Origin of the sequence: Sodalis ligni (genome assembly GCF_016865525.2) — a bacterium.
Classification (GTDB): Bacteria; Pseudomonadota; Gammaproteobacteria; order Enterobacterales; family Enterobacteriaceae; genus Acerihabitans; species Acerihabitans ligni.
On sequence record NZ_CP075169.1, the window covers coordinates 4,841,947 to 5,072,632 of the forward strand.

A 230,686-nucleotide genomic window follows, 5' to 3' on the forward strand; every position below is an offset into this window, starting at 1 on the left:
AGTACCACGTCCGCCTGTTGAATCAGTTGCAGGCCGCGCAGGGTCATCAGCCCGCTATCGCCGGGGCCGGCCCCCACCAGCGCAACGTCGCCCCCGGCTTCTGCTTCGGCGGTCAGGCCCTGTTGCAGCGCTTCCTCGGCATTGGCTGTCAGCCCTTGTTGCAAGACTTCCTCGGCATTAACAAGCTGCCCCTGCGCCACCAGGGTGGCGAAGCGGCCGTCAAGAGCCTTTTCCCAAAAACGGCGGCGCCCGGCAACCGAAGGGATATGCCGTTTGACCCGTTCACGCCAGGCACCGGCAATATCCGCCATCGGCCCGAGGAACGACGGCAGCAGCGATTCCAGCTTTTCCCGCAGGATACGCACCAGCACCGGCGCTTTCCCGCCGGAGGAGATGGCAACGGTTATCGGCGACCGATCGACAATGGAGGGAAAAATAAAGGAGCATAAGGGCTGGCAGTCCACCACATTGACCAATATCCGGCGCTTATCGGCCGCGGCAAAGACCTCGGCATTGAGATCCCCATCATCGGTGGCGGCAATCGCCAGGAAAACGCCCTCCAGCATATCTTCGGAAAATTCCTGGCCAAGCCAGTGGATAACCTTCAACTGCGCCTGTTGTTCCAGTTCGGGCAACAGCCGGCGCGCAACCACCCTGACCTGCGCGCCGGCGCGCAGCAGCAATTGGATTTTACGCGCGGCAACATCGCCTCCGCCGACAACCAGCACAGGGCGTTGCCTGAGATCGGCAAACAGAGGTAAATAATCCACGGCAACCTTTAACGATGTGACTTAGCAATAAAATGACTATACGTCTTGCAGATAGGTTCTATTAAATTCTTAATTGGAATTACATTTGCTTTAATGGAATAACGCTGCAATTGACATACGGCCGCCGAAGCGCAACCAATCGTGCGGTAAGCGCCATAAGCCGGAGGGTACAAATTGTGTTAGCCCTGCGGGCGTTACATACTATACCCAGTGAGTAGCGGCAATACAGACAGCCGCATCGATTAACAAGGAAAAGGTTTATGTTTCACCTCGGTCGCATTACGCGAACCAGGTTCGTGGGCCACAGTAAGCGCGCCAGGCTCGTTCTGGGCTTAAGCGGTTTGCTGACGGTATGTCTGCCGGCCTTCGCGGCGCCAGACCATTATGCGCAAGAGCAGATGCGCTATATCGCCACCTATTTCCCCGGGCGCATGGCGGGAAGTCCGGCTGAATTGATGGCTGCGGAATACCTGCAGCGGCGCCTGGCGCAGATGGGTTATCAAAGCAATCTGCGTACCTTTAATACCCGATACCAATTTCATGGCAGCGACGGCAAGGCCGACTGGCGCAAGATTTCCGCCACCTCGGTGATTGCCGCCAAAGCCGGCGCCACCGGCGGCGAAATCTTGGTCATTGCCCATTCAGATACGTTTATGCCGCGCAGCGACGGCGATCTGAATAACAATCTTGGGGGATTAACCTTGCAGGGGGTGGACGATAATGCCTCCGGCGTCGGCGTCATGCTCGATCTGGCCCGGCGGCTCGGGCCGGTTCCCCTCGCGGTAGGGGTGCGTTTCGTGGCGCTCAGCGCCGGCGAACCCGAGACCCTGGGGGCCGAGGATTATCTACAGCGGATGACGCCGCAGGAAAAGCGCAATACTCTGTTGGTGATTAATCTTGATAGCCTGATCGGCGGCGAAAAACTGCGGGTGGACTACAGTCCGGACAGCGGCGACAGCCGTCTGCTGGGGCTGGTTAAAGACCTGGGAACCCGGGCGCGACAGGCGGGCATTCCGTTGATACTCAATACCGGCATCCGCGCCGCCGCCGAATGCAGCACCGACGCCCTGCCCTTCGCCAAAGCCGGCTTCGCGGTACTGGATGTCGGTTCGGGCATCGCCGGAAACCGATGCCGTGAACGCAACGTCAGCCGCAATTTCCCCCACGGCATGGTGCGTTACCAGAGTCCCCTCGATAATCTGACCTACCTGGATCGCCACCTCACCGGCCAAATGGGTAAACGCGCCCGGGATAGCTTGGCGCTGCTCGGACCGATGCTGGAAAGACTCACCGGGGCAGATAAGCCCAAGGGATAATCGCCGGCAACGGTGCGTGGTTCGCCCGCCGCCGGCTAACTTACACTTACCGGGGGATTATTTAGTCCCAATGGCGTTACCGGACCAGAAAGGCGCGCCCATGCCCGTTTTCACCTCGCCGCTCATCTTTGAGGCCTGCGGCTGGGCGGCGGCGGTCTTTTGGCTTGCGGTGACGACCGGCGCGGGTTTGGGCCGTTTGAAATCATCCATCATATTGCCGGTCCAGAACGGAGCAACGATCGGATCGGCGAAGACCACGTCTGAGAAAAGAATAGGTATTGCGATGAAAACGCCGGCGATACAAAATTTTATGTTCATGATATAACCCGTCAGATTGAATGAATGTTAAAAGATAATGGCCAACGTAGTGCGGCATGCCGGCATGGCGTCATTTATCCGTCTGGCCGCTAGCGTTAAAAATGAAGGTAATCCGGCGCGTTGAAAAGTTCGTCCAGGTAACAATTTTCTTTGAGGTTTTCTGATATTTATTCAAAGACAGACTATTTAGTGCCGTTATTATTCCATTAAAGAAAAATAATCCCTTGTAATGTAAGTTCTGCGTAAAAATCATGAAGAAATTAAGGATTAAGTATGATTTGTGTCAGACTTGGCAAGGCGGATGAATGAGCGTCCTGTCGCATCACAAGATAAGATATTAAGAAAATCATGGGCTTTCAATAGACATTGCAGCACAACTGGAAGCAGCGGGAAACAATCAGCAAATATAAGACCAAAAAAATTCATCTGCCTGTCACAAATAAGGCCGTTAGGCGGGGTTTGGGGAAAAGAGCATACGCAGATGCCGATTTTAACGATCGTACAATTATGAATAGCGACATATTAATTTACATGAGGTCATGATGAATGACCGGTAAAACCAAGGTACATAAAGATATATTTATTCTTAGATTTGTTTCAGTCAGTTATATTTAAACAAAGATTTATCATACTTCAGCATGCTGAATAATTCGCCACCAAGGCTCTGCAATAATTTAAACCTATAAATAGATTAGCGGGATTTATTAATATACCCTAAATAATTCGAGTTGCAGGAAGGCGGCGACGCCGCGACAAATCTGCCGGGAACAGATTTGAACGCGATTCGTCGCGGCCCCGATAGGGGCGAGGCTCATGGATAAGCCGAGTATTGCCAACACACCTGCAACTTATACCGTGAAAAGGCGGCACGGCAGGTTTTACCACGAACTCAGCCCTCGTGCAGGCCGCATTCCCGCTTCAGGCCGAAAAAGCGGGTTTCCTCTTCGCTCATACCCGGCTCCCATTTGCGTGTGGTGTGGGTATCCCCCACCGAAAGATAACCCTGTTCCCACAGCGGATGGTAATCCAGGCCATGCTGCTTCAGATACTGGTACACCTGGCGGTTATCCCAGTCGATAATCGGCAGCAGCTTGAATACGCCGCGCTGGATAGCCAGCACCGGCAGGCGGGCGCGGCTGCCGGACTGCTCCCGGCGCAGGCCGGCCAGCCAGCTTTGCGCCTGCAGCTGGCTCAGCGCCCGGTTCATGGGCTCGACTTTATTCATTTGGTTATATTGCTCGATACCTTCCACCCCCTGCTCCCACAGCTTGCCGTAGCGGGCTTCCTGCCAGGCGGGGGACAGCTGTGCGCGAAAGACCTGCAGGTTAAGCTGCAATTTTTCGGTCAGGGCGTCGATAAACTGATAGGTTTCCGGGAACAAATAACCGGTATCGGTGAGGATCACCGGGATATTCAGCCGTTGTCGGGTGACCAGATGCAGACACACCGCCGCCTGGATGCCGAAACTGGACGACAGCACCACTTCCCCCGGCAGGTTGTCCAGCGCCCAGCCCACCCTCTGTTCGGCGGTCAGCGCCTCCAGCCGAAGGTTGATATCGGCCAGGGCCTCCGTCTGTTGCGCCTTATCCAGCGCGTTAAGGCTGTTCAGATTCAGTTCGGTCATAGAAACCCCCGGGTTAATCGTAGAAGTCGCGGGCCGGATCGATAACCGGCTTGACGATACCGGCACGCAAGACAAAATCGCCAAAGGCTTCCTGCGGCTGGCGCTCGGCGGCCCAGCGGCCGGTCGTATCATCAATAATCTTTAAAATCTCGCTGTCGGTGATATTTTCCCGGTACATGCGCGGAATACGCACACCGCTGCGATCGCCGCCCAGATAGAGGTTATAGCGGCCGACGGCTTTGCCCACCAGGCCGATTTCCGCCAGCATGGAACGGCCGCAGCTGTTGGGGCAGCCGGTCACCCTTAAAATGATCTCGTCGTTCGCCAGTCCGTGGGCCGACATGATCCCTTCCACTTGGGTCACGAACCCCGGCAGAAAACGCTCCGCTTCCGCCATGGCCAGCGGACAGGTCGGGAACGCCACGCAGGCCATTGAGGCCTTGCGCTGCGGAGTCACGTCGTCATTGATCAGGCCGTATTGCCGTGCCAGCGCTTCGATTTTGGCTTTATCACGGGTCGCCACGCCGGCGACAATCAGGTTTTGGTTGGCGGTCAGCCGGAAATCCCCTTTATGGATACGGGCGATCTCCGCCATCCCGGTTTTGAGCAATCGGTCCGGATAATCCAGTATACGGCCGTTTTCAATAAAGAGGGTAAGATGCCAGCGGTTTTCCACCCCTTTGACCCAGCCGAAACGATCGCCCCGTTCGGTAAAATGATAAGGGCGGATGGGTTCGAATTGAATGCCGGCGCGCCTTTCCACTTCCGCTTTGAACGCCTCAACCCCCACCCGTTCCAAGGTATATTTGGTGCGGGCATTTTTGCGATTGGAACGGTTGCCCCAGTCGCGCTGGACGCCCACCACCGCCTCGGCGAACGCCAGGGTGTGCTCCGCCGGAATGTAGCCGAATTCGCTGGCGGCGCGGGGATAGGTGGAGGTATCGCCATGGGTCATGGCCAGGCCGCCCCCCACCAGGACATTAAAGCCGACTAATTGCCCCTGTTCGCTGATGGCCACGAAGTTAAGATCGTGGGCATAGGCATCCACATCGTTCAGGGGCGGTACAACTACCGTGGTTTTGAACTTGCGCGGCAGATAAGCGGGCCCGAGAATCGGTTCGGAATCGGTGGTTTCGCTTTTTTCACCATCCAGCCAAACTTCGGCGTAGGCATGGGTTCTGGGCAGCAGATGCTCGGATATTTTTTTCGCCCATTCATAGGCTTGCTGATGCAGCACAGACTCCACCGGGTTGGCGCTGCACATCACGTTGCGGTTAACGTCGCCGGCGGTGGCGATGGAATCCAGTCCCAGCCGGTGCAGCATCTGATGCGCTTTCTTCAAATGGGGCTTAAGCACACCGTGGAACTGAAAGGTCTGGCGGGTGGTGAGACGAATGCTGCCGTACAGGGTATCCGAGGCGGCGAACTCATCGATGGCCAGCCATTGCTTAGGGGTGATAATCCCCCCCGGCAGGCGGCAGCGCAGCATCATATTGATAAGCGGCTCCAGCTTCTGCTCGGCCCGTTCGGCACGCAGATCGCGGTCATCCTGCTGATACATGCCGTGAAAGCGGATCAGCTGGAAATTATCGCTGGTAAATCCGCCGGTTAACGTGTCGTTAAGATCTTCGGCGATGGTACCGCGCAGAAAATTGCTCTGCCCTTTTATCCGCTCATTATCGGACAGGGGCGGGGAAGGTTTTTTTTCACTCATTAATAGACGTCCCGCTGATAACGGCGCTCAACGCGCAGTTCACTTAAAAATTCATCGGCCTGTTCAGTATCCATGCCGCCGTGTTCGGCCACCAGTTGCAGCAATGCCTGCTCGACGTCCTTTGCCATATGATTGGCATCGCCGCAAACATAAATATGCGCGCCCTGCTGGAGCCAGCGCCAGACTTCCGCGCCTTGCTCACACAACCGATCCTGGACATAAATTTTCTGGGCCTGATCCCGGGACCAGGCGAGATCTATCCGGGTGAGCAATCCCTCTTTTTTATAGCGTTGCCATTCCACCTGATACAGGAAATCATCGGTAAAATGCGGGTTGCCGAAAAACAGCCAGTTCTTGCCGGTGGCGCCATCCGCTTCCCGCTGCTGCATAAACGCGCGAAACGGGGCGATGCCGGTGCCGGGACCAATCATGATGACCGGCGTGTCGCCGCTCTCGGGCAGGCGGAAATTATCATTATGCTCGATAAAAACGCGCACCTGACCATCTTCCGCCAGCCGATCCGCCAGATATCCGGACGCTCCGCCGGCGCGGGCCCGTCCGTCCACCTCATAACGCACGGCGGCGACGGTAATGTGCACCTCGTCTTCCGTCTCGGCCTGTGACGACGCGATGGAATAGAGGCGCGGCGTCAGCGGTCTGAGCAAGCCCAGCAGCTGCTCCGGGGTCAGCTCCGCCGGCGCCTGCCGGACCATATCCACGATGGGCGTGGTCTGGGCATAGTGCTGCAGCGCGGCTTTATCGGCCGTAAGGGACAGCAATCCCTCATCACGGGCCAGGGCGGCGTATTTTTCCACGATGACGGTGGTATTCTGGGTCAGTTCAATATGGCCGCGCAGGGCCTCCGCCAGGGGCATCAGCGTGCCGTCCACCTGCACCGGCTGCTCGCCTTTGAGCCACAGCAGTTCCAACAGCTCATCCACCAGGGCCGGGTCATTTTCAAACCAGACGCCCAGGGCATCACCCGGCTGATAACGCAGGCCGGAATCCCCCAGCGAAATTTCCAGGTGCCGGATATCTTTTACCGACCGGCGGCTGGTGATTTTTTGATTTACCGACAGCGTCGCCGCCAGCGGCTGCTCTTTGGTATAAGGCGTCGCATCCACTTGGTCCAGGGCGCCGCTCAGGGTCTGTTGCTGCCCCGCCGGGCTTTCCCGCGGGATCCGCTCTTTGAGCAGCGCTACGATATCCTTGCGCCAGGCTTCCGCCACGGCCTGATATTCCACATCGGCATCAACCCGGTCATGCAGCCGTTGCCCGCCGAGCTCCGCCAGGCGCTGATCAAAATCCTTGCCGATTTTGGCAAAATGCTCATATGAGGTATCCCCCAGACCGAATACGGCAAACTGGGTATCATCCAGGCGCGGCGCCTTTTTCGAAAACAGGTATTTATAGAGGGCCACCGCTTCTTCCGGCGGATCCCCCTCGCCCTGGGTGGAGGCGATAATCACCAGGAGCTTTTCCTGGGCGATATTCTTGAATCGATAGTCGCCGGCGTTCACCAGATTGACATCCAGCTGGGCGGCTATCAGGGCATCCCGCAGCTGTTCGGCCAGCCGCCGCGCATTGCCGGTTTGCGAGGCGGACAGCAACGTGACGGACTGAGCCTTGGGCTGGGCCGGCGCCGCGGCGGCTACCGCCGTGACCGGTTGCTGGACCTGCCCCCAAAAGTAACCGGATAGCCAGGCCATTTGCAAGGGTGAGAGGTCGCCGGTGGCGGCTTGCAAACGGGCCAATTGTTCCGGATCCAACGGGAGCAAAGAAGTGGGTGGAGCCTGAGTCGTCATTGCTGCTGAATTTCCTTATGCTTACCGGGATAGCCGGGCATTTATTATGGGATCGTTAGAGTTTGTAAGGTTACCCAGTGTGATGCAATCTATAAAAGATGCGATGGCAATAATAAATAACCAAATAGCCTAAAGAGTAATTTCGGTTAAACTTATCGATTAAAGTAATAACCCCCTGTCCGCTCCTGCCAAAAGGGATGGGGACGGTGACCGCAAGCGACGAAAATCCAGGACATGCGCCGGGCAAAGCGGTAAAAGTGCATTAGAATTGCGGCTAATTATTGCATGGCAAGATTTGCGGTATTTCTGTACCATGCAACGTTCGTTTTTTAAAGAGGCCCCATCGTGGTAACCACGTTATTTAAAGATTTTACCTTTGAGGCGGCGCACCGTCTGCCCCATGTGCCCGACGGCCATAAATGCGGCCGCCTGCACGGGCATTCGTTTATGGTGCGAGTGGAAATTACCGGCCCGGTGGATCCCCATTCCGGCTGGGTAATGGATTTCGGTGAATTGAAGACCCTGTTCAGCCCGGTGCTGGAACAGCTGGATCACTATTATCTGAACGATATTCCCGGCCTTGAGAATCCCACCAGCGAAATCCTCGCCCGCTGGATTTGGCGCCAGCTGAAGCCGCGCTTGCCGTTGCTTAGCGCCATCATGGTGAAGGAAACCTGCACCGCCGGCTGTATTTACCGCGGTGAAGAGTAATAACCCCTTTACCTCGCTGCTTTATCTCGCTGCTCTATCTCGCTGCTCTATCCCAACGACAGCACCCATGGCGATATGGAACACGCATTTCGTCATGGCTTGCGCGTCTGCGCCGGCGCAGCCATATCCCCCGGCGCCAGGGGCGAAGCCGGCAGCTTGATAAAGTCGATGAAGGCTCTTAGCGCCGCGGGCATATGCGGCTTGCTGGGATAATAGAGATAAAATCCCGCAAAGGGCTTGCACCAGCTCTCCAGCACCTGGATAAGCTCCCCGCTCTTTATGCGGGCCGCCACGAAGCTTTCGGGAAGGAATGCCAGCCCCGTGCCTTGCAGCGCCGCCGTCAGCAGCAGGTCCGTGTCGTTGGCGGTCACCACGCTATCCACATCGACGTCGATAGACTCGCCGTGACCTTCAAAGTGCCAGCGAAACAAAGCGCCGGTTTCACTCCACCGATAGGTTATGCACACATGATTGCGAATGTCCCGGGGCGTCTGAGGAAAGGATCGGCTCGAGAAATAAGCCGGTGTGCCGACCACGGCCATCCGCAGATCCGGCGTCAACCTGACCGCAACCATATCCTGCTGTACCAAATCCCCCGAGCGAATTCCGGCATCGAAACCCCCGGCCACAACGTCGGTGAGGTTGTCATCAATCACCAGGTCAAGCCTGACTCCGGGGTATTGCGACAAGAAGCCGGAGAGGCTCGGCGTTACGACAAGGCGGGCGGCGATGCGCGGCAGGTTCACGCGCACAACGCCCCTCGGCTGCACCTGATAGGCGCCCACATCCCGCACGGCGCCTTCCATGTCGGCGATGGCGGGGCGCAAACGGTCGGATAACGCCTGCCCGGCGTGAGTGGGCGCGACGCTCCGGGTTGTGCGGTTGAGCAGCCTCGCCCCCAGCCGCTCCTCTAGGGATCGGATGGTATGGCTAAGGGCGGAAGGGGATAAGCCCAGCCGCTTCGCGGCCCGCCGAAAGCTCCTTTCCTCCGCAACGGCCATAAAGGCCATCAGCTCGGCATATTCCGCTCCCTTCATAGAGTTGTCTCACATTCACCAGTCTGTGCAAACTATACCGCATTATCATGCACAATCCAGCGTGTTAGATTGTGGGTACATTCATGCAGGGGCCTCTGAACAGCGGATAACACCGAGGAAAACCCTTAGCCCACAACCCGCAACGAGAGTGAGAAATGACTGAGACCATGAGACGCTGGGAGATGGACGCAATCGGTCTAAACAGGCTGGAACTGAGGGAAGTTCCGCTACCGAAGCCGGGACGGGGGGAAGTGCTGGTTAAAGTGGCGGCCGTTTCACTCAATTATCGCGATAAAATGGTGATCGAGAACGGCCGCGGCTTGCCCATTGCTTTTCCCTTCACTCCCGGCTCCGACCTGGCGGGAACGGTGGTCGCCCTCGGCGAGAGCGCCATCCGCTTTAGCATCGGCGACCGCGTGATTTCCGTCATTACGCCCGACTGGATCGACGGGGTCCGTAAAGGCAACGCCCGCACGCCATCCTACCGGACCCTCGGCGGCTATTACCCCGGCGTGTTGGCGGAATATGTCGCCTTCCCGGAAGCCTGGTTCGTCCGGGCGCCGGCTACGCTGGAGGATGCCCAGGCCAGCACGTTGCCCTGCGCCGGCCTTACCGCCTGGTTCGCCCTGGTGGAGCGCGGCCACCTGCGGGCCGGTGAAACGGTACTGGTGGAAGGTACCGGCGGCGTCGCGCTGTTCGGCCTGCAAATCGCCAAGGCCCATGGGGCCGAAGCGATCGTTTCCGGCAGCGCCGGCAAGCTCGCCCGCGCCAAGGCGCTGGGGGCGAACCATGTCATCGATCGCAGACAGGATGATTGGGTGGAGGCGGTGCTCAAGGCAACCGGCGATCGCGGCGCCGATCACATTCTGGAGCTGGTGGGCGGTCCGCATCTCGGCAAGGCCGTGCAAGCCTCGGCGGTAGGCGGGCGCATCTCTTTAATAGGCGCGCTGGAGGGATTCGAGGCGACGACGCCGTCCGCGCCGTTAATGTTCAAGGACGTAACCATCCAGGGTATCGGCACCGGCCATCGCCGTGGGCTGGAAGACCTGGTGAGAGCCGTCGACGGGACCGGGCTGAAGCCGGTCATCGATAAGTGTTATCCCATGGCCTATCTGTCCGCGGCGCTGGAGCATCTCGACCGGGGCGCTTTCGGCAAGATAGTGATTGAGATGCCGTAAAAATTTAAAACATTACGCACGCCATGAATCAGGCAATATTCAGATATTTATGGGTTTGCATGGATAAGCGCCAGTTGCGGGCGATACAGGTTTCGATGCACAGCCGGGTGGCGGCTTCTTGTTGACTCACCGGCTGCAGGGCGATAATGCGCGGCTTGTCATCATCCAGCGTGGCCAGCAGCGCTTCCAGCTGTTCAATATCGCGCTCTCGCGCCACCGGATGCTTGATTTCATCGGCACGCTGCAGCGCCTGCGGCAGGATCTCCAGCCCGCCGCGCATCCCCACTTTCGGCGATACCGTCACCCAGGTCTGGCTGGTGCAGCGCACTTCATGGGTGCCGCTGGTTTCAATCTGGCAGCTGTAACCCTGCTGCTCCAGCATCTGGGTCAGCGCAAAGAGATCGTGCAGGCAGGGTTCGCCGCCGGTTATCACCACATGGCGGGCGGTATAGCCCTGTTGCGTGATAATCTCCAGCATCTCCTCCGTCGATACCAGGGCCCATTTCGCGCTGTCCGCGGTTTTCAGCGGGATATCCCCCACCGGCACTTCCTCGAGGGGATCTTGTTGCCAGGTGTGTTTGGTATCGCACCAGCTGCAGCCCACCGGGCAGCCTTGCAGACGGATAAAAATCGCGGGCACGCCGGTGAAGTAGCCTTCACCCTGGAGGGTCTGAAACAGTTCGTTGAGCGGGTACTGCATGTTTTTCTCGATTGATGTCACATCAAATAGGGCGCTGATTATTACAGATTAGGCGGCTTAGGCCAAACCCGCGATGATTTCCGGCATAAAGCGCGACATTCGGCGGATGTTATCTTCCACCGCTTCACCGGCGGGTCGAAATTGTGGCGGGCAGAGTAACACTAATCGATAACGGAAGGTAACACGTTAATTGCAAAGCGGCGGTTAAGGGATGTATAGCGTTGGTAAGTAAGAGGATGATGAAAATTCTAAAAGAATGTGGCGCAGACGACTAACAAATATGCACGGAGTCAACAAGGCGGGACAGGATGCTGGAAGAGTAAACCGTCCACGCCATGGAATGGATGGCGTGGATCGAGCCTACAGGGACGGATTCACGGCGTGTTTACGATCTAGCATCCTGTCCCGACCGGGCACTATGCCAGTAGGCTCAAAAGCCCCACCACAATGGGGCTTTGACTACCGGCACCAAGATTTTACGCCTGGCCTTTCACTTCTTTCAGACCGTTGAAAGGAGCGCGTGAACCCAACGCTTCTTCGATACGGATCAGTTGGTTGTATTTAGCGACGCGATCGGAACGGCTCATGGAACCGGTCTTGATCTGGCCGGCCGCGGTGCCTACTGCCAGGTCGGCAATGGTGGCATCTTCGGTTTCGCCGGAACGGTGGGAGATGATGGTGGTGTAACCGGCATCTTTCGCCATCTTGATGGCGGCCAGGGTTTCAGTCAAAGAACCGATCTGGTTGAATTTGATCAGGATGGAGTTGGCAATGCCTTTTTCAATACCTTCTTTCAGGATCTTGGTATTGGTTACAAACAGGTCGTCGCCCACCAGCTGGATTTTGTCGCCCAGCACTTTGGTCTGGTAAGCAAAACCGTCCCAATCGGATTCATCAAGGCCGTCTTCGATGGACTTGATGGGATAGGTATGGGTCAGGCCTTCCAGATAATGGGTAAATTCTTCAGAAGTGAAGGTTTTGCCTTCGCCCTTCAGCTCATATTTACCGGTTTCTTTGTTATAGAATTCGGACGCGGCGCAGTCCATGGCCAGGGTGATATCTTTACCCAGCACATAACCGGCTTTCTCAACGGCTTCCTTGATGGCGGCCAGGGCGGCGGAGTTGGATTCCAGGTTCGGCGCATAGCCGCCTTCGTCACCCACCGCGGTGTTCAGACCTTTGGACTTCAGGACTTTGGCCAGGTTATGGAAAACTTCGGAACCCATACGGATGGCTTCTTTAACGGTCTTCGCGCCTACCGGCTGAATCATGAATTCCTGGATGTCGACGTTGTTGTCGGCATGTTCGCCGCCGTTGATGATGTTCATCATCGGCAACGGCATGGAGAATTTGCCCGGGGTGCCGTTCAGTTCGGCGATATGTTCGTACAGCGGGATGCCCTTGGACGCGGCGGCAGCCTTGGCGGCGGCCAGTGATACGGCCAGAATGGCATTGGCGCCGAATTTGGATTTGTTTTCAGTGCCGTCGAGATCGATCATGATCTTGTCGAGAGCGGCCTGGTCTTTAGCGTCTTTACCCAGCAAGGCTTCGGCAATCGGGCCGTTAACAGCGCCAACCGCTTTGGTCACGCCTTTACCCAGGAAACGGGATTTGTCGCCGTCACGCAGTTCAAGCGCTTCGCGTGAACCGGTGGAAGCGCCCGACGGCGCAGCGGCCAAACCAACAAAACCACCTTCCAGATGCACTTCTGCTTCAACAGTCGGATTTCCGCGTGAGTCGATGATTTCACGGCCGATGATTTTTACAATTTTGGACATTAGTATTTCCTCAGTACAAGTTAAAACAAAATTCTGGACGAACCCCGCGCGCCGGGGTACGGCACGCCGATCATACGTCGTTTTTATTTCATTTGACGCTTTTGAAACTCGCCGGCAGCCTTCACAAAGCCCGTAAACAGCGGATGACCGTCGCGGGGCGTCGAGGTGAACTCCGGATGGAACTGGCAGGCCACGAACCACGGGTGATCCGGGTATTCAATCATTTCCACCAGTTGGTTATCCCCCGACAGACCGGCAACGCGCATGCCGGCGGCTTCAATCGGCTTAAGCAGCATATTATTGACTTCATAGCGATGACGGTGGCGTTCAACGATGGTCGGTTCGCCGTACATCGCCCGCACCAGGCTGCCTTCGGTAAGCTGGCAGGCCTGGCTGCCCAGACGCATGGTGCCGCCTAAATCGCTTTGTTCGCTGCGGACTTCAACGTTGCCGTTTTCATCGCGCCATTCAGTGATCAAGGCCACCACCGGGTACTTACAGTCTGGCACAAATTCAGTTGAGTTCGCATTTTCCATGCCCACCACGTGGCGGGCGAATTCGATTAACGCTACCTGCAGCCCTAAACAGATGCCGAGGTAAGGAATCTTCTTTTCGCGGGCATACTGCGCGGTGAGGATTTTGCCTTCCACCCCGCGATAGCCGAAACCACCCGGGATCAATATGGCATCGAGATTTTTCAGGATTTCCACGCCGCGGGTTTCAACGTCCTGCGAATCGATAAGCTTGATGTTTACCGTCAAACGGTTTTTCAGGCCGGCATGCTTCAGTGCTTCGATAACCGACTTGTAGGCGTCCGGCAGCTCGACATATTTGCCCACCATGCCGATGGTGACTTCGCCGCCCGGATTGGCTTCCTGGTAAACCACCTGTTCCCATTCAGACAGGTCCGCTTCCGGACAGTTCAAGCTGAATCGTTTACAAATATAATCGTCCAGGCCCTGTGATTTCAAGAGGGCCGGGATTTTATAAATGGAATCAACGTCTTTAAGGGATATAACTGCTTTTTCCGGCACATTGCAGAATAAAGCAATTTTTGCCCGCTCGTTATTGGGCACCGAACGATCGGAACGGCAGATCAGCACATCGGGCTGGATACCGATGGAGAGGAGCTCTTTCACCGAATGCTGGGTGGGCTTGGTTTTCACCTCGCCGGAAGCCGCCATATAGGGCACCAGGGTCAGGTGCATGTAGATGGTGTGCTCGCGTCCCACATCCACCGCCATCTGGCGGATGGCTTCCAGGAACGGCAGGGATTCGATATCCCCCACCGTGCCGCCGATTTCCACCAGCACCACGTCGTGGCCTTCGCCGCCTTCAATGATGCGTTCCTTGATGGCGTTGGTGATATGGGGGATAACCTGGATGGTGGCGCCGAGATAGTCGCCGCGGCGCTCTTTGCGCAGCACGTCGGAGTAGATGCGGCCGGTGGTGAAGTTGTTGCGCCGCGACATTTTGGTGCGGATGAAGCGCTCATAATGCCCCAGGTCCAAGTCGGTTTCCGCCCCGTCTTCGGTAACGAAAACCTCGCCGTGCTGGATCGGACTCATGGTGCCGGGATCCACATTGATATAAGGGTCCAGCTTCATGATGGTAACATTGAGTCCCCGGGCTTCGAGAATAGCCGCCAGGGAGGCCGCGGCAATACCTTTACCCAATGAGGACACAACCCCGCCGGTTACAAAATATAATTAGTTGTCATGCTGAACCTGAGAATTAGGGTGTAAAGACGGAATAACCAAGACGGGAAAACAGTATACCTGAAGCGCTAATCGGCCACAAACGTTCGTTTTGCTAAATGCGACGCCGGCACGGCAGTCACATGCCGGGTCGGGACAGGATGGCAGGGTAGCTATCAGTAAACCCGCCGTAAATCCATCCATGGCGCGGACGGTTTACTCCTCTACCATCCTGTCCTCCCTATTGACGCCGAGTACGTACGTCAGCTGTCTGCGAAGAACGCGTTGTTAGCCGGCGCTTTCCTGCTTTTTCACCTGCTGCCAGGCGGCTTCCATCTGGGTGAGAGAAGCCTGCTGCAGCGTCAGGCCCTGGGCGAGGATAATAGCTTCCACCTGGCGGAAGCGCCATTCGAACTTGCGGTTGGCCTTTTGCAGGGCGGTTTCGGCTTTTTTACCCAAATGGCGGGCAAGGTTTACCGTGGCGAACAGCAAATCGCCAAGCTCCTCCTCGAGTTTATCCTCATCCACCACCGCCTGGCGGGCTTCGTACATTACTTCCTCGATCTCTTCATGGACCTTGTCCACCACCGGGCCGAGTGAGGTCCAGTCAAAGCCTACCGCCGCGCAGCGCTGCTGGATTTTTTGCGCTTTCATCAGCGCCGGCAGGTTATCGGGAATATCGTCCATAGGCGACGTCCTGGCCTTTTCCGCCCGCTCCTGCGCCTTGAGGTTTTCCCACTGTCCCGGCCGGGCCGCTGAAATTTTGCCTTCGGCGTCCGGGAAAACGTGGGGATGGCGGTGCTCAAGCTTATCGCTGATGGCATCGCAGATATCGTCGAAATCAAACAAACCCTGTTCCCGCGCCAGCTCGGCGTAAAACACCACCTGAAACAGCAAATCCCCCAGTTCGCTGCGCAAATCGTCATAATCGCCCCGGGCAATGGCGTCCAGCACTTCATAGGTCTCTTCGAGAGTGTAAGGGGCCAGGGTATCGAAGGTCTGCCGCCGATCCCAGGGACAGCCGCCCCGCGGATCGCGCAGGCGGGTCATGATGCCCAGCAGCCGCTGCTGGGATGAAGAGGCGTTGACGATATCGGACATGTTATTCCCCGTGCAATCTGCGGGCGTCGATAACGTCCGGCAGCTGGTTCAGCTTGGACAGTACGCGCCCCAGCACCTGTAAATTATAAATTTCGATATCCATATCGATGGTGGCCAACTGCTGTTTGACGTCGCTGCGGCTGGCGACGCCCAGCACATTGACCTTTTCATTGGCCAGGATGGTGGTGATATCGCGCAGCAGGCCGCTGCGATCGTTGGCCACTACCCGCACCACCAGCGAATAGCCGCTGGAGTAGCTTTCCCCCCAGACCGCGTCGACAATGCGCTCCGGCGCGTTGGCCTGCAGGTCCGCCAACTGTTCACAGTCGGCGCGGTGAATGGAAATGCCGCGGCCGCGGGTGATAAAACCGATAATATCATCGCCGGGAATCGGCTGGCAGCAGCGGGCGATATGGTGCAGCAAGTTGCCCACCCCTTCCACCACTACCCGTCCGTTGTCCTTGGAGCGCGGCACCGCCGTGGCCTTGGGCGTCGTCAGCTGCTTGAGGGCCTCCCGATCCTGCTCTTCTGCGCTGGGCTGGTTGAGCTTGCCCTGCAGATAGTTGACCATCTGGTTGATGCGCACGTCCCCGCCGCCGATGGAGGCCAGCAGTTCATCCAGCGAGTTGACGTTATAGCGCGGCAACAGCAGCTTTTCCGCTTCCTTGATGCCAATGCCCAGATGCTCCAGCTCATCGTCCAGCAGCTGGCGGCCGGCCAGGATATTTTTGTCCCGATCCTGTTTGCGGAACCAGTTATGGATCTTCGAACGTCCCCGGCTGGTGGTGACATAGCCCAGGTTCGGGTTCAGCCAGTCGCGGCTGGGATTGGGATGCTTCTGGGTGATGATTTCCACCTGATCGCCCATACGCAGCTGATAGGTGAACGGCACGATGCGCCCGCTGATTTTGGCGCCGATGCAGCGGTGGCCCACATCGCTGTGGATATGGTAGGCAAAATCCAGCGGCGTGGAGCCGGCGGGCAGATCCACCACGTCCCCTTTGGGGGTGAAGACATAGACCCGGTCGTCGAACACCTGGCTGCGCACTTCGTCCAGTATCTCGCCGGAATCCGCCATCTCCTCCTGCCAGGCCAGCAGCTTACGGAGCCAGGCGATGCGCTCTTCATAGCCGGAACGCACGCCGGTGGTGACGGTGCCTTCTTTGTATTTCCAGTGCGCGGCCACGCCCAGCTCTGCATCCTCATGCATCTGCCGGGTGCGGATCTGGATTTCCAGCGTCTTGCCGCGCGGTCCCAGCACCACGGTATGAATGGATTGGTAGCCGTTGGGTTTGGGGTTGGCCACATAGTCGTCGAATTCGTCGGGCAGATGGCGAAAATGAGTGTGGACGATACCCAGGGCGGCGTAGCAATCCTGCAGCCGCTCCACCACCACCCGCACCGCGCGCACGTCGAACAGCTCATCGAATTCCAGCGACTTTTTCTGCATTTTGCGCCAAATGCTGTAGATGTGCTTCGGCCGGCCATAGATGTCGGCCTTGATGCCCTCTTCCTTCATGGCGCTGCGCAGCGAGGCGACGAAGTCCTCGATATACTGTTCGCGGTCTATACGGCGTTCATGCAGCAGCTTGGCGATGCGTTTGTATTCGTCGGGATGCAGATAGCGGAAGCAGAAGTCTTCCAGCTCCCACTTCAGTTGGCCGATGCCCAGGCGGTTGGCCAGGGGGGCGTAGATATTGGAGCTCTCTTTGGCCGCCAGCACCCGTTCGTCTTCCGGCGCGTCCTTCAGCTCCCGCAGATGGGCAATACGCTCCGCCAGCTTGATGACCACGCAGCGGAAATCCTCGACGATGGCCAGCAGCATGCGCCGGACATTATCCACCTGCTCCGGCGCCATGGAGTCGTTATGGGTGGCCTTGAGCTGGCGGATGGCGTCCATATCCCGCACGCCGTGCACCAAATCGACGATTTTTTTGCCGAACTGCTCCTCCAGCACCGACTCCGCCACCACATTGTCGTCCGCCAGGGGGAACAACAGCGCCGCGCACAGGCTGTCGCTGTCCATGCTGAGCATGGAGAGGATTTCCACCATTTCGATACCGCGCCATAATAACAGCGGGGCGTCGGGATGGTCTTTGCACTGCTGTTCGCAATAACGCCAGGTTTCGGCCAGCCGCTCACTTGATTGCGGGTTGGAAAGACCCAGACTGGCTACCCAGTCTTCCGGGACAAACTCGCCCGCCGTATTCAAATGCGCACTTCTTACCGCAACCATATCTTCTCCCTACTTTGCGAAGCCGTCTGTATCTTTGATAAATAACGCCATCGACTCAAGATGTCCGCTATGCGGAAACATATCCAGCATAGCCACGCGCGCCAGGGTATAACCCGACGCCAACAACGCTTTGCCGTCCCGTGCAAGCGTTGCGGGGTTACAAGAAACATAGACAATGCGCCGGGGCGACCAGCCGGCTATCAGCGGCATGACCACCGGCGCACCGGCACGGGCCGGGTCCAATACTATTTTATCAAATTTCCGCCGGGCCCAGGGCTGTTTTGCCACCTCGCCTTCCAGATTTTCATGGTAGAAAGTGACGTTGTTCACTAAATTCTGTTGTGCATTATATTGCCCATTCGCCACCAGCGCCGCAACCCCTTCGACACCGACCGCCTGCCCGCAGCGCTTGGCCAGCGGCAGGGTGAAATTACCCATGCCGCAAAACAGATCCAGTACGCTCTCCCCGGCCTGAGGCTCCAGCCATGCCAGCGCCATGGCGACCATTTTCCGGTTTACCTCGTCGTTTACCTGTATAAAATCCCGCGGACTGAACCGCAGGGACAAACCGTCGATATGATAAACCGGCGGCGCGCCCCGCAGGCATTCCAGGGAGTCGCCGTCGGCGGCCAGCCACATCATGGCCTGATGATGCTCGGCAAACTCCTCCAGCCGGCGCCGGTCATCGCCGCCAAGCGCGTCCAGATGCCGCAACACCACCAGCGGCCCGTTATCCGCCAGCACCAGTTCCACATGTCCCAAACGCTTTACCCCGTTCAGCGTCTGCAAGCAGTGTTTCAGCGGCGCCAGCAACGCTTCCAGTGCGGGTTGCAGTATAGGGCAAGCCCGGATATCCACCACTTCGCTGGATTTTGCCTGGCGATAACCCATGGCCAGTTGGCGGGATTTTTGCCGGTAATCCAGCGCCAGGCGGGCGCGGCGCCGGTAGCCGTAAGGGGCGCCCCCCAATACTTCCGCCGCCGGGATCGGCGCGCCGGTTTCCCGCGCCAGTAAATTCTCCAGGGCCGCCGCCTTGCTCCGCTGCTGCAAAGCCTGGGCGGCATGTTGCTGCTGGCAGCCGCCGCAGACGGTGAAATGCGGACAGCGCGGGGCCACCCGCTCCGCGCTGTCATTATCCCGGCGAATCACCCGCGCCCGGCCAAACTGGCGCCGGTCTTCGGTCATGCGCACCTCGGCCCGTTCGCCGGGCAGCAGTCCGGGAATAAAGAGTGTTTTCCCCTCGTGGCGCGCCACGCCCTGGCCGAAGGCGTCCAGTTCGTGACAGGTAACGCTGAGGGTTTGCTGTGTCGCCACGCGACGGTTTGCAGAGTAGAATTGCGCCATAATTGCTGGTAAGGGATTTCCCGGATAGCCGATACGTCATTCTCCCATATTGGAACGCTATGACCAACTACAGCTTGCGCGCGCGGATGATGATCCTGATCCTGGCGCCGACATTATTGATAGGTCTGCTGCTGAGCGCTTTTTTTGTTGTGCACCGCTATAACGAACTGCAAAACCAGCTGGTGGAAGCCGGGGCGAGCATTATCGAGCCGCTGGCGGCGTCCAGCGCCAACGGCATGGCTTTGCATAACCGGGATGCCGTGCGCCATTTGATTGACATGCTGCACCGCCACCATTCCGATATTGTGCGCTCCATCAGCGTCTTCGACGCCGATAATGCGTTATTCGCCAGCTCGAACTATCATCACAATCTCGGCCAGCTACAACTGCCGCCGGGAGCCCGTTTACCCGGCGAACTGACGCTGAACAGGCAAGACGGCGTGCTGGTGATGCGGGCGCCCATCCTCGCCGGGGAAGACCTGCCCGACAGCGCCGATCGAGCCGCCGGACAGGCGCCGCCCCTGGGCTACATCGCCATCGAGCTGGATTTGGATTCGGTGCGCCTGCAGCAGTACAAAGAAGCCTTCGTTTCCACCCTGCTACTGCTGCTCTGTCTGTGTATCGCCATGCTGTTCGCCTATCGCCTGATGCGGGACGTTACCGGCCCGATCCGCAATATGGTCAGTACCGTCGATCGCATCCGGCGCGGCCAGCTTGATAGCCGGGTGGAGGGTTATATGCTGGGGGAACTGGATATGCTGAAAAACGGCATCAACTCCATGGCCATGTCCCTGGCGGCGTACCATGAAGAGATGCAGCAGAACATTGATCAGGCCACCTCGGATCTGCGCGAGACCCTGGAACAAATGGAAATTCAGAACGTGGAGCTGGATTTGGCCAAAAAGCGCGCCCAGGAAGCGGTGCGCATCAAGTCCGAGTTTTTGGCCAATATGTCCCATGAACTGCGCACACCGCTGAACGGGGTGATAGGTTTCACCCGTCAAACGCTAAAAACCCCCTTGTCCCCCACCCAGCGGGATTATCTGCAAACCATTGAACGTTCGGGCAATAATTTGCTCAGTATCATCAATGATGTGCTGGATTTTTCCAAGCTGGAGGCCGGCAAGCTTATCCTGGAAGCCATACCGTTCGCACTGCGGGCCACCCTTGACGAGGTCGTGGTCCTGCTGGCGCAGACCGCCCATGAAAAAGGGCTGGAAATCACCCTTAACGTACAGCGGGACGTGCCGGATCAGGTTATCGGCGACCCGCTGCGTCTGCAACAGGTGGTGACCAATCTGCTGGGCAACGCCATCAAGTTCACCGAGCGGGGCAATATTGACCTGCGCATTGAGCAGCACGGCGCGGATAACCGGCAAATGGAGCTGGAGGTGCAGATACACGATACCGGCATCGGCATCTCAGAGCGGCAGCAGTCGCAGCTGTTCCAGGCGTTTCGCCAGGCGGACGCCAGCATCACCCGCCGGCACGGCGGTACGGGGCTTGGGCTGGTCATCACCCAAAAGCTGATTAAGGAAATGGGCGGCGACATCGGTTTTCACAGCGAAATCAACCGCGGTTCATCGTTCTGGTTTCATATTCCCCTGCAGCTCACGCATCCGGGCCGGCCTCACTCCGGGGATTTTGAACATCTGCGAGATAAGCGGCTGGCGTATGTGGAAGCCAATCCCGCCGCCGCCCAGGCGACATTGGATATGCTGAGCGTCACTCCGCTGAATATCAGTTTCAGCCCGGCTCTGGCGCAGTTGCCGGCGGGGCACTACGATGTGTTGCTTATCGGCAAACCGGTAGCCCAGCGGACGCCGTTGATTGATATCAAACGTGAACTGGCGGAGGCCGCGCTCCTGGCGGACTGCATTATCCTGGCGCTGCCCAGCCAATCCATGGTGGAGGCGGAACAGATTAAGCGCATGGGCGCCTACGCCTGCCTGGCGAAACCGGTTTCAGCCAATCGCTTTTTGCCGTTATTGTGGAAAGAATCCCGTCCGGCGGCGGCGCGGATAAAACCGCCTTCCCCTTCCCGTCTCTCCCTGCGGGTGATGGCGGTGGACGACAACCCGGCCAATCTCAAGCTTATCGGCGCGTTGCTGGAGGAGCAGGTGGAGCAGACGGTGTTGTGCGGCAGCGCCCGGGAGGCGCTGGCCTATGCCGAACTGCATCCGCTGGATATTGTGCTGATGGATATACAGATGCCGGAGATAGACGGCCTGCGGGCGGCTGAACTGCTGCGGGGGCTGCCGCTGCACGGACGTACCCCAGTAGTTGCGGTAACGGCGCATACGCTGGGCAATGAGCGGGCAGATCTGCTAGAGGCCGGCATGGACGATTATCTCGCCAAACCCATTGATGAGAGCATGCTGCAGCAGCTGCTGGCACGTTATTCTTCGCACCCCGCCCCTGCGGCGGCGTCTTTCTCCCCGGCCGGCGCGGCGCCTGGTCATGAGGCATCGGAGTCGGTTCAGCCGTCGGTGTCTCCCCGTGTGCCATCAGCGCAACCGGCGGTGCCGGAGGCGGGGGGGCAGCAGGATATTACTCTGGATTGGCAGTTGGCCTTGCGTCAGGCCGCCAACAAAACCGATCTTGCGCAGGATTTGCTGGCTATGCTGGTGACTTTTCTGCCGGAGGTGAAGCAGCGGGTGGAGGCGCTGGTGGACGGCGGGGAGGATAAGGATATTTGTGCGTTGATCCATAAATTGCACGGCAGTTGCAGCTACAGCGGGGTTCCCCGGCTCAAGCAGCTTTGCGCCGGTATCGAACGGCAGTTGCGCGGTGGGGTGCCGGCGGCGGCGCTGGAACCGGAATGGTTGGAGGTGCTGGATGAGATCGAGAACGTGACGCTGGCGTCGGAGCCGTTTATCGCGGAGTAAGCACGGTTTCCCTTTAACGCGTTTGGTTTGACCACGGTGATGGCGGGCTTACCGCGCTGTGGGGCGCTCTGTCGGGCAGGAAAACCATGCCCGATTCGGCCCCATCAGCACGGTTTCCCTTTAACGCGTTTGGTTTGACCACGGTGGTGGCGGGCTTACCGCGCTGTGGGGCGCTCTGTCGGGCAGGAAAACCATGCCCGATTCGGCCCCATCAGCACGGTTTCCCTTTAACGCGTTTGGTTTGACCACGGTGGTGGCGGGCTTACCGCGCTGTGGGGCGCTCTGTCGGGCAGGAAAACCATGCCCGATTCGGCCCCATCAGCACGGTTTCCCTTTAACGCGTTTGGTTTGACCACGGTGGTGGCGGGCTTACCGCGCTGTGGGGCGCTCTGTCGGGCAGGAAAACCATGCCCGATTCGGCCCCATCAGCACGGTTTCCCTTTAACGCGTTTGGTTTGACCACGGTGGTGGCGGGCTTACCGCGCTGTGGGGCGCTCTGTCGGGCAGGAAAACCATGCCCGATTCGGCCCCATCAGCACGGTTTCCCTTTAACGCGTTTGGTTTGACCACGGTGATGGCGGGCTTACCGCGCTGAGGGGCGCTCTGTCGGGCAGGAAAACCATGCCCGATTCGGCCCCATCAGCACGGTTTCCCTTTAACGCGTTTGGTTTGACCACGGTGATGGCGGGCCTGGCATTTCAGGGAAACCGCATCGCCAGTTTAACGGTGGCGGCGATATTGCGGGCGGTCATGCGCACGTTTTCCGCCGCGTTGTCCAGCGCTTCCTCCAGGGTGCATATCTGATAAATCACGCTGAATACCGCATCCAGGCCGTGCTCATGCACTACCGCTACATCGGCGGTGAGGCTGCCGGCGATGCCGATTACCGGTTTATTATAACGCTTCGCCACCCGCGCCACGCCGATGGGCACCTTGCCGTGTATGGTCTGGCTGTCAATGCGTCCTTCGCCCGTGATAACCAGCGTGGCGTCCCGCACCAGCGCATCCAGCCCCAGGGCTTCGGTGACGATTTCAATACCCTGGCGCAGTTCGGCGCCGCAAAATGCTTGTAGACCCGCTCCCATGCCGCCGGCAGCGCCGGCGCCGGGAATATGTTCGACGTCTTTATCCAGATCCCGTTTAATGATCCTGGCATAGTTCTTCAGCGATGCATCCAACACCTTTATCATATCCGGCGTTGCCCCTTTTTGCGGGCCGAACACGGCGGTTGCGCCATCGTCGCCGGTGAGGGGGCTGGTGACATCGCAGGCCACCTCGAAACGGCAGTCGCGGATGCGGGGATCCAGGGCGCTGATATCGATGCGCGACAGCTTATCAAGCTCGCCGCCGCCATAGCCGATTTGTTTGCCCTCGGCGTCCAGCAGTCCGCCGCCCAGAGCCTGCACCATACCGGCGCCGCCGTCATTGGTGGCGCTGCCGCCGATGCCGATAATACAATGTTTGACACCGTGATCCAGGGCGCAACGGATCAGCTCGCCGGTGCCGTACGAGGTGGTTAACAGCGGATTACGATCACAGGCGCGCACCAATTCCAGTCCGCTGGCGGCAGCCATCTCTATAAACGCACTTTTTTTATCACCGGACAGGCCGAAAAAGCCGTCTACCTTTTCCCCCAGCGGTCCGGTGACCCGCACCTTGACAATTTCCCCCCCGGTGGCCGCCACCATCGCTTCCACGGTTCCCTCGCCGCCGTCCGCCACCGGCAATTTGACGTAGTGGGCATCGGGAAACACTTCGCGAAATCCCTTTTCAATCTGCGTCGCGACTTCCAACGCGGACAAGCTCTCTTTATACGAATCCGGTGCGATTACTATTTTCATAGACTACCTGCGCCTGTTGAACTGGGGCCGACGAAATGACTTTTTCGCCGCCTGATGGGGCGCCTCTCGGCGCCCGACCAACTTACTGCCGTTTAACTTCAACCTTGGCCAGTTTTTCATAATAACAAGCCAATGCGCTGTGATCCGCCGTGCCCAGATCGTCCTGCTTCAACGCCTGCATCATCTCCATCACCGCTGCGGTCAAGGGTAATTGCGCGCCCACGCCGTGGGAGGTATCCAATGCGTTGGCCAGATCCTTGATATGCAAATCGATACGGAATCCCGGTTTGAAATTGCGGTTCAGCACCATCGGCGCCTTGGCTTCCAGCACCGTGCTGCCGGCCAAGCCCCCGCGAATGGCCTGGAAGACCTTTTCCGGATCCACGCCGGCTTTGGTGGCCAGCACCAGGGCTTCGGACATGGCGGCGATATTCAGCGCGACGATCACCTGATTCGCCAGCTTGGTGACGTTGCCCGCGCCGATATCACCGGTATGGACCACAGAGCCCGCCATGGCTTTCATCACGTCATAGTGGCTCTTGAAAACCGCTTCATCGCCGCCCACCATCACCGACAACGTTCCGTCAATGGCTTTGGGTTCGCCGCCGCTTACCGGCGCATCCAGCATGGCAATATTTTTTTCCGCCAGGGCCGCGGCAATTTCGCGGCTGGCCAAAGGCGCTATGGAACTCATATCAATGACAACGCCGCCGGCCTTGAATCCTTCAATTACCCCGTTTTCACCCAGCACCACTTCTTTTACATGGGGGGAATTCGGCAGCATGGTGATGATAACGTCGCTTTGTTCAGCGATGGCTTTCGGCGTGTCCGCCGAGCCGGCGCCGGCGGCAACCACTTCCGCCACAGCCTCTTTATTGCGATCCAGTACCACCAGATCATAGCCTGCTTTCAGCAGATTTTTACTCATGGGCTTGCCCATAATGCCCAGGCCGATAAATCCGATTTTCATGAAAATAACCTCTTAATTCATTAACTAAGGTTGGGGCGCGCCCGGCACGCCGCGGAAAATTATTTTTTAAATTTGTCGTACAGCGCCTGCGTACCGCTGCGAAAGACGCCTAAATCACTGCCCACCGCCACGAATCGCGCGCCCCATTCCAGGTAACGTCGGGCATCGGCTTCCGCCGGCGCCAGGATGCCGCTCGGTTTACCCAAGGCTTCGGCCCGGTCAAAAATATGGCGGATAACCCGCTGTACTTCCGGATGATTCGGTTGGCCGAGATATCCCAACGCCGCCGATAAATCCCCCGGACCGACAAAAATCCCGTCCACCCCGTCAACCGCGGTGATGGCGTCGATATTGTCAACGCCCTGCTGGCTTTCGATTTGCACCAGTACAGTGATGTTGTCGTTAATGGTGGAGAAATAGTCCGGTATGGTGCCGTAATTGTTGTTGCGATGGGCAACCGACACGCCGCGGATGCCCGCCGGGGGATAACGGGTGGAGGACACCGCACGTACCGCCTGTTCTTCGGTTTCAACGAACGGGATCAGGAAATTGTAAAAACCAATATCCAACAGACGTTTGATAATCACCGGTTCATTGGTGGGGGGGCGGACGACCGGTGCGCTATGGCTTCCCTTCAGCGCCATCAGTTGGGGGATAAACGTCGTCACGTCATTGGGCGCATGTTCACCGTCCAATACCAGCCAGTCGAACCCCGCCAGACCAAGAACTTCTGTCGTGATCGGATTCGCCAGCGCGCACCAACAGCCAATCAGGGTGTCTCCCTGCAGCAGGCTCTGACGAAAACGGTTTGGCAGTAGTGGATTGTTCATAATTTACCTCTTAGCAAAGAAACAAAATGTGCTCGGGCCGCAGTCAACCGGCCCCCCTGAATCAGGACTTGACCAACACCAGGCGTTTAATCTCGCCGACCACCACCAGGTAGCACAACATGGCCGCCAGGGCCGAACAGCCGACGAAAACCAATGCGGCGTTGAATGAATGCAACTCTTTAACCATATAACCGATGACCAGCGGCGTAACGATGGAGGCGACATTGCCGAAAACATTGAATACGCCGCCGCATAACCCGACGATCTCTTTTGGCGCGGTGTCGGAAATTACCGGCCAGCCCAGGGCGCCGAAACCTTTGCCAAAGAAAGCCAGCGCCATCAGCGCCACCACAATCACATTGTTGTTGGTGTAATTACATAAAATGACGCTGGTGGCCAGCAGCATTCCCACCACGATGGGGATCTTGCGCGCCGCCGTAAGGCTTAATCCCCGCTTGAGCAGGTAGTCGGACACTACGCCGCCCAGCACGCCGCCGGCGAAACCGCACAACGCCGGAATGGAGGCCACCAGGCCGACCTTCAATATCGACATACCCTTATCCTGCACCAGATAAATCGGGAACCAGGTAAGGAAAAACCAGGTAATGCTATTAATAAAATATTGTCCGAAGAACACACCCAGCATCATGCGATCGGTGAGCATCTGCTTGATATAATTCCACTTCGGGCCGTCCCGGTTGATAGAACCGGGGGCATCCATATCCACCACCGCGCCGCCGGCCGCCATATAATCCAATTCGGCGCGGGACACGCTGGGATGCTTATTGGGATTATGAAGATATTTCACCCAGGCGATGGTGAGGATAAAGCCAATCACTCCCATGACGGTAAAGACATGCATCCAGCCCAGGGCATAGGTTAACCAGCCCAGTAGCGGTGAAAAAATCGCCAGGGAAAAATACTGTGCAGAGTTGAAGATGGCCGAGGCGGTGCCGCGCTCTTTGGTGGGAAACCAGGCGGCGACGATGCGGGCATTGGCGGGAAATGACGGCGCTTCGGCAAAACCCAGCATAAAGCGCAGCACAAACAGCGTGAACGCCCCGTAGGCTAGGGGAAACCAGCCGACAAATCCCTGCAGCAGCGTAAACAGCGACCAGAAAAACAAGCTGTAGGTGTAGACCCGCTTGGAACCGAAACGGTCCAGCAGCCAGCCGCCGGGAATTTGCATCACCAGGTAGGCCCAGCCGAAAGCGGAAAATATCTCGCCCATCTGGCCGGGATCAAGCCCGAGATCCTTGGCAACGCTGGTGCCGGCGATGGACAAGGTGGCCCGGTCGGCATAGTTGACGGCGGTCACCAGGAAAATGATCAATAAAATAACGTAACGAACGTGAGATGTTGTTTTATGGGTAGCCAGAGGTGTAGTGCTCATAGAATATGCTCTCATCAAGGGAGTCTATTAAGAATGCAAAAATCAGGGTGATAATATTTTTGCGCTACGCGTCTATATATGAAGTTGATATTTTTCACTCAGTGATTTTATATTGTGCTGCTTTTACCGCAGCGCCAAATCCATTCCTTTTTCCTTTCATTACAAAGGCAATGCTAGTATAAAAACAGCAGCACAAAATGGCATTATGCATCCGCCCAAGTATTTAACGTTAAAACTCAATTTTTTTAGGCAAAAACATGACAAAACGCGTGCCGTATCACGTTATTGGCGACAGGTTTTTAACGCGGGAATAGCGACCAGCATCACTTTATGTATGTCATTAGCACTATAATTAGCGCATTTACACGCTAAAATAGTTCAATTGCACAGTGCAAAACCCTACTAAAACCGCTTATACTATCGTTACACCCATACCGTTAGCGTTGATGCTCTGCTATTTCGAGGTTATGACCCTCAAGTAGTATTTACGGAGACATTTATGTCATCAATTATCACCCACAATGTCGACAACGCATTGTATATTAAAGTTCACGATACCGATAATGTTGCTATTATCGTGAACAATAACGGTCTGCCGGCCGGTACTAAATTTCCTGATGGGCTGGAGCTTGTCGAGCATATTCCCCAAGGACATAAAGTCGCATTACATGATATTGCCAAAGGCGGTAATATTGTTCGTTATGGAGAAATCATCGGCTATGCCGTACGGGATATTAAACAGGGCAGCTGGATAGACGAATCCCTGGTGGTATTGCCCGAGGCGCCGCCCCTTGAATCACTGCCCCTGGCCACCAAAGTACCGGCCCCGTTGCCGCCGTTGGAAGGGTATACCTTTGAAGGCTATCGCAACCCGGACGGCAGCGTCGGCACCAAAAATCTGCTCGGCATTACCACCAGCGTCCATTGTGTGGCGGGAGTGGTGGAGGTCGTGGTCAAGCTTATTGAACGGGATCTGCTGCCGAAATATCCCAATGTGGACGGCGTGGTGGGATTGAACCATTTGTACGGCTGCGGAGTGGCCATCAATGCCCCCGCCGCGGTGGTGCCGATTCGCACCATTCACAATATCGCGCTGAATCCCAATTTCGGCGGCGAAATCATGATAGTCGGCCTGGGCTGCGAAAAGCTGCAGCCGGAACGCCTGTTGACCGGCACCGAGGATGAAATTCCCATCGCGGTTGAGAGCGCGGGCGTCAGTATCACGCGGTTGCAGGATGAAAAGCACGTCGGCTTTAAATCCATGGTGGATGATATTTTGCAGGTGGCGGAAGAGCATCTGAAACGCCTGAATGCCCGCAAGCGCGAAACCTGCCCCGCGTCCGATCTGGTGATCGGCATGCAGTGCGGCGGCAGCGACGCGTTTTCCGGCGTTACCGCCAATCCGGCGGTGGGTTTCGCCTCGGATCTGCTGGTACGCTGCGGCGCTACGGTGATGTTTTCCGAAGTCACTGAGGTACGCGATGCCATCCATCTGCTGACCCCGCGCGCCGCCGATGAGCATGTAGGCCGCCGACTGCTTGAGGAAATGGCCTGGTACGACAATTATCTGAGCAACGGCCAAACCGACCGCAGCGCCAACCCCTCCCCAGGCAACAAAAGAGGCGGACTGGCAAACGTGGTGGAAAAGGCCCTGGGCTCCATCGCCAAATCCGGTACCAGCGCCATTGTGGAAGTGCTGTCCCCCGGCCAGCGCCCCACCAAACGCGGGCTGATATTCGCCGCCACCCCGGCCAGCGATTTTATCTGCGGCACGCAGCAGCTGGCGTCGGGCATTACCGTCCAGGTATTCACCACCGGCCGCGGCACCCCTTATGGCCTGGCGGCGATACCGGTAATTAAAATGGCCACCCGCAATGCCCTGGCGGATCGCTGGTATGATTTGATGGATATCAACGCCGGTACCATCGCCACCGGCGAAGCCACCATCGAAGACGTGGGCTGGCAGCTGTTCAACTTTATTCTGGACATCGCCAGCGGCCGCAAAAAAACCTGGTCCGATCAATGGGGCATCCATAACGCCCTGTCGGTATTCAACCCGGCGCCGGTGACCTGATAAACCATTAAACAGAGGCCGGCATTACCCGGCCTCAGACTGCTGACAAACGCACTCGGAGTCAATAAGGCGGGACAGGCTGCCAGAAGAGTAAACCGTCCGCGCCATGGATGGCGCGGATCGAGCCTACAAGGATGTATTCACGGCGTGTTTACGATCTGGCAGCCTGTTCCGACCGGGCACTTTGTCAATAAGCTCAGGCCGGCATTACCCGGCCTTTTTGTTTTTATGCCAATGCCGGACTACCGCACCAGCGCCGGGCGTTTATTATCAAATGTCCAGTTGGGAATCAGGTATTGCATGGCGGCGGCATCGTCCCGCGCCCCCAGGCCGTGTTGTTGATAAAGCGCGTTGCCTTCCATTACCCGAGCCATATCCAGCTCAATGCCCAGTCCTGGTTTTTCCGGTACCTTGACCTTGCCGCCGATAATTTGCAGCGGCTCTTTGGTGAGGCGCTGATCGCCTTCCTGCCAGATCCAATGGGTATCGATAGCGGTAATCTTACCCGGCGCGGCGGCGGCGACATGGGTGAACATCGCCAGGGAAATATCAAAATGGTTGTTGGAGTGCGAACCCCAGGTCAGTCCCCATTCGTGACAAAGCTGGGCAACGCTCACCGAACCCTGCATGGTCCAGAAATGGGGATCCGCCAGGGGAATATCCACCGACTGCAGGGCCAAAGTATGGCCCATTTGCCGCCAATCGGTGGCAATCATATTGGTGGCGGTAGGCAAGCCGGTGGCGCGACGGAACTCCGCCATGACCTCTCGCCCGGAAAAGCCCTGCTCGGCGCCGCAAGGGTCCTCGGCATAGGCCAGCACGCCGCGCAGCTGTTTACCAAGAGTAATCGCTTCCGCCAGCGACCAGGCGCCATTGGGATCCAGGGTGATACGCGCCTTGGGAAAATGTTCCGCCAGGGCGGTTACCGCCTCGGCTTCTTCGCTGCCTGCCAGCACCCCGCCCTTAAGCTTGAAATCATTGAAACCATATTTTTCATAGGCGGCTTGTGCCAGGCGCACAATAGCCGCCGGGGTCATGGCGGTTTCGTGACGCAGGCGATACCAGCCACAGGGATCGTCCGGCTGGCTGCGATAGGCTAAATCCGTCCGCTTGCGGTCACCGATATAAAACAGATATCCCAGCATCTCCACGGCGTCCCGCTGCTGCCCCTCCCCCAGCAGCGCCGCCACCGGCACGCCGAGAAATTGCCCCAGCAAATCGAGCATCGCCGCTTCGATGCCGGTCACCACGTGGATCGTGGTACGCAAATCAAAGGTCTGTAATCCGCGACCGGCGATATCGCGATCCGCGTACCGCAACCGCACGGCCCGCATGACGTTTTTATATTCCCCCAGGGACTTGCCCACCACCAGGCCGGCGGATTCCTCAAGGGTAAGACGTATCTTTTCGCCGCCGGGAATTTCCCCCACGCCGGTATGCCCGGCATTATCGGTAAGGATGACGATATTGCGGGTAAAAAAGGGGCCATGGGCCCCGCTCAGATTCAATAACATACTGTCATGGCCGGCAACCGGAATGACTTTCATGGTGGTAATAGCCGGAGTCATAATCCTTCCTCTCCTGATATTGATATTTAGGCGCAAGTGATAACAAGTTGGAATCGACTATAACGACACTTGTCGGCCCAGGCACTATGCAAATGCCTAAGCCACGAACGTATATCTCGTCAAAATCCAACATCCTGTTCCCCTGTGACGAAGGGATCCACCCTTCAGCCAACAGAGTGAAACCGGCGGCTTTTTGCCCTGAATAAACGCTACCGGCTTTTTTTCGCTGAATATTTACTCTATTTCACCATTGCGAACCTGATCACAAAACGCTTATTCAAGGTGATTGGGATCACATGAGGCTGTTCTATCGCCTTAAAGCTTCCCCCTTTGTCAGCAGTCATTCAGTCAAAAGCACAATGTGCGGCGGAGTAACTCAATTTATACTCACTCCCTGATGACCCGTTATTGATAGCCGCATCCATTTACCTACTCTACGAACGTTAAGCTCGAACAATCGCCGGATGCAGACAGATAAAAATTACCCTATACCCCACAGGGGAGAGGAATCATGGCTGAAAACTCAATTTCCGTTGCCACCCATAAAACCCATTCCAGGTTTTGGATACTGGCAATATTATTTATTATCAGTACCGTTAATTATGCCGACCGCTCAACCCTATCCATTGCCGGCCCGCATGTCGCCAGCGATCTCGGTCTGAATCCGCTGCAAATGGGCTATGTTTTCTCCGCGTTCGGCTGGGCTTATACCCTGGCGCAGCTGCCGGGCGGCTGGCTTCTGGATCGCTTTGGTTCTAAAATCGTTTATGGTAGCGCTGTCATTATCTGGTCAGTCTTTACTTTCGCCCAGGGATTTGTACATTTCTTCGCCACTGCGGCGCTGATGCTGTTTATTTTACGCTTTATGGTGGGATTTGCCGAGGCGCCGGTGATGCCAGCCAACAGCCGCATTGTTTCGGCCTGGTTCCCGGTCAGGGAACGCGGCACCGCCTCGGCGATTTTCAATATTTCCCAATACGCGGCGCTGGTGATCTTTAACCCGCTGCTGGGGTGGATAACCCAGGAAGTCAGCTGGGAATACGTTTTTATCGTGATGGGACTGGTGGGCGCAGTGCTTGGCCTGGTGTGGTTTAAAACCATGTACAGCCCGTTAAATCATCCCCGGGTCAGTAAAGAAGAAGTAGAGTATATCCGGGCCGGCGGCGGCCTGGTGGATATGGATAACGATCCGGCGCTGCAAAAGAAAAGCGCCGGTCCGCAGATGGGCTATGTCAAGCAGCTGCTGTCGAGCCGGATGCTGCTGGGCATCTATCTTGCCAATTACTGCGTGAATGCCATTACCTGGTTTTTTCTCTCCTGGTTTCCCATCTATCTGGTGAAAGGCCGGGGAATGTCCATCCTGGAGGCGGGTTTCGTCGCGGCCCTGCCGGCGATATGCGGCTGTATCGGCGGCGTGCTGGGAGGCGTATTTTCCGATTATCTGCTCAACAAGGGCTATTCGCTGTCGGTGGCCCGCAAGACCCCCATCATTGTGGGTATGCTGATGTGTACCAGCATGGTGATTTGTAATTACACGACATCCGATGTGGTGGTCGTGGCGGCAATGTCTTTGGCGTTTTTTGGTAAAGGCATCGGTGCGCTGGGCTGGACGGTGAATGCCGATACCGCGCCGAAGGAAATAGTCGGCCTCAGCGGCGGGGTGCTGAATCTGGTGACCCAGATCGGTGCGATTACCACCCCTATCGTCATTGGCTATATTTTGAACAAAACCGGTTCCTTCGACGGTGCTTTGCTTTATGTGGCCGGCAACGGCCTGGTGGTGATTTTGAGTTATCTGTTTATCGTCGGGAAAATCCAGCGCCTGGTGCTGAAACCCCTGGCGGCATGACGGTTTTTTGCTTTGGCCGCCAAGTGGGCGGCCAGGAATACGAGGAATGAGTAATGGATAAGTGCGATTTTTCCGGCGCGCCGACTGTCACCGATATGAAAGTGGTACCCGTGGCCGGCCATGACAGCATGCTGATGAATATCGGCGGTGCCCACGGCGCCTATTTCACCCGCAATATCGTCATACTGACCGATAATGCCGGGCATACCGGCGTCGGCGAGGCGCCGGGCGGCGAAGTCATCTTGAATACCCTGCTGGACGCGAGGCAGCGGGTCATAGGACAGAAGCTCGCCACGCTGAACCGGATTGTCTATGACGTGCATAAGGGCCATATCGGCCAGGACTTTGATTCTTTCGCCCAGGGCGCCTGGACCTTTGAGCTGCGGGTTAACGCCGTGGCGGCGTTGGAAGCCGCGCTGCTGGATTTAATGGGCCAGCATCTAGGCGTACCGGTGGCCGAACTGCTTGGCCCGGGCAAGCAGCGTAACAGCGTGCCGGTGCTGGGTTATCTCTTTTATGTCGGCGACAGAAATCGTACCGACCTGCCCTACGAGGCCGGCCCACAGCGCGCGTCCCATGACTGGTATCGGTTGCGCCGGGAAGAGGCCATGACCACTGAGGCTATTGTGCGCCAGGCCGAAGCCGCGCAGGATCGCTATGGCTTCAAGGATTTCAAGCTAAAAGGCGGCGTGCTGGCGGGCGAACAGGAGATTGAAACGGTCACCGCATTGGCCAGGCGTTTTCCCGACGCCCGCATTACCATCGATCCCAACGGCGCCTGGTCACTGCAAGAAGCCATTCATCTGTGCAAAAATATGCGCGGCATTCTGGCCTATGCCGAGGATCCGTGCGGCGCGGAACAAGGTTTTTCCGGCCGGGAAGTGATGGCGGAATTCAAGCGCGCCACGGGCTTGCCGGTGGCAACCAATATGATAGCCACCAACTGGCGCGAACTCAGCCACGCGGTGCAGCTGAATTCCATTGATATTCCCCTGGCCGACCCGCACTTCTGGACATTGCAGGGGGCCATCCGCGTTGCGCAGCTATGCGACGAATGGGGGCTGACCTGGGGTTGTCACTCCAACAACCATTTTGATATTTCCCTGGCGATGTTTATTCATGTGGGCGCCGCCGCGCCGGGTAAACCCACGGCGCTGGATACCCACTGGATTTGGCAAGAGGGACAGCATCTCACCAAAAATCCGCTGCAAATCGTCAACGGCGCGGTGGAGCTGAGCGATAAGCCGGGGTTGGGGGTCGAGATCGATATGGGACTTATCGAGAAGCAGCATGAGCTGTATAGGCGGATGCCTTCCGGCGCCCGAAATGATGCGGCCGCCATGCAGTATCTGATCACGGGCTGGACATTTGATAAGAAGAGGCCGGCGCTGGTGCGGTAATAATGTGGGGGGGTAAGGCATGGCGCCCCCTCTATCTATGATCTATGGGTAGCAGATGACAGTTTAAGATTTATTTACTGGCTGCAACAATGGTCATATTGATGCCGCATGCCGCAGCATAACGTTTTAACGTGTGATAAGAGGCTTTGGTAACATTTCGCTCCAGCCGGTTAATCGCCGGCGGGTTGACCCCCATCCGCTTGGCCACTTCCGCTTTGGTCAGTCCGGCGTTTTCCCGCCACTCGGTTAATTGTTCAAGCAACGCGTCTTCTTCCATCGCCTCCTGATAGGCGGCAACAGCTTCAGGCGTATTCAGCAAGCGTTTCATGACCTCGGCGTGTTTAATAGCGACTATCTTACTCATCAGTAAGTTCCTCCAACCGTTGCAATGCTAAAACGATTTCGTTTCGAGGGGTCTTCTCAGTTTATTAGCTCATAGAGAAACTTCCCTCAAGAGGAAATATTATCCTACAGACTAATTTATGATCACACTTAGAAAATTGTATTTATAGCCGATCAGGCCTCATCATCCAGCTGCAGCGCGACATAAAGCAGCAGGCGATCGTCGAAATTGGCCAGATCCAGGCCGGTCATTTCCGAAATGCGGTTCAGGCGGTACTCCAGGGTATTACGGTGGATGAACAGCGCCTTCGAGGTGGGGGTCGGCTGTACATTGTGGCGAAACCAGGCAATCAGGGTGCGGCGCAACAGGCCGTTATTGTCCATGGCCTTGAGTTTGGCCAGCGGGCGCACCAGTTCACTGGCCTGCCAGCCGCCGCGCAGGCTGTCCAGCAGTACCGGCAGCATCAGGTCCGGATAAAAATAGCAGCGCTGATCCGGCAGCCGCTGTTTGCCCACCGCCATGGTGGTGCGCGCGGTTCGCCAGGAGCGCGCAATACCGCCTGCGCCGGGGAAATAGTTGCCCAGCGCGATGCGCACCCGCAGACGGCTGCTTTCCGTCATGCGGGAAAACAGCGTATCGACCCGGCGGCGGTGTTCCTCCGCATCCCAGCGCCCATGTCCGTTCAGGGCCGGTTTCAGCACTACCATTTCGGTAAGGGAGACGATGGCGATAAGGTTATCCCGTTCCGGAGTGGTCAGCAGGGTTTGCAACTGTTGCAGCTCCGCCATAGCGCTGTCCACGCCGAACTGGCCGCTGTCCACTTCTACCACCGCCGCCACCCGCGGCTGGTTGATATCGATCCCTAACCGCTGCGCCCATTCAATTAACGCCGGCGTCACCTCTTCGGCGCGGATCAGGTTCAGCACCAGCTCTTCACGCAGCCGGCTGTCTTGCGCCAGCATATGCAGCAGCCGGGCCTGCTCCAGCATCATTTCCGCCGTCATGCACACCAGTTCGCCGTACTGGCGCAACTGGCTGGGATTGCCGGTCAGGCCGATAACGCCCACGATATTGCCGTCGATTTTCAGCGGCAGATTAATCCCTGGGCGGACACCGTGCAGATGACGCGCCACGCCATCGTCGATGTCCACCACCCGTGCCTGGGACAAGGCCAGCAGCGCGCCTTCGTGCAATTCACCGACGCGCTCTTCGTCGCCGCTGCCGATGATGCGGCCCCGGGCATCCATGACGTTGATATTGCTATCGATGATCTGCATCGTCCTTGCCACAATTTCTTGCGCCAATCTCGCGTCGAGATGATATGTCGCCATCCTGTTCCCGCCCCTCATTAAGCCCTTTGCACTAGCATACCCATTGAGATGGCGACATTCATTGTGCAAATGCATAAAGTGCGGGGTTACCCGCGTAAATTGTGCGAGATATCACATTCCAGGCAAAAAAAAACAGCGCCCGGAGGCGCTGTCAGACTGCTGACAAATGCACTCGAAGTCAATAAGGCGGGACAGGCTGCCAGAAGAGTAAACCGTCCGCGCCAGGGATGGCGCGGATCGAGCCTACAAGGATGTATTTACGGCGTGTTTACGATCTGGCTGTCTGTCCCGACCGGGTCCTTTGTCAACAAGCTCCAGCGCCCTGAGGCGCTGTTTTTTTATTGCGCCAGCAGATAGATAGTGGTATCGCCGCGCTGTACGTTCAGGGCCAGCACCGAGGGCTTGGTATCGAGTATCTTGCGTAAATCCCCCATATTCTGCACCGGTTGCTGGTTAACGCCCAGGATGATATCGCCCTTTTTCAGGCCGATACGCGCCGCGGTGCTGCCGGGCTTGACGTTATCCACTTTCACCCCTTTCACATTGCCGGTTTGGGTATTGCTCAGATCCGCGCCTTCAATGCCGGTGAAAATATTGGATGAATCCAGCTGCGATTGAGTACTCTGTTCGAGGGTAACCACCACCGTCACCGGTTTGCCGTCGCGCAGCAAGCCCAGGGAGACTTTGGTGCCCACCGGCATTGAGCTCACATCGGCCCGGAAAGCGGCGAAGCTGCTGATGGCCTTGCCGTTCATGGTGACTATCACATCCCCGGCCTTCACCCCGGCCTTGTCAGCGGCGGATTTCGGCAGGACCTGGCTGACAAAGGCGCCGCGCTGGGCATCCACCTTCATGGCCTTCGCCAGTTCGGAATTCAGCTCGGTGCCCATGATACCCACTTCGCCGCGCCTGACCTGGCCGTATTCAACCATTTGCGCAGTCAGGTTTTTCACCATGTTGCTCGGGATGGCGAAACCGATGCCGATGTTGCCGCCGTCCGGCGCCAGGATGGCGGTATTGATACCGATCAGTTCCCCATTCAGGTTGACCAGCGCGCCGCCGGAGTTACCCCGGTTGATAGCCGCATCGGTCTGGATGAAATTCTCGTAATTCTCGATATTCAGGCCGCTGCGTCCCAAGGCCGAAACAATACCGGAGGTGGCGGTTTCCCCCAGGCCGTAAGGATTGCCGATGGCGACGGTGTAGTCCCCTACCCGCAGCTGATCCGAATCGGCCATTTTAATGGCGGTCAGGTTTTTGAAATCGATAAGCTGCACCAGGGCCAGGTCTGAACGGGGATCCTTGCCGATGATCTTGGCGTCGAATTTGCGCCCGTCATACAGCTGAACCTGGATTTTGTTGGCGTCATTCACCACATGGTTATTGGTGACCACATAGCCTTTTTCCGCATTGATGATTACACCCGCGCCCAAGGCCATGAATTTCTCTCTGGCGGGAGGGGTATTATTGTCGCCGCCACCGTTGCCCTGGCATAGAGGTGAACCCTGGAAAGGCGAACCGTCTTGGCACAAAGGGGAATCCTGGCCGAAAAACTGCTGGAACTGCTCCGGTACCCGCGACGAATTCACCGCCGTGCTGCCTTCCACGCTAATGCTAACAACCGAAGGCATTACCTGTTCCAGCATTGGGGCCAGACTGGGAAGCTGCTGGTTGGTCGAGGCGGTTTCCGCCGCAAAAGCGGAAACGGGGTTTAGCGCCAGCCCTAAACTTAACGCCATTGCACTTAGGACCAAATTCATTCTTTTCATTTAACGTTGTCTCGACTATTAGTATTAGTAGTACCAGATAATGATTCGAATCGACTGCCGTAGTCATTATGTGAGAGTAATGAAATAACACGAAGTTCAGTAGACTAAAAACCGCAATGGTAAATAAATATTGGCCGGCTTTACAAAACTCGGCAATGCCGTCCGGCTCACTCCGCCGCCATTAATCGGCGATATTCGTCCCAAGCATAAAGATCGGTCATACCACTAATATAGTCCTGAACCAACCGCGCCCGATAATAAAATTCCATCATCGATTGCTGTCGTTGAGGATACTGATTTAATTGAGCTACCGCTTCACCATATGCCAGGCGATGTTTAGTGGATAATTTGTGAAACAGCCGGGTGGGGATCATATAATCCCTGTGATAATCCTGGGCCACCAGTGCGCTGAACGCCTCCCACGGCATCTCAAGCAAGGGACTGTAGATTTCCAGCAGCCCGCTGATGACCCGGTAACCTTGCAGTTCAAGCTGCTCAACCTCCGGATGGTTAAAGACATGTTTGAATGCCACCCCTTTGAATATCTTCAGCAATTGATAAGCCGGGCTTGAGTCCTCCAATAATCCCTGATTAAAAGATCCGTCAAATATTGTCGCCAGATTGTCAAGAAAACGCTGTGCCGCATGGGGCACCAGACTGGCGACGGTATTAACCCGTAAATACATGAAAAACTGATCGCCGCTGCGTAACCCCTGACTGCGCATTATCTTGTCAAAAGCCTGTCCGATCACCTGCTGGAATAAATCGCCTTTCGTAACCTCGCCCCATTCCTGCAAAAGGTGGTTATATAATTGCTCTACGGTAAATATCTTTTTCTCCACTGCATCTTCCAGGTCGGCGATGCAATAAGAAATATCGTCAGCGGCTTCCATAATATAGGTCAGAGGAAACCGATGGTACTCCCCTAGCCCTAATTCATCGCGCAATGTCTTGATATACCCTTCTTCCGCCAGATAATAGCCCGGTTTTTTCATGAGATAGCTGAATTCCGCCGGCGCCGCGCCCTGCCAGTAAGCCGGGCGGGTGTATTTCAGGACACAGCCCACCTGGGCATAGGTCAGGTTTAGTTTGAGCAGACTGTGCACCATGCGGATAGCCTGCGCATTGCCTTCGAAATGGCACAAATCGAGACGGATGCGGGAACGCAATTCGTTATCGTCGTTTTCACCGGCGCGCAGGCGCAAAATCTCCACCTGGCAGCGATCGTTGCCCTGGGCCTCATTGCCTAAACCGGCGATATCCAGACGGCGGCCGAACCAGTCGTTAATCGCCGCTTCGCCAAAATGGCCGAACGGAGGGTTGCCGATATCGTGCATCAGGCAAGCCATTTCGACGATGCTTTCACAGGGAGCCTCCAGCTGTGACAGGCCCAGATCCTCGATACGCCGTTCGCTCTTGAGCTGATGGAAGACCTCCTTAACGATATGCCGGCCCACCTGCTGCACCTCCAGGGAGTGGGTCAGCCGAGACCTCACCGCCGCATTGCGTTCAAGGGGGAAGACCTGGGTTTTCTGCTGCAGGCGGCGAATGGCGGCGGAGTTGATGATGCGTCCGCGATCGCTTTCAAACTGGCGGATAACGGCATATTCGTCCTCGGCGATAATGGGTTGACCGGAAGGGCGCTGAAAACTCAGTTTCTTGCGAAAGTCGATCGCGGACATCATGTTCCCCCAATGCTGTTCCTGAACTACCGTGATACCCATAGCAGGAGTTAAATGCAACCACGGCGGCAATTATTTCCCGTCCCCGGACATGATAGAATGCCGGAACTTACCCCAAGGGTAAATTAACATCCATCTTGGATATCAAAAATTGATTAACAGTAAGGGCAATGAAATGAGAGTAGGCATTATCGGCGCGATGGAACAGGAAGTCGCCTTGCTGCGTGACCTGATTGAGGATCGGACCACCTGGCAAAAAGCGGGATGCGAAATCTACAGCGGCCGGTTGCACGGCATAGAAGTCGTGCTGCTGAAATCCGGCATCGGTAAAGTTTCCGCCGCCCTGGGCACCGCGCTGCTGCTGGATCATTACCAGCCCGACTTCGTGATCAATACCGGCTCCGCCGGCGGATTGGCATCGTCCCTGGAGGTGGGGGATATCGTGGTGTCCACCGAGGTAAGATACCATGACGTGGACGTCACCGCCTTTGGCTACGAGCCGGGACAGATGGCCCAGTGCCCGGCGGCGTTTCCCGCCGACGCCTCGCTGGTGGCCCTGGCGGAAAAGTGCATCACCCGGCTGGATATGCGCGCGGTGCGCGGCCTGGTGGTGAGCGGCGATGCGTTTATCAACGGCGCGCAGCCCCTTAGCCGTATCCGCACCCTCTTCCCGCAGGCTATCGCGGTGGAAATGGAAGCCACGGCCATTGCCCATGTCTGCCATCAGTTCGTGGTGCCCTTTGTCGTGGTGCGGGCCATTTCCGACGTGGCGGACCGGGCTTCCCACCTCAGCTTTGATGAGTTTTTGGCGGTGGCGGCCAAACAGTCCAGCCGTCTGGTTGACACCATGATAGGCGCCCTGGCCGGGCACCAATGATATTATCGACGTCCCGGCGCGCCGGACTATTGCTGCTGCTGATACTCCTTGCGCCCTCGGCCTGGTCGGCGCACCGGGTGATAAGCCTGGCTCCCCATACCACCGAACTGGCCTACGCGGCGGGTATGGGCACGGTGCTGGTGGCGGCCAGCGCCTGGTCGGATTACCCGCCTCAGGCAAAAAAGCTGGAACAGGTGGCCTCCTGGCAAGGCATCAATCTTGAGCGGATTCTGGCGTTGAAACCGGACCTGATCCTGGCCTGGCGCGGGGGGAATCCGCAGCGGCAGCTGGATCAGCTCGCGGCGTTCGGCATCCCGATACTCTATATCGATCCGCTTACGGTGGAGGATATCGCCAAAAGCCTGGACAGCCTGGCCGCCTATAGCCCCCATCCTGAGCAGGCTCATCAGGCGGCGCGGGAGATTCGCCAGCGGGCGGCGGATCTGAAAAAACGCTATGCCGCCAATCCGCCGATACGGGTGTTTATGCAGTTCGGCAATCAACCCTTGTTCACCGCCGGCAAGCGGACGCTGCAAAGCCAGATCCTGAACTTGTGCAACGCGCGGAATATTTTCGACGACAGCCCGGTGCCCTGGCCGCAGGTCAGCCGCGAACAGGTGCTGATCCGCAAACCGCAGGCCATCGTGACCGCCGGCGACGATGGTCGCATTCCCCTGGTTAAAGCCTTCTGGCAGCCGCAGCTGACGGTGCCGGTTATCGCCCTCAACGAGGATTGGTTCAACCGCAGCGGTCCGCGCATCATGCTGGCGGCGGAGCAGCTATGCCGAACGCTGGCGGCTCGCGATCGGCCGGGCGGGGAAAATCCCGCGGCCGTGAAAATTTCAGGTGTGCATTGATGTTGGCTATTTTGGATATTCTGGGTACGGCGGTTTTTGCCATTTCCGGCGTCCTGCTGGCGGGAAAGCTGCGCATGGACCCTTTCGGCGTGCTGGTGCTGGGAGTGGTGACGGCCATCGGCGGCGGCACCATCAGGGATATGGCCCTTAACAACGGTCCGGTATTCTGGGTGAGGGATCCCACCGATCTGGTGGTGGCGATGGTGACCTGTTTCGTCACCATCATGGTAGTAAGGCAACCCCGCCATTTACCGGCCTGGATCCTGCCGGTGCTCGATGCCATCGGGCTGGCGGTCTTTGTCGGCATCGGCGTGAATAAAGCCTTCGCCGGCGGCACCGGTCCGCTGGTGGCGGTGTGCATGGGGGTTATCACCGGCGTTGGCGGCGGCATACTGCGGGACGTGCTGGCGCGGGAGATCCCCATGATCCTGCGTACGGAAATTTACGCTACCGCCTGTATTGCCGGCGGCATCGTCCATACCACCGCTTTTCATACTTTCCAGGTGGGCGCGCAGCACGCGTCGATAATGGGCATGGCCGTCACCCTGATTATCCGGCTGGCGGCCATCCGCTGGCATCTCAAGTTGCCGACCTTTGAACTGGAGAAATAACCGCGGACGACTCAACGCGTTTGCAAGATGATGCGTCCGGGGCAAGGGTCGATAGGATTGAATGATCAGGCGGCATTAACGGAGCCGATGCGCAGTGAATGCGCCGGCCCGCAGGATGATAATCAGGAATGGAGGCCGCGAGGGCCCCTGACGATTAAATGCTGAAGGACGAGCCGCAGCCGCAGGTGGTTTTGGCGTTCGGGTTGTTGACCACAAAACGCGATCCTTCCAGTCCTTCGGTGTAGTCCACCGATCCGCCCACCAGATATTGCAGGCTCATGGGATCCACCACCAGCGCCACACCCTGTTTTTCAATGGTCATGTCGTCTTCGTTAATCTTGTCGTCAAAAGTAAATCCATACTGGAAGCCGCTGCAACCGCCGCCGGTAATGTAAACCCGCAGTTTAAGATTCGGGTTTTCTTCATCCGCGATCAGATTCTTGACTTTTTTTGCCGCCGAATCGGTAAATTGTAATGGCAATACCGCAGTTTCACTCATTGACTCTCACTCCCAAACATGGCCGTCAGGCTGAAGGCAAAACAACCTGATTAGTAAAATCATTATCCGCTACCTGCCTTTAACGTTCAAGTATTGTCCATTGAGGATATTTTGTTTACCGCTGAGTGCTAACTCTTTTCCGACGCTGGGGTTAGCGCCCGCCACCCGGCCCTGCGGGCCAGGATCGACGAATAAAGCGGTTTCCCGCCTGAAAACTGCGTCACCGGCGGGGATTTCCCTGCGTTTTAGAGAAAAGTTTCGGCCTGCGAAGGCTCACAAAGATGTCTTATTGCGGGCCAGTTTATTACACTTACCGGGCCGATGTTTTTTTCCAACGAGGAACCGAGTAATGAGCCATTCCGAAACACTGTACGCGCAGGCACAACAGTTGATCCCCGGCGGAGTGAATTCTCCGGTGCGCGCCTTCAACGGCGTGGGGGGAACTCCGCTGTTTATCGAGCGGGCGGACGGCGCCTGGCTGTACGATGTGGACGGGAAGGCCTATATCGATTATGTCGGCTCCTGGGGACCGGTGGTGCTCGGCCATAATCATACGGCGATACGCGACGCGGTCATCGAAGCGGCCGGCCATGGCCTGAGCTTTGGCGCGCCGACGGAAATCGAAGTGAAAATGGCCGCTCTGGTGACCGAGCTCGTGCCGTCAATGGATATGGTACGCATGGTCAACTCCGGCACAGAAGCCACCATGAGCGCCATCCGCCTGGCGAGAGGCTATACCGGCCGGGATAAAATCATCAAATTCGAGGGCTGCTACCACGGCCATGCCGACGGCCTGCTGGTGAAAGCCGGCTCCGGCGCGCTCACCCTGGGCCAGCCCAGTTCTCCGGGCGTGCCGGCGGATTTCGCCAAGCATACCCTGACCTGTACCTTTAACGATACGGATTCGGTGCGCCAGGTGTTCGAACTGTATCCGCGGGAAATCGCCTGTATTATCGTCGAGCCGGTGGCCGGTAATATGAACTGCGTGCCGCCGCTGCCGGATTTCCTGCCGGGGCTGCGGGCACTGTGCGATGAGTTCGGCGCGCTGCTGATTATCGACGAGGTGATGACCGGTTTCAGGGTGGCGCTGGCGGGGGCGCAGTCGTATTACGGCGTAACGCCGGACCTGACCTGCCTGGGGAAGATCATCGGCGGCGGCATGCCGGTGGGGGCCTTCGGCGGCCGCCGTGAAGTGATGCAGGCGCTGGCGCCCACCGGCCCGGTCTATCAGGCCGGTACCCTGTCAGGCAATCCTATCGCCATGGCCGCCGGTTACGCCTGTTTGAATGAACTCACCAAGCCCGGTATCTACCAGACCTTGGCCGGCCTTACCGATCGGCTGGCGCAGGGGTTGCTGAACGCGGCGCGGGCCGAAGGCGTCTCCCTGGCGGTCAACCATGTGGGCGGCATGTTCGGACTTTTCTTTACCGACGCGCCTGCCGTGACCTGCTATAAGGACGTCATGTCCTGCGATACCGAACGCTTTAAGCGCTTTTTCCATATGATGCTTGATGAAGGGATTTACCTGGCGCCGTCGGCTTATGAGGCGGGCTTTATGTCGCTGGCCCACAGCCACGAGGATATTGACCGCACGGTGGATGCCGCCCGCCGCAGTTTCGCCAGATTATAACCTGCGTTTAGACACAAACGGCGGTGAATTTTTACAGCTAAAAGGCTGCGGGACCGGGCCAGGACGGTGTGGCCCGAACCTGGGAATCAATAGACAAAGCTGACCGGCGCGCCGCCGCCGGGATGCGGCAAAATGCCCATGGGAATGCCGTAGATTTGCTCCAGCACGTCCCCTTGCATTAACTCTTCCGGCGATCCCTGGGCAATGATTTCGCCGCCACGCAACGCCGCAATATGGTCGCAATAACGGGCCGCCATATTGATATCATGCAGTACGACGATAACCGTCAGGCCGCGCTCGCGGCTCATGCGTTTGATCAGCGCTAGGACATCCACCTGGTGGGCGATATCCAGCGCCGAGGTGGGTTCGTCCAATAACAGGCACCGGCTGTCCTGCGCCACGGTCATGGCCAGCCAGGCGCGTTGGCGTTCCCCGCCGGACAGGCTGTCCACCAGCCGCTGCGCGAAGGATTGCAGGCCCACCAGCTTGATGGCGTCGTCCACATGTTCCCGGTCGGCGGTGCCGAAACGTCCCAGTGCACCGTGCCAGGGATACCGGCCCAATGCCACCAGCTCACGCACCGTCATGCCTTCCGCCGGCGGCAACTGCTGTGGCAAATACGCCACCTGCCGGGCAAACGCTTTGCTTTCCCAGGCCGACAGCGGTTTGTCATTAAGCCGGGCCACGCCGCCGGTGGCGTCCTGCTGGCGACCGAGGATTTTCAGCAGGGTGGATTTCCCCGAGCCGTTGTGGCCGATAAGGCCGCAAACCTTGCCGTGGGGGAAAGAAAATGAGAGGGGTTGAAGCAGTACCCGGCCGGGAACCGAAAAGCTGACCTGGTCTAAGACGAAATCTGCATGCTGTGATATGAGAGAATCTTGCATAAGCCCAATCTTGTTTGCGCGGCTGATAAAGTTAATGAGAATTATTCAAAGACGCAATCATAGACATAATGGATCGGGGACTGCAAGGAGAATCTCCCGTTGAGTTGCATGGCCCGCCCCGATTGAGGTCTGGGTGATGGCGGGCCTAGCGTGCCATGGGGCGCTCCGGCCGCCGCCTGACGGCGGCTTCGACCCCATTGGCGCGCTCTCCCTTTAACATGGTCGTTGCACGATCGATGATGGCGGGCCTAGCGTGCCATGGGGCGCTCCGGCCGCCGCCTGACGGCGGCTTCGACCCCATTGGCGCGCTCTCCCTTTAACATGGTCGTTGCACGTTCGGCGATGGCGGGCCTAGCGTGCCATGGGGCGCTCTCCCTTTAACACGGTCGTTGCACGTTCGGCGATTGCGGGCCTAGCGTGCCATGGGACGCTCTCCCTTTAACATGGTCGTTGCACGTTCGGCGATGGCGGGCCTAGCGTGCCATGGGGCGCTCCGGCCGCCGCCAGACGGCGGCTTCGACCCCATTGGCGCGCTCTCCCTTTAACACTGTCGTTGCACGATCGGCGGCTGTTATTTCCCAAACATATCCTTTATCCAGCCGGCGACCCCATCGCTCTTTTCCGAGTCCTGGGCCGGTTGCTGCTGGGAAGGCTGTTGCGCCGGCTGTCCGTCGCCGGGCTGCGCCGGTACATTCGGCTGCTGGGCGATGGGCTGGCTGGCCTGGCATAACGACTGCGGATTATCGGTCCATACCGGGATTACCCGCATATTGCTGTCGCCGCCGCAGACAAAGTTGCCGGCATAATCGATGGAAATCTGATTGATACCCTCGGGCGGAATCAGATTCAGCGCCAGCGGAGGCTGGTTTTCCAGATAACGCCGATAGATGGTCAGCGCGCCGTTGGCGCCGGTTATCTTGGCCGGACCGTTATTGTCGCGGCCGACCCAGGCGATGGACACTTCCTTGCCGTCCACCCCGGCAAACCAGCTATCCCGCAGATCATTGGTGGTACCTGTCTTGCCCGCCAGATGGAAATTGGGGAATTTCACCGACAGCGAGCGCGAAGTGCCGCGCGCCACTACCTGCTGCATACCGTATAGGGTCAGGTACGCCGCCTGGGCCGGCACCACGCGTTCCGCCTGGGGGAAGCTCTGGTACAACACCCGTCCGTCCTCGCTTATCACCGAACGCACCGCCGAAAGCGGCGCTTTGTTGCCGCCGCTGGCGATGGCCTGGTACTCTTGCGCCACTTCCATCGGCGTCAGGCTGATAGCCCCCAGCAACATCGACGGCACCGGGTTGATAACCTCTTTCGGAATGCCCAGTTTTTGCAAGGTGCCGCTGATATCCGTCAGTCCCACCGACAGGCCCAGGTTCACCGTCGGCACATTCAGCGAATTGGCCAGGGCATCCACCAGCATCACCTTGCCGCGGAATTCACGATCGTAGTTTTTCGGCGCCCATAGGGTGCCGTTGGGCTGCCGGAGGGAAATCGGCTCGTCCGCCAGCCAGGTATTAAGTCGGTATTTATCCGGCTGGCTCAGGGCGGTAAGGTAGGTGGCGGGTTTTGCCAGCGACCCCACCGGACGGCGAGCGTCCATGGCGCGGTTGAAACCGGCGAACTGGGGCTGCGATCCCCCCACCATGGCCCGAACCTCGCCGCTGAAGCGGTCCACCACCACCATCGCGCTCTCCAGGTCATTGACGCCCCTGGCGGCACGCAGCGCCGGAACGCCGTCTTCCACCGCTTTTTCCGCCGCATCCTGGGAAATGGGGTCCAGGGTGGTAAAGATTTTCACGCCGGACAAATCGTTATACTTGTCACCCAGCTTCTGCTGCAGTTCCTGGCGTACCATCTGCATAAACGCCGGCTGAGGCGTAATCACCCCGCCGCGCGGCTGTACCCCCAGCGGACGTGCGCTGAGCATGTTATACAAATCTCCGTCAATCACCTGCTGTTCCTGCAGCAGTCTCAACACCAGGTTACGCCGTTCCAGCGCCAGCTGCGGATTACGCCAGGGATTATACAGGGAGGCCCCTTTGACCATGCCCACCAGCAGCGCCTGTTGATCGAGGCTGAGTTCCTCCACCGGCCGGCCGAAATAATAGAGGCTGGCCAAGGGGAATCCGCGGATTTGCTCGCTGCCGCTCTGGCCGAGATACACCTCGTTAAGATAAAGCTCGAGGATGCGATCCTTGCTGTAGCGGTAGTCGAGGATCAGGGCCATATAGGCTTCATTAACTTTTCGCCACAGGGATCGCTCATTGGTCAAAAAGAGGTTTTTCACCAGTTGCTGGGTAAGGGTACTGCCGCCCTGCACCGCGCGGCCGGCGGTGATATTCGCCAGCAGCGCGCGGCCGATGGAAGAGAGGCTGATACCGTCATGCTGATAAAAATGGCGGTCCTCGGTGGCAATCAGGGTGTCCACCAGCAAATCGGGGAAACCGGCGCGGGGCACAAACAGCCGCTGCTCGCCGTTGGGGGATTGCAGCATGGTGATGAGCTTGGGATCGAGCCGGAAAAAGCCGAAGCTGCGCTGGGTATCCTGATTCTGGATTTCCAGCAGCTTATCGCGATCGAAGGTCAGGCGGGCGTGGATTTGTCCCTCTTTGCTGTCGGGGAAATCGAACGGGCGGCGTAGCATTTCGATACTATTGGCCCGCACGGTAAACTCCCCCGGACGGGTGATACGACTTACCTGGCGATATTGCATGCCTTCCAGCAGGTTGACCATCTCGTTCCTGTTATAGGGCATGCCCGGCTCGAGGTTAACCATACGGCCGTAGACCGCCGCCGGCAATTGCCAGACCTTGCCGTCGATTCGGCTGCGTACCTGGGCGTCGAGGTAGAATCCATAGCAAACCAGTAAGATGATCAGCAGGATAAAAATCCTGATCATCCAGCCGAGCAGGCGCCTTCTTTTACGCGGCGGACGCGACTTCCCTTTATGCGGCGGCATTACCTTTTCCTCTTCGTCGTCATAATCTTCCTGATCGTCTTCATCATCGTCGTCCCGGCGGCTGCGCACCGGTTGCCTGCGCGGCACTTTGCGATCGGACGGCCTTCCATGACGTCCGATTGGTTCACGGTCATCCCCAGACATCGTTGTTACTCTCCCTACTACCGACGGAATCCCCGCCTACTCTGTTCCACTGCCGCCATCAGCGATAGAGGAAACCTCTGAAATTCAACTCGATATTACTGATATTTCTTGGTGCGCCGGGTTGGCGCCGCCCGGCCGGGGTCATCCGGCCATACATGTTTGGGATAGCGGCCTTTCATCTCTTTTTGCACGTCGCGGTAAGCGCCCCGCCAAAATGCCGCCAGATCGCCGGTTTTCTGTAACGGATGCCGCGCCGGCGACAACAGTTCCAGCACCAGCCCGACGCGGCCTTCCGCCAGCAGCGGCGTGCTCTGTTCTCCGAAAATCTCCTGCATCCGCACCGCCAGCACCGGCGGCTCGCCGTGGCGATAACGCACCGGCAGCCGGCTGCCGGTGGGCACAGTGTAATGGCTGGGCAATGCACTCTCCAGCCGCTGGCGCTGCGGCCAGTCCAATAGCCGCATCAGCGCCTCGCCAAGATTTACCTGCTGTAGGGCACGCACATCATGCACGCCGGCCAGGGAGGGCTGCAACCACCGCGGCAGCTCCGCCAGCAGCGCGGCATCGTCCACCGCCGGCCAGTCCGTTTCCGGCAGCCACTCACGGGCGCACAGCAGGCGCTGGCGAAGCTGCTGCGCCGGCTCATCCCAATTGAGCACCGACAGTCCCTGCTCCGCGACCCAGTTCAACAGCGCCTGCTGCATCAGCTCGGCGGACGGCCTTGCCTGCGGTTGCTCAAGCAATACCAGGCTGCCGATCTGTTCCCGCCGCACCACCCGCAAACTGCCTTTCTCCCGGTCCCAGCGCATGGCGGTTTCCACGGTTATCCACTGTGGAAACCGAGCGATGAGCATAGCAATATCCAGCGGCATCGCCAGCCGAATGGTGGCGTCGGGATTACGGCTCACCTGCAGCAGACCCGGCGCAATCAGCCACTCGGCGGCGGACAGGGCCTCGTCGGGCGGCAGCGCGGCCCCAAGCCCGTTGGCCAGCAGATAACGCCCCGAAAGGTTTCTGCGCCGGGCAATGCGATCCCGGAATCCCCATGCCAGCAGCGCTTCCGCCCGCCCGCCGTCCGGCGTGCCCCAGCGCGGCGACAGCCGGCCCGCCAGCTGTTTGGCGCGCCGCAGCCAGTGGGATTGCGGGCGGGCCAGGTAATCGCGCAGATCGGGGGAACCGCTGCGGGGCGGCTCTTCGATAATCGCCGCCAGCAGCGCGGCCGTGGCCAGCCCGTCGTCGTGGCCTTCTCCGTGGCACAGCATGGCCGCCAGGCGCGGATCGCAGCCCAGCCGCCCCATAGCGCGCCCGACGGTGGTAAGCCGGCCGGCATCATCAATAGCGCCCAATTGCCGCAGGGTGTCGCGGGCCGCGGCCATCATCGGCTCCGGCGGACTGTCAAGCCAGCGGAGTTCCGACGCGTCCCGGCAGCCCCACAGCAGCAGTTCCAGATACATGCCGCACAGGTCGCTGTGCAGGATTTCCGGCTGACCGTATTCCGGCGCCCGCTCGGCCTGCGGCTGACTGAACAGATGCCAGCAGATGCCCGGCGCCAGCCGGCCGGCGCGGCCGGCGCGCTGCGCCATGGAAGCCTGGCTGATGCGCTGGGTCTGCAGCCGGCTCAGGCCGCTGCGGGCATCGAAATCGGCTACCCGCTCCAGACCGCTGTCCGCCACCAGCCGGATCCCCTCAATGGTCAGGCTGGTCTCGGCGATATTGGTGGCCAGCACTACTTTACGGCGTCCCTCCTCCGCCGGGCGGATGGCCCGCTGCTGCTCGTCCAGGGACAATGCGCCGTACAGCGGACATAAATCCACATCCTCCGCCACCCGCTCCGCCAGCAAATCCCGCACGCGGCGTATCTCGGCGACGCCGGGTAAAAAAAGCAGCAATGAACCGGAATGGAGCCGCAGCATGCGGTTCACCTCGGCGGCGATGGCCGGTTCCGGCCACCCCTGGGACGGCAGCGGATGGTACGAGCGCTCCACCGGGAAACTGCGCCCGACGGAGCGGATAACCGGCGCGCCGGGCAGCAGCGACAGCAGACGCTCATCGTCAAGGGTGGCGGACATGATCAACAAACGCAGATCCCCGCGCAACCCCTGCTGCACATCAAGCAGCAGGGCCAGCGCCAAATCCGCCTGCAGGCTGCGCTCATGGAACTCATCCAGGATCACCAGCGACACGCCGGGCAGCTCGGGGTCCTGCTGCAGCATTCGGGTCAGTATGCCCTCGGTCACCACCTCCAGCCGGGTCCCGCCGCCGATGCGGCTCTCGGCGCGCATACGGTAGCCCACGGTTGCGCCGACGCTTTCCCCCAGCTGCGACGCCAGCCGCAGGGCAATATTTTTGGTGGCCAGCCGCCGGGGCTCCAGCATTACTATTCGCCCCGGCAGCCCGCCACGGCGCAGTAATTCCAGCGGCAGCCAGGTGGATTTGCCGGCGCCGGTGGGGGCATGCAGCAGCACCTGGCCGGCGTCTCGCAACGCCGCCAGCAGTTCATCCACCACGGCGCTGACCGGTAATGACGTCACGTCGTCTCCGTTAAGGGTTAACATTTAAAGTCGGGCATTGTAGCATCGCTTGATTAAAGAACAGAACAATCGGCAACCGCGCAACATCCCCGCCACCGGATTTACCGCGGGGATTATACCCGATACATTTCGGGTTGCAGGCAGGCGGCAAGCGAGAGAACCCGATGAGCTTACATCAGTAAGTGATTCGGGTGAATGAACGTAGCCAACGCACCTGCAACTTGAAAGGTGGCGGGTATATACTATTTTCCAGGATTTCGCGAGGTATATGCCTAATGACCGACACCCGACGTCTGTTTTTTGCCCTGCCGTTGCCTGAAAATCTCCGGCAAGAGGTGATCCAATGGCGTGCCGCGCAGTTTTCGGCCGAGACCGGGCGACCGGTGGCCGCAGAAAATCTGCATCTCACTCTGGCGTTCCTCGGTGAGGTCAGCGCCAATAAAGAGCAGGCATTGCGCGCGGCCGCCGCCCGATTGCAACAATCGCTGTTTACGCTGACCCTGGATGATTGCGGTCATTGGCCGCGTCCGGGGGTAGTATGGCTCGGTTTGCGCAGCCCGCCGCGCGGATTGCTGCAACTGGCGCAATGGCTGCGGGCCCAGGCCGCCCGGAACGGCTGTTATCAAAGCCCTATGCCCTATCATCCGCATATATCGCTGCTGCGCCAGGCGTTTACCGGCGTATCCCTGCCCGCCGCCACGCCGGGCTGGCAAACGGAGGTCAACGCCTTCAATCTTTATCATTCGGCGTTTGAAAACGGACGTACCCGATATATGCTGCTGGAAAGCTGGCCGCTCGCGGCGCGACTCCCCTGATCCGCCAACGGAAACTCCTTAACGGAAAATCTATGGAATTTACACCGGTTTTAAAACCCGCCCGCCTGGTACAACGTTACAAGCGGTTTCTGGCGGATGTGGTCACCCCCGACGGCGAGGAGCTGACGATTCATTGCGCCAATACCGGCGCCATGACCGGCTGTGGGGCGCCCGGCGATCAGGTGTGGTATTCAACCTCGGATAATCGCAAGCGCCGATATCCCCACAGTTGGGAACTAACCCAAACCGCTTGTGGTCAATGGATAGGTGTAAATACGCTGCGGGCCAATTATTTACTGGGCGAGGCATTGGCTGCCGGCGCCATTCCGGAGCTGTCCGGTTATAACAGCTTCAGGGCCGAAGTGGCTTATGGCGCAGAAAATAGCCGTATTGACTGGTTATTAGCAGCAGAAAATCGCCCCAACTGCTATATTGAGGTGAAATCGGTAACATTGTTGCAGCAACAATGGGGATATTTTCCCGATGCCGTAACATTACGCGGACAAAAACACTTACGAGAATTACAAGCTATAGCGGAATCGGGGCAGCGCGCCGTGCTGTTTTTTACGGTGCTGCATTCCGGGATCACCAGGATGGCGCCCGCGCGGCACATTGATCCGCTCTATGCAGAAATGTTATTGCAGGCGCAGCGCAGAGGCGTAGAAGTACTTTGCTACGGTGCGCAGTTATCTCCTGGCGGTATCAGGTTGCATACCCCGATACCGTTTTTTAATTTTGATGGCGATCCAAGCCGGGAAAAGAGCAAAAGGTCCCGTATTTCCTTGGCTTAACGGGTCGCCGAATACGCCTTTCTTCACATACTTGTCAAGTGGGCGTCAGGAATAATTGCCAACCTTAGCGTCATCTGTTATTTATAGCGGCCTGTTTTTTCCCCACGTTGGGGATCGATAGTGCGTGTTATGAAGGAGAAGCAACATGCAAGAAGGGCAAGACCGTAAGACATCCTCCTTGAGCATTCTCGCCATCGCCGGGGTGGAACCATACCAGCAGAAGCCGGGTGAAGAGTATATGAACCCTGCCCAGCTGCTGCATTTCAGGCGTATTCTTGATGCGTGGCGCAATCAGCTCAGAGATGAGGTGGGGCGTACCGTTTCACATATGCAGGACGAGGCGGCCAACTTCCCCGACCCGGTCGACCGGGCGGCGCAGGAAGAGGAGTTCAGCCTGGAACTGCGCAACCGCGATCGGGAACGAAAGTTAATCAAGAAAATCGAAAAGACCTTGAAAAAGGTGGAAGACAGTGATTTCGGCTACTGCGAATCCTGCGGGGTTGAAATCGGCATTCGTCGCCTGGAAGCGCGTCCGACAGCCGATTTATGCATTGATTGCAAGACACTTGCTGAAATCCGCGAAAAGCAGATGGCAGGTTAAGAATCAATCACGTTCACCGATGCCTCTCAGGGAGCAGAGTGCGGGCATCGGGGTAACGCTACGGGTTCGCCTTTCCTCTTGAATGTCTACACATAGCCTATATACGGGGCGTTTCGCCCCTTCGCCCTCCGGCGCGCTCCATTTCGGATCCCTGGTGGCCGCCCTCGGCAGTTATCTTCAGGCCCGTGCCTCCCGCGGACTGTGGCGGGTGCGTATCGAAGACATAGACCCTCCCCGCGAAATTCCCGGCGCCGCCGATACCATCCTGCGCCAGCTGGCCGATTATGGCCTGCATTGGGACGGACAGGTGTGGTACCAGTCGCAACGCCGCGAGGCTTATCTCGACGTGCTGGCGGAGTTGAAGCGGCGCGGACTCAGCTATTACTGCCATTGTAGCCGCGCCCGCATCCAGGCCCTCGGCGGCCGCTACGACGGCCATTGCAGCGAGCTCGATTTGCCGGCGGAGCATGCCGCCATCCGTTTGCGCCAGACCCGTCCGGTAATGTCGTTTCGCGATGGCCTGCGCGGCGAAATTCGGGCCGACCCGGCGTTGGCACGGGAGGATTTTATCATCCGCCGCCGCGACGGGCTGTTCGCCTATAACCTGGCGGTGGTGGTTGACGACGCGGCGCAAGGGATTACCGAAGTGGTGCGAGGGGCGGATTTGATCGAGCCTACCGTACGCCAATTGGCGCTCTACCGGCAATTGGGTTATAAAGAACCGGCGTATATTCATTTGCCGCTGGCGCTGACGTCCTCGGGGATGAAGCTTTCCAAACAAAACCACGCCCCTGTGCTGCCCGGCGGCGATCCCCGCCCGACCCTGCTGGCGGCGTTACGTTTTTTAAATCAACCGGTAGCGCAAGGGTGGCGGGATTTGACGCTGGAGAGTATGTTAGACTTGGCGATAGAACATTGGTCGCTGTCGGCCGTACCGTTATCGTCTTGCGCCATCGAACCGGTTACAGGCCCTGCCCCGTTCTCAAAAAACGCGGGGTGAGCTATGATTAGCCGCTGTTATTTGCTGCTACTGTTTATTTGTTACTATTGAGGTGTACTATTTTTACCCGTGTAGCCAACTTCTGCCGTAAGGTGTTGAACCGTGAAAGCGCGGAGACGGCACCAGAGGATAGACGCCCTTTGACGATTATCCCGCGCGACCAGCACTCTATCTCCCGCAAAGAGATCAGTGAAAACGCATTGAAGGTGCTTTACCGCTTGAACAAAGCCGGGTATGAGGCCTATCTGGTCGGGGGCGGTGTACGCGACCTGCTGCTGGGTAGAAAGCCGAAGGATTTCGACATTACCACCAATGCCACCCCCGAGCAGATGCGTAAGCTGTTTCGCAATTGCCGCCTGGTGGGCCGCCGCTTTCGCCTGGCCCACGTCATGTTCGGACCGGAAATCATCGAAGTCGCCACCTTCCGCGGCCACCATTCGGCCCATGAGCCGGATGACGATGACGCGGCCTCACAGGCGCCGGTGGCTTCCCTGCAGGCCCATAACGGTATGCTGCTGCGGGATAACATCTTCGGCTCCATCGAAGAAGATGCCCAGCGCCGCGATTTCACCATCAACAGCCTGTATTACAGCGTGGCGGATTTCACCGTACGCGATTATACCGGCGGTATGCGCGATTTGCAGGCGGGCGTCATCCGCCTGATTGGCGACCCTGAAACGCGCTACCGGGAAGATCCGGTGCGCATGCTGCGGGCGGTGCGCTTCGCCGCCAAGCTGAACATGACCGTGGATGCGGCTACCGCCGAGCCGATCCCGCGTCTGGCCTCCCTGCTGCGGGACATCCCCGCGGCGCGGCTGTTTGAGGAATCCCTCAAGCTGCTCCAGGCCGGTTACGGCGAACCCACCTACCGCCTGCTGTGCGAATACCAGTTATTCCAGCCGATGTTCCCCCTGATCAGCCGCAACTTCACCGAGCATGGCGACAGTCATATGGAACGCATGGTTACCCAGGTGCTGAAAAACACCGATCAGCGAATACAGAACGACAAACGGGTGAACCCGGCGTTTCTGTTTTCCGCCATGCTGTGGTATCCGTTGCTGGAACAGGCGCAAAAGCTGGCGCAGGAAGGCGGGCTGGTGTATTTCGACGCTTTTTCCCTGGCGCTGAACGATATTCTCGACGAACAATGCCGCTCCCTAGCCATCCCCAAGCGCCTAACGACGCTGATGCGCGATATCTGGCAATTGCAGTTGCGTCTGTCCCGGCGCCAGGGTAAACGCGCCTTCAAGCTGATAGAACATCCGAAATTCCGCGCGGCCTACGATCTGCTGGCGCTGCGCGCCGAAGTGGAAAACAGCGCCGAGCTGCAGCGTCTGACGCAGTGGTGGGGAGAATTTCAGGTTGCAGCGCCGCCCAGCCAGAACTCCCTGCTGGGCACCCTGAGCGAGGACGGTGCCGCCCATCAGCGTCCGCGCCGCCCCCGCCGCCGTACCCCCTATCGCGATCCCGCCTGATGACGCCGGTATGGCTGGCTATCGGCAGTAACCTGGCGGAACCCTTGCGCCAGGTTACTGCCGCCCTGGCGGCTCTGGCCGCGCTGCCCGACACCCGGTTAACGGCCTGCTCCTCCTACTACCGCAGCCGGCCGCTGGGACCGCAGGATCAGCCCGATTATCTCAATGTGGTGGTAGGGTTCGATACCGGGCTGTCCCCCGAGACGCTGCTGCAACATACCCAGACCATTGAACGGCAGCAGGGGCGCGTACGCAAGGCCAACCGCTGGGGACCGCGCACGCTTGATTTGGATATAATGCTGTTTGGCGACCTGCAAATCCATACCGAACGGCTGACCATACCGCACTACGATATGCAAAACCGCGAATTCATGCTTTATCCGCTGGCGGAATTGGCGCCCGGACTGGTCTTCCCAGATGGACAGCGGCTTGCCGCCCTGCTTGCCCGTGTTCCGCTCAACGGCCTGGACTATTGGGATGACCTGCACCGAGTACAACGCTTCTGACCGACGGCCGCCCCCCCCTTATCACAATGCTTCCCTCATAACCGATGACTTACGCCGCTCGCATCCGCTGGCCGGGCCGGATAATTTTCCGCACGTTTTATGCAGAGATCGCTATCACCGGTTAGCTGGTTCCTTTAGAATAATCCGCCATTCCGAATTGTTTTGCCTATCCCGGCCAGACTGAGGTTGTGATGAAAATGACCACCGTTTCCCATTTGCGCGCATGGAAACAGCAAAAGCGCAAATTTGCCTCCATTACCGCCTACGACGCCAGCTTTGCCCGTTTATTCGAGCAGGCGGGCATCCAGGTTATGCTGGTGGGGGACTCCCTCGGCATGACTATGCAGGGCCATGACTCAACCCTGCCGGTCCGAGTGGAAGACATCGTTTACCACACCCGCTGCGTACGCCGCGGAGCGACGGCCTGCCTGCTGCTGGCTGATTTGCCGTTCATGAGTTACGCCACCCCGGAGCAAACCTATGACAGCGCAGCGGAACTGATGCGCGCCGGCGCCAACATGGTAAAACTGGAAGGCGGCGCCTGGCTGGCGCCCACCGTCAGCGGACTGACGGAACGGGCCGTACCGGTGTGCGGCCACCTGGGCCTGACCCCGCAGTCGGTGAACATCTTCGGCGGCTATAAAATACAGGGCCGCGACGCCGACAGCGCCGAGCAGCTATACAACGACGCCCTGGCCCTGGAGCGGGCCGGCGCGCAACTGCTGGTGCTGGAATGCGTGCCGGTCCCGCTGGCGCAGCGGGTCACCGAGGCATTGTCCATACCGGTTATCGGCATCGGAGCCGGCAACGTCACCGACGGACAGATTCTGGTTATGCAGGACGCACTGGGCATTACCGGGCAGGGTACGCCCAAATTCGCGAAGGATTTCCTTGCCAAGGGGGGAGATATCCGTTCAGCCGTCCGCTTGTATGCCGAAGAAGTGGAGCAAGGCCTTTACCCCGCCCCGGAGCATAGTTTTTACTAATTGACAGGAGAGATGGCGTGCTAATTATCGAGACTCCGCCGCTATTGCGTCAAACCGTCAAACAGTGGCGGCAGGAAGGTAAACGCATTGCGCTGGTTCCCACCATGGGCAATCTCCACGACGGCCATATGGCTCTGGTGGACGAGAGCCGGGCCCGTGCCGATATTGTGGTGGTCAGTATATTTGTTAACCCGATGCAGTTCGATCGCGCCGAAGATCTGGCGGCTTATCCGCACAGCTTGCAGGAAGACTGTGAAAAACTGACCCGCCGGGGTGTGGACATGGTGTTCGCCCCGGCGGCGGAGGTCATCTACCCGCGGGGCCTGGACAGCCAGACTTACGTGGATGTGCCGCGATTTTCCGGCATATTGGAAGGCGCCCTGCGGCCGGGCCACTTCCGCGGCGTGGCCACCATCGTCAGCAAGCTGTTTAATCTGGTGCAGCCGGACGTGGCCTGCTTCGGCCAGAAGGATTACCAGCAGCTGGCTTTGATCCGCCAGATGGTGGCGGATATGGGCTACGATATCGACATTGTCGGCGTGCCCACGGTACGGGCCGACGACGGCCTGGCGTTAAGCTCGCGCAACGGCTATCTCAGCGCCGAGGAGCGCCGGCTGGCGCCGGAGCTGCACCGGGTGCTGGAATCGGTGGTGGCCCGCTTGAAGAGCGGCGAACGGCACACCGGCGAACTGTTGGAAGACGCGGCAAACCAGCTGAAGCTGGCGGGGTTGACTCCGGACGCCCTGGATATCCGCGATGCGCTCACCCTGCGGCCGCTGACCGCCGAAAGCACCCGGGCGGTGATCCTGGTGGCCGCCTGGCTGGGCAAGGCGCGGTTAATCGACAATGCGCAAGTTGACCTGACACTGTAAAGGTGTTTGACTCTATACCCGTCATACTTGGAATTAGTTAGGGCATATATTGTTTGCACCGACCGAAATCTATATTTGAACTCCCCCTCGGGGGAAAGTACAAAGGCTTAACGTTATGCTACGCACCATGCTACGAGGTAAACTGCACCGGGTTCATGTCACCCAGGCAGATTTACACTATGAAGGTTCTTGCGCCATCGATCAGGATTTTCTTGAGGCGGCGGGTATTCTGGAATACGAAGCTATCGATATTTACAACGTCGATAACGGCCAGCGTTTTTCCACCTATGCCATTGCCGCCGAACGCGGGTCGCGCATTATCTCGGTCAACGGTGCCGCCGCGCGTTGCGCCTGCGTCGGCGATCTGCTGATTATCTGCGCCTACGTGCAATTACCCGATGAAGAAGCCCGGCAACATCAGCCGAAAGTCGCCTACTTCGACGACGAAAACCAATTGAAACGGACCGCCAAGGCGGTACCGGTTCAGGTGGCCTGACTTTTCACGTTATGTCGCCGCGGCGTCCCCTCTCTTCGGAATAAGGGACGCCGGTAAAACCCTCTCCCGTCAGGTACGCAACCCGCTTCCCCGCTGAATCAGAAACCAGCACAGCCAATAGAACCCCAGGATAAAAATAATCAGCACCGACAGGGTCAGCGCCAGCGGAACATCGCTGATGCCGAGAAAGCCGAACCGGAAACCGCTTATCATATACACGATGGGATTCAATTTTGACACCGCCTGCCAGAAAGGCGGCAGCAGGGTCAAGGAATAGAATACCCCCCCCAGGTAGGTTAGCGGCGTCAAGACGAAAGTGGGAATCAGGCTGATATCGTCAAAACTTTTGGCGAAGACCGCGTTTAGCAAGCCCGCCAGGGAGAACAGTACCGCGGTGAGCACCAAGGTAATGGTCACCACCCACCAGGAGTGGACATGGAAAGGCACAAAAAACAGCGACACCGCGGTCACCAGGATCCCGACGCAAATCCCGCGCGCCACCCCGCCCCCCACGTAGCCGGCAATAATCACATGGGTAGGCACCGGCGCCACCAGCAGCTCTTCGATATTGCGCTGGAATTTGGCGCTGAAAAAGGACGAGGCCACGTTGGTGTAGGCATTGGTGATCACCGCCATCATAATCAGGCCAGGGACGATAAATTGCATATAGGAGAAGCCGTGCATATCGCCGATACGCGAACCGATTAGATTACCGAAAATGATGAAATAGAGCGTCATGGTAATCACCGGCGGCACCAGGGTCTGAATCCAGATACGGCCGAAACGGTTAATCTCTTTACGCCAAATACTCTGTAACGCTATCCAATAAAGCCGCATCATGCTTTGGCTCTCCTGCTATCCCTATCGTCCGTCACCAGCGTCACAAACAGTTCCTCCAGCCGATTGGCCTTATTACGCATACTTAATACCTGTACCCCCTGAGCGCTGAGCTGGCTAAACAGGCTGTTCAAGCCCTGCTCGCGCATCACTTCCACCTCCAGGGTGCTGGTATCCAGCAGTTGGTTGCGATAGCCCTGTAATTTGGGCAACGCGCTTTTGGCCGCCAGATCGAGGATAAATGTCTCTGATTTCAGCTTGGACAGCAGCTGGCGCATGGAGGTATTTTCCACCAGCTCGCCGTTTTGTATAATTCCGATATTGCGGCACAGCATTTCCGCTTCTTCCAGATAGTGGGTGGTCAGGATGATGGTGGTGCCGCTGCTGTTCAGGTCGCGCAGAAAGCCCCACATCGAGCGGCGCAGCTCGATATCCACGCCGGCGGTGGGCTCGTCGAGAATTAAAAGCTTGGGCTCGTGCATCAGGGCGCGGGCTATCATCAGGCGGCGCTTCATGCCGCCGGAGAGCATACGGGCCCGCTCATCGCGTTTGGTCCAGAGATCCAGTTGCTTAAGGTATTTTTCGGCGCGCTGCTCCGCCAGCTTATGCTCGACGCCGTAATAACCGGCTTGATGCACCACGATCTGCGAAACGGTTTCAAAGGGGTTAAAATTGAATTCCTGCGGTACCAGGCCCAGTTGGCGTTTGGCGTTAACGATGTCCTTATCGATATCGTAGCCGAACACCCTGACCTTGCCGGAGGATTTGTTTACCAATGCGCTGATAATGCCGATGGTGGTGGATTTTCCCGCCCCATTCGGACCAAGCAGCGCATAAAAATCGCCGGCTTCCACATTCAGATCGATTCCTTTTAGCGCCTGTACGCCTCCCGCGTAGGTCTTGGCCAACTTTTCCAATTCCAGTGCATATGTCATATGTCGCGAATTACCTTATTCTCAATGGAAGTGACGAACTTATTTTAAAAAAATAGGCTTAGCCTATATTAACCCATCGCAATACGACGCTACGGGCTAAAAACCACAATGAAAGACATCACCGATCTCATCTCCAATAACCAGGCTTGGTCCAAACATCTTAAAGAGGAAGACCCGGGATTTTTCGAACAATTATCGCTGGCACAGCGGCCGCGTTTTTTATGGATCGGCTGTTCAGACAGCCGTGTCCCGGCGGAGCGCCTGACCGGACTGGAGCCGGGGGAGCTGTTTGTTCATCGCAATGTCGCCAACCTGGTCATTCATACCGACCTGAATTGTTTGTCGGTGGTGCAATATGCCGTGGATGTGCTGGAGGTCGAGCATATTATCATATGCGGCCACTATGGCTGCGGCGGCGTTCAGGCCGCTATCGATAATCCGGAGCTGGGCCTGATAGACAACTGGCTGCTGCATATCCGTGATTTGTGGTACAAGCATAGCTCACTGCTGGGGGAGCTCCACCCGGATGAGCGTATTAATACGTTATGTGAAATCAACGTGATAGAACAAGTGTATAACCTTGGCCACTCCACCATTATGCGTTCAGCCTGGAAGCGCGGACAGAAGGTCCAGCTGCACGGCTGGGTTTACAGTATACATGATGGATTGTTGCGAAATCTGGATGTTTCGGCCACCAGCCGGGAAACGCTGGAGCAGCGTTACCGGCAGGGTATCGCTACGCTACTGCAGCAACACGGCAAGTAAGCTCCTCCGGCATTCGCCGGTTCGCCCCGCCTCGGCAAACGAGGTCTTCCTTCAACAGGTTCGTTGCACGTTCAGTGTAAGCGGGCCTACCGCACCATAGGGCGCTCTGGCGGGCGGGAAAACCACGCCCGCTTCGACCCTATTGGCACGTTCTCCCTTTAACAGGATCGCTGCACGTGCGGTGTCATCGGGCCTACCGCACCATAGGGCGCTCCGGCGGGCGGGAAAACCACGCCCGCTTCGACCCTATTGGCACGCTCTCCCTTTAACAGAATCGCTGCACGTGCGGTGTCATCGGGCCTACCGCACCATAGGGCGCTCCGGCGGGCGGGAAAACCACGCCCGCTTCGACCCTATTGGCACGCTCTCCCTTTAACAGGCTCGCTGCACGTTCGGTGTAAGCGGGCCTACCGCACCATAGGGCGCTCCAGCGGGCGGGAAAACCACGCCCGCTTCGACCCTATTGGCACGCTCTCCCTTTAACAGGATCGCTGCACGTGCGGTGTCATCGGGCCTACCGCACCATAGGGCGCTCCGGCGGGCGGGAAAACCACGCCCGCTTCGACCCTATTGGCACGCTCTCCCTTTAACAGGATCGCTGCACGTGCGGTGTCATCGGGCCTACCGCACCATAGGGCGCTCTGGCGGGCGGGAAAACCACGCCCGCTTCGACCCTATTGGCACGCTCTCCCTTTAACAGGATCGCTGCACGTGCGGTGTCATCGGGCCTACCGCGGCATGTGGGGTGTGCGGCAGCGATTACTCTGCCAGCTTTACCACTTTGCCGACATAGGGGAGGTGGCGGTAGCGCTGAGCGTAATCGATGCCGTATCCGACGACAAATTCATCCGGGATGGCAAAACCCACCCACTCCACCATCACCGGCACTTCGCGCCGCTCCGGTTTATCCAGCAGGGTGCAAATGGCCAGGGACTTGGGCTGGCGCAGTTGCAATATCTCGCGGACTTTGCTCAGGGTGTTGCCCGAATCGATGATATCCTCCACAATCAGTACGTCTTTGCCGCGAATATCTTCATCCAGATCCTTGAGGATCTTAACATCGCGGGTGCTGCTCATGCCGTTGCCATAGCTGGAGGCGGTCATAAAATCCACTTCATGAGGTACGGTCACGACGCGGCATAAATCGGCCATAAACATAAAAGAGCCGCGCAACAGGCCGACCAAAACCATTTCGCTGCCGCTTGACTGATAATGCGCGCTGATTTCGCGCCCCAATTCGGCAATACGGGTAGCGATCTCCTGTTGGGAAATCATGACGTCCACGGTGTGTTTCATAACGAAGCCAGAAAAAGAATCGGGAAAGGAAGCGGATTTTATCACAACCCGCCGAACGGGGCGATATGTCCGTGGCGATGCCGGGCAGATTCCCAGGCAAGCTTTTTTATCCGCGGCGAGGGACAGCTTGTCCATGCTGGCCCATACTTTAAACAGGTCCGCGTCAACAAGTGAGGCGAAGGGCAAAAAACATAGGGCGCAAATCATTAAATATGATAACGTCATCGCATAATGACTGATTCAGGTTTTAACATGAAACACACCGTATTGACGATGCTGTTGTTGGGGTTACTGGGCTTTTCTTCAGCGTCGCAGGCCCTATCCGAAGCCGAAGCCGAGGACATGGCCGATTTGACCGCCGTGTTTGTTTATTTGAAAAACAACTGCGGTTATACCGATATGCCGAATGAACAGATCCGCCGGGCCATTTTGATCTTCGCCCAGCAGAATCGCTGGGATCTGAGCAACTACGGCAGCTATGATATGCGCGCCATGGGGGAAGACAGCTACCGTGATCTCAGCGGCATCGCTGTCCCTACACCGAAAAAGTGTGAATCCCTGGCCACCAATTCGCTCAGTTTACTTGCCTACGCCAAATAACCGATAATTGCATTTTGTGTGAAATTGCTCCGTGCATCCCCCGGCGGAGTTGGTTATGATGTTGCGCCGTTTTCTCATGGCGATGATGCCGAGGAGCAGCCCGACATGTCACAGCCCGATTTGCGACAAAAAGAAATTTGGTGCGAGACGCTGCATGATAGCTTCGGCCAGCGCTTTGACGTAGAGAAAATCCTGTACCGGGAAAAGACCGGTCACCAGGACCTGACTATCTTCGAAAATGCCGCCTTTGGCCGGATAATGGCGTTGGACGGCGTAGTGCAAACCACCGAGCGCGACGAATTCATCTACCACGAAATGATGGCCCATGTGCCTTTGATAGCGCACGGCCAGGTCGAAAAGGTCCTGATTATCGGCGGTGGCGACGGCGCCATGTTGCGGGAAGTGTGCCGCCACTCGCAGGTCAAACATATCACCATGGTGGAAATCGACGCCGGCGTGGTGCAGTTTTGCCGTCAATATCTACCCCGGCACAGCGCCGGTGCCTTTGACGATCCACGTTTTCACCTTGTTATTGATGACGGTGTAAACTTCGTCACCCGCGCCCAGGAAAAATTCGATGTGATCATCTCCGACTGCACCGATCCCATCGGTCCGGGTTCCAGCCTGTTTACCTCATCGTTCTACCAGGGTTGCGCCCGCTGCCTCAACGACGGCGGTATTTTTGTCGCGCAAAACGGCGTCTGCTTTTTACAGCAGGACGAAGCGGTGGACAGCTATCGCAAGCTCGGCCGCTATTTTGCCGATGTGGGTTTTTACCAGGCGGCGATACCTACTTATTACGGCGGCATCATGACCTTTGCCTGGGCCAGTCAGGATCCGGCACTACGCCGGTGCGATATCGCCACGTTGCGGTCGCGGGCGGCAACGGCGGGGTTGGTTTGCCGCTATTATAATCCGGCGATTCACGTCGGCAGCTTCGCCCTGCCGCAATACATACTGAACGCGTTATCAGAGGTCCGTCCGAAAGGGCATTTGCAAGGGGGTGAATCCAATTGCAGAAGTTAAAACTGCACGGCTTTAATAATTTGACCAAGAGCCTGGGTTTTTGTATTTACGATATCTGTTATGCCAAGACCGCAGATGACCGTGACGGCTATATTGCTTACATTGACGAACGTTATAACGCCAATCGTTTAACGGAAATCCTGAGCGAAACCTGCGCCATGATCGGTGCCAATATTCTCAACGTGGCGCGCCAGGACTATGAGCCGCAGGGCGCAAGCGTGACGATTCTGGTCAGTGAAGAGCCGGTGGATCCGCTGAGCATTGATCAGTCCGAGCAGCCCGGTCCGCTACCCCAATCGGTGGTGGCGCATCTCGATAAAAGCCATATCTGCGTCCATACCTATCCGGAAAGCCACCCGGAAGGCGGTTTATGCACTTTTCGCGCCGATATCGAGGTCTCCACCTGCGGCGTGATTTCACCGCTGAAAGCGCTCAATTACCTGATACATAAACTGGAATCGGATATCGTCACCATCGATTACCGGGTGCGGGGTTTTACCCGCGACGTGTACGGCATTAAACATTATATCGACCATGAGATAAGCTCCATCCAGAACTTCCTGTCCGAGGATATGAAAGCGCTCTATCACATGATGGACGTGAATATCTACCAGGAAAATATGTTTCATACCAAGATGATGCTCAAAGACTTCGATTTAACGCATTATCTGTTCAACGCCACGCCGGCCGATCTCAGCCCTGACGAGCGTAAAACCATCACCCGGCTTTTATATAAAGAGATGCGTGAAATTTATTATGGCCGGAATCTACCGGAATCGTGATGGAGAGAGCGTCGAGCCCACCTCCACCGGCTGGCTTCCCCGGAGTATGCGCGTTTCAAGGTCGGGTTAGGCGGGGGAGAGATGAGCCTACGTTCGTGAATATTGCCTCTTCAACCGGACGCCACGAGACCGCGGTTTTATGCCTGGCGGCAGAAATCACGATACTGGGCCAACACCTGCAAAAAATCCTCTGAACCGCATAAAGACAGGCTCTCTTCGTCATAGTAGCTCATGCCCTCTTCCAGCTCCTCATTAACGAAGGTAAGGTCATTGGCGCGAATCATCACTTCTTCGCCATCGGTCCAAAGGGTGTATTCATGGCCCTCGCATTGCCAGCTGCGTTCAGTGCCGGCGAGCTGGCGTATCTGGGACTCTACCTTGTCAAGCAGGGCGAAGTCGCCTTTAACCTCCTCATTGAGCCAATGCCCGATGGCCTCGTGCCCCATAGAGAAAGTGACTTTTATCTGCCCGGTGATTTCGCGCAAAAATTCATAATCCATTATCTTTCCCGCCTGCTGAAAGTGACCCGCCTTAAGATAGAATTTTAACCGGTCTACTATAAGAAAGCGTTAGCTGAATGGGATTTCATAAAAATATATTGCCGCTTATAATCAATCAGAACGTATTGGCTGAGAAAAAATCCCAGTTGCCTCCAGCAAGACGGGAGTTAAAAAACGTCCGTTGAGTTCACAGTCTCCGACGCCGCCGAAGGGGCTTCACCGAAGCCTGACTGTACCTACCTGTTATCACGTTTTTGTCGGCTGTATGCCAATCATTAGGTTCTGCTGGCTGTCCCGCCTATAGATTTTTTCGCAGCGTTTTTATTACTCATCAATTGCTTAATGAGTCATTTATGAACTTATCAGAACGACATTAATGTGGTATTAAACGGATTATTAATATTTACCTTAAACACATTAAAAACATAATGAATGCACAAAAACCGCCCAAAATAGAAAAGAAGATTTTTACTTCTGTTATTTAAACTCCATTAACAATATCTCTGGCTCACTAGACTTAAAAAGTAGATTTACACTACATTCTTTTCTAAAGGGCCAATACATGCGTATTATAGATAATATGATTGAAAAGGATCTAATAAGTAATTCAACTAACCAGCAAGAATATCATGAGGCCAAGCATTTATTCCGTACCTTAAAATGCGTAAGGATGCAGGGAAATAGAGAATCACAATTGCGCGTGACAAGTGGAAAATCTACTTATAAAAATTACGCTACACGCCTATTGCTCGCCTCAGCCTGTGCACCGATAACTTTTTTCCGATCATCTTATCACGCAAAATACTGCAGTCCCAAACTTCAACCCGGTGTCGGCAAAGATAGGTTCTTGCCGCCCGCTGACCCCGCGTCGTCCGTTAAGAGCGCCGGGGAGACCTTTTGCCGGGACAGGCCGTTTATGATTATCCACGCAGTGTCCTAATAACAGGAAAAACCGTGCCCGTCGCGTAGCCCGAAGCACCGACCGTGAAGAATCACTCTATATGCCGCCTGCCGCTTCATCTTTGGAAGGCATTAATCGGATGCTTAGAAAAATATACCGGGAAACTGAGCACTATTTTGGACATCCGGATCCTTTAATACATAGTTTGGCATTTCACATTAAATATATGCAAGATTATGAAATATATGCAGCTAGATATTTACTTAGATATTCCGGTCTGTTCGGTGCCAAATGGCCTGAAAAATAACCGAACGCCATAAAAAAGGTTCTTACAGCCTGGGTGAGCTCTTATGTTTTCGAAAATACATGGGAAAGATTTTTAGTTAGTGAATTCATTAATATTTCTAAATATACCGTGTTTGAAAAAAAGTCACACCTAGAAATTTTGAAAGTTTTCTTGCTCACTGCATACGAAAAAATTAATGAATAGTACCGATTTTGAGTATTTATATTATTATGAAACATCAATAAATTTTATCAAGGATAATTTTTATTGCCCATAATGCCGACATTTTTTATAATGACATTAACGATATAATGATGGCTTATCCAATAGGTTCTATTGAATGGGGTTATTTGCACGCTGGGCTGAGTTTTGCCATGAGCGCCGAACTGGACCTCACCTTGTCGTCAGAAAAGATGTGATCTCCTGGGTATTATATTGGAATCCATGCTAAGAGAAGGGTTAACAAGTTTGTCTTTGGCGAAATTATTTATGATGCCGGCCATGTTTTACCACATCAAAGAAAGCTTGGATAAAGATAGGGATGTTCAACTCAATGAGATTATTGGCCCTAATGGAATAAGAGAGGGTATCCTGGAGAATTTTTTCCGCCTGCGATATATTCAATGCCATTAACGAACCTATAATTCGTTTGGCCGAAGCTTTGAAAGCCTATCAATCTCGAAAACCATTGAAACAGAATTGAAAAACTTACATTGTAATATGGAGATTCGGCCGGGCATACCCTATTTTCACAATTATCAATACTTGAGTTCTAGCAAGCATTGTGTGAATACCACAGGAAGAGAAGAAAATGATGTCCGGCAATATCCAACCGCGGACGCGATCGCTGCAAAGCAAAATGCCGACATTGCCAACGCATATTTGGTTGTCAACAAAGCAATTATTTTAGATGCCCTCTCTGGGATCAATGCAGATGAAGTCGGATTTATGACGCAAGCCAAGATGGTGATATTTAAAGTCAATTTTAGGCCAAAACTGAATTTAAAAATACAAAGCATGATAATAGAGCAGAATATTGTCATTTAAAAATCAAGGAAAATATAGATATCTTCGCTGCGGAGAAAAATAATTCCAGAAGAATCTACGCCTTAATCAAGGAAACAGGAGAATATCGAATTAAGCGTGTTGATGAACAGATCACAGCCTACTTTGAACTTTTGGAAAACTATTCTCGGCAGTTAACAACTGATAATAACATTAAGCTGGAATTATACAAAGATGCTCTAAAACTTCTCAAAGAGCGTCATGAACCGCTTGACGTGCTGGCAAACAGTCTTAGCCAAATACACCGAGACAAATTACTCAGTCATTTGAATATATTAAACATCAATAATGCAGTCAATAAACAGGCAGAGGTCATATTCCAATCCTTAATTCCTTTTATACCTGTAAAGAACGTTTGCGGCCCAGGAGAAAAATACTGCTATTCCTGCCTGCAGCCTGAATATCGTTGCGCTGGCCAGGGTTACGGGCGCGGAGTTAGACATCAGCGTGCTAGCCGCGGCCGAGGGCGGTAATGTGACCAAGGGACGGGGAGTAATGTGGTGAATGGCTTTGTCGCCAGGCAGGCCCTGAAGATGGCTATAAAAAGATCTGCACTCTCTAACGGCATTTACACATCTGCCAGCATCAGAAACATTTAATAGAATGTTAATCAGTAAATTAGCCACAGAATTTGTTCACCTTTTGATTCAGGACTGGGGATTATTGGCCAAATAAGCGGCACTATATTAAAAGAGGTTACCGAGAGTGTAGACATAGTGCAACGATATTCTCCCGCGCTGAAAAATTTATTGTCGCGTTTACGGGAAAAAGAAATTGAACATTATTTAAACCCGACTGATTCTTTTTATAAAATGGCGCGATTGCCTGCCTTGGAATTGGAGGTGCCAGTGGTAAAACTGGGGAGATAAATTTCGCGGAAAAGAAATCTATGTACGAATCAATCCCGAGGATAATGATATTTTCAGCCGAAAATATACTATGACCGCAAATAAAACATTGATTCCCGTTCCTATGCCTAAAGGTAGAGGACTGAAAAATACACGCCCTGCCGGCCTCGACTGGCCGGACGCGGCAGTAGATGCTAAACAATGGGTTTCGAAACACACCAGATCGTTCTATCCGTATCATCAGTCCCAGCTGACTATTAAATATACCCCGACGGGAAAAATGGCTATGTTTCCTACTTGAATACTTCAAATGGTGCTTCTCAGATCATCTTTTCAGATAATATCCGGTCTGATGATTGGCTGAATCCGTTCTTTACCTATAGATTTGATATCAATACCTTTGGAGACCGAGGAAGTGAGAAAATCCTTTTTCCGGAAGTGGGTATTACATTGAGGCATGAAAGCATAGACCTTAATAAATTTGTCACTTCCTATCATAGGTTGGCAAAAACAAAAGAAACATTACAAGAATGGATTTTGAATGAAGATGATATCAGGGGATACAAAGATACATTGCGTTATAATGAACCGTCGTTTTCAAAGTCAAATAGTACAGAAATGAACCGGAAGCTGAAGTTAGGTGAAACGCTTACCCACGCACAACAAGAAATTTATGACAGCCTGATGGAACTCACGCAAGCGGATATTCCCCGGCATCGCGGAAGCTATCTGCTTAGCATGGAATACATACACAGTGACATGCAATGGGGATGATCCTCGCGTAGGGGATATAGTGACAAACTACCCACAATTCATGATTGTATCAGCAAATAATAAAGCTGCCCGAGATTTGGCCAAGCAGGCAAATCACTACAAGAAGATAAACGGGGTGCGTTTGCAACAGTTAATAACATATCGTATTGATAATGCGATTCAAGGCACTCCGCTTCTCCCCAAATCATAACACAGTCGGCACCGCCGGTAAATTATCTCTATCCCCAAATCCTATTTTATTATTAAGGGATCAGTATTGCCAAAGCCAGCCCGCCCAATATTTCTCCGACGGAACGAGTGGGGATCATTTTGGAAGAAGCGTCGGAGATCCCTTATAGTGCAAGAAATCTATTTTCAGGAAAAGTTTATATACATGATTCGCCCAACCCAGTATAGTCATTTAAAGGAGTAATCTGGCATGCATCTTTTATCGCACATAAATTATGGAATCAGTATCGAAAAGAATTATTATCCAACTCAACAAACTCTCAGGAATATTTTGACACAAAAGCTCTATTTGATTCGTTGAAATCCATTAGTCGACATAACAGACTCCAATTGAATAAACCAGCAAAAACAACAAGTCTTCTTTAAAAGATTTCGCTTTACGCTTGCTCTTTGCTACCAGTTATTCACCGGTAAGTTATTTGGCGAGCAACATTACCTCTAAAATAATCTCCCTATCATCCCAGGTTTACAATGCAACACAAACATATCTTCTTTTGGCTCGAAACATACTATAAAATGCTCTGAGCATATTTTACCAGTAATGCCTGCGGGAAATAGCACTAACAATAAATTCGATTACGGCGTAATAGAAGAGCATAATGTAAGACGCATCATCAGAAGCCCGGAACAGTCACAATCTATGCATTCGCCACCGAAAAGATCGGCATTGGAGGGGCTAACGTCATTGCTTATTTCTGAATCCCTTATCACGTCAAAAGAGCTCGAGTCCACATATAATGTAATTAAAGCTTTAGATGAATTTTATCTAAAAATAATGATGCATTCAAAAAGTAACGCAAAGCTTGTTAAAATCATCTGGCCTGTTTGGGGATAAAGACCAGGAATTATTAACTCAATGCCACCAGCAAAAATTATGGCCGCGTGGATCAATTCGTTTGTCTTTAACGATAATATCGAAAAATTTATAGTTAGCGAATTTATGACTCTAACAAAAAATCATGGCAAAGCTGTTTATACACCGGACTTTGCAAATCATCTTTCTAAAGGCGTCGAGAATTTATTACAAAAACTCATCCGAGTATATGGACGTCAATCAGGATAATCCTCCGAAAGTAATTTTAGACAGGCTATTGAACCCACTAATGCCTACTTTTTCAAGGCAAAGTTAACACCTCTGCGATGGCATACTCGGTTGGTTCAATTGAGTGGGGCTTTTTCATGTTGGGTTAGGGTTAGCCATGAGTGCAGATATCAATCTGGAAAAATTATCTGCTAATGATATTTCATCTTTAGGATCATACTTGAAGCCTTGTTAAAAGAGGGTTTCACCGCACCCAATCTCATTAAGCTTTTATGATTCCCGCTATGCTTTATCACGTCAAATATTGCCATGATAATAATATTTCTACTGATGTAGAAGACATTTTTGGGAGAATAGGATTAGACAGCATATTCTTGCACAATACTTTTCCGCCTGCGATCGTTATCATGCGGCAAAAGATCCGTAGCCTGTTTAACTCAAAGGTTGGACACCTACCAATCTCTTGCGGATTTGGTGGATGCATTGCATAATCTTAACTCCAACATATTAATTAAACCTCAAGAATATTATTTTTCTTACTACGAATATGATGTTTTGGAGATGTTTTAACGGAGGAAATAAATGAAACAAAAATAGGCAATTGGCATACTCCCGATCCTTATTCGTTATTTGAAAGGCAAAGTGTTGAAATCGCCGATACTTTTGCTGATGTGGATAAAACGTCATTAGAGATGCTTTTAACGGTATGCATAAAAGGAGACCCAGTTCCTGAATGCGGCCATGGTCACACTCAGCAGGGTCAGTTTAGAATACAACTATGATTCCGAAAGGATGCAGTCCGAAGAAAGATTTTGCCAAATTGAAGAGTTGGACATAAGGAAAGATGTCGATGTATTCTCAGCGACTATAGGTGATGAAGAAAGAATGTATGCGCTCATGAAAGAAAAGAGGAATATCAAATACGACGAATCACTAGCAGCATTACTTCATATTATGATTATTTATCCTATTTTAAACCTGAACTGGACACAGATAGTATTAAATTAACGTTTTCGCAGGATAGCAATGAAATACTGAAGGATACCCATGATTCGCTGCAAGTATTAGCCGGTAAGCTGAGTCAAATACACCGCAATAAAATGCTACAATACCTGAATGCGTATGGTTATGACAATAGAGCTAGTTTTGAGAAAAAAACTTTTTTTCCAACCATAGTACCGTTTTATATCTGTAACAAACATGATCAGGCCGCGGAACAAGACACAAAAAATTCATCTTGTAGTATTGATTTTGCAGCCCTGTCTTCTATTGCGGGCAAATCTGATTTGGACCTCCGGACGCCAATAAAAACGAAATATGACTCACGGACCGCCTCGGGCGGGATGGCAAGCGGCCTTGCTGCAAGGCAATCTTTTGTAATGGCGATGAAGCAGGGTCCGTCTTCTTTGGTTAAAACCATTGAACTACCTGCGTCACATGAACTCAATCCAATTGCCTTGAGCAAATTAGGAGTGGAATACCTCCTTATGTTTGATCCAGGCCTTGAGATAAACAGCGGATTGAGCGAGGTTATGTTCAAACAAATTGCCGAAGGCGTTGCTGTTGCGAGCCGCTCACTGCCGTATTTGCAAAGACTACACGCCGCATTTGTAGCAAAAAAAATCGATCCTGCCGGCAATCAACTTGTTAAACAATATGAAATGGCCCATTTGCCATCCATGGAGCTGGAAGTTCCGGTAGTCAAAGTGGGCGGTGATACCTTTCACAGTAAAGATATTTATCTGCGATTAAACCCTGAGAATAATGACATTTACAGCCAAAATATACCCTGGCAGAGGATAAAACACTTATACCCGTTCCCATGCCGCAAGGAGAAAACTACATAATTTTCTGGTCCACTATAACGAGGAAATATGTACTTTGATTGGCGATTCTAGTGTTTACCCATAAAACTGTTTTTCATGCGTTAAATATTATCAAGATCGGTAACATCTTCAGCCGCCAACGCCTTCAGTGATCTAAGTACGCCGTCGGCGAAACATATATTGCCGAGCAGAGTTAAATATCATCTTAATTGAAGAAATTATCATCTCCGGCAGCCAGTTTAGCCTGGCATCGCTGCTCCCCGATCGGGCTGGTTCAACTGTCGTGTAAAAGTGGGTAGACCCGACATGCACATCGGGCAGGATAGTACTGGTATGCACAATGCCTGCTGGCCATGATGTAGCGATAGGCGCGTTCTCTGTTGACAGAGTGGCTTGGGGCGCCGCAGACGTTGGCCGTTGATGCCGTAGAGAGTGCTTACCCTCGGTAGCCCCGGCTTTACGCAAAATTTTTATCATCGTCTTGTGGCCGCGATCTAAAGCCAGTGAAAGCGCGGTTATATTATTGGGGTCCTTTATATTAACCGCAGCGCCTCTTTCAACCAAATATTTCATGATATTCTGATTACCGCACGCAACGGCGCGCATCAGCGCTGTCCAACCCTTATCATCCAATGCGTCGATATCGGCGCCAAGCGGTAAAATTTTTTTTAAGGAACATCTTGTTACCATTGCCAGCGGCAAGCAGCAGCGGCGTCAAGCCGTCTTTACCCGGAACATTGACTCCGCAGCCTAATCGTAGAAGGCTATCAATAACTTTTCCGCTCACGCCATTTTTTAACGCTAGGGTAAGCGCGGTATCTTCTCCATCGTTCTTGACATCAGGTTTTATTCCTTTTGTCGCCAGCTTATCAACCAATTTGAAATCGTTATGTAACACTGCCAACATCAAAGGCGTCAAAGCCATATTACCCGCAAGATTAACATTAGCCCCGGCCTTGAGCAGAGCGTTTATAATAGCGTTCTCTTTGGTCATTATGGCTAATACCAAGGCAGTATTGCCATCACTGTCTAAGTAATCAAGCTCAGCGCCTTTTTGTAACAGGCGGGTAATATCGTGTAAACCATTGCCTAAAAGCACGGAAGCCATCAAGGCCGTTCGATTATCTTTATCCTGTGTATTAACATCCACTTCACTTCTGTTTACCTGATCAAGAATTTCTCTATTAAAATGATATTACTCACAGGAATTTTAGCTCTTAGGTCATTTAATTTCAATGGACATTGAAAAGCAGGACTTGATGTTCTTTTATACGATTTAGCTGGTCTTTCTTTGAAAAATAGGTAATATTTATTGACTCTATCCCGTTTGTTTTTGCTAAAGTCACATTATTTTGACTGTGTAATATTATTGGAAAACCTACCGCAGCCGTCACTGGCAACTTTGTCAAATCAAGACTGTTTTTTAAATATCCGTGGGAGGAATCAAGTAATTTTTTCCCATCAATATGATTGGGTATAGCATGAGAAATCATAAAATTGAACTGAGAATTATAGGGTACCATTAACGACATGCCGTCACCTAAGTTGAATTGAAAAGAAATATGTTAAACGGGCCCTCCGGCCCTTCATATTTCACTAGCAGCATAAGAACCTTACTTAAATCGTCTGAGGAAAATATGATAAAACAGGGCTATCCCCGAAGGCCTATTCAAAAATTATTATTAGGAACTGAGCGACGTGACATTATTCTCTTAAGGCTCTGGTAGATTTTATCGATGTCTCCGGTAATATGTGACGATAAAAATAAGGATGAGCCACTTGATTTCGTGGAGGCTAGGTCAGTTGATATTTTGTTATTTTCGCGCCGGCTATTTTCATATAAAGGATATTCTGAATCCTCATTTTTATCTAAAAGCGTTTCATTCATGGCTTCGGTAGTATTGGCCTCATCATCAGACGCGGTCATCATGTTATTGATTATCGTCTCGGTGGCATTAAGTTTCTCATCAGTAGTTTCGGTATAAGAACCGGCATTATCCTCTACCACTGCGCGATTTTTCAAGGCATCATTTTCAGTATAAGCTGTATCGTTAACGTTTGCGGGCACATGATCTCCAGATGATACAGGCCGACAGTCTTTGTTAGCTGCTTTGAGCGCAGATAATGCTTTTGAAAGCACATGCACATTTTGCTGATCGTTCTTGTACAAAGCCACCCTCATTGCCGTTTCATTACTTCGATTTGCATAATTAACACAAGCGCCTTGACTAAGCAAATACTCAGTCATCGAAACATCACCACAGTTCACCGCATGCATTAACGCAGTCCAACCCTGAGCATCCGTATTATCTATATTGACACCTCTTCTAATATAGAAATCCATAATTTCACGATTTTTCGAAACGTTGCTAACATAAATGGCGTATGCCCATTTTATCTTTAATGTTAATATCATGATGATCATAACGAAGAATCACGGATATCATCCAATGCGTATCATACTTTATGGCTAAGTGCAGTGCCGTCTCCTTTGCATCGTTAGTAGCATTGGTAAGTGCTCCATTTATTAGGAGCTTAAAAATGTTCTATGATCTTCCCTAGCACCGTCACCATCAAAGGGTATAACCGGCTGTACCAGGCACATTAGACATACTTTTATTTTGCTGAAATACGTCTAATATCTTCCATTTTTCTGTAATTAGCGCCTCATCCTTCAATCTAAAAGACTTTTAAGCAGCCACATTAACGCCGTATTGTTTTCATTATCCCTAAGAGTCATATCGGCGCCTCTGCTCATCAGATATTTAACAAATCCAACGTCTTTGTGAGTTGCCACTGCCTGCATCAGCGGAGTGAACTTATCTTTATTTTGTGCGTTAAAGCCTACACCTCTTTCGCCCGTAGTTTTCAAAAGTTCATTATCTAATGGAATGTTACAATAAGGCAATCTTCCTCTTCTTCTTTCGGGTGATAGGCAACCTAGGCTCGCTTGCTGTTTTAATTTCTTATCAAAATCTTTTTCAGCCAAGGAAGTATCACGTTTCTTTAGCTTTAATTGTTTTAGCAAGTTATTTCCACCCTTTGTGGTAATCCCGCTGGAATGGCCATCGAAAAGCAGTTTTGCCCTATTAATCATGGGTAATACATTTAGAGAGGTGATATTTATTACTTCATTGTAATTGCGAATATTATGCTCATTTGATTTAATTGGCATATATTCAAAACTTTAGTCATTGTTGGCTGTGCGCACGGCAATAATGTTGTATTCATCTGTACATCCTTACAGTGTAGTATGCTTAAAGAATATTGCCCATTCAAAGTATTTTTGAGACCGGGCGAGTAAACTCAGTACTGCTAAATAAAAATTATAATACATCAGCCTATGTCAAAGGAGGAAATGGAGAAGCATAGCGTTTAAATGCCTCATAAGCACTCTTCATCTTATAAACAAGCCACCCTGGTATCAAATATGAGGATCCGCTGGATTGTGATGAATTTGTTTCAGCTGTATCGTCATTAAAATCGCTTTGCAGAATAGGTTTGACAACAATCGTTTCATCTTTTTCGTCTGAAGCATCTATAGTATTGCTATCGAGGTCCACATTATTGTCATTAGCTATTACCTGCCACGTCATATGATTTGTATTCACATTTTCCTTGAGCTCATCCTTAAGCCAATGCTTTATTTCTTCATTCGGCATCACCGCGCCGGCCTTTATGAGCGCTAAGGCCATTATTTTGTCCTTTTTTCAAAAGCAATTAACAGAGCGCTTCGTTGATATAGGGTCGTGAAGTTGACATTGGCGCCATATGAACAAAGTTTCTTAACCACTTCCTTTTTACGACAGTCCACCGCATGCATTAACGCCGTCCAACCATTTACATCCACATGATCAACATCTACGCCTTTGTTAAAGAAGCTGTCCATAAGAGCCAAATTACCGTAATAGGACGCTATCATAAATGGCGTACGACTCTTTTTATCATCCACATTCAATTTTTGATAAAACACGCAGAGCTGATCAATGATAGTGTTTGATGCATTGTATTCAACTGCCAAATGCAATGCGGTTTTCCCGTCATTATTCTTTAATTCAACAGTTGCATTGTTGATAAGTAATTTTTTAAAGCTATTTTTGTCATCACCCATAGCAGCAATCATCAAAGGAGTAAATCCTTCTTTATCTGCCAAATTCAGATCTGCAGCGCTATTTATCAACACATCTAAGATATTTAATTTAATTTGGATTCTTGTTTCATTTGCAAGACGAAAAAGGCTTTTTACCACCCACATCAGCGCCGTATTACCTGCATTATCCTGCAAGCCCACATTTGCTCCTAGCCTAATCAAGGATTTAATATCCTCGCTGTTACCACCGGTAAGAGCAATCCGCATTAACGGAGTAAGCCCATCCTGATTCTTGTCATTGACATTGGGGCGGGTTACCGTTTTGGGGTCAAGATATTCAATGTCCACGTCGACCGTACTTTCCGGCAGGCTCGCTCTTTTATCCTTATGATCCAAGCAACCCAACCGGGCTTGACTGGGGTTAACCTTAAGACCCTTTTCCTTAAGGTCTGCAATATGACGCTTGGCTCTCAATTCTGTAGAATTGTTTCCAAACCTCTTTTCCGCTGCGTTAATCATGGGTAAAATATTATTAGATAGCATCTGAATTTGGCTAGTATAGTTACTAGAATATTTTCCGCTTTCTATAGGCTGGCTTGGTTGAGAAAAATCAATTAAACGTGAGGGGCGTAGGGCTGTAAAGTCACATTCATATATATCTCCTAAATATGATTTATTAAACTGGTTTTTTTGCAAAACGTCTGGGTAATACTGAGTTTTCTAACTCCATCATATATACCTTGCATAACTCTTGTGATTAACATCGGCGTAAAGGCACAGACCTGCTCGCAGCGGATGCCGCGACATCGGTTAACATTTCACGATGTTCAATATCTATTATTTCATACTGGGTATTATTGTGGACTGTTATATTATGACTATCATTTAGGCGTGGCCCAGCGATGAGGTCGCATATATTCCCGCAGACCAGCTGAGGATCATGTTTTACATCTTTCACTGTCTCTGATTCTACTTTTATTTTGGGAAGCAGCAGATTCACCATATGATTTCGCCCTTGCTCCTGGGCGATCTTTAGCGCATCTTTATTGCAGCAATCCTTGATAAGAACGCTGGCGCCTTTGGCCAGCAAATAATTCATCGTCTCTACATCATCGCAGTTCACAGCATGCATCAACGCCGTCCAACCATAGGCATCGAAATCGTTGATATCCCCCTTTAGTGAGAAAGGTATCCATAATATCGTACCGGGAGCGAAATGACGCCATCATAAAAGGTGTATAACCACGCGTATCCTTAACATTCATGAATTTATAAAGGTCGATGAGAACAGTTAATATTTTGGATCTGCATCATATTTTAACGCCAAATGTAACGATGTCTCGCCTGCATCATTTACACATCTAAAGTCCTCCGCACTTCTATATGACATCTTAAATGCAGGCACGCTATTTACGGCGACGGCATACATCATCGGAGTAAATCCGGCAGTGCCTGCTATAGTCAGGTTTGCACCCGCAAGAAATAGATTTTCCATTATTTCCAATTTAGTTTGTATTTGCGTTTCATTGCCTAGATTATTAAGGCTTTTTATCAACCATATCACAGCAATATTGTTTTGCTTATCTTGAATATCTAAGGAAACGCCACTATGAATCAAATCACGTATTTTATTTAAGGAGTCGTTGTTACCGATCGCCTTCATTAAAGGAGTAATGCCATCGTTATCCTGTATGGTATTATTAATGTTTTTAGCATACGCCTTTTGCCGTTGTCGAACACAACGTCCATTTCTGGAAACCTGCTTATACTTGATATATTTTTCGACAATCATATCGATCGTGGTTATTAATATTCATTTTGCGTTAACTTCAGCAAAAAAATTTCACGTTTACTTATTTTAAGCTTCTCAATCCATTTATTAGTATACTCCCGTTCGTTTACTTTCATTTCGAATCGTTTCTCGCTTTCATTAATTGCCCTCTTTACGTTCTTTGTAAGAATATTTAACTCTTCTCTATTTTTAATAAAATTCGTATAGTTAGATATCATATGCATAGGCATAGGCATAGGCATAGGCATAGGGTTAATCGAGCCGTAAGGCATAAAGGATTGTAATGTCGCGTTCATATATTATCCCTAAAAGTTATATTCGTGCAGTCAATAGTGGTCTAGAAGACTAAAACATATACTGAATAAAAAGTGAGTATATAAATTTTGTACTTAAAGAGTCGTACGTTTACTCTTCAGAAATAGTCATAGCCTGTTTAATAGAAATTGAGGGCGCTTCTTGTTAAACTTCATGACAAATTGAATTATAAAAAAACCGCACCTTAATCAGTTGGTATACAACTTTTGGGGTGCGGTCCTGGTCCGTCAACGCTGATGAGTTATCTCTCGCCCCGCAGGGCATTCCGTTATACCGCGGTTTGGAAAATTACCTCATCCGCTTTATCGGTGTAAGCCGTCAGCTTGTCAAAGTTCAGGTAACGGTAGGTATCCGCCGCCGTTTTATCTACCTTGGATATGGCCTGCAGGTACTCTTCCGGCGTCGGCAGGCGTCCCAGCAGCGAGGTCACTGCCGCCAGCTCGGCCGAGACCAAGTAGACATCCGCCCCGTCTCCCAGGCGGTTGGGGAAGTTGCGGGTAGAGGTGGAGACCACCGTCGCACCGGCCGCTACCCGCGCCTGGTTGCCCATGCACAGCGAGCAGCCCGGGATTTCGATGCGGGCTCCGCTTTTGCCGAATACGCTGTAGTAGCCCTCTTCGGTGAGCTGCGCCGCATCCATTTTGGTGGGGGGCGCGACCCACAGCCGGGTCGGCAGCGCGCCTTTATGCTGATCCAGCAATTTGCCCGCGGCACGGAAGTGACCGATATTAGTCATGCAGGAACCGATAAACACCTCATCGATTTTACTGCCGGCGACATCGGACAACAGCCGCGCATCGTCCGGATCGTTAGGCGCGCAGACAATGGGCTGGGTAATATTCGCCAGGTCGATTTCGAGTACCGCGGCATATTCCGCATCATCATCAGCCACCAGCAAATGAGGATCCGCCAGCCAGCTTTCCATGGATTTGATGCGGCGTTCCAACGTGCGGCGGTCGCCATAACCTTCGGTTATCATCCACTTCAGCAGCACGATATTGGAACTCAGGTATTCAACGATAGGCGCCTGATCGAGCTTGATGGTGCAGCCCGCCGCAGAACGCTCAGCCGACGCGTCGGCCAGCTCAAAGGCTTGTTCCACCTTAAGTTCCGGCAAGCCTTCGATTTCCAGGATACGACCGGAGAAAATATTCTTTTTGCCCTTTTTCTCCACCGTCAGCAAACCTTGCTTAATGGCGAAATAAGGGATGGCGTGCACCAGATCCCGCAAGGTGATGCCCGGCTGCATTTTACCTTTGAAGCGGACCAGCACCGATTCCGGCATATCCAGCGGCATGACCCCGGTGGCGGCGGCAAACGCCACCAGACCGGAACCGGCCGGGAAAGAAATACCGATGGGGAAGCGGGTATGGGAGTCGCCGCCGGTGCCCACGGTATCCGGCAGCAGCATACGGTTCAGCCAGGAGTGGATGATGCCGTCGCCGGGACGCAGCGAGACGCCACCGCGGTTCATGATGAAGTCCGGCAGGGAGTGATGGGTCTGCACGTCCACCGGCTTCGGATAGGCGGCGGTGTGGCAGAAGGACTGCATCACCAGGTCGGCGGAAAAACCGAGGCAGGCTAAATCCTTCAGCTCATCACGGGTCATCGGCCCGGTGGTATCCTGTGAGCCCACCGAGGTCATCTTGGGCTCGCAGTATTGCCCTGGACGGATGCCGTCCACGCCGCAGGCGCGGCCGACCATTTTTTGCGCCAGGGTAAAGCCTTTGTCGCTGGCGACGACTTCCCGTGCATGGCGGAAGATTTCGCTTGGGGGCAATCCTAAGGATTCACGGGCGCGGGACGTCAGCCCCCGGCCGATAATCAGCGGGATACGGCCGCCGGCCCGCACTTCATCCACCAGTACCTGGGTATTGAGGGAGAAGCCGGCCAGCAGCAGGTCGGTATCGTGCCGGCGGATTTCGCCCTTGAACGGGTAAATATCGATGACATCGCCCATGTTCAGCTCGGAGACGTCCACTTCAATAGGCAGCGCGCCGGAATCTTCCATGGTATTGAAGAAAATCGGCGCAATCTTGCTGCCCAGCACCACGCCGCCGCTGCGTTTGTTGGGCACGTGGGGAATATCGTCACCCATGTACCACAGCACCGAGTTGGTGGCGGATTTACGTGAAGATCCCGTGCCAACCACGTCGCCGACGTAGGCCAGGGGAAAGCCTTTTTGCTTCAGGGTTTCTATCAACTTAAGCGGCCCCGCCACTCCCGGCCGATCGGGCACTATCCCATCGCGGGCATTCTTCAGCATGGCTACCGCGTGCAGCGGAATATCCGGACGGGACCAGGCATCGGGCGCCGGCGACAGGTCGTCGGTATTGGTTTCGCCGGTGACCTTGAACACCGTGACGGTAATCTTTTCCGCCAGCGGCGGACGGGACAGGAACCATTCGGCATCGGCCCAAGAGCGCATGACTTCCAAAGCGTGGGGGTTGCCGGCCTTGGCCTTGGCTTCAACGTCGTAAAAGCTGTCGAACATCAGCAGCATGGATTTCAATGCATTGGCGGCTAAGGGCGCCAGCGCCTTATCGTCCAGCGCATCCACCAGGGGCTGGATGTTATAGCCGCCCTGCATGGTACCCAGCAGCTCAACGGCTTTTTCAGGGCTTATCAGGGGAGATACGGCTTCACCCTTGACGACGGCCGCCAGAAAACCGGCCTTTACGTAGGCCGCTTCATCGACGCCGGGAGGAACACGGTTACTCACGAGATCAAGCAGGAATGCTTCTTCGCCGGTGGGCGGATTTTTCAGTAATTCAATCAGCGCCGCCATTTGTACGGCATCAAGAGGTTTTGGCACAATCCCCTGGGCAGTACGCTCGGCAACGTGCTTACGATAATCATCTAGCACGACGTTCTCCTCGCTTTTATTGTCATTGCTCGTTGTTCAATACTGAACTGACAGCACCTGGTTTGCAGCGCATCGTCGCGGGGCGCCGCCATTGAAAAAAGGACCTTTATACCCGGTGTCGGGTTGCCAGTTTATCAGGATTAATTTGCATTGTTAATTTGTTTACATCTAAGTAACATTATTTTTTTTCGCTGAAACGTTAAGGCGTTAGCGATCCTGGCAGTTGCTCTTAAAACGGCGTTTAGCGGATTTAAATTAACATCCTTTACCTATGACCAGCCATAGCAAAGCAGCGAAATACTAAGGAGAGTTTGTAAGCAAAAAAAATCACCTGACGGTATCGCCAGGTGACAGGGGGAGAGGAGACTATTTCTTTTTCTTGGCTTTGGCATTCGGCAGATCGGTGATGCTGCCTTCGTAGACTTCCGCCGCCAAACCCACCGACTCATGCAGGGTCGGGTGGGCATGAATGGTCAGGGCAATGTCTTCCGCATCGCAGCCCATCTCAATGGCCAGACCGATTTCACCCAGCAGTTCGCCGCCGTTAACGCCCACCACCGCGCCGCCGATAACCCGATGGGTCTCTTTGTCGAAGATAAGCTTGGTCATGCCGTCCTGGCAATCGGACGCGATGGCGCGGCCGGACGCCGCCCATGGGAAGGTGGCGACTTCATAGCTGATGCCTTTTTCCTTGGCTTCTTTTTCAGTCACGCCGACCCAGGCAACTTCCGGTTCGGTGTAGGCTATGGAGGGGATCACCTTGGGATCGAAGTAGTGTTTTTTACCGGCGATCACTTCCGCCGCCACGTGGCCTTCATGGGTGCCTTTGTGCGCCAGCATCGGCTGTCCGACGATATCGCCGATGGCATAGATGTGCGGTACATTGGTACGCAGCTGCTTATCGACCCGGATAAATCCGCGATCGTCCACTTCCACGCCGGCTTTGCCCGCATCCAGCATCTTGCCGTTGGGTACGCGGCCGATGGCCACCAGCACCGCATCGTAACGCTGCGGATCGGCAGGGGCCTTTTTTCCTTCCATGCTGACGTAGATACCGTCTTCACGCGCTTCAACGGTGGTGACCTTGGTCTCCAGCATCAGGTTGAACTGCTTGCTGATCCGTTTGGTGTAAACCTTCACGACGTCTTTATCGGCTACCGGAATGACCTGGTCGAACATTTCCACCACGTCGATTTTGGAACCCAGGGCATAGTACACGGTGGCCATTTCCAGGCCGATGATGCCGCCGCCCATGACCAGCAAACGCTCCGGTACCGTACGCAGTGCCAACGCATCCGTTGAATCCCAGACGCGGGGATCGTCATGGGGTATAAAAGGCAATGTGATGGGGCGCGAGCCCGCGGCGATAATCGCATTGTCAAAATTGATAATGGTGGCGCCATTCTCGCCGTCCACCTGCAGGGTATTGGCGCCGGTGAATTTACCCACCCCCTGCACAACCTTGACCTTTCGGGCTTTGGCCATGCCGGTCAGGCCGCCGGTCAGCTGATTGACCACTCGTTCTTTCCAGGTACGCACTTTATCAATGTCGGTTTTCGGTTCACCGAAGGTAATGCCGTTTTCGCTTAATGCTTTTGCTTCTTCAATGACCTTGGCCACGTGCAATAACGCTTTGGAAGGGATACAGCCAACGTTCAGACAAACGCCGCCCAGGGTGGCGTAACGTTCCACCAGCACGGTTTCCAACCCTAAATCGGCGCAGCGGAAGGCGGCGGAATATCCTCCCGGACCGGCCCCAAGTACCACTACCTGGGTTTTGATTTCAGTACTCATCATGACCTCTTATTTGTTTATCCGTCGGTTAAGTCGCTCATTTTCATAGGAATCAGAGACATAACGTACTGTCGCCACCGGGACGCCTCCATCGAGCCCAGTTTACAGAAATGTTAATAATCGGCAAAGCCGGTTCGAACGGGGCGAAACCTGTTTGCCCGGGCGGGGAAGCCGCGCTCCCCGCCGGAGTCACATCAAACAATCCGGCCGGCCCGGCGGGCCGGCCCTGGGTTTACATCACCAAACGACGAATATCGGACATCACGTTATTGATGAAGCTGATAAAACGAGCACCCGCCGCACCGTCTATAACCCGGTGATCATAAGACAGGGAGAGCGGCAACATCAGACGCGGCGTGAACTCTTTGCCGTTCCAGACCGGCTTGAACGCCGATTTGGAGACGCCGAGAATAGCCACTTCCGGTGCGTTGACGATAGGCGTAAAGGACGTGCCGCCGATGCCGCCGAGGCTGGAGATAGTGAAACATCCCCCCTGCATATCGGAGGAGGTCAGCTTGCCGTCGCGGGCCTTTTTGGAAATAACCGCCAGCTCGCGGGACAATTCGACGATGCCCTTTTTATTCACATCGCGGAATACCGGCACCACCAGTCCGTTGGGAGTATCTACCGCCACGCCGATATTGATGTATTTTTTCAGCGTCAGCGTCTGGGCATCCTCGGACAGGGAGCTGTTGAAACGCGGCATCTCTTCCAGGGCCTTGGCCACCGCCTTCATGATAAACACCAGGGGGGTGATTTTCACATCCAGCTTTTTCTTCTCGGCTTCCGCATTCTGCTCTTTGCGGAACGCCTCGACTTCGGTGATATCCGCTTCGTCAAACTGGGTGACATGGGGGATCATGACCCAGTTGCGATGCAGGTTGGCGCCGGAAATTTTCTGAATCCGGCCCAGCGCCACCTCTTCGGTCTCGCCGAACTTGCTGAAATCCACCTTGGGCCAGGGCAGCAGACCCGGCAGAGACCCGCCGGTACCGGCGGCCGGCGCGGCTTCCGCGCGTTTGACCGCGTCTTTTACATAAGCCTGGATATCTTCGCGCAGGATCCGGCCTTTGCGCCCGGTACCCTTCACCTTGGCCAGATCGACACCGAACTCCCGCGCCAAACGGCGGATGACCGGGGTAGCGTGGACATAAGCGTCGTTTTCGGCAAATTCGCCTTTTGCCCCGGCGCCGGTGGTGGCGGCGGCATTCTTGTTTGCCGCCGATGCCGGAGCAGGCGCCGCCGCCGCCGCGGTTTCCGTTTTACCGGCAGCGGGGGCCGGCGCGGCTTCGGTTTTGCCGGTAGACGGGGCAGGCGCGGCGCCTGCCACTTCAAACACCATGATCAGCGAACCGGTGCTGACTTTATCGCCGGTGGCGACCTTGATCTCTTTCACCGTGCCGGCAAAGGGCGCCGGGACTTCCATCGAGGCTTTGTCCCCTTCCACCGTGATCAGGGATTGCTCCGCCGCCACGGTGTCGCCCACTTTGACCATGACCTCGGTGACTTCCACTTCATCGCCGCCGATATCCGGTACGTTAACGTCCTTGACGCCGCCCGACTGGGCCGGAGCGGCTTCGGCGGCAGGCTTGTTAGCCGCCGGGGCCGCGACGGCTTCACCGCCCTCGCCCGCCACCTCGAACACCATAATCAGCGAGCCGGTGCTGACCTTATCGCCGGTGGCGACCTTGATCTCTTTCACCGTGCCGGCAAAGGGCGCAGGGACTTCCATCGAGGCTTTGTCCCCTTCCACCGTGATCAGGGATTGCTCCGCCGCCACGGTGTCGCCCACTTTGACCATGACCTCGGTGACTTCCACTTCGTCGCCGCCGATATCCGGTACGTTAACCTCTTTGCTGCCGCCGGATTTAACCGGTGACGGTGTGGATTCCGCCTGCCTGGCGTCGTTTTGCCGTCCGGACGCGGCAGGTTTGGCATCGCCTTGCCCCTCGGCCTTGGCCGGCGCTTCTTCGCCCGCCGCAGCGTCGTCAAAGACCATGATAAGCGAGCCGGTAGTGACTTTGTCCCCCACGGCCACTTTCAGCTCTTTGATTACCCCCGCCCGGGGGGAAGGGACTTCCATCGAGGCTTTATCCCCTTCCACGGTGATCAGGGATTGTTCGGCGCTGACGCTGTCGCCAACCTTGACCAGCACTTCGGTCACTTCAACTTCATCGGTACCGATATCCGGCACGTTGATTTCAATAGCCATTAAGTTATCTACCTCTTATGCCAGGCGCGGGTTGACTTTATCAGCATCGATGCCGAACTTGGTGATGGCCTGCGCCACCACGCCGGTGTCGATATCGCCGCGTTTGGCCAGTTCACCCAGAGCGGCAACCACTACATAAGCCGCATCCACCTCAAAGTGGTGGCGCAAATTTTCACGACTGTCGGAACGACCGAATCCGTCGGTGCCCAGTACCCGGAATTCACTGGCCGGGATGAAGTTGCGGATTTGTTCGGCAAACAGTTTCATATAATCGGTGGAGGCCACCGCCGGCGCGTCGTTCAGCACCTGGGCAACATAAGGCACCCGCGGTTTTTCCGCCGGATGCAGCATGTTCCAGCGCTCGCAATCCTGCCCGTCGCGGGCCAGTTCGGTGAAGGAAGTGACGCTGTAGACATCGGAGCCGACGCCGTAGTCTTTCGCCAAAATGGCCGCCGCTTCGCGCACATGGCGCAGTATGGCTCCGGACCCCATCAGCTGTACCTTGCCTTTGGAGCCTTCCAGGGTTTCCAGTTTATAGATGCCCTTGCGAATGCCCTCTTCCGCCCCTTGCGGCATGGCCGGCATATGGTAGTTCTCGTTCAGCGTGGTCAGGTAATAATAGACATTTTCCTGATGTTCGCCGTACATGCGCGTCAAGCCGTCATGCATGATCACCGCCACTTCATAGGCGTATGCCGGATCGTAGGAGATACAGTTGGGGATGGTCAGGGACTGGATATGGCTGTGGCCGTCTTCATGCTGCAAGCCTTCGCCGTTCAGGGTGGTGCGGCCCGAGGTTCCGCCGATAAGGAAGCCGCGCGCCTGCTGATCCCCTGCCGCCCAGCACAAATCGCCGATGCGCTGGAAACCGAACATGGAATAGTAGATATAGAAGGGGATCATCGGCAGGTCGTTGCTGCTGTAGGACGTTGCCGCCGCCAGCCAGGAGGAGGCCGCCCCCAGTTCGTTGATGCCTTCCTGCAGGATCTGGCCCTTTTCATCTTCGCGGTAGTACGCTACCTGCTCGCGGTCCTGAGGCGTATATTGCTGGCCGTTCGGACTGTAGATACCGATTTGCCGGAACAGACCTTCCATACCGAAGGTCCGTGCTTCATCGGCAATGATGGGCACCAGGCGATCTTTGATGGACGGGTTTTTCAACATGACGTTCAGCACCCGCACAAAGGCGATGGTGGTGGAAATTTCTTTTTTCTGCTCTTCCAGCAGCGCGCCGAAATCTTCCAGAGACGGCAAAACCAGCGGCTTGGTGAAATTCTTCAGGCGGGTGGGCACATAACCTTGCAGGGCCTTGCGGCGATCGTGGAGATATTTGTACTCCTCGGAGCCTTCCTTGAAGGTGATGTACGGCAGTTGTTCCACCTGGTCATCGGGCACCATGTCGGACAGATTGAAACGATCGCGGAAATAGCGCACGCCGTCCATGTTCATCTTCTTGACCTGATGGGCGATATTCATGCCTTCCGCCGTTTCTCCCATGCCGTAGCCCTTGATGGTGTGGGCCAGTATGACGACGGGTTTACCGGTGGTCTTTTGCGCTTTTTGCAGCGCGGCGAAAACTTTGCGCGGGTCGTGGCCGCCACGGTTCAGCGCCCAGACCTCGTCGTCGCTCATGTCTTTAACCAGTGCGGCGGTTTCCGGATATTTACCGAAGAAATGCTCACGCACGTAGGCGCCGTTTTTCGATTTGAAAGTCTGGTAATCGCCGTCGACGGTTTCATTCATCAATTGAATCAGTTTGCCGCTGGTGTCTTTGCGCAGCAGTTCGTCCCAGCGGGTGCCCCAAATCACCTTGATCACTTCCCAGCCGGCGCCGCCGAAGATGCCTTCCAGCTCGTTGATGATTTTACCATTGCCGGTCACCGGACCGTCCAGGCGCTGCAGGTTGCAGTTGATGATAAAGACCAGGTTATCCAGCTTTTCGCGGGTGGCGATGGTAATCGCCCCCTTGGATTCCGGCTCATCCATCTCGCCGTCGCCCAGGAAGGCATACACGGTCTGAGCGGTGGTGTCTTTCAAACCGCGGTGATTCAGATACTTCAGGAATTTGGCCTGATAAATGGCGCTCACCGGCCCCAATCCCATGGACACCGTGGGGAACTGCCAGAACTCCGGCAGCAGCTTCGGATGGGGATAGGAAGGCAGGCCTTTACCGTGCACTTCCTGCCGGAAATTATTCATTTGATCTTCGGTCAGGCGGCCTTCAAGAAAGGCGCGGGCATAGATGCCAGGGGAGATATGGCCCTGGAAATAGACCAGATCGCCGCCGTCCTTGTCGCTGCGGGCGCGGAAGAAATGATTGAAGCACACTTCATAAATAGTGGCTGAGGATTGGAACGATGCCATATGGCCGCCCAGATCCAGATCTTTCTTCGAGGCGTGCAATACCGCCATCACCGCGTTCCAGCGTATGGCCGAACGAATGCGGCGTTCAAGTTCCAAATTACCAGGGTACTCAGGCTGATCTTCTACCGGGATGGTATTGATATAATTACGGCCTGAAGCACCAGCAGCGATACTGACGCCACCTTTACGAGCCCCGTCCAGCACTTGATCAATCAAGAACTGGGCGCGCTCAATACCCTCTTCACGGATAACCGATTCGATCGCCTGTAGCCAGTCGCGTGTTTCGATCGGATCCACGTCATTGTATAAACGTTCTGACATGGTGGTGTTCCTTATCTATCGCTAATAATTGGTTTAGTTGGAGCCTGTCTTCCTGTATTCACTAAGGTAAACACACGAAGACAGGCCCATTGCTTTCGTTGCCGCATTCAGATCCCGTTGCCGGGATCTTAGTCCTTGCGTTGCTGGAGACGGCGCAGGGAACGTTCGCGCCGGCTGTGTTCTCGGCTGAGATCCAGCAAAATTTCCTCAATAAACGCCAGGTGGCGATGTGAAGCCTCGCGCGCTTTTTCCGGCTCGCGTGCTACTATCGCCGCAAAGATCCCGGCGCGGTGGCTGCTCACCTGTGCCAGCATTTCGCGGCGTGAGTAGAGCAATTCAAAATTCTGTCGTACGTTTTTTTCCAGCATCGGCCCCATGCAGCGCACCAAATGTAATAAAACCGCATTATGTGCGGCTTCGGTGACAGCAATTTGATATTGCAGAACGGCGTCGGCTTCAGCGTCGCGATCGCCGCTTTCCTGAGCCTGCTGGATAATCTGGTGACAGTCGCGGATACGGTCCAAATCTTCTTCGGTTCCGCGCAATGCGGCATAATAAGCGGCAATGCCCTCAAGGGCATGGCGGGTTTCCAATAGGTCGTATTGCGATTCAGGATGTTCGGCCAGCAGTTCAGCCAGGGGGTCGCTGAAGCTTTGCCAAAGATTACTTTGCACGAAGGTCCCCCCGCCCTGGCGTCGCAACAGCAATCCTTTGGCTTCCAAACGCTGGATTGCTTCTCGCAGGGAGGGCCGGGAAACGTCGAATTGTTTTGCCAGTTCACGCTCGGGTGGCAGTTTTTCACCGGGACGCAGCGTGCCTTCCAGGATGAGATACTCCAATTGCTGCTCTATTACGTCCGATAACTTTGCCTGGCGGATTTTACTGTAAGCCATTTATCTTCATCTCTGCGAATGGCGCGGAGTCAATTGGTAATACCAATTTCATAAACGTGACGCTAAAGTAACAAAGTATTCACCTTCTGTCCATCCTGGCATTGACCTAAATCATGAAACCCCGCACATTTAAACAATTGCACTATGCATGTGCTGCAATTTGATAACCATCCAGTATAAACCACCGAGAATGGATTGTGACAAATTTAACGATTATGCAACTTTAAATGCTGTTGCTGAAGCGTTTGAGCCAGCTAAAATTCGCATAAAAAAACCAGATATCGAATAATTTTAAAATTTTAACTTTTTTTTAACTGGAATTATTACAATTTTCGCTCATGGCGCCGATCTTGGAAAAATGCGGCAGATCACGGCGTTTTACAATTCTCGCCAGCGGCTTGATAAATCAGGTGCAAACTTTTTCCCTTACCACTATTCTTGTGCCGACGACAGACCGGGAAGTGATTTCTTTTTTCGGCGAACGTAAAAAAATAAGTACAAAAACGACAGAGGATTTTACGATGGATGGTAAACAGCGCAGTGAGACGCTGAAACGCGGGTTGAAAAATCGCCATATTCAGCTTATCGCCTTAGGCGGCGCTATTGGTACCGGCTTGTTTCTGGGCATTGCGCAAACCATTAAAATGGCGGGACCGTCGGTAATTCTAGGGTATGCCATCGGCGGTTTTATCGCCTTTCTTATTATGCGGCAACTGGGCGAAATGGTGGTTGAGGAGCCGGTAGCCGGGTCATTCAGCCATTTTGCCTATAAGTATTGGGGCAATTTTGCCGGTTTTGCTTCGGGATGGAACTATTGGGTACTGTACGTATTAGTTGCCATGGCCGAACTTTCCGCCGTGGGCATCTATATGCACTACTGGTGGCCGGACCTGCCTACCTGGATATCGGCGGCGGTGTTTTTCATACTCATCAACGCCATTAACCTGGCCAACGTCAAAATCTACGGTGAGATGGAATTCTGGTTCGCCATTATCAAAGTAGCGGCCATCATTGCCATGATCCTGTTCGGCGGCTGGCTGCTTCTGAGCGGCCATGGCGGTCCCGAAGCCAGCGTGACCAACCTCTGGGCCCAGGGAGGTTTTTTCCCTAACGGCGTCAACGGCTTGTTTATGGCTATGGCGGTTATCATGTTTTCCTTCGGCGGACTGGAATTGGTGGGTATTACCGCCGCCGAGGCCGACACGCCTGAAATCAGCATTCCCAAGGCCACCAACCAGGTTATCTACCGTATCCTGCTGTTTTATATCGGCTCACTGGCTATTTTGCTGTCCCTTTACCCCTGGAGTAAGGTGGTGGAAGGAGGCAGTCCGTTTGTCCTGATTTTTCACGCCCTCAATAGCGATTGGGTCGCGACGATACTGAATCTGGTGGTGTTGACCGCGGCGCTGTCGGTCTATAACAGCTGCGTTTACAGCAACAGCCGTATGCTGTTCGGCCTGGCGCGCCAGGGCAACGGCCCCAAGGTTCTGCAGAAAGTCGATCGCCGCGGCGTACCTGTCGCCGCCATTGGCGTTTCGGCGCTGGCCACCGCCATCTGTGTGCTGATTAACTATCTGATGCCGGGCAAGGCTTTCGGTCTGCTGATGTCGCTGGTGGTATCGGCGCTGGTCATCAACTGGGGCATGATCAGCCTCGCCCATTTGCGGTTTCGCCGCAAAATGGCGCAGCTCGGACGGGTCACCAAATTCCAGGCGTTATGGTATCCGTTCGGCAATTACCTTTGCCTGCTGTTTATGGCGGCAATCCTGGTGATTATGCTGATGACCCCAGGGATGGAAATCTCGGTTTATCTCATCCCCGTATGGGTATGTCTGCTGGGTATCGGTTTTTACTTCAAGCAAAAAAGTCAGCGCGCCGCCGGCGCTGTGACCCGCTGATCTTATCCCCTTCGCCGATCGGTCCCGATCGGCGAAAAAAACGCCGTAAAAACCATCCGTACCGACCCACAGAAGTACACATCCGCTACTCCCTCGCGGTATCACGGCCTATGCCATAGCCCTCACAAATTTAAGGTGATAACCGGTTTATCCATTTCTATAACCGGTTGTTACACCCTCCTCTCCCTTGAATAGGCCAATACTGGCTGCGGGTAGTGCATGTCCTGTATACAAAGGAGAGGTGAACCATGAAAGCAGAGGCATTGTCATTAAAGGAAAAAATCGGATTTGGCATGGGGGACGCCGGTTGTAACATGGTGTGGGGATCGATCACCATGTTCCTGGCCTATTTTTATACCGATATTTTTGGCCTGGCGCCGGCGCTGGTGGGAATATTGCTGCTATCGATACGCATTATCGATGCCGTCACCGACCCGGTAATGGGCGCCATCGCCGACCGCACCCGATCCCGATGGGGCCGCTTTAGGCCTTATTTATTATGGCTGGCGGTGCCTTTTGCCGTCTTCAGTGTCCTGATGTACACCACGCCCGACTGGAGCTATTCCGCCAAGGTAGTTTACGCCTTTGTCACCTATTTCTTGATGTCGCTGATTTATACCGCCATCAATATTCCCTATTGCGCGCTGGGCGGGGTGATTTCCAACGATCCCCAGGAACGGGTTTCCTGTCAATCCTGGCGTTTTATTCTGGTGGGAGTGGCAACCCTGATTATTTCCCTCACCCTGCTGCCGATGGTGGATTGGTTCGGCGGCGGCAACCGGGCGCAAGGATTTCAATGGGCGATGACGGTATTATCCATTATCGGCTGTCTGATGTTTTTGTTCTGCTTCGCCACCGTTCGGGAACGGATACAACCCGCGACACCCACCAATGATGCATTGAAAGCCGACCTGCGGGATATTTGGAAAAACGATCAGTGGGTACGCATACTGGTGCTGACCTTTTTAATGTCTGCCGGGATTTATCCGTATGGCCGCCACCATGTATTACGTCACCTATGCCATGGAGAAAAGTTCGGGATTCGCCAGTTTGTTCATCAGCCTTGGCGTGGTGGGCATGATGATCGGCAGCGCCCTGGCCAAACCCCTGACCGATAAATATTGCAAACTAAAAGTCTTTTTCTGGACCAATATCGTATTGGCTGTCTTCTCCAGCGGATTCTACTTCCTCAATCCGCATCTGCCGGGATTGATTCTGGTGATGTACTTTATATTGAATATTCTGCATCAGATTCCCTCCCCCCTGCACTGGTCGCTGATGGCTGATGTGGACGATTACGGCGAATGGAAAACCGGTAAGCGCATTACCGGCATCAGCTTTTCGGGCAATCTGTTTTTCCTGAAGGTCGGACTGGCCGTGGCGGGGGCGTTCGTCGGTTTTATTCTTTCCGCCTACGGTTATCATGGGGACGCCGTCCGGCAAAGCCCCGGCGCGATACAGGGGATCGTTTTGCTGTTTACCGTCATTCCGGGTATCGGTTATCTGATAACCGCCGGGGTGGTCCGGCTGCTGAAAGTCGATCGCCAACTGATGCGTCAAATCCAGTCCGATCTGGAAGCAAGACGCTTACAGCCCCACGAGTCCGCAGAATGGCGCGAACCCCGGCCGCTGGAAACCAAGCATCCTTAACCGCGAAAAAGGGAGAGGTGAACATCATGAGCCAAACACAGTGGCCCAATCCATTAATCGAGCAGCGTGCCGATCCTTACATCTACCGGCATTTCGATGGTTATTATTATTTCACCGCCTCGGTGCCGGAATACGATCGGCTGGAGATTCGACGCTCGGCTACCCTGGGAGGATTATCCCATGCCGAACCGGCGGTGGTGTGGCATAAACACCAGCACGGGGAAATGAGCGCGCTGATTTGGGCGCCGGAACTGCATTTCATCGACAAAAAATGGTATCTCTATTTTGCCGGCGCCCATTCGCCGGAGATTGTCGACGGGCTCTTCCAGCATCGCATGTTCGTCCTGGAATGCGCCGACGGCAATCCCCTCACCGGCACCTGGATCGAAAAAGGGCGCATACGGACCCCGCTGGACACATTCTCCCTGGACGCCACCCATTTTTTCCATCAGGGGCGGCACTATTATGTCTGGGCGCAAAACGATCCGGACATCCGGGGCAATTCCAATCTCTATCTGGCCGAGATGGCCACGCCCTGGTCGCTGAAAACTCCGCCGTCAATGCTGAGCAAACCTGAACTGCCCTGGGAAACCAATGGTTTTTGGGTCAACGAAGGGCCGGCGGTCCTGCGCCACGGACAGCGGCTGTTTATCACCTATTCCGCCAGCGCCACCGACACCAATTATTGCATCGGCCTGCTTTGGGCGGATATCAACGACGATATCACCGATCCCCGGGCCTGGCATAAACTGCCGCAGCCGGTCTTTCGCACCCACTGGCAAAACCGGCAGTTCGGCCCGGGCCACAACAGCTTTACCCTAAGTGAAAACGGCGAGGATGTGCTGGTCTATCACGCCCGATCCTATACAGAAATCACCGGCGACCCGTTATACGACCCCAACCGCCATACGCGGATCAAGGTTTTTCATTGGGATGAAGAAGGCATGCCCCGCTTCGGCGAACCGCCGGCGGACCACGCCTGATGGCCTCAGACCAATGCGCCGTAAATGGTCAATAGCGCCACCACCACCACGATCACGTTGGTTATCTTTTTCGCCAGCGAAACCGCCGCCCGCGGGGTCTGCACCTCATCCAGGTGCGGGTCCCGCGCCAGGGAGAACTGCGCCAGGCGGGTCAGTACCTGATACTGGCCGGTATGCAGGTCCGCCAGCGAGGCAAACCAGGCCGGCAGGGCTTTTTCGCCGTGTCCCAGCAAGGCGTAAGCTACGCCTGCCAGCCTGACGGGTATCCAGTCCAGCCAGTGCAGCATAGTGTCTATACCGGACTGCGCCCGCTTCAGCGGGGTGGCGCGGCGCGCCAGCCAGGTCTGCCAGGCGCGCAAAAAGGCATAACCGGCAAGCAGAACCGGACCGTAGGGTCCGCCGGACACCAGCCAGAACAACGGCGCCAGATAAAAACGGAAATTGATCCATAGCAGCGCATTTTGCAATTCGTGCAAACGTTCTTCTTTATCGCAATCCACCGGCAGACCGTGAATCAGAGTCAACTCTTCGCTCATCGCGTCGCAGGCATGGCCGTCTCCCCGCGCGGCGGCGGTGATATAGGCCCGATAGTGCTTGCGAATGCCGCCCGCACCGATGCAAAGCAGGGAAATCAAAATCCATAACAGCAGCCGCGGCGCGCCGAAGAAAAAATTCCCCGCCAGCCTCAGGCATAGCGCCACCGCGACCATCCAGCAAATCGCCAGCAAAATCGTCAGTGCGGGAGATACAAAGCGGGTACGGGCAAACACCCGCTCAAAATAGTGATCCAATTGCCAGTGATCGCCCATTTTAAATAAGCGTTCCCATGCCAGTACCAGTAATAATGTAAACAGTGTCATGAATCCTGGTGCTCCCTGTCTCGGTCCTCGGTGCTCGGTGAAATCAACTCTCTATAATGATGCCATAGAAAAGCCGGTCCGGGATCGGTTTTACGGACGGGGGCAATATCGCTATGACCGGCTATGCGGGCCGGCGTAATCGGATAATGCCGCATCAGCAGCCGCGTAAGTTCGGCCAGCCGGAGGTATTGCTCATCGGTATAGGGCTGATTATCAGTGCCTTCCAACTCGATGCCAATGGAAAAATCATTACAGCGTTCCCGCCCGGCGAAACATGAGACGCCTGCATGCCAGGCGCGGCGATGGAACGGCACATATTGCACAATCTCGCCGTCGCGCCGGATCAGGCAGTGGGCCGATACCCGCAGGCCCTGTATCTGTGAGAAGAAAGGATGTTCGTCTGGGGTAAGCGTGCCGGTAAATAAGCGATCGATATAGGGTCCGCCAAACGATCCCGGCGGCAAACTGATACCGTGCACCACCAGCAGCGAAGGAATTTCGCCGTTCGGCCGTTCATCGCTATGGGGGGACGGGACCCGTTTAGTGCCTGTTAACCAGCCGTTTTCCAACTCCATTCGCCACCTCCGCTCTCTGCCTCCACGCTCTATACCCTAGATAATTCGAATTGCAGGTGGGGTGAGCGAGTACAAATCTGCAGGAGCAGATTTGAACGCGACTTGCCGCGGCCCCGCCAGGGGCGAGGCCCATGGAGGGGCCGAGTATGGCCAACGCACCTGCAGCTTGAAGTATGACGGTATGGCTGTCGGCAGTAGTACTTATCTAAGCAACAGAGTAGCATGTTTCCTCTATTCTCTTTATTCGCTATTTCGGAGTTTTTATGCCGACACGTCGTTATAACGCTGAACGCCGCCGGGCCGAATTGCTTGAGCGTATTCAGTATGATATCCCCTTGACCGTTACCCGGGCGCTCAGCGAAGCCCTGGGGGGCACCGCCGATCCCGAGGCCGATATTACGGCGCTGTTATTGCCCCGCGACCGCCAGGCCGAGGCGGTTATCATCACCCGCGAAAACGGTATTTTCTGCGGGCAGCAATGGCTGGAGGAAGTGTTTCGGCAGTTAGGGGACGGGATCCGGGTGGAGTGGCAGGTGAAGGACGGCGATGCCATCCGGGTTAACCAGCCGCTGTGCCGGCTGCGTGGACCGGCGCATCTATTGCTGACCGGTGAACGCACGGCGCTGAATTTTGTGCAGACCTTGTCCGGCGTGGCGTCGGAGGTGAAGCGTTATGTCGATAAGCTGGCGGGTACCCATACCCAACTGCTGGATACCCGTAAAACCTTGCCCGGACTGCGGACCGCGCTGAAGTACGCGGTACTGTGCGGCGGCGGCAGCAATCACCGGCTGGGCTTGGCGGACGCCTTTTTGATTAAGGAAAATCATATCATCGCCGCCGGGTCCATCGCCAAGGCGGTGGAAAACGCCGTGGCCCTGCGCGCCGACGTGCCGGTGGAAGTAGAGGTGGAGAGCCTGGATGAACTGCGCCAGGCCCTGGAGGCCGGCGCCGATATCATCATGCTGGACAACTTTACGCTGGCGGATATGCAGCGGGCCGTTGCCGCCACCGGGCAACGGGCTTTGCTGGAGGTTTCCGGTAACGTTACCCTGGAAACCCTTCACGAATACGCCGCCACCGGCGTGGATTATATTTCCGTCGGCGCGCTGACCAAACACATCCGCGCCCTCGATCTGTCCATGCGATTCCAATAGCAGCGCCGGGATGGCGGACACGGTGTCCAGGCAGTTATGGCAGCGGTACCGTATCGCTCAGTGACCGCTGAATGTCCGGTCCAGTTCCGCTATCAGCGCTTCGAGCCGGCTGAAGCTTGCGGCGGTCTGTTGATTAACGGCGGCGATAAAAATTCCATAGCCGCCTTGGGCATTGGTGACATGCACCACATAATGCCTGGCGTGATCGGCCCGACTGGTGGCAATGCCGGTCCAATTGGACAATACGCTGGTGTGGCTGTAAGTCCCCGTATTGATAAAACGCAGGCTGGGTTCACTGGTTTTCAAATAATCCACCAGTTGAACCAACGTCTGGTTCTGGTTTTTCACGACACTGAGATTCACCACAATATCATCGCTGGTAAAAGAACTGGCGAGAGTAGTAGGGTCAGCCGCAAGCTGCTTGATGGTCCAACCGCTGCCGATATTCGCCGGTACCTGGGTAATGGGGTTGCGCCATAAGTGTTCCGCGGCCATGGTGATGCCGTCATGAGGCTGTTGCGAGCGGGGGATTAGCAGGGGTAGCGTGACTTTTTGTCTGAGATAAACGCCCCAGCCCGGCAGGTATGCACTCGTAGCAAGGTAAACAGATGCCCCCGCCGCGATCAGGAGACACGCCGATAGCACGAAGGTAACGCCGTGACGCGCGGCTCGGGGATGGGTAACGCTGGTTTTATGGGGCGCGGCCGGCAAGAGCGGCGGCGGGGAGTTTAAAAGCGGTTTCAACTCATCCATGGCGGCCCTGTACATGATTCTGTGTAAATGCCTTTCCTCAGAAGTGACCGTCCAGGCGGTCACCGAACTCGATAATAAAGCGGCTCATCGCCATACGCCAGTCCTTCAGCGGCATCGTCCATTTCTGTGATGCTGCCTGGATCGCCAGCCACACCACCTTTTTCACTGAGTCGTCTGTCGGGAACACCTTACGCTTTTTGATCGCGTGGCGGATTACGCTGTTCAGCGACTCGATGGCGTTGGTCGTGTAGATCACCTTGCGGATGTCCGGTGGGTAGCCAAAGAACGTGGCAAGATTCGCACAGTTTACCTGCCAGCTGCGGCTTATCTGCGGATAGCGGTTATCCCAGGCACTGGCGAACGCTTCCAGCGCTTGCAAGCCAGCCTCTTCCGTAGGCGCCTGATAGATGGCCTTCAGGTCCCGGGTGACGGCTTTGTAGTCCTTCCAGGAGACGAACCGCAGACTGTTGCGCACCATATGCACGATACACAGCTGGATACGCGCCTGCGGGTAGACCGCATTGATGGCGTCCGGGAAGCCTTTCAGACCGTCAACGCAGGCGATGAGAATATCGTTCAGACCGCGGTTTTTCAGCTCCGTCAGCACGTTCAGCCAGAACTTTGCCCTTCATTTTCGGCCAGCCACATCCCCAGCAACTCTTTCTGCCCTTCGATATTGATGCCCAGGGCCAGGAACACGGTTTTGTTGATGACGCGGCTATCTTGCCGAACTTTAAGTACGATACAGTCAAGGTAAACAATGGGATAGACAGTATCCAGTGGCCGATTTTGCCATTCTACAACCTGCTCCATCACGGCATCAGTCACCTTCGATACCAGCGCCGGCGAAACATCAGCGTCATACAATTCTTTAAACGCGGCGGCGATCTCGCGGGTGGTCATGCCTTTGGCGTACAACGACAGGATCTGGTTGTCCATGCCGGTGATCCGGGTCTGGTTTTTCTTCACCAATTGCGGTTCGAAGGACCCCTCTCGATCGCGCGGAGTACGCAGTTCCAGTGGCCCATCGCCGGTGGTTACTGTCTTAGCCGAGTAGCCGTTGCGGGCATTGGAGCCGGTCCTGGGCTGATTTTTATCGTAACCGAGGTGATGTGTCATTTCAGCGTTTAGAGCCGCCTCGACACTGATTTTTTTCAGTAAGCGATCAAACTGGTTGAGATCTTCCGGGGTTTTAAGATTTTTGGCCAATTCGTTAGCCAGAGCCTGCAACTGTTTTTCGTCCATAAATTAACCTGTTTTTGATGTTGGATAGAAGATATCAAAATCAGGCAATTACACAAATCTATGTACAGGCTCTCCATGGCGGCCAACGGGGTCCACTGCGGCATCCCTTCACGCCAGACAAGACTCTGCGCACCCAATATCCGATGTTGTAATAGCTTCTCCAGCGTAGCCAAGGTTACCGGACCCTGCCGCTTACCATCCACAATGTACCACCAGCCGATCATATTGAGCATTGCCATTATTTTAATAGGGATATCAATACGGACACATTACCGCCAATATGCCGAAGGGAACTGAGGCAAAGGACTTTCTCGCGTACAGCAACGTACTTTGTAAATTCTTGTTAAGGTCATATTTTATTCTATATTCACATTATCATCATCTTCTTTTCGCACACCCCTTGACCGTCCGCTATTGCCAACCCCCGCGCAAATTCCCTTAAGGCTCTATCGGCCGCCACGTTTTTTTTGCGGCATTCCCTCCCCCGCCGCGAACTGCCGCTGGCCTGCCTCAGGTGTTATCGGTAAGGTCGGCCTTGGATCAACAGGGAGGGGAACGCCGGTGAATAATCAGCAGGGATTTACTTTGGTGGAACTGATGGTGGTAATGGCCATCATCGCCACATTAAGCGCCATCGGATTGCCGGGATATCAACGTTACCTCGATAATGCCGCCCTGACCGATATGCTGCATATGCTGTCCCCCTACAAATCGGCGGTGGAATTATGCGCCATGGAGCATGGGGATATGAAGGAATGCCGCGCCGGGGAGTCCGGCATTCCGGACGGACTCTCTTCCCGCTATGTCGCCGGAGTGGAGGTTAGCGAGGGGGTTATCCGCCTGACCGGCAAGCAGGCGCTGGAAGGGCTCACGCTGGTGCTTACGCCGGAGCGGCATGCCGGCGGGGTGCTTTTGACCCGCCGCTGCGATGCCGCCGGCAAAGGTCAGCATCTGCAGCGCCCCTGCCAGGCGCTGTTCCGTTTCGACGGCGCAAAGGAGTAGGACATGATTGCCGCCCATGATACGCCGGTACAGCTCGAGGACTACATAGAGGGACTGCTTGGCGAGGCGGCGGCCAGCCGGGCTTCCGATATCCATATCGAACCCTGCCCGTCGTCGGAGTACCGCGTACGGTTTCGCATTGACGGCCTGCTGCGCAAATATGGCTTTTGCGTTCCGGCCCTGGCAGCGCGCCTGGTAGTAGGGCTAAAGATGATGGCCGGGATGGATATCGCCGAGCGCAGGCTTCCGCAAGACGGACAATTATCCTTTGGGAAACCGGATAGCGGCCATTCATGCCGCGTTGCCACCCTGCCGACCCTGTGGGGAGAAAAACTGGTGCTGCGTCTGCTGCGGCGGGAGACCGGCGGGCTCACCCTTGAGAATCTCGGCATGCCCGCGGCCCTGCGGCGGCAGTTCCTGCGCCGGCTGCAGCAGCCGCAGGGTTTGGTACTGTTCACCGGCCCCACCGGCAGCGGCAAGACCATGACGCTTTATAGCGCCATACAGGCTCTGGACCGCCACCGGCTTAATATCTGCAGCGTGGAGGACCCGGTGGAAATTCCGCTGGCGGACATTGCGCAGTGCCAGGTGAACCGTAAAGCACGGCTGGATTTTCCGGTATTGCTGCGCGCCCTGTTACGCCAGGATCCGGATGTGATTATGGTGGGGGAAATCCGCGATGCCGAAACCGCCGAGATTGCCATCAATGCCGCCCAAACCGGCCATCTGGTCTTGTCCACGCTGCATACGCTGACCGCCGCCGACGTACCGCAGCGGCTGCGCCAGCTGGGAGTGGATCCGGCCCGCATCAGGCCGGTGCTGCGGCTGGTGATGGCGCAACGCCTGGTACGCCGCCTTTGCCCGGCCTGCCGTAAGGAAACAGCTTCAGGCGCGGCCCGCACTCGGGAAGACTTTATGCCGGTCCAATCCTGGCGCGCGGTGGGATGCAACCAATGCCATGAGGGGTATAACGGCCGGCACGGGGTATTCCATCTGTCTTCCGGGGAGTTACTGCCGGATTCGGCGCGGGCGCAGACAGAAAGCCCAAAGCGCCCCGACGGTTTATGGCGGGCGGGCCTGGCGCTGGTGGCACAGGGCGTCACCACGGTGGAAGAGCTGCGGCGCGTACTGGGTGAACCGGCATGAACGGTTATTGGTTATATCGCTGGCGCGGTATTACCGATGAGGGCGAAATACGGGAGGGCCACTTGCTTGCCGCCGGGAAAATGTCGGCCAGGCAGGATTTGATCAATCAGGATCTTCAGCCGCTGGCGGTGCGAACTATCGGCTACCTGTCCTCAAGGTATTGGCACGACGGCCGGCTGATGGATTTGACGTCACAGCTGGCATCGCTGCTGGAGGCGGGACTGCCGCTTAGGGAGAGTCTGCGCCTGCTGGCGGACGATCATCCCCGCGTCGGCTGGCGCTGCCTGCTGCGTTTACTGAGCGCAAAAATCGAGCAGGGCCACACCCTTTCTTTGGCCTGCGGCGATTTTCCCGTGGTGTTCTCACCGCTCTATTGCGGGCTTTTGGCGCTGGGAGAGCTTACCGGCCGACTGGACCGCTGTTGCCGCTTACTGGCGGAGCACGAGTTACGCCTGGGACAGTTGAAAAAGAAGGTCCGCGGCGCGCTGCGCTATCCGGCGTTTATCTGCCTGACCGCAGCGGCGGTGCTCACTCTGATGCTGACATTGATACTGCCTGAATTCGCCAGGCTCTACGCCGGCGTGAATGCCCCGCTGCCGGCTCCGACCCGCGGACTGATGGCTCTGGCGGGGGCGGCGGGCGATCATTGCCTGACGGCGCTGCTGGGCGCCCTGTCGCTGTACGGAGGATATCGGCGTGTCTGCTACTATCATCCCCGTTGGCGGCAGCGGACCCAGGCGGCGCTGTTATACCTGCCGTGGCTGGGCAGGCTGGTACGCCATCATAATCTGCATCAATTGTTTCAGACGCTGGCCATCACTCACCAGGCGGGCATCACCCTGGATAACGGGCTGGAGATGGCCGTGCGCACCCTCCACCATCCCAGCTTTCGCCACGCGGCACAATTGCTGCAACAGCATATCAGGCAAGGCTTCGCCTTATACCAGGCATTTGAAGGGCAGCGGCTGTTTCCGCCCCATTGCCGGCATCTTATCAAAACCGGCGAGCATACGGGAACGCTGGACGAGGTATTCCAGCAGCTGGCGCGCCTGCATGAACAGCAGACCTACCGCCTCGCCGACGGTCTGGCGCAGCTGGCCGAACCGCTGCTGCTGCTGATTATGGGCGGCCTGGTATGCGCCATGGTGATAGTGCTTTATTTGCCGCTGCTGCAGCTAGGGGAGGTGTTTGGTGATTTTTGAGGCATCGTTTCGGCAGTAAAACAAGACCCGCAGTTACCGGGCAGTAAAATAGCAACCCCCTTCGCCTGAACGCGCAGAGGGTTGCCGGTGCGGATCGCCTTTCACCTTAAGGGCCGTCAGCATGACCGGATCAGGGTTGTTACAGCTGGGTAAATACCTGATTTTCCTGCTCGGCCACCCGGATAAAGGTGGTGCGCTTGGTTAACTCTTTTAGCCGGGACGCGCCGACATAGGTACAGGCCGACCGCAAACCGCCGAGGATATCGCGGATGGAGTTTTCCACCGGTCCGCGCAATGGCAGCTTCACCGTTTTACCTTCCGCGGCGCGATATTCCGCGACACCGCCCACGTGCCGTTTCATCGCATCTTCAGAGCTCATGCCGTAAAACAGCATGAAATTCTCGCCGTTCTCCTCCACTACCGTGCCTTCACACTCGTCATGGCCGGCCAGCATGCCGCCCAGCATCACAAAATCGGCGCCGCCGCCAAAGGCTTTGGCCACGTCTCCCGGCACCGCGCAACCGCCGTCACTGACTATCTGGCCGCTTAGCCCATGGGCGGCGTCCGCGCATTCAATTACCGCGGACAATTGCGGATAGCCGACCCCGGTTTTCACGCGGGTCGTGCACACCGAACCCGGCCCGATGCCGACTTTGACGATATCGGCGCCGGAGAGAATGAGTTCTTCCACCATTTCGCCGGTAACCACGTTGCCGGCGCAAATGACTTTATCCGGGCAGGCTTCCCGCGCCTTCTGCACGAAATTCACGAAATGTTCGGAATAGCCGTTGGCGACGTCGATGCAGATAAAGCGTAATAACGGCGACAGGGCCAAGATCTGCTGAAGTTTTAGGAAATCGGCATCCGACGTGCCGGTGGAAACCATGATATGCCGCAAAATAGCATCCGGCATACGGCTGATAAAGTCTGACCACTGCTGAATGCTATAATGCTTATGGACGGCGGTGAGAACATCAAAGGCCGCCAGCGCTTCCGCCATGCGGAAGGTTCCGACGGTATCCATATTGGCGGCGATGATGGGAATACCCGACCAGTTGCATCCCGAATGTTTAAAAGTGAACTCGCGCTGGAGCTCAACGTCGGAACGACTCTTGAGAGTGGACCGCTTTGGGCGGATAAGTACGTCTTTAAAACCTAGCTTGATATCTTCTTCAATACGCATGCGGGATTTCCTGGTGGATGGCGAAGAATCGCAAAAATGTCCGGGTACAAAATGCCAGTTCCAGTGACGGTATCATACGCCGGATTATTGTTACGGCAAGACTGCGAAAATCGCCGGATTTACGCTACAATCGTACCAATTTATCCACGGACCGCTAAATTCATCATTCCCGAATCGGTGGGAGACAGCTAATAGTATGCGTTACATTGTTGCATTGACAGGGGGAATCGGCAGTGGCAAAAGTACCTTGGCCAACGCCTTTGCCAAACTGGGTGCCACGATAGTCGACGCCGATATTATCGCCCGCCGGGTAGTGGAGCCGGGCAGCGATGCTTTGCAGGCAATCCGCGAACGTTTCGGCGACGCCATGCTTTTGCCCGACGGCACGCTGGACCGTGCCCAGCTGCGGCAGCGCATCTTCAGCTCCCCGCCGGATAAGGCGTGGCTGAACGCATTGCTGCATCCCCTTATTCAGCAGGAAACCCAACAGGAAATGGCCCGCGCCTCCGGGGCCTATATCATGTGGGTAGTGCCGCTATTGATTGAAAACCACCTGCAGAACCGTGCGAACCGGGTATTGGTGGTGGATGTCGATACCGAAACACAGGTGGCGCGTACCATGGAACGCGACGGCATAAGCCGCAGCCAGATAAACAATATTCTCGCTGCGCAAGTATCACGGGAACAGCGTCTGGCCAGTGCCGATGATATTATTAATAATAACGGGCATCCCGGGGATATAACGGACAGTGTGGCAAAGCTGCACCAGCGTTATCTCGGACTTGCGGCATCAGCAACCCGACAGGATCAATCATTATGAGTGAAATCTACTCGACAACGGTGCTTTTCGAGCATCCGTTAAATGAAAAAATGCGCACTTGGCTGCGCCTGGAATTTTTACTGCAACAACTGTATAACTGTTCGGAGCTGGTTGATATCTCAAGCGCATTGCCGTTTTTCCGCACCGTCGCCGACCTGCTGGACGTTCTCGAACGCGGCGATGTGCGCACTGAAATGTTGAAAGAGCTGGACCGGCAGCAGCAAAAAATGCTGCAGTGGGACGGCGTACCCGGTGTTGACAGCGAGCGGGTGCGAACGCTGCGCAATAATTTAAAACAATGCGCCGCCGTATTGATGTCCGCACCAAGGCTGGGGCAGGCGTTGCGTGAAGACCGCTTAATCGCATCGGTGCGCCAGCGGCTCTCCATCCCCGGCGGCTGTTGCAGTTTCGATTTACCCGGTTTGCATATTTGGCTGCACCTGCCGCAGACCCATCGCAACGGCCAGATCAACACCTGGCTGAAAACCCTGGACCCCTTGAATGCCGCATTAACCTTAACCCTGGACTTGGTGCGGCATACCGAACCCTTTAAAAACCAAATCAGCCTGAACGGTTTTTTTCAGGATAACGCCGAGGATGCGGATTTGCTGCGTATGCGCATCCCCCTGGTTTACCAGCTCTACCCGCAGGTTTCCGGCCACAAGACCCGTTATGCCATCCGCTTTTTATCCCTGGATAGCGAAAACGGCGTCATCCCCAATCGTTTACCGTTTGAATTGGCCTGCTGTTGAATGTAAGAGGTACTGATGAGTGAAGATATTATTCTGGTAAGCTGCCCCACGTGCGGCGCCGAAGTGAAATGGGAACCACAAAGCAAATTCCGTCCGTTTTGCAGCAAACGCTGCCAGTTGATAGACCTGGGAGAGTGGGCGGAAGAGGAAAAGTTTATCCCCAGCGACGGCCAGATAACCGATAGCGATGACTGGAGCGAGGATAAGTATTAGGACGTTGCGGCGATAAGCTGACGAATAATGGCGGCATTGGCGGGAGGAAACTCGGATGCATCGAGTTCTTCCTGCGGGCACCACCGCACCGGCTGTCCTTCGTTGCCATAGGGAGTGCCTTGCCAGTGCTCCACCAGGTAAAAATAGAACGCCATCTCACGATCGGGGAAATGGTGCTGGCTGGTGGATAACAGCTCCGGATGCTCCGCCTCGATGCCGGTTTCTTCACGCAATTCCCGGATCAACGCCTGTTCAGGCGTTTCGCCTTTTTCCACTTTGCCGCCGGGGAACTCCCAAAAGCCGCCCATATGGGTATGTTCAGGCCGTTGGGCGATAAAAATTTCATGCTGTGCATTACGGATAATGCCCACGGCAATCGTCATTAAATTCATTGTCACAGGTTCTCCGAGCGACATGCGCGACCTCTGGTCGCGCCTGCTCCATTAATTATTGCTGTAATTTGCCGTGGCACTGTTTGTATTTTTTGCCTGAGCCGCATGGGCACGGGTCGTTGCGTCCCACCTTGCGCCCTTCCCGCAGCGGTTGGTTAAGCTCCGCCGGTTCCGCCATCATGGGTTCGGGCTGATGGCTAAGCTGCTGCTGCCGCGCCAGGCGTTCCGCCTCTTCGCGGCGCTGCTGCTCCAGCGCTTCGACCTCTTCCGGCATCCGTACCTGGACTTTGCTTAGAGTGCTGATCACTTCATATTTAAGCGATTCCAGCATGGCGGCAAACATGGCGAAGGATTCGCGTTTATATTCCTGCTTGGGATCCTTTTGGGCATAGCCCCGCAAATGTATACCCTGCCGCAGGTAGTCCATTGCCGCCAGATGCTCTTTCCACAATGAATCCAGCGTTTGCAGCATGACGCCTTTTTCAAAGCTGCGCATCATTTCCACGCCCACCACTTCTTCTTTTCGGCGGTATTGTTCCAGGGTCTGTTCAAGAATACGCTCGCGCAGCGTCTCTTCATGCAGGCCTGGTTCTTTATCCAACCACTCGGCGATGGGCATGTCCAGATCGAAATCATCCTTCAAGCGTTTTTCCAGTCCCGGCACATCCCACATCTCTTCCAGGGATTGCGGCGGGATATAGATATCAAGGATGGTTTTAAGCACATCTTCACGGATGCTGAGGATGGTTTCGCTGATATCCGCCACGTCCAGCAATTCGTTGCGCTGGCTGTAAATGGCGCGGCGCTGGTCATTGGCCACATCGTCATATTCCAGCAGCTGCTTGCGGATATCGAAGTTGCGGCTTTCCACTTTCCGCTGGGCGTTGGCAATGGCTTTGGTCACCCAGGGGTGCTCGATGGCCTCGCCGGGTTTCATGCCCAGCTTGCGCATCATGCCGGAGACCCGATCGGAGGCGAATATACGCATCAGCGCATCTTCCATCGACAAATAGAAACGGGACGAGCCGGGGTCCCCCTGGCGGCCTGAACGTCCGCGCAGCTGGTTATCGATACGGCGGGATTCATGACGTTCGGTACCGATGATATGCAGGCCGCCCGCTTTTAATACCTGATCATGGCGAATCTGCCAGGCTTCTTTGATGCCGGCGATCAAATCCTCGGTGGGCTCTTCCAGATGGGCGATTTCCGCCTGCCAGCTCCCCCCCAGCACGATATCCGTACCGCGCCCGGCCATGTTGGTGGCGATGGTCACCTGGCCCGGCTGTCCGGCCTGGGCCACGATATCCGCTTCCATGGCATGGAATTTGGCGTTCAGCACTTTATGTTCGATACCGGCTTTATCCAGTTCCGCGGAAACCACTTCCGATTTTTCAATGGAGATGGTCCCCACCAGCACCGGCTGCCCCCGGGTGGAACAGGTATCTTCGATGATGCGAATGTAGACCATCGGCCGCGAATTGGCCGGTGGGGGCACCACGATGGTATCAAGCTTGTAGATCGAGCTGAATTCAAAGGCTTCGGTATCGGCGGTACCGGTCATGCCGGCCAGTTTTTCGTACAAACGGAAATAATTCTGGAACGTGATGGAAGCCAGGGTCTGGTTTTCGTTCTGGATCGCCACATGCTCCTTCGCTTCCACCGCCTGGTGCAGACCGTCCGACCAGCGGCGCCCCGGCATGGTACGGCCGGTGTGCTCATCGACGATGATCACTTCACCATCCTTGACGATATAATCCACGTCCCGCGCAAACAGCACATGGGCGCGCAGGGCGGCGGTCACGTGATGCATCAACATGATATTGGCCGGCGAATAAAGGGATTCCCCCTCTTCCATAATGCCCGCCTGCACCATCAACTCTTCGATAAGCACCAATCCGCGCTCGGTCAGGTTGACCTGGCGGGATTTTTCATCCACCGAAAAGTGCCCTTCGCCGTGAAAAGTGTCGGAATCTTCTTTATCCTGGCGAATCAGATGGGGAATCAGCGTATCCACCCGGATGTAGAGTTCGGAGCTGTCTTCCGCCGGGCCGGAAATAATCAGCGGCGTACGGGCTTCATCGATAAGGATGGAGTCCACTTCATCCACCAGGGCATAGTGCAGCTTGCGCTGTACGCGCTCTTCCGGGCTGAACGCCATATTGTCGCGCAGGTAGTCGAAACCGTATTCGTTATTGGTGCCGTAGGTGATATCGGCGGCGTAGGCGGCTCGTTTGGCCGGAGCCGGCATCTGCGGCAGGTTGATACCCACCGTCAAGCCGAGAAATTCGAACAGCGGGCGGTTGTTTTCAGCATCGCGCTGCGCCAGGTAGTCGTTGACGGTAACCACATGAACGCCTTGACCGCTCAGCGCGTTGAGGTATGCCGGCAGGGTTGCGGTCAGGGTTTTACCTTCACCGGTACGCATTTCGGCGATACAGCGGTCGTTGAGCACCATACCGCCCACCAGCTGGACGTCGAAATGGCGCATGGCGAATACCCGTTTACTGGCTTCGCGCACCACGGCAAAAGCCTCGGGCAGCAGGCTGTCCACCGTTGCACCGTTGGCCAGGCGTTCGCGAAACTCGATGGTTTTCGCCGCCAGTTGCTCATCGGTGAGCTTCTCCATATCCGGCTCCATCCGGTTGATAATCTCAACCGTTTTGTTCATCCGGCGCAGGGTACGATCGTTACGACTCCCAAAAACTTTAGTAAGCAATTTTGATAACATAATTATTTAAATCTCGTCACGGCCGGAACTGACTGAAATGCAGCGGCCCATAATGGCATAAAGGATAAAAAAAATTTTGTGGCGGCAGGTTAGACTGCGCGGGCGGGTCCGGCTCGAATTCCCTGTACCTGGGCCAGGCGAATTCCTGTACGATGATCAAAGAAGGGTTGGTATACTCCCTGCCGGAGGGAGCGAATGACCGAGGGTTGTTTGGATTCCCGTGTCAGCAGACCGTTCAGGACGGTGAGTAGTACCTGATGCTGGACCTTCAGCGGCGCGACGTTTTCCGCCAGCGGCAATTTTTGTCCCAGAGGCTCCGGCACCCACGCCACGGAAAGATGGCGGATAGCCGTGCGAATGGCATGCTGGTGCCAATAATCCACGGCAAAGTAAGGCCGTCGCTGGGTTTCTTTCAGAAACGAAAGATTGGCGAAGCCGGCATTAAACGCGTTTTGCCGGCTGGGGCTGGACAGGGTATTGGCCAGGTGTGCCTGTTCCTGCCCGCTGTTGAGCACCAAAGGCACGCCGAGTCCCGCCGCCACCATCCCCAACAGGAGGTGCGGCCAGAAATAACGTCTGCCAAATTGTCGCCAACGATTTAAAATACCCATAACTTAATGCATTCCGCCGGAGTTTATATGCGTGACAGTCGTCCACAATCCATTGATATCCTGCTTGGCTCCCTGACGACACCGGAGCGGGATTCGTTGTTGCATATTCAGCAACGAGCAGTGGCGCTGTTAAAGCTGAACCGCGCGGTGGCCGGCATATTGCCCGCGCCACTGCAACCCTGGTGTCGCGTAGCCAACTTCCGCCAGGGCGTTTTGATTATTGAAACCGCCAATGCCAGCTGGATGATGAGGTTACGCTATGAACAATCTACGTTATTATCCGCGTTACGAGCGCAGATTCTACCATCATTGTCATCAATCGACATCAGGATTAACCCGACTCTCGCCACAAAAGGCCATCAGATTATGCAAAACCGCGGCGAACCGTTACCTGGGGAGGGGAATAGTGAAGGGCAGAAGCGAAAACTGAGCCGGCAAAGCGGCGAAGCGATTCGGCATTTGGCGGCGCGAAGCCCGGAGAAGCTGAAAAAAATGCTCGAACGACTGGCGAGGCTGGCCGGAGAAGGTGCCGACCCCGCCAATCGAAACGATTAAAAAACACATCATTGCAGGCTAAAACCAAACCCTTGCGCCATCAGGCAAGACGGCGCGGCAAGGCTGGAGCGAAACCTTTATGCCATAACAAAAGAGGGGGCGGTAAAGGTCAGCGGCATTTCGGCTTCGTCTTCAAAGGTCACCAGTTCCCAGGCTTCCTGACGCGCCAGTACCGCCTGCAACAGCTTGTTGTTCAGGGCATGGCCGGGTTTATAGGTGGTAAACGCGCCGATGATGTTGTGACCGCACATGTACAGGTCGCCAATACCGTCCAGCATTTTATGGCGGACGAACTCATCTTCGAAACGTAAACCGTCTTCGTTCAGCACTTTGTAGTCGTCCACCACAATGGCGTTATCGAAGCTGCCGCCCAGGCACAGGCCCCTGGACTGCAGATATTCGATATCGCGCATGAACCCGAAGGTGCGTGCACGACTGATTTGCCGGACGAAGGACTCGGCGGAAAAATCCAGGCGATAACGTTGCGAGCTAGCATCAATCGCAGGATGATTGAAATCAATGGTAAAATCGAGCTTGAAGCCGTTAAACGGCGTCAATTCAGCCCATTTATCGCCATCCTCCACGCGAACCGACTGCTTGACGCGCAGGAATTTCTTAGCACAATTCAGCTCTTCGATTCCGGCATCCAGCAGCAGATAGACAAAGGGGCTCGCGCTGCCGTCCATAATAGGAATTTCAGGCGCATTGACTTCAATGACGATGTTATCGATGCCCAAACCCGCCAATGCGGCATTGAGATGTTCGACGGTGGATATACGAACATCATGCTCATTGACCAGACACGTACAAAGCATGGTATCACGCACCGATTTCGCATCCGCCGGGAAATCCACCGGAGGATTGAGATCCGTACGGCGATAGATGACCCCGGTATTAGCCGATGCAGGGCGCAAAGTCAGTGTGACCTTTTTACCGGTATGTAGACCCACACCCGTGGCCTGCACAATACGTTTAAGTGTCCGCTGTTTGATCATCGATTTATCTCGCAATGTTATCCGGACCACCGACAAATTATAGCCGAGCGTCGGTGGGGCAGTTTAGCACAAAGAGCGGAGATTCCAAATACCCCAATCCTTAATCCGCCTGTTTGCGGAGAAAAGCGGGAATATCAAGATAATCAGGTTCTTTACCTGCCTGCGAAGCCTGTTCGTTTACCGCTTTCGCCGCGATCTTTTGCTCCTGCTGCATCGGCGACATGCCGTGAGCGTGCTGCTGATAGCGGTTATCCATCACCTGCTGCGTGTTCTGCTTATTGGTGACCAGCGTGATTTCCGGACGTTTGTCCATGCCGATACCGGTAGCCACCACGGTCACGCGCAGTTCGTCGTTCATATCCGGGTCCAGGGATGTGCCGATAACCACGGTGGCGTTATCCGACGCAAAAGCACGGATGGTGTTGCCCACGGTTTCGAATTCGTCCAAACGCAAATCGAAGCCGGCGGTGATGTTGACCAGTACGCCGCGCGCGCCGGACAGGTCGATATCTTCCAACAGGGGACTGGAAATGGCCATCTCCGCCGCTTCTTCCGCCCGGTCTTCGCCGCAGGCCACGCCTGAGCCCATCATGGCATAGCCCATTTCGGACATGACGGTACGCACATCGGCAAAGTCGACGTTCATCAGACCCGGCCGGGTTATCAGCTCGGCGATGCCTTGTACCGCGCCCTTGAGCACGTCATTGGCCGCACCGAACGCATCCAGCAGCGAAATGCCGCGGCCCAGCACCTTCAGCAGCTTGTCGTTGGGGATGGTAATCAGCGAATCCACATGCTTGGACAGCTCGGCAATGCCCTGTTCGGCAAAGGCCATGCGCTTCTTGCCTTCGAAATTGAAGGGTTTGGTCACCACGGCCACGGTAAGGATGCCCAATTCCTTGGCCACTTCCGCCACCACCGGCGCCGCGCCGGTACCGGTGCCGCCGCCCATGCCGGCCGCGATGAACACCATGTCCGCGCCCTCAAGGGCCGCACGCAGCGCCTCACGGTCTTCCTCGGCGGAATTTCGGCCCACCTCGGGATTGGCTCCGGCTCCCAGACCCTTGGTGATGCCGCCGCCAATCTGTATGGTCTGTCCCACCGCGGTTTTACGCAATGCCTGGGCATCGGTATTCACCGCGAAAAATTCCACGCCTTCGATGCGTTCGCGCACCATATGTTCCACGGCATTGCCGCCGCCGCCGCCGACGCCGATGACTTTAATCACCGCGTCATTGGTTAATTCCATAGGTTCAAACATAATTTCTCTCCGTTTTGTGCCTGTCGCATCGGAATCCGCCGCCTGCACAGCAAGATCCCGCAAGTAAGATATTAAAACTCTTTCCTCAGCCAGCTGCTGATACGTTTTACCCAGTTGCTTACCGAGGTACGTTTTTCTACTTCAACCTCACCGCTCAAATGAGATTCTTTACCATAATGCAATAACCCGACGGCGGTTGAATAATAAGGCGCCTGAGCGTAATCCGTCAGACCGGTAATATTCAGCGGCGTCCCGATGCGCACCTGGGTATGGAACACCCGTTGCGCGCAGGCCGCCAGGCCGTCAATTTGAGCCGCGCCGCCGGTCAGCACGATACCGGCGGCCAGATGATGCTTTACTCCCTGCTGGCGAAGCTGTTCCTGCAGTTGCAGGATTTCGTCATTCACCAGGTTCAGCAATTCGGTATAACGGGGTTCAATCACCTCCGCCAGGGTCTGCCGCTGCAGACTGCGCGGCGGACGTCCGCCGACGCTTGGAACTTCCACGGTTTCGTCTTTGCTCACCGCCGACCCCAGCGCGCACCCGTGCCGGACTTTTATGGCCTCCGCATCGGCGGGGGCGTACCAAAAGCATAGGCGATATCGCTGGTAACCACGTTGCCCGCGTACGGGATAACCTTGGTATGCCGCAGCGCGCCGGCGGTATACACCGCCATGTCCATGGTGCCGCCGCCGATATCCACCACGCAAACCCCCAGTTCCCGCTCATCTTCGGTCAGTACCGCGTAGCTGGAGGCCAGGCCGGCGAAGATCAGCTGGTCCACTTTCAGGCCGCAGCGTTCAACGGCCTTAACAATATTTTTCGCCATATCATTATGGCAGGTAATCAGATGAACCTTGGCTTGCATCCGCACGCCGGACAATCCCACCGGATTTTTGATACCTTCTTGATAATCAATAGCATAATCCTGTGGAATCACATGTAAAATTCTATGTTCATCACGAACGCGCACGGATTTTGCGGTATGCACCACATTCTCCACATCTTCCTGCGTAACTTCTTCTTCTGAAATAGGAACCATCCCTATCTCGTTCTGGCAGCTGATATGTTTGCCGGACAGCGCCAGGTATACCGAAGATATCTGGCAATCGGCCATCAGTTCGGCCTGATCGATGGCGCGCTGCACGCACTTCACCACCGATTCGAGATCATTGACGCCGCCTTTATCCATACCCCGGGACGGGCAACTGCCCACCCCGATAATATTGACCATGCCATCGGGCAGAACTTCCCCTACCAATGCGGCAACCTTTGCCGTACCGATCTCCAGTCCAACTACCAATTTTCTGTCCGTCGACTTGATCATTATTGTTTAGCCTGTACCTGATTCTGACTCTGTTGCGAATTGCTTTTTGCATCGTCGATAAACGCCGGCGCCCATCCAACGGCAACCCCCGCGTCGTAACGCAAGTCCACATAACTAATACGTTTATTATCGGTCCGGGCCTGCTGGAGAAGGACCGGATAAATCCCGATAAAGCGCTGTAAACGCCGGGTTCTGTCGTCCCGGCCCAATTCGAGCCGGGTATCATCCGCCAGAGTGAGCTGCCATGAATGGCGCGCGCTCATACTGACGGTCTTCAACGTAAGCTTATGGGCCGCCATCACCTCATTCATCTCGCGGTAACCCGTCAGCACATCCTGCTCTCCGCCCTCCGGACCGTACAGCAGCGGCATGGTCTGATGGCCGACCCGTTCCGCCGGCGCGCTGAACACCTTGCCGCCGGCATCGAGCATATGAAGATCGTTCCAGCGCGCCACCGGCACATACTCCACCAGGTGGATTTTCAGTTCGTCAGGCCACTGCTTGCGTACGCTGGCCTGCTTGATCCAAGGCAATCGCTCGATCTGCTGCTGGATAACGTTGACGTCCTGCGTCATAAACGTCCCCGGCGCCCCCAGGGACAAAATCGCCTGGCGAATATCGTCATTGGTGGTGTAATAACGCTGCCCGGTAACCACCAGTCGGGACAGGGGCAAACGATGCACATCCTTCATCCAGGCAACCACCATCCAGCCGCCCCAGACAATGGTGGCCAGCACCATCAGCAGAAACAGCAAACCCGCGAGCTGGCCGCCGTTGCTGCGTCTGCCGGCGTCATCTTCCGTCTCGCGGTTGCGGATGTTTATCGCTGCCTGGGACATATCAGCCCGCCAACGCCAGAATGTTCATGACCAAAGAGGAAAAATCCATTCCGCTTTGCCGTGCCGCCATCGGCACCAGGCTATGCCGGGTCATGCCCGGTGAGGTATTCACCTCCAGCAGGTATAACTCCCCGTCATCGTCGGCCATGATATCCACCCGTCCCCAGCCACCGCATCCCGCCGCCCGCCAGGCGCGGAGCGCCAGCTGCGTTAATGCCTGTTCCTGTTCGTCATCCAGCCCGCCCGGACAAAAATAACGGGTCTCGTCCGACAGATACTTCGCCTCGTAATCGTAAAACGTCGCCGACGGCTGGATACGCACCGACGGCAATACCCGGTCTCCCAGGATGGAAACGCTGAATTCCGGTCCGCTCAGCCATTTTTCCACCAGCACGCTTTCGTCATAACGGAAGGCTTCCGCCAGTGCGGCCGGTAAATCCTCCGGACGCTCAACCTTGGCCATGCCGACGCTGGAGCCTTCGTTGCTGGGCTTCACTATCACCGGCATGCCCAGCGCCCGCAGCGGTTCCGCCTCTGCCGACGGGTTTTGCCGGTAACCTTCGCGATCCAGGGCCACATAAGGCGGTACCGGCAGTCCCCTGCCCTGCCAAAGCCATTTGGTACGCAGCTTATCCATGGTTAACGCACAGGCCATCACGCCGCTGCCGGTATACGGCAGGCCGATAAACTCCAGCGCCCCCTGTAGGGTACCGTCCTCGCCGCCGCGGCCGTGCAGGGCAATAAAAACCTTATCGAAACCCCGCTCCTTCAGGCTCAGTACCGAGATATCGCGGGTATCAACCCCATGGGCGTTTATCCCGCCGGCCTGCAAGCCGGCGAGCACCGCCTGTCCCGATTGCAGCGAGACGTCGCGCTCGGCGGAAGTCCCGCCCAATAAAACCGCTACCTTCTCAGACATGAGGCCCCTCAAGCGTAGTGGCAAGGTTCGGCTGTAAATGGGTATCGGCCAGTTTGCGCGCAATTTTACCCACGGTACCGGCGCCCTGCATCAGCACCAGATCGTTGTCCTGCAAAGCCAGCGCCAGCGTATCGGGCAGCGCGTCCATATCCGCCACCATGATGGGATCGATTTTGCCGCGCCCGCGAATGGTGCGGCACAGCGAGCGGCTATCGGCGCCGGGGATGGGCGCCTCGCCCGCCGGATACACATCCAGCATAAACAGCACATCCACTCCGGACAATACGGTGGCAAAATCCTCATACAAATCTCTTGTCCGGGTATACCGATGAGGCTGGAATACCATCACCAGCCGCTTATCGGGCCAGCCGGCGCGCGCCGCCTTGATGGTAGCGTCCACTTCGGTGGGGTGATGGCCGTAATCATCCACCAGCATCACATTCCCCTGCTTGCCGTTGACATTCTCCAGCGGATAGGTGCCGAGGAAATCAAAGCGGCGGCCGGTCCCCTGGAATTGCGCCAGCGCCTGCAGGATGCTGTCGTCGTCGATGCCTTCCTCGGTAGCGACCGCAATGGCCGCAGCCGCGTTCAGCGCGTTGTGGCGGCCCGGCGCGTTCAATTCCACCGAGAGTACCGGCTTGTCTTGCCGATAGACGCTAAAGCTGCCCTGGGCCCCTTGCTGCACGTAATCGGCGATACGCACGTCCGCCGCCTCGTTAAAACCGTAGGTGGTGATATGGCGGCCTACCCGCGGCAGCAGTTCCCGGATCACCGGATCGTCCACGCACATCACCGCGCGCCCGTAAAAAGGCAAGTTATGCAAAAAGCTGATAAACGTTTGTTTTAAAATTTCGAAGTCGCCTTGGTAGGTGTCCATATGGTCGGCTTCGATATTGGTGATAATCGCCACCATCGGCTGCAGATGCAGGAACGACGCGTCGCTTTCGTCCGCCTCGGCAATCAGGTAGCGGCTGCACCCCAGGCGCGCATGCACTCCCGCCGCCTTCACCAGACCGCCGTTGACAAAGGTCGGGTCGAGTCCGGCCTGGGCATAGATACTGGCCACCATGGCGGTGGTGGTGGTTTTACCGTGCGTACCGGCGATGGCGATGCCGTGGCGAAAGCGCATCAGTTCCGCCAGCATCTCCGCGCGGCGGATCACCGGAATACGCGCCTCTTTGGCCGCCACGATCTCCGGGTTATCGGCGGCAATGGCGCTGGAGACCACCACGACGCTGGCTTCGCTGATATTTTCCGGCCGGTGGTTGAAGAATATCTTCACCCCCAGCTCGGACAATTGCTGGGTCACGGCGTTGGGGGCCAGATCCGAGCCGCTGATTTGATAACCTTCATTCGCCAGCACTTCCGCGATGCCGCCCATGCCGGCGCCGCCGATGCCGACAAAGTGAATTTGCCGCACTCGACGCATCTCGGGCACTATGGATCGCAGTTTCGCCAGTTGTTGTGTATTCACGTTTTAACCACTTAAGTATGATGTTTCTCATCGGATGGGCCCGAGGGCCCATCCGGTCTTTTATTCGTTGCCGCGCCGCGCCTGTTGTCAGGCTTTAGCCGCCGCCGCCACTACCCGCGCCACCCGCTCCGTCGCGTCCGGAATCGCTGCTTTGCGGGCGTTTTCCGCCATCGTCAGCAGCGTTGTTCGATCCCAGGCGGCGAGCAGTTCGCTCACGCTTGCCACCGAAAACTGCGGCTGTTCAATAATCTTCGCCGCGCCTGCCTGCTCCAGCGGCCGGGCATTCCAGTACTGCTGCCGGTCTTTGTGCATAAAGGGCACAAAAATCGCCGGCAGTCCGGCTGCGGCCACTTCGCTCACCGTCAATGCGCCGGAGCGGCAGACCACCACGTCGGCCCAGGCATAGGCCGCCGCCATATCGTCGATGAACTCCACCACCTTGTGGCCGGATTGTCCGGCTTCGGCATAGGCGCGGTTTACCTCCGCCAGCGCGCCCTTGCCCACCTGGTGCCACAGAGTGATCCGTTCCCCCAGCCCGGCGGCGACGCCCGGCATGGTCTGATTCAGTACCCGCGCCCCCTGGCTGCCGCCGATAACCAGCACCCGTACCGGCCCCTGCCGGCCGGCAAACCGTTCGGCGGGAGGCGCCAGCGCCAGCACGTCGGTGCGTACCGGATTGCCCACCACCTCGGCCCGGGGAAACGCGCCGGGAAAGGCCTGCAGCACTTTTTTGGCGATTTTCGACAGCCAGCGATTGGTCAGCCCGGCGATGCCGTTTTGCTCGTGCAAGACCACCGGTACGCCGCATAACCAGGCCGCCAATCCACCCGGTCCGGAAACGTAGCCGCCCATGCCCAGCACCACATCCGGCCGGTAGGCGCGCATAATGGCTCGCGCCTGCCGCACCGCGCGCCAGATCCTGAGCGGCGAAGCCAGTTGGGCGCGTAATCCCTTGCCCCGCAAACCGGAGATACGGATAAAATCGATATCGATACCGTTTTTCCGCCCCAAAACCACCTCCCATCCGATCGGGGGTACCCAGCCAGCGCCCCTGCCAGCCCCGGTCAATCAGATAAGGGGCCACCGCCAGTCCGGGAAAGACATGGCCGCCGGTTCCGCCGGCCATGACCATTAAACGTCGGGTTTTCCCGGTCATCGGGGACCCCTTGCAAACGCCTGCGCTTTGGTCAGGCGGGTTTCAAAATCAATACGCATCAACAACACTATCGCCGTAGACATCACCAATAAACTTGAACCGCCGTAGCTGATCAACGGCAGGGTTAACCCTTTGGTGGGCAACATACCGGCCGCCGCGCCGACGTTCACCAAGGTTTGAAAGCTGAACCAGATACCGATGGCGCAGGCCAGGAAACCGGAAAAGCGCTGATCGATTTCCAGGGCCTTGCGGCCGATGGACATAGCACGAAAAGCCACGAAGAATACCATCAACAGCGTTAAAACCACACCGAAATAGCCAAGCTCTTCGCCTAAAATCGAAAAGATAAAGTCGGTGTGCGCCTCCGGTAAGTACTCCAGCTTCTGCACCGAATTACCCAGGCCCTGTCCCCAGAACTCGCCGCGTCCAAACGCCATCAGCGATTGGGTCAGCTGATAGCCGCTGCCGAACGGGTCTTCCCAGGGATTCCAGAACGAGGTGACCCGACGCATACGATAGGGCTCGGCGACCACCAGCAAGACCACCGCGAAGATGCCCGAACCGATAATGGCCAGGAATTGCCACAGCTTGGCGCCGGCCAGAAACAGCATCGCCAGGGTGGTAACGAACAACACCACCACCGTCCCCAGGTCGGGCTGCGCCAGCAGCAGGACCGCCAGCACCACCATCACCCCCATGGGTTTGCAGAATCCCCAGAAATTGGAGCGCACTTCTTCCACCTTGCGCACCAGATAGCTGGCGAGGTAAAAAAACAGCGCCAGCTTGGACAGTTCGGCGGGCTGGATGCGCAACGGGCCCAGGGCTATCCAGCGCGACGCGCCGTTCACCGAGCTGCCCACCACCAGCACCACCAGCAGCAGCACCATGGTGATAAGCAGCATCGCCGAGCTGTAGCGCTGCCACACCTCCATCGGCACCCGCAGCGTCACCATCGCCAGCCCGAACGACAGCGCCAGGTAGAAGGCATCGCGCTTGGCGAAATAAAACGGGTCGTCGGACAGCCGCTGCCCAATGGGCATGGAGGCCGAGGTGACCATGACAAAACCGAGACAGGCCAGGCCCAGGGTCAGCCACAGCAGGGTGCGATCGTAAAGCACATTGGTGGGCGCCTCGACTTCGCGCACGCCCATTATCCAATCTTTCAACCCGCCGAAATGGCTCATTCCCGGTATCCGCATCAGCCGAGCTCCTTCGCCAGTCGCGTGAATTCATCGCCGCGGTGTTCGAAGCTGCGGAACTGATCGAGGCTGGCGCAGGCCGGCGACAGTAACACCATATCCCCCGGTTTGATCCGGCCGGCAATCTCCCGCATTGCCTGCTCCAGGGTCTCGGTCCGGATGGCGACATCCGGGCGCAGATCCGCCAGCGGGTCGCGGTCGCGGCCAAAGCAGTACAAGCGGATGTTTTCCCCCTGCAACAGGGGGAACAGCGGCGTGAAATCCGCGCCTTTACCGTCGCCCCCCAACAGCAAGTGCAGCGTACCGTCCACCTTCAGTCCGTTAAGCGCCGCTTCTGTGCTGCCGACATTGGTGGCCTTGGAATCATTTATCCAGCGCACGCCGTGATTTTCATAGGCCAATTGGAATCGGTGGGCCAGGCCGGAGAAACTCCTCAGCGCGGCCAGGCAGGCGTCGCGGGGAATTCCCACCGCATCCGCCAGGGCCAGGGCCGCCAGCGCATTGGTGTGGTTGTGACGGCCGGTGAGCTTCATCTCGCCGGTATCCAGTACATGCTCTCCCCTTACCTGCAGCCACCGGCCGTCCAGACGATACTCACCCGCCGCCGCGCCGAAAGCGATGCAGCGGTTGTCCCGGCCGCGCACCGGCAGCGTCAGCGGATCCTCGGCATTCACCACGCACGCCCCGGCGTTTTCATAAATCCGCAATTTGGCCGCCCGATATTGCTGCATGCCCAGGGGATAACGATTCATATGGTCTTCGGTGACGTTGAGAATTGTGGCGGCGGCGGCCCGCAGGCTGGAGGTGGTTTCCAACTGAAAACTGGACAATTCCAGCACGTAGAGCTCCTGGGGCTGGTTAAGCAGCATTAACGCCGGCCAGCCTATATTGCCGCCCACCCCCACCTGCCGGCCGGCCTGCTTGGCCATTTCCCCCACCAGCATGGTGACGGTGCTTTTACCGTTGGAACCGGTGATGGCTACAATGGGCGCGTTCGCTTCGCGGCAAAACAGCTCGATATCGCCGACAATCTCCACTCCCGCATCGGCGGCGGCGCTCAGCGCAGGATGGGACAAGGGAATGCCGGGGCTGGCCACGATCAAATCAGCCTCCAGCAGCCACTCTTCATTCAGGCTGCCCAGATGGCGCTCCACCCCGTCGCTGAGTTTATCCAATCCGGGAGGGTTAAAACGCGTGTCCATCATCCGCGGCGTGACGCCCCGGCTGATAAAATAATCGACACAGGAAAGGCCGGTTAGTCCTAACCCGATAATGACGACTTTCTTATAGTGATAATCGTTCATGTTTACCTTACCTTCAGCGTCGCCAGTCCAATCAGGACCAGCATCAGCGAAATAATCCAGAAGCGCACGATGACGCGTGGCTCCGGCCAGCCCTTCAATTCATAGTGATGATGGATAGGCGCCATGCGGAATATCCGCTGGCCGCGCAGTTTAAATGACCCCACCTGCAGGATCACCGACATGGTCTCCATCACAAATACCCCGCCCATGATCACCAGCAGGAACTCCTGGCGCAGCAGCACCGCGATGGTGCCCAGGGCTCCCCCCAGGGCCAGGGAACCCACATCCCCCATAAAAACCTGCGCCGGGTAGGTATTGAACCATAGGAAGCCCAATCCGGCCCCCACCACGGCGGTGCATACGATGACCAGCTCCCCGGCAAACCGGATATAGGGTATATGCAGGTAGTTGGCGAAATTCATGTTGCCGGTGGCCCAGGCCACCAGGGCCAGCCCGGCGGCGACAAACACCGTGGGCATAATCGCCAGTCCGTCCAGCCCGTCGGTAAGGTTCACCGCGTTGCTGGTGCCGACGATAACGAAATACGCCAAGACCACATACAGCAGGCCCAGCTGCGGCATGATGTCTTTAAAGAACGGCACCACCAGTTGGGTGGCCGGCGTCCCCTTACCTACCGCGTACATGGTGAACGCCACCGCCAGCGCTATCACCGACTGCCAGAAATATTTCCAGCGGGCGATCAGGCCATTGGTGTCTTTACGCACCACCTTGCGGTAGTCATCGATAAAACCCACCACGCCATTGCCCAAGAGCACAAACAGCACGCACCAGACGTAAGGGTTGGACGGGTAAGCCCACATCAGTACCGATACGGTGATGGAAAACAGGATCATCAGACCGCCCATGGTGGGGGTCCCGCGTTTACTGAAATGGGACTCAGGTCCGTCGCTGCGCACCACCTGCCCGATTTGCAGTTTCTGCAGCCAGGCGATTAAGTGCGGGCCCATCCATAACGAAATAAACAGTGCGGTCAGCAAGCTGACAATGGAGCGAAACGTCAAATACGAAAAGACGTTAAAGCCCGAATAGAATTGGACCAAATGCTCGGCCAGCCAAACTAACATGACACTTTCTCCTGTAACGCACGCACGACCTGCTCCATTGCGGCGCTACGTGAACCTTTTACCAACACGGTAATAACAGCATGCTCGGACAATAACTGCGCCAGACGCGAAGTCAGCGACGCCTGATCCGAAAAATGTTCGCCGCATCCGCTGGACTCGCCGATAAGGCCGCTCAGCTTGCCGACGCTTAATACTTTATCGATGCCCGCGCGGCGCACCGCCTCTCCCACCTGCCGATGGCATTGCGCGGCCTGGTCCCCCAGTTCGGCCATGTCCCCCACCGCCATGACCCGGTAGCCGGGCATCTCTCCCAATACCTGCGCGGCGGCGGTCATGGAGCCGACATTGGCGTTATAGCTGTCATCCAGCAATAACCGGTTATTGCCCAAAGAAATGGGAAACAGCCGCCCCGGCACGGCGGCGAGCTTGGCCAGTCCGGCGCTTATCGCCTCGAGGGGAGCGCCCGCCGAAAGCGCCAGGGCGCTCGCCGCCAGGGCATTGGCTACATTATGGCGTCCCGGCAGCGGCAGGGTTACCGGGCATGCCCCCAGCGGCGTATGCAGCGTAAAAAACACGCTGCCCCCCTGCGCCTTGATGCCCTCGGCATGGAACTCCGCCGTTTTGTCGGTCACTGAAAAACGCCAGACGGTCTGGCGCCGCAGCAGGCTTTGCCAGTTAGGCCAGTCGTGGCTGTCGGCGTTGATAATGGCGTATCCCTCGTCCGGCAGGCTGGAGAAAATTTCCCCTTTGGCCCGGGCCACCCCTTCCAGCGAGCCGAACCCTTCCAGATGGGCGGCGGCGATATTGTTCACCAGCGCGCTGTCGGGGCGGACCAGGGCGGCGGTATACGCTATCTCGCCAATGTGATTGGCGCCCAGTTCAATGACCGCGAACGCATCCTCAGGGGTCAGCCGCAGCAGGGTCAGCGGCACGCCGATATCATTATTGAAGTTGCCTGCGGTGGCCAGCACCTGTCCGCACTGGCGCAGGATAGCGGCGGTCATCTCTTTTACCGAGGTCTTCCCCGACGAACCGGTGAGGGCCACCACTTTAGCCGGCACCTGGCGGCGCACCCAGGCCCCCAGCAATCCCAAGGCGCGGCGGGGATCGCTCACCAGCAGTTGGGGCACATCCACTGGTAAGCGCTTGCTTACCAGTAATGCCCGAGCTCCCGCGGCGACGGCCTGGGGGACAAAATCATGGGCATCAAAATTTTCACCCTGAAGGGCCACGAACAGGCAAGACTCTCCCACGGCGCGGGAATCGGTGGTCACCGATTCGACGGTACAATCGGCGCCGATCAATTCCCCGTCCAGCAGTGGCGCCAGGGTGCGCAGAGAGACGTTAATCATGCCAATACCCCCAGCAAACGCGCCACGGTGGTCCGGTCGGAGTAATCAAGGCGCTGTTGGCCGATGAGCTGATAATCCTCATGGCCTTTACCTGCCACCAGCACCACGTCCTGCTCCGATGCCTGCATGATGGCGCTGGTAACCGCTTCCGCGCGGCCCGGAATCACCATGGCCCGGCCCGCATCCAGCAACCCGGCCAGGATATCGTCGATAATGGCCTGGGGCGCTTCTCCGCGGGGATTGTCGTCGGTAATGACCACCCGGTCGGCATACTGCTCGGCAATGCCGCCCATGAGCGGGCGCTTGCCTTTATCCCTATCGCCGCCGCAGCCGAACACGCACCATAATTTGCCGTGGCAGTGCAGCCGCGCCGCCGTCAGCGCCTTCTCCAGCGCGTCCGGCGTATGGGCATAATCCACCACCACGGTGGGTTTGCCGCCGCCGTGGAACACCTCCATACGCCCGCAAACCGATTGCAGCTTGCTGCCGGTGCGCGCCAGCTCCGCCAGGGGATATCCCAGCGCCAGCAAGGTAGCCAGCGCCAGCATCAGGTTGCTGACATTGAATTCACCGATAAGCCGGCTTTTGATCTGCCCGTCGCCCCAGCTTGAATCGAACCGGATGCTGACGCCGGTATTGTGGTATTCCACATTGTCCACCCGCAGCCAGCGAGCCGGACGCGGGTCCGGCAACTGCCCGGCGACCGAGACCGCCACCGCGTCCGGCAGCCGGGCCAGCCAGCGCCGGCCCACCTCGTCGTCGGCATTGATGACGCGCTGCGCCACCGGATAATCGGCAAACAGCCGCCATTTGGCCGCTTCGTAATGTTCCATATCGCCGTGGTAGTCAAGATGGTCGCGGCTGAGGTTGGTAAAGACGACGGCGGCGAAATGCAGATCGGCCACCCGGTACTGCACCAGGCCGTGGGAGGAGACCTCCATGGCGGCGAAGGTCGCTCCCTGCCGCTGCAGCTGATACAGGGTCTGCTGGATGTCAATGGCCGAACCGGTGGTGTTTTCCACCGGGACTTCCTGTCCGAACAGGCCGTTGCCCACGGTGCCCATCACGGCGCTCACTTCGCCCAGGAGCTGAGTCCACTGCGCCAGCAGATGGGTGGTGGTGGTCTTGCCGTTGGTGCCGGTGACCCCCGCCAGCCGCAGCTTAAGGGACGGCTGCTGGTAAAAACGGCCGGCCAGGGCCGACAGCCGCCGGTTGAGCTGGCTCAGATAGACCACGGGCACGCCGTGCAATACGCGCAGTTCGCCATCCCCGGCCACGCCGTCCGCTTCCGCTACCACCGCGGCAACACCTTGCGCAATAGCCTGGGAGATATAGCTGCGTCCGTCCGTTTTATGGCCGGCGACGGCCACGAACAGATCCCCGGAAGCCGCGGTGCGGCTGTCCAGCGTCATTTCCCGAAGCCCCTGATCCGGCGCCGATGGCGTCCACGGAGCCAGCAGTTCGCGCAAATTACGTTCGGTCACCTGATCCCTCTTTTTGATTAATTACCATTTCATTTTTATCCCCGGTGGGCAGCGCATCCGGTTCCACATTCATGGTGCGCAGCACGCCGCTCATAATGGCGCCGAATACCGGTGCGCGAAACCCGCGCCGCCGTAATATTTCCCCGCCTGCGGATCGTTTATCACCACCACCAGCGCGAACCGCGGCTGGCTGGCCGGCGCCACGCCCGCGGTATAGGCAATATATTTATTGATATACTGGCCGTCCGCGCCAACCTTTTTGGCGGTGCCGGTTTTGATGGCGATGCGATAGCCTTTAATGGCGGCTTTGGTGCCGCCGCCCCCCGGCAGGGCAACGCTTTCCATCATATGCACCACGGTTCGCACCAGGGGCTCGGGAAAAATTCTTTCCCCCGCCACCGGCGGATCAACACGGGTAATGGACAGCGGGCGCAATATGCCCAGGCTGCCGATCGTTGCATAGACCCGGGCCAGCTGTAACGGCGTCACCATTAGCCCGTAGCCGAAAGAGAAGGTGGCCCTCTCTATGTCAGACCACCGTTGTTTATGGGGAAATAAGCCACTGCTTTCTCCGACCAACCCCAAATTGGTCGCTTTTCCCAGCCCAAAACGCGAATAGGTATCTACCAGCGCCGAGGACGGCATCGCTAACGCCAGTTTGGAAACGCCGACGTTACTCGATTTTTGTAAAACCCCGGTCAGGGTCAGCTCAGGATAACGGGCCACATCCTTGATTATATGGCCGTTAATGTAATAGGGCACGGTGTTGAGTACGCTGTTTTCCTTGATAACGCCCCGCTGCAGCGCGGTCATTACCACCATCGGCTTCACCGTGGATCCCGGCTCGAAAATATCGGTGATGGCGCGGTTGCGCATCACGTCTTTCGCGGTGCCGGTGAGATTATTCGGATTGTAGGAGGGGCTGTTGGCCATGGCCAGCACTTCGCCGGTACCGACGTCAACCAGCACGGCGGTGCCGGACTCCGCCTTATTGAACGCCACTGCGTTGTTCAGTTCGCGATAAACCAATGCCTGCAGCCGTTCATCAATGCTCAGCACCAGGTTATGCGCCGCCTGGCTGTCCACCGTGGAGATATCCTCGATAACCCGGCCGAAACGGTCCTTGCGCACCGTGCGTTCCCCCGGCTGCCCCGTCAGCCAGCGATCAAAGCTTTTTTCCACGCCTTCGATGCCCTGGCTGTCGATATTGGTAAAACCGATCAGATGGGAGGTGACCTGCCCGGCGGGGTAGTAGCGGCGCGATTCTTGCCGCAGGTTGACGCCCGGCAGCTTCAGTTTGCGGATATAGTCGCCGATGGCCGGGTTAACCTGCCGGGCCAGATAAACGAAACGCCCTTTGGGATTGGCGTTGATACGGGACGCCATCTGATCCAGCGGCAGCGACAGCGCGTCCGACAGCGCTTTCCAGCGGCTATCGGCGGTAATGCCGCCCTGATCGTTAAGCTCCTTCGGATCGACCCAGACGGCATTCACCGGCACGCTCACCGCCAGCGGGCGACCGGCGCGGTCGCTGATCATGCCCCGGGAGGTGGGCACTTCCTGGACGCGCAACGATCGCATATCCCCTTCACGCACCAGCATGTCGGGATTAATGACCTGCAGATAACCCACCCGGAAGACCAGCCCCAGCAAGGCGATAACGATACAGCCGCACAACAACGCAAAACGCCAGCTTACAAAGCTGGCTTGATCAACATAGCGTTTCAATCTAATCGCCCGTGCGGCTTTCATTAATTTTTGGCCATCCGTTTGCGTTCGTTATTGTTGAACCACGATATTTTCCTGTGCAGGATCCACATGCTGCATCTTCAGTTTTTCCGTCGCTATACGTTCCACCCGACTGTGGTCCCCCAGGGCGTTTTCTTCCAGGATCAGGTTGCGCCATTCGATATCCAGCGCGTCCCTCTCCAAGACCAGTTGTTCCCTCTGGGCGGTCAGCCGGCGCGTTTCGTGCGTGGTCGTCACCACCAGGACTGCCGATACCAGCACCGCCACCAGCAATATCACCGGTATCTTGGCATGGCGGAGCAGGTCCGAACCGATGACGCCAATCAGCCCGTGCCGTTCGTTGCCCATCATGCCGGCAGTTTCTCCGCCAGGCGCAGCACCGAACTGCGCGCGCGCGGGTTGCCCGCCACCTCGTCCTCCGAGGGCTGCATTTTGCCCGCGGCCTTCAACTGCGGTTTGCCCAGTTCGGCAATCTGCGTTTCCGTCAACGCCATATAGGCGGGCACCTGCGGACCGCGGCTATGATCGCGTATGAAGCGTTTAACCAGCCGGTCTTCCAGTGAATGGAAACTGATCACCGATAAGCGCCCGCCCGGGGCCAATACGGCGAGGGCGCCATCCAGCGCCCGTTCCAGTTCTTCCAGTTCGCTATTGATATAAATGCGAATCGCCTGGAAGCTCCGGGTGGCCGGATGCTTATGTTTTTCGCGAAACGGACTGGCATTGGAGATAAGCTCCGCCAGTTCATGAGTACGGGTCATCGGCGATTGCTGGTTTTTTTCCACGATGGCCTGGGCGATACGTTTGGCGAACCGCTCTTCGCCGAAGGTTTTCAACACCCAGGCGATGTCTTCGGCGTCCGCCTTCAGCAGCCATTCGGCGGCGGACAGGCCGCGGGTGGTGTCCATCCGCATATCCAGCGGTCCGTCGCGCATAAATGAGAATCCCCGCATCGGATCGTCCAGCTGCGGGGAAGAGACGCCCAAATCCAGCAGAATCCCGTCTATGCGTCCGGTCAGTTCCCGCTCGGCCATGTACTCGGCCAGAGCGGAAAACGGGCCGTGAATCGCGCTGAACCGGGTGTCTTGCAGCGCACGCGCGGCTTCAATGGCCTGCGGGTCGCGATCGATAGCCAGCAGCCGTCCTTCCGCGCCCAGGCGGGACAGGATAAGACGTGAATGACCACCGCGCCCGAAGGTGCCGTCGATGTAAATACCATCGGGGCGTATATTCAGGCCGTTAACCGCTTCATCCAGCAAGACGGTGGTGTGTTGATAAGTTTCTGCCATAGCTATAGAGACAAGTCTTGTAGTCGCACAGAAAGCGGTTCCTGTGCCGACAGTTCAGCGTCTATATCGTCCTTGACTTGTTGATACCAGGTCTGTTCATCCCACAACTCAAACTTATTGAATTGTCCGACCAGCATCACTTGTTTGGTAAGTCCGGCATGCAGCCGTAATGTTTGCGCGATTAACAACCGACCGGCGCCGTCCATCTGACATTCACTGGCATGCCCCAGCAACAAACGCTGAACACGGCGTTCGGCGGGATTCATACTCGACAGGCGCGACAGCTTTTGTTCAATGGTTTCCCATTCAGGCAGCGGGTAAAGCAACAGGCATGGTTGGTGAAGGTCAATGGTGCAGACCATCAAGCCCTCCGTTTCCTCAATCAGCTTATCCCGGTAACGGGTCGGCACGGCGAGCCTGCCTTTGCTGTCGAGATTAACCAACGTTGCCCCACGGAACATATGCTGATTTACCCCTCTAAAACCCTTTTCACCACATTATCCCACTTATTCCCACGCAAAAGAGTGTACGAATGGTATTAAAACATTGTCAAGCTACTAAAGAGCAAGAAGGGGATTATTTATGCATGAAATAAGACACTCTGAAGGGAATTAGTTGAAGAAGGGTAAAAAAGTATACAAATAACATCATGATATTCATAAAGAGGGCATTCTGATAAAAAATACGTAAATTTGTGATATATCCCAAAACCCATCTCCCGATGGGGGGCGGATCGTCCGGCGGGCTGATTATACGCCATCCGCGGCGAGGCGCTCAATCGGCATCTGACCCAGAAACGCGCCCGATTTGTTTAACATCAGGTTTTTTTTAAAACCGTTACTTTTCGCTAAATGAAATTGTCAGCGAAATATAACGATGCCGCCGGTATAAATTAAAACCCGTTTTTGCCGCAAAAATAGGTCTGCGGCTGGCGATTTTCTCTGCATTTTTTAATTTGTTGCCAGACCGTTTATTCCATTAAACCGGAATTATCCTAAAAGATCCTTCTTTGAAGAAATACCCCTACCCTCTTTGCGTTTAACCACGAGCTAAAAGTACCGTCGCAAACGCCATGTTTATAACTATATGTAAATTATATGTTTTATCATCCAGGCCGAGGTTAATAGTCCGCTTCTCGCCAAAAAAATATTTTTACAGTGCATTGGTCCAATTTAATATTAAAAATAAAGATAAATCACTAGTTAACTAGACACATCCAGTGATGTAACCTATATCATATTAAATAAGCATCATAATACGCTATGTTGGCTAATCGTTAAATCCGAAACATTTAGCCCACTTTTTATTCTGGAGCCCTGCTATGTTTTCCCGTTCGTCTCGTTTACGCATGGCCGCGGCCGATACGTTTGCTTTAGTGGTGTATTGTTTTATAGCCGGGATGGCTATCGAGATTTTCATGTCGGGAATGAGCGTGGAGCAGTCCCTTTCCTCGCGGCTGGTTTCGGTACCGGTGAATATTGCCATTGCGTGGCCGTTCGGCCAGTACCGCGATGCGGCGCTGCGTCTGGCCCGGCGTTACGGTCCCGATTCGTTCTGGACCCGCAATGTCGCCGACCTGTTGGCCTATGTCAGTTTCCAGTCACCGGTTTACGCCGTTATTCTCTGGTCGGTGGGAGCGGATATGCAGCAAATGATGACCGCCGTGGCGTCCAATGCCGTCGGTTCGATGATATTGGGCGTGGCTTATGGCTATTTTCTCGAGTATTGCCGCCGGCTGTTCCACGTGGCGGGTTACGTCAATTAATTCACATGGCTCCCCCGTTTCGGAGCCATGGTGTCAATACTATTTTCCTTGTCTCAGGCGCGGCTAAGGGAACCGCGCCGAAAAAGGCTGCGCCGCAAACGCGTCAATCCGGGTTTGGGCCGATGGGGTTCATCCAGGCTTGCCAATACCAGTTCCAGCACCCGTTCCGCCACTTCCCGGTGGCGCTGCGCCACCGCAAGCACCGGGCATTCCAGGAAATCCAGCAGTTCGTTATCACCGAAGGTGGCGATGGCCAAATCCGGCGGCAGACGCCCGCTGCGTTTTAGAGTCACGTCCATGACGCCCTGCAGCAGGGAAAACGAGGTGGTGAAGATAGCCTGCGGCATCGGATGGCTTTCCAGATAATGGCTGAACAGCGCCGCCGAGGACGAACGCTCGTAGCTGTTGGCATACAGGTAATCGGGCTGCCGGGCATCGTCACCCCATCCCTGCCGGAAACCTTGCTCGCGTAAAAAACTCACCGACAGTTCCGGCAACGCGCCGAGATAGAGCACCTGCTTGCCGGGGAACGTGCGCAGTTCCCGGGACAGCATTTCCGCATCCTCCTGATCCGCACCCACCACGCTGATAAAATGCTCGCGATCGAGGGCGCGATCCAACGCCACGATGGGAAAGGGGTCATCGGCCCAGCGTTGATAAAAGGGGTGTTCCGGCGGCAGGGCGGTGGAGACGATGATAGCATCCACCTGCCGTTGCAACAGGTGTTCGACGCAGCGCATCTCATTATCCGGCTGATCTTCGGAACAGGCGATCAGCAGTTGATAACCGCGCTGGCGCGCCTGCCGCTCAAGATAATTGGCGATACGGGTATAACTGGTATTTTCCAGATCCGGGATGACCAGACCTATGGAGCGCGTTCTACCTGCCCTGAGGCCGGCGGCAACCGCATTGGGATGGTAGTTATGCTCACGCACCACCGCCATCACCTTTTCCACGGTTTTATCGCTGACGCGGTACTGTTTCGCTTTGCCGTTAATCACATAACTGGCGGTTGTGCGCGAAACACCAGCCAGGCGCGCGATTTCATCCAGTTTCACAGAGACTCCTTTGCGCTGATGATAAGGTTAAAAATTACCCTAGATATCCATAATCCCATCGGGGAATTAAACTATGCTACAACTATCAGCAGAAAACGCTAAGAAGTAAATGTAAGAGATGAGATAGCCGAAGTAAGATAAGCCTCTGAATGGAGAGGCTCTGTTACCCGGGCAGGCCGCCCGGGCCGGCAATCAGCGCATCACCTTGTCGCCGCGGGAGAGACCGACGATGCCGGAACGGGCTACCTCGACAATTTCCCCCACCTCGCGAATAGTGGCCAAAAACGCGTCCAGTTTGTCGCTGGTGCCGGTTAACTGAACGGTATACAGCGAGGGGGTCACATCCACGATTTGCCCGCGGAATATATCGGCGCAGCGTTTGACTTCCTCGCGCATCCCGCCGCTTGCCTGCACCTTCACCAGCATGATTTCCCGTTCCACATGGGTTCCCGCGCCTTGACCCAGTTCGCTGACCCGCAGCACGTCCACCAGTTTGTGCAGCTGTTTTTCGATTTGTTCAAGCACCTTGGCATCGCCCATGGTCTGGATGGTCATGCGCGACAGGGTGGGATCGTCGGTAGGCGCCACGGTCAGGCTTTCGATATTATAACCGCGCTGGGCAAACAGACCGATAACCCGCGATAAAGCGCCCGATTCATTTTCCAATAATACCGATAAAATCCGGCGCATAATCACGTCCTCTCCGTTTTGCTTAACCACATTTCGTCCATGCCGCCGCCGCGAATCTGCATGGGGTAGACATGTTCCGTACCATCAACCATTACATCGACGAACACCAGGCGATTCTTTTGCGCCAGGGCGGCGGTAAGCTTTGGCTCCAGCTCTTCCGGCGTTTGAATGGAAATCCCCACATGACCGTAGGCTTCCGCCAGTTTGACGAAATCCGGCAGCGATTCCATATAGGACTGGGAGTGGCGCCCGGAATAGATCATATCCTGCCACTGCTTGACCATGCCCAGGTAACGGTTGTTCAAACTCACCACTACCACCGGTAATCCGTACTGCAAGGCGGTTGAGAGTTCCTGGATATTCATCTGGATGCTGCCGTCGCCGGTGACGCAAATCACCGTTTCCTCGGGCAGAGCCAATTTCACCCCCAGGGCTGCCGGCAGGCCGAAGCCCATGGTGCCCAGACCGCCGGAATTGATCCAGCGCCGGGGTTTATCGAACGGATAATAGAGCGCGGCGAACATCTGGTGCTGTCCCACATCGGAGGCCACATAAGCGTCGCCGCCGGTGAGGCGATACAGCGTTTCAATGACCGCCTGGGGTTTGATTTTGCCGCTGTGGTGGTCATAGTTCAGACAGTGGCGGCCGCGCCACTGCTCAATGTCCTGCCACCAGTCGCGCAGCGCATCGAAGGGCTGCCGTTTATCGTTCTGATCCAGCTGTTCCAGCATTTGAATCAGCACCTGCCGGGCATCGCCGACAATGGGTATATCCGCCGTCACGGTTTTGGAAATCGACGCCGGGTCCACGTCGATGTGCAATACCTGGGCATCGGGGCAGTACTTCAGCAGATTATTGGTGGTGCGATCGTCGAAACGCACGCCGACGGCAAAGATCACATCGGCCCGGTGCATGGCCATATTCGCTTCATAGGTGCCGTGCATTCCCAGCATGCCGAGGCTCTGTCGATGGGTACCGGGGAAACTGCCCAGGCCCATCAGCGAACTTACCACCGGAATATTCAGCTTTTCCGCCAGTTGGCGTAGCTCCTGGTAACAGCCTGAGGTTATCGCTCCGCCGCCGGTATAGATAACCGGCCGTTCGGCGGCCAGCAGGGTTTGCAGCGCCCGGCGAATCTGCCCTTTATGGCCGTGCACGGTGGGGTTATAGGAGCGCATCGATACCGAATCGGGATAGAGATAAGGCAATTTCACCGCCGGGCTGAGGATATCCTTGGGCAAATCCACCACCACCGGTCCGGGGCGGCCGGTGGAGGCCAGATAGAAAGCCTTTTTCAGCACGCCGGGGATATCCTCGGTCTTTTTCACCAGGTAACTGTGTTTCACCACCGGGCGGGAGATGCCCACCATGTCGCATTCCTGGAACGCGTCATAACCAATAAGCTGACTTGCCACCTGGCCGGAAATCACCACCAGCGGGATGGAGTCCATATAGGCGGTGGCAATACCGGTGATGGCATTGGTGGCGCCGGGTCCGGATGTCACCAGCACCACGCCCACCTTGCCGGTAGCGCGGGCATAGCCGTCGGCCATATGAGCCGCGCCCTGCTCATGGCGCACCAAAATATGTTCAATCCCACCGACCGTATGCAATGCATCGTAAATATCCAATACGGCCCCGCCGGGATAACCGAATATATGTTTAACGCCCTGATCGATCAACGACCGGACCACCATCTCGGCTCCTGACAACATCTCCATGGGTTTGCCTCCAGGCTTACGTAGGTTCTGCGACAGCGGCAATGCCGACTGTCGCTTGGCACAGGGAAATTATCAGTAATGACACCCTGAATGACTGCTTATTATTAATTTATGACCGGTAACGATAGCGCCTGTTGATGAACCAGGCAATTGCCAAAAATATTGTCGGCCTAAGATGAATTACATATAGTTCCGCACAATGATGAGTTAATGGCAGATTAAACTGGTAAATTTCCGAAAATGACTTCCCGGCACTGCCTCTGTAAACAATTACGGAGCTTAACATTGCCGCTTCAAGGAAGACATTTGTCCCCCGGTAATAAGCATTATGTATGAAATGTTGACATCGAAGAACGATTCATGTACCAATAAATACCAATAACCATTCATGACCTGGACGCCGATATAACATGTTCGTTTCTACCCGTCTACTAAGCCTACTACTACTCGCACCCTTGATGCGCGGTATGCTGGTACACGGAGTTTAGAACTGACTCAAACGTCCCAGATAAAAACCCGCGCATTGCGCGGGTTTTTTTATGCCCGCAATGCGCCCCGAACTGCGAATCAGAGTAGCGAAACAGGAACAGGATATGAGCCAACAAGTTATTATTTTCGATACCACGCTGCGCGACGGAGAACAGGCGTTGCAGGCCAGCCTCAGCGTCAAGGAAAAATTGCAAATCGCCCTGGCGCTGGAAAGGATGGGCATCGATATCATGGAAGTGGGCTTCCCGGTCTCTTCGCCGGGGGATTTTGAATCGGTACAAACCATCGCCCGGCAGATCAAAAACAGCCGGGTCTGCGGCCTGGCCCGCTGCGTGGAGAAAGATATCGACGTCGCCGCCGAAGCGCTGCGGGTTGCCGAGGCATTTCGTATTCATGTTTTCCTGGCGACGTCCACCCTGCATATTGAATCCAAACTCAAGCGCAGCTTCGAGCAGGTGATGGAAATGGCGGTGCAGTCGGTCAAACGCGCGCGCAACTATACCGACGACGTGGAGTTCTCCTGTGAAGACGCCGGCCGCACGCCCATTGATAATCTGTGCCGGATCGTCGAGGCGGCCATTACCGCCGGCGCCCGCACCATTAATATTCCGGACACCGTCGGCTATACCACTCCCCTGCAATTCAGCGGCATCATTACCTCTCTGTTCCAGCGTGTGCCCAATATCGATAAAGCCATCATTTCCGTACACTGCCATGACGATTTAGGCATGGCGACGGGCAACTCTATCGCCGCGGTACAGGCCGGGGCGCGTCAGGTGGAGGGCACGCTGAACGGCATCGGCGAACGGGCCGGCAACACCGCGCTGGAAGAAGTGATCATGGCCATTAAAGTGCGCGAGGACATCATGGGCGTGCACACCAATATCAACCATCAGGAAATTTACCGTACCAGCCAAATCGTCAGCCAGCTGTGCAATATGCCGATCCCGGCCAACAAGGCGGTGGTGGGCTCCAACGCCTTTGCCCACTCTTCCGGAATCCATCAGGACGGGGTGCTGAAAAACCGGCAAAACTACGAAATCATGACGCCGGAAAGCATCGGCTTGAAAGAGGTGCAACTGAACCTGACCTCGCGCTCCGGCCGCGCGGCGGTGAAACACCGCATGCATGAAATGGGCTATCAGGAACAGGATTATAACCTGGACGAGCTGTACGCCGCCTTCCTCAAACTGGCGGATAAAAAGGGCCAGGTGTTCGACTATGATTTGGAAGCGTTGGCCTTTATCAGCAAGCAACAGGAAGAGCCCGAGCATTTCCGCCTGGACTCTTTTAGCGTACAGTCCGGCTCCCATGATATCGCCACCGCCTCGGTACAACTGGCCTGCGGCGATGAGGTCACGGCGGAAGCCGCCACCGGCAACGGCCCGGTGGACGCGGTATACCAGGCGCTGAACCGCATTACCGGCTATTCCATCACCCTGCAAAAATACCAGCTGACCGCCAAGGGTCACGGCCGGGATGCGCTGGGCCAGGTGGATATCGTGGTGGATTACCAGGGCCGCCGGTTCCACGGCGTCGGTTTGACCACCGACATTATCGAGTCCTCGGCCAAGGCCATGGTGCACGTCATGAACAATATCTGGCGGGCGCAGCAGGTGGAAATCGAACTGCAGCGTCTGCAGGGACAAAACAATAAACGGGATTATCAGGAAACGGTGTAAACATGAGCAAGAACTATCATATTGCGGTATTGCCGGGAGACGGCATTGGTCCGGAAGTCATGGCGCAGGCCTATAAGATTTTAGCCGCGGTGCGCGAACGTTTCGCGCTGCGGATTACCACCAGCGAATACGATGTGGGCGGCGCGGCCATCGACAGGCACGGCAATCCGCTGCCCGACGTCACCATCGCCGGCTGCGAGCAGGCCGACGCCATTTTGTTCGGCTCGGTGGGCGGTCCGAAATGGGAACACCTGCCGCCGGCCGAGCAGCCGGAACGCGGCGCGTTATTGCCGTTGCGCAAGCACTTCAAACTGTTCAGCAATTTGCGTCCGGCCCGTCTTTATCCGGGATTGGAGGCTTTTTGCCCGTTGCGCGCCGACATTGCCGCCCGGGGTTTCGATATTTTGTGCGTGCGGGAACTCACCGGCGGGATTTATTTCGGCCAGCCCAAAGGCCGCGAAGGCAGCGGCATGCATGAACGCGCCTTCGATACCGAAGTGTACTACCGTTTCGAAATCGAGCGCATTGCCCGTATCGCCTTTGAATCCGCCCGCAAGCGTCGCCACAAGGTCACCTCCATCGACAAGGCCAATGTGCTGCAAACGTCCATTATGTGGCGGGAAATCGTCAACGAAGTCGGGAAGGATTATCCCGACGTCGCCCTGTCGCACTTATATATCGACAACGCCACCATGCAGTTGATCAAAGATCCTTCGCAGTTCGATGTGCTGCTGTGCTCAAATCTGTTCGGCGACATTTTATCGGATGAATGCGCCATGATCACCGGCTCCATGGGCATGCTGCCTTCCGCCAGCCTGAACGACCAGGGCTTTGGTTTATATGAACCCGCCGGCGGTTCCGCACCGGATATCGCCGGTAAAAACATCGCCAACCCGGTGGCGCAGATTCTTTCCGCCGCGCTGTTGATGCGCTACAGCCTGGGCCTGGACGACGCCGCCGACGCCATCGAGCAAGCGGTGAACCGGGCGCTGGCCGCCGGTCACCGTACCGCGGACTTGGCTGGCGACGGCCAAGGGGTCGGCACCGACGAAATGGGTACCATTATTGCCGGTTATATTACTCAAGGGGCATGAATATTATGGGCAAGTCGTTATACCAAAAATTATATGATGCGCATGTGGTTTATCAGGCGCCGGACGAAACACCATTGTTATACATTGACCGCCATTTGGTGCACGAAGTGACTTCTCCCCAGGCATTCGACGGATTGCGCGCCATGGGCCGTCCGGTACGCCAGCCGGGTAAGACCTTCGCCACCATGGATCACAATGTCTCCACCCAGACCCGTGACATCAACGCCAGCGGCGAAATGGCCCGCATCCAGATGCAGGAACTGATCAAGAACTGTGCTGAGTTCGGCGTTCAGCTTTACGATTTGAACCATCCCTACCAAGGTATCGTGCATGTGATAGGCCCGGAACAGGGCATGACCCTGCCGGGCATGACCATCGTTTGCGGCGACTCCCATACCGCTACCCACGGGGCGTTCGGTGCGTTGGCCTTCGGCATCGGCACTTCGGAAGTAGAACATGTGCTGGCCACCCAGACCCTGAAACAGGGCCGCGCCAAGACCATGAAAGTGGAAGTCACCGGCAAGGCCGCCGTAGGCATAACCGCCAAGGATATTGTATTGGCGGTTATCGGCAAGATCGGTTCTGCCGGCGGCACCGGACATGTGGTGGAATTCTGTGGCGACGCCATCACCGCCCTGAGCATGGAAGGCCGCATGACGCTGTGCAATATGGCTATCGAAATGGGCGCCAAGGCCGGACTGGTGGCCCCCGATGATACTACTTTCGCCTATCTGCAGGGCCGTCAGTTTGCGCCGAAAGGCGATAGCTGGCCGCAGGCGGTGGCCTATTGGAAGACCTTGCGCTCCGATGACGACGCGGTATTCGACAAAATCGTTACCCTGAGCGCTGAAGATATCGCGCCGCAGGTGACCTGGGGCACCAACCCCGGCCAGGTTATCGCCATCAATCAGAATATCCCCTCGCCGGAGTCATTCAGCGATCCGGCGGAGCGTAACTCCGCCGCCAAGGCGCTGGCCTATATGGATTTGCAGCCGGGCATCCGTCTGACCGACGTGGCCATTGACAAGGTGTTTATCGGATCTTGCACCAACTCCCGCATCGAGGATCTGCGCGCGGCGGCTGCCATCGCCAAAGGCCGTCAGGTGGCCCCGGGCGTGCAGGCCATCGTGGTGCCGGGTTCCGGTCCGGTTAAGGCACAGGCGGAAGCCGAAGGGCTGGACAAAGTGTTTATCGACGCCGGTTTTGAATGGCGCCTGCCCGGCTGCTCCATGTGCCTGGCGATGAACAATGACCGCCTGAACCCCGGCGAACGCTGCGCATCCACCAGCAATCGTAATTTCGAAGGCCGCCAGGGCCGCGGCGGACGCACGCATCTGGTGAGTCCGGCCATGGCGGCGGCGGCGGCGGTCACCGGGCATTTTGCCGATATTCGCGAATTGAATTAAGGGAGTCAGCAACATGGCAAAATTTACACAACATACCGGACTGGTGGCGCCGTTGGATGCCGCGAATGTGGATACCGACGCCATCATTCCAAAGCAATTTTTGCAGAAAGTCACCCGCACCGGCTTCGGCCAGCACTTGTTCAACGACTGGCGTTTTCTCGATAATGCCGGTCAGCAGCCCAATCCCGACTTTGTGCTGAATAAGCCCCGTTATCGCGGCGCCAGTATCTTGCTGGCCCGGGAAAACTTCGGCTGCGGCTCTTCCCGCGAACATGCGCCCTGGGCTTTGACCGATTATGGCTTCAAGGTGGTAATCGCCCCGAGCTTCGCCGATATTTTTTACGGCAACAGCTTTAGCAGCCAATTGCTGCCGGTGGCCCTGCCCGCTGAACAGGTGGATGAGCTGTTTACTTTGGTGAACGCTCAAGAAGGCACGACCTTTACCGTGGATCTTGAACGGCAGCAGGTGATTGCCGGCGATAAAACCTATCCGTTCGAAATAGATGCTTTTCGCCGTCATTGCATGATCAACGGCCTCGACAGCATCGGCCTGACGCTGCAGCACGAGACCGCCATTACCGAGTACGAAGCCAAGCAGCCGGTGTTTCTGCAATAGCCTGTAGTGATTTTCACCGTGTTTAAGACACAGGTCCTTCCGTCGTCTGACATTCTGTTGCAAGCCGGGGAGTTCCATTCTCCGGCTTTTATTTGCTGGGAAGAGGATACAGAGTCCGTTTTATTGGCAGGCTGGCCTTAGTGTGAGATTGCCGGCGGCGGCGGCTTGTTCAAAAGCTGCTTTTATCTGGCGCATACCTTCAATCTTTCTTTCTTTGACGGTCATTTTTTATTTCAGAAACATCGGGTTTTAAATGCATAACCTCTACCTCCTTCACCAAGATCGGTGGATACTTCGTATATTACATCGTCAAACGAGCGCTGTAAAATACGGTGATAAAAGCGTCTTAACCTTTGATTTTCGGCTATGGCGAAATAAGCTTTAGCGGCATAAGTATTATAGTGCAACGTTATAATTTTTGCAGCCTGCGCGTCAGTTCATTTAGAAACCTCAAGCCATACTGGCAGGCGCCTTTACGGGCGGCGCATAAAAGTATTGTTTATGTAATTATCTAAACGATCAAATTTGATATCATAACTATTAGTAGGGATACTAAATCCAGCTTCTTGGCATCGATACTGATGATAATCCTCATCGCGCACATCCACCATGGAGAAGATAACCAAAACTCACAGCCTTGTACAATAAAATCATAACGGTGACAAATCATGTCACCACAATAAAACTCAATAAAATTTTTCGGTGAATCACCCGGCATATTATTCAATCATTGTGGTAGACAGACAGATCATCTTAATTGGCAAACCCATAAAACAACACTTATTTTACATTAATTTTCAATAATATAACAGGTTTTATCATATAGTCAGCAATAGATGATCAGCATAATTAATATCTGGGACATGACGCCAATTGGCTCTTCTCGGTGCGCCAATCGATACGGGCTATTCGAGGCTGCGTTTAAGTATTTTATAGCTGATGCCTCATAAATTTTTCACAAAAACCTTTACATTAAATATCTATAAATATCTTCACCCGCCTCTGAGATACTTTTACCCCTGACATTAAAAACCGGCAAGCTCTCGCTTCCCGGCTGGTTAATTTCACCAATACTCACAAGCTTACGTTTATCAAAGCAGCAAAATCCTTTTTATTGCTCCATACCACGGATACTCTATTCATGGAATATTATATCCAGTGCTGGTATTCGTTTTCCGACATCTTATCGATGTGCCACTGGGTTACCTGTAATAACCGTGCCATCCTTGCTGCGCTTGAAGCCTTATCAGGGCGGCCGCCTTTACCTATGGCACGCAGATAACATTGATAGAATCGTCGTAACATCGTTTTTTTCATCTGTTTGCCCCCGTCGCCTCCTTTCGATGCTCCCCTTTCGACAAAAGCATTATCGGCTTATTATAGCGGAAGAAAAATAGACGGCTTTCGAAGGAGAGTTCCTCTTTTATGACTTCATCCCGCTTGCATCAGCAATTTATCCGCCTGTGGCAAAGCTGCCAGGGGCAGGAGCAAGAGACCACCCTGCAGGATTTGGCGCTGGTGCTCAGCTGCTCTCGGCGCCATGTCCGTTCCCTGCTGAAAGCGATGCAGGATATGGGCTGGCTGGAGTGGCGTTCCCAGGCCGGACGCGGCAAACACTCACATCTCCGGTTTCTTTATACCGGCCTGGCGTTGCAACAGCAGCGGGCCGAAGACCTGCTGGAGCAGGATCGCATCGACCAGTTGGTGCAATTGGTGGGGGACAAAGATGTAGTGCGCCAGATGCTGTTGTCCCATGTGGGCCGCAGCTTCCGGCAAGGCAAGCATATTCTGCGGGTCCTCTACTATCGTTCACTGCAAAATTTGCTGCCCGGCACGCCGCTGCGCCGCTCGGAGAACCATGTGGTACGGCAGATCTTCAGCGGCCTGACCCGGATAAATGAGGAAAATGGGGAACTGGAGCCGGATCTGGCCCACCATTGGCAGCGGGTCTCGGCGCTCCATTGGCGTTTTTATCTGCGCCCGGCCATTCAATTTCATCATGGACGCGAGCTGACCACCGACGATGTGCGCCTGTCGCTGCTGCGCCTGACAGACCAGCCGCTGTTCAGCCATCTGGATAGCGTCGACTCGGCTACCGCCAATACCGTTGATATCACCCTGTCCGCGCCGGACGAATGGCTGCCCTGGCTGCTGAGCAGCGTATCGGCCATGATCTTGCCGCAGGAGTGGCAAACATTACCTGATTTTACCCGACGTCCCATCGGCACCGGGCCCTATGCCGTAGTCAACAATGGCCCGAGCCAGCTGAAAATCCGGGCTTTTGATGACTATTTCGGCTATCGAGCACTGATTGATGAGGTGAATATCTGGGTATTGCCGGATCTTACCGCTGAGCTGACCTACTCAGGGGTGCAACTGCAAGGAGACGACAGCGGCCATGATGAGCTGGAAACCCGCCTGGGGGACGGCTGCTATTTTATTCTGTTCGATCAGCGCTCGCCGCTGATGCAAAACCCGGAACATCGCCGCTGGCTCTGCGAAAACATCGACCCGATATCCATGCTGGTGCAGGCCGGACCGGCCTATCAGCACTACTGGTCGCCGGCCTACGGTATCCTGCCGCGCTGGCACCACAACAAGGTCGCCGAGGCGCGCCCGAAACCGTCGGGACTGACCCATCTCAGGCTGACGGTTTACCACGCCCATTCCGAATTTGATGATTTATGCCGCGCCTTGACCGAGGTCCTGGCACGACTGGATATCCAGTTGACCGTCAACACCCTGAACTACGAAGCCTGGCATCAGGGCGCGGCGCAGAGCGACATTTGGCTTGGCAGCGCCAACTTCTCCCCGCCGCTGGAATTCTCGCTGTTCGCTACCTTCTATGAAATGCCGTTACTGCATCACTGCCTGCAAACTGATTTCGCCCGGATAGCGCAAACCTGGCGCAGCCGGCAATTACCGCTGGCGGAGTGGTGCAGCGCGCTGGTCACCGATTATCGCCTGCACCCTCTGTTTCACCACCGGATGATATTGCAAGGGCAACGCAGCATGCGCGGCGTGCGCATGAATGCCCTCGGCTGGTTCGATTTCAAATCCGCCTGGTTTGCGCCGCCGGATTCCTAAACGCTGTCAAGAGGCGAACAAACCCACTACAATGAACGCGTTCTCAACGGGGTGCGATTTTTTCCGGCACTATGCCGCCGGTGAATTTCGCTGAGACCACACCCGTCGAACCTGATCCGGTTAATACCGGCGAAGGGATTTGAGAGCGCGCCGCGCTGCCTCAGAACTCCTTTGCCATACTTCTTTTCAGGAGCGCAACGTGATAAAAAAATGGTTACCTTCCCTTATTTTACTGGCTTCCATACCCGCATGGGCAAAACCCGTATTGACGGTTTACACCTATGATTCATTCGCCTCCGAATGGGGCCCCGGCCCGGCTATTAAAAAGGCCTTTGAAGCCCAATGCGGCTGTGAACTGAAATTCATCGTCCAGGAAGACGGCGTCGCGCTGCTCAATCGCCTGCGCATCGAAGGGAAAAAAAGCAGTGCGGATGTGGTGGTGGGGTTGGATGATAATCTGATCCAGGCCGCCCAGGATACCCATCTGTTTAAACCCCATAACGTGGATACCGCAGGACTTATCCTGCCCGGAGGCTGGCATGACGCTACTTTTCTGCCTTTTGATTACGGCTATTTCGCCTTTGTCTACGATAAAAACAAGCTTAAAAATCCCCCCGCCAGCCTGCATGAGCTTATCGATGGCCCGGCGCCGCTGAAAATCATCTATGAAGATCCCCGCACCAGCACCCCCGGACTGGGTTTACTGCTGTGGGTGCAAAAAGTCTATGGCGACGACGCGCCACAGGCCTGGCAACGTCTGGCGAAAAAGACCGTTACCGTGCCCAAGGGCTGGAGCGAGGCCTATGGGCTGTTCCTGAAAGGGGAAGCGGATATGGTGCTCAGCTACACCACCTCGCCGGCCTACCATATAGTGGAAGAGAAAAAGGATAATTACGCCGCAGCGTCCTTCAGCGAAGGGCATTACGTGCAGGTGGAAGTGGCCGGCCAACTGGCCGCCAGTAAAAATCCCGAGCTGGCGCAGCAGTTTATGCATTTTATGGTGACGCCGGCCTTCCAGCAGACCATCCCCACCGGCAACTGGATGTACCCGGTGATAAAGACTCCGCTGCCGGCCGGTTTTGACCAGCCGCCGCAAAAAACGCTGTCCTATACGCCGCAGGAAGTGGCGAAACAACGGAACAATTGGACCCAGACATGGCTGCGCGCCGTCAGCCAATAATCCCCCGCTGGCTGTGGCCGGGACTGTTGGCGGCCGCGCTGCTGGCCGCCATTGCGCTGTCGGCCGTCGGCGCGTTATGGATCAATGCCCCGGCCACCCAATGGCGGGATATGCTGACCGACGGCTATCTTCGCCATGTGCTGCGTTTTACCCTCTGGCAGGCGCTGCTGTCGGCGGTACTGTCGGTCTTGCCGGCGATTTTTCTCGCCCGGGCGCTTTTTCGCCGTCGTTTCCCCGGCCGCCTGCTGCTGCTGCGCTTTTGCGCCATGACGCTGGTGATGCCGGTGCTGGTGGCGGTATTCGGTATATTGGACGTTTACGGCCGCCAGGGCTGGCTGGCGCAGATAAGCGCGGCGCTGCACTTGCCTTATGGTTTCTCCCCCTATGGTTTGCCGGGTATCCTGCTGGCCCATGTCTTTTTTAACCTGCCGCTGGCGACGCGGCTGCTGCTACAGGGACTGGAAAGTATCCCGGTGGAACAGCGCCAGCTGGCGGCACAGCTCAATATCAGCGGCTGGAATTTTTTCCGGCTGCTGGAGTGGCCCTGGTTGCGCCGTCAGCTACTGCCGGCGGCGGCGCTGATTTTTATGCTGTGCTTCGCCAGTTTCGCCACCGTGCTATCCCTGGGGGGCGGGCCCGGAGCCACCACCATCGAACTGGCCATTTACCAAGCGCTGAGCTACGACTACGATCCCGGCCGCGCGGCGCTGCTGGCATTGCTGCAAATGATCTGCTGCCTGGGCCTGGTACTGTTCAGCCAGCGTCTGGCCAAGGCTTTTCCGGTGGGGGACACCCGGCCGTCAGCCTGGCGCAATCCCCGCGACAGGCACCGGGGAAGAATCATCGACGGGATCGTTATCGTCATGGCATTACTCTTGTTGCTGCCCCCCTTGCTGGCGGTGGTCGCCGACGGTATCAACCGCGACCTTGCCTCGGCCCTGGCCCGGCCGGCCTTATGGTCGGCCATGCTCACCTCGTTACGGATTGCCCTCGGCGCCGGCCTGCTGTGTATTACCCTAACGCTGATGCTGTTATGGAGCAGCCGGGAACTGCGGTTACGCCGTTCTTTATGGGGAGCGCAAATGCTCGACCTGAGCGGCATGCTGATCCTGGCGATGCCGGGCATTGTCCTGGCCGCCGGCTTCTTTCTGCTGGCCAATAACAGCGTCGGGCTACCGCAGTCACCCTATGGGCTGGTGATACTGACCAACGCCCTGATGGCCGTACCCTATGCGTTGAAAATTCTGGAAACACCGATGCTGGACGTGGCGGAGCGTTACAACCGTCTGTGCCTGTCCCTGGGCATCCGGGGCGCGGCGCGGTTAAACGTGGTGGAGTGGCGGGCGCTGCGACAGCCCATCGGACGGGCGATGGCCTTTGCCAGCATTCTTTCCATCGGGGATTTCGGCGTGGTGGCCCTGTTCGGCAACGAACATTTCCGCACCCTGCCTTACTACCTCTATCAGCAAATCGGCGCCTACCACAGTCAGGACGGAGCGGTGAGCGCGCTGGTCCTGCTGCTGCTGTGCTTTATACTGTTTTCCGTCATTGAAAAACTCTCGGAGTCCCATGATCCAGCTTGATAACGTGACCTATCTTTACCGTCATCTGCCGATGCGTTTCGATCTGCGGCTGGCGGCGGGTGAAAAGGTCGCGGTGCTCGGGCCGAGCGGCGCGGGGAAAAGCACGCTGCTCAATCTCATCGCCGGCTTTTTATCGCCGGACTGCGGCCGGATAGCGCTGAACGGCGAGGATCACAGTAACACCCCGCCCGATCGGCGACCGGTATCCATGCTGTTCCAGGAAAACAACCTGTTTGCTCATCTTACGGTGGCGGACAACATCGGCCTCGGCCTGCATCCCGGCCTGCGGCTCACCGCCGAACAACGGGATCGGGTGCAAGGCGTGGCGCTGCAGGTGGGGCTTGAAGACCTGCTACAGCGGTTGCCGGGCCAGCTCTCCGGCGGCCAGCGCCAGCGGGCGGCGCTGGCGCGCTGTCTGGTACGGGATCGGCCGATTCTGTTGCTGGACGAGCCGTTTTCCGCTCTGGACCCGGCGCTGCGCAACGATATGCTGCAACGGGTGGAGGAGGTCTGCAACCAGCGCGGCCTGACGCTGCTGATGGTATCGCACAATCTGGATGACGCCGTGCGCATCGCGCCGCGCACCCTGCTGATCGTGGACGGTCGTATTTATTATGACGGTACGACCCGTCCCCTGGCCTCGGGAGACGCGCCCGAGGCCGCCGTATTGGGTATCAAGCCCGGCGACGGCGGCAGATAGCAAGCAGGTAGCCATGGGCGACAAACGCTCCCGCTCCTCACGCTCGTCCGAAGGCCGCATGCTTGCATGCTTGCACGATTGCACGATTGCACGATTGCACGATTGCACGATTGCACGATTGCACGATTGCACGATTGCGGCAGGCTTGGTGATATTTTGGTGATATCGCAATTTTGCTCGCCAGATTATATGCTTATAATAATCAATATTATTGCCCAGGCACAACGGTCCGGCAATAATTAGCACTATGATTGGGTTAAATGACCGAATATGGCACTCTTGAAGCACTTCACATTATTTTCTTTCATTCATAATATGATCTGAAATGAGTGAAAGATTTTATGTATCTTTCATTTCCAATAATACTTGGAGCAGGATATACCGCTAAAAAATTTAGATAAAAATAATGCTTATCTTCTATAATTCATAGAGTTACATCAATATTTCTCGTTCGCCGACACCAGGATACTTAAATCATGTTAAATATCAATCACGGCAAAATAGATCACTATGCGCAGCAAGGTGTCGAATACCTCTATATCGTATTCAAGGTGTTAAAAAAAAATGGTAACTTTTGCACTTATCAAGCTGAAGCACAGCATATAAAAACATTATTGAATAGAAACATAACCACTTGCGATGTACATAAATTATTGGAAAAGACCGCTAGGTCTTATCCGGCGAATTCATCCGCCGTGGACGAAATTTATGGTTTTGATCGCTATTTTAAAGTTGTTTTGTCAGAGGTTAACCCCAGCGCTAATCATATCAATGCCATTTTACAGCTTATCGCCGAACAGGATTTTATAGAATTGGTCTATCCGGCCGGCAAACCTGTGGATGCCTCGGCAGGCATAAATTTTCACCATGATCCTCGCCAGCATGGTGATGGGTGCAATACCGAGTTCATTACGACCGATCTCATTATACCCAATTTTTATCAATACCAGTATTACCTCAGTTCGCCGGCATATAGGACGGGCAATTATAAGATAGGCGGAATATATGTGCATGGCACCTGGGGGACACTTGGCGGGGGTGGAAGTTATGTCACCATCCTGTCACACGAGTTATCCGCTTGGGATACCAGCCACGTCAATTTGCCCCATGAGCGCGCGTTTGTACAGGGAGCGGCAAACATTGATTTTCATGATACCGCTTCCGTCGGCGTGGCGGCAGCAAGGTTTTTGCCGACGGCGACAATGAGCGGGATAGTGGGAATAGCCTATAACGCCCGGGTCGCCTACGCGGCTTGGCCGATAGAAAATATCTATAATGCCTACTATCAGCTGGATGCCGGAGATGTGGTACAAATGGGCATACAGCTCATCGGCGGAACAGAAACGGGGTGTACGGCTGATTGTTATGTCCCGCTGGAGTATAACAATGCCTATTATGATATTATCCGGGCATTAACCGATAAGGGCGTTCATGTTATTATCGCCGCCGGCAACGGGGCGATAAATTTGGATCATGCCGCCTTTAACGGCAAATTTAATCGGAACGTCAGGGATTCCGGCGCAATTTATGTGGGAGCCATCGACCCCACCACCGCGAGACGCGCTTCCTTTAGCAATTACGGCTCGCGTATCGACAGCTCCAGTTGGGGCGCGTACGTCGTCACGACTTTTTACGGCAGCGGAAATCTTTTCAATTATCCCAATGCCTGGTATATCAACAACTACGGCGGCACGTCCTCCGCCAATCCCATTGTCGCCGGCGCCGCGGCCAGCCTGTCTAGTATCGCCAAAGCGAATAACCGGTCGCTCCCCCCCAGATTACTCAGGCAAATATTCACCGAGACAGGTACGGTATTCCAGAATAACGACTCCCTCATCATTGGCACCCAACCCAATCTGTCTGCGGCTTTATCTACTTTCAAAACCATTTCCTGACGTTTTGCTTCATCAACCCGCAAAGGCATATCAATAACAGATATGTCTTTTGCTTATTATGAAGCGACATGAAATCGCCAACATAATCAGAAGCTGAGTACTTTGCAAAACTGAGCGGCATAAACCGGCATCAGCGGATGGCGGATTAACGCCGCGATGACCGCCGCCGTCCCCAGGATGCATAACGGCGTCAGCCAGCGCAGCCTGCGCAAAGGCAGCAGGCGGGCCGCCGGTCGCGTGGATATTTTGTGGCTGCGGCGCCAGCGCCAGATTAGCCAGCCGGTAAGCCAAAATAGCAGCGCCACCGTCAGCAGCAGGGCACGGAATCCGCCGGTATGCTGGCCGTCGGGGATATTGATGGCCACACCCGCCAGGATGCCCGGCATAAAATAGGCCGGCGGCCAGGTCAGGCAGCCAATGATATTGGGCAGCGCAAACTTCAGCGGCGGCAGATCCAGCATGCCGGCCACCATGGGCACCAGCGGCCGGGTGGGGCCGACAAAACGGCCGATCAGCACCGTCATCAGGCTGTGCTGATGCAAGGCATATTCGGTCTTGTTGAGCATGGTGCGGTGTTTTTTTAAAAAAGACCATCTCTTCAAGGGCTTTTTAAAACCATGACCGAGAAAGTAGGATATCCAGTCGCCCAAGAAGCATCCCACAATGCCGGCGGCCCACGCGGGATAAAAACCCAGGGCGCCGCTGCCGATCAGCGCGCCAAGCGTCGCCATCATCACCGTGCCCGGCAATAACAATCCCACCAGGGCCAACGACTCCAAAAATGCCACCAGCGCAACGACCAATAATGTAACAGCCAAAGATATCGTGGTTAAATGCTGTAAAAAGGCTTCCATAGCCCCCTCTTGTTTATCAAAGCTGGCGGATTGTCAGTGCTCTTGTCCACAGCGTCAATCACTCATTTGTATAAATATTTGGCAAAATCAGATTATAACCTGGCCGCTGGACAATGACTGTATGAATAATCATACTTATTAATGATGCTTCTATAGTGAGCTTGTTGACAAGATGCCCGCGCTCGACAGGCTGGTCGTAGGCTAAGCTTTTTGAGGAAAAACAGACCCGATGTCAGAACCCACCCTGCCCCGCCAGGGTTTTGTACTTACCCGTCATTGGCGCGATACCCCCAAAGGTATCAGCGTTGACTTTTGGCTGGCTACCGACGAGGGGCCGCAAAAAGTCAGTTTGCCGCCGCAGCAGGCGGTAGCCTTTATGGCCACCGGGTTCGCCGAACAGGCCCGGTCCTTTCTGGCCGCCGTGGAAGGATGCAGCCTGCGGTCCCTGGAGCTGCGAGATTTCCACCGGCGGCCGGTGACGGCAGTCTATTGTCGCCATTACCGGGATATCGGTCGTCTGGAAAAAACCTTCAAAGAGGCCGGCATTCCTCTATATGAAGCAGATATCCGCCCCCCCGAGCGTTATCTGATGGAGCGGTTTATCACCGCACCGGTCCTGTTTGACGGTCGCGGGCAAGACGACGGTACGCTGATCGATGCCCGGTTGAAACCGGACGCAGGCTATCGCCCCCGGTTAAAAACCGTCTCGCTGGATATCGAAACCAACCGTTTCGGCGAGCTGTACTGTATCGGGTTGTACGGCTGCGGGCAGCGGCAGGTCTATATGCTGGGGGAACCTCCGGCGGAACCCGTCACCTGGGCCGACGGCTGTCTTGAGTATGTGCCGACACGCGGCCAGCTTATCGACCGGCTTAACCTCTGGTTCGTCAACCACGACCCGGACGCTATCATCGGCTGGAATGTAGTGCAATTCGATCTGCGCGTCCTGCAGCAGCAGGCGGAACGCCACCACCGCACGCTGCGCCTCGGACGCGGGGGGGAAGCCCTGGAATGGCGCGAGCACGGCATGAAAGCGGGCCACTTTTTTGCCGGCGCCGCCGGCCGGCTGATTATCGACGGTATCGAGGGACTGAAGTCCGCTTTTTGGCAATTTACCTCCTTCAGCCTGGAAAACGTGGCTCAGACCCTGCTTGGCGCGGGTAAAGATATCTCCACCCCCTATCAGCGCATGGATGAGATAGACCGCCTGTACCGCGAAGACAAACCGGCCCTGGCGCGGTATAACCTCAAGGATTGCGAACTGGTGGTGCGGATTTTCGAGCATACCCGCCTGCTGGCGTTCCTGCTGGAGCGCGCCTCGGTCACCGGCCTGGCGGCGGACCGCAGCGGCGGTTCGGTGGCCGCGTTTACCTGGCTGTATCTGCCGCGCATGCACCGCGCCGGTTACGTGGCCCCCAACATGGGGGATATCCCGCCGCAGCCCAGTCCCGGCGGTTATGTGATGGACTCCCGGCCGGGTTTGTATGATTCGGTGCTGGTATTGGATTACAAGAGCCTTTACCCCTCGATTATCCGTACCTTTCTCATCGACCCGGTAGGTTTGATCGAGGGCATGGCGCAACCTGAAAGCGACCAGACGGTGGCCGGTTTTCTCGATGCGCGCTTTTCCCGTCGCCACCACTGCCTGCCGGGCATCGTCAGCGAACTCTGGCTGGGCAGGGAACGCGCCAAGCGGGATCACAACCAGCCCCTTTCCCAGGCGATGAAAATTATCATGAACGCCTTTTACGGTGTATTGGGCGCGCCGGGATGCCGTTTTTTTGACGCCCGGCTGGCATCAAGCATCACGATGCGCGGCCACGCCATCATGCACCAGACGCGAAAACTCATTGAAGAGCAAGGCTATCCGGTTATTTACGGCGATACCGATTCCACCTTTGTCTGGCTGAAGCAGGCCCACGATCGCGGTGCCGCCGATGCCATCGGCCGCCAAATGGCAAAGACCATCAATCAGTGGTGGCAAACCCATTTACAGGAAACCCTGGGTCTGGAAAGCGCGCTGGAAATCGAATATGAAACCCATTTCAGCCGTTTTCTGATGCCCACCATCCGCGGCGCCGAGCTGGGCAGCAAAAAACGCTATGCCGGACTGGCGCAAACCGAGGAAGGCGACCATATGGTATTCAAGGGATTGGAAACCGTTCGCAGCGACTGGACGCCGCTGGCCCAGCAGTTTCAGCAGCAGCTTTACGAGCGCATATTCCGCCGCCAGCCCTATCAGGAATTCGTGAGGGATTTTGTCCGCCGGACCCTGGACGGCTCACAGGATCACCTCTTGGTGTATCGTAAACGCCTGCGCCGCAAATTAAGCGAATATCAACGCAATGTGCCGCCGCAGGCCCGCGCGGCAAGGATCGCCGACGAGTATAATCGACAGCATGGCAGGCAGCAGCAGTACCAGAATGGCGGCTGGATAAGCTATATTATCACCGCCCAGGGACCTGAGCCCCTGGAGATACGCCGCACCGCGCCGGATTACAACCACTACCTGACCAAGCAGTTACAGCCGGTGGCGGACGCTATACTGCCTTTTGTTCGGGATGATTTTGCTACGCTTATATCGGGTCAAATGGGTCTGTTTTAAGCGTAAAAGCGAATATTGGTAGGTGACGCAGCGGCATCTATCCATTAACATAACGCCTTTTCAGACCTCAACGCTAACCCTTACCGAGTTTAACGCCGTGACCTCAGGCCAGCGCCAGCCACGGTAAGCCGCGCTATACCCTAACTAATTCAAGTTGCAGGAAGGCGGCAACGCAGCGACAAATCTGCAGGGAGCAGATTTGAACGCTGCTTGCGGCGGCCCCGAAGGGGCGAGGTTCATGGACGAGCCGAGTAACAAAACCAACGCATCTGCGACTTAAAGTATGACGGGTATATTGCCGGTAATTTTGCCTAACATAACACCGAGCCGAGAATTTATGCCTTTCAAATCAGGTCAACGCTGGATCAGCGATACGGAAAGTGAATTGGGATTGGGAACCGTGGTTGCCGTGGATAACCGCATGGTCACCCTGCTGTTTTCCGCTGCCGGTGAAAATCGTCTTTATGCCCGGGCCGATGCTCCCGTCACCCGGGTCATTTTCAATCCGGGCGATACCGTAACCAGCCATGAAGGCTGGCAACTACTGATAGAATCCGTGGAGGAAGAGGACGGCCTGTTAACCTATATCGGCACCCGGTTGGATAGCGGCCAGGCCGACACCGTGCTGCGGGAAGTGATGCTGGACAGTAAACTGACCTTCAGCAAACCGCAGGACAGACTGTTTGCCGGGCAAATCGATCGAATGGACCGGTTCGTCCTGCGTTATCGGGCGCGAAAATTTCATAGCGAACAATTTCGCCAGGCCTGGAACGGTTTACGGGGCATCCGCGCCAACCTGATCCCCCATCAGTTGCATATCGCCTCGGAAGTGGGGCAGCGTTACGCGCCGCGGGTTTTGCTGGCGGACGAAGTGGGCTTGGGCAAAACCATCGAAGCCGGCATGATAATCCATCAGCAGTTGCTCACCGGCCGCGCAGACCGCGTGCTGATCGTGGTACCGGAGTCATTATTGCACCAATGGCTGGTGGAAATGCTGCGCCGCTTCAACCTGCTGTTTTCCCTGTTTGACGAAGAGCGCTACGCCGAAGCGATGCAGGACAGCGAGAATCCCTTTGAAACCGAACAGCTGGTGCTGTGTTCGCTGGACTTTGTGCGCCGCAACCATGAGCGGCTGGAAAAGCTGGCCGACGCTGAATGGGATCTGATGGTGGTGGACGAAGCCCATCATCTGGCCTGGAGCGAAGAGGCTCCCAGCCGGGAATACCAGGTGATCGAGCAGCTGGCCCGCAGTATTCCCGGCATCCTGCTCCTTACCGCGACGCCCGAACAGCTGGGGCTGCAAAGCCACTTCGCCCGCCTGCGGCTGCTGGATCCCGATCGCTTCCATGATTACGCCGAATTCGTGGCGGAACAGCAGCGTTACCGGCCGGTGGCGGATGCGGTCACCCTGTTGCTTAACGGCAAGGATTTAACCGACGAGGCAAAAAATCTGCTGGGGGAAATGCTAAGCGAACAGGATATCGAGCCGCTGCTGGCGGTGACCAACGGCGACGATACGCGCGCCCGCAGCGCCCGCCGCGAGCTGACGGCCATGCTGATGGATCGCCACGGCACCAGCCGGGTGCTGTTCCGCAATACCCGGCAGGGCGTTAAAGGCTTTCCGCGCCGGCTGCTGCATCAAATCAAGCTGCCGCTGCCGGCCCAATACCAGACCGCCATCAAAGTGGCCGGCATCATGGGGGGCAAACAGGCGCCGGATGAGCGGGCGCGCAATATGCTTTACCCTGAACATATTTATCAGCAATTCGAAGGCCAGAGCGCCACCTGGTGGAACTTCGACCCCCGCGTTGAATGGCTGCTGGAATTCCTGCTGCAGAACCGGCAGGAAAAAGTACTGGTGATCTGCGCCCACGCCGATACCGCCCTGCAATTGGAACAGGTGCTGCGGGAGCGTGAAGGCATCCGCGCCGCGGTATTCCACGAAGGGCTGTCCTTACTGGAACGGGACCGCGCCGCCGCCTATTTTGCCTCGGAAGATGACGGCGCCCAGATCCTGCTCTGTTCGGAAATCGGCTCCGAAGGGCGAAATTTCCAGTTTGCCCATCAAATGGTGATGTTTGATTTGCCGTTTAATCCGGATTTGCTGGAGCAGCGCATCGGCCGGCTTGATCGCATCGGCCAGACTCATGACATCGAGATTTTTGTACCCTATCTTGAGCAGACCGCCCAGGCGATATTGATCCGCTGGTATCATGAAGGATTGGATGCGTTTGAACATACCTGCCCCACCGGCCGCGTCCAGTACGATCAAGCCTACGCCACCCTTATCGGCTATTTGGGCGAACCGGCGCAGCAGGAAGGACTGAACGAATTTATCCTTGAATGCCGCAAACAGCACGATCGGCTAAAGCTGCAATTGGAACAGGGACGCGATCGCTTGCTGGAACAGCATTCCAACGGCGGCGAACAGGCCCAGGCGCTGGCGCAAGCCATTGCCGCGCAGGACAGCGACCCCCAACTGGTGAATTTCGCCCTCAACCTGTTTGATATCGTAGGCATCAATCAGGAGGATCGCAGCGACAGCCTGATTGTCCTCACCCCGTCGGATCACATGCTGGTACCGGAGTTCCCCGGCCTGCCGGAAGAGGGCTGCACTATTACCTTCAACCGCGAGCAGGCGCTGGCCCGGGAGGAAACACAGTTTATCAGTTGGGAACATCCCATCATCCGTAACGGCCTGGATCTGGTATTATCCGGCGACAGCGGCACCAGCGCGGTATCGCTGCTGAAAAACAAAGCGCTGCCGGCGGGCACCCTGCTGGTGGAATTGATCTATGTGGTTGAGGCATCGGCCCCGAGAAAATTGCAGCTGAACCGTTTTTTACCGGCAACCCCCATCCGGCTGCTGCTGGATCAAAACGGTAACGATCTGGCATCGCAGGTGGAATTCGAACATTTCAACCGGCAGCTCAACGCCATAAAACGCCATACCGCCGGTAAACTGGTGAGCGCGGTACATCAGGAAATACACAAGCTGTTGCAAAAAGGCGAAGCGCTGGCGGCCGAACAGGCCCGCACCTTAATCCACAGCGCCAGGCAGCAGGCGGATGAGAGCCTGAGCGCCGAGCTTAACCGCCTGGAGGCATTGAAAGCGGTGAACCCGGCAATCCGGGAAGACGAGCTGGAGACGCTGGCGTATAATCGCGAGCATGCACTAACCCAACTGAATCAGGCCAACTGGCGGCTGGACGCCATACGCCTGATTGTGGTCACCGATCAATAATCGTTGCGGGGTCTGGGGCGCCGCCCACAGACCCCGCCGGAGCCCCATGGAACCCTATAATCCCCCGCGAGAGCCCTGGCTGCATATCCTCTATCAGGACGCGCACATCATGGTGGTGAACAAACCCAGCGGTTTACTGTCGGTCCCCGGTCGCGCTGAGGAGCATCGGGACAGCGTAATGTCCCGTATTCTGGCGGAATTTCCACTGGCGCAAAGCGTGCACCGGCTGGATATGGCCACCAGCGGCGTGATTGTCGTGGCGTTGACCAAAGCGGCGGAACGGGAACTCAAACGGCAGTTTCGCGAACGGGAACCGAAGAAAAGCTATATCGCCAGGGTATGGGGACATCCGGCTTTACCGGAAGGCCTGGTGGATTTGCCGCTGATCTGCGACTGGCCGAACCGGCCCATGCAAAAGGTGTGCTTTGACACCGGCAAGGCGGCGCAAACGCATTACCGGGTATTGTCCTGTGACGACGACGGGACGGCCCGGCTATTGCTGATGCCCGTTACCGGCCGCTCCCATCAGCTGCGGGTGCATATGCTGGCGCTGGGACATCCCATCCTCGGCGATGGCTTTTACGCACCGCCCGAGGTCAAGGCCTTGTCAGACCGCCTGCTACTCCATGCGCAGGAACTCTCCATCACCCACCCGGCCTTTCACACGCCTATTCATTTCCGCTGCGAAGCGGATTTCTAACCAACTGCCCCACAGCAGAGTAGGCCCGCGATCATCGATCGTGCAACGAACCTGTTAAAGGGAGACCGTGCTGATGGGGTCGAAGCGGGCGTGGTTTTACCGCCCGCCAGAGCGCCCCACAGCGCGGTAGGCCCGCGATCATCGATCGTGCAATGAGCCTGTTAAAGGGAGACCGTGCTGATGGGGCCGAAGCGGGCGTGGTTTTACCGCCCGCCAGAGCGCCCCACAGCGCGGTAGGCCCGCGATCATCGATCGTGCAATGAGCCTGTTAAAGGGAGACCGTGCTGATGGAGTCGAAGCGGGCGTGGCTTTACCGCCCGCCAGAGCGCCCCAAAGCACGGTAAGCCCGCGTTCATCGAACGCGCAACGAGCCTGTTAAAGGGAGACCGTGCTGATGGGGTCGAAGCGAGCGTGGCTTTACCGCCCGCCAGAGCGCCCCACAGCGCGGTAAGCCCGCTATCATCGATCGTGCAACGAGCCTGTTAAAGGGAGACCGTGCTGATGGGGTCGAAGCGGGCGTGGTTTTACCGCCCGCCAGAGCGCCCCACAGCGCGGTAGGCCCGCGATCATCGATCGTGCAACGAGCCTGTTAAAGGGAGACCGTGCTGATGGGGTCGAAGCGGGCGTGGTTTTACCGCCCGCCAGAGCGCCCCACAGCGCGGTAGGCCCGCGATCATCGATCGTGCAACGAGCCTGTTAAAGGGAGACCGTGCTGATGGGGTCGAAGCGGGCGTGGTTTTACCGCCCGCCAGAGCGCCCCACAGCGCGGTAGGCCCGCGATCACCGATCGTGCAACGAGCCTGTTAAAGGGAGACCGCTTTTACCAAGGTTCTCAGCGAAAACCCTTTTCCTGCTTGATCAAATCATACGCCGATTGTATTTCCTGGGTCTTCTGCTTGGCCATCTCCATCATTTCCGGCGGCAGGCCCTTGGCCACCAGCTTATCCGGATGATGTTCGCTCATCAGCTTGCGATAGGCGCGCTTAATGGTCACGGCATCATCGGTGCTGTGCACCCCAAGCACCTTGCAGGCATCCTCAAGGGTCGGACCTGGCCGGGCGCCGGACTGGTAACCGCCCTGGGAATAGTGCCCGCCCTGACCGCCGAACTGCTGGCCGCCTTCCATCATGCTGAGAAACTGATCGAACTGCATGCGGGAAATACCCAGCTCTTCGGCAATAACATACAACACCTGCCGCTCGTTAGGGTGCAGCGAACCATCGGCGAACGCCGCCTGAATCTGAATTTCCAGAAACATCCGCACCAGATCGAACCGACCGAAACACACCTGCCGGAACTCCCGCAAAGATTCCCGCAACGGGAACTGACTGCCCTTGCCTTCGCGAAAAGCCTGCTGCGCGGCGACTTTAGACTGCTCATCCAGACGCAAACGCTCCATCAACGCATTGGCATTGAGTATATCCGCTTCGGTTACCCGCCCCTTGGACTTGGTTAAATGCCCCATGACCTGAAACGTGGTACGGAAAAAAACGTTCTGCCTGGTTTGCTGATCGGCGAAGAAACCCGGACCGGCGGTTCTGGCCATTCGGGCCTTATCCACCATATGACCGATTAAAAAGCCTAATACCACGCCCCAAAAGCCGGCTCCGGAAAGAAAACCCACTATTACGCCCAACAGCTTACCCCAATACCGCATATACTCCTCAATTCACCATGCCGTCGGTTCAAATTTGCTTTATCATACCTGTCATTTATCGCTGTGCCTAACGGTGCGCGGATAAACGGCGGGATTTAACACTAGCGCAACTCCGGTGAGTGAGTTAGTCTCTGACCGTTTGACGGCATGAAGCCCAAGATGACGGAACACCCGAAAAGCATATGAAGAAAAGTTTCCCTACATTGCTGGCCAGCCTGATCTGGTCGGCGCTTTATAGCCAGAATGCCCTGGCTGATTTCGCCGATCAGTGCCTGCTGGGCGTGCCTGAATACACCAAGCCGCTGGTCACCGGTAATCCGAACCAGCTGCCGGTGCATATCCAGGCGGACCATGCCCAGGCTAATTATCCAGCCAACGCCACCTTTACCGGCAATGTGGATATACAGCAGGGCAACAGCACCCTGACCGCCAAGCAGGCCGAGCTGGATCAAAAACAGACCGGCCAGGAAGCGCCGGTGCGCACCGTGACCGCCACCGGCGACGTGCATTTCAACGATAATCAAATCAAGTTGAACGGGCCGAAGGCCTTTTCAAACCTGAACACCAAAGATACCGACGTCTATCAGGGCGACTATCAGATGGTGGGCCGGCAAGGCCGCGGCGATGCCGACATGATGAAAATGCGCGGCAATAATCGCTATACGGTGTTGGAGAACGGCACCTTTACCTCCTGCCTGCCCGGCAACGACAGCTGGAGCGTCAAGGGTTCGGAAGTCATCCATGACCGCCAGGAGCAAGTGGCGGAAATATACAACGCCCGCTTCCGCATCGGCGGCGTTCCGGTTTTTTACAGCCCTTACATGCAATTTCCCACCGGGGATAAACGGCGGTCCGGCTTCCTGTTGCCCAATGCCAAATACGGCAGCAAGAACGGCTTTGAATTTTCCGCGCCCTATTACTTCAATCTGGCGCCCAACTACGACGACACCCTTACGCCGAATTACATGAGCAAGCGCGGGCTGCAATTGCAAAACGAGTTCCGCTACCTCACCACGCCCGGCGCGGGCCTGGTGCAATTCGACTATCTGCCCAACGATTCTGAATACAGCGACGATCACCCCGGCGACGGCAGCAGCGACCGCTGGCTGTTATATTGGCAGCACAATGGGGTCATGGATGATGTCTGGCGTTTCAACGTCAACTATACCCGGGTCAGCGATCCCTATTACTTCGACGATCTGACCTCGCAGTACGGCTCCACCACCGACGGCTACGCCACGCAGAAATTCAGCGTCGGCTATGCGGATCCCAACTGGGAAGTGACGCTGGCCAGCAAACAGTTCCAGCTTTTTTCCGATTACGGCAACAGCAGCTCCTATCGCGCCGCGCCGCAGCTGGACGTGACCTATTACCAGAATGACGTCGGCCCGTTCGATACCAAGATTTACGGCCAGGCCGTCAATTTCACCAGCGCCAGCGGCGACAATCCCAATGCCACGCGGCTGCATATCGAGCCCACCATCGATTTGCCGCTATCCAACCGCTGGGGCAGCCTGAATACCGAAGCCAAGGTGATGGCGACCCATTACCAGCAGGAAAACCTTGAAGACTGGAACAACACCGCGGGCAATAACCAGCTGCAAGGCACGGTGAACCGGGTCCTGCCGCAGTTCAAGACCGACGGCAGAATGGTCTTTGAACGGAGTATGGACTGGTCGCAGGATTATACCCAAACGCTGGAGCCGCGGCTGCAATACCTGTATGTGCCCTACCGCAACCAGAGCGATATCAATCTTTACGACTCCACGCTGCTGCAAACCGATTATTCCGGTTTGTTCCGCGATCGCAGCTACAGCGGCTTGGATCGTATCGCTTCGGCCAACCAGTTGGCGGGGGGTGTCACTACCCGCATCTATGATGATGCATTGGTTGAACGTTTTAATGCTTCCCTGGGTCAAATCTACTACTTCACGAAACCGCGCACCGGCGATACCAACAGCAGCCTGGACAACGACGCCGAAACCGGCAGCGTGGTCTGGGCCGGCGACACCTACTGGAAAATCAGCGATCAGTGGGCCGTGCGCGGCGGCGTGCAGTATGATACCCGCCTGGACAGCGTCGCCCTGGGGGATGCGGTCCTGGAGTATCGCCGGGACGAAAACCGGATGATCCAATTGAACTACCGTTATGCCAGCCCCGAATATATCGAGGCGACGTTGCCTCAAGTGACCAGCCCGGGTTACCAGCAGGGTATTTCACAGATCGGCGCAATCGGCAGCTGGCCGATTGCGGATCGCTGGTCAGTGGTGGGGGCCTATTATTACGACACCAAGGCAAGCCAGCCCGCGGAACAGTTCCTGGGACTGCAGTACAATACCTGTTGCTGGGCGGTGAATGTCGGCTACGAACGAAAGATTACCAGTTGGAACAGTACCAATAGCACCAGCGTTTATGACGACGGCGTGTCGTTAAACATAGAACTGCGCGGTTTGACCAGCGATTACGGTCTGGGTACGAGAAAGATGCTGGGCTCCGGCATCATTCCCTATCAACGGGCGTTTTGATACTGAATCAAACGGGCAAACATTGAACATGAATCCGCGAATGCGGCTGATAGAAATGGAAAAGGTATGAAAAACTGGAGAACGGTTATTCTCGGCATGGCCCTCTTTGCTGGCAGCGCGTTTGCAGCCCCGCAAGTGGTGGATAGAGTGGCGGCCGTGGTGGATAACAGCGTTGTTCTCGAAAGTGATGTGGATGGACTGCTGGACTCCGTCAAGCGCAACGCAGCGGATGCCCATCAACAGCTTCCCGACGATGCGACCCTGCGCCGCCAGATTATCGATCGCCTGATCATGGACAATATTATTCTGTCATTGGCGCAGCGGGCCAATATTACCGTAACGGAAGATCAGCTGACGCAGTCCATCAGCCATATCGCTGAACAAAACCACATGACGCTGGATCAGTTGCGCAGCCGTCTGGCGGATCAGGGCATCAGCTACGACACCTATCGTAAGCAAATCCGCAAAGAGATGCTGATTGCCGAAGTGCGTAACAGCGAGGTGCGCCGCCGGGTAACCATCCTGCCGCAGGAAGTGGATTCCCTGGCGCAGCAAATTGCCGCGCAAACCGGTAACGGCGCCGACTACAATTTAAGCCATATCCTGATCCCGCTGCCGGAGAACCCATCCCAGGCGCAGGTGGATAAAGCGGAAGCCCTGGCGAATTCCCTGGTGGCGCAGCTCAATAAAGGCGCCGATTTCGGTAAAATGGCCATCAGTTACTCCTCCGATCCCCAGGCGCTCAAAGGCGGCCAGATGGGCTGGGGCAAGCTGCAAGAGTTGCCGACCATCTTTGCTGAACGGTTGCAGTCAGCCCCCAAAGGGGCAATCGTCGGGCCCATTCGTTCCGGGGTCGGTTTCCATATCCTGCGGGTTAATGATATTCGCGGCGGCGATCAGAAAGTACAGGTTACCGAAGTCCACGTCCGGCATATTCTGCTGCGTCCGTCGGTGGTATTGACCGATCAGCAGGCCCAGGACAAGCTGAACGATGTCTTGGCGCAAATCAAAAGCGGCAAAGCCGATTTCGCCGCCGTGGCTAAACAGATTTCCCAGGACCCCGGCTCCGCCAACCAGGGCGGCGACCTGGGCTGGACCTCTCCTGACTCCTACGATCCCGCTTTCCGTGACGCGCTGGCCTCCCTGAAAAAAGGCCAGATCAGCTCGCCGGTGCGCTCCTCTTTCGGTTGGCATTTGATTCAACTGCTGGATACGCGCCAGGTTGACCGCACCGACGCGGCCAAGAAAGATCAGGCCTACCGCCTGCTGTTCAACCGTAAATTCGCCGAAGAGGCGCAGACCTGGATGCAGGAACAGCGCGCCGCCGCTTACGTCAAAATCCTGGATGACAATGGCGGCAACGGTGGCAATGGCAGCAACGGTGATAATGGACAGTAATGCGCGGCTGGTGATCACGCCCGGCGAACCCGCCGGCATCGGTCCGGATTTGATGGCCGTGCTGGCGCAGCAGGCCTGGCCGGTGGAGCTGGTGGTGTGCGCCGACCCGGCGGTTCTGGCGGACCGGGCCCGGCAGCTCGGTTTACCCTTGCGATTGAATCCTTACCGTCCGGAGCTGCCGGCCGCTTCGCAGCCGGCCGGCACCCTGACCGTGCTGGCGGTGGACGCTCCGGTCCCGATAAGGGCGGGTCAGCTGAACGTGGGCAACAGCGCTTATGTGGTGAAAACCCTGGCCCGGGCCTGCGATGGCTGCCTGAACGGCGAATTCGCGGCATTGCTCACCGGTCCGGTGCATAAAGGCATTATCAACGACGGCGGCCTGCCCTTTACCGGCCATACCGAATTCTTCGCCGATCGCAGCCGGTGCGAACGCGTGGTGATGATGCTGGCCACCGAATCGCTGCGGGTGGCGCTGGCCACCACGCATTTGCCCCTGTCGGCGGTCGCCGGCGCCATTACCCGCGAATCCCTGCGGGAAGTCATCACCATCCTCGACCATGATTTGCGCCGCCGGTTCGGTATTCCCCGGCCGAGGATCTATGTGTGCGGCCTCAATCCCCACGCCGGGGAAGGCGGCCATATGGGCCGGGAAGAAATAGACCCCCTGATCCCGGCGTTGGATGCGCTGCGGGCCGAAGGACTCGATCTGGTGGGGCCATTGCCCGCCGATACCCTTTTCCAGCCCAAATACCTCCGGCATGCCGATGCGGTGCTGGCGATGTATCACGACCAAGGGTTGCCGGTATTGAAATATCAGGGCTTCGGCCGTGCGGTTAACATCACCCTGGGATTACCTTTTATTCGTACCTCCGTCGATCACGGCACCGCCCTGGAACTGGCCGGCACTGGTCAGGCGGAGGCCGGCAGCATCAAGACGGCGCTTAATCTCGCCATAAAAATGATAAATAATTGTAATGGATAAACGTCTTCATCAAGGCCATCTCGCCCGTAAACGCTTCGGGCAGAATTTTCTCCACGATGGCAATATCATCGATGCCATCGTCTCCGCCATCCATCCCTTGCCGGACCAGGCGCTGGTGGAAATCGGCCCCGGGCTCGGCGCATTGACCGAGCCGGTGGCGGAGCGGCTGACTCAGTTGACGGTCATTGAACTGGACCGTGATTTAGCCGCCAGGCTTGCAACGCACCCTTTTATGCAGAGCAAGCTGACCATTCTGCAACAGGATGCCATGACCGTGGATTTCGCCGCCCTGGCGCAGCAGCTGGGCCAGCCGTTGCGGGTGTTCGGTAACCTGCCTTACAATATCTCCACGCCGCTGATGTTCCATCTTTTCAGCTATACTCAGGCAATCCGCGACATGCATTTCATGTTGCAAAAAGAAGTGGTGAACCGTCTGGTGGCTGGACCGGACAGTAAGGCTTATGGTCGTTTGAGCGTCATGGCGCAATACTATTGCCAGATCATACCGGTATTGGAAGTTCCGCCGACCTCTTTCAGACCGGCGCCGAAGGTGGACTCGGCCGTGGTGCGCCTGGTGCCTTACAGCCAATTGCCCCACCCGGTCAGCGATTTGCAGGTATTGGCCCGTATTACCAGTCAGGCGTTTAACCAGCGAAGGAAAACCGTTCGCAACAGCCTGGGGCACCTCTTTACCCAGGCGCAGCTGACGGAGCTGGGGATCGATCCGGTCATGCGCGCTGAAAATATTACCGTGGCGCAGTACTGCCACCTGGCGAACTGGCTGGCGGACCACCCATCGCAACAAGAATGATAGGAGTCAGGCTGTATGATTAATTCGCCGCGCGTTTGCGTGCAGGTTCAAAGTATGTACGTCGAGACACAATCCATCCCGGAAGAGGAGCGTTATGTCTTCGCCTACACTATTACCGTGCGTAATCTCGGTCGGCATAATGTACAGCTGGTGGGCCGTTACTGGCTCATTACCAATTCCAACGGTAAAGAAACCGAAGTCCAGGGGGAAGGAGTGGTGGGTGAACAGCCGCTTATCCTGCCGGGCAATGAGTTTCAATATACCAGCGGGGCTATCCTTGAAACGCCGCTCGGCACCATGGAAGGCCATTACGAAATGCTGGATCATCAGGGGCAGTCCTTCCGTATTGCCATTCCCGTCTTCCGTTTAGCGATACCATCACTTATACACTAACTATGTCGACTTATTTAATCGGTGATATACACGGCTGCTTTGATGAGCTGAAGCTACTTTTGTCCCAGGTGGATTTTAATCCTGCCCGGGACCAGTTATGGCTGACCGGAGATTTGGTGGCCCGGGGGCCGGCTTCCCTGGAAGTCATGCGATATGTCAGGGATCTGGGGGACTGCGTGCGGCTGGTGCTGGGCAATCATGATTTGCATTTGCTGGCGGTATACGCCGGCATCAGCCGCAACAAGCCCAAGGACCGCATCACGCCGCTGCTGGAAGCGCCGGATGCCGATGTGTTGATCAACTGGCTGCGCCGCCAGCCGGTGCTGCAGGTGGATGAGGAAAAAAAGCTGGTAATGGCCCACGCCGGCATTACGCCGCAGTGGGATTTGGCCACCGCCCGCATGTGCGCCCGCGAAGTGGAAGCGGTGCTGTCCAGCGATAGCTACCCCCTGTTTCTCGATTCCATGTACGGCGACATGCCGAACAACTGGTCTCCTGAGCTTACCGGCCTGTCTCGGCTGCGTTTTTGCACCAACGCCTTTACCCGGATGCGTTTTTGTTTTCCCAACGGCCAGTTGGACATGATAAGCAAAGATGCACCGGATCGCGCCCCCCCTCCCCTGCGCCCCTGGTTTTTGTTGCCCGGACCGGTAGCGCAAGAGTACGGCATTGTCTTCGGCCATTGGGCCTCGCTGGAAGGAAAAGGCACTCCGGAGGGCATTTATGCCCTGGATACCGGCTGCTGCTGGGGCGGCGAATTAACCATGCTGCGCTGGGAAGATAAGCAGTATTTCCGGCAACCGTCCAACCGCCGGGGTGAAAGCGGCATTGAAGCAATGCCGGTGGAATAATGCCGGCAGGCGAAATCTACTCATTTTTTATTAGCTTTTATTTTATTTAATATTACCACTCCCCAATAAACGTATCATGCAGCCAGGGTTATTGGCGGGGCACAACCCTCAACGGACAAAACCAGATGTCGGCTACGGATACAGTCCTCCGGGGCTGTAATGCCATTTAGAAAGGACTCAAATATGAATAATGCGATTGTGAATGAAGCATTTGTCAAAACTGTTGCCCAAGATAAAACCATACCGGCGTTACTTACCTCATTAGGCAAATACTTTACCAGAGGCTATAACGCCGCGTTGTCCCTCGAAACGAACACAGCCAGTGTACTGCCGCCGTCCAACCGCCATTAAAGAGCGCCGAAGAAATGGCCGCCCTTGCGCAATCCATTAAAGCCCGGATGACTGCGTGTGCGGACAGCGTTTGTACGCGTTTGCTCACCCTTGATCCACTAATAAACTATTTAGAAAAAACAGCCGGGATATTTCCTATGAGAAAATTGAATATCTTATTAAAGAACGGATTGAAGGGGCCGAAAAGCACAATTTTTAAGAACGTTGATTACCGATCTCAATCACTGTTCCACATCCCAATACAGCAATGAACATAATAAAACCCTTGCGATGAAGATCTTGCAAAAGAGCTTTGCGGTCACTTGTTTAAGAGCTACGGTGATCTTAATGCAAAGCAGCACGGCAATGTTTTCAGTACCGCCGAAGACAGAGAAGCCTTTGAAACGCAGATGTTGGAAATTCTGAATGATTTGAAAGACAAATGGAATTTCCCCGCTGCTAAAGCTGAACAAGCTAATTAAACCCGATCATTTTAAAAATATTCCCGAGGCCAGGCTTACATGGCTTCGGGAATATTTATTCACCAACATTGTTTCGGCGGCTTTTGATTAAATACTCTTCTTTTAAATAAGCCGGCCTAGCAAGAAAAGCTAACGCCGCTCCAGAATTTCAAAACAGAAACTGTGGCTGTTCTTGTCGTCGGCATCGTGGAATTCACTGAAGGTGGATTGCCATTGATCCGGCTCGTAATCGGGAAAGTAGGTGTCGCCGTCGATTTCCGCGTCGATGTGGGTCAGGTATAATCGCTGAGCACGGGGCAGGAATTGCTGATAAATATTGCCCCCGCCGATTACCATGACTTCCTCCGCCTCGCCGGCGGCAGCCAGGGCGTCTGATGCCGATGCCGCCCAGATGACCCCATCGTCGGCGGCGGGATGGCGGCTGAGCACGATATTCCGGCGGCCCGGCAAAGGCTGTCCAAGGGATTCATAGGTCTTGCGGCCCATGATGATCGGTTTATTCAGGGTGTTTCGTTTGAACCATGCCAGATCGGCGGGCAGGTGCCAGGGCATGGCGTTTTCAAGGCCAATCACGCGATCTACCGCCAGGGCGGCAATCAGACTGATAATCATATAAACTCTTACCGGCTATAAAATTGCTGCCACTATACGGAAACTACAATCTGCCGTCGATAGGGCCGCCCCACTCCGCCGGCAAAATTCGGAAAGCGCCTATCCTGCCGGGTTAGGGGTCTCACACGCCCGGGCGTTTGCGGTAAAGCCATAGTCCAGGTAAAGACAGGCCGATGGACAGGGCGCCCACAATAAAACCCGCTTTGAGAAACTGCGTTACCAGCGTCGACATCAGCGCCTCGCTATAGCCCAGATGGGAAATCTGCACCGCCGCCACCATGGCGCTGTAGGCGGAAATACCGGGAAACATCGGGATGACCGCCGCCACCGTAAAGACTTTGGGATGGGCCAGCAGCCAGCGAGACCAGTGGATACCGATCACCCCGATTAAAATAGAGGACAGCAGGGTGGCCCACTCAATATTCAGGCCATAGTGTATCATCAGCGTACGCGAGCCATGGCCGATAGCTCCCAGCAGGGCGCAATAACGCAGCGCCTTGGCCGGTACATTGAACACCATGGCAAACCCCAGGGCCGGCACGGCGGCCAATACCATGTCCTCCAGCAACGCCAGCAGCAGATTCATGCCCACCCCTTGAAATCCCATACCGCCATCGCCAGGACGATACCGATACAGATAGAGAGCGTCAGCAGGCTGGCCATGGTCCAGCGCGCCAAACCGGTGTTGACATGGCCTTTGAACATATCCGCCACCGCATTGATCAACGGAAAGCCCGGCACCAGCAGCAGAACGCTCGCGGGCATCGCCACCAGCGACGTGTCGTGGAATACCGGCAAACGCATTAACAAACCCGAAGCGGAGGTGGCGACAAACGCGGTGATGCAAAAATTAATCAGAGGGTTCATTTGCCGCGCGGTCAGCAGTTGACGGACATACATGGCCAGGCCGCTGGCGCACAGGGTGACGGCGAACGCATCCCAGCCGCCGCCGTTGAGCCGGCTAAAGCAGCCGCAGGATAAACCGACCACACAGACCATCAGCCAGCGCGGATAACGCAGCGGCCGAATATTTCCCAGCCGCTTGGCCACATCCTCCGCATCCAGTAAATGGTGCTCAGCCATGATGACGATATGCTGCACCTGGGTGACAACATGCATATTGATGCCGCGATCGTTATTTTTACGGGTTGACGTCAGGCAAAAGTCTTTGTTAATGGTGGTCAGCACCACGGCATTGGCGGAAATGGAGCTTTCCACCCGCTCTACTCCCAGCGCCAGCCCCAGCCGGGTGGATAGCTGCTCCACCAGCATGCTTTCAGCGCCATGCTGCAGCAATAATATCGCGCACTCGATACAGAGCCGGGTAATAACCCGCTGGTGGTCCTCTGACATTTCCTTAACCGTTGCCATGCCCTGCCATACCCCGAGTGCCTCAGCCCAAAGAGGCTGTTTAATAACACGTAAAAAATCCGCCAGCAAGCCTTTGTTAGGACGACAATCAGGACCGCATTCCAGGACAGACCCGCCCGAACCGCAAGAGGACGGAAACCTGTCGGCTTGCGGCCCGGCTATCAGGCTTTATTGAGCTGAAGGTGCATCTCCTGCACGGAAATAACCCGCTCGGTGGGGTCTGAATTCAGCGACATGGCGGTAGCGAAACCACCGTTCATGGTGGTGTCGTAATGCACCTTGTACTGTAGCGCGCTGCGCCGGATCAGCTTGGAATCCGCAATGGCCTGACGGCCGGCGGTGGTATTGACGATATAGCTGTATTCGCCGTTTTTGATGCGGTCCTGGATATGGGGGCGCCCTTCATGGACCTTATTCACCAGCCGGGGATTGATGCCCGCCTCCCCCAGCACGACCGCGGTACCGTGGGTCGCATCCAGCTCAAAGCCGTGCTTCAGCAGTTTGGCCGCCAAATCCACCACGCGGCCTTTATCCCCTTCACGCACCGACAGCAAGGCCCGGCCGGTTTTTTTCATGTGCGACTGGCTGCCCAGCATGGCCTTGCCGAAGGCTTCGGCAAATGTCCGCCCGACGCCCATCACTTCGCCGGTAGAACGCATTTCCGGCCCGAGGATCGGGTCGACGCCCTGGAATTTGTTAAACGGCAGCACCACTTCCTTCACCGAGTAATAAGGCGGAATAACCTCTTTGGTCACACCCTGCTGCGCCAGGGATTGTCCCACCATGACCCGGGCGGCCACCTTCGCCAACGGCACCCCGGTGGCCTTGGAGACAAACGGCACGGTGCGCGCGGCGCGGGGGTTCACCTCGATGAGATAGACTTCGTTGGCCTTGACGGCGAACTGCACATTCATCAGGCCGCGGACCCGCAGCTCAAACGCCAGCTTCTCCACCTGGCGGCGCATGACATTCTGAATTTCCTGGCTAAGGGTATAACACGGCAGCGAACAGGCCGAGTCGCCGGAGTGCACCCCCGCCTGCTCGATATGCTCCATGATGCCGCCGATAAGCACCTGCTCGCCGTCGCAAATGGCGTCCACATCCACTTCCACCGCATCGTCCAGGAACCGGTCAAGCAATACCGGGGCATCGTTGGACACGCTGACCGCGGTTTGAAAATAGCGCAGCAGATCCACATCGTCATAGACGATTTCCATCGCCCGGCCGCCCAGGACATAGGAGGGCCGCACCACCAGCGGATAACCGATGGTGGCCGCTTTTTCCACCGCCTGATCGATGGTGGTCACCGTGGCGTTGGCCGGCTGCTTGAGACCCAACCTTTCCACCGCCTGCTGAAAACGGGCGCGATCTTCGGCGCGGTCAATGGCATCCGGACTGGTGCCGATAATCGGCACGCCGGCGGCTTCCAGTTCACGGGCCAGTTTCAGCGGGGTCTGGCCGCCGTATTGCACGATAACGCCTTTAGGCTGCTCCACGCGCACGATTTCCAGCACATCCTCCAGGGTCACCGGTTCGAAATAAAGCCGGTCGGAGGTATCGTAATCGGTGGACACCGTTTCGGGGTTGCAGTTGACCATAATGGTCTCGTAGCCGTCTTCCCGCAGCGCCAGCGACGCGTGCACGCAGCAGTAGTCGAATTCGATACCCTGGCCGATACGGTTGGGGCCCCCCCCCAGCACCATGATCTTTTCACGATCCCGGGTCGGGTTGGATTCACACTCTTCATCGTAAGTGGAATACATATAGGCGGTATCGGTAGCGAACTCCGCCGCGCAAGTATCCACCCGCTTGTAAACCGGATGGAGATTATACTCTTCCCGCAGTTTGCGGATTTCCCCCTCCGATACGCCCGCCAGGGCGGCCAGGCGCGCATCGGCGAACCCTTTGCGTTTGAGCCGGCGCAGGAAACCGGCGTCCAGGGCGGTAACGCCTTGCTTCGCCACCTCGTTTTCCAGCTGGACCAGTTCCTCAATCTGCACCAGGAACCATTTATCGATATTGGTGAGATTATACACCCCGTCCACTGACAGCCCGGCGCGGAACGCATCGGCGACGTACCAGATGCGGTCACCGCCGGCATCTTTCAGCTCGCGGCGGATTTTCGTCAGCGCCTCCGGGTCATCCAGGCTGACCTTGGGATCAAAACCGGTGGCGCCCACCTCCAGCCCGCGCAGCGCTTTTTGCAGCGACTCCTGCTGGGTGCGGCCGATGGCCATGACTTCCCCTACGGATTTCATCTGGGTGGTCAGCCGATCGTTGGCCCCGGCGAATTTCTCGAAGTTGAAGCGGGGTATCTTGGTGACGACATAATCGATGGAGGGCTCGAAGGAGGCCGGCGTGCGTCCGCCGGTAATGTCGTTCATCAGCTCATCCAGGGTATAACCCACCGCCAGCTTGGCGGCCACCTTGGCGATGGGGAAACCGGTGGCTTTCGACGCCAGTGCGGATGAGCGGGATACGCGCGGATTCATTTCGATAATAATCAGCCGGCCGTTTTCCGGATTCACCGAGAACTGCACGTTCGATCCGCCGGTTTCCACGCCGATTTCACGCAGTACCGCCATGGAGGCGTTACGCATGATTTGATACTCTTTGTCGGTGAGGGTCTGCGCCGGCGCGACGGTAATGGAATCGCCGGTGTGGATGCCCATGGCGTCCATATTTTCAATGGAGCAGACGATAATGCAGTTGTCGTTTTTGTCCCGCACCACCTCCATCTCATACTCTTTCCAGCCAATGAGCGACTCATCGATCAGCAGTTCGGTGGTGGGGGAGAGATCGAGGCCGCGTTCGCAGATTTCCTCGAACTCTTCCCGATTGTAGGCAATACCGCCGCCGGAGCCGCCCATGGTAAAGGAAGGGCGGATAATACAGGGGAACCCCACGTCGGCGGCCACCGCCAGCGCTTCTTCCATATTATGGGCAATGCCGGAACGGGCGGTTTCCAGGCCGATTTTTTTCATGGCCTGGTCAAAGCGGCGCCGATCCTCCGCTTTATCAATGGCGTCGGCGGTGGCGCCTATCATGGTGACGCCGAATTCCGCCAGCACCCCTTCACGCTCCAGATCCAGCGCGCAGTTCAGCGCCGTCTGGCCGCCCATGGTGGGCAGTATGGCGTCGGGACGCTCTTTCTCGATGATTTTGCGCACCACTTCCCAGTGTATGGGTTCGATATAGGTGGCATCCGCCATATCGGGGTCGGTCATGATGGTGGCCGGGTTGGAATTCACCAGCACCACCCGGTAACCTTCTTCACGCAGCGCCTTGCAGGCCTGCGCGCCGGAATAATCGAACTCGCACGCCTGGCCGATGACTATCGGGCCGGCACCCAGAATCAGGATACTGGTTAAATCTGTACGTTTTGGCATTGCTTGGCTCCTGATTATTTCGCCTGAGAACGATATGACTTAATCAATTCTATAAAGTGATCGAACAGCGGACCCGCGTCATGGGGGCCGGGGCTGGCCTCCGGGTGCCCCTGGAAGCTGAACGCCGGTTTATCGGTGCGGCAAATGCCCTGCAGCGAACCGTCGAACAGCGAGACATGAGTGACCCGCAGCGTAGGCGGCAGCGACGTTTCATCCACGGCGAAACCATGGTTCTGCGCGGTTATCATTACCCGGTTGGCGTCCAAATCCTTCACCGGATGGTTGCCGCCGTGGTGGCCGAATTTCATTTTCAGGGTCTTGGCGCCGCTGGCCAGCGCCAGCAGCTGATGCCCCAGGCAGATGCCGAACACCGGTATGTCGGTTTCAAGAAAGGTTTTAATGGCGGCGATAGCGTAATCGCAAGGCTCCGGATCGCCGGGACCGTTCGCCAGGAAGATGCCGTCCGGGTTCATTGCCAGGACGTCCGCCGCCGGGGTCTGCGCCGGCACCACCGTCAGGCGGCAGCCGCGATCCACCAGAAGGCGCATGATATTGCGTTTTATGCCGTAATCGTAAGCCACCACATGGAACGGCAGGGAGTCGGCGCAAGCAGGGGCCGGCAGGCCGCCTTCAAGACGCCAGCTGCCCTGGGTCCAGGGATATTGTTCGGTGGTGCTGACTTCCTTTGCCAGATCCATGCCCTTCAGACCCGGGAATTGCCGCGCTTTTTGCAGCGCCAGCCCGGCATCGGGAGCATCGCCTGCGATGATACAGCCGTTTTGCGCCCCTTTTTCCCGCAGCAGCCGGGTCAGCTTACGCGTATCGATATCGGCGATGCCCACTACGTTATTCTTTTTAAGATAGTCAGACAGGGAGCCGGTGCTGCGGAAATTGCTCGCTATCAGCGGCAAGTCCCGGATAACCAGGCCCTCGGCCTGAATGCAGGAGGATTCTTCATCTTCTGGATTGGTGCCGACATTGCCGATATGGGGATAAGTGAGAGTAACGATTTGGCGGGAGTAGGAGGGATCGGTGAGAATTTCTTGATATCCGGTCATCGAGGTGTTGAAGACCACTTCCCCCACTGCCGTACCCTCTGCCCCGATGGCCCGACCGTGGAATTGGGTTCCGTCTTCCAGAACCAATAGCGCTGACTTTATCAAAACACCCTCCAAGGAATATTCAGTCATTGTATTTGCATATTAATTCAGATTTAACGGTCTAAATCAATGCAAAAACACCTTCAAGGTGGATTTTTGGCAAATTGGGCGCATTTTAATGATGCATAGGGCACTTGTCTACCCCGCAACAATAATTCATTCAATTAATCGTCATTTCACCTATTAAGCAGAGCGAACCGGTTAAAAAGCACTGTAAAAGAGCAAAAGTAATCGGTTGCCTGACAAAACAGGGAATATCAATGAAGCATTTTCCCGCCAGGAACGTTTTTGGCGGGAACGCGAAGGTTTTAATGAAAAATACTTCTTAAAAACGCTATTTATAACGATTTTGATGAAAAAAAACAGGTAAGCGTATATTTTTAAAAAATTTTAAAAATGGCCAAATATATCTTATTAAAATCATAGGCATAAAAATACATCATTCGCATATATATTTTTTTCTGTCTATAAATTACCGAGATCGAGCACATCGGCCATATTATAGAGCCCGGCTTTTTTACCATTCAGCCATATCGCCGCGCGAACGGCGCCATTGGCAAAGGTCATGCGGCTGGAAGCCTTATGGCTTATCTCTACCCGCTCGCCGATATCCGCAAACATCGCCGTATGCTCACCCACTATATCACCCGCGCGCACGGTGGCAAAGCCGATGGTATGGGGCTTACGCTCGCCGGTATGGCCCTCGCGGCTGTACACGGCGCAATCCTTCAGCTGGCGTCCCAAGGCTCCGGCAATGGTTTCGCCCATGGCAAGGGCAGTACCGGAGGGGGCATCCACCTTATGGCGGTGATGCGCCTCGATTATTTCGATGTCGCAATACTCACCCATCACCCGGGCGGTCTTTTCAAGCAACTTTAGCATTACGTTCACGCCGACGCTGAAATTAGCGGCAAAAACAACGGGAATATCCCGAGACGCCTGTTGAATGAGGTCTTTTTGCCGCTCATCAAAGCCGGTGGTGCCGATAATCATGCCTTTGCCATGGGTTTGGCAAAAAGCCAGGTATTCCAGGGTGCCTTCGGGGCGGGTAAAATCAATCAATATGTCAAACCGGTCTTTTACCGCGTCCAGGCTATGGCCGACCCTGACATCAATATGACCTAAACCCGCCAGTTCGCCGGCATCGGTACCCATCAGGCTTGAGCCTTCACGCTCAACCGCCGCCCCCAGGCAAGCGGATTGGGATTGTTGCACCGCCTGGATCAATTGCCGGCCCATGCGGCCCCCTGCCCCGACGACGGCTATGCGGATTGGTGTCATATCCATGCTCTCTCTGCTAAGTGAAAAATCAGTGTCAGGTTAACCGGAGGCGCCGGCCGCCGCCAGTTTATTTAACCGGTGATAAGGATAATATGATAAAAAAGGAGGGATATTAGCGGAAATGACTAAGGGTAAAATGAATTTTTATTCATTTGACTGAAGAGCAATGTGTTCAGTGGGAACAATATGCCGGATCGTAGCGAAACGGCAACCCTGCTGTAAATACGTCCCTGTGCGCTCGATCCGCGCGATTATGCCCCTCATCCCTGAGGGGTACCCTTCGGCCAGCCCCTGACGGCGTTTTGGTTCTTGGCGCGGACGGTTTACTCTTCTATCGTCCTGTCCCGCCTGATTAACCCCGAGCGGTTTTTCAGCACAATGGGATAGTCGTCCGGCTTATTCCACAATCTGCACTTTTACCCGCAGTTCTTTCGGCACTTCGAACACGATATTCTCTTCCCGTCCCTGGCGCTCCTCGACATCTACGCCGCCCAAGGCACGTAAACGCTCAATCACCGCCTTCACCAGCACATCCGGTGCAGAGGCCCCGGCGGTCACGCCCACCACCGCCATGCCCCGCAGCCAGCTCTCCTGGATATCCGCGGCGGTATCGATGAGATAGGCCGGCTTACCCGCCCGTTGGGCCAGTTCCGCCAGCCGGTTGGAGTTGGAGGAGTTTCTTGAGCCCACCACCAGCACGATGTCCGCCTCGGACGCCAAGTCTCGCACTGCTTCCTGGCGATTGGTGGTGGCGTAGCAGATATCGTCCTTACGTGGGCCGATGATCTGGGGAAAGCGTCCACGCAGAGCATCGATAACCTCGGAGGTATCGTCGACGGAAAGCGTGGTCTGGGTCATGAACGTGAGATTGGCCTCGTCCTTGACCTGCAGCTTGCGGACATCCGCCGGCGATTCCACCAGATACATGCCGCCCTGCGGATTGCTGTATTGCCCCATGGTGCCTTCCACTTCAGGATGCCCGGCATGGCCGATGAGAATCGCCTCAGTGCCTTTGCGGCTGGCGCGCGCCACCTCCATATGCACCTTGGTCACCAGGGGACAGGTGGCGTCGAATACCGTCAGATCCCGATTCTTCGCCTCGTTGCGCACCGCCTGCGATACGCCGTGGGCGGAAAAAATCAGTATGGAGCCGTCCGGCACTTCATCGATTTGTTCAATGAAGATCGCGCCGCCGGCGCGCAGCGCATCCACCACATAGCGGTTGTGCACTACTTCATGGCGGACATAGATGGGGGCGCCGTAGATTTCCAGCGCCCGCTCCACAATACTGATTGCCCGGTCGACACCGGCGCAGAATCCGCGGGGGTTAGCCAGCAATATGCGCATTTTTATCCTCCTCCTGCTCCGGATCGATAGCCAAGACATCGATATCAAAATAAACCCGGCGGCCGGCCAGCGGATTGTTGAAATCCACCGTGACGGATTCATCCGTCACCGCCAGGACCACCCCAGGCATTTCATTACCGTTCATGGCGGTAAACAGCATGATGGTGCCCGCTTCCGGCACGCCGGTATCCAGAAAATCCCGCGGCGAGAAAAATTGGACCAAATCGGGATTCGAGGGCCCGAACGCCTCTTCGGGACCCAGGGAAAAGGATTTTTTATCCCCCACCCGCAATCCCAGCAGCGCCTGCTCCAACCCCTTCGACAGGCTCTGATCCCCCAGGCGGAACAGCGCCGGTTTATTCTCCCGGCGAGTGGATTCCGCCAGGGTACCGTCCTCAAGCTTGAGATCGAAATGCAACAGCACCGCGCTGTCGGACTGCACCTGTTCGGTCATGATACTCAGCCTTTCTGCTTGGCGGCCCGATCGGAAGGGCGGAAGAACCCTTCCAGCACGATCAATACCGCACCGATACAAATGGCGGAATCCGCCACATTGAACGTCGGCCAGTGCCATTCATTGACATAGACGTCAATAAAGTCAATCACCACGCCGTGCACCAGCCGATCGGACAGGTTGCCCAACGCGCCGCCGATAATCAGGGCATAGGCGCAGTTGGACATCCGTTGCCGATAATCCGACCGGTACATCATAAACAGCAGCGCAATGGCGATAACCAGGGCAATCAGCGCAAACAGCCAGCGCTGCCAGCCGCCTTTATCCGCCAGGAAGCTGAAGGCCGCGCCGAAATTCTGTGCATAGAAAAAATTCACAGAGGGTATGATCGCCATCGTTTCATGCAGCATAAAGTGCGTCATAATCCACTGCTTGGTGCCAAGATCAATGACCAGTACCACTACCGCCAGCCACAGCCAGCGCAATCCGGTTGACATCAGGGGTGTTTTCATCAGACAAACTTACGCTCTTCGCCGGCGCCCGCCACATTGGTGACGCAGCGGCCGCAGATTTCCGGATGTTCGGGGTCGGCGCCGATATCCGTCTCAAAATGCCAACAGCGGGGACACTTCCGGCCCTCGGCATTCGCCAGTGCAATTTTCAGCCCTTTCAGGCCTTCGGCCTGCAGGGCATCATCGCCCGCCGCGCCGTAATCCGCCACTTCCGCCCGGGACGTCAACAGGGCGAAATAGAGCTCCTCTCCCAGGGCGCTCAGGGTCGGCGCCAGGGACTCATCGGCGTACAGGATGACGCTGGCCTCCAGGGAACCGCCGATACGCTTATCGGCACGGGCCTGCTCCAGCACTTTATTCACTTCGCCGCGTACTTTCAGCACCTGCTCCCAGTAAGCATCGTTCATGGTCTCGCCTTCGTCCAGCCCGAACAGGCCGTCATACCACTCTTCAGTAAAGACGTACTGCTGGCGTTTTCCGGGCATAAAGCTCCAGATCTCGTCGGCGGTAAAGGAGAGAATCGGCGCCATCCAGCGCACCAGCGCCTCGGCGATATGGTACAGGGCGGTTTGGCAGCTGCGGCGGGCGATACTGTCTGCCTTGGTGGTGTACTGCCGGTCCTTGATGATATCAAGATAGAAAGAGCCCATTTCCACCGAGCAGAACTGCATCATGCGCTGCACGACGTTATGCAGGTCATAGCTGTCGTAGGCGGCGATAATGTCGGCCTGAGCCGCCTGCGCCCGGCCCACGGCCCAGCGATCCAGCACCACCATATCTTCCGGCTTAACGCTGTGCAGCGCCGGGTCGAAGCCGTTCAGGTTGGCCAGCAGGAAGCGCGCGGTATTACGTATGCGCCGATAGGAATCGGCGGAGCGCTTGAGGATCTCATCCGATACCGCGATTTCACCGGTATAATCGGTGGAAGCGACCCACAAGCGAAGAATATCCGCCCCCAGCTTGTCCATCACCTGCTGCGGACTGACGGTGTTGCCGATGGATTTGGACATTTTACGGCCCTGTCCGTCGACGGTGAAGCCATGGGTCAGCACCTGGCGGTACGGGGCCCTGCCTTTCATGGCGGAGGAGATCATCAGCGATGACATAAACCAGCCGCGGTGCTGATCGGAGCCTTCCAGGTACATGTCCGGCTCGTGGCCGGCGAACTCGGGCCGCACCGCCACCACCGACGAATGGGTGGATCCCGAATCAAACCAGACATCCAGCGTATCGGGCACCTTGACATAGTCGGCCGCCTCGGCCCCCAGCAGCTCCGCCGGATCCAAATCCCACCAGGCCTGGATACCCTGCTGCTCTACCCGTTTCGCCACTTCTTCCATCAATTCCAGGGTGCGCGGATGGAGCTCCTCGGTGTTTTTATGCACGAACAGCGACATCGGCACGCCCCAGGTGCGCTGGCGCGAGATACACCAGTCGGGGCGGTTGGCCACCATATTCTCGATGCGGGCCTGGCCCCAGGTGGGGATCCACTGCACATCCTTGATTTCCTCCAAAGAGCGCTGGCGCAGTCCCTTTTTATCCATGCTGATAAACCACTGCGGCGTGGCGCGGAAGATAATCGGCGTCTTGTGGCGCCAGCAGTGGGGGTAGCTGTGCAGCAGTTTTTCCACATGCACCAGCGCGCCGCGGTCACGCAGCAGCTGCACTATCAAATCGTTGGCCTTGAAGACCTGTACGCCGTCCAGGCCGGGATAGGTCCCGGGCAGGAAGCAGCCGTCCGGCCCTACCGGATTGGAGACTTCCAGACCGTACTGCTGGCCGATAACATAGTCGTCCGGACCGTGGCCGGGGGCGGTATGTACCGCGCCGGTACCGGCGTCAAGCGTCACGTGCTGCCCCAGTATCACCGGCACGTCGAATGCCATGAACGGATGCTGGAAGCGCAGCAGTTCCAGCGCGCTGCCTTTACAACTGCCCAGTACGGTCCAGTGGGTGACGCCGGCCCGCGCCATAACGCTTTCCACCAGGTCGGCGGCCAGGATCCAGTTCTGCCCGTCCACGGCCACCAGCTGGTAGTCGTAATCCGGGTGCACGGAAATTCCCCGGTCCGCGGGCAAGGTCCAGGGCGTAGTGGTCCAGATGACCAGCGACAGCGGTCCGTTCAGGGAAGAAACGCCGAATTTCGCCGCCACCGCGGCGGCATCCACGGCCTGGAACGCTACATCGATGGAAGGGGATGTGCGGTCGTAGTATTCCACCTCAGCTTCCGCCAGGGCGGAACGGCAATCGATGCACCAGTGCACCGGCTTGGCCCCTTTTTGCAAATGGCCGTTTTCGATGATTTTACCCAATGCGCGGATGATATTGGCTTCGGTGCCGAAATTCATCGTCAGATAGGGATGTTCCCAATCACCCAGCACGCCGAGACGGATAAAATCCTTTTTCTGACCGGCAACCTGTTCGGCGGCGTATTTACGGCAGGCGGCGCGAAACTCGGCGGCGCTGACCTTTTCACCCGGTTTGCCGATCAGCTGCTCAACTTTCAGTTCAATCGGCAGGCCGTGGCAGTCCCAGCCAGGCACGTAGGGCGAGTCATAGCCCATCAGCCCTTTGGATTTGATGATAATGTCTTTGAGAATCTTGTTAACCGAATGACCGATATGAATATTGCCGTTCGCATAGGGAGGGCCGTCATGCAAAATAAAGCTTTTTTTACCTTTCTTGGCACGGCGGATAATCCCGTACAGGTCCTGTTCATACCAGCGTTGCAGCATGCCAGGCTCGCGCTTGGCCAGATCGCCGCGCATCGGGAACCCTGTGTCCGGCAAATTCAGGGTATTTTTGTAATCACTCATTCGATTCTCGGTTCCGTTTTCGGTTTGAGAGTTTAAAAGGGCGCCGTCAGTGCGAAAAACGTCCGGCCGGTCACCACATCATTCTGGATTTGCCGCTTCAACTCATCAAGGGAGGCAAACCGTTGTTCATTACGCAATTTAGCACGAAACACCACTTCGATATGGCGGCCGTACAGGTCCATCGACATATCCAGCAAATGGACTTCCAGCCGCGACACCAGCCCGGCCACCGTGGGTCGGGTGCCGATGTTCGCCACGCCCGGCAGCGGCATGGCCGACAGGCCCAGGACCTCCACCGCATACACGCCGTTAATGGGCGCCGGCCGCTTTTTCAGCGAGACGTTGGCGGTGGGAAATCCCAGGGTACGGCCCAGCTCGTCGCCGTGCTCCACCCGGCCGGAAATTCGGTAGGGATGGCCAAGCAGCATTTCGGCCTCGGCAAGCAGATCGGTATTCAGCGCTTCCCGTACTGCGGTGCTGCTGATACGCAAGCCGCCTTCGGTATAGGTCGCGGTGCTCATGACATCAAAACCCGCGTCGGTACCCGCCTGCTGCAAAAAGGCGTAATCACCCTCCCGGCAGGCGCCGAACCGAAAATCATCACCTACGCAAAGCAGCCTGACGCCGAGCTTGTCCACCAGCAGCCGGGAAACAAACGTCCGGGCGTCAATGGCGGCAAAATGCTGATCAAACTTCGCACAGAGTACTATGTCCACCCCGGCCTGGGCCAGGTACTTCACTTTATCCCGCAGGCGGGTCAGCCGCGCCGGGGCGTCCCGGCCGGCAAAATGTTCTTGCGGCTGGGGCTCGAATATCATCACCATTACCGGCAGGCCTCTTTTACGGCCCTCGGACTGCAATTGCGCTATCAGCGCCTGATGCCCGCGATGAAAGCCGTCAAAATTGCCGATGGTGAGCACGCACCCGGAGTGACGCGCCTGAAGATTATGTATGCCGCGAATAAGCTTCATAGCAGGCTCAAGACAATGGAAATCGGCGGATTATACCTTGTACGGAGCCTAAGGTTAACCCGCGAATCCAATCTTTGCCCGTAACAGCGGAGAAAACCACGCTTATATTGCCCGGTCTGGTTTTTTGCGCAGGTTATTCTGCCCGGCGCGGAGTATTCCGCTCCCCGTGGCCGGGCCGCCGGGAGCGAGTCACCTTTCTTATTAACGATATGCCCACTAGATTTCATGTTGCGGCAAGGCGGCAAGGGAGAAATGACGGGTATAATCGCTTTTTTCACTGCAAACACTGTATTCCTTGGGCTGAAACTGGTAGAATCCTGCGCCATCACATTGTAACAGGCGTTGCGTTATTGAGCGGCGCTTATTTGCACAAATCCATTGACAAAAGAAGGCTGAAAGGGCATATTCCTCGGCCTTTGAATTGTCTCATAGAACACGTTTGGGAGTTGGACCTTGGCTAATATCAAATCAGCTAAGAAACGCGCCGTACAGTCTGAGAAGCGTCGTCAGCACAATGCAAGCCGTCGCTCCATGATGCGTACCTTTGTTAAGAAGGTATACGCGGCTATCGATTCAGGTGATAAAGAAGCTGCGCAGAGTGCATTTTCTGTTATGCAGCCCCTAGTGGACCGTCAGGCCAGCAAAGGTCTGATCCACAAGAACAAAGCAGCGCGTCATAAATCTAATCTGACCGCGCGTATCAACGCTATGCAGTAAGTGTTGTTATTCGTTAAAAAAACCGGCTTCGGCCGGTTTTTTTATGCGCCATTGTTAACATCATGCCCTGCTACGCCGCCTGCGGCAAAGCCCTTCGCAGCACCAGATAGCCCAGGATTGCCGATAGCGTCGAACCCGACAGGATACCCAGCTTTGCCAAGGTAAGCTGTTCATTTCCCGAACCGGTGCCGAATGCCAGGCCGGCAATAAAAATCGACATGGTGAAGCCAATGCCGCAGAGTACCGCCGCGGCGGCAATCTGCCCCATGGCCACGCCATCGGGCAAGCGCGCCATGCGCAGCTTCACTGACAGCAGGCAGAACACCATTATCCCCACGGGTTTCCCCAGGATTAGCCCGGCGGCGATGCCGGCCGGCAGCAGCGAAAGCAGGCTGCCGGGCGTCAAGCCCTGCAAGGAGACCCCGGCATTGGCAAACGCGAACAGCGGCAAGATCAAATAGATGACCCAGGGCTGCAACCGGTGCTCCAGCACCAGCGCGGGGGAGTAAGCCTTCCCCGGCAGGCTCAGCGGTATCAGGGCGCCGGCAATCACCCCGGCCAGGGTGGCGTGGATGCCTGAGAGCAGGATACATGTCCAAAGCGCCGCGCCGGCCAGCAGATAGAGGCCGGGATGGCTGATATTTCTGTGGTTCATCAGCCACATAACCGCTACCACCCCGACCGCGCCCGCCAGCGCCGCCAGAGAAAGCTCATGATTGTAAAACAGGGCGATGATAACGATGGCCCCTAAATCGTCGATAATGGCCAGCGCCAGCAAAAAAGCCTTCAGGCTGGCGGGCACGCGTTTTCCCAGCAGTGCCAGCACGCCCACCGCGAAGGCGATATCCGTTGCCGTCGGAATGGCCCAGCCGGCGTAATTAGCCGGGGCATGCCGGTTCATCAGCATATAGATGATGGCCGGCGCCATCATTCCCCCCAGCGCAGCGATAGCCGGGAATGCCGCCTGGGCGCGGCTGGCCAGCGCACCTTGGATAAGTTCCCGCTTAACCTCCAGCCCGATGAGTAAAAAAAACATCGCCATCAAACCGTCATTGATCAACGCAAGCAGGTTAAAGGAAGCGCCCTGTTCGCCGGCGGCGGCCCGGGGGTAATATAGGGTGGCCTCATAGGCCTCACGGGCCGGGGAATTGGCGATGATCAATGCCGCCAGCGCTGCCAGAATCAATAACACACCGCTTGCGGCTTCATGGACCAGCCAACGGCGAATAAAAGAAGTCAAAGTCCCTTTCCTCGGTATACGCTAGATGAGTTTTATTGTGCGGGAATTGGCGCTGTGGGTAAACAAAAGGGACTGATAATCGGAAGGTATTACAAGCCGCTTCGCAAAACGCGGTTTTATCTCCAGCCGGGATAGCTTACTGGCGCACCGTAGCGTATAGATAACCTCCCCAACAGCGTTGCCGAACACTATCATCAGCATAGCCGGGGGAGACATTTATCGCCGGGGCCGCGAAGGCGAACGGCCCTTTCGGATTTTTAGCGCGTCAAATCGTCGAAAAACTTCTTCACGCCGTCAAGAAAGCTCTTGGATCGCGGGCTGTTTTGCGCACCGCCGACGCCGCCGAAACTCTCTTCCAGCTCGCGCAGCAGCTGTTTTTGCTTTTCATTAAGCTTCACCGGGGTTTCCACTACAACCCGGCACAGCAGGTCCCCCTGAGCGCCGCCGCGTACCGATTTTACCCCTTTGCCGCGCATTCTGAACAACTTGCCGGTTTGCGTTTCCGCCGGCACTTTCAGGCTTACCCGGCCGTCGAGCGTCGGCACTTCGATTTCGCCGCCCAGCGCCGCCATGGCGAAATTGATGGGGACTTCGCAAAACAGGTTATTGTCCTCACGTTCGAAAATGGGATGCTGGCGGACCTGAACCTGAACGTACAGATCCCCGGCCGGCGCCCCCTGCTCCCCTGCTTCACCTTCCCCCGCCAAACGGATCCGATCGCCGGTATCCACCCCGGCCGGTATTTTGACCGACAGGGTTTTGGCTTTCTCTACCCGACCGTGGCCGTGGCATTTATGGCAGGGATCCTTGATTACCTTGCCGCGTCCCTGGCAGGTGGGGCAGGCTTGCTGCACCGCGAAAAAGCCCTGGCGCATCTGCACCTGTCCGGCGCCGTGGCAGGTAGGACAGGTTATGGGCGAAGTGCCCGGTTTGGCGCCGCTGCCATGGCAAACGTCGCACTCTTCAAGGGCGGGGATACGGATTTCCTTGGTAACGCCGCGCACCGCCTCTTCCAGCGTCAGCTCCATATTGTAGCGGAGATCTGAACCACGGCTGGCGCGCTGGCGGCGACCGCCGCCGAAAATATCGCCGAACACATCGCCGAAGATATCGGTGAAATCCGCTCCGCCGGCACCGCCGCCCATGCCCCCCTGCTCAAAAGCGGCATGGCCGTACTGATCGTAGGCCGCGCGTTTTTGCGGGTCATTCAGAATTTCATACGCTTCTTTGACTTCTTTGAACTTTGCTTCGGCTTGCGCGTTCCCGGGGTTACGATCCGGGTGGTATTTCATTGCCAGGCGTTTATAGGCCTTTTTGATTTCACGCTCATCCCCGTCTCTGGGGACGCCTAAAATCTCGTAATAGTCTGACTTCGCCATTGTCTCTTCCTGCCCTCGACATGCTTGCACGGGCGCAAGGTTACCCCTACGCCCGTGCCTGTTGCCAGCCACGATATCAGCTATCGCCGCTGTGCCCCATCAAGGGCGATTATTTTTTATCTTTGACTTCTTCAAACTCGGCATCGACCACGTCATCGTCCTTCTTGGCCCCATCGGCGCCGGCATCCGTTGCGCCTGCCCCGGCCTGCGCCTGCTGCTGCGCCACTTCCAGCAGTTTGCCGGAGACCTGGATCAGCGCCTGCATCTTGGCTTCGATTTCCGCTTTGTCTTCGCCTTTCAGCGCGGTATCCAGACCGTTCAGCGCGGTCTCGATAGCGGTCTTGTCATCCGCCGGCAGTTTATCGCCCGCTTCTTCCATTTGCTTGCGGGTGCTGTGCAGCAGGTGATCGGCCTGGTTGCGGGTCTGGACCAGCTCTTCGAACTTACGGTCGGATTCCGCGTTGGCTTCGGCTTCACGCACCATCTTCTGGATTTCTTCCTCGTTCAGACCGGAAGAGGCCTTGATGGTGATCTTCTGTTCGCGGCCGCTGTTCTTGTCCTTGGCGGACACATGCAGGATACCGTCGGCATCGATATCAAAGGTCACTTCAATTTGCGGCATGCCGCGCATGGCCGGAGAAATACCGTCCAGATTGAACTGTCCCAGGGACTTGTTATCGGCGGCGCGTTTACGTTCACCCTGCAGCACATGGATGGTCACGGCGGACTGGTTGTCTTCCGCAGTGGAGAACACCTGGCTGTGCTTGGTGGGGATGGTCGTGTTTTTGGCGATAAGCGCCGTCATCACGCCGCCCATGGTTTCGATACCCAGGGACAAAGGCGTTACGTCCAGCAGCAGCACGTCTTTCACATCACCGGCCAATACGCCGCCCTGCACCGCGGCGCCGATAGCCACCGCTTCATCGGGGTTGACGTCTTTACGCGGTTCTTTGCCGAAGAAATCGGTAACGGTCTTCTGCACCAGCGGCATACGGGTCTGGCCGCCCACCAGAATAACGTCCTTGATATCGCTCACCGACAGCCCGGCATCCTTCAGGGCCATCTTCAGCGGATCCATGGTGCGTTTAACCAGGTCTTCCACCAGGGATTCCAGCTTGGCGCGGGTGACCTTGATGTTCATGTGTTTCGGACCGGTGGCATCCGCCGTAATGTACGGCAGGTTCACGTCGGTCTGCTGAGCGGAAGAGAGCTCGATCTTGGCCTTTTCCGCGGACTCTTTCAGACGCTGCATCGCCAGCGGGTCATTGCGCAGATCGATGCCCTGATCTTTCTTGAATTCATCAACCAGATAATTAATCAGGCGGCTGTCGAAGTCTTCGCCACCCAGATGAGTGTCGCCATTGGTGGACAGGACTTCAAAGGTCTTTTCGCCATCCACATCGTCGATTTCGATAATCGAGATATCGAACGTACCGCCGCCCAGGTCATACACCGCGATGGTGCGGTTGCCGACTTCTTTATCCAGACCGTAGGCCAGCGCCGCGGCGGTGGGTTCGTTAATGATGCGTTTAACATCAAGACCGGCAATACGTCCCGCATCCTTGGTGGCCTGGCGCTGGGTATCGTTGAAATACGCCGGCACGGTGATAACCGCTTCGGTAACCGGTTCACCCAGATAATCTTCCGCGGTTTTTTTCATTTTTTTCAGGATTTCGGCGGAGATCTGCGGCGGGGCCATTTTCTGGCCTTTCACGTCCAGCCAGGCATCTCCGTTATCGGATGCGATAATGCTGTACGGCATGATATTTTTGTCACGCTGTACTTCTTCGTCTTCGTAACGGCGTCCGATCAAACGTTTGATGGCGAACAGCGTGTTCTTGGGATTAGTGACGGACTGACGTTTAGCTGGTTGGCCAACCAGAATTTCACCGTCCTGCGTGTAAGCAATAATGGAAGGGGTAGTACGATCGCCTTCGCTGTTTTCCAGCACCCGAGGTTTGGAGCCTTCAATGATTGCGATACAAGAGTTGGTCGTACCCAAGTCGATACCAATAATTTTACCCATCTAAACATCTCCACTAAAAGTCATATTCGTTGTGGTCGTAAACCTGATATGTGGCCGGCTAAGCTGTTTTCAAGTTACCGACTGCTATTTGTTTGCAGGTTTAACAACGTTGGTTGCAGATAAGATGGGGCCGCTACGCCGTGCATCAAGGGGTAAGGGGAAAAAAAAGCTGTTTTTCCCGTCCCTTAGCCCCGCCGTATTGTTATTGAAAACAGTCAAATAGCTATATCATTATGAAAGATATGGATTTTATGCCGTAGGATAAAAATTCAGGCCCGAACGAGATAAAAGCGAGAGCCGGCGCGAAAAAACCGCGTCCGGCCCCGGGCAGACATCACCGCCTGATCAGGCGGCGGAATTGATCCTGTCGCCCAACGGCAATATGCGGCGCAGATCCGCCGGCAGGAATATCCCGAGGGCTACCCCCATCAATGCCAGACCCAACACATACCAGGCGGGGGCCATGGGAGTGATTTTCATCAGCAGGGTGACGAATATCGGCGTTAGGCCGCCGAACACGGCGTAAGCAATATTATAGGAGAACGAAATACCGCTGAAACGCACCGCGGCGGGAAAAACATGAACCATGACGTAAGGCACCCCGCCCACCACGCCGACGCTGAAACCCGCCAGCCCATAGGCGACGAATAGCTGCAGCGGGTGGCCGCCGCCGGCGTGGTAGAACAGCCAGCTGAAAACGGCCAGCATAAGGCAGCCGTACGTAAAGGTCTTACCCGCGCCCAGGGTATCGATGACCGCACCGGTGACCACGCACCCCGCCGCCAGGGCAATGGTGGCCAGGCAATTGGCTTCCAGCGCCAGGGCCGCCGGCACCCCTGCCTGCTGTTGCAGCCACAGGGGTGCCATCAGGATCACCACCACAATGCCGGCGGACAACAGCCAGGTCAGCAGCATGGAAAGGATCACCGCCTTTTGGTGGTTGACGATGACCGATTTCAGCGGCAGTTCCTTCGCCAGCATTTGCCGGGCCTGCATCTCCAGAAACACCGGTGTTTCCCGCAGCCAGCGCCGCAGGTACATGGCCGCCAGTCCGAAAACGCCGCCGAGGAAAAAGGGAATGCGCCAGCCCCACCGGACGATATCCTGCCCAGAAATCAAGGCGTTGATCAGGGTGGCGACAAACGAGCCGAGCAATATGCCGACGGTAAGTCCGGCGGTCAAGGTGCCGCAGGCGAAACCGATACGCCGCCGCGGCACATGTTCGGCCACGAAAACCCACGCGCCGGGCACTTCCCCGCCAATGGCCGCTCCCTGCAGGATCCGCAGCAGTAACAGCAGCAGCGGCGCGGCAACGCCCAGCGCGGCATAGGTAGGCAGCAGACCCATCAGCAGGGTAGGCAGCGCCATCAGCAGTATCGACAGGCTGAACATCTTTTTGCGCCCGACCCTATCGCCGAAATGCGCCATAACGATGCCCCCCAGGGGCCTGGCCAGGTAGCCGGCGGCAAAAATACCGAAGGTTTGCATTTGCCTGAGCCATTCCGGCAGATCGGCCGGGAAAAACAGCTTGCCCATAACGCCGGCGAAAAACACAAAAATGATAAAATCATAAAACTCCAGAGCGCCCCCCAGGGCGGCCAGAGAGAGGGTTTTATAATCTTGCGGATTCAAACGACGCCGAGGATCGCCATTCATAATTTTTCACTTAACGCCAGATAAAATATGAAAAAAATTCAAACCTTATTGTAAAGATATTTTTACTGGCTGGAAACCCTTTTCACCGCCGTGAGCGGGCCGGGGAGGTAATAAGTAGTAAATGGAGGAAGACAGGACTTACATGCCCCCGGCACGTTTCCCATCAGCTGTCGGCGGGGCGGCGGGCGCTTCGGGGACGGAAGGAGGATACGACGGCCGGGTCGGTGTCCAGATACGGCCCCTCCAACAGCTGGATACAATAGGGCACGCTGGCGAAAATGCCGGTCACCAGCACCTTGCCCTGTTCATCCTTCACCCCTTCCAGGGTTTCTTTTATCGAGCGGGGCTGGCCCGGCAAATTAAGGATCAGGGCCTGTTTACGAATCACTGCGGTCTGCCGGGATAAAATGGCGGTGGGTACAAAATGCAGGCTGATTTGCCGCATCTGCTCGCCGAAGCCGGGCATTTCACGATCCGCCACCGCCAGCGTCGCATCGGGGGTCACATCGCGACGGGCCGGACCTGTGCCGCCGGTGGTCAGCACCAGATGACAACCCATTTCATCCACCAGTTCACAAAGGGTTTGCTCAATCAACAGCTGCTCATCGGGCACCAGACGGGTTTCCAGTTTGAACGGCGTAACCAGCGCCCCGGTGAGCCAGGCGGCCAGCGCGGGGATACCCTGGTCCTGATAGACACCTTTGGCGGCGCGATCGGAGATGGAAACCAGCCCTATGCGACATGTATTCATGGATATCATCCTGCAGCGAATATTCCGCTTATGATATCAAGTTGCCCATTAAAGGCCAGCCGCTAAAAAAACGGCCCGCAACGCGGGCCATATTCGCTGTTGTCGCGCGTTACAGCAATTCTTTGATCATCTTTTCCAGCTTTTCCTGATCGACGGCAAACTTGCGGATGCCGTCAGCCAGCTTATCCACCGCCATCGGATCGAGGTTATGCTCCCACAGGAACTCGGCTTCGGTCATTTTTGCGGGACGCGCCTTGATATTTCCTGTATAGGATAGTTTACGTTCCAGCGGGCCTTCGCTTTCCGCCAGCTCTTTGAGCAACGGCGGCGCGATGGTCAGGCGGTCGCAGCCGGCCAGTTCGATGATTTCGCCGATGTTACGGAAACTGGCGCCCATGACCACAGTTTCATAGCCATGCTCTTTGTAATAGCGGTAAATCTCGGTAACCGACACTACGCCGGGATCCTGCTGGGGGCTGAACTCTTTCTGGCTGCCGTTGGCTTTGTGCCAGTCGAGAATGCGGCCGACGAACGGCGAAATCAGAAAAGCGCCCGCTTCGGCGCAGGCGCGGGCCTGGGCGAAGGAAAACAGCAGCGTCAGATTACAATTGATGCCGGCTTTTTCCAACTGTTCCGCCGCACGGATGCCCTGCCAGGTAGAGGCCAGTTTAATCAGGATGCGATCGTTGCCGATACCGGCATCGTTATAAAGCTTGATGAGCCGTTTGGCTTTGGCGACGCTGGCTTCGGTGTCATAAGAAAGACGGGCATCCACTTCGGTGGAAACGCGGCCGGGGACCAGCTTCAGAATTTCGACGCCGATATTCACCGCCAGCTTGTCGGTGGCGTATTTAACCTGCTCGGCCGGATCGCTGCTTTGGTCGCGGGCCCAGGTGACGGCCTGATCGATGTATCGGCGATATTCAGGAATCTGCGCCGCATTAAGAATCAATGAGGGGTTGGTGGTCGCATCCTGTGGCTGGTACAGTTTAATGGCGGTGATATCACCCGTATCGGCGACAACGGAGGTCATTTTGCGTAGGGCACTTAATTTATCTGTCATGTTGAGATGTCTCATGGTGAAGGGTGTGCTTATAAGGTGGCGTTGCACGGCCTTTTCCGATAATACCACGCGTGGGGACCGGCGCAAGGCTCACACCGGTGGATTATCCGCCGCCGCCGTTTATCATGGAAGAAGAGGCGGAAATGGCCGAGCTATTTAATTTCATCAATGACCTTATCTGGAATTCCGTCCTGATATATCTGTTGATAGGGACCGGGCTTTGGTTTACGTTGCGCTCCGGTTTTATCCAGTTCCGCCACTTTTTTCATATCTTCTCCATCCTGAAAGGATCGAACCAGGCCGACCGCGCCGGCATCTCGCCCTTTCAAGCCTTGTGCACCACCCTGGCGGCGCGTATCGGCTGCGGCAATCTCACCGGCGTGGTCCTGGCGCTGGTGGTGGGCGGGCCGGGCGCCATCGTCTGGATGTGGCTGGCGGCGTTTATCGGCATGGCCACCGCCTTTGTGGAGAGCACGCTGGCGCAGCTCTATAAAGTACGCGACGCGCAGGGCAATTTTCGCGGCGGTCCGGCCTGGTACATGGAGAAAGGACTGGGCCTGCGCTGGATGGGCATATTGTTTTCCTGCTTCCTGCTGGTGGGCTACGGCGGCGTATTCAACTCGGTACAGGCCGGGGCGATTGCCCAATCGCTGCAGGGCGCGTTCGGTTATAAATCCTACCAGATCGGCCTGGGGCTGGTGGCGCTGACCGCCCTGGCCATCTTCGGCGGGGTGCGGATCATTGCCCGCCTGTCGCAATGGATAGTACCGGCCATGGCGCTGCTCTACGTTATCCTGGCGGGTTGGACGGCGGCCCATAATATAGGCAGGCTGGCCGACGTGGCCGAACTGGTGTTCAGCAGCGCGTTCGGACTGCGCCAGGCCGCCGCAGGGGTAGCCGGCTACGGGATATCCCAGGCGATTTTCATGGGGGTGCAGCGGGGATTGTTCTCCAACGAGGCCGGCATGGGTTCGGCGCCCAATATCGCCGCCGCCGCCACCCCCTGGCCGCCGCATCCAGCCTCCCAGGGCTATATACAAATGCTGGCGGTGTTTATAGACACCATCGTGATATGCAGCGCCACCGCCGCCATCATCCTCACGTCCGGGGCGTTGGATCAGGCCACGCCCCCGCAGCCGGGCTTCGCCTTGATCCAGCAGTCCATCGCCTCCGTGGGCGGCGCATGGAGCACCTGGTTCATGGTGATCATTATTTTTATATTCGCTTTCACCTCCATCATCGGCAACTACGCCTATGCGGAAAGCAGCCTGCGATTCTTCCGCCGCTGCCCCCGAGGGCTGATATGGCTGTTTCGCTTGCTGACGCTTACGATGGTGATGTTCGGCTGCCTGGCCGATATGCCGGTATTGTGGCGGCTGGCGGATATGGCGATGGGGTTGATGACCCTCACCAATCTCATCGCGCTGCTGCTGCTGTCGCGTATCGCGTTAATGCTGGCGCGTGATTACAATAGCCAGCGCAATATCGGTAAATTACCGACCTTCTACGCCGCTAATTTCCCCGCTATCGCCGACCAGCTGTCACCGGGAATCTGGGACCGGCCGGCAGCGCCTAAATGAGAAGAGACACAGGACCGGAAAAATATGCTTATCGTTATCTCTCCAGCCAAAACGCTGGATTACCAAAGCCCGCCGGCTACCCGGCGCTACAGCCGGCCGGCGCTGCTGGAAAGCTCAAAACAGATCATGGCGATATGCCGGAAGCTAACGCCGGCTCAGTTGTCCACGCTTATGGGCATCAGCGATAAACTGGCCAGTCTTAATGTGGCGCGCTTCCAGTCATGGCAGGAGGAGTTCACCCCCGACAACGCCCGCCAGGCGATTTTGGCGTTTAAAGGCGATGTTTATAACGGCTTGCGGGCCGACACCTTCGACGAAGAGGATTTTGATTTCGCCCAGACTCATCTGCGCATTCTGTCCGGGCTGTACGGCATATTACGCCCGCTGGATCTGATGCAGCCCTACCGGCTGGAAATGGGCATCAAACTTGCCAATCCGCGGGGAGCCGATTTATACCGGTTCTGGGGGGATACGCTGACCGACACATTGCAGGAAGCGCTGGAGGAGCAACAAGACGACGTGTTGATTAACCTGGCATCGGAAGAGTACTTCAGAGCGGTCAATGAGAAAAAACTGGCGGGACGCATCATCAAGCCGGTCTTTCTCGATCAGAAAAACGGCAAATACAAAGTCATCAGCTTCAACGCCAAAAAGGCCCGCGGCATGATGAGCCGCTTTATCATTACCGGCAGGCTATCGCGCCCGGAACAGCTTACCGAATTTCATGACGGCGGCTATGTTTATGACGCCGCGCAATCCAGCGAAACCGAATTTATCTTCAAACGGCCGGAGCGCCCCGCAGAGCGGTAGGCCCGCCGGCGCCGATCGTGCAACGAGCCTGTCAAAGGGAGACCGCGGCAATACTTTACCGCGGCAAATCCATCAGCAGCCGGCGCAATTGCGCAAAATCCGCCGGCAGCTGCCGCGACAGCAGCGGCAGCGTAGCCCGCAGCGCCAGCGCCTTCGGCAACGGCAAGGAACTGCCCAGCACCTCGTCCACCGTCTCCTTGAATTTCGCCGGATGGGCGGTGCCGAGGAACAAACCGAACTCGCCGGGCTTCAGTTGATCCCGCAGCAACCGATAGGCAATAGCGGCATGGGGTTCTGAAATATAGCCCAGCGCCGCCAGCTCACGCATGGTCTCCCGGGTAATATCATCGCTCACGCTGCCATAGGACAAACTGTCCAGGCGCCAGTTCTTGCGACGGAAAAGCTCCTCCACCCGCGGCCAGTTGTTCGGCTGGCTGACATCCATCGCATTGGACAGGGTGGTAACGGTAGGATTGGGCAACCACCGGCCGCCGGACAAAAATCGCGGCACGGTATCATTGGCGTTGGTGGCGGCAATAAAACGCTTAACGGGCAGTCCCAGCGACATAGCCAGCAAACCGGCGGTCAAATCGCCGAAGTTGCCGCTGGGCACCGAGACCACCAGCTGATTGCGCGCTTCCTGCGGCAGCTGCGATACCGCTTCAAAATAGTAACAAATCTGCGCCAGCAGACGGCTGATATTAATGGAGTTAGCCGAATTCAAGCCCAGCTCGCGTTTTAACGGCTCATCGTCAAACGCCTGTTTCACCAGCGCCTGACAGGCATCGAAATCGCTTTCAACGGCAACGGTGTGGATATTGCCGCCGAGGGTGCAAAACAGCTTTTCCTGCAGCGGGCTGATTTTACCCTTCGGATAAAGAATCACCACCCGCACGTTATCCAGTCCGTAAAAGGCGTGCGCCACCGCGGCGCCGGTATCGCCTGAGGTGGCGGTGAGAATGGTCACCGGCTCGCCTTTGGCCACCTCGGTCAGCATCTGCGCCATAAAACGGCCGCCGAAATCCTTGAACGCCAGGGTCGGCCCGTGGAACAGCTCCAGGGCGGCAATATCCGCCGAAATATTCACCACCGGCGCCGGGAATTCGAAAGCGGCGTTCACGCGCTTGTGTATGACTTCCAGGGGCAGCTCATCGCCGATATAGGCCGACAGGATGCGAGCGCTGCGGGTCACCAGATCGAGCTTAAGCAGCTCATCGATTTGCGTCGGGGTAAACTCCGGCAGGTCTCGCGGAAAAAACAATCCCTGCTGACGCCCCAGCCCTTGCTTGATCGCCTGCGCGAAGCTGACCTGCTCGTTGTGATCTTTAATATTATACAGTTTCATGCGTTATCCCATCACTCGCGCGCCGGTGGTATCCAGGCGACAGATATGAACAAATCCTTCGTCGTTTTGCAGGTAGTGCTGCGCCAGCCAATCCGCCAGACGCTGCGCGGTATCCTCCCGATCGCACACCGCGAACATCGTCGGACCGGATCCGGAGATGCCGCAGGCCAGCGCGCCTATCTGGGTCGCCGCATGGCGCGCCTCGATAAATCCCGGCAGCAGACGGGTACGGTACGGCTCGGCGATGACGTCCTTCATCAGCTTGGCCGCCAGGGCGGGCTGCTGGGTATGGCTGGCGTGAATAAACCCCGCCAGGAAACGGCCGTGGCTGATACAGTCCTGGCGGCGATACTGTGCCGGCAATATCGCCCGCGCCTCGGCGGTGGAGACCTTGATGCCCGGGTAGGCCATGACCCACAGCCATTCGCTGAAACCGGGAATCTGTTGGCTGATGATACTGTTCTCTTCCAGCATCAGCTGGATGCCGCCGAGAAAACAGGGCGCCACATTATCGTAATGGACGCTGCCGGAAATGCGCCCTTCCATTTCTCCCATCAGCGTCAGCATATGGTTTTCGTCCAGGGGATAATCGCAGTAGGCGTTCATCGCTACCAGCGCCGCCACCACTGAACAGGCGCTGGAGCCCAGGCCGGAGCCGATAGGCATGTTTTTTTCCAGCATCATGGCTACCGGAACGGTTTTACCCACCGCCTGGCAAAATCGCTGCCAGCATTGATAAACGATGTTCTGCTGCGGATCCGCCGGCAGCTTGCCGGCAAAACGACCTTGATTGGTCAGGCTGAACTGCGCCGCGGCTTCCACCGTCACGCAATCCCCCAGCAGCGTACCGTCCACCGGCGAAACCGCCGCCCCCAGCACATCGAAGCCGACACTGACATTACCTATTGATGCCGGCGCATACACCTTAACCATTTTAAACTCCCAGCTTCCATGACAGCGTACGCAAAAGATCCGCAAAGACACCGGCGGCCGTTACTTCGTTGCCGGCGCCGTAACCGCGCAATACCAGCGGCAACGGTTGATAATAACGGGTGTAAAAGGCCAGTGCGTTTTCACCATCCTTCACTTTGTATAACGGATTATTACCGTCCACCGCGGCGATTCTCACCCGGCATCGGCCATCGTCGATACTGGCGACGTAACGCAACACCTTGCCCTCATCACGGGCCGCCGCCACTTTGGCGCCGAAGGCATCGTCAATCTCCGGCAGTCTGGCCATAAACGTCTCCACGTCGCCGCCGTCGTCAAACCCTTCCGGCAACACGGGCTCCACCTCCACATCCGCCAGTTCCAGCTGATGGCCGGCCTCACGGGCAAGGATCAGTAACTTACGCGCAACATCCGTACCTGACAAGTCATCCCGCGGATCGGGCTCGGTAAACCCCAGTTCTTTCGCCGCCAGCGTCGCGGCCGACAGCGACAGGCCTTCATCCAGTTTGCCGAAAATATAGGACAGGGATCCGGAAAGGATACCGGAAAACCGCGTCAATTCATCGCCGGCATTCAGCAGATTCTGTAAATTCTCGATCACCGGCAAACCGGCGCCGACGTTGGTATCGTAAAGGAATTTACGGCGCGATCCCGCCGCCGCCCCGCGCATTTGCCGGTAATACTGCATGGATGAGGTGTTGGCCTTTTTATTGGGGGTCACCACATGAAAACCGTCGGCCAGGAAATCGGCGTATTGATCGGCAATCGCCGCGCTGCTGGTGCAGTCAACGATAACCGGATTAAGCAGATGATACTCTTTCACCAGGCGGATAAGCCGTCCCAGATTAAAAGGCTCACGGGCCTGCGCCAGCTCCTCCTGCCAGCTATCCAGCGCGATGCCGTGGACATTGGTGAGCAGCGCCTTTGAATTGGCGATACCGCACACCCGCAGATCGATATGCTTCTCTTTAAGCCATTGGTGCTGGCGGCGGATTTGCTCCAGCAATGCGCCGGCAACCCCGCCCGAACCGATGACGAACACTTCGATAACCTGATCGGTATTGAACAGCATCTGGTGGGCGACACGCACCCCGGTGGTGGTAAGATCATTATCCACCACCACCGAGATAGACCGTTCGGACGAGCCCTGGGCGATGGCGATGATATTGATATTGGCCCGCGCCAGCGCCGCGAACAGCTTGGCGGACAGCCCGCGCTGAGTGCGCATCCCGTCGCCAATGACCGAAATGATCGCCAGTTTGTTCATAATATCCAGCGGTTCCAGCAGGCCGTCCTTAAGCTCCAGGTAGAACTCATCTTCCAGGGCCTTGCGGGCGCCGTTTAATTCGTTTTGCGGCACGCAGAAGCTGATGCTGTATTCCGACGAGGACTGGGTTATCAACACCACCGAACTGCCGGCGCGGGACATGGCGGCGAAAACCCGCGCGGCCATGCCGATCATCCCTTTCATGCCCGGACCGGATACGTTAATCATCGCCATATTATTAAGGTGCGTAATTCCCTTCACCGGATTGGACAGGTCCGGATCGGTACGGCCGATCAACGTTCCCGGCGCCTGCGGGTTTTCGGTATTTTTTATCAGACAGGGAATCTGGAAGCGGGCGATGGGGGCAATGGTGCGGGGATGCAGCACCTTGGCGCCGAAGTAGGAGAGCTCCATCGCCTCCTGATAGGACATGGATTTCAGCAGGCGCGCATCCGGCACCTGGCGCGGATCGCAGGTATAAACCCCGTCCACGTCGGTCCATATTTCACAGCAATCGGCGCGCAGACAGGCGGCCAATACCGCGGCGGAATAGTCGGAGCCGTTACGCCCCAGCACCACCAGTTCCCCTTTCTCGTTGCCGGCGGTAAAACCGGCCATCAGAATAATATGATCCGGCGGGATAGCGGCATCATTGATACGCCGGGTGGATTCCACGATGTCTACGGTGGATTCCAGGAATCCGCCCTGTGCCAGCAGCTTCTCCACCGGATTGATGACCGTCACGGCAAAACTGCGGGCGATAAATACCGCCTCCATAATGGCGATAGACAGCTTTTCACCGCGGCAAATGATGGCGGCGTTGATGCTGTCGGGGCACTGCTTGAGCAGGCTGATGCCGTGCAGCAACTGTTTGATTTGGGCGAATTCCTGCTCCACCAATATCCGTAAAGCGATGTAATCGAGCCCTCGCTGCGTCTGGGACAAACCCAGCAGCAGGTCGGCGAAGATCTGTTCGGCATCATGCATGGTGGGCTGGATATCCATGCCGGCGAGCGTCTTTTCGATCATCGAAACCAGATGGTTGGTGATTTTGGCGGGTGCGGAAAGCACCGTGGCGACCTGTCCCTGCCCTGCATTGCTTTCAATGATATCGGCCACCCGGCTGAACCGCTCAGCGTTGGCCACCGAGGTACCACCGAATTTCAGTACTCGCATTTGTTTTTTTCTCCTGAATTGAAGCTTAAAAAAAAGCCCGCACTGTCAAGGTGCGGGCTTTTTTCTGTTTATCCTGTATGCGTCAGCCCGCACCGCTACCTGTGGTATCGGTGGTGGTAATAATAATGGTGCTCGGGCTGATAGTGCGCATGTATGGAACAATCTATAGTATTTTTCTATGCCCTATTGGTTAAAGCAATCAGGCTATAAAGTCAATTTTATTTTGTGTTTGCTGCTTTATTGCACAGCATCATCCACCTTATTTTTACCCGCCATTTTGATTAATTAGCCGGTAAAATAGTTAATAACATCATTTGATACAGTTTTATACACCACAAAATGGCGCGAATCGGCATCATAGGCTACGAATGATTTTCTGTAGCCTGCGGCAAAGAATTCGGGAGAGGCGGAAACGTGCCCGGCCCGTCGCGCGATAAAACCAATCCCGGCGCCGGTAAGATGTCGCCCGCCTGAGCATGGCAAGAACATTGAAGCGGGGACGCTATTTTACCTGGCGGCAGCGCGCTGAAATGAGCCGGGACAGCAGTCACAGGATATTAACAATGGAACGGACCGGGGCATAACGGCAAAATGGCTGACTCGTCCTTCACAGGCAGGTAATGGCCGTATATAAGAAAAAATTATCACATGTCTTTCTTTTTCAGCCAGTTATTTTGAGTCCATTTTAGATTTCATTGCCTAGGGCATAAGGCTTGATACACTCAGCTGAATCGAGGATATTCCCCTGAGGAAAGTTATCGAATATGCTGGTATATAAAGGAATTCCCCTTAATGCATTTAATGTTTGTCGGTAATTTGATATATGTCAGCAAAATGAAATTTTCTTGAGTGTTAAATTCGGTTAGCACTGTTATAGTGTTGTTAATAAGGGTAAGCTATAGGGCATTTGAGCTTGAGAAAAGCGGCCCAGAATCAGGTTAGCGGTGCCAAGGTTTATCCAAAGTTAATCACCTGGAGCACGTTTATGTACTTTAGCCTCATCGCACAGGGGTTTGGCGTTATTCTCCTGGCCATGATGAAGATGACCGCGGCTTTTGTACTTCCTCTTTCAATTTGTTGGTAATTTAGGTAGCAAACATGCAGACCCCGCACATTCTTATTGTTGAAGATGAGTCAGTCACCCGCAATACCCTCAAAAGCATTTTCGAAGCCGAGGGCTATATGGTTCATGAAGCCACCGACGGTGCAGAGATGCATCAGGTTCTGTCGGAAAACGACATCAATCTGGTCATCATGGATATCAACCTGCCGGGTAAAAATGGTTTACTGCTGGCCCGGGAATTACGGGAGCATGCGAGTGTCGCGCTGATGTTTTTAACCGGACGCGATAATGAAGTGGATAAAATTCTCGGTTTGGAAATCGGCGCCGACGATTATATTACCAAGCCGTTCAATCCGCGGGAACTCACCATCCGCGCACGTAATCTGTTGTCGCGCACCATGAACCTTGGCAGCGGCGGCGAAGAGCGCAAGCTGGTGGAAAGCTATAAGTTCAACGGATGGGAACTTGATATCAATAGCCGTTCATTGTTAAGCCCCAACGGCGATCACTATAAACTCCCCCGTAGCGAATTTCGCGCCATGCTGCACTTCTGCGAAAATCCGGGCAAAATCCAGTCCCGCGCCGAACTGTTGAAAAAGATGACCGGCCGCGAACTCAAAGCCCACGATCGCACCGTCGATGTCACCATCAGACGCATTCGCAAACATTTCGAATCTACCCCCGATACGCCGGAAATCATCGCCACCATTCATGGCGAAGGCTATCGTTTTTGCGGCGATCTGGAAGAATAGCCTTGGCGTTCCCGTCCTAATACCGGACGCGGGCGACCGCCGCCGGTGTTACGACGGCTTTGCCTTAAGGATGCTGTGTGGACCATGGGATAATCGGTACCGCGCTCAGGGCGTTTTTCGGCGACCCGTCAACCACCCGGTCAGAATATGACAGGTAGACCAGTGCATTACGTTTTGCATCATAAAAACGAACCACCTGCAACCGCTTGAATATCAGCGACGTACGCTTTTGAAAGACCACGCTACTCGATTCCTTACCGTTCTTGATTTCATCCGTCAGGGTAATCGGTCCGACCTGCTGGCAGGAAATCGCCGCATCGGACGTATCCTCGGCCAGGCCCAGACCGCCCTTGATACCGCCCGTTTTAGCGCGGCTGAGATAACAGGTAACATTTTTGACGTCGGGATCGTCAAACGCTTCCACCACAATCTTATGGTCCGGACCGAAGAGTTTGAATACCGTGTCCACCGAACCGACTTCTTCGGAACGGGCGACGCTTGAACCCAGCAGGCTGAGGAATAATGCCGATAACAACAATTTTTTCATGGGATTAGGCTTCTTTATCTGGTTGATGCTGCCCTATGGCAGGCTTTTTTGACGTTGTCACTGTACTGCTAACATGGCTCAGAATAATAAGCTAATAAATCTTTGACGATCTATGTGCAAAAAAATTGGTATCATGCGTCAACTTTTTAATTTTCTCGCCCTAAACCCTATTTATGCCGAGTTGCAGCAAGGCGGCGAAATCGTGACAAATCTGTTCGAACAGATTTGAACAGCGCTTGCGCCGGCCCGCAAGGGTGAACCTCAGATAAGAGGTTCATCATCCCCAGGAGCTTAGGTGACTAAGCGACTGGGGTGAGCGAGTGCAGCCAGCACAGCTGCGGCTTGGAAGATGAAGGGTATAAACGCTTTTTGAGGATGATCTATGGATCAAGCCGGTATAATACGTGATCTGTTAAGCTGGTTGGAGGGCCATTTGGACCAGCCGTTGTCCCTGGACAATGTCGCCGCGAAAGCAGGTTATTCCAAATGGCATTTGCAGCGGATGTTTAAAGAAGTAACAGGTCATGCAATCGGTGCGTACATCAGAGCCCGCAGACTATCCAAAGCGGCGGTGGCGTTACGCCTTACCAGCCGGCCTATCCTGGATATTGCTCTGCAATATCGCTTCGATTCGCAACAAACCTTTACCCGGGCGTTCAAAAAACAGTTTATTCAGACGCCGGCATTGTATCGCCGCTCGGAAGAGTGGGATTCCAGCGGCATTCGCCCCCCGATCCGGCTGGAGAAGTATGAGATGCCCACGCCGGAGTTCATTGTCTTGCCGCCGATGCATTTGGTGGGAATGACCCAAAGCTACTCCTGTACCCTGGAGCAAATCAGCTCCTTTCGCAGCGAGCTGCGTATCCACTTCTGGCGGCAATATCTGGGGGAGGCGAAATGCATCCCGCCGATACTGTATGGTTTGCATCACTCCCGTCCCAGCCATGAAAAGGATGATGAACAGGAGGTCCTTTACACTACCGCCATCGAGCCGCAGGACGTGCCGGAAAACATACTGAGCGGGCAACCTATCGACCTGGAGGGCGGCGACTATGCCCAGTTCATTTATGAAGGACCGGCGGACGGTTTGCAAAGCTTTATTCTAGCCTTATACGGCACCTGCCTGCCGACGCTGAGGATGACCCGGCGCAAAGGTCATGACATAGAGCGGTTCTATCCGCAAGAACGCGCGCCGGATGCGCCACGGCCCCTTTCCATACGGTGCGAATATCTGATCCCGGTCCGGCGCTAACGCTGAACCTCATCCAGCGCGGGCCTGTCCAGATGAGAGACATCGCCCGCGGTTTCCACCACCCAGCCGGGAGCAAGCCACGGGCTCTGCTGGTAATCCATGCGCGAGAGCGAGCAGTTACGCAGCCGCAGCCGGCGCTCCGCATAGGGGGGCAACCCCAGTACGGTACTGATAAGACAGCCCAGCGCCATGCCGTGACTCACCAGCAAAGGCAGGCTGCCCGGCGGTAAATCGCGGCAACCGTCCAGTACCGCCTGCATCCGCAGCGACAGCTCGGTCATCGACTCTCCCTGGGGAATACGACCGTCCGGCGTACCGTCCACCAGCTGTTTGCGCCAGCTCTCTTCTTCCGCGGTCAAGGTATCGATATCGCGCATTTCCAGTACGCCCATGTCCAGCTCCCGCAGGCGGGGATCCAGCAAAACATCGCAATTGCATGCCCGGGCGATAATTTCGGCGGTATGGCGTGTACGGCCAAGGTCGCTGCTGATAATATGAGTGATTCCTAATAACTTAGCGCGCTCAGCAACTTGCCGTGCCTGACGTTCGCCATTGGCGGTTAATATACTGTCGGACTGCCCCTGAATTCGGCGCAAGGCATTCCACTCTGTTTCGCCATGGCGAACAAGATAGACCTGTAACATGGTGTTTTTCCGTTATACTGCGTGAAAATGACTGGAGTAATAAAAACGATATGTTTCATGTTGTAGCTGCAACGACCAATCCGGCTAAAATCGATGCCATTGCCCAGGCCTTCAACGACACCTACGGGCTTGAAAGCTGCCGGGTGGAGGGGATAGATGTCGATAGCGGCGTGCCTTCCCAGCCGATGGGCAATATCGAAACGCGCAGCGGCGCGCGCAATCGGGTAATGGCCGCGCGCCAGGTTTGTCCCGAGGCTGATTTCTGGGTCGGCGTTGAGGCTGGTATTGAAGATAATATGACCTTTGCCTGGATGGTGATCGAAAATACGCATTTGCGGGGCGAATCGCGCTCTGCCAGTTTAATATTACCAGAAAGTATATTACAGGGAATCACCGAGGGGCGAGAATTGGGGCAGGAAATGGCGAGATTAACCGGAATAAAGGATATAAAACGTCAAGGCGGCGCGATCGGCGTGTTTACCGCCGGGAAACTGACCCGCAGCAGCGTCTATCATCAGGCGCTGATACTTGCGCTGGTTCCGTTTCACAACGATATTTACCAAATCCGCGGCCACCATCCGGAATAGCGCCCCGGCACTGTTTATGCCCGCAGAACGCCGATATTCCGGTCCGGCCCTGTTCCGATTCATTGAGGCAGGAAGCTATTCCGGTAATTCAAGCAAATGCCGTTTCAGCCAGCCTATCAATTCAGGCGACGCCGCTTTGAGGCTGTTGGAACCGCGAGTGATGGTGGCAATACCGGTGCCCAGTTCGTTTTTCAGCTCCCGCTGGCTCTTCTCCCCCGCCAAAAGCGCCCGGACGATTCGAATGCGCATACCTATCGCTTCCCGTTCGTCCGCGGTTAGCATGAGCTGTAATAACGGCACATGCACCCCATCGGCAAACGCCTGCCCCAGCAACGCGGCGAAATGCTGCCAGTCAGGATCCTGCTTTTCCTGGCCGGCTGAATCGGAATGTGATGTTTGGATCATATCGGACCGCCATACCCATTAACGAGTACAGCAGTCTATCCTATTTTTAAAGGATTCAGTAGCGCCGCTCCCACTCGGCATCGGTCAGCACCTTAGCCGGCTGCCGCAGGAAATAACGGTAAAAAACGTCGTACGCCAACACATTTTTCACATAACCGCGGGTTTCCGAAAAGGGGATGCTTTCAACGAACGCCACGGCGTCGATACGCCCGGCGCTATTGTCCAGCCAGGTGGTTACCCGCCCCGGACCGGCATTGTAAGCGGCACTAGACAGAATACGGTTGCGGCCGAACATTTGATACACATACTCCAGATAGGTAGTGCCCAAATTGATATTGGTTTGCGGATCCAGCAGCTGGCTTGGGTTGGTGTAACTGCCGATATTGAACATCTGGGCGGTATGCTTAGCGGTGACGGGCATCAGCTGCATCAGCCCGGCCGCGCCCACCGGCGACTGGGCTTTTGGGTTCCAGGCGCTCTCCTGGCGAGCAATGGCCATAGCGTAGCTCTGGCTGATGCCTTTGTCCTCCGTGGACTGGCGGAATTCATTGCTCCAGGCCAGGGGGAAGCGCTCCTCAAGATGATCCCAGAGTTTGCCCACGATAGTGGCCTGTACGCTCATGTCCGGCCACTGCTGCAAAAGGGCGTAGCGTGCCAGCCCCTCCTGCTGCGCCGGGCTCAGGCTGGCCACCAGGCCGCCCCATTCGTTCCTGGCCAGGTTGTCCATATTCCAATACATCAGCTCCCGCACCCGGGCAATTTCCGGCCGCTGCAGCAGCGCGGGATCCGGCGCAACCGCCGGGGCAACGTTAATCACATAATTCACCCCGAGCTTCTGCGCCGCCACCATGGGATAGAAGCCCCGTTCCTGCATCAAGGCCCGCAGGATGGATTCACCCTCGCTCCGGCGGCCCTTATCGAGCAATATCGACGCCCGCCAATAACGCCATTCATCCTTCTGGCCGGCGTCATCCGGCAATCGACCCAACCAGGCCGACACGCCTTGCTGGTCCCCCTGCCCCAGCGACATGCGGATACGGCGTTCCAGCAATGCCGTGGAATGACCGCGCAGTATGACATCATCCCGCCATTTGGCCTGTTCCGGCGTGGCATCGCTGCCCATCAGCCGCCAGGCGACGGCCTCCTCCATCTCCAACTGCTCCTCGGAACTCATTTTTTGCAGGCGGACCAGAGTAGACAGCATGGAGCGGGCATTTTCCACATCGTCCCGGGCCAAACGGGCAAAGGTAATGAGGGTGGCCTGACGGGTAAGATCGGTGGGACCCACGCTGCGGGCGAACCCTTCCAGAGTGGCGGGATTATCCTGCAACGCCGCCAGCGCCGCGCCCATGGTCTGATATTCAATAGGCAGCTGCTTGGACAGGTAATTCACCAGGCCGGTGTTGCCCTCTTGCATGGCCAGCCGCATACGCTCAAGCGTCGCCAACGGGCCGCGCTGGCCGGCTTGATCCCAGACGCCGAACAGCTTGTTGCAGCTGTCCGGCAGCGAATGGCCGTTGAGCCACAGCGCTTTGGCGCCGTCCCAGGCCGTCTGGAAATCGCCGGTGGCCCATTTGGCATAATAATAATTGCACCGCGCGGCCATAGGTCTGGGCGGCTGCGGACTGAACGCCAACAGGCTTTGCCAGTCCTGACGACGGGCCAGCTCATTAACGAAACGAGGGGCCAGGGAACGGGCCGGCGGCAAGGTGGGATTGGCATCGATAAAGGATTTGATCTCACCCATGTCCGCCTGGGATAAATCCTGCGTCAGCGCCCGGTATTGCAGATAGGGATAAAGGGGATAATCATGCAGGGTCGGCATCAGCTGCGACACCACATCCATCTGATTACCGTCCCAAGCCTGTTTAATCTGAAGATAGCGCTGACGCTGCGCGTCGATTGAATCCGCCCGCGCTAAGCCGGATACCGCCACCAGGCATACTACCGCGCTAAAGTATCGCCATCTGTCCACCTTGACCATTTCCTCTCTTTCCTCAAAAAAAGCCTTCATTTTTGCCCTGACGCCGGGCGCCGGCCAAACCGGCCGGACAATGACAAGATACCGATATAGCCACCATGCTAGCTAAGCGGCCCGGACTACGCCAGCGGCAGTCGCAACTATACCCTAAATAATCCGGGTTGCAGAAAGGCGATGAAGCACCGGTTCAATACCGCACCGGTATTATTTTCATTGCACGGCCTGGATCTCAGTAAAAATACCGATTTATGTCTATATTTTAAATCCTGCGAGCCATGGGTGGATAAGGGGGTGGACCCGAGGGCTTTTTCACCGGCGGTTGCCTGCCGTTTTTCTGGTTTGAATCCGCCGGCGCGGATTCATGTTTCCGAGCGTTTTCTATCAAGGTCAGTGAAGCGTGAGAATTTCTTTAGTGGTCCCCGTGTTAAACGAGGCAGCGACTATACGGATTTTTATCAGGCAGTAAGAGAGTTTGAACCATTACAACAATATGAAGTGGAAATTGTATTTATAAATGACGGCAGCACGGACAACACCAGGGAGATAGCGGACGAGCTGGCCGGTAACGATAAAAATGTCGTGTTGGTCAATTTCACCCGCAATTTTGGTAAAGAACCCGCACTTTTTGCCGGGCTTGAATTCGCTACCGGCGATGCGGTCATCCCTATTGACGTTGATTTGCAAGACCCCATAGACGTCATTCCCGAGATGATTCAAAAATGGCAGGCCGGTGCGGATATCGTATTGGCGAAACGCAAGGACAGATCTTCCGACGGTGCCCTGAAGCGAACCTCCGCCGAGTGGTTCTATAAACTGCATAATAAAATAAGCACCCCGAAAATTGAAGAAAACGTCGGGGATTTCCGCTTGATGTCCCGGGAAGTCGTGGACAACATCAAGCGTTTGCCGGAGCGCAACCTGTTTATGAAAGGCATACTTTCCTGGGTGGGCGGCAACGTAGCGGTGGTGGAGTATGTTCGCGCCGGCCGCGTAGCCGGAGCGTCCAAGTTCAACGGCTGGAAGCTATGGAACCTGGCCCTTGAAGGTATTACCAGCTTCTCCACCGTGCCGCTGCGCATCTGGACCTATCTCGGACTGGGGGTCGCCTCGCTGGCTTTATGTTATGCCATATGGATGATTATCGACAAGCTGGTGAACGGCAATCCGGTGCCGGGTTATCCGTCGCTTATGACGGCGATACTGTTTTTAGGCGGCATACAGCTTATCGGTATCGGCGTGCTGGGGGAATATATAGGCAGAATCTATATCGAGAGTAAAAGAAGGCCACGATACGTCCTCAAAAGCCCCTCTAAAGGCAGAGAAGAAGACACAAGCCTAAAGAATTAGACTATGCCCTAAATAGTTCGAGTTGCAGGAAGGCGGCGACGCAGCGAACCCCAGGAGCTTACCGAGGTAAGTGACTGGGGTGAGAAAGGAAAGCCAATGCACCTGCAACTTGAAGTATGACGGGTATAACACCGTTTGGTAATGACCGGTCCTGCCACAGGGTAGCGTTCCATGAAAAACAAAAACAACTTTGCTCTAATTATACTCAATTTAATTATATTTTTTATACTTTGTTACGCCCTGCTCCAAAATGGCATTTGGCGAGGTCACGACTGGCTGGCGCATTTCCAAAGATTGATCTCGTTGAACGAGGAATTGGACGCCCAACAATTCCCCCCGTTATTTAATTACTGGCTGCCAGGGCAATTCGGCTACTCCTGGCAGCTTTTTTACCCGCCCCTGACCTCATTTTTATTTTTGCTGGCGAGAATCATTACCTTTAATAGTACCGATAATATCCTGCAGATGAAAATCGTGCTGTTTATTATTTTTGTGATTGCGTTTATTTGTGCCTTTTATGCAGGGAAAAGAGAACATAACTCATCCGCGGCCGGGTATCTATGTACGATCCTGTTTATCACGTCAGGGTATTTTTTAACCAATATTTTCATCCGGTTCGCGCTGGGTGAAATGTTGGCCATGGCCTTCATGCCCTGTTCCTCAGAGGATGCAGTTCGCTGCTGGGGACCGCAGGGATATCTGGCTGATACCCTTCAGCGCGTTGGCAATTGCCTTGTCCAATATGCCCAGCCTGATCGTTACCGCTATTTTCTTTTTACTGTTTTTTATAATCAATATCAAAAGGCTCATTAACCGGATCAATATCAGATTTTTTTTGGAATCACTGATCTGCTTCATGGCGCTGAGCGCATTTTATTGGATACCGCTGCTATATCATATGCGGCATTCGGATATTTTCGCCACTCACGCTAAATTGCTTAGCTATGAAGATGTATTCCGATTCAGCAGCGTCATCATGGAAAATCTGTTTTCCCTGCCGTCAAAATTCGGCGTATCCAATCACGGCATGTACCTTTCGGTGGGCGTTATCCAGCTTCTCATCGCCATCGGTTATCTATGCTACGGCCGCTCTGCCCCGGCCAAAAAAGTCATCCTGGTTGCGCTGTTTTTCATCCTGGCCGCAACCCACCTGCTACCCTGGTATCTACTGCCGGATCGTTTCTCCTTCCTGAAAATCATGCAGTTCCCCTGGCGTCTGCTCTCCTGCGCCACGGCCATCGTCGCCCTTTTCACTTCGGGAATGCTGGCCGGCATATGGCAACGCCGGCCGCTGGCCATCCTCTTAGTGGCGGCATTATGCATCGCATCCATGTTTTTCCCGATGAATCAAGCGCTGACCGAGCGCCATACCCGGCTTGAGCATATGGGGCTATGGGATGATTATCTCAATAACAGCAATATTCGCGAGGATAACTTTGCCCATCTCTATAACAATGACTTCGCCTATTTCGCCAATAAAAACGCGTCAATAACCACCACCGGCTATACCGACGGCTACCCAGACATGATTATCACCGTGCGGGGAGAACAAACCGTGACGTTACCCTACATCATGTATGCCGGCTATTATCTGCTGGTGGACGATAAAAAAACCGACGTCAGCCGGCTCGATAACGGTTTGGTGGGGGTAAAACTTACCGACGGCGAGCATCGGGTCAGCCTGCTCTATGAGCGAAATATTGTCGTTGTGCCGATGATGGTTAGCATCATTTCCTTTTTTATTATTTCATTCATAATTATATTCCGTCATAGGCACGTTATACGTATCCGTATGTTTTCACAACGTTTTTTACCTTTTTAAAATGGGTATGGCGTACTTACCGTGCTAACGGGCGAGGATCGCTGGGATCGCGCCCTAAAACCGGCTAAACTGCCCCAAACATGCTCCGCATAAGCAGAGGAGCATATACCCTATGAGTTGAAAGAGGCTTATAACAACGTGGCTCAATACGTCTATACCATGCACCGCGTCGGCAAAATCGTACCGCCGAAACGCCATATTCTTAAAGATATTTCGCTAAGCTTCTTCCCGGGAGCCAAAATCGGCGTGCTGGGTTTGAACGGCGCGGGTAAATCCACCCTGTTGCGCATCATGGCGGGCATCGACACCGATATCGAAGGCGAAGCCCCGCCCCAGGCGGGCATCAATATAGGTTACCTGTCGCAGGAACCGCAGCTGGATCTGGAGAAGACCGTGCGGGAAGAAATCGAAGCGGCGGTGAAAGAAGTGAAAAATGCTCTGACCCGTCTGGACGCGGTTTACGCCGCCTATGCGGAGCCGGATGCGGATTTCGACAAGCTGGCGAAAGAGCAGGGAGAACTGGAAGCCGTTATCCAGGCCCATGACGGCCATAATCTGGATAATCAGCTTGAGCGCGCCGCCGACGCCCTTCGCCTGCCGCCCTGGGATGCAAAAATCGGCACGCTTTCCGGCGGCGAGCGGCGCCGCGTGGCCATCTGCCGGCTGCTGCTGGAAAAACCGGACATGCTGCTGCTGGACGAACCCACCAACCATCTTGATGCCGAGTCGGTGGCCTGGCTGGAACGGTTCCTGCACGACTATGAAGGCACGGTAGTGGCGATTACCCATGACCGTTATTTCCTGGACAATGTCGCCGGCTGGATTCTGGAGCTGGACCGGGGCGAAGGCATTCCCTGGGAAGGCAACTACTCTTCCTGGCTGGAGCAGAAGGACCAGCGTCTGGCGCAGGAAGCCTCGTCGGAAGCCGCGCGTCGCAAATCCATCGAGAAAGAGCTGGAGTGGGTGCGTTCCAACGCCAAAGGCCGCCAGTCCAAAGGCAAAGCGCGGCTGGCTCGTTTTGAAGAGCTCAACAGCGTGGAGTACCAGAAACGCAACGAAACCAGCGAACTGTTTATTCCACCCGGCCCGCGCCTGGGGGATAAAGTGCTGGAAGTGCAAAACCTCAGGAAATCCTACGGCGATCGGCTGTTGATTGACGATTTGACGTTCTCGGTGCCCAAGGGAGCCATTGTCGGCATTATCGGCCCCAACGGCGCGGGTAAATCCACCCTGTTCCGCATACTGTCCGGCAAAGAGCAGCCGGACGCCGGTACCGTGACCCTGGGGGATACGGTGGTGCTGGCTTCGGTGGATCAATTCCGCGACAGCATGGACAACAGCAAGACGGTTTGGGAAGAAGTGTCGGGCGGCCAGGACATTATGCGCATCGGCAATTTTGAGTTGCCGAGCCGCGCGTACGTCGGCCGGTTCAATTTCAAAGGAATCGATCAGGGCAAACGCATCGGCGAGCTGTCCGGCGGTGAACGCGGCCGGGTACATCTGGCCAAGCTGCTGCAGGTGGGCGGCAATATGCTGCTGCTGGATGAACCCACCAACGACCTGGATGTGGAAACCCTGCGCGCCCTGGAAAACGCCCTGCTGGAATTCCCCGGCTGCGCCCTGGTTATCTCCCATGACCGCTGGTTCCTCGACAGGGTCGCCACCCATATCATCGATTATCAGGATGAGGGCAAGATCGAATTCTTCGAAGGCAACTTTACCGAATACGAAGAATACAAAAAACGCACCCTGGGTGCCGAGGCACTGCAACCTCACCGCATCAAATACAAGAAGATGGCCTGAGGCCGGGCCGGCCGGGGAGCGGCTTCAACGCTTCCCGTGCCCATTGCGCCGACTTCAATCTATGCCCTGAATCCGGTTGCGCCGGGGAGCGGCTTCAGCGCTGCCCGAGCATATCCCGCACCAGTTCGATGCATTGCAGGAAGCGCTGGTCGTAATCGGCCACATCAATACGCACAAACGGGATACGGTTGGCATCGAGCAATTCTTCCAGCAGATGCTGGAAGGCGTCCCGATCCGCCGGATTCCCCAGGCTGCGCAAACCATCCGCCACCCAGGGGGTGTTGTTTTTCAGCAAAATCACCAAATCGAAGCGGTACTCGTCAATCATGGCCTGTACAAAAGGATGCTCGCGGCCATGGTAGCGTTTGCAAAACGCCTGGCTGGTGACAAAATCCGTGTCGATAAAGGTGACTTTATTGGCATATTTAACGGCAAAATCAATATACTGCGCCTGCCCCAGCGCAATCTTGTCATAGTCGGAATACTGCAGTGCCATTTCATCCCCGCCCAAATGGGAGAAGACATATTCGCGCCCGTATTCCCAGGCGCTGCTGGTGTTGAAAATATTGGCGAGCTTGTTCACCATGGTGGACTTGCCGCTTGATTCCCCGCCGATGAGCGCCACGGTACGGACAAAAAAGGGTTTGACCTCGGTGGGAATGTATTCCCAGTAGCGAAAAGGATCCTGCCGTATCTGCTCACCGCTGATGGACATAAAGGAACGCTTGGGATCAATCAGAATGGTTTCAATCCCCAGGTGTTCGCGATAACGCTCCACATCCTGGGCTTCGCTGGAATAGACAAAGCCCGGTTCAATGCCTTTATCGCGCATAAACGACCGGATACCGTTGCTCCAGACATCCCAGCCATGGGGATAAGGCTCCATGCCCTGTTCATTAAAGGCATGGATATGGATATTTTTCTGGTATTTAAAGGTCTGCAGCAGCCAGCGCAGCCGATCGCTCAAGGTAGGCTGCTGCGACATGGCGCTGTCTTCAAACAGCTGCCTGTCCCGCGGCTCGTCGAAGCCGAGAATGACGTGCAGTTCATCTACCTGGCTGCAGGCCCGTTGAATGAGATAAATATGCCCGGTATGCAGCGGATAGAACTTGCCGAAGACCACGCCGACTTTCTTCACCCGGCGCGGGAACTCCAGTCCGAGAAAACGGTGGATGGCTTCGAGCTTTTGCGCGCTGGGGCTTTTGATTTTGGCGTTAAGCAGCTGGCTGAGATAGCCTTTGGTCATGTCGCAGCCCTCTGCGACCTGCTGTAACGTGCGTCCCTGCTGTTTAATCGCACTCTTCAGGTAGTCGAATGACGACATAAACGCCCCTCTTGATTATTCCATTTCATCCAGGATGGACAGCGCATCCGTCAATTTTTTAACGCCAAAAATCTGCATATTGTCCTGCGCTTTTTTCGGTACATTGGCAAAGGGTACTATGGCCCGGCGAAAACCGTGTTTGGCCGCTTCGGCGATACGCTCCTGGCCGCTGGGCACCGGACGGATTTCCCCCGCCAGGCCGACTTCGCCGAACACCACCAGATCCCGCGGCAGCGGCCGATCGCGCAGGCTGGAGACCATGGCCAGCATCAGCGCCAGATCGGCGCTGGTTTCGGAAACCTTGACGCCTCCCACCACATTCACAAAGACGTCCTGATCCGCCATCTGCAAACCGCCGTGGCGATGCAGGACCGCCAGCAGAATGGCCAGCCGGTTTTGATCCAGTCCCACCGCCACCCGGCGGGGGTTGCCCAGCATGGAATTGTCCACCAGCGCCTGGATCTCCACCAGCAGGGGGCGGGTGCCTTCCCACACCACCATCACGCTGCTGCCGGAGGTCAGCTCCTCGCCGCGGCTGAGGAAGATGGCCGAAGGATTGCTCACTTCCCGCAATCCCTGCTCGGTCATGGCGAACACCCCCAGCTCATTGACCGCGCCGAAGCGGTTTTTATGGCTGCGCAAAGTGCGGAAGCGGGAATCGGCGTCGCCATCCAGCATGATGGAGCAGTCAATACAGTGCTCCAAGACCTTGGGGCCGGCCAGGGAACCGTCTTTGGTGACATGCCCCACCATCAGGATAGCCACGCCCTGGGTCTTCGCGAACCGCGTCAGGTAAGCGGCGGTTTCCCGCACCTGCGCCACGCTACCGGGGGAGGACTGAATATCCGCCATATGCATCACCTGGATGGAGTCGATCACCATTAAGCGGGGTTTTTCCTGGGCGGCTACCAGGCAAATTTGCTCGATGCTGGTTTCCGACAGCATATTCAGCCCGCCGGTGGGCAGTCCGAGCCGGTGGGCACGCATGGCCACCTGCTGTAATGACTCTTCGCCGGTGACGTACAGGGTATTCATATTTTCGGAGAGCTTGCACAGGGTTTGCAGCAGCAATGTACTTTTACCGGCGCCGGGACTGCCGCCGATAAGGATGGCGCTGCCCGGCACCACACCGCCCCCCAGCACCCGATCGAACTCCTTGAAGCCGGTGGAAAACCGTGGCTGTTCTTCCGGACTGATATCCGACAGCTTGCGCACCCGGCTGACGCCGGATTCCCCGGCAAAACCGCTGAAACGATCGTTGCGCACCGCCGCCGGCGTCGCCGCCAGCCGCACTTCGGTAATGGTATTCCACGCCTGGCAGGCGGTGCATTGCCCCTGCCAGCGGGGGTAATCGGCACCGCACTCGTTACAGACAAACGCACGTTTTACCGCTTTAGCCACAGTTACCTCGGAATTCTAACGCTCCTCGCTTTTCAGATTACCGCTCAGAATGCACAGCACTCCCAGCAAATCCCCATAGCGAATAACGACTTTACTCTGTTCGTTGACCTTGGGCTTGGCATGATAGGCTATGCCCAATCCTGCCGATTGTAGCATTAATAAATCATTGGCACCGTCGCCGATGGCCACCGTCTGGCTGATGGGTATATCCAGCTCTTGCGCCAGCCTGGCCAGCTCGCGGGCCTTGTAGGCGGCATCGACGATAGGCCCTTTTACCAGGCCGGTGAATTTGCCGTCGACAATCTCCAGCTCATTGGCCGCCGCCGAAACCAGGCGCAACTTGTCTCGCAGGTAATCGGCAAAATAGGTGAAACCGCCGGAGGCGATGGCAATATGCCAGCCCAGGCTTTGCAGTTTGCGCACCAGGCCGGTAAGGCCGGGCATCAGCGGCAAGCCGTCGAGCACCTGGCGTAAAATATCCGCGTCCGCGCCCTTGAGGGTCGCCACCCGGTGGCGCAGGCTGGCGGCGAAATCCAGCTCTCCGCGCATGGCGCGCTCGGTAACCGCGGCCACCTGTTCCCCCACCCCGGCCAATTTGGCGATTTCATCAATACACTCAATCTGGATTGCGGTAGAATCCATGTCCATTATCAGCAGGCCGGGCTTGCGCAAATGGGGCGTTTTGCCAAAAGGCGCCACATCCAGCCCCTGCTCATGGGCCAGACGAACGGCCTCTTTGCTCAGCGTTCCCGCCAGCCTGACCACCTGGTAGTCCTCCACGTGCCAGGCGGAAACGATGACCAGGGCCGAGCCGAGGGCGCGCTGAAAAAGGGCCAGGGAAGATTTATCAAGAGTCCTGCCGTACAGCAGCCAGCCGGTGAGTCCCGCCTGATAATCCAGCGGCATCACCTCGTCCCCTCTGAGGGACAGCGGCAGCCCGGGCCACTGGGAGATCCTGGCGGGGAGATCGCAGTAAGTCAGACTATTCGGCATTCAGAACTCCTGTAGGCATAAAGGACCGGCATGATGTAAAGACGCGCATCAAGCTATCCTATCGCCTGCGCTTCTGGCAACATAAAGCGTCCAAAAAAATGAAGGAATTATATGGCCCGTGCCGGACTTTCGTTTCGTTTACACAGAACCGCCATCGTTCTGATTTGCGTGACCCTGCTGGTGATGCTGATGCAGGGAGCATCCTGGTTCAGCCTCAGCCATCAAATGGCCCGTTCGACGCAGGTAGACGAACTGGCGGATACGCTTATTCGCCAGTTGGCCGGTCAATTGGCGCCATTGATGGACGACGGCGGCGATAATAACGCGCCAATCCAGGCGGTATTGGATCAACTCACCGCCGGGGGCCGCATCCTGGACGCCGGCGTCTATGCCATGGACGGCAGTCTGATTGCCCGCTCGGGTGAAAATGTCCCGGTGCGCGACCGGCTGGCTATAGAACGCCCCCGGGCCGGCAGTTACTTTAACCATCAACTGGTGCGCACCATTGCCGACAAAGACGGTCCCAGCGGTTTCGTGCGGCTGACCCTCGATACCCATGTGCTGCAAACCGAGGCCAGGCAGGTGGATAACACCACCAATATCCTGCGCCTGATGCTGCTGCTGGCGCTGGCCATCGGCATTATCCTGGCGCACACTTTGCTTGCGGGCAGCCGCAGCCGCTGGCAGCAATCGCCTTATTTGCTCACCGCCGGCTCCCCGCCGCCCGAACCCCCAGCCGATGATGAGAACGAGGCAGACAAGCATCTTCGAAGTCAATAAGACGGAACTGGATGATAGAAGCCGCCTTATACCCCATCTCCCAGCAATACCGACTCCAGGGCGATTTCAATCATTTCGTTAAAGCTGGTTTGGCGTTCCGCGGCGTTTAGCGCCTCGCCGCTGCGGATATGATCGGACACGGTACAGATAGCCAGCGCCCGTGCGCCGAATTCAGCGGCGACGCCATAAATGCCCGCGGCTTCCATTTCAACGCCCAGGACGCCGTATTTCTCCATCACATCAAACATCTGCGGATCGGGGGTATAGAACAGGTCCGCCGAGAACAGGTTACCCACCCGCACCTTCAGCCCGGCGGCGTTGGCGGCGGCTACCGCATGGCGCAGCAGGTCATAATCGGCAATGGCGGCAAAGTCATGGCCTTTGAAACGCATGCGGTTAACGTTTGAATCAGTGCAGGCCCCCATGCCGATCACGATATCCCTGACCTGCACATCCGCACGCAAAGCGCCGCAGGAACCTACGCGGATGATTTGTTTTACATCGTATTCGGTAATGAGCTCCTTGGTATATATGGAACAGGAGGGGATTCCCATGCCATGCCCCATTACCGAAATCTCGCGTCCTTTATAACTGCCGGTATAACCCAGCATGCCGCGGACGTTATTCACCTCACGGGCCCCATTGAGGAAAGTGCTCGCGATATGCTGAGCCCGCAGGGGATCGCCGGGCATTAAAACCACGTCGGCAAAATCACCTCGTTCAGCATTGATATGCGGCGTCGCCATAAAATTTTCCTTATTGTATGCAAACCATGTATTTCCGGCCGCCGGGCCGGTTCAATTTTTCCGCTTCACAAAATCGCCGTGCCATAGTCCATGGGCGACAAGCCAAAGTAGCGCGCCACGGTCTGGCCGATATCGGCAAAGGTCCCACGATGCCCGTAAGAACCAGGGGTTATTCCATGACCGAAGATAAGCACCGGCACATGTTCACGGGTATGATCGGTGCCGGTCCAGGTGGGGTCGCAGCCATGATCGGCCGTGAGGATCAGCAGGTCCTCGCCGGTCACCCGGCCGAGCAGTTCAGGCAGACGCCGGTCGAACAGCTCCAGCGCCCCCGCGTAGCCGGCCACGTCGCGGCGATGGCCATAGGAGGAATCGAAGTCCACCAGGTTCGTGAAGACGATGGTATTGTCCCCCGCCGCGGCCATCTCGCCCAGGGCGGCGTCAATAAGCGCTTCCAGCCCGGTGGCCTTGATCTTTTTGGTAATCCCCACCTGGGCATAGATATCGGCGATTTTGCCAATGGATACCACGTTGCCGCCCTTCTCTTCCACCAGTTTTTGCAATACGGTGGCCGAAGGCGGCGCCACCGCCAAATCGTGACGGTTACCGGTGCGGGCGAAATGGCCCGGCCCGTCGCCCACGAAGGGACGGGCAATCACCCGGCCGATATTATAGCCGCCGTCCGTGAGCAGTCTACGGGCAATATCACACAGCGCGTAAAGGCGTGTAAGCCCGAAGGTTTCCTCATGGCAGGCTATCTGGAATACCGAATCCGCCGAAGTGTAAAAAATCGGTTTACCGGTGCGCATATGCTCGGCGCCCAGCGCGTCGAGAATCACCGTGCCTGAGGAGTGGCAGTTGCCCAGATAGCCGGGCAACTCCGCTTCCCGCACCAATTTATCCAGCAGTTCCGCCGGAAAACTGTTTTCCGGGCTGGGGAAATATCCCCAGTCGAACAGCACCGGCACGCCGGCGATTTCCCAATGTCCGGACGGCGTATCCTTGCCGGAGGAAATTTCGCTGGCGTAGGCATAAGCGCCGATAATCTCGGCGTGCTCATCTAATCCCGGCGGGAAACGGCCGGTGGATTCCTCGGCGGCCTTGCCCAGGCCCAGCCGCGACAAATTAGGCAGCGCCAGCGGGCCGCTGCGCCCCTGATTGGCTTCGTTTCGCTGGCACCGTTGCGCGATATGTCCCAGGGTATCCGACCCTTGATCGCCGAATTTTGCCGCATCGCCGGCGGCGCCGATACCGAACGAGTCCAGTACCATGATAAAGATACGCTTCATGTTCACTCCTGCTGCGACGCGGCGGCAACTAGCGCCGCGCCTGATAAATTCGTTGACGGAACGTCCCGGTCTCACGGAAGACGCCCGAAATCTTATTCCTGGTTGACTATCCGGCGGTAAACCACCGGTAACGCCGCCGGGGGCTCGGGGGCAATGGCGATCGCCGCCTGTACCGCCTGGGCGGCCTGAATCCAGCCGGCTTCGCTGGCTGCATGGATAACCGCCAGCGGTTGACCTGCCTCCACGACGTCCCCCAGCCGCACCATATCCGTCAGGCCGACGCTGTAATCAATGGTATCGCCGGCCCGGCGGCGTCCGCCCCCCAGAGCCACTACCGCCATCCCCAGTTGCCGGGTATCCATGGCGCAGATATAGCCGCCCCGTGGCGCCGGCACCGGTTTGCTCAGGGTGGCCGCCGGCAGATATCTGTCATAGCGGCTGATAAAATCGGCGGGCCCTCCCTGGGCGGCCACCATGCGGCCGAAACGCTCCGCCGCTTCGCCGTTGTCCAGCACCCGCTGGAGCCGCGCCCGGGCCACTTCATCGCTGACAGCCAGGCCGGCGGAAACCAGCATCTCGCTGCACAAGGCCATGGTCACTTCATACAGGCGGGGGTTGCGCCCATCGCCGGTAAGAAAGCGCACCGCCTCACGCACTTCCAGCGCGTTGCCGGCGCTGGAGGCCAGCACCTGGTTCATGTCGGTGAGCAGCGCCGTGGTCCTGCACCCCGCGCCGTTGGCTACCCCGACAATGGCCTCGGCCAATGCCACCGACCGGGCATAATCCGGCATCAGGGCGCCGGAACCGACCTTGACGTCCATCACCAGAACATCCAGTCCCTCCGCCAGCTTTTTCGCCAGTATCGACGCGGTAATCAGCGGAATGGAATCCACCGTCGCGGTAATATCGCGTGTGGCATAGAATCGCTTGTCCGCCGGCGCCAGCGAGTTGGTCTGGCCGATAATCGCCACTCCCACCGTTTTAATTTGCGCGCGGAATTTGTCGTCGTCCGGGAAGATATTCAGACCCGGAACGGCTTCCAATTTGTCCAGCGTCCCGCCGGTATGTCCCAAACCACGCCCCGACACCATAGGCACGTAGCCGCCGCAGGCCGCGATCATCGGTCCCAGCATCAGGGAGGTGACATCGCCCACGCCGCCGGTGGAATGTTTATCCATCACCGGTCCGTCCAGGGAACAATTTTTCCAATCCAGGACATGGCCCGAGTCCCGCATCGCCAGCGTCAGCGCCACCCGTTCAGGCAAATCCATATCGTGGAAAAAAATGGTCATCGCCAGCGCGGCGATTTGCCCTTCCGACACGGAATTATCCCGTACTCCATTGATAAAAAAGCGAATCTCTTCTTCATTCAGTGATTCGCCGTCACGTTTTTTTCGTATGATTTCTTGAGCCAGGTACAAGGTAACCCCCTGCAAAAGCTAACGCGGGCAACACGCCCAAAAAAAAGCACCGGGCGGAGTATCCGCCTTATCCGTTACAAATTGATTCTGCGGTTAATCGCCGCTATCGGGATGGGGCAAGGAGTGGCCCGGGATCGGGGGCAGAGAAGCCGGCAAGCTTGGGGCGCCGAAGCGGAAACGGCATGCGTCCCCCCGCTCCGGTCCCATGACGGGGCCGGCCGATGCAAGATAAGATGCCGCTAGGGCGATGGTACGCACGACGGGCCGCAATCAACTTATTCATAGTACTCTCCAACTTTCCGGTTTTGCATGTTGGCGAGCGGACTTGGTTCCTTGAAGAAGGCCCTGTTACCGGGCATCTGAGATCCCTCTCACCGCATAAGCCTGTCTCAGAGGCGCAGGGGTAAAATGCCCTGCCTTACGCGCGCTTCTATTTTTTCACACTTGGCGCAAATTAGCTGCCTGTAGATAAAGATTTATGCGTTAGATCGCGCTAATCCAAACAGAGCGAGGGTATTGCGGTAGATTATTTCAGCAATCCGTTCCGGCGGCTCGTCACGTAGCTCGCATAGTACCCGGAAGGTTTCCCGCACGCGTTCGGGACGGTTGGGCTGCCCTTGGAAACCCGACAGCGGCATATCCGGCGCGTCGGTTTCAAGCAGCAGCCATTCTAGCGGCAAACGCGCCATGACGCCGCGGGTTTTGGTGGCGCGCGCATAGGTGATGGTCCCGCCGACGCCAATATAATAACCCCGCTTGATAAACGCCTCCGCCTGCTGATAACTGCCGGCGAAACCATGCACCACGCCGGTACGGGGCAGATCGACCCGCCGCAGCAGGGCGGCCAGCCGGTCATGGGTGCGGCGCGAATGCAGGATAACCGGCAGATCATAGCGTTTAGCCAAATGGAGCTGATCTTCCAGCAAGGCAACCTGCCGCGTCATCAATGGCTCGTCGATATAATCATCCAGGCCGATTTCTCCCAGCGCCACCAGTTTGCCCCTGGGGGAACGAAGACAGTGCTCAAGCAGCGCCAGCCCATCATCGTCATGGCGGCATATGGCGATGGGATGCATTCCCAGGGCGGCATACAGCGCCGGATAACGCTCGGACAGCGCAAGCACGCCGGCGAAACGATCCGCCTCCACCGCAGGCACGATGATCCGCTGTACGCCGGTCTCGTTCGCACGGGCAATACTGCCGGCTTCATCACCACTGAAAGGGGAGAAATCGAAGTGGCAATGCGTATCGATGAAAACCGGTTTTGTCATGAGGACACCTAAGCTAAAGCACGTCGTTTTCTTTCACCTACGGGAATGATAAACGTCAACGCCGAATCAGAGGAGTATAGAACATAATGATAATTGCTTTAAAACCGGGAGTGTTAATGAGGATATAGGAAAAGTAAGTTAAAACAGGCTGTTCAGAAGAAAAAAACATGACCGCTGATGAATACGCGGTCCTGTTGTCATCCGCCAAAAAAGCCAGAATATACTGAGAATCAATGAAGATTCTCTGATTCCGGCGCCGTGGCGGGTTGTATGGATTTGCCGTAATCTTCCTGTATGACCCCGGAGAGGTAATCGTTGCTTCCCGCAACCCAGGCGCAGTCGCTATCAAACCACTCTGCCCATAATAACCACATCTGGCTTTTCCACTGCTTCAATCTGCCAACAACGATGTCGCTATTCATATCCCCCTCCCCGGCACTCACCGCATGGGTGAAGACTTTACAGGAATATTATGACAATTGCTCGCTACAAACGCCGACGGCCGGTAAACAAGCTGATCAGGAACAGTATAATGCCGACCACGAAGACTATTTTGGCCGCCCATGCTGCTGTACCTGCCAAACCACCGAAACCTAAAGCTGCGGCAATTAAAGCGATAACCAAGAATATAATGCCCCAACGAAACATAAGCCTCTCCTTACCCAAATAATTGAAATATTTTTTTTCGTCTCTACCCGGATTAAGGGGAACGGCTCGCTCCCCGGGCAGGTTGCTACATTACTATTTAGTGCCCATGCCCGGGATTAATGTTCTAGGAACATTAATCCCCAAACTATTATGATTTTTGAATTACCCGTAAATCGTTTTTAACACTTTTCACACCATCAACGGCTTTTGCAACGCTTTCAGCGCGATCGGCTACCCGTGCATTTTGCACGCGGCCGCTGAGCTGAACCACGCCATTGTCAGTGGTCACTTTGATCTTACGCGACGGGACTACGCTGTCAGCCAGGAATTTAGCTTTCACTTCGCTGGTTATGGCGGAGTCGCTGGCATAGGATTTGGCGGTAGTACCAGCTTCTTTAACATGAAGCTTATCGCTGACGCTGCTTACGCCATCCACAGATTTGGCGGCGGTAACCGCACGTTCAGCTTGCATCTGATCGTTAACAAAACCGCTCAACGTCACCATGCCGTGATTGGTCTCAACGGAGATATCGGTGCTGTTGATGCCTTTATCGCTTACCAGCGCGCTCTTCACTTTCGCGGTAACCGCGCTGTCGCCCATATAGTTGGAGGCGCTCTTCATCGAGTTATCGATTTTAGCCGCGGTACTGTTGGCATCGGTCTTGATGGTATCATTGGCCATCGCGGAGGTGCCGGCGAGGATGGTACCGAGAACTAAAGCCGTAAGTGTCTGTGAAATATGTAAGTTTTTCATAGGTGTTTCCTTTTCGCTATCTACCCGAATCAGGGTTTTTTTTGCCGCAAATGCGGCCGTACTAACTGCCACCCGGCCGATTCACCGGGAAAGCATCAAAATCTTGGGGCACCGCGATATGGCGGTGACTCATTCGATTAACAGGATTAAGGCTATGGCTATATGTTTCTGCACAATATAGAGAGTTATTGCTTTCAAAATGCAGTCGGTAGCTTTTCACTCTAATTCAAACGGTTTAACTAGCTAAATACACCGTTTCGTCAGCGACAATTTAACTATAGACCAGAAATAACAAATTGCATGGTTATGAGGTTAAAAATCATCAAAATTGATGGATAAGCAAGGATTTAGGAACAATCCGTACTTCATGGCAGGAATAGGCATGACGGTAAAGCCAGGTTCCGGGCCCGCCAGCAACGCGCCCGGTGGATTGACTCTTCTGTCGTTCAGCCCGGCATTAACGAATGCTCGATAATGCCGGCCCCTATTGCTATGGAAAAACGGCGGGGGGGTAATGCTCGCGGGGTTTTTGGGAATGCACATCCGGGGAGCGGTCCTGAGTCAGGGTCAGGTTCACCATGCTCGGCGCAATATAAGACAGGTTATCACCGCCATCCAGCGCCAGATTCAGCTCGTTCTTGCGTTTAAACTCTTCGAGTTTTTTTGGGTCATTGCATTCAACCCAGCGGGCGGTGGAAACATTCACCGATTCGTACAGCGCTTCACAGTTGTATTCGCTCTTTAACCGGGCCACCACCACTTCGAACTGCAGTACGCCCACGGCGCCAACAATCAAATCGTTATTGGTAATGGGGCGGAAAACCTGTACCGCGCCTTCCTCGGAAAGCTGGACCAGCCCTTTTAGCAGCTGCTTTTGTTTCAACGGATCGCGCAAACGAATACGACGGAACATTTCCGGCGCGAAGTTCGGAATACCGGTGAACTTCATTTTTTCACCCTGGGTGAAGGTGTCGCCGATCTGAATGGTGCCGTGGTTATGCAGGCCGATGATGTCGCCGGGATAGGCTTCTTCAATATGCGAACGGTCGCCGGCCATGAATGTCAGGGCATCGGCAATCAACACCTCTTTACCGGTCCTGACCTGATACAGCTTCATGCCGGTTTCATAGCGCCCCGACACGACGCGCATAAAGGCCACGCGGTCACGGTGTTTAGGATCCATGTTGGCCTGGATTTTAAAGACGAAGCCGGTAAATTTCTCCTCGTCGGCGGTAACGACGCGGGTATCGGTTTTACGCGGCATCGGCGGGGGCGCCCAGGCCACCAAACCGTCCAGCATATGATCGACGCCGAAATTGCCCAGCGCGGTGCCGAAAAAGACCGGGGTAAGTTCGCCGCGCAGGAATGCCTGCTCCTCGAACGGATGGGACGCGCCCTGCACCAGTTCCAGCTCTTCCCGCAGCTGCGCCGCCAGATCTTCCCCGACGGCTTTATCCAAATCGGGATTATTCAGGCCTTTGACAATCCTCACTTCCTGGATGGTATGGCCCTGACCGGTCTGATAGAGGTAAGTCTCGTCCTTATAGAGGTGGTAAACCCCTTTGAATAATTTACCGCAGCCGATGGGCCAGGTAATGGGCGCACAGGCAATACGAAGCTCGTGCTCCACTTCATCCAGCAGCTCCGTCGGATCGCGGATATCGCGATCGACCTTGTTCATAAAGGTCAGGATCGGCGTATCCCGCAGGCGGGTAACTTCCATCAGTTTACGGGTACGGTCTTCCACGCCTTTGGCGGCGTCGATAACCATCAAGCAGCAGTCCACCGCCGTCAGCGTCCGATAGGTGTCTTCCGAGAAGTCCTCATGCCCGGGGGTATCCAGCAAATTGATCAGGGCATGCTGATAAGGGAACTGCATGACCGACGTGGTAATGGAAATGCCGCGCTGTTTTTCCATTTCCATCCAGTCGGATTTCGCATGGTGGCTTGAGCCTCTGCCCTTTACCGTCCCGGCGGTAAGGATGGCGTGTCCGAACAGCAGGACTTTTTCAGTAATAGTGGTTTTACCGGCGTCGGGGTGCGATATAATCGCAAAAGTTCGCCGGGCCGCAACTTCCGCGGCGTAAGAAGCATTCTTCATCTTCTGTTTCTCGATGGGTACATCTTGATGTACGCGTTTTCTAATAAAATGTTGCCGATGCCAGATTCTACATGGAGACCGGGTCTATTGATATATCCTGAGTACGCCGATTTGCAGGAAGGCGGCGGCGCGGCGAATCCCGCCGTCATCCCAATGGCAGGGCCATGATGATGGCATCCTCGCGCCCGGCGGCGGCAGGATAATAGTCACGTCGCACCGAGACCTCGTTGAACCCCAGGGACTGATACAGCGCAATGGCGGCAGAATTGGATTTCCGGACTTCCAGCCATAACGTCAATATGCCCCGGTTCTCCAATTCGCCGATAAGGTATTCCAGGAGTTCTCGCCCTAAGCCGCGGCGCTGGTACTCGGGATGAACGGCGATATTGAACAGCGACGCTTCGTCAAGCACCGTTTGGGTAATGGCATATGCCGCCAGCCGTTCCCCGACGGAAAGCTTGAAATTCAGATACCGATCGCCCTGATTATCGGCGAAAGTCTTTGCCGACCAGGGGAATGCATGGCTGGCCTGCTCAATGTGCCACGCATCCCGTAGATCGGCGGGGCTAAGCGGAGAAATCTTGTTCATAACGACAAATCTGCTGCCATAGATCGCGCTTGGCCGCGGCGTTGCCCAGCAGGGCGGCCAGCGGCGGCGTGGTAAAAGAGACCCCGGACAGGGAACGCGTCGCCTCAAGCCCCATCCACCAGCTGTGGCAGCGGGTCTGGGGGGGCAGCATCACTACCTGTTCAGGCGTAAGCCGGTATAACTGATGCAGTGACAGGCCCAGGCTGCGCGCCACATCCCCCACCAGAGGATGCTCCGCCGCCGGCGGCGCCTCGGCCACGATCAACAGGCGGATTTCCGGCGGCAACACCACCGCCACCTCCCCCGACAGCGCGGCGGGACGCCGCAGCGTCCATTGCGTGATACCCAGTTGATGCAACAGCCAATCGCGTCTTGATGTCATTACTTTTCCGTTCGCGAGGTAAATTCACGCCGCCATGCTACCAAACCCATCGAACACGGGGCAATAAAGCACTATACTCCCCGCTCGGATTAATGAGGAGCCTTTGTCGCATGCCAGTGTTAACACCAGCCAGTGAAGTGATACTTCGTCACGAAGACGATTTTTTGAATAAGCGGGTACTGTTTGCCGGCGATGTACAGGATTTGCTGCCCGCCGAACTCGAGGCCGAAAACGTATTGGTCCATACCGCCTGGTATCATCACTGTCTGGCGCTGCAAGGGAAAATGCCTGCGGAAAACGTGCGCTACGGTTTGCTGGCGCAGGCCGATTTTGTCCGGCAATGCGATACGCTCATCTATTTCTGGCCGAAAAACAAGCCGGAAGCTCAATTCCAGCTGTTTAACGTACTCTCGTTGCTGCCCCTTGGCGCCGATGTGTTTGTAGTGGGAGAGAACCGCAGCGGCGTGCGCAGCGCCGAACCGATGCTGGCGGAATATTGCCCGTTGACCAAAATCGACAGCGCCCGCCGCTGCGGTTTGTACCACGGCAGCCTGCAAAACGCCCCGCACTTTGACCTGGACTCGTTCTGGAGCGGCTATCAGCTTGACGGGCTGACGATAAAAACCCTGCCGGGGGTGTTCAGCCGGGACGGGCTGGATACGGGCAGCCAGCTTTTACTCTCCACCTTTGAAAAGCCGGTGATCGGCGCCATAGCGGATATCGGCTGCGGCACCGGGGTGCTGGCGGCGGTGCTGGCCACCCGGTTTCCCGGGCTGGACCTGACCCTCGGCGATGTACATGCGCCGGCATTGGCTGCCAGCCAGGCCACACTGGACAGCAATCATCTCACCGGCAACGTGGTGGTGAGCGATGTCTATTCAGGTTTGCCGGGGCGTTTTGATATGATTTTGTCCAACCCGCCTTTCCATGACGGCATGCACACCAATCTGCAGGCGGCGGAAAATCTGATTCGCGGCGCGCAGGCCCATCTGCGCATCGGCGGCCAGCTGCGCATCGTCGCCAATGCCTTCCTACCCTACCCGGCGCTGTTGGACGCGGTGTTTGGTAACCATACCGTATTGGCGCAAACCGGCCGGTTCAAGGTCTACCAGGCTATCCATACCGTTTCACGCGGGAAAGGCAAGTCCGGCAAAGGGGCGTAACCCACATTGAATGCCAAAGCGGACAGGAGACGGAAATTTGCGCGAGGTACCGCTTTTTTTACGTCAAATGCCCGCTTCAGCTCAAATAATTATTGACCTTGACGCCAAAACCTCTAGAATTCGCCTCCGTGGTGGCAGGGCGTAAGCCAGGCCGGTGTCATGCGAAGGTGGCGGAATTGGTAGACGCGCTAGCTTCAGGTGTTAGTGTCTTAACGGACGTGAGGGTTCAAGTCCCTCTCTTCGTACCAGCACAACCACAGCCTATCGGCACGACCGACTTGCACGCGATGGTGGCGGAATTGGTAGACGCGCTAGCTTCAGGTGTTAGTGTTCTTACGGACGTGAGGGTTCAAGTCCCTCCCTTCGCACCAATCGGTGGCGATGCCGGATAGAGTGTAGTAGCGGTAAAATTTCAACATGATGAAGAACGTTGTGCGAAGGTGGTGGAATTGGTAGACGCGCTAGCTTTAGGTGTTAGTGTCCTTACGGACGTGAGGGTTCAAGTCCCTCTCTTCGCACCAAATTTCTTTATCACTCATGTTCCGATAAATCCCCCTCATTAGAATCATTCGTACTGTACGCCCATAAGCCGGCCCCGCACATCGGCGGATGACAGGAGCCCATAAAACTGTTAAATTATCCTAACGGGCATTAAAATTTTAAATATAAAACCAAACAAAATTATTAACACGAAACTCTTTCCAGGATTCGTGTCGTCTGTTATAGCCATTTTCCATCGATGGAGCTTACCAGTTAGGACATGATAAATATTTATAGTTATGATGAACTTCGTAAGAGTAAGCATCGCCTCTCGCTGCTATTGTTTCTTCTTCTTAATATCGCACTTTCGATATTTTATGTTCTTAATGCTTTAAATAATTCCGCTTCCGCTACTTTACCTTCTCTTATAGTGGCGCTATTTTGCGGGTCAGCAATAATAGCCTGTAACTTCCAATTGAAAAGCTATGCGCATGAACTGAATTTTTGCAATTTGTATTGGCATGTTATGGGCTTGGCATATCGACATTCGCTTTAATAGCACCGCCGTCAACGATAGCGACTTTTATTATACAGCCTGATGGTGATATTTTTATCAGCGCCATCTCGCTCACCGATAACTTTATCGCGTTTTGCCTGCATAGTTTGCCGTCGGCCTTGACCGTTATCGTACTGGATGACTTTGCCCATATCCTGACGCTGCTTTTCACCATCGCGTTGCCTCTTGTCAGTTTTTCACTGCATAACCTCATGCAAAAACGCAGCGAAGCCTTTACGTCCGAACTGGTGAGAAGGTTAAGCGAAGAACGGGAAAAATTCAGCGATCTGAGCATGATCGATCCGCTGACCGGACTCTATAACCGCCGGGGTTTGCATAACAGGCTGAATAATCTGCCCGGCGATCGGCCGGTTCGCCACTATATACTGCTGCTGGATATCGATCATTTCAAAGCCTACAACGATAACTACGGCCATACCATGGGGGACAGCGCACTGGTGGCCGTGGCGGCAGCCATTCGTGATACGGTCCGCTCCAGGGATATCGTAGTGCGCTACGGCGGCGAGGAGTTTTTGGTCATGCTGATTGACGTCGACGAAAGTATCGCCATCGCCTCCGCCGAAGCCGTAAGGCAGGCGGTGCTGGATTTGAAAATTCCCCATAAGTTTAATGACAAGGTTTCTACTAACGTGACGTTAAGCGCCGGTATTGCCGTGATGGCCGACAATGATATTGAGGCCTCGCTGCGCGCCGCCGATACCGCGCTCTATTTAGCGAAAAACCGCGGCAGGAACTCCATTGAAATTGCCGGATATAAAACCGAGCAGCAGATGAAATTGTCCGCCAAAACCTGAATGGCCGGTGTTGTTCGACGGCATGCCAATAAATACCTCAGTATTATCTTAAACCATGGAATACTGAGGAAAAGAATATCCCGGTTATATCCCGCTGAAAATAATATATATTAATAAGATTCAAAGAAAAAATTTATTTTGAAACATTAGACCAATTATTTATAATTTAACGAATATTCTGCTCATACCGGCCTTTAGGCGCCGTTTTGCCGTTCGCTTATGTTCTTCGGTGACATTTTTCCGCTCCTCAATAAACCGCTGTTATTCTCCCGGTTTAACCGCCTTACTTGCCGCCTGTCTGATTCAGCACTAGGCTTAGTTGAGCTCAATTCTTACTAAACGGAGGACGGGATGAGCAAGAAAATCGCTGTTTTGATCACCGATGAATTTGAAGATGCCGAATTTACCTCCCCGGCCCAAGCGTATCAGAATGCCGGACACCAGGTTATCACCATAGAGAAAAAAGCCGGCAACACCATAACCGGTAAACGCGGGGAAGCTAAAGTTACCATCGATAAGGCCATAGACGATGTGAATGAATCAGACTTTGACGCCTTGTTGCTGCCCGGCGGCCATTCGCCCGATTCGCTGCGGGGGGATGATCGTTTCGTTGAGTTTACCCGCGCTTTCGCCGCCAGCGGCAAGCCTATTTTTGCCATCTGTCATGGTCCGCAGCTGCTGATCAGCGCCGACGCGGTGCGAGGCAAAAAAATGACCGCCGTCAAACCCATCGTGGTGGATCTGATCAATGCCGGGGCCGATTTCTTTGACAAAGAAGTGGTTGTGGATAACGACACGCTGGTCACCAGCCGTACGCCGGATGATTTACCCGCGTTCAATCGCGAATCACTGCGTATTCTGAATAAGAAGTAACGGTACCGATCATAGGCCTGGTTACCATCAGGCCTTTGAGCTTGTGGGCAATGTGACCGGTCGGGACAGGCTACCAGATCGTAAACACGCCGTGAATCCATCCTTGGAGGCTCGATCCGCGCCGTCCCTGGCGCGGACGGTTTACTCTTCTGGCAGCCTGTCCCTACTTATTAACTCCGAGTACGCTTGTCAGCAGTCTGATAGCCCTGGTGACCATCAGGCCTATACTCTTTCTGGTGTATTACCGGCTTCCCGGACCCAGCTTAGCTTGGTGCCGAAACCCAGCTTGTTGTTGGTGAATTTGATTTCATCCAATCTTAGCTGCCAGATGGGCGTGCTGGCGATTTTCGCCAGCGGGAAACGCGAGGTATAAAGCTTACGCGCTTCATCCGCCTGTGGGCCGCTGAGCACCGTCATTTCACCACTGTACTGGACGCCTTTGATCAGGCTGACGGTGATGGTCTGATCGCTGATGGTGCCCGCCACATGCCGGTATTGCGCCAGCAACGTTCCATGGCGGGTGCCGTGATCCGTCAGCATATATAGCGTCATTTCGGCTTCATTAAGCGCATAAAAGCAATTGGCGCACCAGAGGCTTTGGGCATCGCCGACACACATCGACAACACGTGCTGTTTTTTCAGATAAGCGACGATGGCTTTAAGATCGGAGTCTGTCTTCACGGCAATTGCTTACTCTCTATAAGGTTTTTATCAGAATATAGCGGTGCGTCACAGACTGTCCACTTCTTTTCTGCCGGAAATTTCATCGTTTCTCCGATTTAGCCCCGGGCCGGTGAAATAGGTTACAATAACCGCCCCGTGACCACGATTTCCCGGAGCCTCCCGCTACGCCATGAGCACATCCTGGTATCTTTATTTAATACGTACCGGCGACGGTATTCTGTATACCGGTATCACCACCGACGTAACGCGGCGGCTAAGGCAGCATGAACGCGGCGTCGGGGCAAAAGCGCTGCGGGGCAGAGGGCCGCTGACGCTGGTATTCCATTGCCCCGCCGGCGACAGAAGCAATGCTCTGCAATGGGAATATCGGATTAAGCAATTGACCCACGGCCAAAAAGAGCAATTAGTGGCCGCACCGGTATCCGCCCTGGAAGATCTGTGGTCCAGCGTGTTTCCCCGGCGGGCGTGAAGTGTTCAATTCAACAGCTGGTTGAAAGGCTCGGCATATTCCACCCGACCGTTTGCGTCCGCCATCGCGTCTTCAGCCAAGGTGAAAATGTGCAGGGGGGCGGCGGCGGCGAACTGTTGGCAATGCAAATGTCCATGGGCGGCGGGAACAAAGCCCAGCGCTGCGTAATAAGCGGGATCCCCCTGCACCACCACCCCGCGATAGCCGAACTCGTTCAGCATATCCAGCGCTTCATACACCAGTTGCCGCGCGATGCCCTGATGGCGAAATTCATCTTCCACCGCCAGCGGCGACAGCCCCACCCATTGGCAATCTTCACCTTCAATCCACACCGGGCTGAAGGCGGCATAACCGATTACGCCGCCCTCTGGGTCGGTGGCCACAATGCCCAGGGTGAGAAGTCCGTCCTCACGCAGCCGTTGCACTAAATCCGCCTCGGCATCACGTTGAAAGGCGCGGCGCAGCAGAGCATCGATACCCGGCGCGTCAACCGGTATTTCCGCCCTGATCAGCACGACGGGGAAACGCGGATGCCTTCACCGCCCGCGCCCTCTTTTAACCCGGCTTCAATAAACTCGGCCATTTGCGCCAATGCGATGCGCAGCAGCGCAGGCATCGTGGTCAGATCAACGGCATCCATCAAATTCTTGACGTACAAACCCAACTCGGTATCTCCCTCAATGCGCAAACGGCGCTGGAAAAACAAGGTATCGGGATCTTCCTTCCGGGCGGCAATCAGGATGAGATCGTTGGCATTACCGCTAAAACTCACCTCCGCTTGCGCCTGACGGCTGACTTTCAACTGACCGTCGTCGATGGTCATATACCACTCCAACGCCATGTCGGTAACGTCGATTCTCAGCCAGCGGCCAGATAAAAACTCCAACTCGCCTTCCGCCAGCGCTTCGCGAAACTGCCAGCGCAACACTTGCTCCAACACTTGGCGCTTAAGCGCGAAAGGGGTGAATTTGATTGGCAAGCGCAATAGCGACGGCCCCCGGCGCACTATGTCTGCTCGTAGTTTATCCAACACTGTTTCTACTCCTCTAAGAACCTTAAGCTATTTTGCCACAGTGAATAAAACCAATCGGGGTCTATATCAATTATTTTCCAACAAAGATCGCCTATTTCCCTTAGGAAATTATGGTTTTCAAGCCGCCATTACGCCATAAGCTGCCCCAAATCAAAATACCGGCGGCACGCCTTATTTAGAATTGCCACAATCACGCATGATCATTTGCCGATAAAACAAGCTGTTGGCCAATGAACTTTTAATGCCTTCCCCCATCTGGGGAAGGTTCATCCAGCAATCGGGAGCCATATGGAGTTGCTCTGTCCCGCCGGCAACCTGCCGGCCCTCAAAGCGGCGGTGGATAACGGCGCCGATGCGGTTTATATCGGCCTTAAGGACGATACCAACGCCCGCCATTTCGCCGGTCTTAATTTTACCGAAAAACGTTTCAATGAAGCGCAGGAGTATATCCATCGCCACCGGCGAAAGCTGCATGTGGCCATTAACACCTTCGCCCATCCCGACGGCTACGCCCGCTGGCAGCGCGCGGTTGACACGGCGGCACAGGGCGGCGCGGATGTCCTGATCCTGTCCGATCCGGCCATGCTGGAGTATGCGGCGGAACGCTATCCGCAGGTGGAACGCCATGTTTCGGTACAGGCGTCGGCAACCAACGAAGCCGCCATCCGTTTTTATCAGCAGCATTTCGCCGTATCAAGGGTGGTACTACCCCGCGTACTGTCCATGCATCAGGTGAAACAATTAGCGCTTACCAGTACCGTACCGCTGGAAGTCTTTGCCTTCGGCAGCCTGTGTATTATGGCAGAGGGACGCTGTTACCTCTCCTCTTACCTGACCGGTGAATCGCCGAATACGGTGGGCGCCTGCTCGCCGGCGCGTTTTGTCCGCTGGCAGCAAACCGAGGCGGGGATGGAATCGCGCCTGAACGATGTCCTGATAGACCGCTATCTGCCGGAGGAAAACGCCGGCTATCCCACCTTATGCAAAGGCCGCTATTTCGTGGACGGCCAGCGATACCATACCCTGGAGGAGCCCACCAGCCTCAATACGCTGGCACTGCTGCCGGAGCTTATGGCCGCCAATATCGCCTCGGTGAAAATAGAAGGACGGCAGCGCAGCCCGGCCTATGTCAGCCAGGTGACCAAGGTCTGGCGCCAGGCCATCGACAGCTGCCTGGCGGATCCCCGGCATTTCGAACCGCTGGCCGCCTGGAACGAGGCGCTAGGCGCGGTATCCGAAGGGACCCAAACCACCTTAGGCGCCTATCACCGTCGTTGGCAGTAACAGGAGACCGACATGAAATATGCATTAGGACCGGTACTCTATTACTGGTCTAAAGCCGATATCGAGGCGTTTTACGCCGCCGCCAGCGCCGGCAGCGCCGACGTTATCTATCTGGGAGAAACCGTCTGCAGCAAACGCCGCGCGCTTAAAACCGGCGATTGGCTGGAATTGGCGGCCGCCGTGGCGCAGTCGGGCAAGCAGGTGGTTCTTTCCACTCTGGCGCTGATTCAGGCGCCATCCGAGCTGACGGAAATAAAGCGTTATCTCGACAACGGTGATTTTTTGCTGGAAGCGAACGATATCGGCGTGGTCCAAATGGCGGCGGAAAAAGGTTTGCCTTTTGCGGCGGGTCCGGCCCTGAACTGTTACAACGCCTATACGCTGCGTATTTTGCATCGGCAAGGCATGGTGCGCTGGTGTATGCCGGTAGAGCTGTCGCGGGACTGGCTGCAAAATATTCTACTGCAGTGCGAGGAATTGGGATTTCGCCGGCAATTCGAAGTGGAGCTGTTCAGCTACGGCCATTTGCCCCTGGCCTATTCCGCCCGCTGTTTCACCGCCCGCTCGGAAAACCGGCCGAAAGATGAATGCCAGACCTGCTGTATCCAATATCCCCAAGGCCGGCGGGTCTTGTCCCAGGAGCAGCAGCAGGTCTTCGTGCTGAACGGCATACAGACCCAAAGCGGTTATTGCTATAACCTGATCAATGAGCTGCCCTCCATGGGGAATTTGGTGGACGTTGTGCGCCTGTCCCCGCAGGGCATGGATACCCTGGCGATGCTGGAGCGCTTTCGTGCCAATGAGCAGGGACAGCGGCCGTTGCCCCTAAGTCAACATGCCGATTGCAATGGCTATTGGCGCCGGGTCGCCGGATTGACATTGGTGGAGTGACAGCCCCGCCACGGGATCGGAGGCGGATACGGAACAAACGGCCCAGCTTTTTATGCGTATCGAAAAATTCCATTTTGGTTGATACTCATAGTTATCATTAGCCGGCAAAGCTATCGGCGCCATTGACTGCGAGTAACATTATGGCACAACAACCCGTTCCGTTTTCTCTTCTCGATCTCTCTCCGGTGCCGCAGGGCGCGACGCCCCGCCAGGCATTCGAATCGTCCCTGGATCTGGCCCGTCATGCCGAAACCTGGGGTTATAACCGCTATTGGCTGGCGGAGCATCACAATATGACCGGTATCGCCAGCGCCGCCACCTCGGTCCTGCTGGGTTATATCGCCGGCGGTACCCAGACCCTGCGTCTGGGATCCGGCGGCGTCATGCTGCCGAACCACTCCCCGCTGGTGATAGCTGAACAGTTCGGTACCCTGGCGACGCTCTATCCGGGCCGGATTGATTTAGGCCTCGGCCGGGCCCCCGGCACCGATCAACGGACCATGGTGGCGCTGCGCCGCCATCTCGCCGGCGATACCGACAATTTCCCCCGCGACGTGCAGGAGCTGTTGATGTATTTCGACGACGTGCAGCCAGGGGCGCCGGTCCAGGCGGTGCCGGGCCAGGGTCTGCATGTGCCCATATGGCTGCTGGGCTCCAGTCTGTATAGCGCCCAGCTGGCCGCGGCCCTGGGTCTGCCGTTCGCCTTCGCCTCCCATTTCGCGCCGGATATGCTGTGGCAAGCGTTGGACATCTACCGCGAACAGTTCAAGCCTTCGGCTTCGTTGGAAAAACCCTACGCCATGGTCTGCATCAACGTAATTGCCGCCGACAGCGATCGCAACGCCCGCTATCTGTTCACCTCAATGCAGCAGCAGTTTACCAATCTGCGCCGCGGCCGACCGGGTCCGTTGCCGGCGCCGGTGGAAGATATCGAAGCGTTATGGTCGGCGGGAGAACAGTATGGCGTCGAACAGGCGCTGCGCATGTCGGTGGTGGGCGGCCGGGAAAAGGTCCGCGCCGGTCTGCAGGCAATATTGACCGAAACCGGGGCCGATGAGCTGATGATTAACGGACAGATTTTTGATCACCAGGCCCGGCTGCGCTCATTTGAAATCGCCATGAGCGTTAGGTCGGAGCTAACGGTGTAATTCTCACCGGCCGAGGCCGGATTCAGGGCAAAAAAAAACCGCCGGTAAGGCGGTTTTTTTTTCATGCGCTATAGGTCCGCGATCATCGAACGTGCAGCGAACCTGTTAAAGGGAGACCGTACTGATGGGGTCGAATCGGGCGTTATTTTCCGCCCGACCGAGCGCCCCACAGCGCGGTAGGCCCGCGATCATCGAACGTGCAGCGAACCTGTTAAAGGGAGACCGTGCTGAGGGGTCGAATCGGGCGTTATTTCCCGCCCGACCGAGCGCCCCACAGCGCGGTAGGCCCGCGATCATCGAACGTGCAACGAACCTGTTAAAGGGTGTGCCCCATGACACTCTACTTCACGAGCGCCGGGTTGACAAAGGCCACCCCATCACCGGACCTATTGAAACCGCCCTTGGGCGGTTTGTCATCCTATCTTATGCATCACTACCGAAACGGCGGCGGCCTGCCGGTGCGGCGGCGCTGTCGCCATCACGGCGCGGGGCGCGCTGGCCGTCGCGGCTGAAACGGCGCTCGGTGCTTGCTCCGCCTTCACGGCGATCGCTGAAGTTACGGCGGGCCGGCGCGCCGGCTGGAGCGCTGCCGCCTTCACGACGTTCACCGCCGCCGAAACCGCCGCGAGGTGCGCCGCCACGGCGTTCACCGCGGGGTTGGGCCTGGGCTTCACCCACAAATTGCATATTCATCGGCTTGTTAAGAATACGCGTACGGGTGAAATGCGACAGCATATCCCCCGGCATACCCTTCGGCAGTTCGATGGTGGAGTGGGAAGCGAACAGCTTGATATTGCCGATGTACCGGCTGCTGATATCGCCTTCGTTGGCAATGGCGCCCACGATATGGCGAACTTCCACCCCGTCGTCACGGCCCACTTCAATGCGGTACAAATCCATTTCACCCACGTCGCGACGTTCACGGCGTGCCGGACGTTCACCGCCGGCACCAGCGCTTTCCGGGCGACGTTCATCACGTTCGCGGAATTCACGGCGCGGACGACGGTCAATAACCGGATCCGGCGGCAGGATCAGCGGACGTTCGCCCTGGGCCATTTTGAGCAGTGCCGCGGCCAGGGTTTCCATATCCAGCTCTTCCAGCGGCTGAAGCTTCGCCAGCAGGGCGCGATACATATCCAAATCGCTGCTTTCCAACTGGGCCTGGACCTTCGAGGCGAATTTTTCCAGACGGCGCTGGCTGAGCAACTCGCCGGTAGGGATTTCCACTTCTGGAATAGCCAGCTTCATGATACGTTCGATATTCTTCAGCAAACGGCGTTCGCGGTTCTCAACGAACAGCAGCGCGCGTCCGGCGCGGCCCGCACGGCCGGTACGGCCGATACGGTGCACATAGGATTCCGAATCCATCGGAATATCATAGTTCACCACCAGGCTGATACGATCCACATCCAGCCCGCGAGCCGCCACATCCGTGGCAATCAGAATATCCAGACGACCGTCCTTCAGGCGATCCAGGGTTTGTTCACGCAAGGCCTGGTTCATATCGCCGTTAAGGGCGGCGCTGTTGTAACCGCTGTGCTCCAGCGCTTCCGCCACTTCCAGCGTGGCGTTTTTGGTGCGCACGAAGATGATGGCGGCGTCGAAATCTTCCGCTTCGAGGAAACGCACCAGCGCTTCATTCTTGCGCATGCCGTGCACCGTCCAGTAACTCTGGCTGATATCGGGACGGGTGGTCACGCTGGACTGAATCCTGACTTCCTGCGGATCGTTCATGAAACGACGGGTAATCCGGCGAATCGCCTCAGGCATCGTGGCGGAAAACAGCGCCGTCTGATGCTTGGCGGGGATTTGCGCCATAATGGTTTCCACGTCTTCGATAAAGCCCATACGCAGCATTTCATCGGCTTCATCCAGCACCAAACCGCTGAGTTTGGATAAATCGAGGGTGCCGCGTTTCAAATGGTCGAGCAGACGACCCGGCGTACCCACGACAACCTGCGGCCCTTGGCGCAGGGCGCGCAACTGGACGTCATAACGCTGGCCGCCGTATAGCGCCACCACGTTAATGCCTTTCATATGCTTGGCAAAATCGGAAATCGCTTCCGCGACCTGTACCGCCAACTCACGGGTTGGCGCCAGAACCAGCACTTGGGGAGCGGCCAGTTCCGCATCAATATTATGTAATAGGGGCAAAGCAAACGCAGCGGTCTTCCCGCTCCCGGTTTGCGCCATGCCCAGTACATCACGGCCCGCCAGCAACTGCGGGATACACTCTAACTGGATTGGCGATGGTTTTTCGTAGCCCAGATCGAGAAGAGCGTTGAGGATGGGAGTGGAGAGTCCCAAATCAGCAAAGGAGGTTTCAACTTCAGACATGTACACGTGCCTCATTTCATCATGGCGGCCAGTCTACATACCTCGTCGTGAAAACTTTCAGTCATTTTCATCAAAAGTGTGAACCGGCTCAAATTGGATTAAAAACGGACAAACAAGCCCTCACCCTCGCAGGTGATAAAAAAAAGGTATCGGGCTGAGTTGTTTAGTTCGTCAGCTATTGCTGGTCCGATTCTGATAGGTCGTCTTGCCCTTGGCCTAAAAGCGCCAATTCCAACAATGCATAGCGGTGCTCAACAAAGTTATGTACGTTGTTAGCGACCGTCAGTTTGAACAGCGCCGAAGCGGAGTTCTTGTCCCCCAGACTCAGGTAGTGTTTACCTAAATAGAAGTCAGTTTCACTGAGATGCTCGGCGAGCGAAGTGTTATCCGTTGCGTCCGCCTTAAGGCGCTCCATCAGCGTTGTTTCACTGATGTCCCCCAGGTAGAACTCGACAATATTCCATCCCCATTGCCCCCTGTTCGCTTTCTGATAGCGCTGTGCCAGCGCGTCTTTGGCTTTGTTGGTGTCGATTTGCTTCTCCACCAGGTAAAGCCACAGCGAACGGAATGGATCATTTGGGTCGTCGCGATAAAACGCCTGCAGATCATCCTGCGCTAAACGGTAGCGGCCTCCATAATACAAGGCGATGCCACGGTTTAAATACGCGTAATTGTAAGTTGGATCAAGCTCTAGTACAGAATCAAACGCTTCATAGGCAGCATCAAAATTGCCTGCCTGCGTTAAATATATGCCGAGATAATTAAAAACTTCCGGCATATCGGGTCGTATTGCCAGCGCTTGTGAAAAATCATTCCGCGCTAGCGCACGCAACCCAAGACTATCATACAGCACTCCGCGCTCATATAATAGCTGTGCTCGTTCATCATCGGTTAGTGCCCGGCTCGCCAGGATTTGTTCCATGCGCGCCAGGATGACTTCCTGTTGTAACGTCGGCTGTAAGGGAACAGCTAATACGTCATCTTTACTACGCCAATCAATGTTGCTGCATCCTGCCAGCATAAACGCCATCGCAACGAACCACCAGCGCAAGTAAGGCCTCATTTCCCACTCCCGAAGAAAAACATTGGATGAACGTCCTGTCCCCCATCGGCTTAACACAAGGCGTCCCGCCCTTGTGATACGATCAGCTCCCTACCGCGTAAGGAGCTGTAAATTGCGCTAACAGTAATTATACTCTTTTATCGTGCCGATTTATTCTACTTCAGGTACTGCCGCATCCTGACCGGGCGTGGTGGCTTCTTTGATGCTTAAACGCACGCGCCCCTGACGATCGACTTCCAATACCTTGACCGGCACTTCTTGTCCCATTTGCAAATAGTCGGCCACTTTTTCCACACGCTTGTCGGCAATCTGGGAAATATGCACCAGACCTTCTTTGCCGCCGCCGATTGCCACGAAGGCGCCAAAATCGACAATACGCGTCACTTTACCATTATAGACCCGGCCCACTTCAATTTCAGCGGTAATCTCTTCGATACGGCGAATGGCATGGCGCGCTTTCTCACCGTCGGTGGCAGCGACTTTGACCGTGCCGTCATCTTCGATTTCAATGGTCGTGCCGGTTTCTTCCGTCAGGGCGCGAATCACCGAGCCACCCTTGCCAATCACATCCTTGATCTTGTCCGGATTGATTTTGATGGTATGAATACGGGGTGCGAACTGAGAAATATCGCCGCGCGGCGTACTGATAGCCTGTTCCATCACGCCCAGGATATGCAGGCGGGCGCCTTTGGCCTGATTCAACGCCACCTGCATGATCTCGCGGGTGATGCCTTCAATCTTGATATCCATCTGCAACGCGGTGACACCTTCGCGGCTACCGGCCACTTTGAAGTCCATGTCGCCAAGATGATCTTCATCACCCAGGATGTCCGACAGCACGACAAAGCTATCCCCTTCTTTCACCAGTCCCATGGCGATCCCGGCCACTGCCGCTTTGATCGGCACGCCGGCATCCATCAGCGCCAGCGAAGCGCCGCACACGGAAGCCATGGAGGAAGAACCGTTGGATTCGGTGATTTCCGACACCACACGCACGGT

190 protein-coding genes, 3 tRNA genes, 8 pseudogenes, 1 riboswitch and 1 other annotated feature (2 of these 203 running past the window's edge) are annotated in these 230,686 nt (G+C 56.0%); of the genes and pseudogenes, 81 read left to right on the forward strand and 120 right to left on the reverse strand.

The window, feature by feature from the left end; all coding sequences use genetic code 11:
* A protein-coding gene (cysG, locus tag GTU79_RS22690) for a siroheme synthase CysG (RefSeq protein WP_203523821.1) crosses the window boundary here: on the reverse strand, positions 1-770 show its 5' portion. Its footprint begins 682 nt before the window's first position; the window shows 770 of its 1,452 coding nt (coding positions 1-770); the start codon lies at positions 768-770; its stop codon lies off the left edge, out of view.
* Between the two features lie 260 nt (positions 771-1,030).
* On the opposite strand from cysG, the gene GTU79_RS22695 reads away from it, so the two are divergent.
* Positions 1,031-2,086: an aminopeptidase gene (locus GTU79_RS22695; protein ID WP_203523822.1), complete on the forward strand. Its 1,056-nt coding sequence runs from the start codon at positions 1,031-1,033 to the stop codon at positions 2,084-2,086.
* A gap of 57 nt (positions 2,087-2,143) precedes the next feature.
* Here the strand turns inward: GTU79_RS22695 and GTU79_RS22700 are convergent, their stop codons facing one another.
* From GTU79_RS22700 to cysJ, 4 genes are all read right to left on the reverse strand, one after another.
* The gene (locus tag GTU79_RS22700) at positions 2,144-2,404 is read right to left on the reverse strand and encodes a hypothetical protein (RefSeq protein ID WP_132926140.1); all 261 of its coding nucleotides are present in this window, start codon (positions 2,402-2,404) and stop codon (positions 2,144-2,146) included.
* A gap of 889 nt (positions 2,405-3,293) precedes the next feature.
* Complete coding sequence (locus GTU79_RS22705; RefSeq protein WP_203523823.1) at positions 3,294-4,028, reverse strand: phosphoadenylyl-sulfate reductase; 735 nt, start codon at positions 4,026-4,028, stop codon at positions 3,294-3,296.
* A 13-nt stretch (positions 4,029-4,041) separates the two neighbouring features.
* Entirely contained in the window at positions 4,042-5,742 is a 1,701-nt protein-coding gene (cysI, locus tag GTU79_RS22710; protein ID WP_203523824.1) for an assimilatory sulfite reductase (NADPH) hemoprotein subunit, read from the reverse strand.
* A complete protein-coding gene (cysJ, locus tag GTU79_RS22715; RefSeq protein WP_203523825.1) occupies positions 5,742-7,547 on the reverse strand; it encodes an NADPH-dependent assimilatory sulfite reductase flavoprotein subunit in 1,806 nt (601 codons plus the stop codon). Before cysJ ends, cysI begins: the two co-directional genes overlap by 1 nt.
* A gap of 342 nt (positions 7,548-7,889) precedes the next feature.
* Between cysJ and queD the strand changes: the two genes are divergently transcribed.
* A complete protein-coding gene (gene queD / locus GTU79_RS22720) occupies positions 7,890-8,258 on the forward strand; it encodes a 6-carboxytetrahydropterin synthase QueD (protein ID WP_165934302.1) in 369 nt (122 codons plus the stop codon).
* Between the two features lie 92 nt (positions 8,259-8,350).
* Here queD and GTU79_RS22725 read toward each other — a convergent pair whose 3' ends face one another.
* Positions 8,351-9,295: a LysR family transcriptional regulator gene (locus GTU79_RS22725; protein ID WP_203523826.1), complete on the reverse strand. Its 945-nt coding sequence runs from the start codon at positions 9,293-9,295 to the stop codon at positions 8,351-8,353.
* Between the two features lie 155 nt (positions 9,296-9,450).
* On the opposite strand from GTU79_RS22725, the gene GTU79_RS22730 reads away from it, so the two are divergent.
* A complete protein-coding gene (locus GTU79_RS22730; protein WP_203523827.1) occupies positions 9,451-10,473 on the forward strand; it encodes a zinc-dependent alcohol dehydrogenase family protein in 1,023 nt (340 codons plus the stop codon).
* 28 nt (positions 10,474-10,501) lie between these two features.
* Here the strand turns inward: GTU79_RS22730 and queE are convergent, their stop codons facing one another.
* The 6 genes and pseudogenes from queE to rlmD all read right to left on the reverse strand — a co-directional run bounded on the left by queE (position 10,502) and on the right by rlmD (position 19,329).
* A complete protein-coding gene (gene queE / locus GTU79_RS22735) occupies positions 10,502-11,173 on the reverse strand; it encodes a 7-carboxy-7-deazaguanine synthase QueE (RefSeq protein WP_132926129.1) in 672 nt (223 codons plus the stop codon).
* A 476-nt stretch (positions 11,174-11,649) separates the two neighbouring features.
* Complete coding sequence (gene eno, locus GTU79_RS22740) at positions 11,650-12,951, reverse strand: phosphopyruvate hydratase (protein WP_132926127.1); 1,302 nt, start codon at positions 12,949-12,951, stop codon at positions 11,650-11,652.
* A gap of 83 nt (positions 12,952-13,034) precedes the next feature.
* Positions 13,035-14,671, reverse strand: a pseudogene (pyrG, locus tag GTU79_RS22745) (glutamine hydrolyzing CTP synthase).
* Between the two features lie 265 nt (positions 14,672-14,936).
* Positions 14,937-15,749 carry a nucleoside triphosphate pyrophosphohydrolase gene (gene mazG / locus GTU79_RS22750; protein ID WP_203523828.1) on the reverse strand — a complete coding sequence of 271 codons (813 nt, stop codon included), beginning with the start codon at positions 15,747-15,749 and terminating at the stop codon, positions 14,937-14,939.
* 1 nt (position 15,750) lies between these two features.
* The gene (gene relA / locus GTU79_RS22755; protein WP_132926122.1) at positions 15,751-17,985 is read right to left on the reverse strand and encodes a GTP diphosphokinase; all 2,235 of its coding nucleotides are present in this window, start codon (positions 17,983-17,985) and stop codon (positions 15,751-15,753) included.
* Between the two features lie 9 nt (positions 17,986-17,994).
* Positions 17,995-19,329, reverse strand: coding sequence for a 23S rRNA (uracil(1939)-C(5))-methyltransferase RlmD (gene rlmD / locus GTU79_RS22760; protein WP_203523829.1), 1,335 nt, complete (start codon positions 19,327-19,329; stop codon positions 17,995-17,997).
* 59 nt (positions 19,330-19,388) lie between these two features.
* Between rlmD and barA the strand changes: the two genes are divergently transcribed.
* Positions 19,389-22,217 carry a two-component sensor histidine kinase BarA gene (gene barA / locus GTU79_RS22765; protein ID WP_203523830.1) on the forward strand — a complete coding sequence of 943 codons (2,829 nt, stop codon included), beginning with the start codon at positions 19,389-19,391 and terminating at the stop codon, positions 22,215-22,217.
* Positions 22,218-22,915: 698 nt separating this feature from the next.
* Here barA and GTU79_RS22770 read toward each other — a convergent pair.
* From GTU79_RS22770 to GTU79_RS22785, 4 genes are all read right to left on the reverse strand, one after another.
* Positions 22,916-24,058 (reverse strand): glycerate kinase, encoded by a 1,143-nt coding sequence (locus GTU79_RS22770; protein WP_203523831.1) that lies wholly within the window; start codon positions 24,056-24,058, stop codon positions 22,916-22,918.
* A gap of 82 nt (positions 24,059-24,140) precedes the next feature.
* The gene (gene garR / locus GTU79_RS22775; protein ID WP_165934236.1) at positions 24,141-25,028 is read right to left on the reverse strand and encodes a 2-hydroxy-3-oxopropionate reductase; all 888 of its coding nucleotides are present in this window, start codon (positions 25,026-25,028) and stop codon (positions 24,141-24,143) included.
* 59 nt (positions 25,029-25,087) lie between these two features.
* Complete coding sequence (gene garL / locus GTU79_RS22780; RefSeq protein ID WP_203523832.1) at positions 25,088-25,858, reverse strand: 2-dehydro-3-deoxyglucarate aldolase; 771 nt, start codon at positions 25,856-25,858, stop codon at positions 25,088-25,090.
* Positions 25,859-25,919: 61 nt separating this feature from the next.
* The gene (locus GTU79_RS22785) at positions 25,920-27,251 is read right to left on the reverse strand and encodes an MFS transporter (protein ID WP_203523833.1); all 1,332 of its coding nucleotides are present in this window, start codon (positions 27,249-27,251) and stop codon (positions 25,920-25,922) included.
* Positions 27,252-27,750: 499 nt separating this feature from the next.
* Here GTU79_RS22785 and garD point away from each other — a divergent pair, with 499 nt between their 5' ends.
* The gene (garD, locus tag GTU79_RS22790) at positions 27,751-29,325 is read left to right on the forward strand and encodes a galactarate dehydratase (protein ID WP_214513395.1); all 1,575 of its coding nucleotides are present in this window, start codon (positions 27,751-27,753) and stop codon (positions 29,323-29,325) included.
* Between the two features lie 242 nt (positions 29,326-29,567).
* Here the strand turns inward: garD and gudD are convergent, their stop codons facing one another.
* Positions 29,568-30,893, reverse strand: a complete 1,326-nt coding sequence (gudD, locus tag GTU79_RS22795; RefSeq protein WP_203523835.1) for a glucarate dehydratase — start codon at positions 30,891-30,893, stop codon at positions 29,568-29,570.
* 511 nt (positions 30,894-31,404) lie between these two features.
* Here gudD and GTU79_RS22800 point away from each other — a divergent pair.
* Both GTU79_RS22800 and GTU79_RS22805 read left to right on the forward strand, forming a co-directional pair.
* The gene (locus GTU79_RS22800) at positions 31,405-32,742 is read left to right on the forward strand and encodes an MFS transporter (RefSeq protein ID WP_132926104.1); all 1,338 of its coding nucleotides are present in this window, start codon (positions 31,405-31,407) and stop codon (positions 32,740-32,742) included.
* A gap of 53 nt (positions 32,743-32,795) precedes the next feature.
* Complete coding sequence (locus GTU79_RS22805) at positions 32,796-34,142, forward strand: enolase C-terminal domain-like protein (protein ID WP_203523836.1); 1,347 nt, start codon at positions 32,796-32,798, stop codon at positions 34,140-34,142.
* 70 nt (positions 34,143-34,212) lie between these two features.
* Here the strand turns inward: GTU79_RS22805 and GTU79_RS22810 are convergent, their stop codons facing one another.
* From GTU79_RS22810 to dgt, 4 genes are all read right to left on the reverse strand, one after another.
* On the reverse strand, positions 34,213-34,506 hold the full coding sequence (locus GTU79_RS22810; RefSeq protein ID WP_203523837.1) for a helix-turn-helix domain-containing protein: 294 nt from the start codon (positions 34,504-34,506) through the stop codon (positions 34,213-34,215).
* 152 nt (positions 34,507-34,658) lie between these two features.
* Positions 34,659-35,816 carry a CdaR family transcriptional regulator gene (locus GTU79_RS22815; RefSeq protein ID WP_132926096.1) on the reverse strand — a complete coding sequence of 386 codons (1,158 nt, stop codon included), beginning with the start codon at positions 35,814-35,816 and terminating at the stop codon, positions 34,659-34,661.
* A gap of 338 nt (positions 35,817-36,154) precedes the next feature.
* Positions 36,155-37,585, reverse strand: coding sequence for a serine endoprotease DegP (gene degP, locus GTU79_RS22820; RefSeq protein WP_132926094.1), 1,431 nt, complete (start codon positions 37,583-37,585; stop codon positions 36,155-36,157).
* A 167-nt stretch (positions 37,586-37,752) separates the two neighbouring features.
* Positions 37,753-39,267, reverse strand: a complete 1,515-nt coding sequence (gene dgt / locus GTU79_RS22825) for a dGTPase (RefSeq protein ID WP_203523838.1) — start codon at positions 39,265-39,267, stop codon at positions 37,753-37,755.
* A gap of 175 nt (positions 39,268-39,442) precedes the next feature.
* Between dgt and mtnN the strand changes: the two genes are divergently transcribed.
* From mtnN to GTU79_RS22840, 3 genes are read left to right on the forward strand one after another with little or no spacing between them, the layout of a single operon-like run.
* Positions 39,443-40,144: a 5'-methylthioadenosine/S-adenosylhomocysteine nucleosidase gene (gene mtnN / locus GTU79_RS22830; RefSeq protein ID WP_203523839.1), complete on the forward strand. Its 702-nt coding sequence runs from the start codon at positions 39,443-39,445 to the stop codon at positions 40,142-40,144.
* Positions 40,141-41,001 carry a vitamin B12 ABC transporter substrate-binding protein BtuF gene (gene btuF / locus GTU79_RS22835; protein WP_203523840.1) on the forward strand — a complete coding sequence of 287 codons (861 nt, stop codon included), beginning with the start codon at positions 40,141-40,143 and terminating at the stop codon, positions 40,999-41,001. Before mtnN ends, btuF begins: the two co-directional genes overlap by 4 nt.
* On the forward strand, positions 41,001-41,612 hold the full coding sequence (locus tag GTU79_RS22840) for a TRIC cation channel family protein (protein WP_413741533.1): 612 nt from the start codon (positions 41,001-41,003) through the stop codon (positions 41,610-41,612). Before btuF ends, GTU79_RS22840 begins: the two co-directional genes overlap by 1 nt.
* Positions 41,613-41,766: 154 nt before the next feature.
* Here the strand turns inward: GTU79_RS22840 and erpA are convergent, their stop codons facing one another.
* Entirely contained in the window at positions 41,767-42,111 is a 345-nt protein-coding gene (gene erpA, locus GTU79_RS22845) for an iron-sulfur cluster insertion protein ErpA (protein ID WP_132926086.1), read from the reverse strand.
* Positions 42,112-42,460: 349 nt separating this feature from the next.
* Between erpA and hemL the strand changes: the two genes are divergently transcribed.
* Positions 42,461-43,741 (forward strand): glutamate-1-semialdehyde 2,1-aminomutase, encoded by a 1,281-nt coding sequence (hemL, locus tag GTU79_RS22850; protein ID WP_214513396.1) that lies wholly within the window; start codon positions 42,461-42,463, stop codon positions 43,739-43,741.
* 86 nt (positions 43,742-43,827) lie between these two features.
* Here hemL and fhuC read toward each other — a convergent pair whose 3' ends face one another.
* From fhuC to hrpB, 3 genes are all read right to left on the reverse strand, one after another.
* A complete protein-coding gene (gene fhuC / locus GTU79_RS22855; protein WP_203523842.1) occupies positions 43,828-44,625 on the reverse strand; it encodes a Fe3+-hydroxamate ABC transporter ATP-binding protein FhuC in 798 nt (265 codons plus the stop codon).
* 571 nt (positions 44,626-45,196) lie between these two features.
* A complete protein-coding gene (gene mrcB, locus GTU79_RS22860; protein WP_203523843.1) occupies positions 45,197-47,731 on the reverse strand; it encodes a bifunctional glycosyl transferase/transpeptidase in 2,535 nt (844 codons plus the stop codon).
* Positions 47,732-47,826: 95 nt separating this feature from the next.
* On the reverse strand, positions 47,827-50,286 hold the full coding sequence (gene hrpB / locus GTU79_RS22865; RefSeq protein ID WP_203523844.1) for an ATP-dependent helicase HrpB: 2,460 nt from the start codon (positions 50,284-50,286) through the stop codon (positions 47,827-47,829).
* 251 nt (positions 50,287-50,537) lie between these two features.
* Here hrpB and thpR point away from each other — a divergent pair, with 251 nt between their 5' ends.
* The 9 genes from thpR to panD all read left to right on the forward strand — a co-directional run bounded on the left by thpR (position 50,538) and on the right by panD (position 57,804).
* Positions 50,538-51,077 carry an RNA 2',3'-cyclic phosphodiesterase gene (gene thpR, locus GTU79_RS22870; protein ID WP_203523845.1) on the forward strand — a complete coding sequence of 180 codons (540 nt, stop codon included), beginning with the start codon at positions 50,538-50,540 and terminating at the stop codon, positions 51,075-51,077.
* A gap of 32 nt (positions 51,078-51,109) precedes the next feature.
* The gene (gene sfsA / locus GTU79_RS22875) at positions 51,110-51,868 is read left to right on the forward strand and encodes a DNA/RNA nuclease SfsA (RefSeq protein WP_203523846.1); all 759 of its coding nucleotides are present in this window, start codon (positions 51,110-51,112) and stop codon (positions 51,866-51,868) included.
* A gap of 145 nt (positions 51,869-52,013) precedes the next feature.
* Positions 52,014-52,469, forward strand: coding sequence for an RNA polymerase-binding protein DksA (gene dksA / locus GTU79_RS22880; protein WP_132926073.1), 456 nt, complete (start codon positions 52,014-52,016; stop codon positions 52,467-52,469).
* 82 nt (positions 52,470-52,551) lie between these two features.
* The gene (gene gluQRS / locus GTU79_RS22885; RefSeq protein ID WP_132926071.1) at positions 52,552-53,469 is read left to right on the forward strand and encodes a tRNA glutamyl-Q(34) synthetase GluQRS; all 918 of its coding nucleotides are present in this window, start codon (positions 52,552-52,554) and stop codon (positions 53,467-53,469) included.
* Between the two features lie 59 nt (positions 53,470-53,528).
* A complete protein-coding gene (gene pcnB / locus GTU79_RS22890; protein ID WP_203524050.1) occupies positions 53,529-54,944 on the forward strand; it encodes a polynucleotide adenylyltransferase PcnB in 1,416 nt (471 codons plus the stop codon).
* Complete coding sequence (folK, locus tag GTU79_RS22895; protein ID WP_203523847.1) at positions 54,944-55,450, forward strand: 2-amino-4-hydroxy-6-hydroxymethyldihydropteridine diphosphokinase; 507 nt, start codon at positions 54,944-54,946, stop codon at positions 55,448-55,450. The genes pcnB and folK overlap by 1 nt, the downstream gene beginning before the upstream one ends.
* Before the next feature lie 191 nt (positions 55,451-55,641).
* Complete coding sequence (gene panB / locus GTU79_RS22900) at positions 55,642-56,436, forward strand: 3-methyl-2-oxobutanoate hydroxymethyltransferase (RefSeq protein WP_132926066.1); 795 nt, start codon at positions 55,642-55,644, stop codon at positions 56,434-56,436.
* Between the two features lie 17 nt (positions 56,437-56,453).
* Positions 56,454-57,308: a pantoate--beta-alanine ligase gene (gene panC / locus GTU79_RS22905; RefSeq protein ID WP_132926064.1), complete on the forward strand. Its 855-nt coding sequence runs from the start codon at positions 56,454-56,456 to the stop codon at positions 57,306-57,308.
* Between the two features lie 115 nt (positions 57,309-57,423).
* A complete protein-coding gene (panD, locus tag GTU79_RS22910; protein WP_132926062.1) occupies positions 57,424-57,804 on the forward strand; it encodes an aspartate 1-decarboxylase in 381 nt (126 codons plus the stop codon).
* 69 nt (positions 57,805-57,873) lie between these two features.
* Here the strand turns inward: panD and GTU79_RS22915 are convergent, their stop codons facing one another.
* Positions 57,874-58,641, reverse strand: coding sequence for an ABC transporter permease (locus GTU79_RS22915; RefSeq protein WP_203524051.1), 768 nt, complete (start codon positions 58,639-58,641; stop codon positions 57,874-57,876).
* Positions 58,641-59,576 carry an ABC transporter ATP-binding protein gene (locus GTU79_RS22920; RefSeq protein ID WP_132926058.1) on the reverse strand — a complete coding sequence of 312 codons (936 nt, stop codon included), beginning with the start codon at positions 59,574-59,576 and terminating at the stop codon, positions 58,641-58,643. The genes GTU79_RS22915 and GTU79_RS22920 overlap by 1 nt, the downstream gene beginning before the upstream one ends.
* A gap of 108 nt (positions 59,577-59,684) precedes the next feature.
* Here GTU79_RS22920 and can point away from each other — a divergent pair, with 108 nt between their 5' ends.
* Positions 59,685-60,341 (forward strand): carbonate dehydratase, encoded by a 657-nt coding sequence (gene can / locus GTU79_RS22925; protein WP_132926056.1) that lies wholly within the window; start codon positions 59,685-59,687, stop codon positions 60,339-60,341.
* 759 nt (positions 60,342-61,100) lie between these two features.
* On the opposite strand, the gene hpt is transcribed toward can, so the two are convergent.
* Positions 61,101-61,637, reverse strand: a complete 537-nt coding sequence (hpt, locus tag GTU79_RS22930; RefSeq protein ID WP_203523848.1) for a hypoxanthine phosphoribosyltransferase — start codon at positions 61,635-61,637, stop codon at positions 61,101-61,103.
* Positions 61,638-61,889: 252 nt separating this feature from the next.
* On the opposite strand from hpt, the gene GTU79_RS22935 reads away from it, so the two are divergent.
* The 3 genes from GTU79_RS22935 to speD all read left to right on the forward strand — a co-directional run bounded on the left by GTU79_RS22935 (position 61,890) and on the right by speD (position 64,045).
* Positions 61,890-62,237 (forward strand): YacC family pilotin-like protein, encoded by a 348-nt coding sequence (locus tag GTU79_RS22935; RefSeq protein WP_132926052.1) that lies wholly within the window; start codon positions 61,890-61,892, stop codon positions 62,235-62,237.
* A 120-nt stretch (positions 62,238-62,357) separates the two neighbouring features.
* Complete coding sequence (gene speE, locus GTU79_RS22940; protein WP_203524052.1) at positions 62,358-63,263, forward strand: polyamine aminopropyltransferase; 906 nt, start codon at positions 62,358-62,360, stop codon at positions 63,261-63,263.
* The gene (speD, locus tag GTU79_RS22945) at positions 63,251-64,045 is read left to right on the forward strand and encodes an adenosylmethionine decarboxylase (RefSeq protein WP_132926050.1); all 795 of its coding nucleotides are present in this window, start codon (positions 63,251-63,253) and stop codon (positions 64,043-64,045) included. Before speE ends, speD begins: the two co-directional genes overlap by 13 nt.
* A gap of 137 nt (positions 64,046-64,182) precedes the next feature.
* On the opposite strand, the gene yacL is transcribed toward speD, so the two are convergent.
* Complete coding sequence (yacL, locus tag GTU79_RS22950; protein WP_132926048.1) at positions 64,183-64,545, reverse strand: protein YacL; 363 nt, start codon at positions 64,543-64,545, stop codon at positions 64,183-64,185.
* A 1,973-nt stretch (positions 64,546-66,518) separates the two neighbouring features.
* On the opposite strand from yacL, the gene GTU79_RS22955 reads away from it, so the two are divergent.
* From GTU79_RS22955 to GTU79_RS22970, 4 genes are all read left to right on the forward strand, one after another.
* Positions 66,519-66,779 carry a hypothetical protein gene (locus tag GTU79_RS22955; protein WP_214513397.1) on the forward strand — a complete coding sequence of 87 codons (261 nt, stop codon included), beginning with the start codon at positions 66,519-66,521 and terminating at the stop codon, positions 66,777-66,779.
* 1,163 nt (positions 66,780-67,942) lie between these two features.
* Positions 67,943-68,419, forward strand: coding sequence for a hypothetical protein (locus tag GTU79_RS22960; protein WP_214513398.1), 477 nt, complete (start codon positions 67,943-67,945; stop codon positions 68,417-68,419).
* Positions 68,420-70,430: 2,011 nt separating this feature from the next.
* A complete protein-coding gene (locus GTU79_RS22965) occupies positions 70,431-70,697 on the forward strand; it encodes a hypothetical protein (RefSeq protein WP_214513399.1) in 267 nt (88 codons plus the stop codon).
* 92 nt (positions 70,698-70,789) lie between these two features.
* Complete coding sequence (locus GTU79_RS22970) at positions 70,790-71,536, forward strand: hypothetical protein (protein ID WP_214513400.1); 747 nt, start codon at positions 70,790-70,792, stop codon at positions 71,534-71,536.
* 132 nt (positions 71,537-71,668) lie between these two features.
* Here GTU79_RS22970 and GTU79_RS31590 read toward each other — a convergent pair whose 3' ends face one another.
* From GTU79_RS31590 to pdhR, 15 genes are all read right to left on the reverse strand, one after another.
* Positions 71,669-72,205 carry an ankyrin repeat domain-containing protein gene (locus GTU79_RS31590; RefSeq protein ID WP_420854201.1) on the reverse strand — a complete coding sequence of 179 codons (537 nt, stop codon included), beginning with the start codon at positions 72,203-72,205 and terminating at the stop codon, positions 71,669-71,671.
* Positions 72,141-72,665, reverse strand: coding sequence for an ankyrin repeat domain-containing protein (locus tag GTU79_RS22980; RefSeq protein ID WP_214513402.1), 525 nt, complete (start codon positions 72,663-72,665; stop codon positions 72,141-72,143). Before GTU79_RS22980 ends, GTU79_RS31590 begins: the two co-directional genes overlap by 65 nt.
* 82 nt (positions 72,666-72,747) lie before the next feature.
* Positions 72,748-73,047, reverse strand: coding sequence for a hypothetical protein (locus tag GTU79_RS22985; protein ID WP_214513403.1), 300 nt, complete (start codon positions 73,045-73,047; stop codon positions 72,748-72,750).
* Between the two features lie 137 nt (positions 73,048-73,184).
* A complete protein-coding gene (locus tag GTU79_RS22990; RefSeq protein ID WP_214513404.1) occupies positions 73,185-73,940 on the reverse strand; it encodes an ankyrin repeat domain-containing protein in 756 nt (251 codons plus the stop codon).
* Between the two features lie 249 nt (positions 73,941-74,189).
* Positions 74,190-74,690, reverse strand: a complete 501-nt coding sequence (locus tag GTU79_RS23000) for an ankyrin repeat domain-containing protein (RefSeq protein WP_214513405.1) — start codon at positions 74,688-74,690, stop codon at positions 74,190-74,192.
* A 166-nt stretch (positions 74,691-74,856) separates the two neighbouring features.
* Positions 74,857-75,210, reverse strand: a complete 354-nt coding sequence (locus tag GTU79_RS23005) for a hypothetical protein (protein ID WP_203523862.1) — start codon at positions 75,208-75,210, stop codon at positions 74,857-74,859.
* On the reverse strand, positions 75,210-76,301 hold the full coding sequence (locus GTU79_RS23010) for an ankyrin repeat domain-containing protein (protein ID WP_214513406.1): 1,092 nt from the start codon (positions 76,299-76,301) through the stop codon (positions 75,210-75,212). The genes GTU79_RS23005 and GTU79_RS23010 overlap by 1 nt, the downstream gene beginning before the upstream one ends.
* Positions 76,302-76,362: 61 nt before the next feature.
* Positions 76,363-76,737: an ankyrin repeat domain-containing protein gene (locus tag GTU79_RS23015; RefSeq protein ID WP_214513407.1), complete on the reverse strand. Its 375-nt coding sequence runs from the start codon at positions 76,735-76,737 to the stop codon at positions 76,363-76,365.
* Between the two features lie 159 nt (positions 76,738-76,896).
* Positions 76,897-77,397 (reverse strand): ankyrin repeat domain-containing protein, encoded by a 501-nt coding sequence (locus tag GTU79_RS23020; protein WP_214513408.1) that lies wholly within the window; start codon positions 77,395-77,397, stop codon positions 76,897-76,899.
* A gap of 14 nt (positions 77,398-77,411) precedes the next feature.
* Positions 77,412-77,693 carry a hypothetical protein gene (locus tag GTU79_RS23025; RefSeq protein WP_214513409.1) on the reverse strand — a complete coding sequence of 94 codons (282 nt, stop codon included), beginning with the start codon at positions 77,691-77,693 and terminating at the stop codon, positions 77,412-77,414.
* A gap of 287 nt (positions 77,694-77,980) precedes the next feature.
* On the reverse strand, positions 77,981-80,578 hold the full coding sequence (acnB, locus tag GTU79_RS23030) for a bifunctional aconitate hydratase 2/2-methylisocitrate dehydratase (protein ID WP_203523869.1): 2,598 nt from the start codon (positions 80,576-80,578) through the stop codon (positions 77,981-77,983).
* Between the two features lie 366 nt (positions 80,579-80,944).
* Complete coding sequence (lpdA, locus tag GTU79_RS23035; protein WP_165934234.1) at positions 80,945-82,372, reverse strand: dihydrolipoyl dehydrogenase; 1,428 nt, start codon at positions 82,370-82,372, stop codon at positions 80,945-80,947.
* A 232-nt stretch (positions 82,373-82,604) separates the two neighbouring features.
* Positions 82,605-84,584, reverse strand: a complete 1,980-nt coding sequence (gene aceF / locus GTU79_RS23040; protein ID WP_203523870.1) for a pyruvate dehydrogenase complex dihydrolipoyllysine-residue acetyltransferase — start codon at positions 84,582-84,584, stop codon at positions 82,605-82,607.
* Between the two features lie 15 nt (positions 84,585-84,599).
* Positions 84,600-87,269, reverse strand: a complete 2,670-nt coding sequence (gene aceE, locus GTU79_RS23045) for a pyruvate dehydrogenase (acetyl-transferring), homodimeric type (protein WP_203523871.1) — start codon at positions 87,267-87,269, stop codon at positions 84,600-84,602.
* A gap of 128 nt (positions 87,270-87,397) precedes the next feature.
* Entirely contained in the window at positions 87,398-88,162 is a 765-nt protein-coding gene (pdhR, locus tag GTU79_RS23050) for a pyruvate dehydrogenase complex transcriptional repressor PdhR (RefSeq protein WP_132926026.1), read from the reverse strand.
* 521 nt (positions 88,163-88,683) lie between these two features.
* Here pdhR and GTU79_RS23055 point away from each other — a divergent pair.
* The 3 genes and pseudogenes from GTU79_RS23055 to GTU79_RS23065 all read left to right on the forward strand — a co-directional run bounded on the left by GTU79_RS23055 (position 88,684) and on the right by GTU79_RS23065 (position 92,693).
* Positions 88,684-90,060 carry an amino acid permease gene (locus GTU79_RS23055; protein WP_203523872.1) on the forward strand — a complete coding sequence of 459 codons (1,377 nt, stop codon included), beginning with the start codon at positions 88,684-88,686 and terminating at the stop codon, positions 90,058-90,060.
* 248 nt (positions 90,061-90,308) lie between these two features.
* Positions 90,309-91,710, forward strand: a pseudogene (locus GTU79_RS23060) (glycoside-pentoside-hexuronide (GPH):cation symporter).
* A gap of 26 nt (positions 91,711-91,736) precedes the next feature.
* The gene (locus GTU79_RS23065; RefSeq protein ID WP_203523874.1) at positions 91,737-92,693 is read left to right on the forward strand and encodes a glycoside hydrolase family 43 protein; all 957 of its coding nucleotides are present in this window, start codon (positions 91,737-91,739) and stop codon (positions 92,691-92,693) included.
* A gap of 5 nt (positions 92,694-92,698) precedes the next feature.
* Here GTU79_RS23065 and ampE read toward each other — a convergent pair whose 3' ends face one another.
* Both ampE and ampD read right to left on the reverse strand, forming a co-directional pair.
* Complete coding sequence (ampE, locus tag GTU79_RS23070) at positions 92,699-93,553, reverse strand: beta-lactamase regulator AmpE (protein ID WP_203523875.1); 855 nt, start codon at positions 93,551-93,553, stop codon at positions 92,699-92,701.
* On the reverse strand, positions 93,550-94,128 hold the full coding sequence (gene ampD / locus GTU79_RS23075) for a 1,6-anhydro-N-acetylmuramyl-L-alanine amidase AmpD (RefSeq protein WP_203523876.1): 579 nt from the start codon (positions 94,126-94,128) through the stop codon (positions 93,550-93,552). The genes ampE and ampD overlap by 4 nt, the downstream gene beginning before the upstream one ends.
* A 263-nt stretch (positions 94,129-94,391) precedes the next feature.
* Here ampD and nadC point away from each other — a divergent pair, with 263 nt between their 5' ends.
* On the forward strand, positions 94,392-95,282 hold the full coding sequence (gene nadC, locus GTU79_RS23080; protein WP_214513410.1) for a carboxylating nicotinate-nucleotide diphosphorylase: 891 nt from the start codon (positions 94,392-94,394) through the stop codon (positions 95,280-95,282).
* Between the two features lie 57 nt (positions 95,283-95,339).
* Here the strand turns inward: nadC and GTU79_RS23085 are convergent, their stop codons facing one another.
* The 3 genes and pseudogenes from GTU79_RS23085 to GTU79_RS31595 form a co-directional block, all read right to left on the reverse strand.
* On the reverse strand, positions 95,340-96,035 hold the full coding sequence (locus tag GTU79_RS23085; RefSeq protein WP_203523878.1) for a hypothetical protein: 696 nt from the start codon (positions 96,033-96,035) through the stop codon (positions 95,340-95,342).
* A gap of 37 nt (positions 96,036-96,072) precedes the next feature.
* Positions 96,073-97,280: pseudogene (locus GTU79_RS23090) on the reverse strand (IS256 family transposase).
* On the reverse strand, positions 97,190-97,519 hold the full coding sequence (locus tag GTU79_RS31595; RefSeq protein ID WP_203523879.1) for a DUF4339 domain-containing protein: 330 nt from the start codon (positions 97,517-97,519) through the stop codon (positions 97,190-97,192). The pseudogene GTU79_RS23090 and the gene GTU79_RS31595 overlap by 91 nt, the downstream one beginning before the upstream one ends.
* A gap of 322 nt (positions 97,520-97,841) precedes the next feature.
* Between GTU79_RS31595 and ppdD the strand changes: the two genes are divergently transcribed.
* From ppdD to hofC, 3 genes are read left to right on the forward strand one after another with little or no spacing between them, the layout of a single operon-like run.
* Positions 97,842-98,282 (forward strand): prepilin peptidase-dependent pilin, encoded by a 441-nt coding sequence (ppdD, locus tag GTU79_RS23100; protein WP_214513411.1) that lies wholly within the window; start codon positions 97,842-97,844, stop codon positions 98,280-98,282.
* A 3-nt stretch (positions 98,283-98,285) separates the two neighbouring features.
* The gene (locus GTU79_RS23105; RefSeq protein ID WP_203523881.1) at positions 98,286-99,428 is read left to right on the forward strand and encodes a GspE/PulE family protein; all 1,143 of its coding nucleotides are present in this window, start codon (positions 98,286-98,288) and stop codon (positions 99,426-99,428) included.
* Positions 99,425-100,630, forward strand: a complete 1,206-nt coding sequence (gene hofC, locus GTU79_RS23110) for a protein transport protein HofC (RefSeq protein ID WP_203523882.1) — start codon at positions 99,425-99,427, stop codon at positions 100,628-100,630. Before GTU79_RS23105 ends, hofC begins: the two co-directional genes overlap by 4 nt.
* A 139-nt stretch (positions 100,631-100,769) precedes the next feature.
* Here hofC and GTU79_RS23115 read toward each other — a convergent pair whose 3' ends face one another.
* Complete coding sequence (locus tag GTU79_RS23115; RefSeq protein ID WP_132926005.1) at positions 100,770-101,813, reverse strand: GMP reductase; 1,044 nt, start codon at positions 101,811-101,813, stop codon at positions 100,770-100,772.
* Between the two features lie 196 nt (positions 101,814-102,009).
* On the opposite strand from GTU79_RS23115, the gene coaE reads away from it, so the two are divergent.
* Genes coaE through yacG form a run of 3 tightly spaced genes read left to right on the forward strand, consistent with a single transcriptional unit; the run spans position 102,010 to position 103,598 of the window.
* Positions 102,010-102,633 carry a dephospho-CoA kinase gene (gene coaE, locus GTU79_RS23120; RefSeq protein ID WP_203523883.1) on the forward strand — a complete coding sequence of 208 codons (624 nt, stop codon included), beginning with the start codon at positions 102,010-102,012 and terminating at the stop codon, positions 102,631-102,633.
* Positions 102,630-103,385: a cell division protein ZapD gene (gene zapD, locus GTU79_RS23125; protein ID WP_132926001.1), complete on the forward strand. Its 756-nt coding sequence runs from the start codon at positions 102,630-102,632 to the stop codon at positions 103,383-103,385. Before coaE ends, zapD begins: the two co-directional genes overlap by 4 nt.
* A 15-nt stretch (positions 103,386-103,400) precedes the next feature.
* On the forward strand, positions 103,401-103,598 hold the full coding sequence (gene yacG, locus GTU79_RS23130; RefSeq protein ID WP_132925999.1) for a DNA gyrase inhibitor YacG: 198 nt from the start codon (positions 103,401-103,403) through the stop codon (positions 103,596-103,598).
* On the opposite strand, the gene mutT is transcribed toward yacG, so the two are convergent.
* The 3 genes from mutT to secM all read right to left on the reverse strand — a co-directional run bounded on the left by mutT (position 103,595) and on the right by secM (position 107,329).
* Positions 103,595-103,990 carry an 8-oxo-dGTP diphosphatase MutT gene (gene mutT, locus GTU79_RS23135; RefSeq protein WP_132928012.1) on the reverse strand — a complete coding sequence of 132 codons (396 nt, stop codon included), beginning with the start codon at positions 103,988-103,990 and terminating at the stop codon, positions 103,595-103,597. The genes yacG and mutT overlap by 4 nt on opposite strands.
* Before the next feature lie 55 nt (positions 103,991-104,045).
* Positions 104,046-106,718 carry a preprotein translocase subunit SecA gene (gene secA / locus GTU79_RS23140; RefSeq protein ID WP_214513412.1) on the reverse strand — a complete coding sequence of 891 codons (2,673 nt, stop codon included), beginning with the start codon at positions 106,716-106,718 and terminating at the stop codon, positions 104,046-104,048.
* 89 nt (positions 106,719-106,807) lie between these two features.
* Positions 106,808-107,329 (reverse strand): secA translation cis-regulator SecM, encoded by a 522-nt coding sequence (gene secM, locus GTU79_RS23145; protein WP_203523885.1) that lies wholly within the window; start codon positions 107,327-107,329, stop codon positions 106,808-106,810.
* A gap of 27 nt (positions 107,330-107,356) precedes the next feature.
* On the opposite strand from secM, the gene GTU79_RS23150 reads away from it, so the two are divergent.
* Positions 107,357-107,884 (forward strand): DUF721 domain-containing protein, encoded by a 528-nt coding sequence (locus GTU79_RS23150; protein WP_132925993.1) that lies wholly within the window; start codon positions 107,357-107,359, stop codon positions 107,882-107,884.
* Positions 107,885-107,961: 77 nt separating this feature from the next.
* On the opposite strand, the gene lpxC is transcribed toward GTU79_RS23150, so the two are convergent.
* From lpxC to mraZ, 16 genes and pseudogenes are all read right to left on the reverse strand, one after another.
* Positions 107,962-108,879 carry a UDP-3-O-acyl-N-acetylglucosamine deacetylase gene (gene lpxC, locus GTU79_RS23155; protein WP_132925991.1) on the reverse strand — a complete coding sequence of 306 codons (918 nt, stop codon included), beginning with the start codon at positions 108,877-108,879 and terminating at the stop codon, positions 107,962-107,964.
* A 100-nt stretch (positions 108,880-108,979) separates the two neighbouring features.
* Positions 108,980-110,140: a cell division protein FtsZ gene (gene ftsZ / locus GTU79_RS23160; RefSeq protein ID WP_132925989.1), complete on the reverse strand. Its 1,161-nt coding sequence runs from the start codon at positions 110,138-110,140 to the stop codon at positions 108,980-108,982.
* Positions 110,141-110,211: 71 nt separating this feature from the next.
* A pseudogene (gene ftsA / locus GTU79_RS23165) lies at positions 110,212-111,467 on the reverse strand (cell division protein FtsA).
* Positions 111,467-112,306 (reverse strand): cell division protein FtsQ, encoded by an 840-nt coding sequence (gene ftsQ, locus GTU79_RS23170; protein ID WP_203523886.1) that lies wholly within the window; start codon positions 112,304-112,306, stop codon positions 111,467-111,469. The pseudogene ftsA and the gene ftsQ overlap by 1 nt, the downstream one beginning before the upstream one ends.
* 1 nt (position 112,307) lies before the next feature.
* Complete coding sequence (locus tag GTU79_RS23175; RefSeq protein ID WP_203523887.1) at positions 112,308-113,225, reverse strand: D-alanine--D-alanine ligase; 918 nt, start codon at positions 113,223-113,225, stop codon at positions 112,308-112,310.
* A complete protein-coding gene (gene murC, locus GTU79_RS23180; RefSeq protein WP_203523888.1) occupies positions 113,218-114,699 on the reverse strand; it encodes a UDP-N-acetylmuramate--L-alanine ligase in 1,482 nt (493 codons plus the stop codon). The genes GTU79_RS23175 and murC overlap by 8 nt, the downstream gene beginning before the upstream one ends.
* 87 nt (positions 114,700-114,786) lie before the next feature.
* Positions 114,787-115,855: pseudogene (gene murG / locus GTU79_RS23185) on the reverse strand (undecaprenyldiphospho-muramoylpentapeptide beta-N-acetylglucosaminyltransferase).
* On the reverse strand, positions 115,852-117,054 hold the full coding sequence (ftsW, locus tag GTU79_RS23190) for a cell division protein FtsW (protein ID WP_132925977.1): 1,203 nt from the start codon (positions 117,052-117,054) through the stop codon (positions 115,852-115,854). The pseudogene murG and the gene ftsW overlap by 4 nt, the downstream one beginning before the upstream one ends.
* Complete coding sequence (gene murD / locus GTU79_RS23195; RefSeq protein WP_203523890.1) at positions 117,054-118,358, reverse strand: UDP-N-acetylmuramoyl-L-alanine--D-glutamate ligase; 1,305 nt, start codon at positions 118,356-118,358, stop codon at positions 117,054-117,056. Before murD ends, ftsW begins: the two co-directional genes overlap by 1 nt.
* Positions 118,359-118,360: 2 nt before the next feature.
* The gene (mraY, locus tag GTU79_RS23200; protein WP_132925973.1) at positions 118,361-119,443 is read right to left on the reverse strand and encodes a phospho-N-acetylmuramoyl-pentapeptide-transferase; all 1,083 of its coding nucleotides are present in this window, start codon (positions 119,441-119,443) and stop codon (positions 118,361-118,363) included.
* Positions 119,437-120,795 (reverse strand): UDP-N-acetylmuramoyl-tripeptide--D-alanyl-D-alanine ligase, encoded by a 1,359-nt coding sequence (gene murF / locus GTU79_RS23205; protein WP_214513413.1) that lies wholly within the window; start codon positions 120,793-120,795, stop codon positions 119,437-119,439. Before murF ends, mraY begins: the two co-directional genes overlap by 7 nt.
* Positions 120,792-122,279 carry a UDP-N-acetylmuramoyl-L-alanyl-D-glutamate--2,6-diaminopimelate ligase gene (gene murE, locus GTU79_RS23210; protein WP_203523892.1) on the reverse strand — a complete coding sequence of 496 codons (1,488 nt, stop codon included), beginning with the start codon at positions 122,277-122,279 and terminating at the stop codon, positions 120,792-120,794. The genes murF and murE overlap by 4 nt, the downstream gene beginning before the upstream one ends.
* Positions 122,266-124,031, reverse strand: a pseudogene (locus GTU79_RS23215) (peptidoglycan glycosyltransferase FtsI). The gene murE and the pseudogene GTU79_RS23215 overlap by 14 nt, the downstream one beginning before the upstream one ends.
* Before the next feature lie 27 nt (positions 124,032-124,058).
* A complete protein-coding gene (ftsL, locus tag GTU79_RS23220) occupies positions 124,059-124,379 on the reverse strand; it encodes a cell division protein FtsL (protein WP_132925967.1) in 321 nt (106 codons plus the stop codon).
* Positions 124,376-125,317: a 16S rRNA (cytosine(1402)-N(4))-methyltransferase RsmH gene (gene rsmH / locus GTU79_RS23225; RefSeq protein ID WP_203523893.1), complete on the reverse strand. Its 942-nt coding sequence runs from the start codon at positions 125,315-125,317 to the stop codon at positions 124,376-124,378. Before rsmH ends, ftsL begins: the two co-directional genes overlap by 4 nt.
* A 2-nt stretch (positions 125,318-125,319) precedes the next feature.
* Positions 125,320-125,778 carry a division/cell wall cluster transcriptional repressor MraZ gene (mraZ, locus tag GTU79_RS23230; RefSeq protein WP_132925963.1) on the reverse strand — a complete coding sequence of 153 codons (459 nt, stop codon included), beginning with the start codon at positions 125,776-125,778 and terminating at the stop codon, positions 125,320-125,322.
* An 860-nt stretch (positions 125,779-126,638) separates the two neighbouring features.
* Between mraZ and GTU79_RS23235 the strand changes: the two genes are divergently transcribed.
* Positions 126,639-127,082, forward strand: coding sequence for an L-alanine exporter AlaE (locus GTU79_RS23235; RefSeq protein WP_203523894.1), 444 nt, complete (start codon positions 126,639-126,641; stop codon positions 127,080-127,082).
* Between the two features lie 53 nt (positions 127,083-127,135).
* Here the strand turns inward: GTU79_RS23235 and cra are convergent, their stop codons facing one another.
* The 3 genes from cra to ilvI all read right to left on the reverse strand — a co-directional run bounded on the left by cra (position 127,136) and on the right by ilvI (position 130,551).
* Entirely contained in the window at positions 127,136-128,140 is a 1,005-nt protein-coding gene (gene cra / locus GTU79_RS23240) for a catabolite repressor/activator (RefSeq protein WP_203523895.1), read from the reverse strand.
* A 192-nt stretch (positions 128,141-128,332) separates the two neighbouring features.
* Positions 128,333-128,830, reverse strand: coding sequence for an acetolactate synthase small subunit (gene ilvN, locus GTU79_RS23245; RefSeq protein ID WP_165934232.1), 498 nt, complete (start codon positions 128,828-128,830; stop codon positions 128,333-128,335).
* A 2-nt stretch (positions 128,831-128,832) separates the two neighbouring features.
* Positions 128,833-130,551, reverse strand: a complete 1,719-nt coding sequence (ilvI, locus tag GTU79_RS23250) for an acetolactate synthase 3 large subunit (protein WP_132925957.1) — start codon at positions 130,549-130,551, stop codon at positions 128,833-128,835.
* 593 nt (positions 130,552-131,144) lie between these two features.
* Here ilvI and leuA point away from each other — a divergent pair.
* From leuA to leuD, 4 genes are read left to right on the forward strand one after another with little or no spacing between them, the layout of a single operon-like run.
* Positions 131,145-132,722: a 2-isopropylmalate synthase gene (gene leuA / locus GTU79_RS23255; RefSeq protein ID WP_132925955.1), complete on the forward strand. Its 1,578-nt coding sequence runs from the start codon at positions 131,145-131,147 to the stop codon at positions 132,720-132,722.
* 2 nt (positions 132,723-132,724) lie between these two features.
* Positions 132,725-133,816: a 3-isopropylmalate dehydrogenase gene (leuB, locus tag GTU79_RS23260; RefSeq protein ID WP_203523896.1), complete on the forward strand. Its 1,092-nt coding sequence runs from the start codon at positions 132,725-132,727 to the stop codon at positions 133,814-133,816.
* 5 nt (positions 133,817-133,821) lie between these two features.
* Positions 133,822-135,222 carry a 3-isopropylmalate dehydratase large subunit gene (gene leuC / locus GTU79_RS23265; RefSeq protein ID WP_132925951.1) on the forward strand — a complete coding sequence of 467 codons (1,401 nt, stop codon included), beginning with the start codon at positions 133,822-133,824 and terminating at the stop codon, positions 135,220-135,222.
* Between the two features lie 13 nt (positions 135,223-135,235).
* Positions 135,236-135,838: a 3-isopropylmalate dehydratase small subunit gene (gene leuD / locus GTU79_RS23270; protein WP_132925949.1), complete on the forward strand. Its 603-nt coding sequence runs from the start codon at positions 135,236-135,238 to the stop codon at positions 135,836-135,838.
* 1,149 nt (positions 135,839-136,987) lie between these two features.
* Here leuD and sgrT read toward each other — a convergent pair.
* Positions 136,988-137,155: a glucose uptake inhibitor SgrT gene (gene sgrT, locus GTU79_RS31215; RefSeq protein WP_338091435.1), complete on the reverse strand. Its 168-nt coding sequence runs from the start codon at positions 137,153-137,155 to the stop codon at positions 136,988-136,990.
* A 108-nt stretch (positions 137,156-137,263) separates the two neighbouring features.
* Here sgrT and sgrR point away from each other — a divergent pair, with 108 nt between their 5' ends.
* From sgrR to GTU79_RS23295, 5 genes are all read left to right on the forward strand, one after another.
* Positions 137,264-138,925: an HTH-type transcriptional regulator SgrR gene (sgrR, locus tag GTU79_RS23275; protein ID WP_203523899.1), complete on the forward strand. Its 1,662-nt coding sequence runs from the start codon at positions 137,264-137,266 to the stop codon at positions 138,923-138,925.
* Between the two features lie 37 nt (positions 138,926-138,962).
* Positions 138,963-139,081: riboswitch (TPP riboswitch) on the forward strand.
* A gap of 43 nt (positions 139,082-139,124) precedes the next feature.
* Complete coding sequence (gene thiB / locus GTU79_RS23280; RefSeq protein ID WP_203523900.1) at positions 139,125-140,105, forward strand: thiamine ABC transporter substrate binding subunit; 981 nt, start codon at positions 139,125-139,127, stop codon at positions 140,103-140,105.
* The gene (thiP, locus tag GTU79_RS23285; protein WP_203523901.1) at positions 140,081-141,688 is read left to right on the forward strand and encodes a thiamine/thiamine pyrophosphate ABC transporter permease ThiP; all 1,608 of its coding nucleotides are present in this window, start codon (positions 140,081-140,083) and stop codon (positions 141,686-141,688) included. The genes thiB and thiP overlap by 25 nt, the downstream gene beginning before the upstream one ends.
* Positions 141,675-142,388, forward strand: coding sequence for a thiamine ABC transporter ATP-binding protein ThiQ (gene thiQ / locus GTU79_RS23290; RefSeq protein WP_203523902.1), 714 nt, complete (start codon positions 141,675-141,677; stop codon positions 142,386-142,388). Before thiP ends, thiQ begins: the two co-directional genes overlap by 14 nt.
* Before the next feature lie 476 nt (positions 142,389-142,864).
* Positions 142,865-144,283 carry a S8 family serine peptidase gene (locus tag GTU79_RS23295; RefSeq protein WP_214513414.1) on the forward strand — a complete coding sequence of 473 codons (1,419 nt, stop codon included), beginning with the start codon at positions 142,865-142,867 and terminating at the stop codon, positions 144,281-144,283.
* A gap of 86 nt (positions 144,284-144,369) precedes the next feature.
* Here GTU79_RS23295 and GTU79_RS23300 read toward each other — a convergent pair whose 3' ends face one another.
* Positions 144,370-145,137: a DedA family protein gene (locus tag GTU79_RS23300; protein ID WP_203523904.1), complete on the reverse strand. Its 768-nt coding sequence runs from the start codon at positions 145,135-145,137 to the stop codon at positions 144,370-144,372.
* Positions 145,138-145,366: 229 nt separating this feature from the next.
* Here GTU79_RS23300 and GTU79_RS23305 point away from each other — a divergent pair, with 229 nt between their 5' ends.
* The 3 genes from GTU79_RS23305 (at position 145,367) to rluA (ending at position 151,686) form a co-directional block, all read left to right on the forward strand.
* Positions 145,367-147,742: a DNA polymerase II gene (locus GTU79_RS23305; protein ID WP_203523905.1), complete on the forward strand. Its 2,376-nt coding sequence runs from the start codon at positions 145,367-145,369 to the stop codon at positions 147,740-147,742.
* Positions 147,743-148,079: 337 nt separating this feature from the next.
* A complete protein-coding gene (gene rapA, locus GTU79_RS23310; protein ID WP_132925931.1) occupies positions 148,080-150,986 on the forward strand; it encodes an RNA polymerase-associated protein RapA in 2,907 nt (968 codons plus the stop codon).
* A gap of 46 nt (positions 150,987-151,032) precedes the next feature.
* Entirely contained in the window at positions 151,033-151,686 is a 654-nt protein-coding gene (gene rluA, locus GTU79_RS23315) for a bifunctional tRNA pseudouridine(32) synthase/23S rRNA pseudouridine(746) synthase RluA (protein WP_203523906.1), read from the forward strand.
* Between the two features lie 832 nt (positions 151,687-152,518).
* Here the strand turns inward: rluA and djlA are convergent.
* A complete protein-coding gene (gene djlA, locus GTU79_RS23320) occupies positions 152,519-153,343 on the reverse strand; it encodes a co-chaperone DjlA (protein WP_203523907.1) in 825 nt (274 codons plus the stop codon).
* A 182-nt stretch (positions 153,344-153,525) separates the two neighbouring features.
* Here djlA and lptD point away from each other — a divergent pair, with 182 nt between their 5' ends.
* The 8 genes from lptD (at position 153,526) to GTU79_RS23360 (ending at position 161,115) form a co-directional block, all read left to right on the forward strand.
* Positions 153,526-155,868 (forward strand): LPS assembly protein LptD, encoded by a 2,343-nt coding sequence (gene lptD / locus GTU79_RS23325; protein ID WP_203523908.1) that lies wholly within the window; start codon positions 153,526-153,528, stop codon positions 155,866-155,868.
* Between the two features lie 66 nt (positions 155,869-155,934).
* Positions 155,935-157,266, forward strand: coding sequence for a peptidylprolyl isomerase SurA (gene surA / locus GTU79_RS23330; protein WP_203523909.1), 1,332 nt, complete (start codon positions 155,935-155,937; stop codon positions 157,264-157,266).
* Positions 157,256-158,248: a 4-hydroxythreonine-4-phosphate dehydrogenase PdxA gene (gene pdxA, locus GTU79_RS23335; protein WP_214514185.1), complete on the forward strand. Its 993-nt coding sequence runs from the start codon at positions 157,256-157,258 to the stop codon at positions 158,246-158,248. Before surA ends, pdxA begins: the two co-directional genes overlap by 11 nt.
* Positions 158,241-159,059, forward strand: a complete 819-nt coding sequence (gene rsmA, locus GTU79_RS23340; RefSeq protein ID WP_132925921.1) for a 16S rRNA (adenine(1518)-N(6)/adenine(1519)-N(6))-dimethyltransferase RsmA — start codon at positions 158,241-158,243, stop codon at positions 159,057-159,059. The genes pdxA and rsmA overlap by 8 nt, the downstream gene beginning before the upstream one ends.
* Positions 159,060-159,074: 15 nt before the next feature.
* Positions 159,075-159,452, forward strand: a complete 378-nt coding sequence (gene apaG / locus GTU79_RS23345) for a Co2+/Mg2+ efflux protein ApaG (RefSeq protein WP_132925919.1) — start codon at positions 159,075-159,077, stop codon at positions 159,450-159,452.
* 2 nt (positions 159,453-159,454) lie between these two features.
* Positions 159,455-160,303, forward strand: coding sequence for a bis(5'-nucleosyl)-tetraphosphatase (symmetrical) ApaH (gene apaH / locus GTU79_RS23350; protein ID WP_203523910.1), 849 nt, complete (start codon positions 159,455-159,457; stop codon positions 160,301-160,303).
* 183 nt (positions 160,304-160,486) lie between these two features.
* On the forward strand, positions 160,487-160,654 hold the full coding sequence (locus GTU79_RS23355) for a hypothetical protein (RefSeq protein ID WP_214513415.1): 168 nt from the start codon (positions 160,487-160,489) through the stop codon (positions 160,652-160,654).
* Between the two features lie 302 nt (positions 160,655-160,956).
* Positions 160,957-161,115, forward strand: a complete 159-nt coding sequence (locus GTU79_RS23360) for a hypothetical protein (protein ID WP_214513416.1) — start codon at positions 160,957-160,959, stop codon at positions 161,113-161,115.
* Between the two features lie 129 nt (positions 161,116-161,244).
* Here GTU79_RS23360 and folA read toward each other — a convergent pair whose 3' ends face one another.
* From folA to ribF, 11 genes are all read right to left on the reverse strand, one after another.
* Positions 161,245-161,727, reverse strand: coding sequence for a type 3 dihydrofolate reductase (gene folA, locus GTU79_RS23365; RefSeq protein ID WP_132925913.1), 483 nt, complete (start codon positions 161,725-161,727; stop codon positions 161,245-161,247).
* Between the two features lie 121 nt (positions 161,728-161,848).
* Positions 161,849-162,313 carry a threonine/serine exporter gene (locus tag GTU79_RS23370; RefSeq protein WP_165934301.1) on the reverse strand — a complete coding sequence of 155 codons (465 nt, stop codon included), beginning with the start codon at positions 162,311-162,313 and terminating at the stop codon, positions 161,849-161,851.
* Positions 162,310-163,080, reverse strand: coding sequence for a threonine/serine exporter family protein (locus GTU79_RS23375; RefSeq protein ID WP_420854117.1), 771 nt, complete (start codon positions 163,078-163,080; stop codon positions 162,310-162,312). Before GTU79_RS23375 ends, GTU79_RS23370 begins: the two co-directional genes overlap by 4 nt.
* Positions 163,081-163,259: 179 nt before the next feature.
* Positions 163,260-166,487: a carbamoyl-phosphate synthase large subunit gene (gene carB, locus GTU79_RS23380; RefSeq protein ID WP_132925909.1), complete on the reverse strand. Its 3,228-nt coding sequence runs from the start codon at positions 166,485-166,487 to the stop codon at positions 163,260-163,262.
* A gap of 14 nt (positions 166,488-166,501) precedes the next feature.
* The gene (gene carA / locus GTU79_RS23385) at positions 166,502-167,650 is read right to left on the reverse strand and encodes a glutamine-hydrolyzing carbamoyl-phosphate synthase small subunit (protein WP_413725498.1); all 1,149 of its coding nucleotides are present in this window, start codon (positions 167,648-167,650) and stop codon (positions 166,502-166,504) included.
* 462 nt (positions 167,651-168,112) lie between these two features.
* On the reverse strand, positions 168,113-168,934 hold the full coding sequence (dapB, locus tag GTU79_RS23390; RefSeq protein WP_203523913.1) for a 4-hydroxy-tetrahydrodipicolinate reductase: 822 nt from the start codon (positions 168,932-168,934) through the stop codon (positions 168,113-168,115).
* A gap of 390 nt (positions 168,935-169,324) precedes the next feature.
* The gene (gene ispH, locus GTU79_RS23395) at positions 169,325-170,275 is read right to left on the reverse strand and encodes a 4-hydroxy-3-methylbut-2-enyl diphosphate reductase (RefSeq protein WP_203523914.1); all 951 of its coding nucleotides are present in this window, start codon (positions 170,273-170,275) and stop codon (positions 169,325-169,327) included.
* Complete coding sequence (fkpB, locus tag GTU79_RS23400) at positions 170,256-170,729, reverse strand: FKBP-type peptidyl-prolyl cis-trans isomerase (protein ID WP_132925901.1); 474 nt, start codon at positions 170,727-170,729, stop codon at positions 170,256-170,258. The genes ispH and fkpB overlap by 20 nt, the downstream gene beginning before the upstream one ends.
* 5 nt (positions 170,730-170,734) lie before the next feature.
* The gene (lspA, locus tag GTU79_RS23405) at positions 170,735-171,241 is read right to left on the reverse strand and encodes a signal peptidase II (RefSeq protein ID WP_203523915.1); all 507 of its coding nucleotides are present in this window, start codon (positions 171,239-171,241) and stop codon (positions 170,735-170,737) included.
* Complete coding sequence (ileS, locus tag GTU79_RS23410) at positions 171,241-174,057, reverse strand: isoleucine--tRNA ligase (protein WP_203523916.1); 2,817 nt, start codon at positions 174,055-174,057, stop codon at positions 171,241-171,243. Before ileS ends, lspA begins: the two co-directional genes overlap by 1 nt.
* Positions 174,058-174,089: 32 nt before the next feature.
* Positions 174,090-175,028 carry a bifunctional riboflavin kinase/FAD synthetase gene (ribF, locus tag GTU79_RS23415; protein WP_203523917.1) on the reverse strand — a complete coding sequence of 313 codons (939 nt, stop codon included), beginning with the start codon at positions 175,026-175,028 and terminating at the stop codon, positions 174,090-174,092.
* Positions 175,029-175,481: 453 nt separating this feature from the next.
* Between ribF and rpsT the strand changes: the two genes are divergently transcribed.
* Entirely contained in the window at positions 175,482-175,745 is a 264-nt protein-coding gene (rpsT, locus tag GTU79_RS23420) for a 30S ribosomal protein S20 (protein WP_203523918.1), read from the forward strand.
* A 70-nt stretch (positions 175,746-175,815) separates the two neighbouring features.
* Here rpsT and nhaA read toward each other — a convergent pair whose 3' ends face one another.
* From nhaA to tal, 6 genes are all read right to left on the reverse strand, one after another.
* Positions 175,816-176,985 carry a Na+/H+ antiporter NhaA gene (nhaA, locus tag GTU79_RS23425; protein ID WP_203523919.1) on the reverse strand — a complete coding sequence of 390 codons (1,170 nt, stop codon included), beginning with the start codon at positions 176,983-176,985 and terminating at the stop codon, positions 175,816-175,818.
* Between the two features lie 257 nt (positions 176,986-177,242).
* Entirely contained in the window at positions 177,243-178,364 is a 1,122-nt protein-coding gene (dnaJ, locus tag GTU79_RS23430) for a molecular chaperone DnaJ (RefSeq protein ID WP_203523920.1), read from the reverse strand.
* Between the two features lie 109 nt (positions 178,365-178,473).
* Positions 178,474-180,390, reverse strand: coding sequence for a molecular chaperone DnaK (dnaK, locus tag GTU79_RS23435; protein ID WP_132925886.1), 1,917 nt, complete (start codon positions 180,388-180,390; stop codon positions 178,474-178,476).
* Positions 180,391-180,735: 345 nt separating this feature from the next.
* Entirely contained in the window at positions 180,736-182,046 is a 1,311-nt protein-coding gene (locus GTU79_RS23440) for an MFS transporter (RefSeq protein WP_203523921.1), read from the reverse strand.
* A gap of 163 nt (positions 182,047-182,209) precedes the next feature.
* Positions 182,210-182,797, reverse strand: a complete 588-nt coding sequence (gene mog, locus GTU79_RS23445; protein ID WP_132925882.1) for a molybdopterin adenylyltransferase — start codon at positions 182,795-182,797, stop codon at positions 182,210-182,212.
* A gap of 109 nt (positions 182,798-182,906) precedes the next feature.
* Positions 182,907-183,860 carry a transaldolase gene (tal, locus tag GTU79_RS23450; protein ID WP_132925880.1) on the reverse strand — a complete coding sequence of 318 codons (954 nt, stop codon included), beginning with the start codon at positions 183,858-183,860 and terminating at the stop codon, positions 182,907-182,909.
* Positions 183,861-184,003: 143 nt separating this feature from the next.
* Here tal and GTU79_RS23455 point away from each other — a divergent pair, with 143 nt between their 5' ends.
* On the forward strand, positions 184,004-185,440 hold the full coding sequence (locus GTU79_RS23455) for an alanine/glycine:cation symporter family protein (protein ID WP_203524054.1): 1,437 nt from the start codon (positions 184,004-184,006) through the stop codon (positions 185,438-185,440).
* A 24-nt stretch (positions 185,441-185,464) separates the two neighbouring features.
* Positions 185,465-186,250, forward strand: coding sequence for a peroxide stress protein YaaA (gene yaaA, locus GTU79_RS23460; protein WP_203523922.1), 786 nt, complete (start codon positions 185,465-185,467; stop codon positions 186,248-186,250).
* A gap of 55 nt (positions 186,251-186,305) precedes the next feature.
* Here yaaA and thrC read toward each other — a convergent pair whose 3' ends face one another.
* The 4 genes from thrC to thrL form a co-directional block, all read right to left on the reverse strand.
* On the reverse strand, positions 186,306-187,595 hold the full coding sequence (thrC, locus tag GTU79_RS23465; protein ID WP_203523923.1) for a threonine synthase: 1,290 nt from the start codon (positions 187,593-187,595) through the stop codon (positions 186,306-186,308).
* A 3-nt stretch (positions 187,596-187,598) separates the two neighbouring features.
* Positions 187,599-188,528 carry a homoserine kinase gene (thrB, locus tag GTU79_RS23470; protein ID WP_132925874.1) on the reverse strand — a complete coding sequence of 310 codons (930 nt, stop codon included), beginning with the start codon at positions 188,526-188,528 and terminating at the stop codon, positions 187,599-187,601.
* A gap of 1 nt (position 188,529) precedes the next feature.
* On the reverse strand, positions 188,530-190,989 hold the full coding sequence (gene thrA / locus GTU79_RS23475; protein WP_203523924.1) for a bifunctional aspartate kinase/homoserine dehydrogenase I: 2,460 nt from the start codon (positions 190,987-190,989) through the stop codon (positions 188,530-188,532).
* Between the two features lie 26 nt (positions 190,990-191,015).
* Positions 191,016-191,133, reverse strand: a sequence feature (Thr leader region).
* Complete coding sequence (thrL, locus tag GTU79_RS31600) at positions 191,072-191,140, reverse strand: thr operon leader peptide (RefSeq protein ID WP_132928007.1); 69 nt, start codon at positions 191,138-191,140, stop codon at positions 191,072-191,074. It overlaps the preceding feature by 62 nt.
* 947 nt (positions 191,141-192,087) lie before the next feature.
* On the opposite strand from thrL, the gene arcA reads away from it, so the two are divergent.
* Complete coding sequence (gene arcA / locus GTU79_RS23485; RefSeq protein ID WP_132925870.1) at positions 192,088-192,804, forward strand: two-component system response regulator ArcA; 717 nt, start codon at positions 192,088-192,090, stop codon at positions 192,802-192,804.
* Between the two features lie 64 nt (positions 192,805-192,868).
* On the opposite strand, the gene creA is transcribed toward arcA, so the two are convergent.
* Complete coding sequence (gene creA / locus GTU79_RS23490) at positions 192,869-193,351, reverse strand: protein CreA (RefSeq protein ID WP_214513417.1); 483 nt, start codon at positions 193,349-193,351, stop codon at positions 192,869-192,871.
* Positions 193,352-193,733: 382 nt separating this feature from the next.
* On the opposite strand from creA, the gene robA reads away from it, so the two are divergent.
* Positions 193,734-194,603, forward strand: coding sequence for an MDR efflux pump AcrAB transcriptional activator RobA (gene robA / locus GTU79_RS23495; RefSeq protein WP_132925866.1), 870 nt, complete (start codon positions 193,734-193,736; stop codon positions 194,601-194,603).
* Here robA and gpmB read toward each other — a convergent pair.
* A complete protein-coding gene (gpmB, locus tag GTU79_RS23500) occupies positions 194,600-195,247 on the reverse strand; it encodes a 2,3-diphosphoglycerate-dependent phosphoglycerate mutase GpmB (RefSeq protein WP_203523925.1) in 648 nt (215 codons plus the stop codon). The genes robA and gpmB overlap by 4 nt on opposite strands.
* Before the next feature lie 50 nt (positions 195,248-195,297).
* On the opposite strand from gpmB, the gene yjjX reads away from it, so the two are divergent.
* The gene (gene yjjX / locus GTU79_RS23505; RefSeq protein ID WP_132925862.1) at positions 195,298-195,834 is read left to right on the forward strand and encodes an inosine/xanthosine triphosphatase; all 537 of its coding nucleotides are present in this window, start codon (positions 195,298-195,300) and stop codon (positions 195,832-195,834) included.
* Positions 195,835-195,909: 75 nt separating this feature from the next.
* Here the strand turns inward: yjjX and trpR are convergent, their stop codons facing one another.
* Positions 195,910-196,239 carry a trp operon repressor gene (gene trpR, locus GTU79_RS23510; RefSeq protein ID WP_132925860.1) on the reverse strand — a complete coding sequence of 110 codons (330 nt, stop codon included), beginning with the start codon at positions 196,237-196,239 and terminating at the stop codon, positions 195,910-195,912.
* Positions 196,240-196,294: 55 nt separating this feature from the next.
* Entirely contained in the window at positions 196,295-198,214 is a 1,920-nt protein-coding gene (sltY, locus tag GTU79_RS23515; protein ID WP_203524055.1) for a murein transglycosylase, read from the reverse strand.
* A gap of 403 nt (positions 198,215-198,617) precedes the next feature.
* Between sltY and GTU79_RS23520 the strand changes: the two are divergent.
* From GTU79_RS23520 to ettA, 4 genes and pseudogenes are all read left to right on the forward strand, one after another.
* Positions 198,618-199,567, forward strand: a pseudogene (locus tag GTU79_RS23520) (glycosyltransferase family 2 protein).
* A 171-nt stretch (positions 199,568-199,738) separates the two neighbouring features.
* Positions 199,739-200,380, forward strand: coding sequence for a hypothetical protein (locus GTU79_RS23525; protein WP_214513418.1), 642 nt, complete (start codon positions 199,739-199,741; stop codon positions 200,378-200,380).
* A gap of 163 nt (positions 200,381-200,543) precedes the next feature.
* Positions 200,544-201,389, forward strand: a complete 846-nt coding sequence (locus GTU79_RS23530; protein ID WP_214513419.1) for a YfhO family protein — start codon at positions 200,544-200,546, stop codon at positions 201,387-201,389.
* Positions 201,390-201,527: 138 nt separating this feature from the next.
* Entirely contained in the window at positions 201,528-203,192 is a 1,665-nt protein-coding gene (gene ettA / locus GTU79_RS23535; RefSeq protein ID WP_214513420.1) for an energy-dependent translational throttle protein EttA, read from the forward strand.
* A 94-nt stretch (positions 203,193-203,286) separates the two neighbouring features.
* On the opposite strand, the gene nadR is transcribed toward ettA, so the two are convergent.
* The 3 genes from nadR to serB are packed head-to-tail and all read right to left on the reverse strand — an operon-like array spanning position 203,287 to position 206,910.
* Positions 203,287-204,516, reverse strand: a complete 1,230-nt coding sequence (gene nadR, locus GTU79_RS23540; protein ID WP_132925852.1) for a multifunctional transcriptional regulator/nicotinamide-nucleotide adenylyltransferase/ribosylnicotinamide kinase NadR — start codon at positions 204,514-204,516, stop codon at positions 203,287-203,289.
* Positions 204,517-204,531: 15 nt separating this feature from the next.
* Entirely contained in the window at positions 204,532-205,917 is a 1,386-nt protein-coding gene (gene radA, locus GTU79_RS23545; protein ID WP_203523929.1) for a DNA repair protein RadA, read from the reverse strand.
* Between the two features lie 15 nt (positions 205,918-205,932).
* Positions 205,933-206,910 carry a phosphoserine phosphatase gene (gene serB / locus GTU79_RS23550; protein WP_203523930.1) on the reverse strand — a complete coding sequence of 326 codons (978 nt, stop codon included), beginning with the start codon at positions 206,908-206,910 and terminating at the stop codon, positions 205,933-205,935.
* A 111-nt stretch (positions 206,911-207,021) separates the two neighbouring features.
* On the opposite strand from serB, the gene GTU79_RS23555 reads away from it, so the two are divergent.
* On the forward strand, positions 207,022-207,690 hold the full coding sequence (locus GTU79_RS23555) for a YtjB family periplasmic protein (RefSeq protein WP_203523931.1): 669 nt from the start codon (positions 207,022-207,024) through the stop codon (positions 207,688-207,690).
* 26 nt (positions 207,691-207,716) lie between these two features.
* On the opposite strand, the gene deoD is transcribed toward GTU79_RS23555, so the two are convergent.
* The 10 genes from deoD to GTU79_RS23605 all read right to left on the reverse strand — a co-directional run bounded on the left by deoD (position 207,717) and on the right by GTU79_RS23605 (position 216,891).
* Positions 207,717-208,436 (reverse strand): purine-nucleoside phosphorylase, encoded by a 720-nt coding sequence (gene deoD / locus GTU79_RS23560; protein WP_203523932.1) that lies wholly within the window; start codon positions 208,434-208,436, stop codon positions 207,717-207,719.
* 65 nt (positions 208,437-208,501) lie between these two features.
* On the reverse strand, positions 208,502-209,725 hold the full coding sequence (deoB, locus tag GTU79_RS23565) for a phosphopentomutase (RefSeq protein ID WP_132925844.1): 1,224 nt from the start codon (positions 209,723-209,725) through the stop codon (positions 208,502-208,504).
* A gap of 92 nt (positions 209,726-209,817) precedes the next feature.
* Complete coding sequence (deoA, locus tag GTU79_RS23570; RefSeq protein ID WP_203523933.1) at positions 209,818-211,146, reverse strand: thymidine phosphorylase; 1,329 nt, start codon at positions 211,144-211,146, stop codon at positions 209,818-209,820.
* Positions 211,147-211,622: 476 nt separating this feature from the next.
* Positions 211,623-212,417: a TatD family hydrolase gene (locus GTU79_RS23575; RefSeq protein WP_214513421.1), complete on the reverse strand. Its 795-nt coding sequence runs from the start codon at positions 212,415-212,417 to the stop codon at positions 211,623-211,625.
* Between the two features lie 230 nt (positions 212,418-212,647).
* Positions 212,648-212,839 carry a CsbD family protein gene (locus GTU79_RS23580; RefSeq protein WP_132925838.1) on the reverse strand — a complete coding sequence of 64 codons (192 nt, stop codon included), beginning with the start codon at positions 212,837-212,839 and terminating at the stop codon, positions 212,648-212,650.
* Positions 212,840-212,903: 64 nt separating this feature from the next.
* On the reverse strand, positions 212,904-213,065 hold the full coding sequence (locus GTU79_RS23585) for a DUF1328 domain-containing protein (protein ID WP_132925836.1): 162 nt from the start codon (positions 213,063-213,065) through the stop codon (positions 212,904-212,906).
* A gap of 148 nt (positions 213,066-213,213) precedes the next feature.
* The gene (gene osmY, locus GTU79_RS23590) at positions 213,214-213,819 is read right to left on the reverse strand and encodes a molecular chaperone OsmY (protein ID WP_132925834.1); all 606 of its coding nucleotides are present in this window, start codon (positions 213,817-213,819) and stop codon (positions 213,214-213,216) included.
* Positions 213,820-214,309: 490 nt separating this feature from the next.
* The gene (prfC, locus tag GTU79_RS23595) at positions 214,310-215,920 is read right to left on the reverse strand and encodes a peptide chain release factor 3 (protein WP_214513422.1); all 1,611 of its coding nucleotides are present in this window, start codon (positions 215,918-215,920) and stop codon (positions 214,310-214,312) included.
* 145 nt (positions 215,921-216,065) lie between these two features.
* Positions 216,066-216,509, reverse strand: a complete 444-nt coding sequence (rimI, locus tag GTU79_RS23600; RefSeq protein ID WP_203523935.1) for a ribosomal protein S18-alanine N-acetyltransferase — start codon at positions 216,507-216,509, stop codon at positions 216,066-216,068.
* On the reverse strand, positions 216,487-216,891 hold the full coding sequence (locus GTU79_RS23605; protein ID WP_203523936.1) for a DNA polymerase III subunit psi: 405 nt from the start codon (positions 216,889-216,891) through the stop codon (positions 216,487-216,489). The genes rimI and GTU79_RS23605 overlap by 23 nt, the downstream gene beginning before the upstream one ends.
* A 110-nt stretch (positions 216,892-217,001) precedes the next feature.
* Between GTU79_RS23605 and rsmC the strand changes: the two genes are divergently transcribed.
* The 6 genes and pseudogenes from rsmC (at position 217,002) to GTU79_RS23635 (ending at position 220,778) form a co-directional block, all read left to right on the forward strand.
* Positions 217,002-218,054: a 16S rRNA (guanine(1207)-N(2))-methyltransferase RsmC gene (gene rsmC / locus GTU79_RS23610; protein WP_203523937.1), complete on the forward strand. Its 1,053-nt coding sequence runs from the start codon at positions 217,002-217,004 to the stop codon at positions 218,052-218,054.
* A gap of 161 nt (positions 218,055-218,215) precedes the next feature.
* Positions 218,216-218,302: transfer RNA gene (locus tag GTU79_RS23615), tRNA-Leu, on the forward strand.
* Between the two features lie 36 nt (positions 218,303-218,338).
* Positions 218,339-218,425, forward strand: a tRNA-Leu gene (locus GTU79_RS23620).
* Between the two features lie 63 nt (positions 218,426-218,488).
* A tRNA-Leu gene (locus GTU79_RS23625) sits at positions 218,489-218,575 on the forward strand.
* A gap of 239 nt (positions 218,576-218,814) precedes the next feature.
* Positions 218,815-219,905: pseudogene (locus GTU79_RS23630) on the forward strand (GGDEF domain-containing protein).
* A 351-nt stretch (positions 219,906-220,256) separates the two neighbouring features.
* The gene (locus GTU79_RS23635) at positions 220,257-220,778 is read left to right on the forward strand and encodes a type 1 glutamine amidotransferase domain-containing protein (protein WP_132925823.1); all 522 of its coding nucleotides are present in this window, start codon (positions 220,257-220,259) and stop codon (positions 220,776-220,778) included.
* 222 nt (positions 220,779-221,000) lie between these two features.
* On the opposite strand, the gene GTU79_RS23640 is transcribed toward GTU79_RS23635, so the two are convergent.
* Positions 221,001-221,459 carry a YhbP family protein gene (locus GTU79_RS23640; RefSeq protein WP_132925821.1) on the reverse strand — a complete coding sequence of 153 codons (459 nt, stop codon included), beginning with the start codon at positions 221,457-221,459 and terminating at the stop codon, positions 221,001-221,003.
* Between the two features lie 172 nt (positions 221,460-221,631).
* Here GTU79_RS23640 and GTU79_RS23645 point away from each other — a divergent pair, with 172 nt between their 5' ends.
* Positions 221,632-221,931: a GIY-YIG nuclease family protein gene (locus GTU79_RS23645; protein ID WP_203523939.1), complete on the forward strand. Its 300-nt coding sequence runs from the start codon at positions 221,632-221,634 to the stop codon at positions 221,929-221,931.
* 5 nt (positions 221,932-221,936) lie between these two features.
* Here the strand turns inward: GTU79_RS23645 and GTU79_RS23650 are convergent, their stop codons facing one another.
* Both GTU79_RS23650 and ubiT read right to left on the reverse strand, forming a co-directional pair.
* Positions 221,937-222,446 carry a GNAT family N-acetyltransferase gene (locus tag GTU79_RS23650; protein WP_203523940.1) on the reverse strand — a complete coding sequence of 170 codons (510 nt, stop codon included), beginning with the start codon at positions 222,444-222,446 and terminating at the stop codon, positions 221,937-221,939.
* Positions 222,440-222,964 carry a ubiquinone anaerobic biosynthesis accessory factor UbiT gene (gene ubiT, locus GTU79_RS23655; RefSeq protein WP_132925815.1) on the reverse strand — a complete coding sequence of 175 codons (525 nt, stop codon included), beginning with the start codon at positions 222,962-222,964 and terminating at the stop codon, positions 222,440-222,442. The genes GTU79_RS23650 and ubiT overlap by 7 nt, the downstream gene beginning before the upstream one ends.
* A 288-nt stretch (positions 222,965-223,252) precedes the next feature.
* Between ubiT and ubiU the strand changes: the two genes are divergently transcribed.
* The 3 genes from ubiU (at position 223,253) to GTU79_RS23670 (ending at position 226,287) form a co-directional block, all read left to right on the forward strand.
* The gene (gene ubiU, locus GTU79_RS23660) at positions 223,253-224,248 is read left to right on the forward strand and encodes a ubiquinone anaerobic biosynthesis protein UbiU (protein WP_203523941.1); all 996 of its coding nucleotides are present in this window, start codon (positions 223,253-223,255) and stop codon (positions 224,246-224,248) included.
* A 12-nt stretch (positions 224,249-224,260) separates the two neighbouring features.
* Positions 224,261-225,139: a U32 family peptidase gene (locus tag GTU79_RS23665; RefSeq protein WP_203523942.1), complete on the forward strand. Its 879-nt coding sequence runs from the start codon at positions 224,261-224,263 to the stop codon at positions 225,137-225,139.
* Positions 225,140-225,279: 140 nt separating this feature from the next.
* A complete protein-coding gene (locus GTU79_RS23670; RefSeq protein WP_132925809.1) occupies positions 225,280-226,287 on the forward strand; it encodes a luciferase-like monooxygenase in 1,008 nt (335 codons plus the stop codon).
* Between the two features lie 423 nt (positions 226,288-226,710).
* Here GTU79_RS23670 and GTU79_RS23675 read toward each other — a convergent pair whose 3' ends face one another.
* From GTU79_RS23675 to pnp, 4 genes are all read right to left on the reverse strand, one after another.
* Positions 226,711-228,624: a DEAD/DEAH family ATP-dependent RNA helicase gene (locus tag GTU79_RS23675; protein WP_132925807.1), complete on the reverse strand. Its 1,914-nt coding sequence runs from the start codon at positions 228,622-228,624 to the stop codon at positions 226,711-226,713.
* A gap of 11 nt (positions 228,625-228,635) precedes the next feature.
* Positions 228,636-228,695: a protein YrbN gene (gene yrbN, locus GTU79_RS31605; protein WP_132928005.1), complete on the reverse strand. Its 60-nt coding sequence runs from the start codon at positions 228,693-228,695 to the stop codon at positions 228,636-228,638.
* 104 nt (positions 228,696-228,799) lie between these two features.
* The gene (gene nlpI / locus GTU79_RS23685; protein ID WP_132925805.1) at positions 228,800-229,687 is read right to left on the reverse strand and encodes a lipoprotein NlpI; all 888 of its coding nucleotides are present in this window, start codon (positions 229,685-229,687) and stop codon (positions 228,800-228,802) included.
* Positions 229,688-229,837: 150 nt separating this feature from the next.
* Positions 229,838-230,686 carry the 3' end of a polyribonucleotide nucleotidyltransferase gene (gene pnp / locus GTU79_RS23690; protein WP_203523943.1) on the reverse strand. It continues 1,269 nt past the right edge of the window, so only the last 849 of its 2,118 coding nucleotides appear in the window; its start codon lies beyond the right edge, outside the window; its stop codon occupies positions 229,838-229,840.

Excerpts from the sequence above, each read along its gene's own strand:
- GTU79_RS22695 (WP_203523822.1), top strand. The coding sequence starts at position 1,031 with ATGTTTCACCTCGGTCGCATTACGCGAACCAGGTTCGTGGGCCACAGT.
- GTU79_RS22700 (WP_132926140.1), bottom strand. The coding sequence starts at position 2,404 with ATGAACATAAAATTTTGTATCGCCGGCGTTTTCATCGCAATACCTATT.
- GTU79_RS22705 (WP_203523823.1), bottom strand. The coding sequence starts at position 4,028 with ATGACCGAACTGAATCTGAACAGCCTTAACGCGCTGGATAAGGCGCAA.
- cysI (WP_203523824.1), bottom strand. The coding sequence starts at position 5,742 with ATGAGTGAAAAAAAACCTTCCCCGCCCCTGTCCGATAATGAGCGGATA.
- cysJ (WP_203523825.1), bottom strand. The coding sequence starts at position 7,547 with ATGACGACTCAGGCTCCACCCACTTCTTTGCTCCCGTTGGATCCGGAA.
- GTU79_RS22725 (WP_203523826.1), bottom strand. The coding sequence starts at position 9,295 with ATGAAGGGAGCGGAATATGCCGAGCTGATGGCCTTTATGGCCGTTGCG.
- GTU79_RS22730 (WP_203523827.1), top strand. The coding sequence starts at position 9,451 with ATGACTGAGACCATGAGACGCTGGGAGATGGACGCAATCGGTCTAAAC.
- queE (WP_132926129.1), bottom strand. The coding sequence starts at position 11,173 with ATGCAGTACCCGCTCAACGAACTGTTTCAGACCCTCCAGGGTGAAGGC.
- eno (WP_132926127.1), bottom strand. The coding sequence starts at position 12,951 with ATGTCCAAAATTGTAAAAATCATCGGCCGTGAAATCATCGACTCACGC.
- mazG (WP_203523828.1), bottom strand. The coding sequence starts at position 15,749 with ATGTCCGATATCGTCAACGCCTCTTCATCCCAGCAGCGGCTGCTGGGC.
- relA (WP_132926122.1), bottom strand. The coding sequence starts at position 17,985 with ATGGTTGCGGTAAGAAGTGCGCATTTGAATACGGCGGGCGAGTTTGTC.
- rlmD (WP_203523829.1), bottom strand. The coding sequence starts at position 19,329 with ATGGCGCAATTCTACTCTGCAAACCGTCGCGTGGCGACACAGCAAACC.
- barA (WP_203523830.1), top strand. The coding sequence starts at position 19,389 with ATGACCAACTACAGCTTGCGCGCGCGGATGATGATCCTGATCCTGGCG.
- GTU79_RS22770 (WP_203523831.1), bottom strand. The coding sequence starts at position 24,058 with ATGAAAATAGTAATCGCACCGGATTCGTATAAAGAGAGCTTGTCCGCG.
- garR (WP_165934236.1), bottom strand. The coding sequence starts at position 25,028 with ATGAAAATCGGATTTATCGGCCTGGGCATTATGGGCAAGCCCATGAGT.
- garL (WP_203523832.1), bottom strand. The coding sequence starts at position 25,858 with ATGAACAATCCACTACTGCCAAACCGTTTTCGTCAGAGCCTGCTGCAG.
- GTU79_RS22785 (WP_203523833.1), bottom strand. The coding sequence starts at position 27,251 with ATGAGCACTACACCTCTGGCTACCCATAAAACAACATCTCACGTTCGT.
- garD (WP_214513395.1), top strand. The coding sequence starts at position 27,751 with ATGTCATCAATTATCACCCACAATGTCGACAACGCATTGTATATTAAA.
- gudD (WP_203523835.1), bottom strand. The coding sequence starts at position 30,893 with ATGACTCCGGCTATTACCACCATGAAAGTCATTCCGGTTGCCGGCCAT.
- GTU79_RS22800 (WP_132926104.1), top strand. The coding sequence starts at position 31,405 with ATGGCTGAAAACTCAATTTCCGTTGCCACCCATAAAACCCATTCCAGG.
- GTU79_RS22805 (WP_203523836.1), top strand. The coding sequence starts at position 32,796 with ATGGATAAGTGCGATTTTTCCGGCGCGCCGACTGTCACCGATATGAAA.
- GTU79_RS22810 (WP_203523837.1), bottom strand. The coding sequence starts at position 34,506 with ATGAGTAAGATAGTCGCTATTAAACACGCCGAGGTCATGAAACGCTTG.
- GTU79_RS22815 (WP_132926096.1), bottom strand. The coding sequence starts at position 35,816 with ATGGCGACATATCATCTCGACGCGAGATTGGCGCAAGAAATTGTGGCA.
- degP (WP_132926094.1), bottom strand. The coding sequence starts at position 37,585 with ATGAAAAGAATGAATTTGGTCCTAAGTGCAATGGCGTTAAGTTTAGGG.
- dgt (WP_203523838.1), bottom strand. The coding sequence starts at position 39,267 with ATGTCCGCGATCGACTTTCGCAAGAAACTGAGTTTTCAGCGCCCTTCC.
- mtnN (WP_203523839.1), top strand. The coding sequence starts at position 39,443 with ATGAGAGTAGGCATTATCGGCGCGATGGAACAGGAAGTCGCCTTGCTG.
- btuF (WP_203523840.1), top strand. The coding sequence starts at position 40,141 with ATGATATTATCGACGTCCCGGCGCGCCGGACTATTGCTGCTGCTGATA.
- GTU79_RS22840 (WP_413741533.1), top strand. The coding sequence starts at position 41,001 with ATGTTGGCTATTTTGGATATTCTGGGTACGGCGGTTTTTGCCATTTCC.
- erpA (WP_132926086.1), bottom strand. The coding sequence starts at position 42,111 with ATGAGTGAAACTGCGGTATTGCCATTACAATTTACCGATTCGGCGGCA.
- hemL (WP_214513396.1), top strand. The coding sequence starts at position 42,461 with ATGAGCCATTCCGAAACACTGTACGCGCAGGCACAACAGTTGATCCCC.
- fhuC (WP_203523842.1), bottom strand. The coding sequence starts at position 44,625 with ATGCAAGATTCTCTCATATCACAGCATGCAGATTTCGTCTTAGACCAG.
- mrcB (WP_203523843.1), bottom strand. The coding sequence starts at position 47,731 with ATGTCTGGGGATGACCGTGAACCAATCGGACGTCATGGAAGGCCGTCC.
- hrpB (WP_203523844.1), bottom strand. The coding sequence starts at position 50,286 with ATGTTAACCCTTAACGGAGACGACGTGACGTCATTACCGGTCAGCGCC.
- thpR (WP_203523845.1), top strand. The coding sequence starts at position 50,538 with ATGACCGACACCCGACGTCTGTTTTTTGCCCTGCCGTTGCCTGAAAAT.
- sfsA (WP_203523846.1), top strand. The coding sequence starts at position 51,110 with ATGGAATTTACACCGGTTTTAAAACCCGCCCGCCTGGTACAACGTTAC.
- dksA (WP_132926073.1), top strand. The coding sequence starts at position 52,014 with ATGCAAGAAGGGCAAGACCGTAAGACATCCTCCTTGAGCATTCTCGCC.
- gluQRS (WP_132926071.1), top strand. The coding sequence starts at position 52,552 with ATGTCTACACATAGCCTATATACGGGGCGTTTCGCCCCTTCGCCCTCC.
- folK (WP_203523847.1), top strand. The coding sequence starts at position 54,944 with ATGACGCCGGTATGGCTGGCTATCGGCAGTAACCTGGCGGAACCCTTG.
- panB (WP_132926066.1), top strand. The coding sequence starts at position 55,642 with ATGAAAATGACCACCGTTTCCCATTTGCGCGCATGGAAACAGCAAAAG.
- panD (WP_132926062.1), top strand. The coding sequence starts at position 57,424 with ATGCTACGCACCATGCTACGAGGTAAACTGCACCGGGTTCATGTCACC.
- GTU79_RS22915 (WP_203524051.1), bottom strand. The coding sequence starts at position 58,641 with ATGCGGCTTTATTGGATAGCGTTACAGAGTATTTGGCGTAAAGAGATT.
- GTU79_RS22920 (WP_132926058.1), bottom strand. The coding sequence starts at position 59,576 with ATGACATATGCACTGGAATTGGAAAAGTTGGCCAAGACCTACGCGGGA.
- can (WP_132926056.1), top strand. The coding sequence starts at position 59,685 with ATGAAAGACATCACCGATCTCATCTCCAATAACCAGGCTTGGTCCAAA.
- hpt (WP_203523848.1), bottom strand. The coding sequence starts at position 61,637 with ATGAAACACACCGTGGACGTCATGATTTCCCAACAGGAGATCGCTACC.
- GTU79_RS22935 (WP_132926052.1), top strand. The coding sequence starts at position 61,890 with ATGAAACACACCGTATTGACGATGCTGTTGTTGGGGTTACTGGGCTTT.
- yacL (WP_132926048.1), bottom strand. The coding sequence starts at position 64,545 with ATGGATTATGAATTTTTGCGCGAAATCACCGGGCAGATAAAAGTCACT.
- GTU79_RS22965 (WP_214513399.1), top strand. The coding sequence starts at position 70,431 with ATGGTCACACTCAGCAGGGTCAGTTTAGAATACAACTATGATTCCGAA.
- GTU79_RS22970 (WP_214513400.1), top strand. The coding sequence starts at position 70,790 with ATGCTACAATACCTGAATGCGTATGGTTATGACAATAGAGCTAGTTTT.
- GTU79_RS31590 (WP_420854201.1), bottom strand. The coding sequence starts at position 72,205 with ATGGTAACAAGATGTTCCTTAAAAAAAATTTTACCGCTTGGCGCCGAT.
- GTU79_RS22985 (WP_214513403.1), bottom strand. The coding sequence starts at position 73,047 with ATGTCGTTAATGGTACCCTATAATTCTCAGTTCAATTTTATGATTTCT.
- GTU79_RS22990 (WP_214513404.1), bottom strand. The coding sequence starts at position 73,940 with ATGATCATCATGATATTAACATTAAAGATAAAATGGGCATACGCCATT.
- GTU79_RS23000 (WP_214513405.1), bottom strand. The coding sequence starts at position 74,690 with ATGCCAATTAAATCAAATGAGCATAATATTCGCAATTACAATGAAGTA.
- GTU79_RS23005 (WP_203523862.1), bottom strand. The coding sequence starts at position 75,210 with ATGGCCTTAGCGCTCATAAAGGCCGGCGCGGTGATGCCGAATGAAGAA.
- GTU79_RS23015 (WP_214513407.1), bottom strand. The coding sequence starts at position 76,737 with ATGCATGCTGTGAACTGCGATGATGTAGAGACGATGAATTATTTGCTG.
- GTU79_RS23020 (WP_214513408.1), bottom strand. The coding sequence starts at position 77,397 with ATGATTGTCGAAAAATATATCAAGTATAAGCAGGTTTCCAGAAATGGA.
- GTU79_RS23025 (WP_214513409.1), bottom strand. The coding sequence starts at position 77,693 with ATGAACGCGACATTACAATCCTTTATGCCTTACGGCTCGATTAACCCT.
- lpdA (WP_165934234.1), bottom strand. The coding sequence starts at position 82,372 with ATGAGTACTGAAATCAAAACCCAGGTAGTGGTACTTGGGGCCGGTCCG.
- aceF (WP_203523870.1), bottom strand. The coding sequence starts at position 84,584 with ATGGCTATTGAAATCAACGTGCCGGATATCGGTACCGATGAAGTTGAA.
- aceE (WP_203523871.1), bottom strand. The coding sequence starts at position 87,269 with ATGTCAGAACGTTTATACAATGACGTGGATCCGATCGAAACACGCGAC.
- pdhR (WP_132926026.1), bottom strand. The coding sequence starts at position 88,162 with ATGGCTTACAGTAAAATCCGCCAGGCAAAGTTATCGGACGTAATAGAG.
- GTU79_RS23055 (WP_203523872.1), top strand. The coding sequence starts at position 88,684 with ATGGATGGTAAACAGCGCAGTGAGACGCTGAAACGCGGGTTGAAAAAT.
- GTU79_RS23065 (WP_203523874.1), top strand. The coding sequence starts at position 91,737 with ATGAGCCAAACACAGTGGCCCAATCCATTAATCGAGCAGCGTGCCGAT.
- ampE (WP_203523875.1), bottom strand. The coding sequence starts at position 93,553 with ATGACACTGTTTACATTATTACTGGTACTGGCATGGGAACGCTTATTT.
- ampD (WP_203523876.1), bottom strand. The coding sequence starts at position 94,128 with ATGGAGTTGGAAAACGGCTGGTTAACAGGCACTAAACGGGTCCCGTCC.
- nadC (WP_214513410.1), top strand. The coding sequence starts at position 94,392 with ATGCCGACACGTCGTTATAACGCTGAACGCCGCCGGGCCGAATTGCTT.
- GTU79_RS23085 (WP_203523878.1), bottom strand. The coding sequence starts at position 96,035 with ATGGATGAGTTGAAACCGCTTTTAAACTCCCCGCCGCCGCTCTTGCCG.
- GTU79_RS31595 (WP_203523879.1), bottom strand. The coding sequence starts at position 97,519 with ATGGCAATGCTCAATATGATCGGCTGGTGGTACATTGTGGATGGTAAG.
- GTU79_RS23105 (WP_203523881.1), top strand. The coding sequence starts at position 98,286 with ATGATTGCCGCCCATGATACGCCGGTACAGCTCGAGGACTACATAGAG.
- hofC (WP_203523882.1), top strand. The coding sequence starts at position 99,425 with ATGAACGGTTATTGGTTATATCGCTGGCGCGGTATTACCGATGAGGGC.
- GTU79_RS23115 (WP_132926005.1), bottom strand. The coding sequence starts at position 101,813 with ATGCGTATTGAAGAAGATATCAAGCTAGGTTTTAAAGACGTACTTATC.
- coaE (WP_203523883.1), top strand. The coding sequence starts at position 102,010 with ATGCGTTACATTGTTGCATTGACAGGGGGAATCGGCAGTGGCAAAAGT.
- zapD (WP_132926001.1), top strand. The coding sequence starts at position 102,630 with ATGAGTGAAATCTACTCGACAACGGTGCTTTTCGAGCATCCGTTAAAT.
- yacG (WP_132925999.1), top strand. The coding sequence starts at position 103,401 with ATGAGTGAAGATATTATTCTGGTAAGCTGCCCCACGTGCGGCGCCGAA.
- mutT (WP_132928012.1), bottom strand. The coding sequence starts at position 103,990 with ATGAATTTAATGACGATTGCCGTGGGCATTATCCGTAATGCACAGCAT.
- secA (WP_214513412.1), bottom strand. The coding sequence starts at position 106,718 with ATGTTATCAAAATTGCTTACTAAAGTTTTTGGGAGTCGTAACGATCGT.
- secM (WP_203523885.1), bottom strand. The coding sequence starts at position 107,329 with ATGGGTATTTTAAATCGTTGGCGACAATTTGGCAGACGTTATTTCTGG.
- GTU79_RS23150 (WP_132925993.1), top strand. The coding sequence starts at position 107,357 with ATGCGTGACAGTCGTCCACAATCCATTGATATCCTGCTTGGCTCCCTG.
- lpxC (WP_132925991.1), bottom strand. The coding sequence starts at position 108,879 with ATGATCAAACAGCGGACACTTAAACGTATTGTGCAGGCCACGGGTGTG.
- ftsZ (WP_132925989.1), bottom strand. The coding sequence starts at position 110,140 with ATGTTTGAACCTATGGAATTAACCAATGACGCGGTGATTAAAGTCATC.
- ftsQ (WP_203523886.1), bottom strand. The coding sequence starts at position 112,306 with ATGTCCCAGGCAGCGATAAACATCCGCAACCGCGAGACGGAAGATGAC.
- GTU79_RS23175 (WP_203523887.1), bottom strand. The coding sequence starts at position 113,225 with ATGTCTGAGAAGGTAGCGGTTTTATTGGGCGGGACTTCCGCCGAGCGC.
- ftsW (WP_132925977.1), bottom strand. The coding sequence starts at position 117,054 with ATGCGGATACCGGGAATGAGCCATTTCGGCGGGTTGAAAGATTGGATA.
- murD (WP_203523890.1), bottom strand. The coding sequence starts at position 118,358 with ATGAACGATTATCACTATAAGAAAGTCGTCATTATCGGGTTAGGACTA.
- mraY (WP_132925973.1), bottom strand. The coding sequence starts at position 119,443 with ATGTTAGTTTGGCTGGCCGAGCATTTGGTCCAATTCTATTCGGGCTTT.
- murF (WP_214513413.1), bottom strand. The coding sequence starts at position 120,795 with ATGATTAACGTCTCTCTGCGCACCCTGGCGCCACTGCTGGACGGGGAA.
- ftsL (WP_132925967.1), bottom strand. The coding sequence starts at position 124,379 with ATGATGGGCAACGAACGGCACGGGCTGATTGGCGTCATCGGTTCGGAC.
- rsmH (WP_203523893.1), bottom strand. The coding sequence starts at position 125,317 with ATGGCAGAAACTTATCAACACACCACCGTCTTGCTGGATGAAGCGGTT.
- mraZ (WP_132925963.1), bottom strand. The coding sequence starts at position 125,778 with ATGTTCCGTGGGGCAACGTTGGTTAATCTCGACAGCAAAGGCAGGCTC.
- GTU79_RS23235 (WP_203523894.1), top strand. The coding sequence starts at position 126,639 with ATGTTTTCCCGTTCGTCTCGTTTACGCATGGCCGCGGCCGATACGTTT.
- ilvN (WP_165934232.1), bottom strand. The coding sequence starts at position 128,830 with ATGCGCCGGATTTTATCGGTATTATTGGAAAATGAATCGGGCGCTTTA.
- ilvI (WP_132925957.1), bottom strand. The coding sequence starts at position 130,551 with ATGGAGATGTTGTCAGGAGCCGAGATGGTGGTCCGGTCGTTGATCGAT.
- leuA (WP_132925955.1), top strand. The coding sequence starts at position 131,145 with ATGAGCCAACAAGTTATTATTTTCGATACCACGCTGCGCGACGGAGAA.
- leuB (WP_203523896.1), top strand. The coding sequence starts at position 132,725 with ATGAGCAAGAACTATCATATTGCGGTATTGCCGGGAGACGGCATTGGT.
- leuC (WP_132925951.1), top strand. The coding sequence starts at position 133,822 with ATGGGCAAGTCGTTATACCAAAAATTATATGATGCGCATGTGGTTTAT.
- leuD (WP_132925949.1), top strand. The coding sequence starts at position 135,236 with ATGGCAAAATTTACACAACATACCGGACTGGTGGCGCCGTTGGATGCC.
- sgrT (WP_338091435.1), bottom strand. The coding sequence starts at position 137,155 with ATGAAAAAAACGATGTTACGACGATTCTATCAATGTTATCTGCGTGCC.
- sgrR (WP_203523899.1), top strand. The coding sequence starts at position 137,264 with ATGACTTCATCCCGCTTGCATCAGCAATTTATCCGCCTGTGGCAAAGC.
- thiP (WP_203523901.1), top strand. The coding sequence starts at position 140,081 with ATGGCTGCGCGCCGTCAGCCAATAATCCCCCGCTGGCTGTGGCCGGGA.
- thiQ (WP_203523902.1), top strand. The coding sequence starts at position 141,675 with ATGATCCAGCTTGATAACGTGACCTATCTTTACCGTCATCTGCCGATG.
- GTU79_RS23295 (WP_214513414.1), top strand. The coding sequence starts at position 142,865 with ATGTTAAATATCAATCACGGCAAAATAGATCACTATGCGCAGCAAGGT.
- GTU79_RS23300 (WP_203523904.1), bottom strand. The coding sequence starts at position 145,137 with ATGGAAGCCTTTTTACAGCATTTAACCACGATATCTTTGGCTGTTACA.
- GTU79_RS23305 (WP_203523905.1), top strand. The coding sequence starts at position 145,367 with ATGTCAGAACCCACCCTGCCCCGCCAGGGTTTTGTACTTACCCGTCAT.
- rapA (WP_132925931.1), top strand. The coding sequence starts at position 148,080 with ATGCCTTTCAAATCAGGTCAACGCTGGATCAGCGATACGGAAAGTGAA.
- rluA (WP_203523906.1), top strand. The coding sequence starts at position 151,033 with ATGGAACCCTATAATCCCCCGCGAGAGCCCTGGCTGCATATCCTCTAT.
- djlA (WP_203523907.1), bottom strand. The coding sequence starts at position 153,343 with ATGCGGTATTGGGGTAAGCTGTTGGGCGTAATAGTGGGTTTTCTTTCC.
- lptD (WP_203523908.1), top strand. The coding sequence starts at position 153,526 with ATGAAGAAAAGTTTCCCTACATTGCTGGCCAGCCTGATCTGGTCGGCG.
- surA (WP_203523909.1), top strand. The coding sequence starts at position 155,935 with ATGAAAAACTGGAGAACGGTTATTCTCGGCATGGCCCTCTTTGCTGGC.
- pdxA (WP_214514185.1), top strand. The coding sequence starts at position 157,256 with ATGGACAGTAATGCGCGGCTGGTGATCACGCCCGGCGAACCCGCCGGC.
- rsmA (WP_132925921.1), top strand. The coding sequence starts at position 158,241 with ATGGATAAACGTCTTCATCAAGGCCATCTCGCCCGTAAACGCTTCGGG.
- apaG (WP_132925919.1), top strand. The coding sequence starts at position 159,075 with ATGATTAATTCGCCGCGCGTTTGCGTGCAGGTTCAAAGTATGTACGTC.
- apaH (WP_203523910.1), top strand. The coding sequence starts at position 159,455 with ATGTCGACTTATTTAATCGGTGATATACACGGCTGCTTTGATGAGCTG.
- GTU79_RS23355 (WP_214513415.1), top strand. The coding sequence starts at position 160,487 with ATGAATAATGCGATTGTGAATGAAGCATTTGTCAAAACTGTTGCCCAA.
- folA (WP_132925913.1), bottom strand. The coding sequence starts at position 161,727 with ATGATTATCAGTCTGATTGCCGCCCTGGCGGTAGATCGCGTGATTGGC.
- GTU79_RS23370 (WP_165934301.1), bottom strand. The coding sequence starts at position 162,313 with ATGAATCTGCTGCTGGCGTTGCTGGAGGACATGGTATTGGCCGCCGTG.
- GTU79_RS23375 (WP_420854117.1), bottom strand. The coding sequence starts at position 163,080 with ATGTCAGAGGACCACCAGCGGGTTATTACCCGGCTCTGTATCGAGTGC.
- carB (WP_132925909.1), bottom strand. The coding sequence starts at position 166,487 with ATGCCAAAACGTACAGATTTAACCAGTATCCTGATTCTGGGTGCCGGC.
- dapB (WP_203523913.1), bottom strand. The coding sequence starts at position 168,934 with ATGGATATGACACCAATCCGCATAGCCGTCGTCGGGGCAGGGGGCCGC.
- ispH (WP_203523914.1), bottom strand. The coding sequence starts at position 170,275 with ATGCGCATATTGCTGGCTAACCCCCGCGGATTCTGCGCCGGTGTCGAC.
- fkpB (WP_132925901.1), bottom strand. The coding sequence starts at position 170,729 with ATGACCGAACAGGTGCAGTCCGACAGCGCGGTGCTGTTGCATTTCGAT.
- lspA (WP_203523915.1), bottom strand. The coding sequence starts at position 171,241 with ATGAAAACACCCCTGATGTCAACCGGATTGCGCTGGCTGTGGCTGGCG.
- ileS (WP_203523916.1), bottom strand. The coding sequence starts at position 174,057 with ATGAGTGATTACAAAAATACCCTGAATTTGCCGGACACAGGGTTCCCG.
- ribF (WP_203523917.1), bottom strand. The coding sequence starts at position 175,028 with ATGAAGCTTATTCGCGGCATACATAATCTTCAGGCGCGTCACTCCGGG.
- dnaJ (WP_203523920.1), bottom strand. The coding sequence starts at position 178,364 with ATGGCGAAGTCAGACTATTACGAGATTTTAGGCGTCCCCAGAGACGGG.
- dnaK (WP_132925886.1), bottom strand. The coding sequence starts at position 180,390 with ATGGGTAAAATTATTGGTATCGACTTGGGTACGACCAACTCTTGTATC.
- GTU79_RS23440 (WP_203523921.1), bottom strand. The coding sequence starts at position 182,046 with ATGAATGGCGATCCTCGGCGTCGTTTGAATCCGCAAGATTATAAAACC.
- mog (WP_132925882.1), bottom strand. The coding sequence starts at position 182,797 with ATGAATACATGTCGCATAGGGCTGGTTTCCATCTCCGATCGCGCCGCC.
- tal (WP_132925880.1), bottom strand. The coding sequence starts at position 183,860 with ATGACAGATAAATTAAGTGCCCTACGCAAAATGACCTCCGTTGTCGCC.
- GTU79_RS23455 (WP_203524054.1), top strand. The coding sequence starts at position 184,004 with ATGGCCGAGCTATTTAATTTCATCAATGACCTTATCTGGAATTCCGTC.
- yaaA (WP_203523922.1), top strand. The coding sequence starts at position 185,465 with ATGCTTATCGTTATCTCTCCAGCCAAAACGCTGGATTACCAAAGCCCG.
- thrC (WP_203523923.1), bottom strand. The coding sequence starts at position 187,595 with ATGAAACTGTATAATATTAAAGATCACAACGAGCAGGTCAGCTTCGCG.
- thrB (WP_132925874.1), bottom strand. The coding sequence starts at position 188,528 with ATGGTTAAGGTGTATGCGCCGGCATCAATAGGTAATGTCAGTGTCGGC.
- thrA (WP_203523924.1), bottom strand. The coding sequence starts at position 190,989 with ATGCGAGTACTGAAATTCGGTGGTACCTCGGTGGCCAACGCTGAGCGG.
- arcA (WP_132925870.1), top strand. The coding sequence starts at position 192,088 with ATGCAGACCCCGCACATTCTTATTGTTGAAGATGAGTCAGTCACCCGC.
- creA (WP_214513417.1), bottom strand. The coding sequence starts at position 193,351 with ATGAAAAAATTGTTGTTATCGGCATTATTCCTCAGCCTGCTGGGTTCA.
- robA (WP_132925866.1), top strand. The coding sequence starts at position 193,734 with ATGGATCAAGCCGGTATAATACGTGATCTGTTAAGCTGGTTGGAGGGC.
- gpmB (WP_203523925.1), bottom strand. The coding sequence starts at position 195,247 with ATGTTACAGGTCTATCTTGTTCGCCATGGCGAAACAGAGTGGAATGCC.
- yjjX (WP_132925862.1), top strand. The coding sequence starts at position 195,298 with ATGTTTCATGTTGTAGCTGCAACGACCAATCCGGCTAAAATCGATGCC.
- trpR (WP_132925860.1), bottom strand. The coding sequence starts at position 196,239 with ATGATCCAAACATCACATTCCGATTCAGCCGGCCAGGAAAAGCAGGAT.
- GTU79_RS23525 (WP_214513418.1), top strand. The coding sequence starts at position 199,739 with ATGAAAAACAAAAACAACTTTGCTCTAATTATACTCAATTTAATTATA.
- GTU79_RS23530 (WP_214513419.1), top strand. The coding sequence starts at position 200,544 with ATGGAAAATCTGTTTTCCCTGCCGTCAAAATTCGGCGTATCCAATCAC.
- nadR (WP_132925852.1), bottom strand. The coding sequence starts at position 204,516 with ATGTCGTCATTCGACTACCTGAAGAGTGCGATTAAACAGCAGGGACGC.
- serB (WP_203523930.1), bottom strand. The coding sequence starts at position 206,910 with ATGCCGAATAGTCTGACTTACTGCGATCTCCCCGCCAGGATCTCCCAG.
- GTU79_RS23555 (WP_203523931.1), top strand. The coding sequence starts at position 207,022 with ATGGCCCGTGCCGGACTTTCGTTTCGTTTACACAGAACCGCCATCGTT.
- deoD (WP_203523932.1), bottom strand. The coding sequence starts at position 208,436 with ATGGCGACGCCGCATATCAATGCTGAACGAGGTGATTTTGCCGACGTG.
- deoB (WP_132925844.1), bottom strand. The coding sequence starts at position 209,725 with ATGAAGCGTATCTTTATCATGGTACTGGACTCGTTCGGTATCGGCGCC.
- GTU79_RS23575 (WP_214513421.1), bottom strand. The coding sequence starts at position 212,417 with ATGACAAAACCGGTTTTCATCGATACGCATTGCCACTTCGATTTCTCC.
- GTU79_RS23580 (WP_132925838.1), bottom strand. The coding sequence starts at position 212,839 with ATGAATAGCGACATCGTTGTTGGCAGATTGAAGCAGTGGAAAAGCCAG.
- GTU79_RS23585 (WP_132925836.1), bottom strand. The coding sequence starts at position 213,065 with ATGTTTCGTTGGGGCATTATATTCTTGGTTATCGCTTTAATTGCCGCA.
- osmY (WP_132925834.1), bottom strand. The coding sequence starts at position 213,819 with ATGAAAAACTTACATATTTCACAGACACTTACGGCTTTAGTTCTCGGT.
- prfC (WP_214513422.1), bottom strand. The coding sequence starts at position 215,920 with ATGAAGAATGCTTCTTACGCCGCGGAAGTTGCGGCCCGGCGAACTTTT.
- rimI (WP_203523935.1), bottom strand. The coding sequence starts at position 216,509 with ATGAACAAGATTTCTCCGCTTAGCCCCGCCGATCTACGGGATGCGTGG.
- GTU79_RS23605 (WP_203523936.1), bottom strand. The coding sequence starts at position 216,891 with ATGACATCAAGACGCGATTGGCTGTTGCATCAACTGGGTATCACGCAA.
- rsmC (WP_203523937.1), top strand. The coding sequence starts at position 217,002 with ATGCCAGTGTTAACACCAGCCAGTGAAGTGATACTTCGTCACGAAGAC.
- GTU79_RS23635 (WP_132925823.1), top strand. The coding sequence starts at position 220,257 with ATGAGCAAGAAAATCGCTGTTTTGATCACCGATGAATTTGAAGATGCC.
- GTU79_RS23645 (WP_203523939.1), top strand. The coding sequence starts at position 221,632 with ATGAGCACATCCTGGTATCTTTATTTAATACGTACCGGCGACGGTATT.
- ubiU (WP_203523941.1), top strand. The coding sequence starts at position 223,253 with ATGGAGTTGCTCTGTCCCGCCGGCAACCTGCCGGCCCTCAAAGCGGCG.
- GTU79_RS23665 (WP_203523942.1), top strand. The coding sequence starts at position 224,261 with ATGAAATATGCATTAGGACCGGTACTCTATTACTGGTCTAAAGCCGAT.
- GTU79_RS23670 (WP_132925809.1), top strand. The coding sequence starts at position 225,280 with ATGGCACAACAACCCGTTCCGTTTTCTCTTCTCGATCTCTCTCCGGTG.
- GTU79_RS23675 (WP_132925807.1), bottom strand. The coding sequence starts at position 228,624 with ATGTCTGAAGTTGAAACCTCCTTTGCTGATTTGGGACTCTCCACTCCC.
- nlpI (WP_132925805.1), bottom strand. The coding sequence starts at position 229,687 with ATGAGGCCTTACTTGCGCTGGTGGTTCGTTGCGATGGCGTTTATGCTG.